The sequence below is a fragment of the Nocardia sp. NPDC023733 genome (genome assembly GCF_040639775.1).
In the GTDB taxonomy this organism is placed as follows: domain Bacteria; phylum Actinomycetota; class Actinomycetes; order Mycobacteriales; family Mycobacteriaceae; genus Nocardia; species Nocardia rosealba.
Window position 1 is genome coordinate 1 of record NZ_JBFAAN010000005.1, and the last position, 230,686, is coordinate 230,686.

Annotated in this window: 204 protein-coding genes, 2 pseudogenes and 1 riboswitch (1 of these 207 cut by a window edge); of the genes and pseudogenes, 128 read left to right on the forward strand and 78 right to left on the reverse strand. The window is 67.0% G+C overall.

The window, feature by feature from the left end; all coding sequences use genetic code 11:
* Positions 1-360: pseudogene (locus tag AB0F86_RS20300) on the reverse strand (PE family protein); the annotation flags it as partial.
* A gap of 802 nt (positions 361-1,162) precedes the next feature.
* Between AB0F86_RS20300 and AB0F86_RS20305 the strand changes: the two are divergent.
* The 16 genes from AB0F86_RS20305 to AB0F86_RS20380 all read left to right on the forward strand — a co-directional run bounded on the left by AB0F86_RS20305 (position 1,163) and on the right by AB0F86_RS20380 (position 12,658).
* Positions 1,163-1,615, forward strand: a complete 453-nt coding sequence (locus tag AB0F86_RS20305; protein ID WP_181699514.1) for a hypothetical protein — start codon at positions 1,163-1,165, stop codon at positions 1,613-1,615.
* A 33-nt stretch (positions 1,616-1,648) separates the two neighbouring features.
* Positions 1,649-1,927, forward strand: a complete 279-nt coding sequence (locus tag AB0F86_RS20310; protein ID WP_356985015.1) for a hypothetical protein — start codon at positions 1,649-1,651, stop codon at positions 1,925-1,927.
* Between the two features lie 16 nt (positions 1,928-1,943).
* Positions 1,944-2,441: a DUF6301 family protein gene (locus AB0F86_RS20315; RefSeq protein WP_356985014.1), complete on the forward strand. Its 498-nt coding sequence runs from the start codon at positions 1,944-1,946 to the stop codon at positions 2,439-2,441.
* Complete coding sequence (locus AB0F86_RS20320) at positions 2,438-2,878, forward strand: hypothetical protein (RefSeq protein WP_356985013.1); 441 nt, start codon at positions 2,438-2,440, stop codon at positions 2,876-2,878. Before AB0F86_RS20315 ends, AB0F86_RS20320 begins: the two co-directional genes overlap by 4 nt.
* Before the next feature lie 41 nt (positions 2,879-2,919).
* A complete protein-coding gene (locus AB0F86_RS20325; RefSeq protein WP_356985012.1) occupies positions 2,920-4,527 on the forward strand; it encodes a hypothetical protein in 1,608 nt (535 codons plus the stop codon).
* Positions 4,528-4,701: 174 nt separating this feature from the next.
* Positions 4,702-6,552, forward strand: coding sequence for a hypothetical protein (locus tag AB0F86_RS20330; RefSeq protein WP_181699510.1), 1,851 nt, complete (start codon positions 4,702-4,704; stop codon positions 6,550-6,552).
* Entirely contained in the window at positions 6,549-7,334 is a 786-nt protein-coding gene (locus tag AB0F86_RS20335; protein WP_356985011.1) for an ESX secretion-associated protein EspG, read from the forward strand. The genes AB0F86_RS20330 and AB0F86_RS20335 overlap by 4 nt, the downstream gene beginning before the upstream one ends.
* A 12-nt stretch (positions 7,335-7,346) precedes the next feature.
* Entirely contained in the window at positions 7,347-7,694 is a 348-nt protein-coding gene (locus AB0F86_RS20340) for a hypothetical protein (RefSeq protein ID WP_181699506.1), read from the forward strand.
* Between the two features lie 25 nt (positions 7,695-7,719).
* Positions 7,720-8,019 (forward strand): YbaB/EbfC family nucleoid-associated protein, encoded by a 300-nt coding sequence (locus tag AB0F86_RS20345; RefSeq protein ID WP_181699504.1) that lies wholly within the window; start codon positions 7,720-7,722, stop codon positions 8,017-8,019.
* A 99-nt stretch (positions 8,020-8,118) separates the two neighbouring features.
* The gene (locus AB0F86_RS20350) at positions 8,119-8,436 is read left to right on the forward strand and encodes a type VII secretion target (protein ID WP_067491029.1); all 318 of its coding nucleotides are present in this window, start codon (positions 8,119-8,121) and stop codon (positions 8,434-8,436) included.
* Positions 8,433-9,785, forward strand: a complete 1,353-nt coding sequence (locus tag AB0F86_RS20355) for a hypothetical protein (protein WP_356985010.1) — start codon at positions 8,433-8,435, stop codon at positions 9,783-9,785. The genes AB0F86_RS20350 and AB0F86_RS20355 overlap by 4 nt, the downstream gene beginning before the upstream one ends.
* 33 nt (positions 9,786-9,818) lie before the next feature.
* Positions 9,819-10,154: a PE family protein gene (locus tag AB0F86_RS20360; protein WP_356985009.1), complete on the forward strand. Its 336-nt coding sequence runs from the start codon at positions 9,819-9,821 to the stop codon at positions 10,152-10,154.
* On the forward strand, positions 10,151-11,140 hold the full coding sequence (locus tag AB0F86_RS20365) for a PPE domain-containing protein (protein WP_356985008.1): 990 nt from the start codon (positions 10,151-10,153) through the stop codon (positions 11,138-11,140). The genes AB0F86_RS20360 and AB0F86_RS20365 overlap by 4 nt, the downstream gene beginning before the upstream one ends.
* Positions 11,137-11,928, forward strand: coding sequence for an ESX secretion-associated protein EspG (locus AB0F86_RS20370; RefSeq protein ID WP_356985007.1), 792 nt, complete (start codon positions 11,137-11,139; stop codon positions 11,926-11,928). Before AB0F86_RS20365 ends, AB0F86_RS20370 begins: the two co-directional genes overlap by 4 nt.
* Positions 11,929-12,017: 89 nt before the next feature.
* Positions 12,018-12,320, forward strand: coding sequence for a WXG100 family type VII secretion target (locus AB0F86_RS20375; RefSeq protein ID WP_181699493.1), 303 nt, complete (start codon positions 12,018-12,020; stop codon positions 12,318-12,320).
* A 44-nt stretch (positions 12,321-12,364) separates the two neighbouring features.
* Positions 12,365-12,658, forward strand: coding sequence for a type VII secretion protein EsxR (locus AB0F86_RS20380; RefSeq protein ID WP_181699491.1), 294 nt, complete (start codon positions 12,365-12,367; stop codon positions 12,656-12,658).
* A gap of 178 nt (positions 12,659-12,836) precedes the next feature.
* On the opposite strand, the gene eccE (AB0F86_RS20385) is transcribed toward AB0F86_RS20380, so the two are convergent.
* On the reverse strand, positions 12,837-14,636 hold the full coding sequence (gene eccE / locus AB0F86_RS20385; protein ID WP_356985006.1) for a type VII secretion protein EccE: 1,800 nt from the start codon (positions 14,634-14,636) through the stop codon (positions 12,837-12,839).
* A gap of 120 nt (positions 14,637-14,756) precedes the next feature.
* On the opposite strand from eccE (AB0F86_RS20385), the gene eccB (AB0F86_RS20390) reads away from it, so the two are divergent.
* Complete coding sequence (eccB, locus tag AB0F86_RS20390) at positions 14,757-16,268, forward strand: type VII secretion protein EccB (protein WP_356985005.1); 1,512 nt, start codon at positions 14,757-14,759, stop codon at positions 16,266-16,268.
* A gap of 48 nt (positions 16,269-16,316) precedes the next feature.
* Here eccB (AB0F86_RS20390) and eccA (AB0F86_RS20395) read toward each other — a convergent pair whose 3' ends face one another.
* Positions 16,317-18,149, reverse strand: a complete 1,833-nt coding sequence (gene eccA / locus AB0F86_RS20395; RefSeq protein WP_356985004.1) for a type VII secretion AAA-ATPase EccA — start codon at positions 18,147-18,149, stop codon at positions 16,317-16,319.
* A gap of 251 nt (positions 18,150-18,400) precedes the next feature.
* On the opposite strand from eccA (AB0F86_RS20395), the gene eccD (AB0F86_RS20400) reads away from it, so the two are divergent.
* The 5 genes from eccD (AB0F86_RS20400) to AB0F86_RS20420 all read left to right on the forward strand — a co-directional run bounded on the left by eccD (AB0F86_RS20400) (position 18,401) and on the right by AB0F86_RS20420 (position 27,112).
* Positions 18,401-19,873, forward strand: coding sequence for a type VII secretion integral membrane protein EccD (gene eccD / locus AB0F86_RS20400; protein ID WP_181699483.1), 1,473 nt, complete (start codon positions 18,401-18,403; stop codon positions 19,871-19,873).
* Complete coding sequence (gene mycP, locus AB0F86_RS20405) at positions 19,870-21,267, forward strand: type VII secretion-associated serine protease mycosin (RefSeq protein ID WP_181699481.1); 1,398 nt, start codon at positions 19,870-19,872, stop codon at positions 21,265-21,267. Before eccD (AB0F86_RS20400) ends, mycP (AB0F86_RS20405) begins: the two co-directional genes overlap by 4 nt.
* A 12-nt stretch (positions 21,268-21,279) precedes the next feature.
* Complete coding sequence (gene eccCa / locus AB0F86_RS20410; protein WP_225281894.1) at positions 21,280-25,344, forward strand: type VII secretion protein EccCa; 4,065 nt, start codon at positions 21,280-21,282, stop codon at positions 25,342-25,344.
* A 132-nt stretch (positions 25,345-25,476) separates the two neighbouring features.
* Positions 25,477-25,827 (forward strand): hypothetical protein, encoded by a 351-nt coding sequence (locus AB0F86_RS20415; RefSeq protein WP_181699477.1) that lies wholly within the window; start codon positions 25,477-25,479, stop codon positions 25,825-25,827.
* A 25-nt stretch (positions 25,828-25,852) separates the two neighbouring features.
* Positions 25,853-27,112: a hypothetical protein gene (locus AB0F86_RS20420; RefSeq protein ID WP_356985003.1), complete on the forward strand. Its 1,260-nt coding sequence runs from the start codon at positions 25,853-25,855 to the stop codon at positions 27,110-27,112.
* A gap of 55 nt (positions 27,113-27,167) precedes the next feature.
* Here the strand turns inward: AB0F86_RS20420 and AB0F86_RS20425 are convergent, their stop codons facing one another.
* The gene (locus AB0F86_RS20425) at positions 27,168-27,557 is read right to left on the reverse strand and encodes a hypothetical protein (protein ID WP_356985002.1); all 390 of its coding nucleotides are present in this window, start codon (positions 27,555-27,557) and stop codon (positions 27,168-27,170) included.
* A 254-nt stretch (positions 27,558-27,811) separates the two neighbouring features.
* Between AB0F86_RS20425 and AB0F86_RS20430 the strand changes: the two genes are divergently transcribed.
* From AB0F86_RS20430 to AB0F86_RS20445, 4 genes are read left to right on the forward strand one after another with little or no spacing between them, the layout of a single operon-like run.
* On the forward strand, positions 27,812-28,168 hold the full coding sequence (locus tag AB0F86_RS20430; protein WP_356985001.1) for a hypothetical protein: 357 nt from the start codon (positions 27,812-27,814) through the stop codon (positions 28,166-28,168).
* An 11-nt stretch (positions 28,169-28,179) separates the two neighbouring features.
* Positions 28,180-28,479, forward strand: a complete 300-nt coding sequence (locus tag AB0F86_RS20435) for a YbaB/EbfC family nucleoid-associated protein (protein ID WP_181699471.1) — start codon at positions 28,180-28,182, stop codon at positions 28,477-28,479.
* Positions 28,480-28,519: 40 nt separating this feature from the next.
* Complete coding sequence (locus AB0F86_RS20440) at positions 28,520-28,831, forward strand: type VII secretion target (RefSeq protein WP_181699468.1); 312 nt, start codon at positions 28,520-28,522, stop codon at positions 28,829-28,831.
* A 2-nt stretch (positions 28,832-28,833) separates the two neighbouring features.
* Positions 28,834-30,315 (forward strand): hypothetical protein, encoded by a 1,482-nt coding sequence (locus AB0F86_RS20445; protein WP_356985000.1) that lies wholly within the window; start codon positions 28,834-28,836, stop codon positions 30,313-30,315.
* 45 nt (positions 30,316-30,360) lie between these two features.
* Here AB0F86_RS20445 and AB0F86_RS20450 read toward each other — a convergent pair whose 3' ends face one another.
* From AB0F86_RS20450 to AB0F86_RS20465, 4 genes are read right to left on the reverse strand one after another with little or no spacing between them, the layout of a single operon-like run.
* Positions 30,361-31,113, reverse strand: a complete 753-nt coding sequence (locus tag AB0F86_RS20450) for a hypothetical protein (RefSeq protein WP_356984999.1) — start codon at positions 31,111-31,113, stop codon at positions 30,361-30,363.
* A gap of 12 nt (positions 31,114-31,125) precedes the next feature.
* Complete coding sequence (locus tag AB0F86_RS20455; protein ID WP_356984998.1) at positions 31,126-31,590, reverse strand: hypothetical protein; 465 nt, start codon at positions 31,588-31,590, stop codon at positions 31,126-31,128.
* Positions 31,587-32,078: a DUF6301 family protein gene (locus tag AB0F86_RS20460; protein WP_356984997.1), complete on the reverse strand. Its 492-nt coding sequence runs from the start codon at positions 32,076-32,078 to the stop codon at positions 31,587-31,589. Before AB0F86_RS20460 ends, AB0F86_RS20455 begins: the two co-directional genes overlap by 4 nt.
* A gap of 46 nt (positions 32,079-32,124) precedes the next feature.
* Positions 32,125-37,464: a hypothetical protein gene (locus AB0F86_RS20465; RefSeq protein WP_356984996.1), complete on the reverse strand. Its 5,340-nt coding sequence runs from the start codon at positions 37,462-37,464 to the stop codon at positions 32,125-32,127.
* A 363-nt stretch (positions 37,465-37,827) separates the two neighbouring features.
* Between AB0F86_RS20465 and AB0F86_RS20470 the strand changes: the two genes are divergently transcribed.
* The 3 genes from AB0F86_RS20470 (at position 37,828) to AB0F86_RS20480 (ending at position 41,031) form a co-directional block, all read left to right on the forward strand.
* On the forward strand, positions 37,828-38,754 hold the full coding sequence (locus AB0F86_RS20470) for a hypothetical protein (protein WP_356984995.1): 927 nt from the start codon (positions 37,828-37,830) through the stop codon (positions 38,752-38,754).
* A gap of 577 nt (positions 38,755-39,331) precedes the next feature.
* The gene (locus AB0F86_RS20475) at positions 39,332-39,460 is read left to right on the forward strand and encodes a hypothetical protein (RefSeq protein WP_255675418.1); all 129 of its coding nucleotides are present in this window, start codon (positions 39,332-39,334) and stop codon (positions 39,458-39,460) included.
* Between the two features lie 1,127 nt (positions 39,461-40,587).
* A complete protein-coding gene (locus tag AB0F86_RS20480; RefSeq protein WP_356984976.1) occupies positions 40,588-41,031 on the forward strand; it encodes a hypothetical protein in 444 nt (147 codons plus the stop codon).
* 709 nt (positions 41,032-41,740) lie between these two features.
* On the opposite strand, the gene AB0F86_RS20485 is transcribed toward AB0F86_RS20480, so the two are convergent.
* The 5 genes from AB0F86_RS20485 to AB0F86_RS20505 form a co-directional block, all read right to left on the reverse strand.
* Positions 41,741-42,451, reverse strand: a complete 711-nt coding sequence (locus AB0F86_RS20485; protein ID WP_356984994.1) for a hypothetical protein — start codon at positions 42,449-42,451, stop codon at positions 41,741-41,743.
* 170 nt (positions 42,452-42,621) lie between these two features.
* A complete protein-coding gene (locus AB0F86_RS20490; RefSeq protein WP_356984993.1) occupies positions 42,622-43,125 on the reverse strand; it encodes a YbaB/EbfC family nucleoid-associated protein in 504 nt (167 codons plus the stop codon).
* 7 nt (positions 43,126-43,132) lie between these two features.
* Entirely contained in the window at positions 43,133-43,450 is a 318-nt protein-coding gene (locus tag AB0F86_RS20495) for a hypothetical protein (RefSeq protein WP_225281909.1), read from the reverse strand.
* 128 nt (positions 43,451-43,578) lie between these two features.
* On the reverse strand, positions 43,579-44,373 hold the full coding sequence (locus AB0F86_RS20500) for an ESX secretion-associated protein EspG (RefSeq protein ID WP_356984992.1): 795 nt from the start codon (positions 44,371-44,373) through the stop codon (positions 43,579-43,581).
* Positions 44,370-46,229: a hypothetical protein gene (locus tag AB0F86_RS20505; protein WP_356984991.1), complete on the reverse strand. Its 1,860-nt coding sequence runs from the start codon at positions 46,227-46,229 to the stop codon at positions 44,370-44,372. The genes AB0F86_RS20500 and AB0F86_RS20505 overlap by 4 nt, the downstream gene beginning before the upstream one ends.
* 635 nt (positions 46,230-46,864) lie before the next feature.
* Here AB0F86_RS20505 and AB0F86_RS20510 point away from each other — a divergent pair.
* The 9 genes from AB0F86_RS20510 (at position 46,865) to eccB (AB0F86_RS20550) (ending at position 53,283) form a co-directional block, all read left to right on the forward strand.
* A complete protein-coding gene (locus tag AB0F86_RS20510) occupies positions 46,865-47,797 on the forward strand; it encodes a hypothetical protein (protein ID WP_356984990.1) in 933 nt (310 codons plus the stop codon).
* A gap of 267 nt (positions 47,798-48,064) precedes the next feature.
* Positions 48,065-48,364 carry a YbaB/EbfC family DNA-binding protein gene (locus tag AB0F86_RS20515; protein WP_181699430.1) on the forward strand — a complete coding sequence of 100 codons (300 nt, stop codon included), beginning with the start codon at positions 48,065-48,067 and terminating at the stop codon, positions 48,362-48,364.
* 105 nt (positions 48,365-48,469) lie between these two features.
* On the forward strand, positions 48,470-48,787 hold the full coding sequence (locus tag AB0F86_RS20520) for a hypothetical protein (protein ID WP_356984989.1): 318 nt from the start codon (positions 48,470-48,472) through the stop codon (positions 48,785-48,787).
* Between the two features lie 73 nt (positions 48,788-48,860).
* The gene (locus tag AB0F86_RS20525; protein WP_356984988.1) at positions 48,861-49,205 is read left to right on the forward strand and encodes a PE family protein; all 345 of its coding nucleotides are present in this window, start codon (positions 48,861-48,863) and stop codon (positions 49,203-49,205) included.
* Between the two features lie 12 nt (positions 49,206-49,217).
* Positions 49,218-50,168, forward strand: a complete 951-nt coding sequence (locus AB0F86_RS20530) for a PPE domain-containing protein (protein ID WP_356984987.1) — start codon at positions 49,218-49,220, stop codon at positions 50,166-50,168.
* On the forward strand, positions 50,165-50,956 hold the full coding sequence (locus AB0F86_RS20535) for an ESX secretion-associated protein EspG (protein WP_356984986.1): 792 nt from the start codon (positions 50,165-50,167) through the stop codon (positions 50,954-50,956). Before AB0F86_RS20530 ends, AB0F86_RS20535 begins: the two co-directional genes overlap by 4 nt.
* A 93-nt stretch (positions 50,957-51,049) precedes the next feature.
* Entirely contained in the window at positions 51,050-51,346 is a 297-nt protein-coding gene (locus AB0F86_RS20540; RefSeq protein ID WP_181699421.1) for a WXG100 family type VII secretion target, read from the forward strand.
* A 27-nt stretch (positions 51,347-51,373) separates the two neighbouring features.
* Positions 51,374-51,685: a hypothetical protein gene (locus AB0F86_RS20545; protein ID WP_181699419.1), complete on the forward strand. Its 312-nt coding sequence runs from the start codon at positions 51,374-51,376 to the stop codon at positions 51,683-51,685.
* Between the two features lie 98 nt (positions 51,686-51,783).
* Positions 51,784-53,283 carry a type VII secretion protein EccB gene (eccB, locus tag AB0F86_RS20550; protein ID WP_356984985.1) on the forward strand — a complete coding sequence of 500 codons (1,500 nt, stop codon included), beginning with the start codon at positions 51,784-51,786 and terminating at the stop codon, positions 53,281-53,283.
* Positions 53,284-53,352: 69 nt separating this feature from the next.
* On the opposite strand, the gene eccE (AB0F86_RS20555) is transcribed toward eccB (AB0F86_RS20550), so the two are convergent.
* Both eccE (AB0F86_RS20555) and eccA (AB0F86_RS20560) read right to left on the reverse strand, forming a co-directional pair.
* Positions 53,353-55,116, reverse strand: a complete 1,764-nt coding sequence (gene eccE, locus AB0F86_RS20555; RefSeq protein ID WP_356984984.1) for a type VII secretion protein EccE — start codon at positions 55,114-55,116, stop codon at positions 53,353-53,355.
* Positions 55,117-55,221: 105 nt separating this feature from the next.
* Positions 55,222-57,051 (reverse strand): type VII secretion AAA-ATPase EccA, encoded by a 1,830-nt coding sequence (gene eccA, locus AB0F86_RS20560; protein WP_356984983.1) that lies wholly within the window; start codon positions 57,049-57,051, stop codon positions 55,222-55,224.
* Between the two features lie 151 nt (positions 57,052-57,202).
* Between eccA (AB0F86_RS20560) and eccD (AB0F86_RS20565) the strand changes: the two genes are divergently transcribed.
* The 3 genes from eccD (AB0F86_RS20565) to eccCa (AB0F86_RS20575) are packed head-to-tail and all read left to right on the forward strand — an operon-like array spanning position 57,203 to position 64,191.
* Positions 57,203-58,678: a type VII secretion integral membrane protein EccD gene (gene eccD / locus AB0F86_RS20565; RefSeq protein WP_356984982.1), complete on the forward strand. Its 1,476-nt coding sequence runs from the start codon at positions 57,203-57,205 to the stop codon at positions 58,676-58,678.
* A 59-nt stretch (positions 58,679-58,737) separates the two neighbouring features.
* On the forward strand, positions 58,738-60,123 hold the full coding sequence (gene mycP, locus AB0F86_RS20570) for a type VII secretion-associated serine protease mycosin (RefSeq protein WP_356984981.1): 1,386 nt from the start codon (positions 58,738-58,740) through the stop codon (positions 60,121-60,123).
* A 15-nt stretch (positions 60,124-60,138) separates the two neighbouring features.
* Entirely contained in the window at positions 60,139-64,191 is a 4,053-nt protein-coding gene (gene eccCa, locus AB0F86_RS20575; RefSeq protein ID WP_356984980.1) for a type VII secretion protein EccCa, read from the forward strand.
* 83 nt (positions 64,192-64,274) lie between these two features.
* On the opposite strand, the gene AB0F86_RS20580 is transcribed toward eccCa (AB0F86_RS20575), so the two are convergent.
* Both AB0F86_RS20580 and AB0F86_RS20585 read right to left on the reverse strand, forming a co-directional pair.
* A complete protein-coding gene (locus AB0F86_RS20580) occupies positions 64,275-65,225 on the reverse strand; it encodes a hypothetical protein (protein ID WP_225281924.1) in 951 nt (316 codons plus the stop codon).
* Entirely contained in the window at positions 65,215-72,168 is a 6,954-nt protein-coding gene (locus AB0F86_RS20585) for a toxin glutamine deamidase domain-containing protein (RefSeq protein WP_356984979.1), read from the reverse strand. The genes AB0F86_RS20580 and AB0F86_RS20585 overlap by 11 nt, the downstream gene beginning before the upstream one ends.
* Before the next feature lie 120 nt (positions 72,169-72,288).
* Here AB0F86_RS20585 and AB0F86_RS20590 point away from each other — a divergent pair, with 120 nt between their 5' ends.
* From AB0F86_RS20590 to AB0F86_RS20605, 4 genes are all read left to right on the forward strand, one after another.
* A complete protein-coding gene (locus tag AB0F86_RS20590; protein ID WP_357171698.1) occupies positions 72,289-72,663 on the forward strand; it encodes a hypothetical protein in 375 nt (124 codons plus the stop codon).
* Between the two features lie 48 nt (positions 72,664-72,711).
* On the forward strand, positions 72,712-73,476 hold the full coding sequence (locus AB0F86_RS20595; protein WP_356984977.1) for a hypothetical protein: 765 nt from the start codon (positions 72,712-72,714) through the stop codon (positions 73,474-73,476).
* 1,671 nt (positions 73,477-75,147) lie between these two features.
* Complete coding sequence (locus tag AB0F86_RS20600) at positions 75,148-75,591, forward strand: hypothetical protein (RefSeq protein WP_356984976.1); 444 nt, start codon at positions 75,148-75,150, stop codon at positions 75,589-75,591.
* A gap of 84 nt (positions 75,592-75,675) precedes the next feature.
* Positions 75,676-76,089: a hypothetical protein gene (locus tag AB0F86_RS20605; RefSeq protein WP_356984975.1), complete on the forward strand. Its 414-nt coding sequence runs from the start codon at positions 75,676-75,678 to the stop codon at positions 76,087-76,089.
* Positions 76,090-76,285: 196 nt separating this feature from the next.
* On the opposite strand, the gene AB0F86_RS20610 is transcribed toward AB0F86_RS20605, so the two are convergent.
* From AB0F86_RS20610 to AB0F86_RS20620, 3 genes are all read right to left on the reverse strand, one after another.
* Positions 76,286-79,264, reverse strand: coding sequence for a hypothetical protein (locus tag AB0F86_RS20610; RefSeq protein WP_356984974.1), 2,979 nt, complete (start codon positions 79,262-79,264; stop codon positions 76,286-76,288).
* Between the two features lie 187 nt (positions 79,265-79,451).
* A complete protein-coding gene (locus AB0F86_RS20615; protein WP_181701399.1) occupies positions 79,452-80,045 on the reverse strand; it encodes a GNAT family N-acetyltransferase in 594 nt (197 codons plus the stop codon).
* Positions 80,042-80,851, reverse strand: coding sequence for a GntR family transcriptional regulator (locus AB0F86_RS20620; RefSeq protein WP_225281939.1), 810 nt, complete (start codon positions 80,849-80,851; stop codon positions 80,042-80,044). Before AB0F86_RS20620 ends, AB0F86_RS20615 begins: the two co-directional genes overlap by 4 nt.
* 281 nt (positions 80,852-81,132) lie before the next feature.
* Here AB0F86_RS20620 and AB0F86_RS20625 point away from each other — a divergent pair, with 281 nt between their 5' ends.
* Positions 81,133-81,525: a DUF4254 domain-containing protein gene (locus AB0F86_RS20625; RefSeq protein ID WP_084457280.1), complete on the forward strand. Its 393-nt coding sequence runs from the start codon at positions 81,133-81,135 to the stop codon at positions 81,523-81,525.
* Positions 81,526-81,529: 4 nt separating this feature from the next.
* Here AB0F86_RS20625 and AB0F86_RS20630 read toward each other — a convergent pair whose 3' ends face one another.
* Complete coding sequence (locus AB0F86_RS20630; protein ID WP_356984973.1) at positions 81,530-83,233, reverse strand: AAA family ATPase; 1,704 nt, start codon at positions 83,231-83,233, stop codon at positions 81,530-81,532.
* Positions 83,234-85,259: 2,026 nt separating this feature from the next.
* On the opposite strand from AB0F86_RS20630, the gene infA reads away from it, so the two are divergent.
* The 12 genes from infA to AB0F86_RS20690 all read left to right on the forward strand — a co-directional run bounded on the left by infA (position 85,260) and on the right by AB0F86_RS20690 (position 94,149).
* The gene (infA, locus tag AB0F86_RS20635; protein WP_003418601.1) at positions 85,260-85,481 is read left to right on the forward strand and encodes a translation initiation factor IF-1; all 222 of its coding nucleotides are present in this window, start codon (positions 85,260-85,262) and stop codon (positions 85,479-85,481) included.
* A gap of 148 nt (positions 85,482-85,629) precedes the next feature.
* Positions 85,630-85,743, forward strand: coding sequence for a 50S ribosomal protein L36 (gene rpmJ, locus AB0F86_RS20640; RefSeq protein WP_011207363.1), 114 nt, complete (start codon positions 85,630-85,632; stop codon positions 85,741-85,743).
* Between the two features lie 179 nt (positions 85,744-85,922).
* Positions 85,923-86,294, forward strand: coding sequence for a 30S ribosomal protein S13 (gene rpsM, locus AB0F86_RS20645; RefSeq protein ID WP_067491000.1), 372 nt, complete (start codon positions 85,923-85,925; stop codon positions 86,292-86,294).
* A gap of 9 nt (positions 86,295-86,303) precedes the next feature.
* Positions 86,304-86,717 (forward strand): 30S ribosomal protein S11, encoded by a 414-nt coding sequence (rpsK, locus tag AB0F86_RS20650; protein ID WP_019045110.1) that lies wholly within the window; start codon positions 86,304-86,306, stop codon positions 86,715-86,717.
* Between the two features lie 22 nt (positions 86,718-86,739).
* Positions 86,740-87,345: a 30S ribosomal protein S4 gene (gene rpsD, locus AB0F86_RS20655; RefSeq protein WP_181700707.1), complete on the forward strand. Its 606-nt coding sequence runs from the start codon at positions 86,740-86,742 to the stop codon at positions 87,343-87,345.
* A 91-nt stretch (positions 87,346-87,436) separates the two neighbouring features.
* On the forward strand, positions 87,437-88,495 hold the full coding sequence (locus AB0F86_RS20660; RefSeq protein ID WP_022567324.1) for a DNA-directed RNA polymerase subunit alpha: 1,059 nt from the start codon (positions 87,437-87,439) through the stop codon (positions 88,493-88,495).
* A gap of 45 nt (positions 88,496-88,540) precedes the next feature.
* Complete coding sequence (rplQ, locus tag AB0F86_RS20665; RefSeq protein WP_181700705.1) at positions 88,541-89,047, forward strand: 50S ribosomal protein L17; 507 nt, start codon at positions 88,541-88,543, stop codon at positions 89,045-89,047.
* Between the two features lie 85 nt (positions 89,048-89,132).
* The gene (gene truA / locus AB0F86_RS20670; RefSeq protein ID WP_356984972.1) at positions 89,133-89,972 is read left to right on the forward strand and encodes a tRNA pseudouridine(38-40) synthase TruA; all 840 of its coding nucleotides are present in this window, start codon (positions 89,133-89,135) and stop codon (positions 89,970-89,972) included.
* Positions 89,973-90,101: 129 nt separating this feature from the next.
* A complete protein-coding gene (locus tag AB0F86_RS20675; protein ID WP_356984971.1) occupies positions 90,102-90,746 on the forward strand; it encodes an AraC family transcriptional regulator in 645 nt (214 codons plus the stop codon).
* Between the two features lie 84 nt (positions 90,747-90,830).
* Positions 90,831-91,814, forward strand: a complete 984-nt coding sequence (locus tag AB0F86_RS20680; protein WP_356984970.1) for an AraC family transcriptional regulator — start codon at positions 90,831-90,833, stop codon at positions 91,812-91,814.
* Position 91,815: 1 nt separating this feature from the next.
* On the forward strand, positions 91,816-92,826 hold the full coding sequence (locus AB0F86_RS20685; RefSeq protein ID WP_356984969.1) for a helix-turn-helix domain-containing protein: 1,011 nt from the start codon (positions 91,816-91,818) through the stop codon (positions 92,824-92,826).
* Positions 92,827-92,898: 72 nt separating this feature from the next.
* Positions 92,899-94,149 carry a cytochrome P450 gene (locus AB0F86_RS20690; protein ID WP_225281946.1) on the forward strand — a complete coding sequence of 417 codons (1,251 nt, stop codon included), beginning with the start codon at positions 92,899-92,901 and terminating at the stop codon, positions 94,147-94,149.
* Positions 94,150-94,156: 7 nt separating this feature from the next.
* Here AB0F86_RS20690 and AB0F86_RS20695 read toward each other — a convergent pair whose 3' ends face one another.
* Positions 94,157-95,836: an acyl-CoA dehydrogenase gene (locus tag AB0F86_RS20695; RefSeq protein ID WP_225281947.1), complete on the reverse strand. Its 1,680-nt coding sequence runs from the start codon at positions 95,834-95,836 to the stop codon at positions 94,157-94,159.
* Between the two features lie 220 nt (positions 95,837-96,056).
* Positions 96,057-96,392, reverse strand: coding sequence for a metal-sensitive transcriptional regulator (locus tag AB0F86_RS20700; RefSeq protein WP_356984968.1), 336 nt, complete (start codon positions 96,390-96,392; stop codon positions 96,057-96,059).
* Positions 96,393-96,522: 130 nt separating this feature from the next.
* Between AB0F86_RS20700 and AB0F86_RS20705 the strand changes: the two genes are divergently transcribed.
* The gene (locus tag AB0F86_RS20705) at positions 96,523-97,335 is read left to right on the forward strand and encodes an S-methyl-5'-thioadenosine phosphorylase (RefSeq protein WP_181700696.1); all 813 of its coding nucleotides are present in this window, start codon (positions 96,523-96,525) and stop codon (positions 97,333-97,335) included.
* 11 nt (positions 97,336-97,346) lie between these two features.
* Here the strand turns inward: AB0F86_RS20705 and AB0F86_RS20710 are convergent, their stop codons facing one another.
* Entirely contained in the window at positions 97,347-98,336 is a 990-nt protein-coding gene (locus AB0F86_RS20710) for a GAF domain-containing protein (protein WP_356984967.1), read from the reverse strand.
* Between the two features lie 107 nt (positions 98,337-98,443).
* Between AB0F86_RS20710 and AB0F86_RS20715 the strand changes: the two genes are divergently transcribed.
* Positions 98,444-98,986 (forward strand): NAD(P)H-dependent oxidoreductase, encoded by a 543-nt coding sequence (locus AB0F86_RS20715; RefSeq protein WP_356984966.1) that lies wholly within the window; start codon positions 98,444-98,446, stop codon positions 98,984-98,986.
* On the opposite strand, the gene eccE (AB0F86_RS20720) is transcribed toward AB0F86_RS20715, so the two are convergent.
* Positions 98,974-100,623, reverse strand: a complete 1,650-nt coding sequence (eccE, locus tag AB0F86_RS20720; RefSeq protein ID WP_181700690.1) for a type VII secretion protein EccE — start codon at positions 100,621-100,623, stop codon at positions 98,974-98,976. The two genes, AB0F86_RS20715 and eccE (AB0F86_RS20720), sit on opposite strands and share 13 nt — an antisense overlap.
* A 113-nt stretch (positions 100,624-100,736) precedes the next feature.
* Between eccE (AB0F86_RS20720) and eccB (AB0F86_RS20725) the strand changes: the two genes are divergently transcribed.
* Positions 100,737-102,215 carry a type VII secretion protein EccB gene (eccB, locus tag AB0F86_RS20725; protein WP_356984965.1) on the forward strand — a complete coding sequence of 493 codons (1,479 nt, stop codon included), beginning with the start codon at positions 100,737-100,739 and terminating at the stop codon, positions 102,213-102,215.
* On the opposite strand, the gene AB0F86_RS20730 is transcribed toward eccB (AB0F86_RS20725), so the two are convergent.
* Both AB0F86_RS20730 and eccD (AB0F86_RS20735) read right to left on the reverse strand, forming a co-directional pair.
* Positions 102,212-102,967: a potassium channel family protein gene (locus AB0F86_RS20730; protein WP_181700685.1), complete on the reverse strand. Its 756-nt coding sequence runs from the start codon at positions 102,965-102,967 to the stop codon at positions 102,212-102,214. The two genes, eccB (AB0F86_RS20725) and AB0F86_RS20730, sit on opposite strands and share 4 nt — an antisense overlap.
* 144 nt (positions 102,968-103,111) lie before the next feature.
* A complete protein-coding gene (gene eccD / locus AB0F86_RS20735) occupies positions 103,112-104,578 on the reverse strand; it encodes a type VII secretion integral membrane protein EccD (protein ID WP_181700682.1) in 1,467 nt (488 codons plus the stop codon).
* A 184-nt stretch (positions 104,579-104,762) separates the two neighbouring features.
* Here eccD (AB0F86_RS20735) and eccCa (AB0F86_RS20740) point away from each other — a divergent pair, with 184 nt between their 5' ends.
* The 4 genes from eccCa (AB0F86_RS20740) to AB0F86_RS20755 all read left to right on the forward strand — a co-directional run bounded on the left by eccCa (AB0F86_RS20740) (position 104,763) and on the right by AB0F86_RS20755 (position 111,231).
* Positions 104,763-108,800, forward strand: coding sequence for a type VII secretion protein EccCa (gene eccCa / locus AB0F86_RS20740; protein ID WP_225281952.1), 4,038 nt, complete (start codon positions 104,763-104,765; stop codon positions 108,798-108,800).
* A complete protein-coding gene (locus AB0F86_RS20745; protein WP_356984964.1) occupies positions 108,797-110,242 on the forward strand; it encodes a type VII secretion-associated protein in 1,446 nt (481 codons plus the stop codon). The genes eccCa (AB0F86_RS20740) and AB0F86_RS20745 overlap by 4 nt, the downstream gene beginning before the upstream one ends.
* A gap of 350 nt (positions 110,243-110,592) precedes the next feature.
* Complete coding sequence (locus tag AB0F86_RS20750) at positions 110,593-110,910, forward strand: WXG100 family type VII secretion target (RefSeq protein ID WP_067490968.1); 318 nt, start codon at positions 110,593-110,595, stop codon at positions 110,908-110,910.
* A gap of 33 nt (positions 110,911-110,943) precedes the next feature.
* A complete protein-coding gene (locus AB0F86_RS20755) occupies positions 110,944-111,231 on the forward strand; it encodes a hypothetical protein (protein WP_133733972.1) in 288 nt (95 codons plus the stop codon).
* 73 nt (positions 111,232-111,304) lie between these two features.
* Here the strand turns inward: AB0F86_RS20755 and AB0F86_RS20760 are convergent, their stop codons facing one another.
* The 14 genes from AB0F86_RS20760 to AB0F86_RS20825 all read right to left on the reverse strand — a co-directional run bounded on the left by AB0F86_RS20760 (position 111,305) and on the right by AB0F86_RS20825 (position 129,467).
* Positions 111,305-112,459, reverse strand: a complete 1,155-nt coding sequence (locus AB0F86_RS20760) for a hypothetical protein (protein WP_356984963.1) — start codon at positions 112,457-112,459, stop codon at positions 111,305-111,307.
* Positions 112,456-113,709: a hypothetical protein gene (locus tag AB0F86_RS20765; protein WP_356984962.1), complete on the reverse strand. Its 1,254-nt coding sequence runs from the start codon at positions 113,707-113,709 to the stop codon at positions 112,456-112,458. The genes AB0F86_RS20760 and AB0F86_RS20765 overlap by 4 nt, the downstream gene beginning before the upstream one ends.
* A 10-nt stretch (positions 113,710-113,719) precedes the next feature.
* Complete coding sequence (locus AB0F86_RS20770) at positions 113,720-114,919, reverse strand: hypothetical protein (protein WP_356984961.1); 1,200 nt, start codon at positions 114,917-114,919, stop codon at positions 113,720-113,722.
* Positions 114,920-114,929: 10 nt separating this feature from the next.
* Positions 114,930-116,135 carry a hypothetical protein gene (locus AB0F86_RS20775; RefSeq protein ID WP_356984960.1) on the reverse strand — a complete coding sequence of 402 codons (1,206 nt, stop codon included), beginning with the start codon at positions 116,133-116,135 and terminating at the stop codon, positions 114,930-114,932.
* Between the two features lie 95 nt (positions 116,136-116,230).
* Positions 116,231-117,832 carry a serine/threonine-protein kinase gene (locus AB0F86_RS20780; protein ID WP_356984959.1) on the reverse strand — a complete coding sequence of 534 codons (1,602 nt, stop codon included), beginning with the start codon at positions 117,830-117,832 and terminating at the stop codon, positions 116,231-116,233.
* 92 nt (positions 117,833-117,924) lie between these two features.
* Positions 117,925-119,121, reverse strand: coding sequence for a hypothetical protein (locus tag AB0F86_RS20785; protein ID WP_356984958.1), 1,197 nt, complete (start codon positions 119,119-119,121; stop codon positions 117,925-117,927).
* A 6-nt stretch (positions 119,122-119,127) separates the two neighbouring features.
* Positions 119,128-120,351: a hypothetical protein gene (locus tag AB0F86_RS20790; protein ID WP_181700667.1), complete on the reverse strand. Its 1,224-nt coding sequence runs from the start codon at positions 120,349-120,351 to the stop codon at positions 119,128-119,130.
* A 10-nt stretch (positions 120,352-120,361) separates the two neighbouring features.
* Positions 120,362-121,501, reverse strand: coding sequence for a hypothetical protein (locus AB0F86_RS20795; RefSeq protein WP_220139712.1), 1,140 nt, complete (start codon positions 121,499-121,501; stop codon positions 120,362-120,364).
* A gap of 220 nt (positions 121,502-121,721) precedes the next feature.
* On the reverse strand, positions 121,722-122,918 hold the full coding sequence (locus AB0F86_RS20800; RefSeq protein WP_356984956.1) for a hypothetical protein: 1,197 nt from the start codon (positions 122,916-122,918) through the stop codon (positions 121,722-121,724).
* Complete coding sequence (locus AB0F86_RS20805; RefSeq protein WP_356984955.1) at positions 122,918-124,006, reverse strand: hypothetical protein; 1,089 nt, start codon at positions 124,004-124,006, stop codon at positions 122,918-122,920. Before AB0F86_RS20805 ends, AB0F86_RS20800 begins: the two co-directional genes overlap by 1 nt.
* A 203-nt stretch (positions 124,007-124,209) precedes the next feature.
* A complete protein-coding gene (locus AB0F86_RS20810; protein ID WP_356984954.1) occupies positions 124,210-125,721 on the reverse strand; it encodes a serine/threonine-protein kinase in 1,512 nt (503 codons plus the stop codon).
* A 76-nt stretch (positions 125,722-125,797) separates the two neighbouring features.
* On the reverse strand, positions 125,798-127,033 hold the full coding sequence (locus AB0F86_RS20815; RefSeq protein ID WP_356984953.1) for a hypothetical protein: 1,236 nt from the start codon (positions 127,031-127,033) through the stop codon (positions 125,798-125,800).
* Entirely contained in the window at positions 127,030-128,220 is a 1,191-nt protein-coding gene (locus AB0F86_RS20820) for a hypothetical protein (RefSeq protein WP_356984952.1), read from the reverse strand. The genes AB0F86_RS20815 and AB0F86_RS20820 overlap by 4 nt, the downstream gene beginning before the upstream one ends.
* A 56-nt stretch (positions 128,221-128,276) precedes the next feature.
* A complete protein-coding gene (locus AB0F86_RS20825) occupies positions 128,277-129,467 on the reverse strand; it encodes a hypothetical protein (protein ID WP_356984951.1) in 1,191 nt (396 codons plus the stop codon).
* 167 nt (positions 129,468-129,634) lie between these two features.
* On the opposite strand from AB0F86_RS20825, the gene AB0F86_RS20830 reads away from it, so the two are divergent.
* Complete coding sequence (locus AB0F86_RS20830) at positions 129,635-130,912, forward strand: FHA domain-containing protein (RefSeq protein ID WP_357171701.1); 1,278 nt, start codon at positions 129,635-129,637, stop codon at positions 130,910-130,912.
* A gap of 1 nt (position 130,913) precedes the next feature.
* Here AB0F86_RS20830 and AB0F86_RS20835 read toward each other — a convergent pair whose 3' ends face one another.
* Positions 130,914-132,359 carry a metallopeptidase gene (locus AB0F86_RS20835; protein WP_181701296.1) on the reverse strand — a complete coding sequence of 482 codons (1,446 nt, stop codon included), beginning with the start codon at positions 132,357-132,359 and terminating at the stop codon, positions 130,914-130,916.
* Between the two features lie 107 nt (positions 132,360-132,466).
* Between AB0F86_RS20835 and AB0F86_RS20840 the strand changes: the two genes are divergently transcribed.
* From AB0F86_RS20840 to AB0F86_RS20865, 6 genes are all read left to right on the forward strand, one after another.
* Positions 132,467-135,004, forward strand: coding sequence for an FHA domain-containing protein (locus AB0F86_RS20840; RefSeq protein WP_181701294.1), 2,538 nt, complete (start codon positions 132,467-132,469; stop codon positions 135,002-135,004).
* A 70-nt stretch (positions 135,005-135,074) separates the two neighbouring features.
* Complete coding sequence (locus AB0F86_RS20845; RefSeq protein ID WP_356984949.1) at positions 135,075-136,376, forward strand: hypothetical protein; 1,302 nt, start codon at positions 135,075-135,077, stop codon at positions 136,374-136,376.
* Between the two features lie 180 nt (positions 136,377-136,556).
* Positions 136,557-137,000: a 50S ribosomal protein L13 gene (gene rplM / locus AB0F86_RS20850; protein ID WP_022567307.1), complete on the forward strand. Its 444-nt coding sequence runs from the start codon at positions 136,557-136,559 to the stop codon at positions 136,998-137,000.
* Entirely contained in the window at positions 136,997-137,518 is a 522-nt protein-coding gene (gene rpsI, locus AB0F86_RS20855; protein ID WP_084457283.1) for a 30S ribosomal protein S9, read from the forward strand. Before rplM ends, rpsI begins: the two co-directional genes overlap by 4 nt.
* 139 nt (positions 137,519-137,657) lie before the next feature.
* Positions 137,658-138,995 (forward strand): phosphoglucosamine mutase, encoded by a 1,338-nt coding sequence (gene glmM, locus AB0F86_RS20860; protein ID WP_181701292.1) that lies wholly within the window; start codon positions 137,658-137,660, stop codon positions 138,993-138,995.
* 130 nt (positions 138,996-139,125) lie between these two features.
* Entirely contained in the window at positions 139,126-139,467 is a 342-nt protein-coding gene (locus AB0F86_RS20865) for a hypothetical protein (protein WP_181701290.1), read from the forward strand.
* On the opposite strand, the gene AB0F86_RS20870 is transcribed toward AB0F86_RS20865, so the two are convergent.
* Positions 139,468-139,887, reverse strand: coding sequence for a hypothetical protein (locus tag AB0F86_RS20870; protein ID WP_225281970.1), 420 nt, complete (start codon positions 139,885-139,887; stop codon positions 139,468-139,470).
* Between the two features lie 8 nt (positions 139,888-139,895).
* Positions 139,896-141,536, reverse strand: a complete 1,641-nt coding sequence (locus tag AB0F86_RS20875) for an ABC-F family ATP-binding cassette domain-containing protein (protein WP_356984948.1) — start codon at positions 141,534-141,536, stop codon at positions 139,896-139,898.
* Positions 141,537-141,680: 144 nt separating this feature from the next.
* On the opposite strand from AB0F86_RS20875, the gene AB0F86_RS20880 reads away from it, so the two are divergent.
* The 5 genes from AB0F86_RS20880 (at position 141,681) to AB0F86_RS20900 (ending at position 144,905) form a co-directional block, all read left to right on the forward strand.
* On the forward strand, positions 141,681-141,872 hold the full coding sequence (locus tag AB0F86_RS20880; RefSeq protein ID WP_181701284.1) for a PspC domain-containing protein: 192 nt from the start codon (positions 141,681-141,683) through the stop codon (positions 141,870-141,872).
* 91 nt (positions 141,873-141,963) lie between these two features.
* Entirely contained in the window at positions 141,964-142,272 is a 309-nt protein-coding gene (locus AB0F86_RS20885; protein ID WP_225281972.1) for a DUF6802 family protein, read from the forward strand.
* Positions 142,273-142,358: 86 nt separating this feature from the next.
* Positions 142,359-142,685, forward strand: a complete 327-nt coding sequence (locus tag AB0F86_RS20890) for a hypothetical protein (protein ID WP_356984947.1) — start codon at positions 142,359-142,361, stop codon at positions 142,683-142,685.
* A gap of 28 nt (positions 142,686-142,713) precedes the next feature.
* On the forward strand, positions 142,714-144,405 hold the full coding sequence (locus AB0F86_RS20895) for a hypothetical protein (protein ID WP_356984946.1): 1,692 nt from the start codon (positions 142,714-142,716) through the stop codon (positions 144,403-144,405).
* 50 nt (positions 144,406-144,455) lie between these two features.
* A complete protein-coding gene (locus AB0F86_RS20900; RefSeq protein WP_356984945.1) occupies positions 144,456-144,905 on the forward strand; it encodes a hypothetical protein in 450 nt (149 codons plus the stop codon).
* 146 nt (positions 144,906-145,051) lie between these two features.
* Here the strand turns inward: AB0F86_RS20900 and AB0F86_RS20905 are convergent.
* From AB0F86_RS20905 to AB0F86_RS20940, 8 genes and pseudogenes are all read right to left on the reverse strand, one after another.
* Positions 145,052-145,261: pseudogene (locus AB0F86_RS20905) on the reverse strand (serine/threonine protein kinase); the annotation flags it as partial.
* 88 nt (positions 145,262-145,349) lie between these two features.
* Complete coding sequence (locus tag AB0F86_RS20910; RefSeq protein ID WP_356984944.1) at positions 145,350-145,775, reverse strand: hypothetical protein; 426 nt, start codon at positions 145,773-145,775, stop codon at positions 145,350-145,352.
* A gap of 104 nt (positions 145,776-145,879) precedes the next feature.
* Entirely contained in the window at positions 145,880-147,502 is a 1,623-nt protein-coding gene (locus AB0F86_RS20915; protein ID WP_356984943.1) for a WXG100 family type VII secretion target, read from the reverse strand.
* Positions 147,499-147,816, reverse strand: coding sequence for a hypothetical protein (locus AB0F86_RS20920; RefSeq protein ID WP_356984942.1), 318 nt, complete (start codon positions 147,814-147,816; stop codon positions 147,499-147,501). The genes AB0F86_RS20915 and AB0F86_RS20920 overlap by 4 nt, the downstream gene beginning before the upstream one ends.
* Before the next feature lie 55 nt (positions 147,817-147,871).
* Entirely contained in the window at positions 147,872-148,657 is a 786-nt protein-coding gene (locus AB0F86_RS20925) for an ESX secretion-associated protein EspG (protein WP_356984941.1), read from the reverse strand.
* The gene (locus tag AB0F86_RS20930) at positions 148,654-149,814 is read right to left on the reverse strand and encodes a hypothetical protein (RefSeq protein WP_356984940.1); all 1,161 of its coding nucleotides are present in this window, start codon (positions 149,812-149,814) and stop codon (positions 148,654-148,656) included. The genes AB0F86_RS20925 and AB0F86_RS20930 overlap by 4 nt, the downstream gene beginning before the upstream one ends.
* Positions 149,811-150,317 carry a hypothetical protein gene (locus AB0F86_RS20935; protein ID WP_356984939.1) on the reverse strand — a complete coding sequence of 169 codons (507 nt, stop codon included), beginning with the start codon at positions 150,315-150,317 and terminating at the stop codon, positions 149,811-149,813. The genes AB0F86_RS20930 and AB0F86_RS20935 overlap by 4 nt, the downstream gene beginning before the upstream one ends.
* Before the next feature lie 31 nt (positions 150,318-150,348).
* Complete coding sequence (locus tag AB0F86_RS20940) at positions 150,349-150,891, reverse strand: DUF3558 domain-containing protein (RefSeq protein WP_356984938.1); 543 nt, start codon at positions 150,889-150,891, stop codon at positions 150,349-150,351.
* Positions 150,892-151,311: 420 nt separating this feature from the next.
* Between AB0F86_RS20940 and AB0F86_RS20945 the strand changes: the two genes are divergently transcribed.
* From AB0F86_RS20945 to AB0F86_RS20960, 4 genes are read left to right on the forward strand one after another with little or no spacing between them, the layout of a single operon-like run.
* A complete protein-coding gene (locus AB0F86_RS20945) occupies positions 151,312-151,632 on the forward strand; it encodes a hypothetical protein (RefSeq protein WP_356984937.1) in 321 nt (106 codons plus the stop codon).
* Positions 151,629-152,900, forward strand: coding sequence for a hypothetical protein (locus AB0F86_RS20950; RefSeq protein WP_356984936.1), 1,272 nt, complete (start codon positions 151,629-151,631; stop codon positions 152,898-152,900). Before AB0F86_RS20945 ends, AB0F86_RS20950 begins: the two co-directional genes overlap by 4 nt.
* Position 152,901: 1 nt before the next feature.
* Positions 152,902-153,552 carry a hypothetical protein gene (locus AB0F86_RS20955; RefSeq protein WP_356984935.1) on the forward strand — a complete coding sequence of 217 codons (651 nt, stop codon included), beginning with the start codon at positions 152,902-152,904 and terminating at the stop codon, positions 153,550-153,552.
* A 3-nt stretch (positions 153,553-153,555) separates the two neighbouring features.
* A complete protein-coding gene (locus AB0F86_RS20960) occupies positions 153,556-154,704 on the forward strand; it encodes an RDD family protein (protein ID WP_356984934.1) in 1,149 nt (382 codons plus the stop codon).
* A gap of 160 nt (positions 154,705-154,864) precedes the next feature.
* On the opposite strand, the gene AB0F86_RS20965 is transcribed toward AB0F86_RS20960, so the two are convergent.
* Positions 154,865-155,719: a dienelactone hydrolase family protein gene (locus AB0F86_RS20965; protein WP_356984933.1), complete on the reverse strand. Its 855-nt coding sequence runs from the start codon at positions 155,717-155,719 to the stop codon at positions 154,865-154,867.
* A gap of 36 nt (positions 155,720-155,755) precedes the next feature.
* On the opposite strand from AB0F86_RS20965, the gene glmS reads away from it, so the two are divergent.
* The gene (gene glmS / locus AB0F86_RS20970; RefSeq protein ID WP_225281985.1) at positions 155,756-157,633 is read left to right on the forward strand and encodes a glutamine--fructose-6-phosphate transaminase (isomerizing); all 1,878 of its coding nucleotides are present in this window, start codon (positions 155,756-155,758) and stop codon (positions 157,631-157,633) included.
* A gap of 3 nt (positions 157,634-157,636) precedes the next feature.
* Here glmS and AB0F86_RS20975 read toward each other — a convergent pair whose 3' ends face one another.
* Entirely contained in the window at positions 157,637-158,056 is a 420-nt protein-coding gene (locus AB0F86_RS20975; protein ID WP_225281986.1) for a cupredoxin family copper-binding protein, read from the reverse strand.
* 72 nt (positions 158,057-158,128) lie between these two features.
* Here AB0F86_RS20975 and AB0F86_RS20980 point away from each other — a divergent pair, with 72 nt between their 5' ends.
* The 8 genes from AB0F86_RS20980 to tsaD all read left to right on the forward strand — a co-directional run bounded on the left by AB0F86_RS20980 (position 158,129) and on the right by tsaD (position 164,855).
* A complete protein-coding gene (locus AB0F86_RS20980) occupies positions 158,129-159,580 on the forward strand; it encodes an NAD(P)H-hydrate dehydratase (protein ID WP_356984932.1) in 1,452 nt (483 codons plus the stop codon).
* On the forward strand, positions 159,577-159,708 hold the full coding sequence (locus tag AB0F86_RS20985) for a hypothetical protein (protein ID WP_356984931.1): 132 nt from the start codon (positions 159,577-159,579) through the stop codon (positions 159,706-159,708). The genes AB0F86_RS20980 and AB0F86_RS20985 overlap by 4 nt, the downstream gene beginning before the upstream one ends.
* 146 nt (positions 159,709-159,854) lie before the next feature.
* Positions 159,855-160,976 (forward strand): alanine racemase, encoded by a 1,122-nt coding sequence (gene alr, locus AB0F86_RS20990; protein ID WP_356984930.1) that lies wholly within the window; start codon positions 159,855-159,857, stop codon positions 160,974-160,976.
* A complete protein-coding gene (locus AB0F86_RS20995; protein ID WP_356984929.1) occupies positions 160,973-162,043 on the forward strand; it encodes an alpha/beta hydrolase in 1,071 nt (356 codons plus the stop codon). Before alr ends, AB0F86_RS20995 begins: the two co-directional genes overlap by 4 nt.
* Entirely contained in the window at positions 162,036-162,491 is a 456-nt protein-coding gene (gene tsaE, locus AB0F86_RS21000; RefSeq protein WP_356984928.1) for a tRNA (adenosine(37)-N6)-threonylcarbamoyltransferase complex ATPase subunit type 1 TsaE, read from the forward strand. The genes AB0F86_RS20995 and tsaE overlap by 8 nt, the downstream gene beginning before the upstream one ends.
* A gap of 66 nt (positions 162,492-162,557) precedes the next feature.
* The gene (tsaB, locus tag AB0F86_RS21005; protein WP_356984927.1) at positions 162,558-163,247 is read left to right on the forward strand and encodes a tRNA (adenosine(37)-N6)-threonylcarbamoyltransferase complex dimerization subunit type 1 TsaB; all 690 of its coding nucleotides are present in this window, start codon (positions 162,558-162,560) and stop codon (positions 163,245-163,247) included.
* Positions 163,244-163,759, forward strand: coding sequence for a ribosomal protein S18-alanine N-acetyltransferase (gene rimI, locus AB0F86_RS21010; protein WP_067490895.1), 516 nt, complete (start codon positions 163,244-163,246; stop codon positions 163,757-163,759). The genes tsaB and rimI overlap by 4 nt, the downstream gene beginning before the upstream one ends.
* Before the next feature lie 52 nt (positions 163,760-163,811).
* Positions 163,812-164,855 (forward strand): tRNA (adenosine(37)-N6)-threonylcarbamoyltransferase complex transferase subunit TsaD, encoded by a 1,044-nt coding sequence (tsaD, locus tag AB0F86_RS21015; protein ID WP_356984926.1) that lies wholly within the window; start codon positions 163,812-163,814, stop codon positions 164,853-164,855.
* 11 nt (positions 164,856-164,866) lie between these two features.
* Here the strand turns inward: tsaD and AB0F86_RS21020 are convergent, their stop codons facing one another.
* Entirely contained in the window at positions 164,867-166,363 is a 1,497-nt protein-coding gene (locus AB0F86_RS21020; RefSeq protein ID WP_356984925.1) for an Hsp70 family protein, read from the reverse strand.
* 366 nt (positions 166,364-166,729) lie between these two features.
* On the opposite strand from AB0F86_RS21020, the gene groES reads away from it, so the two are divergent.
* Together groES and groL are read left to right on the forward strand one after the other, a co-directional pair.
* Positions 166,730-167,029, forward strand: a complete 300-nt coding sequence (gene groES, locus AB0F86_RS21025) for a co-chaperone GroES (protein ID WP_067490891.1) — start codon at positions 166,730-166,732, stop codon at positions 167,027-167,029.
* Positions 167,030-167,108: 79 nt separating this feature from the next.
* Complete coding sequence (groL, locus tag AB0F86_RS21030) at positions 167,109-168,719, forward strand: chaperonin GroEL (RefSeq protein WP_356984924.1); 1,611 nt, start codon at positions 167,109-167,111, stop codon at positions 168,717-168,719.
* A gap of 56 nt (positions 168,720-168,775) precedes the next feature.
* On the opposite strand, the gene AB0F86_RS21035 is transcribed toward groL, so the two are convergent.
* From AB0F86_RS21035 to AB0F86_RS21045, 3 genes are all read right to left on the reverse strand, one after another.
* Positions 168,776-169,027, reverse strand: a complete 252-nt coding sequence (locus AB0F86_RS21035) for a hypothetical protein (RefSeq protein ID WP_067490887.1) — start codon at positions 169,025-169,027, stop codon at positions 168,776-168,778.
* Position 169,028: 1 nt separating this feature from the next.
* Entirely contained in the window at positions 169,029-169,604 is a 576-nt protein-coding gene (locus AB0F86_RS21040; RefSeq protein WP_067490885.1) for a sigma-70 family RNA polymerase sigma factor, read from the reverse strand.
* A gap of 179 nt (positions 169,605-169,783) precedes the next feature.
* Positions 169,784-170,077 carry a WhiB family transcriptional regulator gene (locus AB0F86_RS21045; protein WP_022567299.1) on the reverse strand — a complete coding sequence of 98 codons (294 nt, stop codon included), beginning with the start codon at positions 170,075-170,077 and terminating at the stop codon, positions 169,784-169,786.
* 711 nt (positions 170,078-170,788) lie between these two features.
* On the opposite strand from AB0F86_RS21045, the gene AB0F86_RS21050 reads away from it, so the two are divergent.
* The 3 genes from AB0F86_RS21050 (at position 170,789) to AB0F86_RS21060 (ending at position 173,324) form a co-directional block, all read left to right on the forward strand.
* Positions 170,789-171,529 (forward strand): hypothetical protein, encoded by a 741-nt coding sequence (locus tag AB0F86_RS21050; protein ID WP_356984923.1) that lies wholly within the window; start codon positions 170,789-170,791, stop codon positions 171,527-171,529.
* Between the two features lie 156 nt (positions 171,530-171,685).
* Positions 171,686-172,264, forward strand: a complete 579-nt coding sequence (locus AB0F86_RS21055; protein WP_067490881.1) for a sigma-70 family RNA polymerase sigma factor — start codon at positions 171,686-171,688, stop codon at positions 172,262-172,264.
* Positions 172,265-172,373: 109 nt separating this feature from the next.
* Entirely contained in the window at positions 172,374-173,324 is a 951-nt protein-coding gene (locus AB0F86_RS21060; RefSeq protein ID WP_308017168.1) for an anti-sigma-D factor RsdA, read from the forward strand.
* Positions 173,325-173,454: 130 nt separating this feature from the next.
* On the opposite strand, the gene AB0F86_RS21065 is transcribed toward AB0F86_RS21060, so the two are convergent.
* Entirely contained in the window at positions 173,455-173,868 is a 414-nt protein-coding gene (locus AB0F86_RS21065; RefSeq protein ID WP_022567296.1) for a DUF5319 domain-containing protein, read from the reverse strand.
* A 214-nt stretch (positions 173,869-174,082) separates the two neighbouring features.
* On the opposite strand from AB0F86_RS21065, the gene guaB reads away from it, so the two are divergent.
* Positions 174,083-175,627, forward strand: a complete 1,545-nt coding sequence (gene guaB, locus AB0F86_RS21070) for an IMP dehydrogenase (protein ID WP_356984922.1) — start codon at positions 174,083-174,085, stop codon at positions 175,625-175,627.
* A gap of 267 nt (positions 175,628-175,894) precedes the next feature.
* Positions 175,895-177,049 (forward strand): GuaB3 family IMP dehydrogenase-related protein, encoded by a 1,155-nt coding sequence (locus AB0F86_RS21075; RefSeq protein ID WP_225281998.1) that lies wholly within the window; start codon positions 175,895-175,897, stop codon positions 177,047-177,049.
* Here AB0F86_RS21075 and AB0F86_RS21080 read toward each other — a convergent pair.
* Positions 177,046-177,846 (reverse strand): alpha/beta hydrolase, encoded by an 801-nt coding sequence (locus tag AB0F86_RS21080; protein ID WP_225281999.1) that lies wholly within the window; start codon positions 177,844-177,846, stop codon positions 177,046-177,048. The genes AB0F86_RS21075 and AB0F86_RS21080 overlap by 4 nt on opposite strands.
* Before the next feature lie 132 nt (positions 177,847-177,978).
* Between AB0F86_RS21080 and guaA the strand changes: the two genes are divergently transcribed.
* On the forward strand, positions 177,979-179,550 hold the full coding sequence (gene guaA, locus AB0F86_RS21085; RefSeq protein ID WP_067641286.1) for a glutamine-hydrolyzing GMP synthase: 1,572 nt from the start codon (positions 177,979-177,981) through the stop codon (positions 179,548-179,550).
* 76 nt (positions 179,551-179,626) lie between these two features.
* Here the strand turns inward: guaA and AB0F86_RS21090 are convergent, their stop codons facing one another.
* The 4 genes from AB0F86_RS21090 to AB0F86_RS21105 form a co-directional block, all read right to left on the reverse strand.
* Complete coding sequence (locus tag AB0F86_RS21090) at positions 179,627-179,833, reverse strand: hypothetical protein (protein WP_356984921.1); 207 nt, start codon at positions 179,831-179,833, stop codon at positions 179,627-179,629.
* A complete protein-coding gene (locus tag AB0F86_RS21095; protein WP_356984920.1) occupies positions 179,826-181,601 on the reverse strand; it encodes a PspC domain-containing protein in 1,776 nt (591 codons plus the stop codon). Before AB0F86_RS21095 ends, AB0F86_RS21090 begins: the two co-directional genes overlap by 8 nt.
* A 66-nt stretch (positions 181,602-181,667) precedes the next feature.
* Positions 181,668-185,492, reverse strand: a complete 3,825-nt coding sequence (locus AB0F86_RS21100; protein WP_356984919.1) for an NACHT and WD repeat domain-containing protein — start codon at positions 185,490-185,492, stop codon at positions 181,668-181,670.
* Between the two features lie 89 nt (positions 185,493-185,581).
* Positions 185,582-186,211, reverse strand: coding sequence for an MspA family porin (locus tag AB0F86_RS21105; RefSeq protein ID WP_225282003.1), 630 nt, complete (start codon positions 186,209-186,211; stop codon positions 185,582-185,584).
* Between the two features lie 315 nt (positions 186,212-186,526).
* Here AB0F86_RS21105 and AB0F86_RS21110 point away from each other — a divergent pair, with 315 nt between their 5' ends.
* Together AB0F86_RS21110 and AB0F86_RS21115 are read left to right on the forward strand one after the other, a co-directional pair.
* Positions 186,527-188,200, forward strand: coding sequence for a PspC domain-containing protein (locus AB0F86_RS21110; RefSeq protein WP_356984918.1), 1,674 nt, complete (start codon positions 186,527-186,529; stop codon positions 188,198-188,200).
* 247 nt (positions 188,201-188,447) lie between these two features.
* Entirely contained in the window at positions 188,448-189,083 is a 636-nt protein-coding gene (locus AB0F86_RS21115) for a response regulator transcription factor (RefSeq protein ID WP_067491188.1), read from the forward strand.
* Between the two features lie 22 nt (positions 189,084-189,105).
* On the opposite strand, the gene AB0F86_RS21120 is transcribed toward AB0F86_RS21115, so the two are convergent.
* Positions 189,106-190,239 carry a serine/threonine-protein kinase gene (locus AB0F86_RS21120; protein ID WP_356984917.1) on the reverse strand — a complete coding sequence of 378 codons (1,134 nt, stop codon included), beginning with the start codon at positions 190,237-190,239 and terminating at the stop codon, positions 189,106-189,108.
* Between the two features lie 188 nt (positions 190,240-190,427).
* Between AB0F86_RS21120 and AB0F86_RS21125 the strand changes: the two genes are divergently transcribed.
* The 3 genes from AB0F86_RS21125 to AB0F86_RS21135 all read left to right on the forward strand — a co-directional run bounded on the left by AB0F86_RS21125 (position 190,428) and on the right by AB0F86_RS21135 (position 194,058).
* Positions 190,428-191,183 (forward strand): hypothetical protein, encoded by a 756-nt coding sequence (locus AB0F86_RS21125; protein ID WP_356984916.1) that lies wholly within the window; start codon positions 190,428-190,430, stop codon positions 191,181-191,183.
* 311 nt (positions 191,184-191,494) lie between these two features.
* On the forward strand, positions 191,495-192,997 hold the full coding sequence (locus AB0F86_RS21130) for a DNA polymerase Y family protein (RefSeq protein ID WP_356985019.1): 1,503 nt from the start codon (positions 191,495-191,497) through the stop codon (positions 192,995-192,997).
* Positions 192,998-193,164: 167 nt separating this feature from the next.
* On the forward strand, positions 193,165-194,058 hold the full coding sequence (locus AB0F86_RS21135) for a sucrase ferredoxin (protein ID WP_225282123.1): 894 nt from the start codon (positions 193,165-193,167) through the stop codon (positions 194,056-194,058).
* Positions 194,059-194,216: 158 nt separating this feature from the next.
* On the opposite strand, the gene AB0F86_RS21140 is transcribed toward AB0F86_RS21135, so the two are convergent.
* Positions 194,217-195,161, reverse strand: coding sequence for an SDR family NAD(P)-dependent oxidoreductase (locus AB0F86_RS21140; protein WP_225282007.1), 945 nt, complete (start codon positions 195,159-195,161; stop codon positions 194,217-194,219).
* 130 nt (positions 195,162-195,291) lie between these two features.
* Here AB0F86_RS21140 and AB0F86_RS21145 point away from each other — a divergent pair, with 130 nt between their 5' ends.
* From AB0F86_RS21145 to AB0F86_RS21160, 4 genes are read left to right on the forward strand one after another with little or no spacing between them, the layout of a single operon-like run.
* Entirely contained in the window at positions 195,292-195,747 is a 456-nt protein-coding gene (locus AB0F86_RS21145) for a hypothetical protein (protein WP_084457285.1), read from the forward strand.
* Between the two features lie 50 nt (positions 195,748-195,797).
* Complete coding sequence (locus tag AB0F86_RS21150) at positions 195,798-199,412, forward strand: error-prone DNA polymerase (protein ID WP_356984915.1); 3,615 nt, start codon at positions 195,798-195,800, stop codon at positions 199,410-199,412.
* A gap of 44 nt (positions 199,413-199,456) precedes the next feature.
* Complete coding sequence (locus AB0F86_RS21155) at positions 199,457-200,377, forward strand: DUF4349 domain-containing protein (RefSeq protein WP_356984914.1); 921 nt, start codon at positions 199,457-199,459, stop codon at positions 200,375-200,377.
* Positions 200,337-200,561: a DUF167 domain-containing protein gene (locus tag AB0F86_RS21160; RefSeq protein ID WP_181697607.1), complete on the forward strand. Its 225-nt coding sequence runs from the start codon at positions 200,337-200,339 to the stop codon at positions 200,559-200,561. The genes AB0F86_RS21155 and AB0F86_RS21160 overlap by 41 nt, the downstream gene beginning before the upstream one ends.
* Here AB0F86_RS21160 and AB0F86_RS21165 read toward each other — a convergent pair whose 3' ends face one another.
* Entirely contained in the window at positions 200,562-201,026 is a 465-nt protein-coding gene (locus tag AB0F86_RS21165; protein WP_181697606.1) for a tRNA (cytidine(34)-2'-O)-methyltransferase, read from the reverse strand.
* 61 nt (positions 201,027-201,087) lie between these two features.
* On the opposite strand from AB0F86_RS21165, the gene AB0F86_RS21170 reads away from it, so the two are divergent.
* Positions 201,088-201,414: a DUF3017 domain-containing protein gene (locus AB0F86_RS21170; RefSeq protein ID WP_225282012.1), complete on the forward strand. Its 327-nt coding sequence runs from the start codon at positions 201,088-201,090 to the stop codon at positions 201,412-201,414.
* Here the strand turns inward: AB0F86_RS21170 and AB0F86_RS21175 are convergent.
* Positions 201,407-202,054, reverse strand: a complete 648-nt coding sequence (locus AB0F86_RS21175) for a nitroreductase family protein (RefSeq protein ID WP_181697605.1) — start codon at positions 202,052-202,054, stop codon at positions 201,407-201,409. The genes AB0F86_RS21170 and AB0F86_RS21175 overlap by 8 nt on opposite strands.
* A 69-nt stretch (positions 202,055-202,123) precedes the next feature.
* Between AB0F86_RS21175 and AB0F86_RS21180 the strand changes: the two genes are divergently transcribed.
* The gene (locus tag AB0F86_RS21180) at positions 202,124-202,498 is read left to right on the forward strand and encodes a helix-turn-helix domain-containing protein (RefSeq protein WP_356984913.1); all 375 of its coding nucleotides are present in this window, start codon (positions 202,124-202,126) and stop codon (positions 202,496-202,498) included.
* A gap of 20 nt (positions 202,499-202,518) precedes the next feature.
* Here AB0F86_RS21180 and AB0F86_RS21185 read toward each other — a convergent pair whose 3' ends face one another.
* Entirely contained in the window at positions 202,519-203,478 is a 960-nt protein-coding gene (locus tag AB0F86_RS21185) for an oxygenase MpaB family protein (RefSeq protein ID WP_356984912.1), read from the reverse strand.
* A gap of 151 nt (positions 203,479-203,629) precedes the next feature.
* Here AB0F86_RS21185 and AB0F86_RS21190 point away from each other — a divergent pair, with 151 nt between their 5' ends.
* Positions 203,630-204,265, forward strand: coding sequence for a TetR/AcrR family transcriptional regulator (locus AB0F86_RS21190; protein ID WP_181697602.1), 636 nt, complete (start codon positions 203,630-203,632; stop codon positions 204,263-204,265).
* A 6-nt stretch (positions 204,266-204,271) separates the two neighbouring features.
* On the opposite strand, the gene AB0F86_RS21195 is transcribed toward AB0F86_RS21190, so the two are convergent.
* The 3 genes from AB0F86_RS21195 to AB0F86_RS21205 form a co-directional block, all read right to left on the reverse strand.
* Positions 204,272-205,417 carry a homoserine O-acetyltransferase gene (locus tag AB0F86_RS21195; RefSeq protein ID WP_181697601.1) on the reverse strand — a complete coding sequence of 382 codons (1,146 nt, stop codon included), beginning with the start codon at positions 205,415-205,417 and terminating at the stop codon, positions 204,272-204,274.
* Positions 205,414-206,730 carry a bifunctional o-acetylhomoserine/o-acetylserine sulfhydrylase gene (locus tag AB0F86_RS21200; RefSeq protein ID WP_181697600.1) on the reverse strand — a complete coding sequence of 439 codons (1,317 nt, stop codon included), beginning with the start codon at positions 206,728-206,730 and terminating at the stop codon, positions 205,414-205,416. Before AB0F86_RS21200 ends, AB0F86_RS21195 begins: the two co-directional genes overlap by 4 nt.
* 77 nt (positions 206,731-206,807) lie before the next feature.
* Positions 206,808-206,918, reverse strand: a riboswitch (SAM riboswitch).
* Positions 206,919-206,983: 65 nt separating this feature from the next.
* Entirely contained in the window at positions 206,984-207,685 is a 702-nt protein-coding gene (locus AB0F86_RS21205) for a TetR family transcriptional regulator (protein ID WP_356984911.1), read from the reverse strand.
* Positions 207,686-207,819: 134 nt separating this feature from the next.
* Here AB0F86_RS21205 and AB0F86_RS21210 point away from each other — a divergent pair, with 134 nt between their 5' ends.
* The 7 genes from AB0F86_RS21210 to AB0F86_RS21240 all read left to right on the forward strand — a co-directional run bounded on the left by AB0F86_RS21210 (position 207,820) and on the right by AB0F86_RS21240 (position 215,083).
* Entirely contained in the window at positions 207,820-209,313 is a 1,494-nt protein-coding gene (locus AB0F86_RS21210) for an MFS transporter (RefSeq protein ID WP_356984910.1), read from the forward strand.
* A 286-nt stretch (positions 209,314-209,599) separates the two neighbouring features.
* Complete coding sequence (locus AB0F86_RS21215) at positions 209,600-210,817, forward strand: NADP-dependent isocitrate dehydrogenase (protein ID WP_067490842.1); 1,218 nt, start codon at positions 209,600-209,602, stop codon at positions 210,815-210,817.
* Between the two features lie 268 nt (positions 210,818-211,085).
* Positions 211,086-212,234 carry an MFS transporter gene (locus AB0F86_RS21220; protein ID WP_356985018.1) on the forward strand — a complete coding sequence of 383 codons (1,149 nt, stop codon included), beginning with the start codon at positions 211,086-211,088 and terminating at the stop codon, positions 212,232-212,234.
* 41 nt (positions 212,235-212,275) lie between these two features.
* Positions 212,276-213,121: a hypothetical protein gene (locus AB0F86_RS21225; RefSeq protein ID WP_356984909.1), complete on the forward strand. Its 846-nt coding sequence runs from the start codon at positions 212,276-212,278 to the stop codon at positions 213,119-213,121.
* On the forward strand, positions 213,105-213,344 hold the full coding sequence (locus AB0F86_RS21230; RefSeq protein ID WP_356984908.1) for a hypothetical protein: 240 nt from the start codon (positions 213,105-213,107) through the stop codon (positions 213,342-213,344). The genes AB0F86_RS21225 and AB0F86_RS21230 overlap by 17 nt, the downstream gene beginning before the upstream one ends.
* A gap of 349 nt (positions 213,345-213,693) precedes the next feature.
* A complete protein-coding gene (locus tag AB0F86_RS21235) occupies positions 213,694-214,215 on the forward strand; it encodes a hypothetical protein (RefSeq protein ID WP_225282022.1) in 522 nt (173 codons plus the stop codon).
* 118 nt (positions 214,216-214,333) lie between these two features.
* Complete coding sequence (locus AB0F86_RS21240) at positions 214,334-215,083, forward strand: SDR family oxidoreductase (protein ID WP_356984907.1); 750 nt, start codon at positions 214,334-214,336, stop codon at positions 215,081-215,083.
* A gap of 58 nt (positions 215,084-215,141) precedes the next feature.
* On the opposite strand, the gene AB0F86_RS21245 is transcribed toward AB0F86_RS21240, so the two are convergent.
* The gene (locus tag AB0F86_RS21245) at positions 215,142-216,767 is read right to left on the reverse strand and encodes a hypothetical protein (protein ID WP_225282024.1); all 1,626 of its coding nucleotides are present in this window, start codon (positions 216,765-216,767) and stop codon (positions 215,142-215,144) included.
* 193 nt (positions 216,768-216,960) lie between these two features.
* Between AB0F86_RS21245 and AB0F86_RS21250 the strand changes: the two genes are divergently transcribed.
* Positions 216,961-218,184, forward strand: a complete 1,224-nt coding sequence (locus AB0F86_RS21250; RefSeq protein WP_356984906.1) for an acyl-CoA dehydrogenase family protein — start codon at positions 216,961-216,963, stop codon at positions 218,182-218,184.
* On the opposite strand, the gene AB0F86_RS21255 is transcribed toward AB0F86_RS21250, so the two are convergent.
* Positions 218,185-219,045, reverse strand: coding sequence for an alpha/beta hydrolase (locus AB0F86_RS21255; RefSeq protein ID WP_225282026.1), 861 nt, complete (start codon positions 219,043-219,045; stop codon positions 218,185-218,187).
* A gap of 153 nt (positions 219,046-219,198) precedes the next feature.
* Here AB0F86_RS21255 and AB0F86_RS21260 point away from each other — a divergent pair, with 153 nt between their 5' ends.
* The 4 genes from AB0F86_RS21260 to AB0F86_RS21275 all read left to right on the forward strand — a co-directional run bounded on the left by AB0F86_RS21260 (position 219,199) and on the right by AB0F86_RS21275 (position 221,410).
* On the forward strand, positions 219,199-219,978 hold the full coding sequence (locus AB0F86_RS21260; RefSeq protein WP_356984905.1) for an exodeoxyribonuclease III: 780 nt from the start codon (positions 219,199-219,201) through the stop codon (positions 219,976-219,978).
* Positions 219,975-220,469: a ribonuclease domain-containing protein gene (locus tag AB0F86_RS21265; RefSeq protein ID WP_356984904.1), complete on the forward strand. Its 495-nt coding sequence runs from the start codon at positions 219,975-219,977 to the stop codon at positions 220,467-220,469. Before AB0F86_RS21260 ends, AB0F86_RS21265 begins: the two co-directional genes overlap by 4 nt.
* On the forward strand, positions 220,469-220,942 hold the full coding sequence (locus AB0F86_RS21270; RefSeq protein WP_356984903.1) for a barstar family protein: 474 nt from the start codon (positions 220,469-220,471) through the stop codon (positions 220,940-220,942). Before AB0F86_RS21265 ends, AB0F86_RS21270 begins: the two co-directional genes overlap by 1 nt.
* 93 nt (positions 220,943-221,035) lie before the next feature.
* Complete coding sequence (locus tag AB0F86_RS21275; RefSeq protein ID WP_181697591.1) at positions 221,036-221,410, forward strand: hypothetical protein; 375 nt, start codon at positions 221,036-221,038, stop codon at positions 221,408-221,410.
* 26 nt (positions 221,411-221,436) lie between these two features.
* Here AB0F86_RS21275 and AB0F86_RS21280 read toward each other — a convergent pair whose 3' ends face one another.
* Entirely contained in the window at positions 221,437-222,075 is a 639-nt protein-coding gene (locus AB0F86_RS21280) for a TetR/AcrR family transcriptional regulator (RefSeq protein ID WP_356984902.1), read from the reverse strand.
* Positions 222,076-222,178: 103 nt separating this feature from the next.
* Between AB0F86_RS21280 and AB0F86_RS21285 the strand changes: the two genes are divergently transcribed.
* From AB0F86_RS21285 to yhjD, 3 genes are read left to right on the forward strand one after another with little or no spacing between them, the layout of a single operon-like run.
* Positions 222,179-223,123 carry an oxygenase MpaB family protein gene (locus AB0F86_RS21285; RefSeq protein WP_356984901.1) on the forward strand — a complete coding sequence of 315 codons (945 nt, stop codon included), beginning with the start codon at positions 222,179-222,181 and terminating at the stop codon, positions 223,121-223,123.
* Between the two features lie 22 nt (positions 223,124-223,145).
* Positions 223,146-224,177, forward strand: coding sequence for a tryptophan--tRNA ligase (trpS, locus tag AB0F86_RS21290; protein ID WP_181697589.1), 1,032 nt, complete (start codon positions 223,146-223,148; stop codon positions 224,175-224,177).
* Positions 224,178-224,220: 43 nt separating this feature from the next.
* Positions 224,221-225,240: an inner membrane protein YhjD gene (gene yhjD, locus AB0F86_RS21295; RefSeq protein WP_181697588.1), complete on the forward strand. Its 1,020-nt coding sequence runs from the start codon at positions 224,221-224,223 to the stop codon at positions 225,238-225,240.
* A 1-nt stretch (position 225,241) separates the two neighbouring features.
* On the opposite strand, the gene AB0F86_RS21300 is transcribed toward yhjD, so the two are convergent.
* Positions 225,242-226,525, reverse strand: coding sequence for a D-alanyl-D-alanine carboxypeptidase family protein (locus tag AB0F86_RS21300; RefSeq protein WP_356984900.1), 1,284 nt, complete (start codon positions 226,523-226,525; stop codon positions 225,242-225,244).
* Positions 226,526-226,642: 117 nt separating this feature from the next.
* Here AB0F86_RS21300 and AB0F86_RS21305 point away from each other — a divergent pair, with 117 nt between their 5' ends.
* Positions 226,643-228,145 carry an MFS transporter gene (locus AB0F86_RS21305; protein ID WP_356984899.1) on the forward strand — a complete coding sequence of 501 codons (1,503 nt, stop codon included), beginning with the start codon at positions 226,643-226,645 and terminating at the stop codon, positions 228,143-228,145.
* Positions 228,135-228,731, forward strand: coding sequence for a TetR family transcriptional regulator (locus AB0F86_RS21310; RefSeq protein WP_181697586.1), 597 nt, complete (start codon positions 228,135-228,137; stop codon positions 228,729-228,731). Before AB0F86_RS21305 ends, AB0F86_RS21310 begins: the two co-directional genes overlap by 11 nt.
* Here AB0F86_RS21310 and AB0F86_RS21315 read toward each other — a convergent pair.
* On the reverse strand, positions 228,728-229,411 hold the full coding sequence (locus AB0F86_RS21315) for an ester cyclase (RefSeq protein ID WP_356984898.1): 684 nt from the start codon (positions 229,409-229,411) through the stop codon (positions 228,728-228,730). The genes AB0F86_RS21310 and AB0F86_RS21315 overlap by 4 nt on opposite strands.
* 153 nt (positions 229,412-229,564) lie before the next feature.
* Positions 229,565-230,461, reverse strand: coding sequence for a phenylalanine 4-monooxygenase (locus tag AB0F86_RS21320; RefSeq protein ID WP_356984897.1), 897 nt, complete (start codon positions 230,459-230,461; stop codon positions 229,565-229,567).
* Between the two features lie 159 nt (positions 230,462-230,620).
* Here AB0F86_RS21320 and AB0F86_RS21325 point away from each other — a divergent pair, with 159 nt between their 5' ends.
* Positions 230,621-230,686, forward strand: partial view of a type II toxin-antitoxin system VapB family antitoxin gene (locus tag AB0F86_RS21325; protein WP_067641359.1) — the beginning only. The gene runs 153 nt beyond the window's last position; only the first 66 of its 219 coding nucleotides appear in the window; it begins with the start codon at positions 230,621-230,623; its stop codon lies off the right edge, out of view.

A 230,686-nucleotide genomic window follows, 5' to 3' on the forward strand; every position in this document is an offset into this window, starting at 1 on the left:
GCCGACGCCGCCGGGTGTGCCGACGCCGCCGGGTGTGCCGACGCCGCCGGGTGTGCCGACGCCGCCGGGTGTGCCGACGCCGCCGGGTGTGCCGATCCCGCCGGGTGTGCCGATCCCGCCGGGTGTGCCGACGCCGCCGGGCGTGCCGACGCCGCCGGGCGTGCCGACGCCGCCGGGCGTGCCGACGCCGCCAGGTGTGCCGACCCCGCCGGGCGTGCCGATCCCGCCGGATGTGCCGACGCCGCCGGACTTCCCGACCCCGCCGGGCGTACCGATCCCGCCAGGTATGCCGACGCCGCCAGGTGCGCCGACCCTCCCGGACCTCCCGGTGCCGCCTGGTGTGCCTGTGCATCCGGGCATTCCGAACCCGCCTGACTTTCCGATGCCACCGGGTATACCGCCGGCCCCGGGTAGTCCTTCGCAGCCTGATCTTCCGGTTCCGCCGGATGGCTCGGTGCCGCCTGGTATTCCCATGCCACCGCATGTGCCGGCACCACAGATTCCGGTGCCGCCAGAGGTACCGGGTTTGCCTTTGCCGCCGGGGATTCCGGTGCCTGGCTTCCAGGTGCCGCCGGGTATCCCAGGCTCGCCGGACATGCCACTTCCTGATCCGATGTCCTCGGGCGGTCCGAATGAGTTGCGGCCGGGGCAGATCGGAATCCCTGGTGATGCTGGGGCTCCGGATTTCCTTCGGGGACTGCAGAATCCGTCTGGCGAAATGGATGCGCCTCGCGCTCCCTGGGCGCAGCCGGGGTACGAAGCGAACGGAGCATCCGGGTCGTTCTTGCCACCTCCGGGTATCGATGCGGGTGCCTCAACCCCTGCGCAGTTGCCGCCGTACCCGAATGCGGCATCCCCGACGGGCGCCGCTGATCAGGGTCGATTCCAGTACCCGACTGGGCAGGCCGGATATCCGGCGAATGACCAGGCCGGTCTGTACCCGAACGGGAATGGATCGTCTCCACACAGCTCCTCACCCCAGTACCCGACGGCACCGGGTCCGCAGAACCCCGTGCCACAGCCCCACCACCCCACAAACCAACCCCCGCTCGCCCAATACCCAGGCACCGGGCACCCACCTGTCGCTCCGCCGACGAGCCAACTTCCGTTCCAACCTGCCCACACACAGGAACCCACCTACGGCGCCCCACCGCCCATGCCGATGTCGGCGCCCCCGTCCACTGCCGCAGCGAACGGACACCCCGCCCGCAACTACCCCAGGACCATCTCGACCGACGGCCTGGTCGTACGCCCCTTCGCCGGCTACGGCGTCCGTTCCCTGTTCGACCCGATCACCGGTGCCCTGCAGGCCGGGCAGTCGGCAGGGCACGACAGCGGCGTCTACGGTGAGCTGAACGGCGTGAAGATGGTGTTCTACCGGTCGATGGACGGGTTGGCCGTGCGGGTGGGGGATCGGACGTTCCCGCTCGAGGGTGACGCCCGGGTCGACTGGGGAACGGTCGCCTGGCGGACGAATCGGTTCGCCATCGTCATCGGCGATACTGTCGTCTGTGAGCTGGTGTATCGGGCGCTGCCACCGGAGCTGGACCTCGGTGCCTACATCCGTGATGTGGTGCACGATGACCAGCGGCGGACCACGATTTTCGCCCGATGACGCTCAGGCCGCGACGATGTGAGGAGGCATGCGGTGCGGGAGACCGAACCGACCGAGGCCGAGATTCGGCAGAACTTCGACAAGATGCTCGCTTCGGTGCTCAGCGGTGGCGGCATCCATTCCGAGACCGGACTCGACATGAAGACCGAGGACGCGCTGTGGCAGGTGGCCCGCGCCTACCCGAACGCCTCCGACGACCTGGTCCGGGCCGCGCGGGCGGCGTTCGCGGGGCAACTCGACGGGTCGAACGCGCGCGAAGCGGACCTGGTCCGGCAGCGCAGGCTCGCCGAGCTGGCGAAGAAGCGCCGATGACCGGGGAGGTGCAGGCATGAGCGAGGACCGCCGTCGGGTGCTGACCGACGAACAGCTCACCGAGATCGCCACCGGCCTGCGCGGGCTCGGCGGCGCCCAGCCGATGGATTCGCTGCCCGACCTGGCTGCCCGTTTCGGTTGGCGGGTGCTGAGCCCGCACGCGGACCGTGCCCGTCTCGATATCGGCTTCGGCCCGACCAGCGGCCGCGTCTTCGCCGAGGACGGCCGCATCGTCGACATCACCTTGTGGCTCACCAAGGGTGTCCCACAGGACGACGAGGGTCGCGCCTGGGCGCGTGACACCTTCGCCCGGTGGGTGGCACTGCTGACCGAACTGTTCGGTCCACCGACCACCCGCATCCCGGGCGAGGTGTCCGCGGTGCGCTGGGCGGGCGAGGACCATACCCTGATCCTGCGCGACGTGGACGGTTCCCTGCAGCTGACGCTGATGGACAACAACTGGCTCATGCTCGGCGATCAAGCCGACGCCTTGGCTGCCGAGGAATCCCGGTGACCTGGGACGATTTCGCGAAAGCCCTGGCGGGAGAACTGGCTCGCCTGCCTGCGGGCGCGATCGTGAAGATCGTGGAATCACGCGAGGAACGCCCGTCGAGGTTCGCTCAGTTCCTGCAGACCGATGCCGAACTGACAGCCGAACTCGTCGACGACGACCGGCTGGCCGCCGAACTCCGCGCAGGCAGGCAGGGCACGGCGGTGATCCGTGAACTCGGCTGGCAGCCGCGCGACCGCTACCACGAGAACTGGTGGACCCGCCTGACCTGGCCCGCGCCGTCAACCGACTACCAACGCCTCGCCGACATGGTCGTCGGCGGGCTGCGCGACGGATTCGGCCTGGCGACACCGGATTCGTTCACCTACGACGCCTGGAACGAACGCCGGGGCAACAGCCTGATCGAGCTGCCACAGCTCGGTCTGCCCCTGGCGACCTGACCGATCAACCGATGAACCAGATGAGGGGATTTCCGCCCGACATGACCAGCGGAGGCGACCGGCTCGACGAGCGCACCACCGAACCGGACCACGACGAATCCACCGAATCTGTTCCCGCGGAACCGGATCCCGTTCCGGCCGAACCGGACTCCGAACTCGCCCGAGCCGATACGTCCGCCGAGGATGAGCCCGCCGAGGACGAGCCCGACGTCGGTTTCACCATGGCCGACGACGAACCGGAACCCGAGGACCCTGCCGAGCGGGCCAGGAAGATCATGCACCAGGTCGCCCGCGATCTGGCTTCGCTCGCCCCACCGGACTGGCAGCGCCTGCACGCGGCCTTCGCTCTCACGGTGCTCGAGCATTCCTCGATCGCCCTGTTCTCCGGCGACACCATCGAACCCGTGCAGGTGACGCCGCCGCAGGAGATCATAGACCTGGTGTGGGAGCACCGGCTGCTGTCGGCCGAGCTCGGTGACGGCCCGTGGTGGCGCCTGGTGCTGAGTCTGTCGCGCGCAGGCGAGATCGACGTCGACTACGACTACGGTGACGAACCGTTTCCCGACGAACACCTCCTTGCCCAGGACTCCTACCGCGCCGACCTGGCGGCGTTCCCGCGCCGATCGGTGCCGGTGTGGTTGTCGGCATATGTGGGGCACGACGACAAACAGATCCGCGCACCACGCGCCGCCGCCGAACAGGAACTCGCCGACCGACGAAAAGGGTTGCGCGCCAGCGATTCCGACGTGGGCCTGCCGCCATTGCCGCTGATGGTAGCGCGCTGGGCGGTGCTGTCGGCGGCCTTCGTCGCGGTCGGTTCGGAATTCGGACCGCGCTCGCTGCCCTCGCTGAACTGGTTCGAAGGGGTGCGGCGCAGCGGGAGTTCGCTCTACCTGCTGCCCGGCAATCGCGCCGTGCTCTCCGGTGGCGTATGGAACTCGCCGGAACTCGCCGCCGCCTACGCCGAGGACGGACCGCCGACGGGGCTGTACACGGGTGCGCCGTCGTGGATTTCGGCGCAGGTGCTCAACCACCGTGCCGCAGGCGGGATGTTGTCGTTCTGCTACTGGTGGACCAATGGGCGCTGGTACCACGGTGATTCGCCCACCGCCGACGGGATCGCCGAGGCCGTACCCGGCTTCTGGAGCTCCGAGACCGTCGCCAGGATCGTCACCGACCTGCTCGGCGTCCGTGCCGACGAGCACCAGCGCGCGGGTGTCGAAACCCTGGTCGCGGCGGCCGAAGCCGGCGTGGTCACCCGCGACACGGTCGTCGAAGTCTTCAGCGACGCCGAGCTTTTCGACGTCGACGCCGCCTTCTTCCAGCTCACCATGGCCGGGGTCACCGCTCGCCTACCCGACCCGATGCCGCGCGAAGACGCGATCGACGTGGTGCGCGCGCACCTGACCGAGACATCCGCCGACCCCGTGCCCTATCCACCCGACGAGTTGCACGCCGAACGCATCAGCGTCGGCTGGATGGTTTTCGTCCCGGTGCAACCCGGTGAGATCGCGGTCGGCCGGGCGATCTTCTACGTCGCCGACGACGGTGTGCTGCATCGTTCTTCGTCGGCGGTGGCGCCCGAGGTGTTCGCGGTGGAGTTCGCGGAGAATTTCTACGAGCGACATCGGTCGGTCGTCTCGTCCTGATGCGGATACGCGCCGGTAACCCTATAATCGTTAGCGTGATTTAAGAATGGTGTTGCCGCGTTGTAAGACTCGGCTGCCATGTTTGCGGGGGCACGACCGGCCGGTGTGCCAGCGATGAGGAGGGGCGTCTACGGATGAGGAACCGCACCGTCGAGACAGTGGGAGTGTGACCTCGTGGGCACACCGATGGACGACTGGCGGGGATACCGCAACTCGGGGTCGCTCAAGCTCGAGGACGGCGCGGCGACCGAAGCCGCCGGATACTGCGCGGATGTGCTCGACATCATCGCCTTGGTCGAGGGCAAGGTCGGTGAAATCATCTCGCCTGACACGACGGGGGCCGGTCAAACCGAGAACCTCCTCGGTCACCTCACCTCGGGCCGCGCGCTCACGCAGGAGTTCTACACGCTGGGGCGCGAGTTCCGCGACGACATCTTGAAGGACCACAAGCAAGTTCTCAACGACATGGCCTTGTCGTTCCTGATCGCCGGGAACAACTACAAGAACAAGGACCAGGAGTCGAAAGACGAGTTGAGCAATATTCTGTCCACCCGGAATCCGGCCGACAGCATCGTCCACGCCGAACAGCACCTGGGACAGATCAATCCGCGTGACACCGCCTGGATCGACGACTCACGCGGTCGGGAACCAGGGGAATACAAGAAGACCGATACGGACAAGAGTGGTCAGTACGGCGGCCTTCCGTCGGGTGCCAACACCCCGAAGGAGAGCCTGAAAACGGTGTCGGCCTCGCACACCGCGGAACCGGGATCGACGCTGAACTACACGGACTTCTACAACCTGGGCATCTCGTTGCGGCGATCGAGCTGGTTGCGGGACATGTCGTCGGACTGGCACCGGATGGCCTCGCAGATGAGCCGCGGCTTCAGCGACTACGACACCAGAATCAGGACTCTGGTCGACAACAAGGAACGCTGGACCGGGCGCGGCGCCGGGGACGCGCGCGACGCCGTCCACCGGTACACCGGGCGGGGTCTCGAGTTGACCCGCACCATGTACCGAGTCAGCGAACTGCTGCTCGACGCCTACAACTGGGCCCAGACCACCCAGGCGAACATGCCGGACAAACCGGCCGAGCAACTCAATGCCCACGAGCGGAAGACGTGGGAAGACCACGCGCGCACCGTCTTCAACAACTGGTACCGCCCGGGTTACGCGGCGGCGATCGGTGCCCTGCCCGCACTGCCCGGACCAGCGGGCACCGCGAGGGTCACCGCGGACCCGCCCGGCAACCCCACCAACCCCGGTAATCCCGGAAGCCCCGGGAATCCCGCGGGTGGCGGTGGCGGGTCGCAGAACAACGACGCGGCGACGGCCGCACAGCTGAAAGCCCAGCAGGACGCCGCACACCAGCAACAGCTCGCGGCGCTGCAGCAGTCCGAGGCGCAGCGCAAAGCCCAGGAGCAGGCCGCCAAGGACGCGGAACGCGCTGCCGCGCAGCAGGCCGCACGGCAGCAACAGCAGCAAGCGCAGGAGACCGCCTCCCAGGCCTTGCAGCAGCTTGCCTCCCAGGCCGCCTCGCAGGCCTCGCAGATCGGCGAGCAGATCTCCGCCGCTGCCGAGCAGGCCGCGTCCCAGGCTGCCCAGCAGGCGAGTATGGCCGGGCTGAGTGGAATCCCCACCAGCGCTGCGGCATTGGACGAAGCGGCCAAGAAGATGGGTCTCGCCGGTTCCAAGGGCGGCGGAGGCGCGGGCGGCGGTGCCGGGGGTGGGCTCGGCGCCAAGGTCGAGGGCCAGAACCTCGAGAAGGCGTCGAAACTGTTCCCCCGCGCGACGGCCACCACCGATCTCGCCGCTATGGCAAGCCGGGCCGGTCTGGCCAATGCCGCCGGTGCCGGAGCGGGCATGCCGATGGGTGGACCCATGGGTGGCGGTGGCGCGGGCGCCGGTGCCGGTGGTCAGCAGAAGGACCACAAGCGGGCCGACTACCTGGATTCGGTCGAGCACCTGGAAGAGGCGATCGGCGAGGCGCAGACCGTCGTGAGGCCGGTCGTCGAGCAATGAACCGCACGTGGAACCTGACGGAACTGGAGATGTTCACCCTCTGGGAGTGGGCCACCTCCGATTTCGTGCCGTGGCCGTTCTTCTGCCGGACCAGAACCCTCGACGCCGATGAACTGGACCGGCAGAAGGCCGACGCGCTCGCGGGGTTGCAGCGCAACGAGCCGGAGTTCGTCGGCTTCGTGCTCGAAGCGCTGCTCGATCCCGACATCAAGGTCATCGTCCACGGCCACGACGGCGTGGACGACATGAAGGTCGACGCACTGGTGCGTGTCATGGGTTGCCGGCGGGGTGACCGGGGCTATGTGATCCGCCAGAAACCGGGCGACACCTATTGGGACAGCGGTGGTTACGTCGTCACCGAGTGCGACGCGGTCGGTCTGGCCGACTACGTGGTCCGCGAACTCCCGGAGAACGCACCCGGCCGCGAGGCCGACCTGGTGCTCGAAACCGGTGACAGGGCAGCACAACTCGACTACTCGTACGCCATCTCTTCGGTCCACGATTCCTTCGACGACCCGGCTCCGGTGCGCGCCAGACAGTTCGAGTCCGCGCCGCTGCTGCGCGCAGGCGAGGTCGAGGTGATCCAGGGACGCTCGCGGTTCGGGCCGCGCGGTGTCACCCGGCACAAGCTGAGCTGGCGCGACGTGGTCGACGACGGGCGCTATGTGATCGCCGAAGAGGTGCCGCGGGTCGCGGTGGCGGCGGATGCGAAGCGTTTCACCGAGCTGATCAATCAGCGCATCGCGGAAGTGGTGCGGGCCATCAAAGATGAACGAGTCTGAGGGGGCGAGGCGATGACGTCGGCACAGCAGGACGAATTTCCCACCGAGTTCGTTTCCACGTCGGTGACCGGAGCGATCTCGGTGCGGACCACGGAAAATGGTCTGCCCCTGGGTCTTCGGCTGGAGCCCGACCAGTTGCGCCGCGACCCGGCGCAGCTGGCCGCCGAGGTGCTCCGCCTGTGCAAGCAGTCGGCCAACCGGGCGGGCATGGCACGGCGCGAGCAGTTCCGCGCGGCGGGGATGTCCCCGGAGATGCTCGCGCTCACCGGCCTGCCGACCGAGGAAGAGGTGGCCCGCCAGGAGATCCTCGACGAGCAGGATTACGACACCGAACCGCAGAGCTGGCTGCGATCGGTCTGAGCGGCAAGCGGATTGGGGAGGCGACATGGTCGAAACGATGGACGAGCTCATCGCTCGGGTACAGAAACAGCTCTACCGGCTCACCGATCTCCAGGATGCGACCAAGGCCATCCTGGTGACCGAGACGTCGCCGGATGGAACGGTGACCGTCGAGGTCGACGCGAATGCCGCACTCGTCGGCCTGAGTTTCGCACCGGGCATCGCGAAACTGACGCCCGCCGAACTCGAGCAGACCCTCGTCGACACCGCGCGCACCGCCGCGCATCGTGCCTTCGCGCAACGCGGCGAACTCATCACCGCGTTCAACGAGGAGAGCACGGGTTAGTCATCGACTGTTTACCCTTGCGCGATCGTCGCGCGCCGTCTCGGCTGGTTAAGGTTGACTACGAAACATCAAGTGATGTTTCGAGATTGGACGATTGACATGAGCCACTTCGAAGTTGTCCCTGATGCGTTGCGTGCCTACGGAAGCGCGTCGGCGGCGATGGCGTCGGGTGTCGCCTCGGCCGCGGCGGTGGATCAGGCCGCGACAGTCGCCGCGGTCGTGCCGGTGTTCGGGCTGATCGGCCAGGAGCTGCTCGCCTCGTACGCCTTCGCGCAGGCCAACCACCTGTCCTCGGTCGCCGAACTGGCCGCGGTGCACGCGGGTACCGCGTTGACCGCGCACCAGGGTGCGGCCACCTACGAGGGTGTCGACGGCGCCTCGGGCATGGACATCGGTTCGGTACGCACCCAGTCATGACCTTCCCAGGAGCGACCCCGCCGCCCGGCGCGGATCCGCTGGATCCGACCGTGCTGGAACTGCTGCGCGGCAGTTCGCTTGCCCCCATGCTCGACATGCCGGTGAACGACATCCTCGGCTCGATGGGGCTGCCCGCCCTGCCGCAGGTGCCGGAGTTCGTGCAGCTGCCCGAACTGCCGCCGCTGCCGACGATCGATCTGAGCGCGCTGATGCGCCCGCTCACCGATCTGGCCTCCGCGTTCGGTACCGGTCAGCTCGGCGCCAACTCCACCGGCGACAGCACGGGAACCACGACCGACCCCACGGAAATGCTGTCGAACGTGAGCACCGTGATGCAGACGGTGATGTCGCTCGGCTCGACGGCGATCCAGACCGTGATGTCGGTGTGGCAGGGCATCGCGGCGATGGAGGCCGCGCAGAAGGCGAGCGAGGCGCAGACCGATGCGGGCAAGCTCGCGGCCCAGAGCACCCAGGAGAAGGCGGTTCTCGCCAACGGCGCCGTCAGCGTCGCCACCGGTGCGGGGCTGATGGCGGCGGTGATCGCGAAGTTCTCGGCGACCATGGCGATGGCGCCGCTGCTGATGGGCTCGGGCGCCGGTGCGGCCTTCCTGGTCGCCTCGGCCGCCTCGTCCACCGCCGAGGCGCTGGCGATCACTGTCAAGACCAAGACCGAACTGGTCGGGCACAGCGCGAGCATGACCGCGGCGGGCGAGAAGGTACCGATCACCAACGCGCCCACCGGTGTGAACTCGACCGAGCAGCTGACGCAGCTGATGAGCATGATCACCCCGCTGATGTCGACGGCGACCACGGTCGCGCAGTCGCTCGGTGAGCTGGCCGCGGCGAATACCTCGCTGTCGGCACCGAAGACCACTACCGAGGGCGACAACACTGCCGCTAAGGAAACCGTCGACGGTGCTGAAACCGACGGTGCGGGTGGTGGCGCGAGTGGCGGAATCGGCGGCGGAGCCGGTGGCGCCATCGGCGCGATCGCCGCGGCGAGCACCCCGTTGAGCCCGTTCCCCAACACCCGCTCGGTCGGTGGCGCGCTGAGCACGCTGCCCGGCGCGATGGGTGCGGCGGCCGCCTCGACCACGTCGGCCGCGGCAGTCACCTCGGGTGGGTCGTCGGCGACCGGCACGGGGGCGATGCCGATGGGCGCGCCCATGGGCGCCGGTCTCGCGCGCGACGGCGAATCGTCCACCGACGACGCGGTGCGCGGTCAGCTGGTCACCGGCTCGCACGGCGACGAGGTGATCGGCCAGATCGAGGGTGTCTCGCTGCCGGTTGTCGGCGCGGCCGACACCACGACCTCGGAAGCGCCGCCCGACAAGGAACTGACGCTATGACGCAGATTTTCGTTCGCACACAGGAGGTTCACCATGGCCGACGTGACAGGTGAGATCTACGACGGCGTGCAGTTCGACGTCGCCACGGCAAGCCAGGCATCGTCCGGGCTCGACTCGCTGGCCGACCGGCTCGCGGCCGACCTGCAGGCGGCCGAGCACGCGCTGACCGTCGCGCCCGCGGGCGCCGACGAGGTGTCGGGCCGCTCGGCGCAGACCGCCAACGAGGTGGCCGCGTCGTACCTGACCCGCGCGCAGGCCGGCGTCGAGGAGATGCGCAAGCTCGCCGCGACGCTTCGCCTGCAGGCGAACCGTTTCAGCGGGATGGAAAGCGACAACTCGGCGGACTTCGGAGGTACTCCGCCGCAATGATCGAACCACCACAGCCAGGGTTCACCGGCGTGGTGTGGTCGGCGCGTCCGCCGGAACAGCTGGCGCGTGACCTCACCACGGGGGCGGGGTCTGTCCCCATGGCTGAGGCGATCGGCGCGTGGACACAACTGGCCGCGTCGTTCGGCGCGGCCGTACTGGAATACGAGAAGGTGCTCGCCGACCTGCGCGGCGCCTGGCAGTCCGGGCGCAGTGACGAAGTGGTGCAACGGGTTACGGCGCTGCGCGAGTGGCTGCTCGAGACCTCGACGGCCGCCGCCGCGAACGCCGCGAAATTCCAGGCGCAGGTCGCCGCCTACGAGGTGGCCCGGCTGGCGATGCCCAACACCGCCGACATCGAGGCCATCCAGCAGGTGCAGCGCACCCTCGAGTCGGTGAGCGGGATGCTCGGTGCGCCGATCAAGGCGGTCGCCGCCGATACCGACGCCGAGCACGATGTCGCCAAGGCCGTTGCCTCGCGGGTGATGGAGAACTACGAGAAGGCCACCGAGCCACTGGCGTCGGCGTGGCAGCACCAGGATCCGCCGCCGATCGCACCCGCCACGGCGCTGGCCGCCGAGCGAGCCGCCGTGCCGCCACAGCCGACCGCGACCCAGCCCGGTGCCATGCCGGGATTCGGTGGTATCCCGGGAATGCCTGTCCTGCAACCGGTTTCGCGCACGCTGACCAGCTACAACGCGCCGGTGTACGCGCAGTCGGCCAGCAGCGCAGAGGTCACCGCCCGACCGAACCCCGTGGTTACGCCCGCCGCGGGCACGCAGGCCGCGCCGATCGCGCCGGGCCCGGTCGGTCAGGCCGCGGCCCAGGACACCGCGCGGTTCCCACGGGCGAGCCTGCCCGAGCACACCGAGGAGTTCAGCCTCGACGGCGAGATCCGCGCCGCGCCCGCGGTGCTCGGCGATCACGGCCAGGCGGCCAGGGCCGCGAGCACCGAACAGGGCGGGGCGGAGCCGGGAGGTGGGTCGTGACAACACTGACCAACGACGCCCTGCTCGCCGTCGCCGACCGCCTCGGCGTGCAGACCTTGCCGCTGACGCTGCGCGTCGGCCCGCAACAGGACTCCTACGAACAGTGGCGCCGCGCCCATGAGCAGGCGGTCGCGGACCTGCGCGACAGCGGCCTCATCGACGCCGAGGGCGAGGTCGACCCCGGCCTGGCCGACGCGCTGTTCGTGCTTGCCCAACCGGATCGTGAGCTGGCCGTACGGGTTTACGCCGAAGACGGCGCCAAGCGCGTCTGCGTGGTGCGCCGGGGCGGCGCCCATGCCGTCGCCGTGCGCACCGACGACACCTTCGAGGTGAATTCGGTGTGGTGCGACGGTTCGGCCGAGGAACTGGCGCGCCCGGTCCTGGCCGCGCTCGGTCACCGCGAACCCGCGCAGTTCAGCGGCTTCAGCGCCCCCGCCGACGAACTCACCCGGCGGCTCGACGGCGCGACGACAGCCGCGGAATTCGCCGACGGCCTGTACGCCCTCGATGCCACCGAGCGCGACGCCACCGTGCTCGGCGCGGCGTTCGCCTCCTGCACCGGGCACGCGGAAATCGTCGCCTACAGCCACGAGGACGGCTCGACCACCCGCGCGCCGGGTGCTGTCGCCGTCTACGACACGGGGCGCGGGCGCATCGTCGCCGCCCCGACGATCTCGCCGGATCGACAGATCTGGTCGACGCTCACCACGGGTACCGATCACCGGGTGACCCAAGCGGTCGCGGCGCTGATCGAGGGACTGCCCGGGGGGAGGTGGATGCCGCCGTAGTTCCGCGTCGCAGCGTCGGTCTGCGTCCAGCTCAGCGAGATCGATCGGATCCTCGCGCACACACAAGTTCTGATGAAAGGTTCTGAAATATGTCTCTTACCAACCTCGGTGGCGGCTCGGGCGACTACGGTGTCGACGAAGGCGGCATCAACAATGTCGTGAGCCGGATGGAGGACGCGATCTCCACGCTCAAGACCTCCATCAACCAGATCGACGACTCCGTGCAGGCCGTCGCCGCCGGCTGGTCGGGTGAAGCGCACGGTCAGTTCAAGACCGCCGCCACCGAATGGCACGACGAGGTCACCCGGCTCAACGAGAAGCTGGACCGCCTGTCGCAGGCCGTCACCTCCGGCAAGCAGACGATCGTCGCCTCCGACCAAGAGGGCCTGTAGCCCTCCGCGCTGAGTAGCCGTTCACGACAGACAAGGAACAGATCATGACGATTCAGTACAACTCGCCGAAGATCACCGAAATGGTCTCGGACCTCAACAACTACGGCTCCAACATGCGGGCCCAGATCGAAGAGCTCAACGGCGCCGCCAACGCGTTCCGGGAGAGCCTGCACGGTCAGTCGGCGGTGGAGAACTTCAACGCCGCGCACACCAACGTCACCAACGAGCTCGACGACACCCTCGTCAAGCTGGACAACCTCGGCAAGAAGGTGGAGAACGCGCTGGGTCGTGCCATCGAGGCCGACGGCAAGGTCGGCGACGGCTTCGCCGACTTCTGAGCTGTTCCGCCTCCCCGGGTCTTTTGGCCAGACTCAGGTGCGGGGGGAGTTGCTGATGCGGCAAGACTTTGGGGGATGGGAGCGTTAGCCCGTTCCCGGTGAGTTACCCATGTTCTTGCTTGATCAGTCGAACGGCCCGACGGTTTTGTGTCGGGCCGTTCGTCGTTTTGTGGGGTTGTCAGCGGGCGGCTAGGGATTCGCCGATGTAGTGCATTTCTTCCGGGGTGGTCACCATGTTCACCGTCGCTGTCGCGGCTGGTGTGCGGACCGTGATCCGGTTGGGTGCGGAGGGATCCTGGATGAGGGTGACGTCGGCGTCGATCGCACCGCTCTGCTCGTGCGGTGCGCGCACGTGGACGATGGTGGCGCCACCGGCGTGGGTGGTCGGTTCGATGCCGTCGAACACCAGCACCGTCGTGCTCGGGTAGGGCGCGGCGGGCGTCGGCGGCGGGCCGGGCGGGTGGTAGCTGGCGCCCGCGGAGCGTGGTGCGAGTGAAAGCACCTGCGGTGCGTTGAGATTGGCCATCATCGAATGCCATGCCTCGGGGCGTGCGGTATGCACGATGGCGTGCGCACCGAGCGCGGTGGCGCGCAGGATCACCTGCTGGGCCAGATCGAGATTGCCGATCACCTCGAGATGGCGGGTGCCGTCACCGATGAGCGACACCGCGATGCCCTGGCCGCGTTCGTCGGCGCCGATCAGCTGCCCGCAGCCCGCTGTCGGCACCGCGATGTCGGTGAGGGCGGTCAGCGTCCCGCGGTAGCCCTCGCCGTCGGACCAGCGGCCCAGCGATGCCACCGGGAGGGTGTCGAGCAGGGTGCGCAGGTGCCCACCGGTGATGTCGCGCAGACCCCGGATCGGGATGTCGGTGGGCTCGACCAGGGTGTCGAAGCGCACCACCGCGTTGAGCACCACGGTGCCCGCGTGATCGCTGCGCTGGTCGTGGCGCGGTGCACCCGGGCGAAGCCGCAGCGTGAGCGTGGTCGACAGGCTCGGCACCGCCCAGATATCGGCCAGCCCGCGCGGCGTGATGAGTTCGGCGCCCACCTGGTAGTGGGTCAGGCAGCGGCTCGGCGTGGTGAGCGCGGTCGGGGTCTCCTCGAGCTGATCGATCTCGAAACCGTGGGTGAGTTGCCGTACCGCGCTGTTCATCTCGGACGAGGTGAGCACGGAGGCGGCGATATCGCGGGCCGCCAGCCGGTTCGCCACCCGCCGCGTGGCGATGATCGCGGTGCGCAGCGCGCCCTCGGCACCGCCGCCCCGCTTGTCGACGGCTTCGGCATTGGTCAGTGGGTCCATCCGCAGCACCAGCCACAGGGTCCGGTGCGCGACGGCGGGCAGCGGGCCGAGGATGCGGTCGTAGAGATAGGACGCCACACCGGTACCCGCCGTGCGCGCGCCCGTGGACACCACGTCGATACCCGCGAGGGTGATGTCGAATTGATCGAGGCAGCGCGCGATCTCGGTGAGCGGCAGCAGCTGGTCGGTACTGAGCGAACCGTGCCGCAGCAGCGTCAGCGTGTCCGGCGGCGGGTCGATCCGCAGCATGGTCAGCAGCAGGTCGCCGTCCCAGCGCACGCCGCAGTTGCCGCCGTCGGCCAGGGGGACATCGAACGCGGGCGCCTGGGCGAGTCGTTCGGTGGCGCCCCGGCCACGCCGCCGCCCGAACCCGACCGCCATCCGGCCGGCCAGCGTCGTCCCACGCACGGGAACCAGGCCGATGAGCACGATCAGCGCACCCGCGCCGACCGAACCCCACACCGAGTCCGAAAGCGCCAGCACCACCCAGGCCACCGCCGCGGCGACCAGCACGACACCGACCACCGCCCGCAGCGGGAAGATCCGGAACAACCAGAACTCGGGATCGCGCAGAGTGTCGTACGGCGACAACGGCTTTCGCTGCGCTGGGTGCTGCTCCCCGGCCTGATCCCGTTCCCGCTCGGGAAGGGTTGCGGCGCCGGTTCTCCGGCCGTTCATCGTGTCGTTCCCCATCGTTGTCCCAGCTCGGCGTGCGTTCGAAAGTTGGTTCAGGGCAATGTCGGATTTAAGGTACCGTGTCGGCTGAGATGGTGATGGATAGCTCGATGGAGGGGCCGAGTGCCGGCACAGCTCACAACCCGCGCCCAGGTCAACGGCTACCGCTTCCTGCTGCGTCGTCTCGATCACGCGCTGGTGCGCCGAGACGTCCGGATGCTGCACGATCCGATGCGTTCGCAGGTTCGCTCACTCTGGGTGGGGGCGGCGTTCGGCCTGCTGGTCGTCGCCGGTGCGGCGATCCTGGGATTCCTGCGACCACAGGGCGCGATCGGTGACAACCTGATCGTGTCGGGTAAGGATTCCGGTGCCCTGTACGTGGTCCGCCATACCGCCGAAGGCGACAAGGTGCTGCACCCGGTGCTCAACCTGGCCTCCGCGCGGCTCATCACCCAGAGCAACGCCGAACCACACGCGGTGAAGGACAGCAAGCTCAACGATCTGCCGCGCGGTCCGCTGCTCGGCATCCCCGGTGCGCCGAGCGCGCTGCCGGGCTCCGGTCAGGGCGACAGCTCCACCTGGTCGCTGTGCGAGACCATCCAGCTGTCCCAGGGCGGCAGTGCGGCATCGGCGAGCGGGGCGACAACCGCCGTCGTCGCGGGCAAACCGGAACTGGGCGAGCGCATCCGCACCGCCGACCCCGCCGCCGCCCTGTTCGTGCGCCACGAGAACAAGACCTACCTCGTCTACGACGGTAAACACGCCGCGGTCGACCCGGACGACAAGGTGCTGGCGCGCTCGCTGGGACTGTCCGCGCATCGGCCACGCCCGATCGGTCCCGGCCTGCTCGGCGCGACCGCCGAAGTGCCCCCGCTCGCGCCGCCGGTCATCCCGAACGCGGGTCAGCCGGGCCCCGGCCCGCTGTCCAAGATCCCGGTGGGCGGTGTGGTCGAGGTGGCCAGTTCCGACCGCACGGCGAAGGCCGAGACGTATGTGGTGCTGGCCGACGGTGTGCAGCCGGTGAGCCCGTTCACCGCGCGGGTCATCCGCAATGCCGATTCCCATGGGCTGAGCGAGATTCCGACCCTGCCGCCGGACGTGCTCCACGAGGTCGCCGTGGTGCGCACGCTGCCCGTCGACGACTTTCCGGAGCAGACACCGGAGATCCTGGCCGCCGAGGACGCGCCCGTCGCGTGCGTCTCCTGGACCAAGACACCGGGAACGAGTCCGGCGCAACGCAAGTCGGAGGCGGGCGACGGCCCCAACGAACGCGCGGTTGTCTCGCTGCTGGCAGGCACCCGCCTGCCCATCCCGGAATCGGCCAAGGTCGTGGAACTGTCGACCGGCGACGGCACCGGCGACCGGGTCGACGGGGTCTACGTGCCGCCGGGCACCGGCGAATTCATCCAGGTGACGGGCATGGAACCGGGCAGCCCGCGGCGGGGGAGCCTGTTCTACGTCGGTGACAACGGTGTGCGCTACGGCGTACCCGATGCAGCGGTGGCGACCGCCATCGGCCTGGGCGGCAACCCGCGGCTCGCGCCGTGGTCGGTCATCGGCCAGCTGGTTCCGGGTCCGACGCTCTCGCCCACCGAAGCGCTGGCGTCCTACGACTCGTTACCGTCGGGACGCTGAAACGAGAAAGGGCCGGACGCTTGTCGCGTCCGGCCCTCGTTTCGTCTGTCAGGCAGGCCAATTCACATTCAGCGTGCTCAGCAGGCTGGTGAGCGCGGTGCGCATATCCGGTTCCTCGATGCGCATGAGCACCGACTCGTCCACCGCCGACAGGTCGATCGAATCGTCGTTGGCCAGCCGGAACTCGCGCTCCTCCTCGGCCGCCTCGATGACATTGCGGATGAAGCGGCCGTTACCGGCGAGGTCGACGTCGCGGCGCGGCTGCCCGCTCTGGTCGGTGCTCTCCTGGGCGTAGAGGTGCGCGCAGGCCTCGACGAGCAGCGCGGCGGCGTCGTCGGAAAGTTGCGAGTCGCGCTTCTTCGCGATCACCTGCCCGATCTGGCCGAGCTCTTCGGGGGTGTAGGACGGGAACTGCAGGCGCTTGGAGAACCGTGATGCCAGGCCGTCGTTGGCGGCCAGCAGACGGTCGATCTCACCGTCGTAGCCGGCGATGATCACCACCAGGCGGTCGCGGTCGTTCTCCATCCTGGCCAGCAGGGTGTCGACGGCTTCGCGGCCGAAGGCGTCACCGCCGGACAAGCCGGTCTGGATCAGTGTGTAGGCCTCGTCGATGAACAGCACACCGTCCATAGCCGTGTCGATCAGCTTCTCGGTCTTGATGGCGGTACCGCCGAGGTTCTGGCTCACGAAGTCCACACGCTTGGCCTCTACCACCTTGTCGGTCTTCAACAGGCCGACACCGCAGTAGATCTTGGCGACCACGCGGGCGATGGTCGTCTTACCCGTTCCCGGCGGGCCGGTGAAGGCCAGGTGCTGACCGCGGGCCGCCGAGGCGAGGCCCTTCTCGGCCCGGATCTTGGCCAGCTGCGCCGACGACTGCAACTTGGCCACCTGGGTTTTCACCGAGACGAGGCCGATCTGGTTGTCGAGTTCGGCGCGCGCCTCGGCGAGCACCCGCTTGGCCCGGTCCTCGGTCTCGGCCTGTTCGATCGCCTGCAGCGACGGCGCGGTCGCGGGATCCCACTTGTCGGTGCGGGCATCGATGGACTCGCGGGTGGTGACGGTGATCCGGTAGGTGCGGTCGCGCATCGCGGCGGTATTGGCGCTGAAATCCGGTGCCTGCGAATACACCTTCTCGAACAGCGCCTGCGCCTCGTCCTCGCTGCCGGTCTCACGCAGGCACAGCCCGCGGCAGAACATGGCGGTGGAGCGGGCCATCGGGATCGGCCCCCGCTCGGCGGCCTCCATGCGGCGGATGGCCTCACCGAACAGCCCGAGCTGCGCACACGCGGTGCCGACCATCACGTGCGCGCCCGCCGCCAGATACGGGTCGTCCCACTCGGCCGAACCGGCGAGCACCGTCATCACGTCGGGCCAGCGCTGAGTGTTGTAGTGCAGCACGCCACGGATGTAGGCGCTGATCCGGTTGTCGACATCGGAGTCCGGGTCCGAGAGCAGCGTGGCGCGATGGGCGGCGAGGTCGTCGAGCGTGCGCTCGGCCTCGTCGTACTCCTTCTCCGCGATCAGATGCGCGGCCCAGGCCAGCGCGACCTCGGTGTAACTCGCCAGCGGATAGTCGATGTAGAGGCCGGGCAGGAAGCGGCCCGCCAGCGCGCGCGGCGGCAGCCCGAGCCGGCGCTGCTCGCGGTACAGACTGGTGCCCGCGGTCTTGTACAGGTTGAACAGGACGTCCTTGGTCACCTCGCCCGCGGCGGCACGGCCGAGCCAGGCGTCGCACATCGTCGGATCCCACTCGGTCGCGCGCTGGAACGCGAGTTTCGCGTATTCCAGATCGCGCTCGGATTCCTGTCCCTCGATGGACAGACCCAACGACAGGATTCCGGCGTCGAAGGCACGCTGAGCTTGGCGATTGCCGGTCATTTCTGTCGAGTCCCCGAAGTCTTGGTGTGTGGTTTCTGCGCTGTTCACTTATTACCCAGACTACCGATCGCGGGGGTCTGGTCTGTCCGTTACATTAGGTTCAGCTGCCGAGAGGTTGCAACGCAAACTGTCTTCTACGTGTGAGAGTTCTTGGCTGGTGTCAGAGTTGTTCACTCAGGGGGTGTTCCGCCGCGTGCGGTGTTTCGGGATCGAACGGGTGAACGGCAACTCGTGGTCGGCGGGTGCGAACCGTGATTGACGCACCAGCGGCGAATCAGCGTTCACTCGAGCCGGATCTGTGCCGGGTATCGGTGATCGGTGGCAACACTCAGGTGGACGTCGGTCTGCCCGTGACGGTTCCGATCGCGGGATTCATCGGCGATCTCGTCGAACTGATCGAGTCGCGCAACCCCGACCCCACCGATTCCGAGGACGAACCCGGCGCCTTACGCGCCAAGCACTGGACCCTCGCCCGGATCGGCCGCGACGCCATCCCACCGAGCCGCACGCTCACCGAAGCCGATGTCTACGACGGCGAACTGCTTGTGCTCCGGTCGGTTTCGGCCAAGGAAGCACCAGCGCTGTTCGACGACGTGATCGACGCGGTCTCGCGCCTGACCACCGAGGAGTTCCGGGGCTGGACCGGTGTGTCGGCCCGCTGGCTCGGCCTGGTCGCGTCCACCCTCACCGTGCTCACCGCGCTGGTGATGTTGGTGATCTCGCGCGGCGAGGGCGATCCGCTCGCCCCGGCCTTCGGGCTCACCGGGTTCGGTGTGCTCGCGCTCGCCGTGGCGGGGATCGCCGCGCGCAAGTACGAGGACCGGCTCACCGCCGACTGGCTGTCGCTCGACGCGTTGCTGCTGTTGTTCGGTGGCGCGGCGCTTTTCGTGCCCGGCACCCTCGGCGGACCACATCTGCTGCTCGGCGCGGCCGTGACGATCGTCGCCGCCGTCGTCGGCCACCGAGTGACCGGGAGCGGGCTCACCCTGTTCACGGCGGCGGCGTCACTGGGCATCGTCGCGTGTGTCGCGGGCGGTGTGTACCTGATCTGGCATCCCGGGCTGCCCAAACTGTCGGCCGCACTGTTGTTCGCGGGCATCGCGATCCTGTCGATGGCACCGCGCATGGCCGCGCTGCTCGGCAGGCTTCCGGTGCCGCCGGTGCCGACCGCGGGCGCCGCGATCGACCCGGCCGACCACGAACCGCGCCCGACCATCGAGGGCATCGGTGCCATCGGTGCCACCGCGCTGCCGTCGGCCGCCGGCCTCGGCGAACGGGCGCGCGCGGCCAATCAGTACCAGTCCGGGCTCATCATCGCCTGCGCCGCGACGGCCGCCCTCGGTGCGTTCGGTGCCGCCGACCCGCTCGGTTCGGCCCGCTGGCAGGGCATCGTGCTGGCGATCGCCACCGCGATCATCCTGTGCCTGCGCGGTCGCTCCTTCGCCGATCTGGTCCAGGCGGCCACCCTGATCGCGGGTGGTTGCCTCGCGTTCGTCGCGCTGATCGTGGGAATCGGGCTGAGCGGCGACAATATCGAGCTGTTCGCCATCGGGCTGCTCGCCTTCGCGGCGGGCACCGTCGGCTTCGGTGTGATCGGGCCGACGATCGAGGTGTCGCCGGTGACCAGGCGCGCCATCGAGATCTTCGAGTACATCCTCATCATCGCGCTGATTCCGCTCGTCCTGTGGATCATGGGGGTGTACTCCATGGCCAGGAACATATGACCGGCTCCGGTCGCCGGGCGCTCCGATTCGGGTGTGCCACCTTGGTTCTCGGTGCGAGCCTGAGCTTCGCTTCGCCTGCGCAGGCCGTTTCGCCGCCACAGATCGACGCGGGTGCGCTCGGTGCGGCCGCGGGGCTCAGTGGGCGCCCGGCGCCGCTGGAACCCACCGAACCCTCGGCGCTGTGCAGCGAACCGCTGCTCACCGGGTCGCCCCCGTCGGAGCCACCGATCTCCCAGCAGGTGCTCAACCTGCCTTCGGCCTGGAAGTTCAGCCGTGGCGCGGGACAGAAGGTGGCGGTGATCGACACCGGCGTGCAACGGCATCCGCGACTACCCGACCTCCAGCCGGGCGGTGACTACGTCGCCGGCTCCGACGGCACCGAGGACTGCGACGGACACGGCACCCTCGTCGCGGGCATCATCGCCGCCAAGCCCAGCCCCGACGACGCTTTCGTCGGGGTGGCCCCCGACGCCCAGATCCTGTCCATCCGTCAGCTCAGCCTCGCCTTCGAACCGGTGAACAAACAGGGCGGCCAGGACCCCGGCGAGATCAGCAACGACGGCTACGGCAGTGTGCTCACCCTCGCCGCCGCGGTCGTCCGCGCCGTCGACATGGGTGCCACGGTCATCAATATCTCCGAAGTGGCCTGCAGCCCAGCGGGTTCCGACACCGCCGATGCCTCGCTGGGTGCTGCGGTGAAGTACGCCTACGACCGCAATGTCGTCGTCGTGGCGGCGGCGGGCAACGTCCAGACCGACGGGGCGTGCAAGGAGCAGAACAAGTCCTCGGGGTGGTCGTCGGTGAGCACCGTCGCCAGTCCCGCCTGGTTCGCGCCCTACGTGCTGACGGTCGGCTCGGTGGACGCCGACGGCGGCCCGTCGGAGCTGTCGCTGCGCGGACCGTGGGTGGGCGTCGCCGCGATCGGGCGCAACATCGTCTCCCTCGACAGCAAACCCGGCGGTACCGGGCTGGTCAACGGCGTGCAGACCACCGAGGGCGTGCGGCCCATCGAAGGCACCAGTTTCGCGGCTCCCTACGTGGCAGGCCTTGCCGCCCTTGTTCGTTCGCGTTTCCCCGAACTCACCGCGCAACAGGTGATGGACCGCATCACCCGCACCGCGCACGGACCGGGCAACGGCCGCGACGACGGCATCGGCCACGGCCTGATCGACCCGCTGGCCGCCCTCACCGCGCAGCTGCCCGACCAGCCCGTCGCCGAGGGCGCCGAGGTGCCGCACCTGGTCGCCGCCCCGGTGCTGCCGCCCGGCCCCGACCCCCGCGCGCGGCGCATCGCCGTGATCGGCACGACCGCGGTACTCGGCGGCCTGCTCATCGGGCTCGGCCTGGCCTACCCCTACCGACGAAAACGGGCCGAGCTCGACCTCGAGCCGTAATCGAAAGGAACCATGGCTACCGAAGGATTCGTCCGTCGCCCACGGATCGCGCCGCCGCGCGCGCCGGGTGGCGAGGTGGCACTCACCGCGCCACCCGAAGTGCCGCGCGCGCTGCCCGCGCCGTTGATGATGAAGATCATGCCGGTAGTCATGATCGTCGCGGTGATCGGCATGATCGCGATGATGGCGACCATGGGCCGCAATATGCTCGCCAACCCCATGTCGATGATGTTCCCGATGATGATGATCATGTCGATGGCGGGCATGATGGCCGGCGTTCGCGGTGGTGGCGGCAAGCGCGCCGTCGAACTGAACGAGGAGCGCAAGGACTACTTCCGCTACCTCGACCAGGTGCGCAAGGACGTTCGACGCACCGGCGGCAAACAGCTCGAGGCGCTCGGCTGGAGTCACCCGGAGCCCGCGGACCTGCCCTCGCTGATCGGCGGCCGCCGGATGTGGGAACGCCGACCCGCCGACCCCGACTTCGGGCACGTCCGCGTCGGTGTCGGCAGCCACCGGCTCGCCACCAAACTGGCCCGCCCCGAGACCGGTCCACTCGAAGACCTCGAACCCGTCTCCACCGTTGCCCTTCGCCGCTTCGTCCGCACCCACTCCGTGGTGCACGAGCTACCGACCGCGGTGTCGCTGCGCGCCTTCCCGGCCATCAATATCGCAGGCCCCACCGAGGACTCGCGGATGCTTGTGCGCTCCATGCTGATGGAGCTGGCCACCTTCCACGGTCCCGATCACCTGGCCGTCGCCATCGTCTGCGCAGACCCGGATGGGCCGTGGGCATGGGCGAAGTGGCTGCCGCACCTGCAACACCCGAACCAGCGCGACGGCCTTGGTTCGGCCCGGATGATGTACACCTCGCTCGGTGAGCTCGAGACCGCGCTCGCCTCGGAGCTGATGGAACGCGGCCGCTTCATGCGCAATCCACAACCGACCCAGGGGCGTTTGCACCTGGTCGTCATCATCGACGACGGGTACGTCAGCGGCAACGAACGCCTCATCAGCGAATCCGGCCTCGACTCGGTGACCGTTCTCGACCTCACCGCCCCGGAGAACGGCCTGGCCGCGCGCCGCGGTCTGCAACTGGTGGCCGAGGCGGGCGAGGTGTCGGCGCGCAGTGCCTCCGGTGTGGAGAAGTTCGCCACCGCCGACACCGTGAGCCCGGCCGAAGCCGAGTCCTTCGCCCGCACCCTGGCCAGGTACCGACTGGCCACGGCGGCCCAGATCGTGAGCCTGGGGGAGGGGACCACCGCCGATCCGGGCCTGATGGCGTTGCTCAAGATCCCCGACGCCGCCCAGATCGACCCGTCGAAGGTATGGCGTCCGCGTACAGCTCGCGAACGTCTTCGGGTGCCCATCGGCATCACCCCCGACGGCACCCCCGTCGAGATCGACATCAAGGAATCCGCCGAGAACGGTATGGGCCCGCACGGTCTGTGCATCGGCGCCACCGGTTCCGGCAAGTCGGAATTCCTTCGCACACTGGTGCTTTCGCTGGTCACCACGCATTCGCCGGACGCGCTGAACCTGGTGCTCGTCGACTTCAAGGGTGGCGCCACCTTCCTCGGTCTCGACTCGCTGCCGCACGTGGCGGCGGTCATCACCAACCTCGAGGAAGAACTCTCGCTGGTCGACCGCATGAAGGACGCGCTGGCCGGTGAGATGAACCGCCGCCAGGAGCTGCTGCGTTCGGCGGGCAACTACGCCAACGTCACCGACTACGAAAAGGCCAGGGCCGCAGGCGTTCCACTCGACCCGCTACCCGCGCTGTTCGTGGTCGTCGACGAGTTCTCCGAATTGCTCTCGCAGAAACCGGATTTCGCGGAACTGTTCGTGATGATCGGCCGACTCGGCCGCTCGCTGCACGTGCATCTGCTGCTGGCCTCGCAGCGGCTCGAGGAGAACAAACTGCGCGGCCTGGAGTCGCACCTGTCCTACCGGATCGGTCTTCGCACGTTCTCGGCCAACGAGTCGCGCGCGGTGCTCGGCATCACCGACGCCTACCACCTGCCGAGCGTGCCCGGCGCGGGCTACCTGAAAAGTGATGCGTCCGAACCGCTTCGGTTCAACGCGAGCTATGTGTCCGGCCCGTACGTCGCACCGGCGGGCACTGTCGTCGACGACGACGGCGCCCCGGTCGGCAGGCAGCGCCTGGTGGAATTCACCGCCGCGCCGGTCGAGGTCACCGAGGCGGCAGCCGACGAGGCAGACGAGCCGGCCCAGCGTGCCAGGCCGGAACTGCCGCCGCCACCGCCGAGCGGCGCTGTCGCAGGCGAGGAGGGCATCCCGGACTCGCTGCTCGACGTCGTCGTCAAGCGGCTCACCGGTCACGGCCGCCCCGCCCACGAGGTGTGGTTGCCGCCGCTGGAGGAGTCTCCCACCGCCGACATGCTGCTACCCGACCCCGACTGGCGTTCGCCGGTGAACCGGCACGGTCAGCTGTGGATGCCGATCGGCGTCGTCGACAAGCCCTACGAGCAGCGCCGCGATGTGCTCACCATCAGCCTCGCGGGCGCCCAGGGCAATGTGGCCGTGGTCGGTGGTCCGCAGTCGGGCAAGTCGACGACCCTGCGCACCATCATCATGGCCGCCGCCGCGACCCACACCCCCGAACAGGTGCAGTTCTACTGCCTCGACTTCGGTGGCGGCAGTATGGCCGGTCTGGTCGGCGTCCCGCATGTCGGCTCGGTCGCCGGTCGCCTCGACGGCGACCGGGTGCGCCGCACCGTCGCCGAACTCACCTCGCTCATGCGCCAGCGCGAGGAGCGCTTCGCCGAACTCGGCATCGAATCCATGGCCGAGTTCCGCAGGCGCAAGTTCTCCGCTCTCGAGGCCCGCCAGATCAACGGGACCAAGGCCCCGGCAGGCGACCCGCTCGCCGCCGACCTGTTCGGCGACGTGTTCCTCGTCATCGACGGCTGGAGCGCCATCCGCGAGGAGTTCGAGGTACTCGAACCGCAGATCAACGCCATTGCCACCCAGGGTCTTTCCTTCGGTATCCACCTGATGATCGGTGCCTCGCGCTGGGCCGAGATCCGCCCGGTCGTCAAGGATCAGATCGGCACCCGGCTCGAGCTGCGCCTCGGTGACCCCGGCGACTCGGAGATGAATCGCCGGACCGCCCACCAGGTTCCGGTCGGCAGGCCGGGCCGCGGTCTCACGCCGGAACAGCTGCACATGCTGATCGCGTTGCCCCGCTTGGATTCCGACTCCGATCCGACGACCATCGCCGACGGTGTCACCCGGGCCCGCGAGGAACTCACGACCCTCTATCAGGGCAGGCGGGCCCCGGAAGTGCGCATGCTGCCGCTGAGCGTGCCCCGCGACCAGGTGGTCGCCGCCGCAAAGGCCGAGGGCGTGCACCTGGACCGCAGCAAGATCGTCGTGGGTCTGGGCGAGTCCGAATTGCAGCCGCTGGTGCTGGATTTCGCTGTGGAACCGCACTTCATGGCCTTCGCCGACGTGGAATGCGGCAAGACCACGCTGCTGCGCAATATCGTGATGAGCATCGCCGAACAGTCCACCGCCGACGAGGCGCGGGTGATCCTCATCGACTACCGGCGCACCATGCTCGGCGTGCTCGACGGCGACCAGCTCGCCGGATACTCCACGTCGTCACAGACCTGCGGGCCGATGATCTCGGAAGTGGCGGGCTATCTCAGCAAGCGCATCCCCGGCTCCGACATCACCCAGCAGCAGCTGCGTGATCGCAGCTGGTGGTCGGGCCCGGAGATCTACGTCGTGGTCGACGACTACGACATGGTCGTCACCGGATCGACGAATCCGTTCTCTCCACTACTCGAGTACCTGCCCCAGGCGCGCGACATCGGCCTGCACCTGATCGTGGCCCGCCGCATCGGTGGCGCTTCCCGCGCGCTCTTCGATTCGGTACTCGGCGGAATGAAGAACATGTCGGTGCAAACGCTCATCATGAGCGGCTCACGCGAGGAAGGAAAACTGGTCGGCGACGTACGCCCGAGCAAGATGCCACCTGGTCGAGGCACCCTCGTCTCGCGCAGTCTCGGCATCGAACTCGTGCAGATCGCCGACCTGCCACCGCTCTGATCGAACCCCCACCCGGGCAGCAGATGAAATCTTCTGCCACACACTATGTTACGGCTCATAATCGCGGTATCGTCGCCGTGAAACGCTGTGCGTAACAGCGCTCGGGTGGGGAATCGAAGGGGAGCAGTATCGATGTCAGCACAAGGGGGGTCGGCGTCGCACGCCGATGTGTTCTTCGCGTTGTCTCGCACGGGGGCGATCGAGGTTCGCACCACCGAACAGGGACTGCCGCTGGGAATCACCATCGAAGCCGACGAATTGCGTCGTGCGCCTGGTGAGCTGGCCGCCGAGGTATTGCGGTTGTGCAAGCAGTCGGCCGATCGCGCGGCTTTGGCGCGCCGTGCCGAGCTGTCGGCTGCCGGTGTGAGCTCCGACGTGCTCACGTCGTTGGGTCTGCCCACTCCGGAGTCGGTGGCCGCCGCGGAGGTCGTTGCCGAGCAGGACTACGACACCGAGCCGGACAGCTGGCTGCGGTCGGTGTGATCAGAAATCGCTAGGAGAGATTGTCATGAATACGGTAGCTACCGAGCCTTCGGCCATGGAGCTGTTGCGTGCGAGCGCGATCGGACCGGCGCTCGACCTCCCGGTGAGTTCGGCGCTCGCGAACATGGGAGTGCCCACCCTGCCGCAACTTCCGGCATTGCCCGCACTGCCGGATCTGCCCGCGCTGCCCCTGATCGATATGTCGGCGCTCGTCCAACCGCTCACCGACCTGGCCGCTGGTTTCGGCACCGGGCAGATCGGGACCGGCACGGCTTTCGATCCCACCGAGGCGTTGTCGAACGCGGGCACCATCTTGCAGACGGCGCTGGAAGTCGGGGTGAGCGCCTTACAGACGCTCATGCAGGAATGGGAGGGTGAGGGCGCCGACGCGGCGTCCTCGAAAGCGCAAGCCGTACAGCAGGATTCGACGGAGGTCGCCGCGCAGAGCGCCGAACAGAAGTCGGTCGTCACCCAGGCGGCCGCCTCGGTGGCCAAAGGGCTGGCCCAGCTGACAGCCATCACCGCGAGGTTCATCGCCACCGCGACCGCCGCGGCTCCGCTGGCGGCCACACCGGGTGGTCAGGTGGCGCTGCTCGGTCTCGCAGCCGAGGCCGGCGCCGAGGCGCTGGCGGTCGTCGCGCAGACGCGTGCGGAGATGACCGCCCACACCGCGTCGATGAACGCGGCTGGCACCAAAGTGGATGTGACGAGCGCACCCTCCGGTATGGATTCCTCGAACATGCTCTCGCAGCTGTCCAGCCTCATCACGCCGCTGCTCTCGTTGGCGACGACCGCATCCGAACAGCTCACCTCCGCGTTGACCGGCGAGACGACCACCGACACGAACAACGTGGAAGATGTCGCACTGGAACAGGATGCGAATATCGGTGCATCGGCCGGTGGCCTCGGTGGTGGAGCCGGCGGTGGCGTCGGAGGTATCGGCGCGGTGAGTGCGGTCGCGCCGGCTCTCGGGGCGTGGTCCGGTGGACGTGGGTCCACCGGTGGCGCCACCACCACGGGTGCCGCCACCGAGGCCACTGCCAGCGCGTCGAGCGGTGGTCGTGGCGCGGTCACCGGTGGGCCCGGCATGCTGCCGCTCGGTCAGGGCATGGCCAACGCCGCCCGGGCGGGCGACGCGAGCAGCGGTCTGGACGTGCGAACCAACCTGGTCACCGGCGAGCACGGTGACGAGGTCATCGGCGATATCGCCGATACGGCCCAGCCGGTGGTCGGTGCGGCGGCGCAACGCGCACCGCGATCGGGGCAGGTCGACCTTTCGGTCTGACGATCGCGATGCGATGGTTCGCAGCACCTCGAGCGGGTGCTGCGAACCGGATCGTCTAGAAGTAGGCAGTGATGGCCGCGTCGTAGATCTCGTCGGCCAGATCGACATCCGCTGCCGGCTGATAGTTCCGCGCGCGAACATGTTCGACGAATTCATCCGGAATCGCGAGATCGTAGCGGGTCAGATAGTGAATCGAATCGACCCGCCACAGCCACGTGCCGTCCGAGATCAACGACTGGCCACTCCTGATCGACGTATTCGGTTCGAACAGGTCGACCACGCTACCCATGACGTCGAATACCGGCGTGGCAGCGACCATGTATTCGAGGATCCGGGCGCGATCTTCGAGCTGATGCGTGGTGCGTGATTCACGCAGCGAGGGCAGGTCGTCATGACCGCTCCGATACATTTCCCGGTAGATGCCGACCGGTTCGAGTTCCAGCATGTGCTTCCTTTCAGGAGCAATTCCCCGATTTGCTTCCCGCAGCGGAGGCCGCGGCCCTCCGAATCCTCGCGAAGTTCGTCGACGTGAGCATAGCGCGCGACGTTGTCGAACCCGTTGTGGCAGTGCGGGTCCTGCATTTTCGGATCTACATTTCGAAGATCACAGGCGAGCCGCCGGAAGTTGTATCAAAGGTTGCCCATTCGTCGCATTTGCGGAATGCTGTACGGAGCAAGATCTTTCAGGGGGGAAATCTCGTGGTTCAGTCAGATTCCGGTGTGCCGGAGGCCGATCCGGCGACCTTCACCGCGACATCCGCATCGGGGGCGATCGCGGTTCGCACCACAGAACGCGGCCAGCCGCTGCGGTTGCGGATTCGCCAGGACGAACTCTACCGACAGCCCGACGACCTCGCCGCCGAGATCGTCGCGCTGTGCCGCCGCGCCGCCGACCGGGGTGCGCTGGCCAGGCGGGCACAGCTGGAAGCCGCGGGAATGAGCGCGCAGTCGCTCGCCGCCATCGGCGTTCCCACACGCGAACAGGTCGCGCGCGCGGAATTCGAGTACGAACAGCGATACGGTGCCGACCCGCAGATCTGGTCCCCGTCGAACTGAGGAGAGCGATCATGGTCGGTTCGATGGACGAATTGATGGATCGGGTAATGCGCAAGGCATACCGGCTGCAAGATCTGAGCGATCAGCTCGCGGCGATCCGCGTGCGCGTCGGTGCCGCGGACGGAGCGGTGATCGTCGTGATGGACGGCACCGGCGCGCTGGTCGATCTCGAATTGACCGAGGACATTTCCGAACTGACGGCCACCGAGTTCGAAACGGCGGTTGTCGCGGCGGCGGAGGCAGGCGCGAAACGCGCACTCGAACAACACAACCGGCTCGTGGCCGAATTCACCGAAGCGACCACGTCCTGACGTTGCCGACTTTACTCATCCAAGCTCGAAGGAGAATTCAATGAACCAGGTTTTGCAGACCTCACAGGCCGCGATCACCCAATTCGGCAGCGAGCACGCCGCTCTCGCCGGTCAGGTCGCGAGCGCAGGCGCGGGTGCGGCCGGCATGGTCGCCGCGGCAGTTCCGATCTTCGGCCTCATCGGCCAGGACTTCCTCGCGTCGTTCGCGGTGGCCTCCGGCAACCACTTGAGCACCATCGGTGAGATCGCGGCCGTCCACGCCGCCACTTCGGCCGCGGCCGTCAGCGCAGCCGGTGCGTACCAGACCACCGAAGTCAGCTCCGCGGCCGATTTCAACACGGTTATGCCCTAGCCATGGCGACTGAAGACAGCGCGCCCGCGGAAGGGATGGTCGCAGATCCTGCCGCGGCCACCCAAACCGCCGAGGGCGAGACACAGCAGACCGTCGAGGAGATCATCCGCGAGCTGCTCGAAGCCCACGGGCTGGGATCGCTGCTCGACATGTCGGCGCCGGACGCGCTCAGCTCGTTGCAGCTTCCGCAGCTGCCCGATCTGTCCTCCGTGGCCGAGGCGGCCTCCTCGATTCCCCTGTCGAGCCTGATCGAGCCGGTGCTGGAAATGGCGTCCGCGTTCGGCAGCGGTGATACCGGTGGTAGCTCGGGCGGCGGTTCCACCGGCGGTTCAGGCGGCGGCTCGAGCAGCTCTCCCACCTCGGCACTGTCCGGCATCACCGACACGCTCTCGACGGTGGTCGATCTGGCCAAAGACGCGCTGTCGGCGGCGACCGCGCTCTGGGAGGGCACCGGCGCCGATGCCGCGGCGACCAAGTCCACCGAGGTCGCGCAGAACACCACCGATACCGCCGCCCAGGCGGAGAAGATGAACCAGCTGGTGGCAGCGGGCGCTGCCGATGTCAGCACCGGCGTGGCCGAAATCAACGCCGTCATCGCACGTTTCGTCGCGGGGATCACCGCGCTCGCACCGATGCTGTGGACCCCGTGGGGTCAGGCCGCCGCGATCGCGCTGGCCAACGAGAGCATCGCCGAGGGCGGCGCGATCGTCGCGAAAACCCAAGCGGCGCTCACCACCAAGGCCGGCGAAATGACCGCTGCCGGCCAGAAGATCGCCGTCACCGAGGCGCCCAACATCATCTCCGGACTGACCACCGCACTCAACGTGGCAACACCCCTGATGAGCATGGCCTCGACCGGCGTGGAGGCACTGTCGGGCCTGGCGAGCAGCGCCACCAGCGCGGTCAGCGAGGGTGTCGACGCGGCGACCGAAGCGGCCTCGACCGGCGCCGACGTCATGAGCACCCTGACCGACGCGGCCACCCAGCTCGGTGAAACGGTGTCCTCCGAGCTCGCCGAAGCCAACAGCCTCACCGAGAACCTCGGTGCCACCACAGGTTCCGAAGACAGCAGTGCCGCACTGTCCACCGACCCGAGCTCCGCCTCGGCCGGTGCCGGTGGTGGAGGCGGCGGAATGGGCATGGTCGGCATGGGTGGCATGGGCGGACTCGGCGGCATGCCACCGAGCAGCTCCCCACTCAGCAGCACCCCGCTCGCCGGTCGGCAGAGTATCGACGTGGCAGCGACCGGCCAGGCCGCGGACTCCGCGCGCCAGACAACGGCCGGTGCACCGGGCGGTATGGTTCCCGGCGCGGGCGCGGCCCGTCGCGCGGGTGACGCCGGGACTCACGACCCCGAGCGCACCGGGTTGGTCGCCGGTTCACACGGTGACGAGTTGGTCGGTGCTGTGAGCGGTACGTCGATGCCGGTGATCGGCGCGGACGAGGAGACGTTCGACGAATCGTCGGGAAGTTTGGTGGTCTGACCCGGGGGCCCGGAAACACTTCGCGGTGTCCGGGCACCCGGTCGGTCAATACCTGCTGACGGTGCCGCCGTCGATTCTCTGGCGTAGGCGCGTTCCGTCCAGGTCGATGTAAGGGCAGTCGGTCGCCCCTTCACGGAGAGTTGCGGTGGGGTCGTCGGGGGCGATCCAGAGCAGCTTGCCGGTGTCGAACCAAGGGCGAAGGTCGAAGTCGTGATCACCGAATGCCCAGGTGTGTTCGTCCCAGCCACGCCAGACCCCATCGACGTCATAGGTGTCGTAGTTGTCGGCGCCCCAGGTGTTTTCGAGGGGCACCCCCAGCTCGCGGACGGTGCTGTAGTAGGTGGTGGCCCACCCGGTGTGTGGGCCGATGGTGATCTGAGTGATGACCGCACGGACGGTCGGGTGGTTCAGAATCGCTGGGATGACGTAGGGAACGTCGGGTCCGGGCCTGCGCGAGAAAGGCGCGGGGTCAACAGGTTCGGTGAGGCGGACAGCGCCACCCATGGCGAGCCAGGTGCGCGGCACGATACTCGACCGACGACGATGGGGCTTGTCGTATTCCCAGTACCAGCCGTCGAGGTCGACGTTGTCCATCGGCCACCGGAAAGCGGCGCCGGAGAACGGGCACCGCGAGACGAGTACTTCCGGGAGCAGTTCGACATATCGTTCGAAGTATTCGAAGGCGTCGTAGATGATCGCGTCGCCCTCTTCGGTATCGGGCGCCGACTTGTACAGCTCGACTATCCGGTTCCCCGCGTCGAGCAGATTTCTGCGCTCCGCCCTGAAGGTATCGCTCATTTCCTATGAATCCTATGCATCGTCGCCCGAGTTCGTGGAGGCAAGGCCCAGCAGCGGAAGGTCCAGATCCCTGTTGCCCGCCTTGCCGTTCCACGCCCGGTAGGTGAGCAGTGCCGGTGCCGCGATACCGAAGACATCGCGCAGACCGACAACCGCCATCGACGCCAGTTTCTGGTAGCTGGTCGAGGGCGCGGGCCAGGGAAGTTCGACCCACCAGTTGTCGACGTGATCGGGATGAGGTTCCTGCCAACCGGTTTCGATGAGCAGTCGATATTCGTCGGCGGTGATGCGATCGCTCTCATCTATCCACTCGTCGCCGGCCAGCTGGCCGTAGAGTTCGTCATCGGTCTGGGCGAACTGGACGAATCTGCGTGAATCGTGGGGTGGTCGCGACGCGGTGATGACGAGGAAGGCGCCGGCGGGGAGCCACATCAGTTGCTGTGCGAGTCCGTCGGCGAACTCGGTCCAGTCGGTCAAATCACTCCTTCTGCTTCGAGCCGCACGGTTTCGTCGTGTATCGCTAAGCCCGCGTTCGTGTCCAAATACAGGTGGATGCTGCTGGTCATCTCGATCAGTCGGAGTGTGGTGTCAGGGCCGGCCCAGCGGACTTCGGCGTACTCGCCGGGAATTCTGTTCGTCGGCGCGCCGACCGCACCGGTGATCGCGGTTGCCATCACGACAAAGGCGTCTCGGATATCGGCACGGGTAGCGGTTGTCTCGCTCGTGAACCCGGTGACGGCCAGGTCGATCTCGTCGGCGCGACCCCGATAGCCCTGCACCGAACCACTGGCGCGACCGAAGCCGGTGTCCAGGCGCACCGAGTGCGGTCGGGTGGCCTCGACCCGCCAACCGAAACGCGCGGCGAGGGCGTCGACGTCGGTCATCTGCCAAGACCAGTCGAGGTCGCGCAACCGGGTAGCCAGATCGGCGATCTCGTTCTCCGAAAGTGTTTTCCACTCTTTCATATTCGAGTCCTGTTCTTCCCCGCCAGACGTATTCGGCAAGAATAACTCATCGGCCACGTTCCATTCCTCGTGGATCGCGCGCCCGTTCCCGCTCCCGCGCCACCTGCCTCAACCGCGCCGGACTACGCCCCTCCTGTTCCATCCGGATGGCGAGACTCGGCGGAACACCTTGGCCCATTTCGACCAGCATCCTCGCCTCCGTCAACTCGAGTGACAACCCACGGCTGAGAAGATTGGCAGCGAGCGCCAGCCGGCGTTCCGGCGAGTCGAATTCGACGACGGGTGGCTGACGTGATTTGTCGCCGGCATCGAGTGCTCTGTCTTCGACAGCACGCCCCATATCGTTGGAAATCTGCCGATAGGCACGGACATCCAATGTCTTCGCGAGCTCCGGGCCAATCCGGAAACGGGAATCGCCCACGGTTCTATTATGGTCCTGTCGAACCAGTTCCCTGTCGAGGGTTTCCATGGACCGGCCGAGAAGTTCGGCGCGTTCCAATTCCAGCGTCTTGACGATTTCCTGACGGTGTTCCTGACTCAGGCCGAGTGCTTCGAGGGTGCGGGCCTCGGCCGCACGCTCGGCCTGAACCAGCCCGCCGAGCGTATCCATCGTCTCGCGCACCAGGGCCGGACCGGGTTCGCGCCCTTGCTCCAGGGTGCGTTCGATCTCCTGAACGCGGCTCAGGGCCAATTCGGCCACCCGGCCTCGTTCCAGCGCCGGGAGCTCGCGGGCTTCGACGGCCCGGGCGGTGCCCTGCCTGACGATCTCTCGGCCGAGTGCCTCCACGGGACGCCCGAAGTCGTTGGTTCGGTCCATATCGAGAATCTTGGCCAGTTGTTCGGCGTGCCGGGCGTCGAGCCCCATCGCCTCGATAGTGCGAACCTCGGCGGCACGTTCGATTTGAATCACCTGTGCCAAAGCATTGTATTCCTTGACCAGTCCAGTGATCTCGAGTTCGGCGCCCTGGCTTCGGGCCACGGAAATCTCGCGAGTCAACTCGAGCATGTGCTCGACGAATCTCGCCCGTGCCGGATCCTCGTGCTCACGGAATCGAATCGCGAGAGATTTCGCATCGCGCAGCATCACACGTTCGTTGTATTTTATTTCTGTAGTCAGCGACAGCGCGCGACTCTCGACATCGAGTCGGATCAGTTTCTCGACCAGGTCGCGGTGGGGGCCGAGTTCCACGTCTCTGAACACGGCGATTCTGCTCTGGATTTCGATTTCCTGCATGCGGGCAGCCTGTTCCTGCGCGGCGGCGATCAGTCGGCTGGCAGCCTCCGGAGCCAATCCGAGTTGCAAGTCGCGACTGATTGCTGCTTGCTGGGCCGAAAGCCGGTCAGCCATGTCCGTGGCCTTGCCGATGGTGCTGTTGTCGCGTGCTCCATAGCTGAAGCCGACGGCATCTGGCACAGCACGAAGGAGATCGGGACTGTCGATACCGCGGAGTAGCGCTTCCCTTTTCCGTTCGATCTCTCTGGAGAGGACCTGCTCCAATTCGTCGCGGCTTCGGTACGGGTATTCGGCGTCACGCACCACTCCACCGATTGCGGCGATGCTGGTGTTCGGGCCACCGTCGACGAGGAACCTCGATACCTCGATGGAGCCGTCCATACGTGCGTGCACGTAGTGGTACTCCATGCGCAGGGTTCCATCGTGCAGCGCCCGCGTGAGATCTTCACGGGCCTCGATGACCCGTCTACCTTCGGGGCTGTCGGGGTCCACCCCCCGAGCCCGCATCTCGTCGTGGGTTTCGGTCAGGATGCGCTGAAGGTTCTGGTCGATGTTCAACGTGTGCAGTCCGTACTCGGTCGAACCCTGCTCGGCTTTCCCATGAACTGTGAGCGCGTCACCCAATGGCGAGCCGAGGCCCTTGTTCTCGGTACCGATAAGCGTCGGAGGGGTGCTTTCCGTAGCCGGAACGAACGCTATGGTGTCGATGGTCTTGTAGCCGTCGAAGGCGCCTGCGAAGGGTGAAAGCAGCGTGGCGTTCGGGCGGAGTTCGCTGTCGACCGCGTAGGCGTTTCCGCCCAGCTCGCCCATCGCCTTGGAGGTGGCAACCATCTCGTTTCCGAGGCGGTTGTATATTTTGGCGTTGTCGCGCAGTTCGTCGAGGCGATCGAGTTTCGCGTCTACCTGTGCGTCGCTGAGTTCCCGATCGGCGAGCACGGCTTCGCGCTTGGCGACGATGATCCTGTCGAGTTCCGCGGCTTTGAGATCGTGGACGCGTTCGATCCCGAACTCCGCCATGTGGCCTTTGACGACAGCCCCGGCGCGGTCTCTTTCATGCTGCTGCGCTCGGCGCTCCTGCGAATGCCGCTCCAGTTCCTCACGAACCGCTTCGTCACGCACGACATAGGTTTCCGGAATCTCTTTCTGCGCCTTGTGTACGACGTCCTGCGACGTCAGTGGGTCCGTGACGAACCGGTTCCCGTCGTGCAGCGCGAATTTCGTGTCCCGGAATGTACCGGGGGCGTCCAGGAGATGATGCAGGCGCCCGTCTTCGGTGCGGTAACTGTCGGCTCGATCATCTGGCTTGTGGAGCAGTCCGTCATTACCGACGATCATGCCGGCCGGTATCGATCCCACATGTGGAGCCGGGCCTGGCGGCCCTGAGCTTCGGGAGTCGTGCGTTGTCTCGGGTATCGCGTAAAGACCGTCGATCGCAGGCGGATCGCTCGATTCGTCGGCCATGAAGTCCCAGCCGTCGCGCCCGTTTACCTCGGCGCGTTCCGATGTGCGTTCCCCCGGCGCCGACGTGGCGTCAGCTCGCCCCTCGGAGGCGCTTTCCGGCGAGAAGGTGAGCCAACTGCCATCGTTGTGGACCACGGCGGGGGAGTTCGGGCGCTGCCGGACACCGACGATATCGGTGGGCGCGTGTACCGGAACACCGAGCCGGTCGGCGATCTGCTGGGCCCACCCGATGTCACCGCCGCTGAAGCAGGAAACGAGCCGGACCGGTGTTCCAGGAACGTAATTCGGGTTGACGAGGATCGCGTCGGCGACCTGCTGTGGTGACAGCGGGGCACCGTTGCCGTCGAGTGGGTGCCCGGATTCGTCGCCGTGCAGGATCACATCGTGCGCGCCGTCGTTGCGCAGGTTCTCGGTGACACGTCGCGCCGCGGGGTCGGAACCAATCGTGGTGCTGTGCGTGCCGTGCGAGAAGGAGACCACTGCGAGGGTGGACTGCGGTGCCCCGGCGACCGCGTGAGCGAGCTCGTGGCTGAGCCGGTTGATGTCCGTGGAGTCCACGCCTGCGGTGGCGTCGACGAGTCCCATGTGTTCGCCGATGGCTCGAACTACCGTTTCGACGGGGACATCAGGGTCCCAGTGCGGGCCCGTCACCTCGGCGCTGGGCGCAATGGCCGCTCGTAGGTGTGCGTGTTCGGGATTGTCGACGAACTCGATATCGACCCGCAAGCCGTCACCGTTGAGCAGGATGTGTTTCGGCGTGGAAGTGTCTGCCGCACCTGCCTTCTCGGGGAACAACGCGGCCGGTGGCGCTTTCGACGGGTCACCGAACAGCTGTGAACTCGCCTCGATCATGGTGCGCGCGACCGTCTGCATTCGGTCGGCTGTGACCCCCGGCATTTGCTCGAGGTAGGCACGGATCTTCACTTCGGTTGTCCGGCGGCCATTGCCGTCGATGGTTTGCCGGAAGTCGTACCGCGCAGTGCTGACGGTCGTCGGCTGCTGAACGGGTGGCCCGGCCGGGTAGGCCGCCGTCAGCTCCGCACCGGTGGTGCTGCGCGTGACGGTGCCGTCTTCGTGATGGGTGCGCCAGTGGCCGTCGGCTGAGATGCGTAAACCACCGGTGCCGTCAGGATTCACGGTGGTAGCGCTGCGGATACTGCCGTCGGCATCGATCCACACCGCCCGGGCCGGGGCCAGGACATCGATGCCGAGATGTTGGGCGAGTCGGGTGGCGAACCCGTTCGAGGACGCATTGCCAGCGATGAGCCGGACCGGGGTGGTGTGGTCCCAGCCGTGTGCGCGCAACAGGTCGCCGTATTCGGCAGGGGTGTAGGTGTGGTCGCCGATGAGCGCGTGGCCGTCGTCGGAGAGATGAACGTCGGCTGTGAAGTAACCGGGGGCGGCCGGCACCTGGCGAGCAAGGTCGGCGCGGCCGGGATCGTCGGTGTGATGGGCGATGCCCGCGGCGGTGCGCTCACCGCGCTCGGCGGCGAGTTGTCCACTGTGAGTGAATGCTTCGTCTCGTCGGTCGGCGAGATGGCGCAGTGCTGCGGCTTGCTTCTCGAGGGCCGCCAACTCGTGTTCGGGCGAATCCGTCGGGACGACCAATGGGGGATGGTCCTGCTGAGTTCGGATGGCCGTCATCGATTGCCCGTTCGGCCCGTCCGGGGCGGAAGTCTTCGTGTTCTTGTCTGCCCAGGCGTGAAAAACCGTGAGGTCGAAATCAGGGTGGGCTTTGAGTTCGGCGGCGCGCTGTCGAAGGTGCTCGACGTCGGTTTCGACATGTCGGCGGAGTTTTTCGGTGTGGTGCGCTCGTTCGCTCTCGCCGGCTTCGGAGTCCCGGAAATGCGTGTCGACCAGCCCGGGAATGCTTGCCAGCCGGGCACGTTCCATTCCATCGATGACCGCGGCCACATGCCACGGCGTCATTTCCCGATCGACTTCCTGCAGGGTCTTCGCTGCCCAGGTGACGGCGGGTTGCGTACCCGGCCGGAACTCGATCAGGGGTTCGTTCTTCGACTTCGGTGTTGGGTCGAACTGGTGCTGGTCGATGATGCTTTCGTAGTTGCGTGCCCGCTGGAAGGAACTCTGTGGGTTCCAGTAGACGTGGGGACCGTGCATGATGCCCGCACCGATCACGGCGAGCCGGCGCTCGTAGAGACTCAGCTCCGCTGGTGTGAGGCGAGTTCCGTCGGCGTGCAGGATTTCGAACATGTCGTGGTCGCCGGTTACGGGTACCTTGTCACCGTTGATCTTCTGATGGACGATGCCGTTCTCGACCACGAAATCGTGCGCCAGCTCGGCCATATCCGCCGCATACGCGACGAAGTCCTCGGCGCGGTCATGTAGTCGCTGCTCGAGTGCTTCGATCTGCGTGTCCGACATGCCGGTGGTGTCGGGCATACGCAACGTCCCCGGCTCGAACCGCCCGACCAGCCCCTTGGCGTGCGCCGGTGCGCCGAGCGCGACATCGAGATCGTTGATCGTCTTGTCTTTGATCACCATCGGTTTGGGCGCGGCGCCGGCTTTCAGGTGCGGCACCGAATCAGGATTGGTCGGGCGGACCTGGATGATCAGGTTGAATCTGTCGATGAATCCTTGGATACGGCGTTGGTTTCTGATCGGAATGCCGTAGACCGATTCGATGTCGGCGGATGTCAGCGGATCCGTCGGCAGGGAGTCGTCGGCCATGAGGTCCCAGTCGCCCTGCCGACCGGGGTCCGAGTTCGCCGGATCGACGGGAAGCGCGGTCGGCGGCCGATGATTTCCGTCCGCATCCGCCGGATGGAACGTGCGCCAATTGCCGTCGTTGTGAACGACGGCGGGGGAGTCGGGGCGTTGCCTGACACCGACGATGTCGGTGGGTGCGTGGACAGGCACACCGAGTTCGTTCGCGATGTGTTGTGCCCACCCGGCGTCGTTGCCGCTGTGGCATGAGACGAGTCGGACGGGAGTGCCCGGCACATAGTCGGGATTGGCGCGGATGGCCTCGACCATCCGCTGGGGATCGACCGGGATACCCATATCGTCGACGGGGCGGCCGATGTCGTTGCCGTGGACGACGACGTCGTGGGCGCCCTCGTTGCGGAGGTTCTCGCTGACACGACGCGCGGTGGGGTCGTCGCCGATGGTGGTGCTGTGGGGCCGGTGCTGGACGGGCAGACCGACATCCACGCGGTGCTCGGGAGTACGCGCGTCGTCATCGGCGAGTGGATCGGTAGCGGCCGAATGGTCGGCCACGGTGTGGCTGTGGGTGCGCGCAGCTTCGATACCCGCGTCGTAGTCGGTGACCGATCGTCCCGCGCCCGGATGGTATTCCGAGCCGACCGCCGCGGGGTCGTAGGCCATGAACACCACGTCGGGCCGACCACCGTTGTGCTTGCGGAAGGTCTCGTAATCCCAACCGGGCGGAGCATATTCGTCGTTCCAGGCAAGGCGGGCAACCGGCACGAAGCCCGCCTCGGCGTAGAGCCGCGGCAGGACTGTGTCGAAACAATCGAGCCTGCGGCCGCCCTGATCGATCGCGATGGTGAGCATCGCGATCGACGCGCCAGGATAGCGAGTATCGCGATGGGCGAAGACCGAAACGATCTCGTCGCCTTTCAAGGCGATGCCCGCTTTACCGTCGTCGGTGACGAACAACCGCATGGTGCGGTATTCCTCGGTGCTGTAGACGTGCACCGACGCCGCGAAACGATTGTTCTCGGTGAGCAGGACCATTTGCCGACGGAAGAAGTCGGCGTCGGCCGGTGCCAGCTCGAAGAGGTCCGGCGTGCTGTGTCCGAGTGCGGCGAGACGGTCCGCGTCGGCGGTCGTCAGCGAGCTGACCCCGACCGGGGTGATGTCGCCGAGATCGGTCAGAAGCCGTGGGCCTCCGCTTCCTCGATCATCTCGTCCGTCCAGTACTGCTCGATCGCTGTCCGTTTGTCCGTCGGAAGGTCCGGTGTCCACCCCCGCCGCCGCCAGAACGCTTGGCGTTGAGCCTCGGTCAGTGGTGGAACGCTGCTGTCGGTCATCGGAGATCTCCTGGGCGGGCTGACTTGTCGGGCTGGTGGTTTCGTGCGCGTCTGCGGGTGGTACGTCGGCTGACGGCGCCGGCCGTTCTTGCCGATTGTCGGGACCCCCGGACATCGCCCGGCCGGGGTTCGCCGCAGCCGGTGAAGTCGAACCTGCGACCGGGACAACGTATCCCCGGTCGTTGATCGGGCCGCCGCGCGGATACTCTCCCGGTGGTAAGTCGAATACACCTTCGTTGTCGAAGAAGCGAACTTGGCCGTCACGGCTGACGACGGCTTCGACATGCGGCGTCCTTTTGAACCGGAGATCCTGGTGCATGCTGTTGACGCAGTCGGGTCGGAGTCGACGCTCCTCCGGCGACGGCGGACCGGGTAGCCGATCCTCCGGATGCGTGTGCAGGATGAATTTATACGTGGATGCCAAGCCGGGTGGGATTATCGAACGGGTTCTCTCACCGCGGAAAAGTCGCAGGTCGCCGTCGGCGTTCTGAACGACGGCATGCTCGTTGTCCGCGAACTTCTGCAGTTCGGCGAGGTGGGTGATGTTCACCTCGCCCGGCCGGATCGGAATGCTCTCGTTCGTCGCCAAGGCGTTGACCAGTTGTTTGGCCTTGGGCGACAGTTCGCCGAACGTGATCTCACCGCCCGGCATCCGCGAGTTGGATTTGTAGTGCTTGGCCATCTCCCGGGTTCCGTCGGTCGACGTATCCGGAGGCGGAGCGGTCTCCTGATGGTGGGAAGTCTCGGCCGTCGAATTCGACGAGGGCGGAACGACAGTTGTGCTGGCGGCTTGGACGGGCGCGGTTGTCCCCGGCGTATGGGAGTCGATGGCGGCCCGAGGACCGGACGCTGGAGCGACCGGCGGACCGGGGTGACCGGGTCGCGATGTGGGCGCGCTGTTCTCGGCAGCAGGCGCGTGCCGTTCGGAATCGGTTCTATCCGAAGTCGCCTTCTGGGACGACGTGGGTGTGGTAGCCGGCGTCGATGGCATAGCCGCTGGAGTGGCGCCCGCTGCGGCGACGGGCGCGGTGGGCGACGGCGCCGCAGGAGCACTGGCTACCGGCGATGTTGTGGTTTCTGTTTCGGCAGCCGATGCTGCGAGATCGACCGTGGTCGCAGCGGTGTGCGCGGCCGGTGCGACAGTACCCGGGTCGCCGACCTGAGATTGTGGATCGCGAGTGGCATCTGTCTGCGGCACGGCATTGTCGGTGCTGGTTGTGGCGCTGTCCGGTGCCGTCGGGTCGGCATGGCTCCCACCGAATTCGGTTGTGGATGAATGGGAGTTCTCGTCGACAACACTCGATGGGGCTTCCACTCCGGTCGACGCCGCATCGATAGCTGAATCCGTTGGAGTGTGAGCGGTATCAGCATTGGCGTTCGAGGGACTGACGTCGCTTGTGGGCTGTGCAGCGGGGGCCCCGGTACCGACGCCGGGATCAGTCTGTCCGGGGGGTGAGGTTGTCTGTTGTGTGCTGGCCGAATTCTCCGAGGACGCTGGGTCAACGGTGTCGGCATTTCCAGAGTTTTGGTTGGTGCCTGTGTCGGCCGGGCCGGCCTCGGTGTCAGTTCCGTTGTTCGAGCCGCTGTTGTCGCCGTTGTTCCGGCTGTCGCCTGCTCCGTTGTTCGTTGCCGTATTCGATCCGGCGTGGTCCGTTTGGGAGGGACTGCCCGCGCGGGTGGTGTTGCCGGTGTAGTTCATGGGTCCGGCGTTGTCGGTGTGTCCGCGGTAGCCGTGGATGGCGGAGGGTCCGGCGCCGGAGGCGGCGCCGCCGGTGAAGGAGCGTGGGTCGAAGTCCCATTGGCCGGTGAAGGCGCCGGTGGCGAGGTAGGCGGCGGTCGCGCCGGCGAGGCCTGCGCCTGCGCCGGTGGTGGCGCCGTTGCGGGCCCCTGTCCAGCCGCCGTTGGTGGTGGGGAGTTTGCGGCCGAGGCCGAAGCCGGTGGCGCCGCCGACGCCGCCGGCGATGGCGGAGATGCCGGCGTTGAGGCCGACCGCTTTCCAGTCGTAGCCGTTGATGTGGCCGGTTGTGTTCTGGATGTGTTGGACGGTGAGTTCTTGGCTGGTGCCTTGTCCGAGTTCGACGAGGGATTCTTGGACGGTTTCGTAGACGAGTTTGACCGCTATGCGTTCGAGGACTTCTTCGGTGACGTTGGTGGTGATGGTGTGGGCGATGGCTCTGGCGAGGCGGTTGCCCATCCAGGTGAAGAGTTTTCGGGCTTGGGCGATGACGATGGCGTGGGCTAGTGGTGCGCCGGGTCCGGCGGCGGCGGCCCAGGCGAGTTCTGTGAGGAGCCAGGCGCCGGCGATGTAGAAGTTGAGTTTGGCGGCTTGGAGATGGTCGCCGCCGGAGTCGGCGGCGGCAGCGAGTTTGGTCCAGTGGTCGGCGAGGTGAGCGAGGGATCCGTTTTTGTCGGGGCCTTGGCCGTCGATGAGGGGTTGGATCCATTCGAGGATGGATTCCCCGCCGCGGCCTCGGGGGTAGGCGGCGTTGACGGTGCCGACAACGGCTTCGAGTTCGGGAACGAGGGCCTTGGCGTCGTCGGCGGCGGTTTGGAGGTCTTTGCCCATTTGCCACATGAGGTCTTCGTTGCCGTGTGGCCAGTCGGCTCCGACGAGCCATTCCACGGGTTCGAGCCAGGACGGGAATCCGAGTGCCACAGCGGGTTACCGGTACTCGATGCGGAACACCCGCGCATCCACCGGCACAACCCACGGCAGATATGGGTAGGCGACAGTACTCGTCATCGAAGCCCCCCACGGCTGGTGCAACCAAACATTAGCCGACATCGCGGTGTCGACGAGTTCGACTGTGCCACAAGTGGATACAAACTACAACGCAGCAATTCGCTGTTGTTGCCGAGTGATTCGAGCTGCTTGCACCATCACGCATGATTCAGCGGAGGTGCGCACGGGCTACGGCCGGGTGCCAGGCCACGGCAGGCCTAGCGCGAGCTCAAGCGTCTTCTAGCCGCTTCGGCACATAGCCGGACAGGTATTCACCGAAGAAGCGGGCGAGGTCCGACGGGTATGCCTGAATGCAGGACAGCGAATAATCGAGCACCAGGCCGAAGCGGTTTCGCCCGGAGTCCACGTAGCGGTACTTCGGCTCGAGCGTGTCCAGCATCTCCTGATAGAGGTCGCGCACATCGAGGAAGTCCAACAGCTCCACCAGGTCCCATGTCGATACATCGACCTGTGGGTCCTTGCTCAACAGTATCGATCGCCCGCCGGCGCTACCGCGCACACGTTCGCCTCGACCGAGAGCCTCTGCACGGTGCATGTCGATGAAATGAAAGGGGCCGGATTCCTCGACATACGCCCATTCGTTGAACCGAGGATTCTCGTAGAGCTCCCCACTGGGAAGGCGGGCCACCAGATCGGTAAAACCGAGTCCACGGCGGGGCACTTCGTGTGTTTCGCCGTCACCGCCCCGGAGCAGCACCACATCCTCCACCGTCGAAACCCAGGCAGCAGCCTCCCGCCTGAACGTTTCCCGTTCCGGGAAGTTTCGGATGCACCCGAGGTGGAACGAGCCCCAGAAGAAGCTCGCGTTCTCATCCCACGAGGCACGCATTTGGTGGTAGGGCTGCATGGACTCCGCCCATCCGTCCACCTCGAGCACGAATCGGCCACAGAATCGGCACGCCTCGTCGTCGTCGATCACTATCTGTCCTCTCGGCGTCCGACTCGGTGGGGTAGGGAAGCTGGTCCGGACGGGCGACTTATGAGTGAATATTCGCCCCCGGGCCGACCGGGTCTCGACTGTACGACATCGCACCATCGAACCGGGCGCGGCAACTGGACGCGAGTCCACCGGCCCGGTAAACAATCCGGCTACCAGCCCGAATCTGTGACCCCGGTACGACGTTCGGCCGTCCACCTGGCGTGATCCTCGGCATTGTCGAAGGTCGGCACCGCCTCCTCGGCTCTGACGCGTTCGGGAGAGTTGGGTGGTGCCATCGAGGCCGCCGGCAGCGTAGGCGCCTGACTATCGAGGTCGGGAAGGTTGTCGATGAGTTCGTGCAGCTTCGGCATCGCGGCCCGCTGATCCGCGATCGGTTGCATCAGCTCCTCGGTCTGACGCCCGACATCGGCGAGAGCGCGTTGCGCGGCAGTCGTGACAGCTTTGGCGATTTCGTCATAGGTGAGTTCGTCGATGTCGGAGGAGAACTTCGTCTCGATCACCGCACCATCGGCGTTCATCGTCACAGTGACACGTTTGTCGTTGGTGATCCCGGTCCCGGTCAGCAGAGCGCGTTTCTGCGCCGCTTCCGCGATCGCACTGATCTGCTGGCTGAAAGTGGCCAGCAGAGAGGCGGTTTCGGCTTCATTGTTCATCGAAAGTCTACTTCCCGAAGCCGTCGACGTTTTCCTGCTCGCGTTCGTCGCTACGCTTGCTGCCCGACAAGATCCCGTTGGACAGGTTGCCCATCGAGGTCGACAGCGTGCTCGTGCTCTCCACGATGTTGGTAGCCCCGGCTTCGAATCCGTCTGCCCCGTCCGCGAACTTGCTGCCGAACCGGTCATCGCCCCAAGCGGCCGCTCCCGGCGCGACAGCTGCCTTACCGGCGGCGGCGATCGTATCCAACTGGTCCGCGATCGCGGCGATGTCGTGGATGACTTGTGCCAGCTTGGCGGTGTTCACTTCGATCGGCTCTGTCATCGGTTCCCCCCGAACTGTCCCACAGTGACCGCACCTGTGGCCACCTATTCGACTGTGCCACAACGAGTATGAAGGCACAATAGTCTTGGTTGCGGGCCGTGAATGCACACCCGCGGTTGCGCCAAGAGTCAACTGTATGACTTGCGTTCATCCCTGATCGCACGAATGACCGCGGCGATCCGAGCATTGACCATCGAGATCAACTGAGCTGAATCCGCAGGGATCGCTGTGGAACTCGGTTCCGGAGTCACCGCGTATCGGCCGTCGTCTTCTAGATCCCGCCACTGGAGCCAGCGCTCGGTGATGCCGCGTGGTCCGAATTCCGAGTGGCCTTGCACCACACCTATCGATCCGACGGATGCTGTCGGCATCGCGAGAAACTTGCTGGAACGAACCTTCGTCCGCTCATCGAAATCGTCCTCCACGAACGAGCGGCCGTAGTCGTATTCGACATCGGTCACGGCAGTCTCGATCAACGGAATCTCCGGCATCTTCCCGGCCTCGGCCGGGGGCAACGCGCTGACGATGATGTCCGCCAGCTTCAGCGGATCACATTCGGTCACCGTGAACCCGCCGCTGTGCATATACGTCTCGCCGGGCAATTGGGTGATCAGATAGCCGCGATTCGCGCGGCGCAACGCCAACATCCTGACCCGGCCGTCGGCGCGATGGGGGTCGCGCGAATCCAGACCGTTGACCACGATCCGGATATCTGGCTGGGTCAGTGCTTCGAGGACGTTCTTGAACGAGTTGTCCAGCTTGGTGCTCAAACCCTCACCAACTTCCCGTTTCTCACGCAAGTAGTCGTAATACATGGGGGTCCTACTGATGAATACGAGTGGATGAGGGAGCGTGCCGGCTTCACCGAGCGACTCCCAGATCACCACGAGCTCCAGATCGGTGAGCTGCCACGTCCGGCTCATCGTTCCACCACCGGCCGAACCACGACCGGTGCGTCGCCAAGTGCTTCATCGAGATTCTCAGTCGAATTCAGATACTGCGGGCGCTTGTGCTCTTTGCCCTGGCCTTGTCCCTGCCCAGCGGCGGCGGGGCTCATGCCCGGTGCGCCGGCCGCACCGGTGGCCCCAGCCGCGATCCCGGCACGACTCACCATGGCGTCGGCCGTCGTGATCGCTGCTGCGCGAGGGAACAATCGGGACTGGGTCGCATCTCGAGTCAGTGGAGCCGCCGCGGCCGCTCCGCCCCCAAGACCGGCTCGGGAGCCACCGCCACCACCGCCACCGCCGGCCGACGTGGGAAGTCCCGCAAGTCCGGTGGGTGCCACACCGTTCAGCGCACTGTTCTCCTGAGCCGTTTCGACACCCTCCTGAGCGGCCTGCAAGCTCTCTTCGGCCGCCTGCTGCGCAGCCTCCAGTCCTTGCTCGAGAGCGCTCGAGGCATCCTCGGTCGCATCCTGCGCGGCTTCCTGCGCGCTGTTCGCTGCGTCTTCGAGGGATGAGGTGTCCGCAGAATCCGTGGCGGATGACAGGAGATTCTGGGCGGCCTCCGACGCGCTTTCGAGAGCGGAGGTCAGGTCACCGGTATCGGGCGTTGTCGGCGTCGTCGGTGTTTCCGGTGTCGTTGGAGTAGTGGGGGTTTCAGGCGTGGTGAGTTGAGGAGTGCCGCCGCCTCCTCCATTTGCGCCCGCGCCACCTCCGGTATTCGCGCCGGGTACAGCGGCAGGTGCCGGTACCTCCGGTGCGGCCTCCTGCGGTGGGAGAGCAAGACCTGCTCTGCTCTTCGGCGACTTCAAAGTCAAGAGTTCCGAATTGTACCGAATGATACCGGCGATGTAGTAGGCATCGCAGTCCTCTTGTATGTACTTCAGTCTGCTTTCAGTTTTTCCACTCTTGTCTTGTTCAGCTGGATCCTGCGGCGTAGTCGGCATGCGCACTCGTGTCTCTCTGAGAGACGATGCCAAGTCGTAAAGTCGGCTGCTGACGTACTTCATATTGAGCGTCAGACCTTCGGTATCGGCGGTGTAGTCTTCGATGGCTTTCAACGCCGCATCTGCCCCGGCACCGGTCCAGCCCGACCGCATTTTCGGGCCATCGGAGCGGAACAGGGCGAAGCCGTTGGCCAGTTGGTTTGCCATCCACTCCCAATTCTCCGCCGCGAATGCGATCGTCCCCGCATTTATGCTTTCGCCGAGCTGGTAGAAGGAAACCCAGGGTTCGGAGAAGGCGTTCTCGGGTGGCACCGCGCGGGTGTCCGACGGAGGTTTGTGGTCACTACCGAGATTGCGTCTCTTCCTGTCCAGCAGTGGCCCATACGTCTGAACCTCGGGCTTCACCGTCTTGGCTGGATAACCGAGCTCGGGTGTCTTGCGTGGTACTCCTGGAACAGGCACGTCGTAGGACGGCCGGTACGAGTCCGGAAGGAAAGGTTTCGGTGTGGTGGGTCGGCCTGCGGTGGTGGTGTTCAAGATGTCCTTGAACGCGTCAGTCGACTGGTTTTCGGCCTTTGCGTAAGCGAGACCGGCAGCCTTGAATGTATCGGCCATCGCATTGACGATATCGACGTGCGACTGCACTATTCGATCGAGATTGTCGGCCTGGGTGGAGAATTCCATCGCCAGCTTGGTTCCTGACCAAAAGATAGAGCTCGGGCCTGCGAACGGCTTGAGATTGTTCACATTCGGAATGTGCTGCTTGACGAGCAGTAGATATCCGAGGAGTTGGTTGCAAGAGTTCAACGCAGTGGCTGTCACCGATGAGTTGAACATCAGCGCATCGCTCGGTAATTGCGCTTTGGCTTGTAGCTCTCGCCAGTCGGTCACGCCAGCTCCCCTCGAGTGCTTCTTTTGGCTTCGGAGTTGGTCGTGCGACGGTAGCGATCATGTCTCCCCCCGCCTGTCCTGTCCCCCCGGTAGCCCGTCTTGCGTTGGCGAGCTACCTCTGGGGATTATGCCGCTCTGGCGGGGTGAGTGCCACAGGGCAGGTGGTTTCGGCATCGGCGCCGTGCGCTGGCGTCCGTAGGGGACACGGGGCAGGATCGGGTAGCTACATCTGGATGCCGAGTGGAGTGGGGAGGGTAACCGAGGTGAGCGAACGGGGAGTCCGTGCAGCGTCGGACGCTGAGGGTACTGGGGGCAGGCTGCTCGGTTCCACCGACATCGGATTCCAGCTCGGGGTGACGCCTGCGGACGACGAGAAGGCGGTGAACCGCCCAGCCGCAAACGGCGTCGACTCGGTGCTCGGTTCACAGGGGGCGTCGATTTCGGACGAGCTCGGTTCGGATACTGCGGGAGTCGGTCGTCCGGTGTTGTCGGCTCGGGAGCCACTGGCGGACACATTGATTCGTCGGCTCGGCGAGGTCGGTCCAGCGGGGTGGAGGAGGCTCGAGGCATCTGTCGCATTGGCTGGTGGCACGGGTGTGGCGAGAGTCGACTGGTTCGACCGGGAAGGTCGGGCGGTGCGTTCCGAGGTGCCGGAGGATGTGCTCGATCTGATTCGCGAGCAACGCGTGCGCGAAATCGGTTCGCTCCGTGGGCCGTGGTGGCGGATGGTCGTGCGGGCGTCGGCGGACGGGCGTTCCGAGGTCGAGTACGACTACGGCGACGAACCGTTTCCGGGTGATCAGTTGCTGACTCCCGATGCGTATCTTGCGGATCTGCAGGCGTTTCCGCGCGCCCGAGTCCCGGTGTGGTTGGCGGCCTATGTGCGGCAGGAGGATTCGCAGCGACGCTCGGCGCGGCAGGCGGCTGCGCGGGCGCGTTCGGTAGGGGTGGCTTCGGCGCGAGAGGTGGAGGGGCTGCCTGGGTTGGCGGCGGTGTGGGGACGGTGGGCAGTGCTCTCGGCCGCGTTCGTCGCGGGTGAGTCGGAGCGGGGGCCTCGGGTGTTCCCGTCGATGGGGATCTTCGAGGGGGATGGGCGTAGCGGGTCGACGTTGTATCTGCTGCCGGGGGACCGTGCCGTGTTGTCCGGCGGTGTCTGGGGGGCTCCGGATCTGGAGGTGGCGTACAACAGCACCGGAGTGCTTCCGGACTACTACGCGGGTGCGCCCGAGTGGGTGGCCAACCAGGTACTCAATCCCCGTGCGGCGAATGGGCTCTTGTCGTTCTGCTTCTGGTGGGATCGCGGGAAGTGGTATCGGGGCGAGTCGGCCGAGGTCGGGCAGTTGGCTGTCGCGATGCCGGGGATCCGGACTGCCGAGGAGGTCGTGGACGCCGTGTGTGCCGCTGGTTCCGCCGATGCGCCGTGGTCCGCTGCGGCGGTCTTGGTCGCGGCGGCGGAGGTGGGGGCGGTCACCCGCGATCTCCTGAAGGATGCTTTGGGTTCAGTCGGCGATGTCGACGGCGCGTGGTATCAGCTTTCGCTGGCGGGACTGGTCGACGCGCGCGGGTAGTCGCCGATGAACTCCCGAAGTGAATGACTCGCTGCGCGAGAATCGAAAATCCCGCCGACAAAATGTCGGACATGATCAGCGGTCATCATTTCGGCACTTGTCGAATGCCATGAACTCTTTTCAGGTATTGCGACCCGTCGGCTCGACCGTTTTGCCGCCGATAGTGGCAGAAAGACGAAGATCTATGGTGTTTTCGGCGCCGAGATGGTAGTTGTAACAACAGGTTTGGAGTCTCGTCGGTAGATGACGAGATGGAAGGGGGGAATCGTGGTCGATTCCATGGACGAGTTGGTCGATCGAGTGCAGCGACAGGTCTATCGTATGCGCGATCTGCATGACCAACTCACGCGGATCAGGGAGCGCGAGGCGTCCGAGGACGATGCGATGACGGTCGAGGTCGACGGAAATGGTGCGATGACGGCGCTGGAATTCTCCGCCGCCGTCACCCGCATGACGCCCGACGGCTTCGAATCCGCCCTTGTCGCTACCGCCGCCGCGGCCGCGGCCAGCGCTTTTGCGCGCCGCGCGCAGTTGATCGAGGAGTTCAACGCCGAGGTCGCGCGGTAATGTCTCGTTAACTTTCGAGCTCCTTATGATTCCCTTAAGCCTTGTAGCACAACATTTTTCAGCAATGTATGCTGATGTCGACCATCAAATATTCTGGAGGGGACGATGGCCGTTCTGATTCGTACCGATACCGCGGCGATTTCTTCTTATGGTGCCGCCAACGCTGCTATGGCTACGCAGGTGGCGGCCGCCGGCGCTGCCGATGCCGGCGCATCGATGGCGGCCGCGGTGCCGATCTTCGGTTTGATCGGGCAGGATTTTCTTGCCGCGTTCGCTGTCGCACAGGGCAACAACCTGGCATCGGTAACCGAGATCGCGGCGGTGCATGCGGGTACTGCCCTGGTATCGGCGCAAACTGTCGGCGCGGTTCAGCTCGACGAGCAGATCGGCGCCGCCGCAATGAATTCCGTCAGGTCGCGCTGACTTTTGGTCGAATTCGTAACCGCTGCGAACTATTTCGGAGCGGGATTTTCGTTCGCAATTAGGAGCAGTGGCAATGGGGATTGATACAAACGCTTCTGTCGGGGGTGAATCGAGCGAGATCCGGTTCGATTCGGTCGCGGCAACCAACGCGGCCGCGCAGCTGGATGCGCTGGCTCAGCGGCTCGAAAACGATCTGCGTCTCGAACAGCACGCACTTTCTCCCGCGCCGGCGGGCAGTGACGCGGTGTCTGTGCGGGCCGCGCAGACGCTCACCACCGTCGGTGAATCGTTTCAGCGCAACCTGATCGACGGGGTGCTCGAGCTACGCAAGATCGCCGCGAACCTGCGCGCCCAGTCCGATCGGGTTGTGCAGAACGAGGAAATCAGTGCCGACGAGTTCCGTTCGCGGAACGTCTGACGGGACTCGCTGATGCTCGAACCGGCACCCCCGGGTTTCACCGGCCAGGTCTGGGAGGCGAAGTCGCCTCAGGATCTTTCCCGGGACTTGTCCACCGGGGCAGGCGCACGGACCCCGGCCGAGACAGGATTGGCGTGGGCGCGGCTCGGCGCCGGTCTCGGACTCGCGGTGGTGGAATTCGAGAAGATTCTCGGCGGTATCGACGGTGCGTGGCAGTCCGACGGAGCCAGAGCAACGGTCGAGAAGATTTCCGCGCTGCGGCATTGGTTCCTCGACATGGCGACCGCCGCCGCGTCGAACGCCGCGCAAGCGGAAGCACACGCCGCCGCCCATCAGGTGGCCAGGTTGGCGATGCCTGACGCAGGCGCGATCGCCGCGATCCAGTCCGCACAGCAGGCATTGGAAGCGGTGAGTGCCACCCTCGGCGCGCCGATGCTGGCGAAGGCCGCGCAGATCGACGGAGAAGCCGACCTCGCCAAGGCGACAGCCGCGCGGGTGATGCGGACCTACGAGCTCGTCACCGAGCCGTTGGCGACACCATGGGAACAGCCGCAGCCGCCGGTCATCGCGACAGCCGACGCGTTGCACGCTGAAACAACCACGGCGACAACGACACCCACCTCGACCGGCAGCATCGCCATGCCGCTCGGCCTCGGCGCACTGTCGGTTCCGATGCGGCAGACGGCATATCGTGGCCGGATGGTTGCCGCCGGGGTGACCTCGGTCGCCGCACCGGTGACTACTGCTCAGCCCGTCACCGTGCCGCAGGGTTCGGTGCCGATGGCACCGGGCGCCATAGCGGCGTCGAAGGCGGAAGAAGAGCACACGAGCCGGGCAGGTCTGTTGTCGGCGGGCGAGGGTGATTTCGTCGACGCCGGAGTGCAAGCCGCGCCCGCCGTGCTCGGTGGTTCCGCGGCCAACGTGCAGCAGGCAGCCGCACCGGCGCAGGAGGCGAGCGCGTGACGACTCTGACCACCGACGGGCTGCTGACGCTGACCGATCGGCTCGGCGTGCAGACATTGCCCACCGTGCTCGCGGTATGGCCGCGGTGGGAGACATACGACGAACTGCTGAAAGCACGCGAAGATGCGTCCGTCGAGCTGAAAGCCGATGGTTCGATCGACGCCTACGGCGAGGTCGCGCTCGAGCTGAGCGACGCGCTGACCGCACTCGCCAATCCAGAACGCGAGTTGGTCGTCCGTGTCTACGGCGAGGGCGAAACCGTGCGGATGTGTCTGGTCCGGCGTGGCGAGCACCATGCGTTCGCGATCCGGCGCGGTGACCACTTCGAGATCAGCTCGATCTGGAGCGACGGATCGGGGGCCGCGCTCGCGCGCCCGATCCTGGACGCTCTCGGCCGCTGTGACGCCGCCCAGGTGGCGAGTTTCAGCGCACCGGCGGCCGAGGTCGCCGAACGACTCGACGGTGCGACGGAGTCATCCGACTACGCCGACGCGGTATACGCCCTCGGAGTGCAGGGACGTGACGCCACGGCATACGGGTTGGCATTTGGTTCGTGCCGTTCATACGCCGAAATCGTTGCCTATGCGCACGAGGACGGCGCCACCACAAGTTCTCCGGGAGCCGTTGTCGTCTACGACACCGCGCAGGGCCGCATCGCGGCCGCTCCCGGTTCAGCCCCGGACCAGCAGGCGTGGTCGACCGTCACGCCTGGGACCGATCACCGGGTCGCGCAGGCGATTGCGGGGTTGGTCGAATCTCTGCCGGGGGGGAGGTGGATGCCCAGCTAGATCAGGGTTTCTCCACCAGAAGTAGAAGCCGGTGCTGCCGAATTCGGCGAATCGGTCCGGAAGGTCCGGAACACTTTCAGGAAGGTGCCTTTCATGGCTCAGTTTCAGGATGAAGTGAAGGCTGTCGCGGCAGCCAATGTAATGGAGACCTCTATCGCGTCCGTCCGTCGGACGTTGCAGGAGATCACGTCGTCTATCGAAGCGTCACGGCCCGGCTGGGTGGGTGACGCGCAGACTCAGTTCGACAAGGTGTCCACCCAGTGGAACCAGGAGTCCGCGGATCTGAACCAGAAGCTCGATGCGATCCACGAGGCAGTTCAGAGCGGCACCCAGGGCCTGTCGCAGATGAACCAGGCCAACGCCGCAGAGTTCACAGTTCTCAAAGTCTAATCGCAAACTTTATAAACGGAGGCAATCATGTCCGAACAGCTTTATAACCCGACTTACATCAACCCGCTGATCACTTCGCTTCGTGACGAGGTCACGAAGCTGAACACCGTCGCGGGCGAGATGGAGCACGGCTACACCGAGATGCAGAACGCCTGGATCGATCCGAATTCCGGCGAGACCAGTGAGTCCTTCACCGGTTTCAACACCGTGTACCAGGTCTGGAAGACCGACTTCAGCGACACCGCGGCTCAGCTGACCGACCTGGCGAACAAGGTGGAGACCGCGCTGCAGAACGCGACCACCACCGACCAGAAGGTCGGTGACTGGTTCATCCAGTAGCGGCCATCGGCTAGGCACCCCTTTCGAACAACCGAAAGGGGTGCCTAGCCATATCGGCGACTACTGTGCACCGGTTCGAATAGTTCATTGGAGGAACAGTGCCTGCCCAGCTGACCACCCGCGCGCAGGTCAACGGCTACCGCTTCTTATTGCGCAGGCTGGACCATGCCCTGATCCGGCGTGATGTGCGAATGCTGCACGACCCCATGCGTTCTCAGTTGCGCTCACTGGTGGCCGGTGCGATCCTCGCACTGCTGATCGTCGCCGGGGCGGCGATCATGGCGTTTCTGCGGCCGCAGGGCGCGATCGGCGATGCGAATATCGTCATGGGGAAGGACAGTGGTGCGCTCTATGTTGTTGTCCGGGACAACAACAAGAACATCACCGCGCTTCATCCGGTGCTGAATCTGGCGTCGGCCCGGTTGATCACCGGGAGTAGTGAAACGCCTACTTCGGTGAAGGATCGCAAGCTGGATTCGGCGCCACGCGGGCCTATTCTCGGCTTGCCAGGTGCGCCGGGGGCGCTGCCTGGTTCGAAGCAGAGCGAACGTTCGGATTGGACGCTGTGCGACACGGTGCAGCTGTCCAAGTCGGGTAGCGCGATTTCCTCGCCCGGTGTGGTGACCACGTTGGTTGCCGGTCGGCCGCACGTGAACGCGGTGATCCGCGAGGCGGATCCGGCGGCGACGCTGCTGGTGAGCCGGGGTGACAAGACCTACCTGATCTACGACGGCAAGCGCGCCGAGATCGACACGAAGAACACGGCGATCGCACGGACGCTGCGGCTTTCGGAGTATCAGCCTCGGGCGGTGAGCACCGGGCTGCTCGATGCCGCGCGGGAGGTGCCCGTGTTGACCCCGCCGAACATCGCGCTGGCCGGTCAGCCGGGGCCGGGCAGGTTGAGCGACGTGCCGATCGGTGGCGTGATCAAGGTGTCCACCGCGGAGGGGGAAGCGCTGTATGTCGTGCAGGCCGGTGGCGTGCAGCGGATCTCGCCGTTCACCGCGCAGGTGATCAGGAACGCGAATTCCCAAGGGATGTCGGAAATCAAATCGATGCCGCCGGACATCCTCGATGGCATGGCGACGGTGTCGGGACTGCCGGTGAACGAGTTCCCCGACGAGATTCCGAAGATTCTCACGGCGGAGGACGCTCCGGTGGCCTGCCTGTCGTGGACTAAGGCGAAGGCGATCCCGACCAAAGCCCCGGATGCCACCGAGGCGCCCGCCGACCGGGCCGTTGTCACGCTGCTGGCCGGTACCCGGTTGCCGCTCCCGGACTCGGCGAAGGCGGTGACCGTGGCCACCTCGGACGGCACCGGAGACCGGATCGACGGTGCGTACATCCCGCCGTCGTCCGGCGAGTTCCTCCAGATCACGGGAATCAGCTCGGGCAGCCCGCGACGTGGCAGTTTGTTCTACGTCGCCGACAACGGAATCCGTTACGGCATCCCCGATCTCGATACCGCCGAAGTCCTCGGCCTCGGACGTACCCCGAAGCTGGCTCCGTGGGAGATCGTCGGCCAGCTCGTGCCGGGAGCGACGCTGTCCAAGCAGTCGGCTCTCACGAAATACGACTCCCTGCCCACCGGCAGCTGAGCCCGTCGACACAACAGAGCCCGTCCAGCCGACCCGGCCGGACGGGCTCTGTTGTCTGCAGGGGACCGCTCAGGCCCCGAGGTAGTACTGCTCGGTGGGCGTGGTGACCAAGGTGGCGGTAGCCTTCGAGGCCGGGGTATGCACGGTGATCGTGGTGGCTGACCGAGGATCCTGGATGATGGTGACATCGACTTCCGGCCTCGGTACCGAGGTGAATTCGCGGGCGATATTCACAACGGTCGCCGATCCGGGAGGTGCGGAGGCCGGAACACCGTCGAACACGATGACGATCGCGGGCGCGTGTGGTCCGCCGCCGGCGGGCGTCACCCGGGCACCCGCATTGCGCGGTGCCAACGTAAGAGCGTTCGGCGCACCGACATTGGCGACCATCGTGTGCCACGCGGCCGGACGATCCGTGTGGACGATCGCACCGGCTCCGAGCGCGATCGCGCGCAGAATCACTTGCTGGGCCAGATAGAGGTTGCCGACGATCTCGATCCGGCGGCTGCCGACACCGACCAGCGGAATGGCGACGCCCCGGCCCGAGCTGTCGGCACCGATCAGCTGCCCGCATCCGGTGGTGGGGATGCTGAGGTCGGCGAGCGCGTCGAGCCCACCCCGATAGCCCACCGCCCCGGTGTCGCGGCTGCCGATCGGCAGGCTGTCGGCCAGGGCCCAGAGCTGACGGCGGGGCAGCGGTCGCAGGCCCGCCAGCGGTACTTCCTCGAATTCGGTATAGGTGTCGTAGCGAACTCGCGCGTCCACTTCGATCATCCTGCGCCGCTGCCCGAGTCGGGCTCGGGTGTCGTCGCCGGAGAGCAGCCGTACCATCACCGTTGTCGCCAGACTCGGCACCGCCCACACCCGCGCGAAGCCGTCGGCGGTGATGAGTTCGTCGCCGATCTGGTAGCTCGTCAGAAATACGTCGGCTTGCTCCAGGGTGTCGGGGCGTTCGTCGAACTGGTCGATAGCGATGCCGCGACTGAGTTCCCTGATCGCGACGCTCATGTCGGCCGAGGTCAGAATCGCGGCCTTGATGCCGTTGGTCGCGAGCCGGTTGGTCACCCGCAGGGTCGCGATGATGGCCGCGCGCAGCGTGCCTTCGTGTCCGCTGCCCCGGTTGGCGATGGCCTCGGCGTTGGCCAACGGATCGAGGCGGAGCACGATCCACATGGTGCGCTGGGCGATGGCGGGCAACGGGCCGAGGATCTGGTCGTACATGCGGCCCAGCGGTGCCACCTGGGCGGCGTACCCGGTGAGCACGGCGTCGGTGCTCGTGGTCCGGGTCCCGGTGCTCACCACATCGATGGAGTCGAGCGCGATATCGAATTGCCGTAGGCAATGGGCGATTTCGGTGAGCGGCAGCACCTGATCGGTGCTGAGCGAACCACGGTCGAGCAGGGTCAGCGTGTCCGGCGGCGAGTCCACGCGCAGCATGGTGACCAGGCATCGGCCGTCCCAGCGCACACCGGCGCTGCCGCCGTCGGGTAGTGGAACGTCGAAGGTCGAATCCTGTTCGATGATGGTGCGGGTGCGCCGGCGCCACCGGTAGTGGACCCAGGCGCCGATCCGCAGACCGATCGGCACCCCGCGCACCGGAGCGAATCCGCAGGCGGCCACCACGAGGCAGACGATCATCGTCGCCCACCACGGCGCGTCGAGCGCGATCGAGATCAGCGACGCCGCGACCTCGATGAGGGCCATCGGGATGACCAAACCCAGTGGTAGGTGCCGAAACAACCAGAACTCCTGCGAGCTCAACCCGGCGGTGCCGGGCTCCTCGGGTTCCGGCTCCTGGGATGTCCGGTCTTCTGACAGCTGCTGAATACTCACCGATCTCCCCCGACCCGAGCGCATCACCGACAGCTGTGCGCTCGTCTGCCTATCTCAGTTGGTGTCCGCGCAGGTCGATCCCGAGCCGCGCGGGTGCGCCGCGCGCTAGTTCGCCGAAAACCCCAGCGAGGCCAGCAGCCCGTCCAGAGCCACCGCCATGTCGGGTTCCTCGATGCGCATCAAAACCGAGTCGTCGACGTCGGCCAGGTCGAGGGAATCGTCGTTGGCGAGCCGGAACTCGCGTTCTTCCTCGGCCGCCTCGACGACATTGCGGATGAAACGGCCGTTGCCCGCGAGGTCGACACCGCGGCGAGGCTGGCCGCTCTGATCGGTGCTGTGTGTTTCGTACAGATCCCGGCAGGCGAGGACCAGTCGGTTGAGCGCGCCTTCGGAGAGCGTGGAGTCACGTGACGCCGCGATCACCTCACCGATCTGACCGAGCTCTTCCGGCGTGTAGGACGGAAACTGCAACCGCTTCGAAAAGCGCGATGCCAGACCGTCGTTCGCGGCGAGGAAACGGTCGATCTCGCCGTCGTAGCCGGCGATGATCACCACGAGCCGGTCGCGGTCGTTCTCCATACGGGCCAGCAGGGTGTCCACGGCCTCACGTCCGAAGGCGTCACCGCCGGACAGGCCGGTCTGGATGAGCGTGTAGGCCTCGTCGATGAACAGCACGCCGTCCATCGCGCTGTCGATCACCTTCTCGGTCTTGAGCGCGGTGCCGCCGAGATTCTGGCTGACGAAGTCGACGCGCTTGGCCTCGACGACCTTGTCGGTCTTGAGAATGCCTACGCCGCAATAGATCTTGGCGACGACCCGCGCGATGGTGGTCTTGCCGGTTCCCGGTGGACCGGTGAACGCGAGATGCTGTCCGCGAGGCGCACTCGACAAACCCTTCTCCGCGCGGATCCGGGCCAGCTGGGCGGTGGACTGCAGCTTGGCGACCTGCGTTTTGACCGAGGCCAGCCCGATCTGTTTGGTCAGTTCGGCGCGCGCCTCGGCGAGCACGGACTTGGCCCGATCCTGGATTTGCGCGTCCTCGAGATCGGACATCGACGGCGCCGAGGCCGGATCCCACTTGTCGGTCCTCGCTTCGAGGGCCTCGCGGGTGGTCACCGTGAGCCGGTAGGTCTTGTCCCGCATGGCAGCGGTGTTGGCCTCGAAGTCCGGTGCCTGCGAATAGACCTGCTCGAAAAGTTTCTGCGCTTCCTCGGCCTTGCCGGATTCCCGCAGGCACAGGCCGCGACAGAACATGGCGGTGGTGCGGGCCGCGGGAATGGGGCCCGCCTCGGCTTGCTCGAGCCGCCGGATGGCCTCACCGAACAAACCGAGTTGCGCACAGGCCGAACCGACCATGACGTGCGCGCCCGCGGCCAGATACGGGTCGTCCCATTCGGCGGATCCTGGCAGCACCGACATCACGTCGGACCAGCGTTGCGTCTGGTAGTGCAGGACGCCGCGGATGTAGGCGCAGATCCGGTCGTCGGCGAGTTTGTCGGGATCGGCCGGTTTCGCGACCCGATGCGCGGCCAGTTCGTCGAGGACCCGCTCGGCGTCGCCGTACTGCTTGTCCGCGATCAGATGTGCCGCGTAGGCGAGCCAGATCTCGGTGAAGCTCGACAGCGGGTAGTCGATGTAGAGACCGGGTGTGAACCGGCCCGCGAGCTGACGCGGCGCCAAACCGACCCTGCGCTGCTCGCGATTGAGTGAAATGGTGCTCGTCCGGTGCAGATTGACGAGTACTTCCTGGGTGAGTTCGCCTGCGGCGGCGCGGCCCAGCCAGGCGTCGCACATTCCGTCGTCCCATTCGGTGGCTCGCGTGAATGCCAATCTCGCGTACTCGAGGTCGCGGCTGGATTCCTGTCCGTCGATGCTCAGGCCGAGCGATAGGACCCCCGCGTCGAATGCCCGTTGTGCCTGGCGAATATCAGCCATCCGCGCTTCCCCCGAAATCTTTGTTCCCCGTGTAGCTTTCGCCACTGTAGCGTCCGAACGTCGTGGCCGTGCACCGACTCGAACGGTCGGATACATTATGAACGATTGCCCGATTCGGGCAAACCTGACATGCAGGGGGAGTAGTTAGCAAGTGTCAGCACAATCGAGCGGTGGCCTGGGAACCACCGAACCCGAATTGTGCCGTGTGTCCGTCATCGGGGGAAACACCCAGCTCGACGTCGGCCTACCGGCAAATGTTCCGATCATCGCATTCATCGACGACCTGGTGGCCCTGATCGAGTCACGGGATCCGCAGCAGCCCGATCAGGAGGACGGCGCGGCGCCGTTGGAGGCGCGTCACCACACGCTCGCCCGGCTCGGCCGCGACGCGCTCGCGCCCAACCAAACACTGTCCGAGGCAGAGGTTTTCGACGGCGAGCTGCTGGTGTTGCGGTCGGTAGCCTCGACCGAATCGCCGGCGTTGTTCGACGATGTCATCGATGCCGTTTCCCGGCTGACCGCCGAGGTGTTCCATGGCTGGTCGGCGGACGCGGCGCGGATGGTCGGCTTGGTTCTCGCCGCGATCGCGATCGTCGCCGGTCTCGGGCTTTCCGCGCTGACCCGTGGCCAGGGGGCCGACCTGATCGCGCCGATCATGCTGGCCGGTGGGGCGATCGGCTCGCTGGTCGCCGCGGTGATCGCTGTGCGCAAGCTCGGTGCCGAGTTCGTCGGCGCCATGCTGGTGCTGTACACGCTGCTGCTGGTTTTCGGGACGGGCGCGCTGATCGTGCCGGGAGCCCTTGGCGCGCCGCACGTTCTGCTCGGCTGCACAGCCACTTTCGTCGCCGCGATCGGCTGCTATCGCCTCGCGCGGGTGGGGACGACGATGATCGCCGCGGCCGGGACCGTGAGTGCGCTCGGTGCCGTTACGGCCGCGGTCCGGTTGTTCTGGGAGCCGAGTCTCGACTCGATCGCCGCCGGACTCGTGGTCGGTGCGACCGTGCTCTTCTCCGCGGCGGCGAGGCTGGCGGCGGGCTTCGCCAAGCTGCCCATCCCACCCGTCCCCACGGCCGGCGCGGCGATCGACCCGGCCGACCACGAGCCGCGCCCGACGATCGAGGGCATCGGCGCGATCGGTGCGACCGTGCTGCCCTCGGCGACCGGCCTCGGCCTCAGAGCCCGATACGCCAACAACTTTCAGACCGGAATCGTCGCCGCCGCCGCGTTCGTCGCGGCAGCGGCCGCAGTCGTCGCGGCCGACCCGTTCGGTGACGCGGGGCGCCCCGGAATCGCCCTGGCGGTTGTCACCGCGACGATCCTCTGCCTGCGTGGCCGCTCGTTCGCGGACCTGGCCCAGGCATGCGTCATGATCACCGCCGGTTGCCTGAGCTTCATCGCGCTGATCGTCACGCTGGCGCTCGGCGACTCGGACATGCTGCTGACCTCGGTCGGGTTGCTGTTGTTGTTCGCGATCGGCTCGGTGGTATTCGGTGTCCTCGGGCCGCACACCGAGGCGACCCCGCCGACACAGCGCGCCATCGAGATCTTCGAGTACATCCTGATCATCTCGATGGTGCCGCTGGTGGTGTGGATCATGGATGTGTATTCGATCGCCCGAAATCTATGACGCGCCGAGTACCCGCACGCCGCACAAGAGTGCGAATGATTTGTGCGGCAGCACTTCTCGTGGCATCGACACCGATCGTGGCGCAGCTCGGCGGACAGCAGGCCGCCGCCGCACCGCTGTTGCCGACGATTCTGCCGCCCGGAATCGACTCCGCCGCGCTCGGTGTCGCCCAGGACATCAGCGGACGGGCCGCACCGCTCGAACCGACGGAGCAGCGAACGGTCTGCGCTCAGCCCCGCCTGATCGGCTCACCGCCGAAGGAAGCACCTGTCGCGCAACGTGTGCTCGACCTCGAGTCGGCCTGGCAGTTCAGTCGAGGTGCCGGTCAGAAGGTCGCTGTCATCGATACGGGAGTCAATCGGCATCCGCGTCTGCCAGCCCTGCAGAGCGGTGGGGACTATGTCGCCGATTCCGACGGAACAGTGGACTGCGACGGTCACGGCACCCTGGTCGCGGGCATCATCGCCGCGCGGCCGAGCCCGGACGACGCCTTCGTCGGGGTGGCGCCCGAGGCCGAGATCCTGGCCATCAGGCAGCTCAGTCTCGCGTACCAGGCCAAGAACAAGCGGGGCGACCCGCCACCGGGCACCATCGACGACTCCGGCTACGGAAACGTGCTCACGCTGGCGGGGGCGGTCGTGCGCGCTGTCGATTTCGGTGCGACGGTCATCAATATCTCCGAGGTCGCCTGTGCGGAGGCCGGTAGCGACACCGCCGACGGCGCGCTCGGTGCCGCCGTTCGTTACGCCTACGAGCGCAATGTGGTGGTGGTCGCGGCCGCCGGAAATGTGCAGAGCGACGGTGGGTGTGCGGCGCAGAACGACGGCACCGGCTGGGGGAGCGTGAAGACGATCGCGAGCCCGGCCTGGTTCTCGCCGTATGTGCTCGCGGTCGCGTCGGTGGATCCGAGCGGGGCACCGTCGGAGCTGTCGCTCAACGGCCCGTGGATCGGTGTCGCCGCGATCGGCAGGCAGATCGTTTCCCTCGACAGCAAGCCGGGCGGTACCGGATTGGTCGATGCCGTCGAGACATCGGAGGGACCGGCCACGATCGAGGGGACAAGTTTCGCCGCACCTTATGTCGCCGGCCTGGCGGCGCTGGTGCGGGCGAGGTTTCCGCATCTGACTGCGCAGCAGGTCATCGACCGGATCGTCCGGACGGCGCACCAGCCGGGTGCGGGCCGCGACGACCGGATCGGTGCGGGCCTCATCGATCCGACCGCCGCACTGACCGACCAGTTGCCCGATCTCCCGATCAGCGCGAACGCGCAGAGCCCGCAGGCGTATGTGCCGCCGCCGCCACCCGCGGCCGAGAGCCCATGGCCTCGGCGCATCGCTGTCTTCGGGTCGTTGGCCTGCCTGAGCGGTCTGGTGATCGGCTTCGCGGCCGCGGCGCCGTACCGGCGTAGGCAGGCGAATGAGCAACTGCCCGAATTTGATTCGTAACCCGGAGGGGGAACCATGGTTACCGAAGGTTTTGTCAGACGCCCACGGATAGCACCACCGAGGGCACCGGGGGGCGAAGTGACGCTGAGCCCGCCGCCGGAGATCCAGCGACCGATTCCCACCCCGATGCTGCTGAAGCTGATGCCGGTGGTGATGGTCGTCGCGGTGGTCGGCATGCTCGCGATGTTCGTGATGATGGGCCGCAACCTGCTGGCCAATCCCATGATGATGATGTTTCCGATGATGATGCTGATGTCCATGGTCGGCATGTTCGCGGGCATGGGACGCGGCGGCGGCCCGAAGGCGGCCGGTGAGCTCAACGAGGAGCGTAAGGACTATTTCCGTTACCTCGACCAGATCCGCAAAGACGTGCGCCGGACGGGTAACAAGCAGCTGGAAACCCTGATCTGGAGCCATCCGGCCCCCGCCGACCTGCGGTCGCTGCTCGGCACCCGGCGGATGTGGGAGCGCAGGCCCAACGACCCCGATTTCGGGCACGTTCGGGTCGGCCTGGGCAGTCATCGTCTCGCCACCAAGCTGGCCCGCCCGGAGACCGGTCCACTCGAGGATCTGGAGCCGGTATCGACCGTGGCGTTGCGACGCTTCGTGCGCACCCATTCGGTGGTGCATCTGCTGCCGACCGCGATATCGCTTCGCGCGTTTCCGGCGATCAATGTCGGCGGGTCGATCGAGGACGCCCGTGGCCTGATGCGGGTGGTGCTGATGGAGCTCACCGCTTTCCATGGGCCGGACCACCTGTCTGTCGCCATCGTGTGCGCCGAGGCCGACGGGCCCGCGTGGTCCTGGGCGAAGTGGTTGCCGCATCTGCAGCATCCCACCGTGAAGGACGGAATGGGATCGGCGCGGATGATGTATCAATCCCTCGCCGAACTCGAGACCGCGATGGGCGACGAGCTCCTCGACCGTGGCCGGTTCATGCGCAACTCCCAGGTGCCCGACGGTCGTTCGCATCTCGTGGTCGTCATCGACGACGGGTATGTCAGCGGCTCCGAGCGTCTGATCAGCGAATCGGGCCTGGACGCGGTCACCGTCTTCGACCTGACCGCACCCGAGAACGGTCTGGCCGCTCGACGTGGGTTGCAGCTGGTGGCCGTCGCGGACGAGCTCTTCGCGCGCAGCGCCGCCGGGACGGAGAAATTCGCCACCGCGGATCTGGTCACCGTGGAGGAGGCCGCGACGTTCGCCAGGCACCTGGCCCGGTATCGGCTGGCCACCGCGGCCCAGATTGTCAGCCTCGGCGACAACACGTCGGGGTCGACCGATCCCGGTCTGATGGCCTTGCTGCGGATCCCGGACGCGGCCCAGATCGACCCGGCCCAGGTGTGGCGGCCGCGCACCGGCCGTGAGCGGCTGCGGGTACCGATCGGGATCACACCCGACGGCAGCCCGGTCGAGCTCGACATCAAGGAATCCGCCGAGAACGGTATGGGCCCGCACGGCTTGTGCATCGGTGCCACCGGCTCGGGCAAGTCGGAATTCCTTCGGACGCTGGTGCTTTCGATGGTCACGACACACTCGCCCGACCAGCTGAACCTCGTGCTCGTCGACTTCAAGGGTGGCGCGACCTTCCTCGGCCTCGACCCGCTTCCGCACGTCGCCGCGGTGATCACCAACCTCGAGGACGAACTCGAACTCGTCGACCGCATGAAGGACGCGCTCGCCGGTGAGATGAACCGTCGTCAGGAGCTACTGCGTTCGGCGGGCAACTTCGCCAATGTGAACGACTACGAGAAGGCGCGTGCGGCAGGCCAGCCACTCGACCCACTGCCCGCGCTGTTCGTCGTGGTCGACGAGTTCTCCGAACTGCTCTCGCAGAAGCCGGATTTCGCGGACCTGTTCGTCATGATCGGTCGGCTCGGCCGGTCGCTGCACGTGCACCTACTGCTCGCCTCGCAGCGGTTGGAGGAGAACAAGCTGCGCGGCCTCGATTCACACCTGTCGTACCGGATCGGTCTGCGCACCTTCTCCGCCAACGAATCCCGCGCGGTACTCGGGATCACCGACGCCTATCACCTCCCCGGCGTCCCCGGTTCGGCCTATCTGAAGAGCGACTCGGCGGATCCGTTGCGATTCAACGCGACCTATGTGTCCGGCGCGTATATCGCGCCGCGAACCGTCACGCGTCGATCCAACGGTGAGGTCGTTCTCGACCTGCCCGCCCGCGTTTTCACCGGTGCGCCGGTCGAGTTGCCGGAACTTCCCGAACGGGCACCGGAGCCTGCGGACCTGGACGACCCACTCGGGCTGCCGCCTTCACCGGACGAGGGCGTGCCGGACACATTGCTGCAGGTCGTCGTGAAAAGGCTTGTCGGACACGGCCGCCCGGCGCACGAGGTGTGGCTGCCGCCACTGGAGGAATCACCGTCGGTCGACATGCTGCTGCCCGAACCCGATTGGCGTTCGCCGGTCAACCGCAACGGTCAGCTGGTGATGCCGATCGGCATCATCGACAAGCCGTACGAACAGCGCCGTGACGTGCTCACGCTCAATCTCGCAGGCGCCCAAGGCAATATCGCGGTGGTCGGTGGCCCGCAGTCGGGCAAGTCGACCACCCTGCGCACCATCATCATGGCCGCGGCCGCCACACATTCACCGGTACAGGTGCAGTTCTATTGCCTGGACTTCGGTGGCGGCAGCCTGGCCGGTCTGGTCGGACTTCCCCACGTGGGCTCGGTGGCGAGCAGGCAAGACGTCGACCTGGTCCGGCGCACCATCGCCGAACTGAGCACGCTGGCCCGCCAGCGCGAGGAACGGTTCAGCGCGCTGCGGATCGAATCGATGGCGGACTTCCGGCGGCGGAAGTTCTCCGCGCTCGCCGCGAACGGTGGGGTGCTGCCCGCCGACCACCCGCTCGCCGACGACCTGTTCGGCGACGTGTTCCTCGTCATCGACGGCTGGAGCGTGATCCGCGAGGAGTTCGAGTCGCTGGAGACCCAGATCAACGGCCTCGCCGAGCGCGGGCTCTCCTACGGCATCCACGTGATCATCGCCGCTTCTCGCTGGGCGCAGATCCGCCCCGTTGTCAAAGACCAGATCGGCACCCGCATCGAGCTGCGGCTCGGCGACCCGTCCGATTCCGAAATGGGCCGCCGCGCAGCCGTTCTGGTTCCGGTCGGCCGTCCCGGTCGAGGACTAACCGCAGACCAGCTGCACCTGCTGATCGCACTACCTCGCCTGGACTCGGACTCCGACCCGCAGACCGTGTCCGACGGAGCGGCCCGCGCGAAAGCCGACCTCGTCGCGTTGTACGGCGACGTCCGGGCGCCCGCGGTGCGCATGCTGTCACACCAGATCGAGCGCACGGAACTGGTCGACCGAGCCCGCGCCGAGGGCATACAGCTCGGCCCGACCAGGGTGATCGTCGGCATCGGCGAATCCGAACTGCAGCCACTTGTCCTCGACTTCGGCACCGAGCCGCACTTCATGGCCTTCGCCGATGTCGAATCGGGCAAGACGACCCTGCTGCGCAACATCGTGATGGGAATCATCGAGAACTCCACGCCGGAGGCCGCCAAGGTAGTTCTCATCGACTACCGGCGAACGATGCTCGGCGTGGTGGACGAGGCCCACTTGGCCGGTTACTCGTCGACATCGCAGACCGCGGGAACGCTGGTCAAGGAAATCGCGCACTACATGAGCACCCGGCTGCCCGGTGACGACATCACCCCGCAGCAACTGCGCGAACGCAACTGGTGGACCGGGCCCGAGTTGTATGTCGTGGTAGACGATTACGACATGGTGGCCGGTGCCAGCCCAGCCTCAGACCCGCTGGCTCCCTTGCTGGAGTACTTGCCCCAGGCGCGTGACATCGGACTGCACCTGGTCATCGCCCGCCGTGCCGGTGGTGTCTCGCGAGCATTGTTCGCCGGCGTGCTCGGTGCAATGAAGAACATGTCGGTCGACGCGTTGGTGATGAGTGGTCCACGAGACGAGGGGCGGATCTTCGGCGATGTGCGCCCGTCCAAGCTGCCGCCCGGACGCGGCATTCTTGTCTCGCGTACGCGTGGGGAAGAGATGATTCAGATCGCACATCTGCCGCCGTTGTAAGCAGAGGCACAGGTGACGTGCCGTCAACCAGTTCGCCACCGAGCGGCCTGGCACGCCCGGATAGCGATGCGGCCGAGCGAAATTCATGGCTCGGTGATCACCGTGAGGGCACGCTGTGCGGTCTCGTCATCGACCTCAGCGACTCGGAATCCGTGGTCGATGGCGTGCTGGATCAGCCCGGGTTCCGGGGGGAACCTGTGTTTGCGCAGGTAATGCGGAACGGCGCCGGACCAAATCCAGGTGCCGTCGGTATGGAAATTCAAGGGGACATCGTGGTCGCCGGGGACGAATTCATCGGCGTCGAAACTGCGGGCGGACAGAATGATCGGGGCTGACTCGAGGTAGGTCAGCAGGGGTGTGAGGATCTCGTGGGGCACGGGTGGTCGGTCGGCGACAGGCCTGCCGTCGGCGCCACGTCCGTCGTAGACGTGTGCCAGACGCGGAACGCCGACTCCTGATGTCCGGAGCCGTGCGACGACTTCCCTGGCGTGCGACAGTCTGTCGTCGTCGACGGCGATTGGGGGAAACTCGTTGTCGATGATGTGTCGCTTGAGTTCGCGGGCCGGTGGAAAGCCGTGCTTGCGAAAGTAGTGGGGGACGGCGCCGGCCCAGATCCAGGCTCCGTCGGTGCGGTAGTTCAGCGGTACGTCGAATGCGCCCGGCGCGAATTCGTCCTCGCCGAACCCCGGTTCCGACCAGATGATGGGGGCGGATTCCAGGTAGTTCAGAAGGGGTTGGTGCAGCTTCTTCAGCAGCGGGCGTCGGTGCAATGGGCGACCACCCTCTTCGTGCCCGTCGAAGACCGGGGCGACACGGGGAGATTCGGTGAAGGCTCTGCGCCGCTCGGCGCGTATGTCGGCCTTCTGGTGCCACGTGGATTCCAGCTCCGTCCGCTGGACGAAGAACTCCACTTCGAGATCTTCCGGCCACAGCGAGCGGTCCGAGCTCAGACCGTTTCGTTCGACGAAGTCCGCAAAATGATCCGACATCGCCTTGTCGCGCTCGGCGATGAATTCCAGGTCGTCAGAGTCCATGGTTCAACTCGATCCTGCCCCACCATTCGGAGCCTCGTAAGATTCGCTTTCCAAGCGTTCCGTCGTCGCCTGCCAGATCGGCGATCTCCCTCGGCTTGGGGTAGTGGTCGATATCGCCGGTACGGGTGGAGAGTCGCTTCGTCATCTCATCCAAGACCACCTGTTCCGCAGGTGAGCACCGAGGGTAGACGGAGCGAATTCTTTTCAATATGTTCTGGATCGAACTCTTCAACTTGCTGGGTGACGGATCGAAGAGAAAGTCTCGCCGGGCCCACACGTAGCCGCCCTCGCTCAGCCCCGCCTTTATTTCGACAACATCCAGTTCGGAGCGTCGGTAGTATGCGTTCATGGCAAGCGTGTAGTGGCCGGCGAACCCCTTGCCTCGAGCGGAATCGTTCAGCTTGATGAGCTGGTGGAAGAGGACTAGTTCTCCATCGTCGTTGAGATAGATGAAGTATTCGATTCTGCCGATATTCCCGGATTCGGGGTCGTGGACCGTGGCTTTCACATCGAATCGAGCCTCCATAGTGGGGAGGTTGGCGACATCATGATATTCGGCTTCATCGATCCGCACGTCGAAGGGCCCGTAACGGCCGTTCATCGCGGAGAGGATGCTCATGAGCTCGTCGTCGCTCGATCCCTCGACGAAATCACGCAGCGGCGGCATCGCGGAGAGGTCGGGTGCGACGTAGTCCACAGCCGCCGATTCGGCGACGGTCGGCGCCGCTGACAGGGTGAACGGCACATCGGCCGGCGGCTGCTGCGTCGCATTCGTCGGCTCGGCGACCGACTGCGAGGTGCTCGACTCGCGGCTCGGGTGCTCAGGTGTGGCGGCGGGCGAGGGCTGGTGGGGGTCTGTGGTGGCAGTCTCGGTCGAGGCATCCTGTGCAGACCCGGGTCGACTGCGGAAGCGGTCGCGCCAACCGCGCTCACGGGCACTGTTCGGGTCGAGTGACGAGCGGTCCGTCGCAGGGGTTCTGGGCGCGAAGCCGTCAGTGGTGGTGCGTGTGGTTGTGCCGTCGGGGTGATGGGTTATCCATTGGCCATCGGGTGGGATGCGCGGGCGGCGGTTGCCGGTCGAGTCGATCTCGAAGCCGCTGGTGTAGACGCGGCCATGTTCGTCGGTCCATGCGCGGGCTGTCGGTGCCAGGACGTCTGTGCCCAGATGGGCAGCCAGGCAGGCGGCTTCGGTGTCTGATCCGTACTGTGCGTGGGCTTCGGCGACGAGGGGACTCAGTACACGACTGTCCCGTGGGTCGGCCAACTGCTCTCGCTGTGGTTCCGCATGCGTATCCACGCTGCCGCGTGTGCCGATTCCTCGCATGTCGGTCGGTGATGACCGGTGCGCTGGTCGATCAGCATCGAGTACTCCGTCACCGGTGCCTTCGGTGACTCCAGGGACTCGACCCGGATCAGGTATTCCAGCTCGGCCGGATCGTGTCGCCGCAGCGTCAGACGCAACCGGACGCGGTGCGGGTAGATCTGCACCCCGGTCGGCGGCATACCCGATCTCATCGATTCTCGGTAACTCTCGGCCACCGCTCGCTCCGACCAACTCGGATACTGGAGGATCTGCCGAGTCCGGTTGTCCAGCACCAGCATCGGTAGGCTCATGTACTCCTCGTCCGCGAGTTCCTGGTCCGTCGGTTCCGGTGAGGCGATCCAGCCGAACTCCGCCGGGACGAGCTGCCATTTCCGGCCGTGGCCAAGTGCTGTCGACAGGTAGGTCTCGGCTTCGGCCTCGGTTCGGATCGGTTTCGGCACGGTAGATGCTCCCGTCGGGTCGCAGGACGATGACTCGTAGTTGGCCGGCATCGGAGAGAAACTTCGCCGACGGATGGTCGTCGGTGGCACCCGACTGCGGATCCCACCACACCGGGCCGTCGGCTTCGAGCGGGAACACGACGGTACTGGCATGTCCACCTTTGAGAACTCGGCTGCCGTCGGACCGGAACGCCCGCCGGCCGGCCCCGTCGATCCGTTGCCAGCGGGTGGCGACGAATGCGGCGGAGCCGGGCCCGAGTTCGGTGATCAGGTCGTGCAATTGCTGATAGTGCTCGGTGACATCGAGCGCGGGGTCGAAGTGCAGCAGCTCCGCGCCGACCCATTGCGCGACCCGCTGTGGACTCTCCCCGCTGGTGTAGCCCTGGGTGCCGTCCGAGCGGAGCTGGATCTCACGAGGGAAGGCGACTGTCGGTCGTCCGAAGAACGACGACAGGCCTGCCATCACACATTCGACGCAGTTGGTGAAGCGACCCGGAACCGACATGCCACCGTCGTTGATCGGCACCGGATCGGACCGCGGATCGAATCCGGCTCTACCGCCCGCTGTTCGCTCCACCGCTTCCTGATATGCCGCCGTTTCCAACGGCGCTATGCGTCCCGGTCCGAACTCCCGGGTTCCGGCTATATCGGGCAGGGGTGAGGCGCCAGGGGCGAGGTCGTGCCGATCGGCTGTATCTTCGGCCGGCGCGTATTGATCGCCACGATCTAGATCTCCAGTACGCCCGTCTCCGGCCAGTCGCCCGTCCGGGCTCGCTGCTCCAGAATCCAATCCGCTGCTCGAGTGTCGAGAAGCGACGTCGGGCTGTATTCCGAGTCCAGCTTGTCGATCGTCAGCAGGTATCCCGGGGCCGGTGCGCTGTCCTCGGACAGGGACTGAAGCCGGATCAGGTAGCGGACCTGCATTATTTCGTTGGACGTCAGTTGCAGGTGTACCCGCGTGAGCGGTGGATACAGCTGGTGCCCCGGTAGTGGTGCCCCGGTTTTCATCGCCTCGATGTATCGGTCGATCAAGGGATTCTTCGCCGAGCTCGGAAGGCTGGTGATCACTCCGGTTCGGGAGTTCAGAATGAATCGGGGAGTTCCGGCCGGCATGTCCAGTGGGTCCGCCGGGGTCGGCAGTACCAACGTCGCTATCCAGCCGTACTCGAACGGGTAGACCGACACGGGGTCGGTGAGCCGCAGAGCTCGGATAATGTACTGCTGGGCTTCCTCCGGCGTTCGGATCGGTGTATTCAAGTGCGGCTGTCCCATCGGGTAGTAGCGGAATGGCGGTCAGGATTCGCGCGTTCTCGACGTATTTGCTCGGGGGCCGATCCCAGGTGGCTTGTTCCTGCGGGCACCACCACACCGGATGGGGCGCGTCGAGGGGATATACAACGAGGAGGGCGTGGCCGATGAGGACGGGGGTTCCGTCCGCGCGGTACTCCAGATTGCCGTCCTGGTCCGTGTCCTGCCAACCGACGAACACTGGTGCGGCGGAACCGGGCCCGAGTTCGGCTACTTGTCGCTGCAGCATCTCGAACGAAGACGGGTCGATTTCTCGGTTGCCCCATGACATGAGGCCCGCGCGTAACCAATCAGCCATGGTGGCCGCGGTCCCGGCAGCCCTGTCGCCGCGCACGGGCGGCGCGACTTGCGGATCACCGAGAAAAGTCAGCAACGCCGACGCCACAACTGCCCAGCAGTTGCCGCCGCGACCGGGCGCGGTGTCGCCGCCAGGGTTGATCAGGTCGGCAACCGCGCTGGTTCGTGGATCGAACCCACGAACATATCCGCCTTCGGGTGCGCGAGCCGCCTGTTCCAGCGCGGCCTGCAGGGACCGACTTTCCAGTGGCGCCAGCGTTTCTCGCCCCCTGGTGGTCATGAACGCGTAGTGGGCGTCCGGGACCGCCAGCCGGAGGCCGCCCAACCGGGCTTCCCTCGTCAGTGCCTCGACATCACCCTCGTCGACGGTGAGCCCATTCGACATGGAGCTTGTCGGAGGCAGGCCGAGGTGATCGCGTAGGGCGACTGCGAGCAGCCGCGCGGCGTCGCCGATATCGGTCGTCTCGGCAGGTAGACCGAGGCGCAGGTGCGCGGTGGGCGAATCGACCGGGTCCAGAGTGAACTGATAGGGCTCGCCAGTGAGTGGTGAATACCATTTTCCGGGCCCGAAAACGATGCTCTGGGCCGCGTCCACGATCGACTGGGCCAGTTCGCCGGACTCGGACGGATCCAGCTCGAGTCGCAGCCGGATGCGCAGTTCGAAAGCTGCGTCGTCGTTGGTCGGCCCGCGGATGATGTCGTAGTGCGGACCGGTGATCACCGCAGGGGCCGTGGGTGTCACGGCCACAGTGGTGTGAGTGATCGATGGCGACCCGCCCGAGTTCGGGCCTCTGACCGGAGTATCGAGTCCATCGTCGCGTGTGCCGCCGCGAAGCTCGGCGTCGACGACATGCACCTGGCCGTGTTCGTCGACGAAGACACGTTGGAAAAGAAGCTGTTCACCGCGTGCTAGTCGTTGCCGATGGTCCTTGGCCGACAGGGCGCTCAGGTGTGGATCGGCTCCCTCGAAGGTGACCAGTATGCGGCCGGGCGCCCCCGGCAGTACACCGATCCCTTGGACAGCCTGGGTGACGCCTGCCGCGGCGAGGACATCGGCGATGGCCAGTTCAGTGGCCGCGTCCGACAATCGTTGGGCTTCGGCGCGCGCCGAGAGGTAGGACGAGAGATGCTCTGCCGCTGCTCTTTTCAGCGAGTTGAGGGCGCGGATTTCCTGATAGAGGGCAATCTGGTCGGCCTGCGGTGCACCGTCGCGGCCGACTGCTTCCCGCGCTGCGGCGATCGCCGTCTCGATGTGCTGATCGATCCGGTCGCGGGTGACGCGTGGCCCGGTTGCCGTAGCGCCGTTGTCGAGTGCGCTGTGAATTCCGGTGAGTGCGTCAGCGGCCGACTTCGCGCGCCGTATCGCCCGGGCGGCCTGGGCGGTCTGGTCGGTGATCGTCGCGGCGACCTGCGGTGAGGTCGTGTGCGGACGGGGGGTGCCGTAGAACCAGGTGGCGTCCGGTGCGCGAGAAATCTCGTGGGCTTGTTGCTCCTGTGCGACCGTTGCGGTGAATTCGTGTACGACGTCGGAAAGTTCGGCGGTCAGATGCGCACCTGCCTGCACAGGCCGGACATCGGGGCCTTCGGCCATTTCCGACACGGCCGACTGGCGGGCGGCCGCGAGTCGGGCGATCGCCTGCTGTCGAGCCTCTTCGATCCGCTCTGCGAACGCGGGATCGACCACGAATTGCCTGACGGAAGATGTTGCGGTAAGCGCGATCTCGTCGATCCGGCGGCGCGCGCTTCCTTCGATGACGTCGAGGCGCTCATTGGCGGTGCGATACCGTCCGTCCTCGCGCGGCACCTGCCAATCGACCAGGTGCGGTCGTCCCGCGTCGTCGAGTACTACCCGCTTGAAAGTGATCTCGGTGTCGGCGTCTGTGAGTCCACGCCAGCCTTGGTCGTCTACGAGGGGCTCGGTTGCGGAGTTCGTGCTCAGGACGAGCGCGCGAGGGACGTCTCCGTCGATGATGCCGATCCGGTCGGCAAGCACCCGTGCGCCGGCTGCCCGTAATGCCTCGCCTGCGGCGACGTCGTGCAGTTGACGACGAAGCTCGCGTTCAGCGGCGCGTGCATCCAGGTAGCGGGTGAGCTGTTGCTCGACATCGGCCCGGACGCCTGCCAGGCGCTCGTGCTCCCGGTCGCGCGCCAAGCACTCCCAGACCGAGCGCACCATGTCGTCCGGGCCGGTCGGCACGGTGTTCGGTTCCGGTTCCGGGCGCGTCAGCTCGGCATCGATGTGGTCGATGACACTGCGACCGAGTGCGCGCGGGCTCGGGCCCGGTGTCACCGGACCGGCTACCGCAGCGGCGATCTCGGAAATTCGGGCGGCGGCCCTGCGCTGCTCGGCTTCGGCCGCCTCGGCCCGCGCCAGGAGGCCGGATAGCGACGCTGTCGGTCTCGCCCCGGGCTCGGACGGGATCGCTGGTGTCGGATCCGGTGCGGTAGCCCGCCGTGAGAGGGGGAGTGGTGAACTCGGGGCCTCGAGCGGTTGAGGCGCGTATTTGATGTCGATGCGCCACGGCGCGGCAGGCGGACGATGGTTGTTCCAGTCGAAGCCTTGACCGATGGCGTGCCGATCAGCCTCGCGCCACAGCGCGTCCGGGTTCTCGGCGAGATACCGGCTGCCGGCCGAGCTGTTGCGGAGCAGCAGGATGTCCTCGTCCACCGGTACGCCGTACGCGAGCCGAATCCAGGCTTCCGCGATATCCGCGACGGCGTCCATTCGCTGCCGCACCGGATCTCCGGTACGACGATCGATCGCCAGATGCAGATCGCGCATCAGATAGTTCTTGATCTGCGTGATCTCGCTGTGCGAGAAGGTCGACCCGGCGAGGCGATCGGCAACCGTACCGGCGATACTCGTTTCGCGATGGACGATGGCGTCGACGATGTCCGGCGCTTGCTCGCGGAAGTCCTCGTGTAGTTGTTCGGCGACCCAGTCGGTGAGTTTCGCGAGGGTTTCGTCGTTGGCTCGGCCGAAGTCAGGATTCAGCCGTGCGATGGTCGCCTGTACTTTGTCGATGACCTTGTCCGCGTGCCGGATTCGATAATCCTCGTCGCGTGCCGCGAGGTTGGCGACGATGCGATCGATATCGTGATCGCCGGCACGGAATCGACGATATTCCGTATCCGCCCATTCCTGGACACGAGCCCATGCCTGTTGTTCCGCACGCTCGCGCTCTTGCAGCGGGATGGACGGCGGATCGAGGACCGTGGCGTGCTCGGCTGCGTCCCACTGATGGATACGCGGCTGGACATCGATGGGCGGCCGGTAGTCGGGGTTGGTTCTGCGTGCGAACCAACTCAGCTGACGGTGCCATTTGAAGGTGACCATCAGTCGCGCGGGATTGAGCGGATCGCGACGCAGCCGCATTCCCGCGAACACGCCGACCGTCTCCAGCACCAGGCGGGCGGCGTTGTAGAGCAGGCCGTCGATGGGTGACGAGTAGACATCCATCGGTACTTCGAAGTGATCCGGCGCGCCCGGCAGGGCAGGCGTGAGCTCGGTGAATACGTGTCCCGGTGGGAGCGTTTCGAAATTGCCGAGCACCGACGTCTGGAGCGGATCCATCGCCCAGCCGGTGATTCCCTTCGGCGGCTCCTTGGTCGGGTCGCGTTCCTTGCCGTCGCCGAACCACTCCGGTTCGCGGCTGTGGCCCGTCGTCCACGGCTTGGTCTCGTCGACGAACCGATGATTGCCGGTGGCGTCGAGCCAGCCGACGATCGTCGCGGGCATGTGCTGGGCGAGGCGGGTTCGTTGTGGCTCGGCGATGAGCCGCTGCGGGGACGGCACGTCGGCGAGTCGCCACCCGCCGTTGTCGTCGGCGAGTACGCGCTTGAACTCGATACTCGTGGCGGGCGTACGAAATGCGATCGCCGCCGCCGGGGACCGGAGGAGGGCCGATTCGAGGGCTGTGTCCAACTCGTGCAGCGGGGTGTCCGATGCCTCGCGGGCGGCGAACACGATCAGGCGTGGGGTCTCACCGGGGACGAGGCCGACGCGCTCGGTGAGCATCCGACCGCCCTGCTCGAGCACCTCGGATCGGCCCGCACCGCGCAGCAGTGACATCTGGTCGAGAACGCGGCCGATCGCGTTCTCGGCCAGTTCGACTCGGTGCGTGGCCTCGGCGAGCAGCTCGGTGAGGTGCTGACGTCCCAGCGGCCCGATGTTGTCCTCGGCCAGTCGGGCTGTGATGTCGTCGCGCATGACCCGGTACGGTTCGACGGCAACAGTGGCCTCGACCCGCGCCAGGGCCAGGGCATCCAGTTCCGTGAGCACCGCGGGGGAGATCGCTGTGTCGTTGGTTTCGCCGGTCGACTCGAAGATCCGTCGGCTGTAAGCCGACCAGTCCCAGTCCAGTTTGACCACTCGCCACGCGGCCGCCTGAAGTTTGGCGATCTCCTTGCGCCGGTCGATCAAGGTCTCCTCCGAGACCTCCTCGGCGACGGTGTAGTCGTCGAGGTCCACTCGCGCACCGACGTACTCGCGACCGACGATGCTGTCGGACAGCCGGCGAATGGTCGTCTCGATATTGCTCGCGCTCAGGGCTTGCGCGGGGTCATCGATCCCGAAGCGTTCGGCCCGCTCGTCCCGCTTGATCCGTTGCAGGTGACGCTCGTGATTGAGCGCGTCGCGTTGGCTGACCAGATTCTCGACCGCGTCGGCGTGACTCGCATCCGGGTCGGCACTCGACAGTGGCCCGGCCTCGATCCAGGCCGCCACGTCGGCGGCGGTCTCAGTGCGGAGGACTCGGATATGAGCTGCCGAATCGGCGAGCAGGACGCGGAGAAATTCGACCCGGGTGTCGGGACGTGCCAGCGCGGCGGACAACTCTGGGCTGCTCGTCAGAGCTTTGGTAAGCAATTGCTGCATCCGTGATCGGTCCGGGATGTCGCCGTTGGCGAGAAGCAGGATCCGGGTCGGCTCGGAACGCAGCAGCGCGACGCGCTCGGTCACCAACTCCGCACCGATCGCGGTGAGATAGTCGGCGCCTGCGAGTGCGGCGGCCGCCGCGGTCTTGACCGCGGCCTGTTGGATGCGCGGATCGTCGTAGGCGAGCGCCGACTCGGTGCGCATCGTATCCATCAGCTGGCCACGTTCTCGCGCAAGCGATTCGACACGACGCAGTGTCTGTTCGGAGAGATCGAATCGGATCGAGTGGAGGCCGGGTTCGATGCCTGTGTCCGCGCGCGCAGGATCTGGCAGGCTGCCGCTCTCCGGTCGGGCGGGTTGGGATGGAGTCGTGCCCGGTTCAGGGGTACGACGATCTCCGGCTACGTTGTCGTCGAGCTGGTTTCGCTCGGCCCGATGTGTTCGATGATCGTCGGGGTTCGGTTGTTCCGCTCGGCCGGCGCCGTCGTCATCGATTCGGCCGTGGGCAGGTACGTGTATGTCGGCTGGTTCGACCCTTGCACCGGGTGGAGCTGTGGGTTCGGGCGTCGTAGCCGGTTCTGATCGTGGTGTGGTGGTGGGCGGCGTCGGCGGGACGCGATTCTCGGTGTCGTCGATGATCGCGGGATCGGATGAGCTGGTGGGGGATTCGATTTCCGTCGCCTGTGCCTGCAGAGGGACGTCGATCGGGGTGGTGTTCGCTCCCGCGAGCGGTTCTGGCACCCGTCCACCACGCGACGCTGAGTCGACGGTGGACGCTGGTATCGGGTTCGGCGTGGTATCGGGAGTGGCGCCCGGGCGGGATGGTCTGCGTCGAATACGTGCCTCGGGGGCCGATCCGCCGCTGGGTGTGGGCGTTGCGGGAGACTTCGTCTGCGTCGACCCTGCGACCGTTGCTGCGGGCGGTGCGCCGACCTGAGGTGCGGAACTCTGTTTGATCGCTGTTGTCGCAGTGGGCGTGCTCGGTTCTGCGGACGAGGGTGTATCGGCCTGAACCGGTGTGGAATCGACGCCCGTGGCGGGCATCGCACCGCTGGTGGTCGTCGGTGCCGAGTCTCCGACGTCGCTGGTGACAGCGGATTCGGCCGTCACGCCCGGCGAGGTGGGAGCGCCGTTGTCCGGTTCCGTCGTCGTGCCGCTTGGCGAGCCGGAACCGGTCGTCTCGTTTGCTGGATGGGTGGGCGAGTCGCCTGCGACGGGGTTTGTGGTGGTCTCGGCCGATGCTGTGCCGATTTGTGGGGTAGCCGTGGGGGATTGGATGGACTCGGCGGTGGGTCCGGCAGCGATGGATGGTTCGGTCGCGGCGTCTGTGCCGAGTCCGGCTGGGACGGTGGCTGCTTGTTCGGCGGGTTGGCTGGTATGTGATGTGGAGGACGAGTTCTGAACGGATTCGGCGGGATCGGCTGTCGATGAGGCGCTGGCATCGGTGGTGTCGGTGTCGTTCGTGGTGTCGGCGGTGCCCGATCCTGCGCCGTTGCCGTTGCCGTTGCCTGTGTTTGTTTCGGTGTTGTTCGTAGGGCTGGGGTTTCCCGTGCGGGTGGTGTTGCCGGTGTAGTTCATGGGTCCGGCGTTGTCGGTGTGTCCGCGGTAGCCGTGGATGGCGGAGGGGCCGGCGCCGGAGGCGGCGCCGCCGGTGAAGGAGCGTGGGTCGAAGTCCCATTGGCCGGTGAAGGCGCCGGTGGCGAGGTAGGCGGCGGTCGCGCCGGCGAGGCCTGCGCCTGCGCCGGTGGTGGCGCCGTTGCGGGCCCCTGTCCAGCCGCCGTTGGTGGTGGGGAGTTTGCGGCCGAGGCCGAAGCCGGTGGCGCCGCCGACGCCGCCGGCGATGGCGGAGATGCCGGCGTTGAGGCCGACCGCTTTCCAGTCGTAGCCGTTGATGTGGCCGGTTGTGTTCTGGATGTGTTGGACGGTGAGTTCTTGGCTGGTGCCTTGTCCGAGTTCGACGAGGGATTCTTGGACGGTTTCGTAGACGAGTTTGACCGCTATGCGTTCGAGGACTTCTTCGGTGACGTTGGTGGTGATGGTGTGGGCGATGGCTCTGGCGAGGCGGTTGCCCATCCAGGTGAAGAGTTTTCGGGCTTGGGCGATGACGATGGCGTGGGCTAGTGGTGCGCCGGGTCCGGCGGCGGCGGCCCAGGCGAGTTCTGTGAGGAGCCAGGCGCCGGCGATGTAGAAGTTGAGTTTGGCGGCTTGGAGTTGGTCGCCGCCGGAGTCGGCGGCGGCAGCGAGTTTGGTCCAGTGGTCGGCGAGGTGAGCGAGGGATCCGTTTTTGTCGGGGCCTTGGCCGTCGATGAGGGGTTGGATCCATTCGAGGATGGATTCCCCGCCGCGGCCTCGGGGGTAGGCGGCGTTGACGGTGCCGACAACGGCTTCGAGTTCGGGAACGAGGGCCTTGGCGTCGTCGGCGGCGGTTTGGAGGTCTTTGCCCATTTGCCACATGAGGTCTTCGTTGCCGTGTGGCCAGTCGGCTCCGACGAGCCATTCCACGGGTTCGAGCCAGGACGGGAATCCGAGTGCCACAGCGGGTTACCGGTACTCGATGCGGGCAACACACCGATCGACCGGTCTGTCCCACCCGGGATACAGGTCGGCAACAGCCTTTGACATCCGAGCCCCCCACGGCTGATGTAGCGAATGTTCACGTTGCCGACGCCAACACGTCGTCACCGCCCCCACAATTGCCTTTCGGCTGGCTGCGCCGCAGCTTCAAAAATCCTCTGCCACAACTGATTCAGCCTCAGTAGAGGGTTTTACAACGCCATGTCTTTCGGCCGAAACATACGATAATGAGAGGTGAACACTACGGAACGAGATCCTGTGCGGCCCAGTGTTCGGGGCTCGGGTCGAGTTCACCGGCCCATTCCCATGCACCGAATTCAGGTAGCGCACACCAGTACTGGGTGACATCCACCGAATCGATTCTTTCGCTGACGACTCCACGCCCATGTGGCTCCACGACGACGGCCCGAGCCAAGCCGTCGAGCCTGACCTCGAAAGTCGCGAGCAGCGTGTACTCCGGTGTTTCCCGTGGTGACGGACCGGCATAGATCAGCCGTTGCTGGGCTTGATGCAGAAAGCGATCCTCGACCCACCGGAAAGTGTGGATCGCACGGAAGCGCTTGGCATCGTCGAAGAAGTGAACGGCGAAGGCGTTGTCGTTGCGGCAGACGGCGATGAGAACCCGCGGATCGTCTTGCGGTCCGAGGATCACACAGTATTGCAGGCCCTCGGCATCACGTCGGCGCGCCTGACCGGCGGAGATCACGGCTCGCGGTGTCGCTCGGACCGGGTCCCAGGCGAGGCTGTAGTGCACTTGTGGTCGGTCGGCGGCGCGCGGCCAGGTGAGCGGATTCAGATCGCGTAGCGGTTCCCAGTCGCCGAACTGGGGGGCGGTCAGCCAAAGCCGTTCCATCCTGGTGATTTCCGCTACCGATTCTTCCCGCGTCGACCGGCCGGCTTCCACGGTGACCCGCGTTGCGGTGCCGCCCGGTTCGAAGCTGTATTGCTCGGCGCGCACACCGCCGAGCCCGTCGCCGTCGTATCGATACAGGGTCAGCTGCGCCAAGAACAGCTTGGTCGGACTCTTACGCTCGAACTCGAACGACAGTCGTGGTCGCCCCTGCTCGTCGACCTTCGTGACTCGCAGTTCTTCGGCTGCCCGATACATATCGATGATGGTGTCGGGGGAGTGGGCTTCGCCGAACACCACGCTGTAAGGCGCACCGGCACGATCGCGTTCGCGGGCCTCGGCTTCGCTGAGGTGGCCGCGCGGGCCTGGCTGCTCGGACTCCCGATCCCAGCTGCGGTAGTAGCCGACCAAGGCACGCGCGAGGATGCGTCGTCCGAGTTGTGCCGTGATCGCCGCGAGCGGTTCGACGTCATCGGATTGCCGCGCGGCGCCGGCGCCCTTCAATCGAGTGGCGAGCTCGCCGAGTGCTTTGCCCACATAGGGGGCGAGGTTGTCCGGCACAAGGATCGGATCGGGATCGGTGTCCGCCCCGCGCAACAACATGGCGATATCGGCTGCTTCGGCGGTGAGCTCGACCGGACCGGCAGTCGCATTGCCGGACTGCCGGCGAAGGTGTCGAGCGGGGTCGCGAACGGGGGGTGTCGGGGTGCGCGCGGGCCGGTCTTGCGCGAGCAGATAAAGGTTGATGGTCGCGTCGCGCCATACCGGGTCGCTGGGAACTCGCCAGCCGTCGCGGCCGTCGGCAACGATGTCGAGCCAGTGGATCGCCGCGTCCCGCAATCGCCCGAGCTTGGTCCGGGAATTCGACGTCGTCGCGGCGATGGCCGACCGCCTTGTACTCGATAAATCTCGCAGGCGGGCAGCCATTTCCGTGTACTCGCCACTCGATTCGGCCAGGTCACCGCTAGGACCGAAGGCCGCGCCGGGGCCGATCCGGGTGGCGAGTTCGTCGAGCAGATCGGCGGCGATCACGACCTCCGCGTGGGAAAGCTCCACAGCGCGCCACTGCTGGTGGACTACCTCGGCCGGCTGATTCTCCGGTTCGGCAATCGAATCCTCGGGTGTGCCCATGATCGCCGAATGCAGCTGCCGCGCCACCTGGGCAAAGTGATCGTCTCGAGCGGTCTTGTCGTCGAGTAGGCGGCTCAGATCGAGCGCTGCCGCGCGGATCCGCTCGTACTCGCCGAAAGTCTCGCCCTTCGAGGAATCCACGGTGGGGATCAGGAGCTCGGCGGGCATGAGATGGTCGACCGGGTCGATGACGTCGGGTGCGGTGCCATCCGACTGCAAGCGGTCGCTCGCGGTTATCCACATCCGTGTCGGACCCGGGTAGAAGAACGGACGGCCGTAACGGGTTTGCGCCAACAGCTCTGCCGCGAGGTCGTCGGCGAGGATGCCGAGATCGGAACGTACGCCGAGCAGCCCGTACGAGATACCCGGTAGCAACCGCGAGGCCAATTCGCGCAGCAGTAATCCGGTGACGATGGCGGTCTCGGCACCGATGGTGACCAATGGTGGCTCGGGCGACGAGACGGCTTCCGCTGCCAGCAGTTCGCGCAGCGCGTTGGCCTCGTCGAAAATCGGGCGCCCGTCGACCGACCGAAGGAAAAGGCCGGGGTCGTCCGGTCCTACGACGGCCGGTGCAGGCCCACCGTGGGTTGCCCGTGCCAAAGCCGCCATCGCGGCTTGACCCGCGCCGGATCCGAGTACGTCCGACAACGGCGGCGGATTTGCAGGTTGCCCGGCATGGGCGATTCCCACTACATCGAGGACACGGATGACGGCATTACGCAGGTCGGGTCGATACACGGACATGGCATGGGTGAGCCATTCGGCACGCTCGACCGGATCGAACTCGCGCGCAAGCGGGCGGCGGACCGGAGTCGACTCGGTCAGGGTGGCGGCGAGCTTTCGGGTCCGCTCGCCCAGGGCGAGACCGTTGGTGCCGACCCCGAACGCCGCACCCGGCCGCAGGCGGGCGGCGAGCTCGCGCAACAGGTCGGCGACCAGCACCACCTGCAGGCCGGTCATTGTCACCTCGCCTGCTGCGCCATCGGCGAAACGAGACAGGAGATCGCTGTCGAGTCCGAGCGGGGAGCCCCCGTGCGCCGTGCTCAACAGATGGAGCTCCGGGTCGGGTACGCCGTCGACGCGAGGTTTGGCGAACATCACCTTGCCACGGAATTTCTGGGCAAGAGCGGTTACCGCCCCGTCGAGCAGATCCTGATTCGAATCAGGTGCGGACGCGGTATCGACGAGTGCGGTCGCCGCCCGCAGAATTCCTGGCGTGGCCAACTCGTCGTCGTGCATGACCAATGCCTCATCCCCCGCTCGAACCTCGGGTCACGCCTGCACATCGACCCCCGATTGTCGTGAATGCTACCCCCGCGGCCGTGCTGGTGAATATCTCAGCCGTACCGATCTCCGCAGGTAGACCCTGTGTGAATATTTGCCGAATACGTTGTCGTCCAAGAGATATCGCACCATCGAAGACCATCTAATCGAGGGTCGTGGTGGTCGACAGTCGCCGCTGCGCATCGGCGACGACGGGCCGGGTTCCCGATCGGATCGCCCAGGCGCTGGTTCGGCGTTGGAACAGGGCACATGACGGTCCACTTGTCGTCTGCGCGATGCGTGCGAGGCGGAAACCTGCACGCCGGTAGTAGTCGTGCAGGCCCAGGTTGGTTGTCCATGCGTCCAGGCGGACCCAGTCCCGGCGGTCCAGTTCGGCGAGTTCGGCCGCGTGCGCGAGCATGTGGTGGCCGACGCGGCGTCCGGCGAAGTTCAGGTCCACGATCATGAAATGCACGATCATCGACTCGGCCAGCTCCCAGGGCGACCACAGGCCGGGATCGGAACGCTGATTCACCGTGATCGTGCCCGCGGGTCGGTCTTCGACCTCGGCGATCCAGGTCTGGCCGGCGTCCAAGGCGCGCCCGACGGCGTCGGCGAAGATCTCGATCGGGCGGCCACGGCCCGCGACGGTCCATTGGTCCGAACCGCGCGCGGTGAGCCAGGCAGTGCGTTGCACGCGCAGGCGGCAGATCAGCGACAGGTCGCCCAGGGTGGCCCGGCGCATCCGTACCGTCATGGCAACGGCACGGCAGGCCCGGGTGCGATGCCGAGGGTTCGGGCGATGACGTCGGTGCCCGCCGCGTCGCCGAATTGGTAGGCCAGCCGGTTGCGTCCGGCCAGGGAACGGTGGCGGGTGGCGCGGGTGACCCGCTCGTGATTGGCGCCGATGCGAAGATGGTCGAGCAGGATGGTGCCGGTGGCGACGCCGAGCACGGCGGCCTCCTCCGCCGTGGCCGCGCGGGCGAGCACGGTGTCGCGATGCGCGGTCTCGCCGTGGCCACGGTCGGCGAGCCGGCGCGTAGTCCCCTCGGGGATGTCGTGCGGGGAGTCGATACCCGCCGACTCGGCCAGATCGCGCGGGTAGAAGCTCACCTCCCACGACCACGGCTCGTTGTCCAGATACTGCACCACGGTGCGGGCGAGCACCCACGAGTCGACCGGCACGCCGAGCCAGAGCGCCACCTGTTCGTCGGCCGGCTCCATCCTGGTGCTGAATTCCTTGGCGGGTTCCCGGTTCGCCGCGCGCGCGATCTCCTCGAAGATGTCGTGCGCCGAGCGCGGACGATCACGCCGGATGTGGTCGGTGACCACGGATTCGAGCACTTCCTGGTTTCGAACGATGGTTCCGCGGGAAGTCGCTGTATAGACCAGGTTTTCGGCGACGAGAACCTGGATGGCGTTGCGCGCGGTGGTGATCGAGACCTGCATCTGCTCGGCCAGCTCGGAATGACTGGGCAGCCGGTCGCCCGGTTTCCAGGTACCCGCGCGGATCTCCTCGCGGAGGAGGTTCGCGATCCGCAGATAGGTCGGACCGTCCGCCATCATGCTCCTCGGTAGGTCGTGCAGGTAACGAAGTGTACTCGTCTGGGTTACCTACGGCCGAGTAATGCTTGACAGTGAGCTTGCGAGGTTTATTGTAATGAACGTCCTGATCCGGTGCTGTGCGGCGACGACGGCGAGGCAACGTGGCTGGTGCGGAGAGTTCTACGGTTGTAATGGCTTTCCCCGACACATTGCGATGTGTCGATTCCGCAGGTTCTCAGGCTGATACCGGTTTACTGCCCTTTTCCGACCTACTGGTCCGGGCATGTCGCGGGCACCGGGTGGTCGGTGGGCCGCTGCTGTGGTTCGCACGCGACCTCGCGGTGCTGCACGAGAAGCGGGTCGTCGGCCGCGGCGGCCGCGTCGAGACCGACGCCGTGGTGTTGCGTGAGATCGATTGCCGACGAAGCGAATTGGTCCTCGCCATCGACGACTGGGTGTTGCGCGGCGTGCCGCAACATCGACTGGGCGCCACGCTGCACACCGAAACCATCGGCGCGGTCATCGACCGGTTGGCGGAGTCCTCGGTGCGGGCTCACCACGCGCTGATGACGCTGGACGCCAACGACGAGCTGCTGCACAGCGCCTGGCACCACCTGGCCGAATTGGCCGACGCCTACGACGATCTGGTGCGCGATGTGCTCGCCGGGCGGCGTCGGCTGCCCGAATGGTGACCGCTCAGCGGTAGCGGTTGTGTTCGGCGCCGAACTCGTCGGCGACCGTCGCGGCCAGCTCCACATACGCGCGCTTGGTGGACTTGTGCAGGCGGTGCAGGTCGATCTCGGCGCCCTCGGACAGGTGCTCGTCGAACGGGATGATGTGCACGGCACGGCAGCGCGACAGGAAGTACTCCCGCAACTGCTGTACACCGACATTCGGTGAACCCTCACGTGGCAGGTTGATCACGACCACCGCATTGCGCACGAGGTGGTCGTGCCCGTGCAGCGACAGCCAGTCGAGCGTCGCGGCGGCGCTGCGGGCACCGTCGATGGCCGCCGACGAGATCAGCACCAGCGAATGCGCCAGGTCGAGCACGCCGTTCATCGCCGAGTGCATCAGGCCGGTGCCGCAGTCGGTGAGGATGATGTTGTAGAACCGCTGCAGAATGCGGGCGACGGCCCGGTACTCCTCGTCGTTGAACGACTCCGAGGCGGCCGGATCGCGTTCGCTGGCAAGCACTTCCAGCCTGCTCGAACTCTGCGAGGTGTGCCTGCGCACATCCGAGTACCGTTCGATCGCCGGATCGAGCAGCAGGTCGCGCACGGTCGAGCGGGTCTGGATGGCCACGCGCTGGGACAGGGTGCCGAAGTCCGGGTTGGCGTCGACCGCGATCACCCGGTCACCACGGATCGACGCGAAGATCGACCCGAGACCGGTGGTGGTCGTCGTCTTGCCGACACCACCCTTGAGCGAGAGCACCGCGATCCGGTAATCACCACGCACCGGCTGCCGGATACGGGCGACCAGTTCCTGCAGGCGCCGCTCCTCGGCCGACATTCCCGGGTTGATCGCACCACCGGAAACATGGTGCACGGCCTTACGCCATCCGCTGCCCGGTGCCTTCTTGACTCGCTTGACCGGCACATTGTCCAGTGACGGAGGTTGGTAGCCGGGGTTACCCCAGCCCGGCTGACCGTAGGCGGGCTGCTGGTACTGCGGCGCGACGTGCTGCGGGGCAACGTTGTTCGGGGCTTGGTACGGCTGCGCCGGTCCGCCGTGCGGGGCGCCGTCCGGCGCGTGGAAGGGCTGAACCGGGGCACCGTTGGGCGCTTGGGACCAGGTGCCGTCCGGGGCCTGGAACTGCTGGGGCGCGGCCGCCTGGTACGGCTGGACCGGTGCGCCATCGGGTGCGTGGAGCGGCCCCGGGTACGGCTGCGCCTGGGAGCCGTCGGGCGCCTGGTACGGCTGAACCGGCGCGGCAGTGCCCTGTGAATACTGCTGGGTCTGAGCAGCATTCGGGCCCGCCTGCGCGGCGTTTCCGTGGGGATAGGTGCCGTCCGGCTGCACTCGCATGCCGTCAGGGCGGTACTGGGGGAGCCCATCGCTCTGGTTGGGATGGGCAACGCCCGTGTCGGGTGTCTGCGGGTAGCCGCCGTGCATGGGGTGCTGTGCTGGATAGGCGGTCGCACCACCGCTCTGCGCGGTCGGGGCGGGGATCGCCTGCTGCGCGACGTCGGGCTGTGCGGGCGCGGCGTCGGGCGTCAGTTGATGCCGTGGAGGTGTTCCCTCGGGGCGGGAAGGCGGCCCGGGCTGTGCGAATTCGCCTGAGCGGTAAGCAGTTTCAGACGGGCCGCCCTGCGCGACGCCGGCGCTGGGCAACCCACCCTGCAGCCGAGGGTCGTCGGCCCGGAACATCTCGGTCTGCGCATCAGGTGCGTGCACGGAAGCGCCGTGCGACAGATCTCCGGGAATCGAATCGTATTGCGACGCAGAGAAAGCCGGCCCCTGCGGAACCTCGCCGGACGCATAGGGCGAAACAGGCGCAACTGAAGCCGCGACGTCACCAGCGCTGTACGGCGACCCCTGCGCGACCTCACCTTGTTCGGCCTGGGCTTGGTCGACGCCGCCCTCGTTCCGTGTCGACGAAGGGTTGGCCGAATAGCCGGCGTCGGCCGACTCGGCTGCGACGGAAGCCGCCGATGCGCCAGTGGTCGATCCGGATGCCGGTGCACTCCATGTGTTGTGAGAGGACGCGTCCGGCCCGGAAACGCTGGGCTGCGGCGCTTCCGGTTGTGCGTTCTGGATCGCCGGATCCGGCTGGCCGCTGGTGGGCGGCGCAGGTTCGCCTATCGGGCGCGAAGGCGTCGAGAGCGCCTCGAGCGGAGTGGCCGATGACAACGGGTCGACACCCGACGAAACCGCTTCGCCGACCGACGCCTGCGGCTGCGCGGGGGAAGACGACGAGACCGGCACGGCGGGCGGTGCGAGCGAGTCCGCGGGTGAAGGCGACGACGTCGGAACAGCGGGCGGTGCCGGCGGGTCCGCGGGTGAAGGCGACGACATCGGAACGGCTGGCGGCGCCGAGGAGTCCGCGGGTGAAGACGACGACATCGGAACGGCTGGCGGCGCCAACGGGTCCGAGGGGGACGGCGGGGCGGGCGCGAGCAAGCGCGGCGGCGCCTGGGTCGGGCGCGCCGGGGGATCGGGCAGCGGGGGAGGCGGCGGGAGGTCGGGCAGCGGGGGAGGCGGCGGGAGGTCGGGCAGGCTGCGCTGGTTCGAGGGCCCGAGCGGGGTGAAGCCCTCGGACGGGGGAGCGGGGGTCCGCGTCGGGAGGGCCGCCGCGGCCTGCTCGGCAGGTGCCGGGGGCAGTGAAGGGCCCGAATGAGCTGGCGGAACGGCCGTATTCGGGACCGAGTGCGACGGCGAACTGGTGTGCGCCGGCGCGGCCGGGAACCGGGCCGGTGTAGAGGGCTGCCCGGTGTTCCACGGGGAGAACGCATCCGGCCCGGTCTGCGGCGGCATGAGCCGGTCAGGTGCGCCCTGTTCCTGGGGTCGAGCGGCGCCGGCCGAGGACCGCGAACCGGCGGCATGCTGGGCGGAGTCGCCCGCCGCGCCGGAGTCGAGCCTCGGTGGAGCGAGTGGGTCGGGGCCTTGCTCCCACGCGCCTGCCTGGGCTTGCTGGGCGGAGTCGCCCGAGGCCGACCGCGGTGGCGGAGCGAGTGGGTTCGGGGCGCCCTGAGCCTGCGGCCAAGGCGCGCCGGTCGAGGCCGGTGGCCAGGAGGAGTCGGCGCCCTGAGTCGGTGCGGGCGCGCTCGATGTCGACGGATTCGGACCGGGCATCAGCGGGCTCGCGGTCGACGGCGCATGCGGATCGTGGAAAGCAGGGCCTTGGCCCGCGGTGCCGGTGACCTGGCTCGGCGGTGCGGGCTGCTCGGACTCGCGCTCCTTGCGGCGGCGGCCGCCCTTCTTCTCTTTGCGCGCGCTGTCGTCACCGCGCAGGAAACGGCGACGCTTGGGTGCCTCGTCGATCGGTTCGTCCTGTGGCAGGTTCTCGACCGGTGCCTCGTACCCGACCTGGGTGACTTCGCTCTCCGACAGCCATGGCGGCAACATGGGGAGGCTGTCGTTGTTGCGGCTCACCGGTGCGCTCCGCTCACCAGGGTCCCCCGATCTGATCGACCCACTACTTGCGACGCCGGTGAGTTTACGCGACAACCCGATCGGCGTGGCGGGCGCCTCATGCCTGCCCGCGTGCCCACCGTCGACGCCTCCATTGTGCGACGTGCGCCACGTTCAGGGTGTACCGTCGGGGTCTTTTTGCCTCAGCGCACACGGCCCGGTAAGCTTGAGCGGCGGTGCACCTAGGCGCCGACTGTTCGCGTGCAAACCCGGGAAGTTCGTCGGGCCTGTGGGTGAGCAGCTACGAGGTAACCACTCAAGGTTGAGCATAACCGGGATCGCGGAGGATATGGCGAAGAAAGACGGGGCCATCGAGGTCGAGGGTCGAGTTGTCGAGCCGCTGCCCAATGCGATGTTCCGGATCGAGCTCGAGAACGGTCACAAGGTTCTCGCGCACATCAGCGGAAAGATGCGGCAGCACTACATTCGCATCCTTCCGGAAGACCGCGTGGTCGTCGAGCTCTCGCCGTACGACCTGTCCCGCGGCCGGATCGTCTACCGCTACAAGTGATGCCTGCCTGACGCCGCGAGCCTGAGACACGCGGCGTCACACGGTGTTCCGGTCCAGGCCGGAACGCGACAAGAGACTTCCCCAGTCGTCGGCTGGGGAAAAACTGTGTTCACAGACCCTTGTGAACCCACGAAAAGATTGGACGGACGTGAAGGTTCAGCCGAGCGTCAAGAAGATCTGCGAGAAGTGCAAGGTGATCCGCCGTCACGGTCGGGTCATGGTGATCTGCGACAACCTGCGCCACAAGCAGCGTCAGGGCTGATCCAGCCTCACCGCCGGGCACCGATCGTCTGATCGGACTGACCGAAAAGAAGAACTCCCAGCTCCAGCGCGTACGCACGTGTGCGCGCCAACCACCGGTACGGAGGCCGGTGCCCCCATTTGCGAAGACGGGGGGACGGACAGGGAGCAGACCTCCGCAACCATTAAGGAACCTGCCACATGGCACGTCTGATGGGCGTTGATCTCCCGCGCGAAAAGCGCATGGAGATCGCGCTGACCTACATTTTCGGAATCGGGCGCACCCGCGCCACCGAGATCCTGGCTCAGACCGGCGTCAGCCCGGACCTGCGCTCGAAGGATCTCAGCGACGACGACCTGAGCAAGCTGCGCGACTACATCGAAGCGTCGGAGTTCAAGGTCGAAGGTGACCTGCGCCGCGAGGTCCAGGCCGATATTCGCCGCAAGATCGAGATCGGCTGCTACCAGGGCATCCGCCACCGTCGTGGCCTGCCTGTGCGTGGTCAGCGCACCAAGACCAACGCGCGTACGCGCAAGGGTCCGAAGAAGACCGTCGCCGGCAAGAAGAAGTAGGGATAGCGTATGCCTCCGAAGAGCCGGGCCGCTGGCCCGAAGAAGACTCAGAAGTCGCGTCGCCGGGATAAGAAGAACATCCCGCACGGCCACGCGCACATCAAGAGCACGTTCAACAACACCATCGTCTCGATCACCGACCCCGAGGGCAATGTCATCTCGTGGGCGTCGTCGGGCCACGTCGGTTTCAAGGGTTCGCGTAAGAGCACCCCGTTCGCCGCGCAGCTCGCTGCCGAGAACGCTGCCCGCAAGGCGCAGGAGAACGGCGTCAAGAAGGTCGACGTGTTCGTGAAGGGCCCGGGTTCGGGCCGCGAGACCGCGATCCGTTCGCTTCAGGCCGCTGGCCTCGAGGTCGGCTCGATCTCCGATGTCACTCCTCAGCCGCACAACGGCTGCCGGCCGCCCAAGCGCCGTCGCGTCTAGCGGGAAAGGAAACAGCTAAAAAATGGCTCGTTATACAGGCCCCATCACCCGCAAGTCGCGTCGTCTGCGCGTCGACCTCGTCGGAGGCGACCAGGCGTTCGAGCGTCGTCCTTACCCGCCCGGCCAGCACGGCCGCGCGCGGATCAAGGAATCCGAGTACCTGATGCAGCTGCAGGAGAAGCAGAAGGCTCGCTTCTCCTACGGCGTCATGGAAAAGCAGTTCCGTCGCTACTACGAAGAGGCCAACCGCCTCAAGGGCAAGACCGGCGACAACCTGCTGCGTCTGCTCGAGTCGCGTCTGGACAACGTCGTGTACCGCGCCGGTCTGGCTCGTACCCGTCGTCAGGCCCGTCAGCTCGTCAGCCACGGCCACTTCCTGGTCAACGGCGTCAAGGTCGACGTGCCCAGCTACCAGGTCTCCCAGTACGACATCATCGATGTCAAGGAGAAGTCGCTGCCGACCCTGCCGTTCCAGGTGGCGCGTGAGACCGTCGGCGACCGTCAGGTCCCGGGCTGGCTGCAGGTCGTCCCCGGCCGCCTGCGCATCCTGGTGCACCAGCTCCCCGAGCGTGCCCAGATCGATGTGCCGCTGCAGGAACAGCTCATCGTCGAGTACTACTCGAAGTAAGCGCTTTTGGTGGGGGCCGTTCCTACGACGGCCCCCGCAATCACTGATTAGGCGTCAAATAGCGGACGCCCTGAACAGGAAGTAGATCCTCATGCTGATTTCCCAGCGTCCGACACTGACCGAAGAGGTTGTGGCGGAGAACCGCTCGAAGTTCACCATCGAACCCCTCGAGCCGGGCTTCGGTTACACCCTCGGCAACTCGCTGCGTCGTACCCTGCTGTCCTCCATCCCGGGGGCCGCGGTCACGAGCATCCGCATCGACGGTGTCCTGCACGAGTTCACCACCGTCCCCGGTGTGAAGGAAGACGTCACCGACATCATCCTGAACCTCAAGGGTCTGGTCGTGTCCTCCGAAGAGGACGAGCCGGTCACCATGTACGTGCGTAAGCAGGGCCCGGGCACCGTCACCGCCGGTGACATCGTCCCGCCGGCCGGCGTCGTCGTGCACAACCCGGACATGCACATCGCCACCCTGAACGACAAGGGCAAGCTCGAGATCGAGCTCGTCGTCGAGCGGGGCCGCGGTTACGTGCCCGCCGTGCAGAACAAGGCGACCGGCGCGGAAATCGGCCGGATCCCCGTGGATTCGATCTACTCCCCGGTGCTCAAGGTGACCTACAAGGTCGAGGCCACCCGTGTCGAGCAGCGCACCGACTTCGACCGTCTCATCCTCGACGTGGAGACCAAGAACTCCATCACGGCCCGGGACGCGCTGGCTTCGGCCGGTAAGACCCTGGTCGAGCTCTTCGGCCTGGCCCGTGAGCTCAACGTCGAAGCCGAGGGCATCGAGATCGGCCCCAGCCCGGCCGAGGCGGACCACATCGCCTCGTTCGGTCTGCCGATCGAGGACCTGGACCTCACCGTCCGGTCCTACAACTGCCTCAAGCGCGAGGGTGTGCACACGGTGGGCGAGCTCGTCGCCCGTACCGAGTCGGACCTGCTCGATATCCGCAACTTCGGCCAGAAGTCCATCGACGAGGTGAAGGTCAAGCTGCACGCGCTCGGCCTCTCGCTGAAGGACTCGCCCGCTTCGTTCGACCCGTCCTCCGTGGTGGGTTACGACGCGAGCACCGGCACCTGGAGCGATTCCGGCACCTTCAGTGACACCGACGGCGGCGAGCAGGACTACGCCGAGACCGAACAGCTCTAGGCCATCGGGGGGCACCCCGGCTGCGCCTTTCACAAGGAGAATCCAATGCCCAAGCCCAAGAAGGGTGCCCGCTTCGGCGGGTCGGCGTCGCACCAGAAGGCGATCTTCGCCAACCTGGCCACGGCGCTTTTCGAGCACGGTCGGATCACGACCACCGAGTCGAAGGCCAAGGCGGTCCGCCCCTACGCCGAGAAGCTCATCACCCGCGCGAAGGCCGGCACCCTTGCCGACCGTCGCGAGGTCATGAAGGTCATCCGCAACAAGGACATCGTGCACGCGCTGTTCGCGGAGATCGGCCCCTCGTTCGAGGGTCGCGAGGGTGGCTACACCCGCATCACCAAGGCGCTGCCGCGCAAGGGTGACAACGCGCCGATGGCCATCATCGAGCTGGTCCGCGAGAAGACCGTCACCAACGAGGCCGACCGCGCCCGTCGCGTCGCCGCTTCGCAGAAGACCGAGGCGCCCGCCGCCGAGGCTGCCGAAGCCAAGGCCGACGAGGTCGTCGAGGCTCCGGCCGCCGACGAGGCCGCTGAGGACAAGAAGGACGCCTGATTCTCAGGAGTTCGACCGAGCCCGTCACCCCTTCGTGGGTGGCGGGCTCGTTCTTTTGCCAGTGTTGGTGAGGCAGGGAGGTTCGATGGACGAGATCGGGCAGGATCGGTCGCGCGTGCGGCTCGGAATCAGTTACGACGGCACCGATTTCATCGGCTGGGCGCGTCAGCCCGGGTTGCGCACCGTGCAGGGCGTGCTGGAGGAATCGCTGTCGAAGGTGTTTCGTGAGCCGATCGTGCTCACCGTCGCCGGGCGGACCGACGCGGGTGTGCACGCCGAGGGGCAGGTGGCGCATTTCGACACCTCCGGCGAATTCGATGCCGGCAAGCTGATGTACCGGATGGCCCGTTTCCTGCCCAAGGACGTCCGCATCACCGATATCCGGACAGCACCACCGGAATTCGACGCGCGGTTCTCCGCTATGCGTCGCCACTACGCCTACCGCCTCACCACCGCCCCCTACGGTGCCGAGCCGTTGCGCGCGCGCAGCGTGGTCGCGTGCAAGCCGGGTGTGGATCTGGAAGCCATGCGCGCCGCCTCCGGAAAGTTATTGGGACTGCACGACTTCGCCGCCTTCTGCCGTCGCCGCGAGGGCGCGACCACCGTGCGCGAACTGCAGCGTTTCGACTGGGAGCGTGAGGGCGACCTGCTCACCGCGTACGTGAGCGCTGATGCGTTCTGCTGGTCGATGGTTCGCAGCTTGGTCGGCGCGGTGCTCGCTGTCGGTGAGGGACGACGGACACCGGAGTGGGTCGGGTCGCTGCTGTCGGAAACGGAACGCTCCAGCTCCGTGACCGTCGCTCCCGCGCACGGCCTGAGCCTGATCGCCGTCGACTATCCCGCCGACGCCGACCTGGCCGCACGCAACGCCCAGACCCGCGAGACCCGGACCGTCCCCGCCGCCGAGGGCTGCTGCGGCGACTGACTGCCAAAGAGGTTTGCACAGCGAGGTTTTCGCAGGTCATTCGCTACGTGATCCACAGATCCGGTGACTGAGCCGGGCTATTCTCGGGTGGAGCCGTAGAGGCGGATATGCGTGTGCCGGAGGCAACCCATGGTGAACGGACCGACGACAATCGAATTCTCGACGCCGGAATCGCGCGGCGAGGAAGTCGACCGGTGGGCCGCGCTGATGGAGCAAACGTACTTCCCGCTCGCCTTCGGCCCCATCCGCGACGCACCCGTTTACGGCAAGGTGACCAGCGGTGCGCTGCCCGGCGCGGCCGACTTCTCCCTCACCGTGCTGGCCGGCCATAACCATCAGTACCTCCGGACGAAGACGCATGTGGCTCGGGCTGCCGAGGAGTACGTGCTGGTCAGCATCCAGGTGGCCGGTGAAGCCCGCCTCACCCAAAGCGGCCGTTCCGTGTTGCTCGAACCCGGGCAGATGACGATCCTCGACGGCTCGCTGCCCTCGCTGTGGGACGAAGCCGTGGCCTTCGAGCAGGTGCTGGTCCAGATTCCGGTAGGGACGCTGCGGGAGCGGCCGGGACTGAGCGCAGTGCCCATCCCCGCCGCCGTCGCGATCGAACCGGACAGCCCGGCAGGCGTTGTCGCCACCCACCCCGCCCGCTCCTGCGCCGCGATCGCCTTCGAATCCGGTTTCGCCTCCGAACGCCACTTCTATCGGGTATTCGCCCGGGAAACCGGTATGACACCGGGCGAATACCGCCTCGCCTGTGGCCCGGCTCGCCATTGAACAGAGACGGCGCCGGATTTCCGGTGTCCAGGGCCTTGCCGACAGGGAATTCATCGTCGTTACCAGACACTCGGAGGCTGACGGATGTCCATCGAACCGATCACGTTCGAGTACTCCTCGGCGACGCCGCGCGGTGGTGCGCGCGAGGAATGGGAAGCGTTGCTGTCACAGAACTATGCGCCCGTCGCCTGCGATGCCCATCCCGAACTGCCCTTCTACGGGCGGGTGACGGCAAGCTCGCTGTCCGGCCACCACGACTTCACCTTGGCGACCATGGCGGGCAGCTACCAGACGTTCCGGCATTCCCGGACCCACGTCGCCCGTTCCGAGGCATATCTGCTGGTGAGCATCCATATCAAAGGCGACCTGGTGATGAACCAAGGTGGCCGTTCCGCGCAGATCACCGCGGGCGACATGGTCTTCTTCGACACCTCAGCGCCCTACCACTGGACCAACGGCTCGGATCACTGGACCGGCGGGTCGGGGTTCGAGCAGGTCGTCGTGCAGGTGCCGATGGACCTGCTGCGCGCCCAACCCGGCCTCCGGCAACTGGCGATGCCCACCGCGGTCACCGTGCCCGGCGCCGGCGCGGCAGGCGTGGTGGCGCGCTTCTTCCGCGACCTGGCCGCCATCCAGCGCAAGGACCCGGCACACGCCGCCGTACTCGGGGACAACGCACTCGGCTTGATCGCGTCCGCTGTACTGCTCACAGCGGGTGAGCGCCCGGTCGACACCCCCGCCGACACATTGCGCCGCGAACACGTCATGACCTTCCTGCGCGACAACTACACCGACCCCGACCTCACCGCCGACGACATCGCCGCCGCCTGCCACATCTCCCGCCGCACCCTCTTCCGCCTCTTCGCCGGACCAGGCGAAAGCCTGAACACCACGCTGCGCACACTCCGCCTACGTCACGCCACCCGCCTGCTCACGAACAACCACCACCTCCCCACCGCCGCAGTAGCATTCGCCTCGGGCTTCTCCTCCGAACGCCACTTCTACCGCGTCTTCCACCACGAAACCGGAACAACACCAGGTGAATACCGCCACTTCTGCAACTCCTGACATGAGGGCCTACGAGCCGGTCGCCTTCCAGTTCGCGGCACCGAAACCACGCAGCCCCGAATTCGAGGAGTGGCGGGCGCGATGGGCCCGCACGTCGTTTCCGCTGAATCTCGAGCCGCTACGTGATGCACCCGCCTTCGGTCGGCTGAGCACCAGCCCGCTACCGGGTGCCAACGACTTCTGGCTGTCGAGCTTCGTGGGGAGCAATCAGCAGTTCCGGCGGACGAGGACGCACGCTGCCCTTGACACCGACGAGTATTCGGTGGCCGTCGTCCAGCTTTCCGGTCGAACTTCTCTGACCCAGGGTGATCGTTCGGTGACCCTGCGGCCAGGCCAGATGACCTTCATCGACAGCGTCGCTCCGTCGCTGTGGATCGACAGTTCACCACGCGCCACGCTGTTCGAGCAGGTACTGGTGCGCGTGCGGACCGACTTGCTGCGCAGCCGATCGGGTCTGCGGACCGTCCCGACGGTCACTCCCTTCGGCAGTGACACTGCCGTCGGCGTAGTCGCGAACTACTTCGGAAACCTCGCCCGGGTGCGTGAACGTGCTCCTGGACAGGTCGAAATTCTGGGGCGCAGTGCGCTCGAACTGCTGAGTTCCGCGGTGCTGCTCGCTGCGGGGTCCACCGGGGCAGCGGAGTCCGGCGACGCCTTGCGCCGCGAACAGGTCATGGCCTACCTGCGAAAGAACTTCGCGGAACCCACATTGAGTGTGGACGAGGTCGCGGGGGCTTGTCATATGTCGCGGCGGACGTTGTTCCGGGTATTCGACGGCGACGGGGAGAGTTTCGGCACAGCGTTGCGACAGCTGCGGGTACGACAGGCACAGAAGTTGTTGGTGAGCAACAGCGCCCGGCCGATCGCCGGGGTGGCATTCGAGGTGGGGTTCGCTTCGGAACGGCAGTTCTATCGCGCGTTTCAGGAGGTTGTCGGGATGTCGCCGGGGCATTTCCGGCGATCGCATCGGCAACTCGGGAACTGGCGGGCGCGGGGGCATACGCGCTGGTAGGCTCTGGCCGGTTACGAGTCGAGCGGTCCGTCTGGACTACCATTGCGCCGCAGTCGATTTCAGGGAGTTATTGTGAATCCGCAGGACACGAATCAGGGTGCCATCCGCAACTCGCCGTTGTCCGCGGCGGTGCCCGAGCACCGGATTCCGCTCTACGACGAGGCGTTCGCGGCCGATCCGCACGGTGCCTACCGCCGGATGCGTGACCAGTACGAATCGCTGGTGCCCGTCGAGCTGTGGCCGGGCGTGCCCGCCACGCTGGTCATCAAATTCAGTACCGCGGTGCGGATTCTCAACGACCCCGCGAACTTCTCCGCCGATCCGCGGGCGTGGCAGGCGACCGTGCCACGCGATATCCCGATCATGCCGATGATCGAGTACCGGCCGAACGCGCTGCGTACCACCGGCAAAGGGCACACCCGCTACCGCGACGCCGTGAATGACGCGCTCGCCGGGATGGACCTCAATGTCATGCGCACCAGCGTTGAGCGATCGGCCATCCCGATCATCAACTCGTTCTGCACGGACGGGCACGCGGATGTGCTGCACCAGTACATCTTCCCGATGGTGTTCTCGGTGCTGTGCGAATTCCTCGGCTGCCCGCCCGAGATCGGCGCGGAGGTGGCCAGGGCCAATGCCGCGATGTTCGACGGCGTGGACACCGACAAGGTGAACACCATCATGACCAACGCCCTGCTCGACCTCACCGCACTGAAGCGGTCGCAGCCGGGCGACGACATCACCACCCGCCTCGTCCAGCATCCGGCGCGGCTGACCGACGACGAGATGGTGCATCAGCTGGTGCTGCTGTTCGCCGCAGGCGTCGAGCCGCCGATGAACCTCATCGCCAACACTCTGCTGCTGATGCTGACCGATCCCCGCTTCACCGGCGAAGGCAACTCGATGCCGTTGTCGACCAAGATGGCGATCGACGAGCGCCTCGCCACCGACCCGCCGATGGCGAACTACTGCATCACCTACCCGCGCCAGTCCGTGCCGATCGACGGTGTACTGCTGCCCGCTCAGCAGCCGGTCATCATCAGCATGGCCGCCTGCAATACCGATCCGACGATCAACACCGGCGATTTCCTCGGCAACGGCTGGAATCTGGCGTTCAGTGCGGGCGAACACGCCTGCCCCGCGCATGCGCGCCCGTATGGCGTACTCCTGGCGCAGGACGTCATCGACCAGCTCTTCGATGTCCTGCCGGAGCTGAAGCTCGGAGTGGCCCAGGACGACCTCGTGTGGCGTCCCGGGCCCTTCCACCGAGCGTTGTCAGCGTTGCCGGTCGTGTTCCCACGAACGGCGCCGCTGTCGCTGTAACCGCATATCAGCCGTTGATGCGGCTCTCCCACGCGCCGGGTAGATCATCGAACAGCACCGGCGCGCCGAGGATCTCGTCGTCGAAGCCGAAGGAATCGAGCAGGGCCGGAACGTTGTCGGCGAGAGTGTCGATGGCTTCCCGGAGCTGCTGCTTGACGCCTTCGACAGCGGCAACGTCCAGGTAACCGCGGGTGAGGTACCACGCGGCATTCTGATCAAGGTAGTGCAGCGCGAAAACGTCACGCACGGCGGCGATTTCGGGCAGGTGCTCGTACCGGTGGAGCAGCTGCAACGCTTCCTCCGCGCTGTAGGCCTCGGCGAGTTCGAGCGCTTCCGGAATGACGGCGAGCCGATCCGCGAGTTCTCCCGATTCCAGATGCCGCTGAGCTTCCTGCACGATCGTGAGGGTGCGCGCGGTGAACAGGCCGAGGCGGTCGGTGGTGACGGCGGGATCGTGCAGACCGGTCTGCGGCGGTACCTTGCCCGCGAGGTGCCTGGCCAGGACGCGACCGGCGACCGAGCCGAGCACATGGCAGTCGCCTTCGCCGGTGATGGCCGCGTGGCAGACGCCGATGTAGTCGGCGACCCGGTTGGCGCTGAACATGCCCTGCGCACCCATCTTGATGCGACAGTGGGTCACCGTGTCCAGGGCGTGCAGCTGGATGAAGTGCTTGGCCAGCATCACCGAGACGACGGTGTCGCGATCGGTGAGGTCGCTGTTGGCGAGTGAGGTCTTGACCGCGTTGCCGAAGATGGTGCGCGCGACCGTGCCGGCCAGATCGGTGAGCAGGGTGTTGCGCACGTGCGGGATGTCGGCCATCACCGTCGTGGCGGTCGGCGTCAACGGCACCCCGCGCTTGGCGGCGTAGCGCAGCGCGATGTAGAGCGAGGCTCGCGCGGTGGCGTTCAGGCAGGACGCGAGGGCCAGGCGCCCGACCGTCAGCTGGCTGATCGCGGAGGCGAACGAGCGGCGCTGGCTGTCCTCGTCGTTCCAGGTCAGGACACCGTTGTCGTCGATGGTCGCCAGGTTTCCACCCAGCCAGGCGCTGCGGTCGACGCGGAGATTGTCGAAGCTGATGACCGAGTTGTCCATGATGACCAGCGGCTGCCGGTCGAGCTGGGTGATCGTGACACCGGGTGCGGCCGTGCCGTCGGCCACCCGCAGACGCGCGGTGAACAGGTGCACGCCCTGATCGACACCCGCTGAGTCGATGAAGCGGGCACCGACGACGCACACGCGCGAGACCGGGATACCGACGCTCGGCATGAACTTGCGGGCCCTCGGGTTCGGGGTGTTGATGACGAACCCGCCGTCTTCCCAGGTCGCGGTGGTCTGCATGAAGCCGATGTTGGAGCCGCAACCGTACTCGGTGAGCAGCATGACGCCGATCGCGGTGGCGTCGTCGAGGTCGTGCAGGTACGGCGCCGCCGAGTCGGAGTCGGTGAGCGTGGACAGCGAGCCCGAGGCCAGGTTGAAGTGGCCCGAGATCAACGGGATGAGGTCGGTCGCCAGCACCGCGGACCAGTCGAACAAGGCGAACAGCTGGGGGAGGTTGGTCGCGACATCGCTTGCCTTGCCGAGTTCCTTGACCAAGTCGCGCAGCTGGGCGTAAGCGTTCTCGCGCCGCTGCGCTTGACCCTGGTGCACGGTGATGGCGTAGTCCGGGTCGATCAGCAGTTGCTGCAACCGTTCCTGAAAATCTCGCTCACCGTGGCGGAGAAGTTCCGAAAGAGGGGTGTCTGCCGTGTTGCTTTGCGCCGTCATCATCGATCCTGCTCTCGCGTGGGCGCCACGACGAACAGGTTCACGGCGCCCCTGAATACCGAAAATGCATTGTTGCACAGCGGATTACGCCAATTCTGTGAATCGTCACTTCACAGCGGTCGGTGCAGGCAGACGCGGTCTTTCAGGATCGGACGAGTCGCGCGATGGCGTCGGTGGCTTCCTTGATCTTCGCCTCGGCCTCGGGTCCGCCCGCGACGGCGGCGTCGACGACGCAGTGGCTGATGTGGTCTTCGAGCAGCCCCATCGCGACCGCCTGCAGGGCCTTGGTCATGGCCGAGACCTGGGTGAGGATGTCGATGCAGTACTTCTCCTCCTCGACCATGCGCTGCAGGCCGCGGGCCTGGCCCTCGATGCGGCGCAGGCGCTTGAGGTAGTCGTCCTTGGCGGTGATGTAGCCGTGGCCCTGGTGGCCGGCGTGCTCGTCGGCGGGCGCGGTGTCGGGGGTGGGTGTGGTCACCGTGGTCTCCTCTTGCGTCGTGCCCGCCGGGGTGCGAGCTGATACCCCCCTAGGGTACAGTTTTGCGCCGGACTTGTCAGATATGGTCCCGGTGCTCCTCGCTACCAGGCCGGACGGGAGAATCAGCGGTATGAGTTCGCATCCCCGGCCCGCCCTCGCCGTCATCGGCGGCAGCGGTTTCTATGACTTCTTCGACAACGACGCGGTGCACGTCGACGTCGACACACCGTACGGCACGCCGAGCGCCCCGGTCGCGATCGGCGAGGTGGAAGGCCGCCACGTCGCCTTCCTCCCGCGCCACGGCAAGCAGCACGAATACGCCCCGCACACCCTGCCCTACCAGGCCAACATGTGGGCGCTGCGCTCGCTCGGCGTGCGCCGGGTGTTCGCACCGTGCGCGGTCGGCAGCCTGCGCGCCGACTGGGGGCCGGGGACCGTCGCGGTACCGGATCAGCTCGTCGACCGCACCTCGGGCCGTCCGCAGACCTACTTCGACGGCGGCGGTATCCACGTCTCCTTCGCCGACCCCTACTGCGACGACCTGCGCGGCGCGGCGGTGAAGGCGGCCGGTGCAGGCCAGTTGCGCGTCGAACCCTCGGGCACGATGGTCGTGGTGCAGGGTCCGCGCTTCTCGACAAGGGCCGAGAGCCGCTGGTTCGCCGGGCAGGGCTGGGACCTGGTGAATATGACCGGCCACCCCGAGGCCGTCCTGGCTCGGGAACTCGAAATGTGCTACGCCGCAGTCGCTCTGGTCACCGATCTGGACGCGGGCCTGGAGGAGGGGCAGGGCGTGCATGCGGTCGACGTGTTCGCGGAGTTCAAGAAGAACCTCGGCCCGTTCAAGGAGCTCATGCGCAGCGCCGTGGCGGCCGTCGACGGCACCGACACCTGCGAGCGCTGCCAGGTGCACGCCGGGGTGTCACTGCCCTTCGAACTGCCCTGAGAAGAACCGGCTCAGCCTTCGAACTGCCCGGGGGCGAGTCGCACCTGAGCCAGGACGAACAACGGCGTGCCGTCACCCGGCGCGCCGGGCAGGGGTGACACCTCGACGTCGGCCACCAGCCACTCACCCGACTCGGTGGCCAGCCGCAAGCCCGGCAGTGTCGCGTTCCTCGCCCCCGCCAGGATCTGCTCGCGCACCTCGAGGATCCTGACCCGGTCCTCGGGGTGGGGGATGTCGCGGTCGTCGACCAGGTGCCAGCGCACTCCGGGCAGCGGCTCGGTCACCCACCGCACCGGACGCGCCTGCACGGTGTCGATGACGGCCAGATACAGCCCGGGCTGGGTGTCGCGCAGCAATTCGAGGGTGGTCGCCTCGAGTGACTTCGGTTGTGGCGCAATACTGTCGGTGACATCGATCGATACACCACGCCACTGGAACCGGTCTTCGGTCTCGTTGCGGGCGGCGATCAGCATCGACCGAGGCCCGATCCCGGAACGTATCGTGGCGATTCCCGACCAGCGACTGCCCGGCTCCGAACGATTCAGCGCGGCAACGAGATCGAGCGCGGCGTCGAAGCGCTCCACCAGCTGGTACGGCTCGGCGCCACGGTATTCCCTGGGATCGGCACCGAAATGGGCGCCGAGGCCGCCGGGTCTGCTGCTCACCCGCCGGGTGCGCGCATCGATCCGGAACGGCGAGACACCCAGTTCCTCGGTGGGCGCCTGTCTGCCCACCCACACTTTCACCGCATGCGGCGCCGAGCCCGGCCACACCACGGGGACCGCGCGAAACCGGTGCTCCGACCACGGTTTCCGCGATTTCGGCAGCACCTTGGCGACCGGTTCGCCCGTGTCGTAGGCGGCCACAACCAAGGGCCGCAACTGCGCCGAGATCGCCCGCTCGTAGGACGTCCACTCGCGCGGCGTCGTGCCCGAAGTGAGCATCGACCAGGTATGCGCTTCCCCCAGGGTTTCCACCAACTGCCAGCGGTCGAGAATCATGAGCGTCCCCCTTCGTCACACGTCGCCGGAACATGAACGAACGGTGACCATCGTGCCTGATCCGCCCGCCCGCATCGGCGCCGGGGCAGCATCGATAGGCTCAGGGTATGGATGAACCACTGCGGTTGGAGGTCATCGTCGCCAGCACCCGGCCGGGCCGGTTCGCGCCCGTGGTTGCCGACTGGTTCCTCGGGGCGCTGGCCGACCGGCCCGAATTCGAGGTGGGGGTGCTGGATCTGATCGATCACCCGATGCCGACCGAGCTCACCGAAACCCCGCAGGTCGCGGCATTCCGGGAGCGGCTCGGCGCCGCCGACGCCTTCGTGGTCGTCACCTCCGAGTACAACCACGGCTATCCGGCCTCGCTCAAGGCCGCGCTCGACAGCGCCAAACACGAATGGCGGGCCAAGCCGATCGGGTTCGTGTCCTACGGCGGGCTGTCGGGTGGATTGCGTGCGGTCGAGCAGTTGCGGCAGGTCGTCGCAGAACTGCACATGGTCTCGGTGCGCGAATCGGTGAGCTTCGCCCAGGCCAAACGTCACTTCGACCCGACCGACGGCGCGGCGGTCGATGCCCGCGAGCGCATGCTTCGCCAATTGGCCTGGTGGGGAACGGTTCTGCGGGAAGCGCGGCCGACCTATCCCGGCTGAGACGCCATCGCCCGCTGACCGCGCGGCTGACCGATGTAGGTCGACTCGCGCGGAATGGAGACCAGCGTGAGGTTCACCCTTGTCGTGCCCGTACGCAGCACCACCCGGTTACCGACCGCACCCGGCTGGTAGATCTCGAGGTCGGGGCGGGAAGCGGGCCAGCCGTTGGGGTCGGCGGTGAGGTAGATCGTAGTGACACCGGCGTGCGGGGCGGGCGCGAGCACACCGTCGACGATGGTCGCGGTGAATCCTGCGTCGGACTGGTGTGTTTCGACCGCGATTGTCAACCGCTCGGGGTTGCCGACGGTGGTCACCAACTGCTCCCACGCCTGGGCCCGATCGGTGCGGATCAGCACCCGCTCACCCACGGCGAGCGCACGGAACACCAGCTGCTGGGCCAGGTACAGCTCACCGGCGACGTAGACGGTGGAGATACCGGCGCCGATGATGCGCGTCGCCACACCGTTGCCCTCCTCGTCGGAACCGAGGAGCTGCCCGCAACCGGCCGAGGGCAGGTGCAGCGCGCCGATGACATCGATCGGGTACTCGGTGGTCGGCACCGTGTCGTCGACGCCGGGCACCGCGATCGGCAGGTGCGCGAGCAGCGCGTCGCGGTGGCGCCCGTTCATCGAGATCATGCCCTTGGTCTTTGCCTTCTCGGGCAGCTCACGCGCGGTCAGGCGCCAGGCCGCGCCCACGCTCACCGATTCGGCATCGCTACCCGGGCGCAGCCGCACGGCGACGGTCGTGCCGCGCGACGGGGCCACCCACAGCTGGGCGAGCAGGTCCGAACCGAGCTGCGCGGGGTCGACCGCGCTGCCGATATTGACCGCGTTGCCGATCTCGGCGTACTTCCAGCGCTGGGTGAGGGTGCGCGGATCGAGCCCGACGGTGATCTGCTGCACGGCTTTCCGGATTTCGGGAGCGGTGAGGATGCGGGCGTTGCAGTCGGCGTCTTCCAGCGTGCGCATGATGCGCTGGGTGGCGATGGTGACCGCACGGGACGCGCCTTCGGTACCGCCGCCGCGTCGTGCCGCGGCCTCGGGACACTGCACCGCGTCGAAGCTGATCGCCAGCCACACCGTGCGATGCGCAGTGGCGGGCAGCGGGCCGAGCAGCGACTCGTAGATGGCGCCCGCGGGTGTGCCGGAGCGGCTGCGGTGGCCGTGACTGATGATGTCGATGCCGCTGAGCAGGATGTCGTGCTGGGTGAGGCAGGCGGCGAGTTCGGGCAGCGGCAGCAGGTGGGAGGCGTGCACGGCGGTGCGCGCGATCCGGGTGAGTCCGCCCTTGGGCGGCAGGACCTCGACCACGGTGACCACCCGGCTGCCGTCCCAGTACAGTCCGAGCGAACGGCCGTCGGCGCCACGGAAATCCACGGTGTCGCCGAGGGTGTAATCCCGCTTGCTCGCATAACCGCGGATGGTGGAGAGCCAGTCGAGGATCGTGCGCTTGCCGATCGGGATCAGCGGAACGAGCATCACCGCAACCGCCACCCCGAGCGACGGCAACGCGCCGAGGCCGACCACCAGCGCGACAAGCCCCGCGATCAGACCGAGGACCTGCGCGATGAGCAGATGCGGCAGCGAAATCCGACCGAACAGCGGACGCGGACCCGCACCGGTGAAGTCGGCCATTCGTTCCTCCCCCAAGTACCCGATTACCGATCGACCGATGGCCGAATGCGAACAAGTGCTGCCGGGAACTGTACTGTGTTGCCCGGACAAGAGCACTGTTCGGGGGAGGAACCATGCCTTCAAAACCCACTACGCGCTGGCAGGTCAGCGGTTACCGCTTCCTGGTGCGGCGGATGGAGCACGCCCTTGTACGGCGCGACGTGCGCATGCTGCACGATCCGATGCGCGCCCAAACCCGTGCCTACGTGGTCGGATTGGTTCTCGGCATCGTCGTCCTTGCCGGTTGCGGCGTGCTCGCCCTGCTCAAACCGCAGGACAAGATCGGCGACAACAAGATCCTGATCGGTAAGGAATCCGGCGGCGTCTACGTGGTGATCGACAATGTCGTCCACCCCGCGCTCAATCTGGCCTCCGCCCGCCTGGCCGCGGGTGAGGCGGCCAAAGCGGTGATCGTCAAGGAGTCCGAACTCGGCAAGAAGCCGCGCGGTCAGCTCGTCGGTATCCCCGGCGCCCCCTCGTCGATCCAGTACGACAAGGACGGCAAGGGCAGGCCCTGGTCGGTGTGCGACCGGCTCAAGGCCGACGGCAGCACCGACCTCACCACCTCCGTCCTCGCCGGCACACCCGAACTCGGCGACAAGGCGTCCAAGGTCGACACCGGTAAGGCGATGCTCGTCAAGGGCAAGGACGCCACCTACCTGATCTACGACGGCAAGCGGGCCCGCGTGAAGATGGACGACCCGCCGGTCACCCAGGCACTCGGCATCAGCGGCGAAACGCCGCGCCCGATCAGCGAGGGACTGCTCAACGCGATTCCCGAGATGCTGCCGATCATCACCCCGGTCATCGACAACCCCGGTGGCACCCCGCCCTACAAAGTCGGCGGCCACCGCATCGGTGACGTCGTCCAGGTCTTCAACGAGCCCAACCAGAACTATGTCGTGCTCCACGATGGACTGCAGGCGGTCTCGGCGTTGACCGCCCAGATCATCCGCAACTTCTACCCGACGGACATGCCGGGCACCACGATTCAGGCGACGGACAAGACCTTCGCCCCGCACGTGCAGACCCTGCGGGTTCAGGACTACCCCGCCGAGCGGCCGACCCTGATCACCGCCAAGGACCAGCCGGTCAGCTGCATCTCATGGAAGCCGATCGCCGGTGCCACCGACAACGACGACAGCACCGCTCGCGCTGAACTTTCCCTGATCACGGGAATCGACATGCCGATCCCGAACAAGGCCAAGCTCGTCGACCTGGCTCAGGCCGACGGTGTCGGCCCGAACGCCGACTCCGTCTACATCCCGCCGGGCATCGGCGCCTACGTGCAGTCCACCGGCATCGAGCCCGACAGCCGCCGCAAGGACAGCCTGTTCTACATCGCCGACACCGGTGTCCGCTTCGGCATCAAGAACGCCGAAGCGGTGAAGGCCCTCGGCCTCGAGAACGTCACCGCCGAACCGGCGCCCTGGGCGATCATCGGGCTGCTCGCCGGCGGCCCGAGCCTCGGCCGCGAGGACGCGATGGTCGCGCACGACGGTGTGTCGCCCGATCCCTCACCCGCGAAACAGCCTGTCGCGTCGGTGAATTAGCCGCCAGGGGTTTGTCGGTCGGTGGTCAGCTCGGCCACCTCGGCGCGCAGCGAACGCACCTCCTCGACCAGTTCGGCGAGGGTGCGTTCGGTGCGGTCGGCGGCCTCGTCGACGGTTTTGAGCTGCTCGACCACCCAGCTGGTCATGGTGCCGATGGCGAAGGAGATCAGGCCGATGCCGAGCGTCATCAGGACCAGCGACACCAGGCGGCCCTCGGGCGTCACCGGGTAGACGTCGCCGTAGCCGACAGTGGTCACCGAGACCGCCGACCACCACAGCGCGTCGGCGAAGGACTTGATCTTGCTGTCCGGTGCGCCGTACTCGGCGTCGAAGAACGCCAGGCTGCACAGTAGCAGGATGAGCAGCGAGCTCGTCGCGACGAAGGTCATCAGCCGGGTGCGCGGTTTGGTCGCGCGATTGAGGCTGTCGAGCAGCAGTAGTGCCACGCGCAGCAGTCGTAGCGGCCGGAATGGTGGGACCAGGACGACGAGCAGGTCGAGCGGGTGTTTGCGGACGAATCGGCCACGGTCGGTCGACAGGTACAGCCGCACCGCGAAGTCGATCGCGAATGCCGCCCATATCGCGATATCGGCCCAGATGAGCGTGATATCGAGGGTGGGGGAGGCCTGGGTGTCGAGCACCCGCCAGGCGTAGATGAGCAGGAACGCGATCGCGAGCATCATCAACGGCAGGTTGGTGCGCTGCTCCCAGCGTTGCCGCCGGGTGAGCGGGCGCTCGGTCGTCGTTGTCATCGCTACCTGCTTCGCTGGACTACACGTCTGAGCAGGACAGTAGCGCGCCCGGCGCACCGGCGAGGACAGTGCCGGACCGACGAAAAAGGGGCCGCCTGCCCACCGGTCGAATCCCGTTGGGAGGCAGCCCCGTCCGTGCGAAAGCTACAGACCGCGCACCAGCGAGTAGAGATCGGCGACCCAGAACACCAGCGGAAGCACCGCGGCGACGAAGCCGTACTCGATGAGTTCGGCGGCCCGGCGCATCGGCGGGGTGGCGGACTGGTTGGGCACGATCAGGCCGATGACCAGCGCGGCGACCAGGATCACCAGCGCGGCCCCGAACACGACGAGCGGCTGTTCCATCCCGACCGCGACACCGATCAGCATCAGCAGCACGATCGCCGCACCACCCGCGATCAGCACAACGGCCTGCTCGGCGCCCGCGTACGTGCGGCTGCGGAACATCAGCACCACCGCGCACACCAGCGCAAGCGCGATGCCGGGCCAGTACGGGTCGTCGGCGGACGGGTTGGTCGCGAGCAGCGCGCCGACGACGGTGACCAGCGTGGTCGCGCTGACGAGGCCGGCGAGGTAGTTGCGGGCGCGCTCCGAACGGGCGCGCAGGTTGTCGAGGGTGGGCAGCGCGCGGTGGTCGTCCGGGTCGTCCTCGGTGGGGTCGATCGGGGTGCCGGGGGAGGGGACCGGCGGCAGCGGCAGCTTGGCCAGCAGCATCGAAACACGCGGCGAGAGTGAAAGACCCGCGAGCGCCAGCGCCGCGACGACGGCGCCGATGGCCTTCACCGGCTGATCGGTGAGCAGACCGACCAGCGCGGCGGGAACGACGAACACCGAAATCGCGGCGGCACCGATGAACAGCGCGAGCCCCACCCCGGTCACCCGCCAGGCGAGCACCGCCGTCGCACCGAACAGCGCGGCGCCGAGCAACAGATTCGCCCAGCCGTAGTGGTCGGGCACCAGCATCATGCCGCCGGTGAACGCGGTCGGCAGCGCACATCCGCCGAGGACCAGCGCGGCGGAGGTGTCGCCGTACATACGGCTGAGCACCGTCCCGGCGATCACGCACAGCACCGCGACGAACAGGGCCAGCGACCCGCTCACCCAGAACGGCACACCATCGGGGGCGGCGAGCAGGCCGAAGCAGCCGACCAGCATCGTGAGCGCGGCGAGCACCGAACCGGTGATGCGCGCGGTCTTGGGGGTCCAGCTGCGGTAGTGCTCGGCGTCGGCGATCGCGACGTTGTACATGATGTCGTCGAACAGCGGCGTCGGCGCGGTGTGCGAGGCGCTCTCGAGCATCAGCAGCTCACCGTCGCGCACGCCGTGTTCACCAAGGCTCAGCGAGTTCGAGAAGGGCGGATGGCCGATGCGGGCCAGGACCCATTCGGCGGGTTCGTAGCGTTCGCCGTCGTTGTCGAAGTCGTTGGAGCGGCTGTGCGCGGCGACCATGTCGACCACACTCGGAATGACGAGCGCGACCGGAACGTCCACCGGAATCGCCATGTCGACCTGTGTGTGCTTGGCCAGAATCGTCACCCGGGCAAGGTCGGGTGCGCGAACGATTCCGCGCGCGGAATCCTCTTCCACATGATCGAGTCGCGCGTGCGTCAAAACTCCCCCAACTCCGTCTCTACCTCGCGTTTCCGCTCGACCGGTCAGCGGCCGACAGTTTGCGGAACCCACCGTTCGGACAGCAGAATGCCTGACGAACCATACGACATGTCGGCCGCGACCTCTACACTGAGCCCGTCGCGAGGACAGACAGCGAGTAGTCAAGCAGGGGGAGTCTTCGACCATGAGCACAGTCCGGTTCCAGCGCCGTGCCCGGCGCGAGATGCCGCGCACGCCCGGTGGCGAAGTCACCCTCCAGCCGCCGCCCGAGATCCCGCGCATCACGCCCGGCAATCTGCTGATGAAGCTGATGCCCGTGGTCATGGTGGTCGGCATGGTCGGCATGATGGCGCTGATGTTCACCCAGGGCAGCGGCATGCTGTCCAACCCGATGTCGATGATGTTCCCGCTGATGATGATCATGTCGATGGTCACCATGTTCGGGCAGGGAAACGGCAAGGGCGCCAAGGCCGCCGAGGCCAACGAGGATCGTAAAGACTACTTGCGCTATCTCGATCAGGTCCGCAAGGACGTCGACGAGACCGCCAAGCAGCAGCGCGCCGCCGTCGAGTGGAGTCACCCCGAGCCCGGCCTGATCTGGATGCTCGCCGGCACCAGCCGCATGTGGGAGCGACGCTCCGGCGACAAGGACTTCTGCCACGCCCGCATCGGCCTGGGTGGTCAGCGTCTCGCGACCCGTCTCGTGGCCCCCGAGACCGGTCCGGTCGAAGAGCTCGAGCCGATCGCGGCGGTCTCTCTCCGTCGTTTCGTCCGCGCCCATTCCACCGTCCCCGACCTGCCGACGGCCATCGCGGTGAAGGGCTTCGGCACCATCGCCCTCGACGGCGACCGCGCCCAGGCCCGTGACATGACGCGCGCGATGTTGTTGCAGCTGTGCATGTTCCAGGCTCCCGACCAGGTGCTGGTCGCGGTGGTGTGTGGCCCCGACACCGCCCGTGAGTGGGAATGGACCAAGTGGCTGCCGCACACCCAGCACCCCGAGGTGACCGACGGTGTCGGCACCCAGCGCATGTTCTACGGCTCCATCCGCGAGGCGATGTCGGGCCTGCACCCGCTGCTCGGCAACCGGGTGCGTTACTCGCGTAACCAGCCGAACAACCCGAACATGGTGCACGTGGTGATCGTGGTCGACGGCGGTCTGCTCGAAGCCGAGGACGACCAGCTGCGCGAGTCCGGTTTCGAGGGCGTCACCATCATCGACCTGTGCAATTACGCACCGCGCCTTGCCGTTTCGCGCGGCATCAAGATGGTCGTCGAGAACGGCGAATGCCTCGGCCGCGGTGCCACCGGCAACCAGGAACGCTTCGCCACCATCGACCGCGTCAGCGCCGAGCAGGCCCAGCAGGCCGCCCGCCGCCTAGCCCCCTACCGCGCCGCCACCCAGCGCAGCAGCGATGTGGAGACCGACGAGTCCGAGGCCATCACCAGCTGGGCGCAGCTGATGAACCTCGGCGACATCGGCAACTTCAACCCCGCCAGCGCTTGGCGTCCCCGCTACGGCCGCGAACGACTGCGTGTGCCCTTCGGTCTCGGCGCCGACGGTGCCCCCGTGGAACTCGACATCAAGGAAGCCGCCGAGAACGGTATGGGCCCGCACGGCCTCTGCATCGGCGCCACCGGTTCCGGTAAGTCCGAGTTCCTGCGCACCCTCGTGCTCAGCCTGCTCGCCACCCACTCACCCGACCAGCTCAACCTCGTCTTGGTCGACTTCAAGGGTGGTGCCACCTTCCTCGGCCTCGACGGTGTCCCGCACGTCGCCGCGGTCATCACCAACCTCGAGGACGAGGCCGACCTCGTCGACCGTATGAAGGACGCCCTGGCCGGCGAGATGAACCGCCGCCAGGAAGTCCTGCGTCAGGCGGGCAACTTCGCCAACGTCTCCGAATACGAGAAGGCCCGCGCCGCGGGCGCCGACCTCGACCCACTGCCCGCCCTGTTCGTCGTGCTCGACGAGTTCTCCGAACTCCTCACCCAGCACCCCGATTTCGCCGAACTGTTCGTGATGATCGGCCGCCTCGGCCGCTCGCTGCACGTGCACCTGCTGCTCGCCTCCCAGCGCCTGGAAGAGGGCAAGCTCAAGGGCCTCGAGTCCCACCTGTCCTACCGCATCGGCCTGAAAACCTTCTCCGCCAACGAGTCCCGTCAGGTCCTCGGCGTCCCCGACGCCTACAACCTCCCCAACTCACCCGGTGGCGGTTACCTCAAAGCCGACTCCGGCGAGATCCAGCGCTTCCAGGCCTCCTACGTCTCCGGCCCCTACGTCGGCGGCGGCTCCCAGCGCGAGGTCACCAGCGCGGGCATCGTCGGCGGCGAGATCGACGTCAACGCCCGCCCCTTCAGCGCCACCCACGTCGACTTCCGCACCTCCGACCGCATCCCGCTGCCGGTCGAGGCCGAGTACGAGCCGGAGCCGACGGGCGACGAGAACGACCAGGTATCGAACCTGAACATGCTCGTCTCCCGCATCCAGGGTCATGGGCGGCCCGCCCACGAGATCTGGTTGCCGCCGCTGGACGAGGCGCCGACGTTGGATCAGTTGATTCCGCGGTCGATTCTCACGGGGGAGTACTCCGCCGTCGCCACCCTGCGCGCACCCATGGGCCTGGTCGACCGCCCCTACGACCAGCGTCGCGACCCGTTCGTCGTCGACCTGTCGGGTTCGCGCGGCAACGTGGCCGTGGTCGGTGGTCCGCAGTCGGGTAAGTCGACCGCGCTGCGTTCGATGATCATGGCGATGGCGTTGACTCACACCGCGGAGCAGGTGCAGTTCTACTGCCTCGATTTCGGTGGTGGCACGCTGACCGGTCTTACCGGGCTGCCGCACGTGGGCTCGGTCGCCAGCCGTCTCGACGAGAACCTGGTGCGGCGCACGGTTTCGGAGATGACCACCATCGTCCGCACGCGTGAGGCCCGTTTCCGTCAGCTCGGTATCGAGTCGATGGTCGAGTTCCGCCGATTGCGTTCTGTCGACCCGTCGTCTAGCCCTGCCGCCGCGGGCGCGCACGAAGACCCGTTCGGCGATGTCTTCCTGGTGATCGACGGTTTCGGTTCGATCCGCCAGGACTTCGACGCCCTCGAACAGACCATCATGAACATCGCCGTGCAGGGCCTTTCCTACGGTGTGCACGTGGTGATCGCGCTGAACCGCTGGGCCGAGGCCCGCCCCGCGCTCAAGGACCAGATCGGTACCCGCATCGAACTTCGCCTCGGCGACCCGATGGACTCCGACCTCGGGCGCAAGTTCGCTTCCCTTGTGCCGCAGGGCCGTCCGGGCCGAGGAATGACCGCCGAATGCCTGCACATGCTGACCGCGCTGCCGCGCATCGACGGTTCCTCCGATCCTGGGAACCTGGGTCAGGCGGTCGCGGGCGCGGTCGAGACGATCGGCCGGATGACTCCTGGTCGGCGTGCGCCGCAGGTGCGGATGCTGCCCGAGCAGCTGCCGCGCGAACAACTGCTGTACCTGGCGGGCGATTGGCCGTCGCGGGTCGATCGCAGCACCAAGTGCACGCGGATCCCGATCGGCATCAACGAGGCCGAGCTCGCGCCGGTGTTCATCGATTTCGCGGAGAGCCCGCACTTCATCATCATCGGCGACTCCGAGTCGGGGAAGACGACGCTGCTGCGTTCGATCATCGACGGCATCGCCGCGTCCAACACCCCGAACGAGGCCCGATTCATCGTCGGTGACTACCGCCGCTCGATGCTCGGCCTGATCCCCGAGGGATACCAGGCCGGATACGGTTCCACCGCACCACAATTCACCCAGAACATGGCCGATCTGGCCGCGTATGTCGCCAAACGGACCCCCGGCCCCGAGGTCACACCCCAGCAGTTGCGCGAGCGTTCCTGGTGGAGCGGCCCCGAGCTGTATGTGATCGTCGACGACTACGACCTGGTCGCCACGTCACAGGGCAACCCGGTATCGGCGCTCGTCGAGCACCTGCCGCACGCCCGCGACCTCGGCTTCCACCTCATCATCGCCCGTCGTTCCGGTGGTGCGGGCCGCGCCATGTACGAGGCAACGCTGGCACGGATGAAGGACCTCGGTTCGACCGCGCTCATCATGAGCTGCAGCCGTGACGAAGGCGTCCTGGTCGGTACCACTCGGCCGAGCCCGAAGCCGCCGGGCCGGGGCATGTTCGTCACCCGTAACGGCGAGGGGCTGATCCAGACAGCCTGGATGCCGCAGCCGGAATGACCGTCGTCGAGCTGGTTGTCAGCGAAGCCAAGGTGTGGGCGCGTGGTGCCACCACCCACTGGGATGTCGTCCCGTCGATAGTGTTGGGCAGCAACAATTCCGAACTGGTCGTCGGCGAACCGCTGACCCCACCCACCCAGGTGGTGTCGGCGGTGCAGTACCTCGCCTGCGACCGGATCGCTTTGCCGCCGCGTATGCCCTCCGCGGTGCAGGGGTTGTCGGCAGTGCTCGCCGCGATAGTCGACGCCTTGCGGATCCCGGCGGCATGCGATCGTTTCGTCGTCGTTCACCCGACCGCGTGGGGTCAACGCACCCTCGATCTGTTCGCCTCCGCAGCACGGCAGTTCGCGCACGAAGTCGTCTTCGAGTCCTGCGCGGTCCATGCTTCCGCTGTCGATCCGGCAGCCCGTCGTAGTCGCCGCACCGCCGTCGTCGAGTTCGGGCTGTTGTCGACGACGGCATCCACGGTGGGTTACGACGTGAACGGCACCCACGTCGAGGCCGTCGAAGCCGAACCGAACCTCGCCGCTGCGGAATTGGATTCTGAGGAAGGTCGCCGACAGCTTGTCGAGCTGCTGACTCGATTGCTTGCCGACCGGCCGGTCGATGTGGTTCAGGTCTTCGGCGCCACGGGTCCGGCGGTTCGCGACGCGGTGGCGGACGCCGTCGAAAGTGTATGCGGTACAAAGGTTCCGCTGAGCCACTTGACGGGCGCCGATCTCGCCCGCCCCATTCCCACCGGCCCCACCTACACCCCTCGTATCCCACCCGACCCCGCCGCCGAGTGGATGCAACCCCTGCGGGCCAGGGCCGCTGCCACCAACCCAGTCGACCGTCGTCCCTTGTACTTCGGTGCTGCCGCACTGGCCGCCGTCATCGCGGCCGCATCGATCGGCGGTTTCTTCCTTCTCGGCAGCTCAACCGATCAACCAGCCGCCGCCGCTGTCGACCCCACCACGACAACCGTCGTCAGTTCATCGGCCCCGGCCCGTCCCACAACGACGACGAAGGCGCCCGTGCCCGCCACCGAACAGCTCGGCCGCGTCGAACTGCAAGTCCCGGTCGGTTGGCACCGCGCTCCAGGCACCGACCCCACTCGCGCCGACCTGAGCCCCGACTCTGGCCTCCGTCAACGCATCACGGTCATCCAGAAGCCCCTCACCGCGGGTGCGGGGTATAGCGAGGTCGCCGCCGACCTCGAGGCGGTGATCAAGAAGAAGCCCGCCGGGACGGTCTCGGAAGTAAGGCGCGACGTGGTCTTCGCCGGCCGGCCGGGCCTGTCGTACGAAGAACGTCCCGTCGACGGATCCACGGTCCGTTGGCAAGTTCTCGTGGAGCACGGTGTCCAGGTCAGCATCGGCTGCCAGTACACGGCAGGCGGTTGGGAAGGTGTGACGGCGCCTTGCGAGCAGGTGGTCAGTGCCCTCCACATTCGGCCGTGAGTTGGCAGCCGACCGGCACGAACAGCCACGAGGAAGCCGCTACACCTTGGGATACGGGATAAAGGCCGAGGCTGGCGCAAGCGAGTGGGGTTCGGTATCGTGCAAGGCGCAAGCTCATGCCATGGCGGATGAGCAGGGGAGGGGGGTTACCATCATCGCAGTGGGGGCCATCGTTCGCGCACCGGAGAAGGTGCACCGCGGCATGCGTGTTGCCACGAGCCCGTGGCCGTCCTGCTCGTCGCCGCGGATCGAAGATTCTTTGCATCTGATGGAACCGATCCGGCATGGGCGGCGTCTAACCAAGTAGCAGGGTGCAGAGTGCGCCTTGGAGGGAACGTAAGGAGACGTAGGTGAGCACAACAAACGTTGACGTCCTTGGAATCGATAAACAGTCACAGAATTTCGAGCAGGTACACGGCGTCCTGCAGGCTGCGATCAACAATATCGATGACGAGGTTCGCGCGCTGGTTCCCTCCCTCTGGGAAGGTGATGCCGCGAACGCTTTTGTGCGGCTGATGGATCGCTACCAGGAGAAGGCAGCCCGTCAGCAGGCGCTCCTGATGGAGGCCTCGGGTCTGTTGAACTCCTCGTCGAAGAAGTTCGCCGCGAACGACGAAGACGGCTCCTCGAAGCTGTCCGCTGCCGGTAGTTCTCTGGACCTGCCCTGACGACTGGCAATTCAAAACCTTAGGAGTATGGATATGAGCGTCAAGAAGGTTCTGCCGGGAGCAGACACGGCGTCCGAGAACATCCTGGTCAAGGCCAGGGCCATCGAAGCCGACCTCAAGGATTTCAAGGCGGACTTCGACGGCTTTTTCAAGAGCCAAGAGGGTGACATGTCCGGGGCGGCAATGGCTCGCCAGAACGAGTGGGACACCATTTCCACGGAGCTCACCAGCATCTTGCAGCAGGCCACCCAGATGGCTCAGGAATGCCACACCGATCTGCGTGCGCTCGACAAGGCGCTGGCCGCGCAGATCGCCGGCTGAGTCGAGCACTCGGTCAGATATCGATGGTGCGATGCCCTTCCGCAATTCTGCGGAAGGGCATCGGCTTTTGTGCTTACTCGGCCAGTAGGCGATATTGCGCTGCAGCGCGCTGATGGGCATCCTGCAGGTTCGTGCCCGGAACGCGGACAACGTACCGTCCCACGGTGAAGCGGCAGTTCGGCGAGATGTTCATGTCCGGATCACCGGTGAAGCAGACGGCGGACGGAAGACCGGGTGGGGGATCGGCCTTCGGGGTTTGATTGGGAGAGATCGCTGTGTCGTCGAAGGCGGACGAGAGTCGTTCTGCCGCTTCTGGATCGCGAGTGCGGTAGACGAAGGCGTCGGCGACTACGACCAGGTCGACTCCGGCATCGGTGTACGCCAGTGCTGTCCGCGCGGGTGTTCGGGACAGCGAGAGCGCAACGTGCGCGGGGTAGATCGTGTGACGGGTCAGGGGCTTGTCGGCGGGGAGGGTTCGGCTGAGGAGACCGTCGATGTCGATCGCTTGTGTCGCTACTTCGCCGACCGGTGTACGTTTGTAGTCTCTGAGGCCTTCTATCTGTGTATCGAAGAATCTCTCGACTATAGCCAGATTATCGGATTCGACGAACGGGCGACTCACATGATCAGTCACCCGGATGTAGAGGACCATATCCTCGTGCGGCAGCCATGTCCGCAACTTCGACGTTTCACCGACCGTCAGTTTGGTATACGAGCCTGGATAGTTTTGGACCGTCCGTGTTTCCCCTGCGGACAATCGCGACATCTTTTCCGCAACGCCGCGTGCCTGTTCGGGCGTTTCGAACCGTAGGGTGTATGTGTCGATAATTCGACCCATGTTCATTTGGGGTCGGCGGGTCGCGAAGTTGTGCCAGCCGGCGACGAAACCAGGAAACTCGGTATGGAAGTCGGCCCGCTCCAGGCCGAATTCATCTATATAAGGCGGTTCCTGAGGGGTGATGATCTGGAATCGTGGGTAGTCCGGTCCGTATGCGAATCGGTGGTCGTATTCGAATGGAATCGGAGAATGCTCGCCAATTCTCACCGATTCACGGATAGCGCCCGCCGCAGGGGATCGTACTGCTTCCACATCGCGAGGCGAGGTCGGATAGTTTCCCGAGTCGAGCATGCCAGTGTCGACTGTTGTCGAATGTGCCGCGTCCTCGCCGCAACCTGAAATCATGCAGATGGCGGCGATTGCTGCCGATACGAATGCATGTCGCTTCATTCGAGTCCACACTTCTGTAGAATGATGTATTGCGCTGCAGCGCGCTCCTGTAGATCGCCATCGAAGTTTGCGAACCCGATCGACTTCGCCGTCACAACCGCGACGTACCGGCCGTATACGACTGCACACATGGAGTTGTGGTCACGGCCGTCGGTGGAATCGAATCGTACGCATTGCGCGTCCGCGATTCCGAGCGGAGGGTCCAATGCCGTGTCGTCCTTGCCTTTCGACGCGAGGTAGGTCTGGAGGAGGAATGCCGCAGCCGTATTCCGAGTTCGGTAGACGGTACTCGCCCGGCGACCGATGAGGTCCACTCCCGCCCGTTCGAACACGGCAGCTGCTTCCGCGGGATTCCGTTCGAAGTGCCGGATCCCCGCAGGCCGGTAGGTGCCATACGTGTCGGAGTACTCAGTGCCGTAGCCCTCGTAGGGCACACTGTCGCGGGCATCGTGATCCATCGCGCGTCGCAGGATGTTCTCGCCGTCGACGGGAACATCGAGAACCTCGTCCAGTGGAACCGGCTTGTGCGCATCGAGGGATCGCTTCTGCGCATTTATGGCACCATCCGAGAGTCGCGAAAGTTCCTCGAGTGATGGTGTGGGAATGCGTGCACTGACCAGGATGGCATAGGGTCCGTGTGCAAACCATGTGTCCCGCCGGGTGCCATCAGTTTCCGTGACAAAAGCATCTGCGGTTTCCCGGACCTGAATGTTCGTCCCGGTACCCAGGTCCGCACTGATCAAATGGAGCTCTCGTGCCGCACGATGGCTCTCCGTCGCGGAATCGAAATGGAATACGGCCAGCGTCATTTCTCGTGGAGTTCGAACGCTGCCGTTTCGCTGGTTCGCGGCAACCCCTGCTATGAACTTGTAATTGTCGGCGAGGACGGCTCGATGAGATTCGTGTAACCCCTGGAGCGTCGGCACGCCGTACTCGTCGGCGAAGACCGCCGGCTTTCCCGGTATACGCAGCTCTGGATCTATGTCCACGGGGTTGACGAGATAATTGATCAGGCGGCGGCCTTCTACCAGCCGGACTTGCCTCGGCTCGTCCAGACCTTCTTTGAGCTCGAATGCAGCGGGCTCAGTCTGGAATGGACCGGTCCGCAATGCGCTGACATCGACGGCAGAAGTTCCGGGCTGTGGTGTCCCCGAGACGACCGACCCGCATCCGGCACACAGCATGATGGCACCGAGAAGCGCAATCATCCGTCTCTCGCGCCGATAGCTGTAGTTGCTCTGGAAACGCATGTGGCATCAGCTACCTTTCACGGCCGACTGCCAATAGCCTGTACTGGGCAGCGGTCCGCTGGTATAGGTCTTGAATATTGTAGGAGGTGGTGCGCGCGAGATAGCGGTCAAAAGTCACGTAGCATACGGGCGGATGGCTGGTTGCGCTCGCCTTTGGATCTCTTCGGTCGAAGCATTTGGCGCCCGGAAGACTACGTGGCCCTTCGACAGCTTTGAGGACGTCGGTCTGTGGTTCGGTCAGGGCAATCAAGAGGCGCTGGGCGGCATCCGAATCCTTTGCACGGTACACGCGAGCTACCGATCCTTCGTTGGAAACCAAGTCGACGCCGGCGTCGATGAAAGCAGGCTTGGTCGTTCCGGGTCGCTTGTCCCTGATAAGCGAAGCCTGCGCCGGCTCGACCGCACCCTCGGGAAGCGGGCCGACCCAATTGTCGCGGCTGCTTGGCAAGGTTCGGCTCAGCATTTCATCGGTGTCTATCAGCAGCTCGGCCATTTTTTCTTCAGGGGTAGGCGTATAGCTGTCGAGCATTTCGTCTATTTTGATATAGGCCTTCTTTATGAACTCGATCGCTGCAATCGCATCCGGTGGCTCCGTCATCGGATCCTCCAGTCGCACGCCGTACACCATCGCGTCCTGCGACAGCCATGAATCCACGGCATACCCCGCCCAATTGCTGCGCGCACCGGGGAATCCGGGGATTTCTACGCTGCTTCCCGGGTTCTTCTCTTGCTGCTTTTCGGAGATCTGTCGGGCTGCGGTCGCAGCCTCGTCCGCGGTTCCGAAGCGGTACACGTAGATCCACGCCTGGCGTCCGAGGAAGGGCTGGATGCGACGTTCGCCGCTGGTTTTCCAACCCACGATGAGTCCCTTTGTGACTTCGGGGAAGGCTTCTTCGTCGATCTTGGTCATCGAGCCGCGGATTTTCGACGTCGTTCTGACCTGTGGCGTGTTCAACCGTTGGAAGCCGTAGCTCGGGTCGACATCATAGGGGAGCGGCACGGCCGCGCCGAGGCGGATCGCTTCGAGCGCCTCCCCGGTGTCGTCTGCTCTCGCGACGCCAGGGTCGCGGGGTGTCGACTGGTAGTTTCCGGTGTCGAGCTGGTTCAAATCAACTGTGGGTACAGGTTGAACGACGGTGTCGCTCCCGCATGCCGTGACGACAGTGCCGACCGCGACAACGGCTGCGAAGAGGCGGACGTTGAGACGCATACTTCTTCCTCTATTCGCTATTCGTGAGGACGGCGTATTGCGCCGATGCGCGCTCGTGAAGTGCTGGATCAACTGTCAGACCAAGTTTGGACCTCGACACGACGACACCGACATAGCGACCGCGAACTACTGCACAGAGCAGGTCGTACTTGCGAATCGGGTCTGCCTCGTACAGTTGAATGCAGCGAGCGTCGGCCAAGCCTGGAGGCCCAGAGATTTCTTTATCGTTCTTGTCGAGGCCGACCAGCGCGTTCTGGAGGCGAAACGCGCTCGATAGGTCTTTTGTACGGTAAACGATCCCAGCCCGTCTACCGATCAAATCGACCCCTGCGTCGGCGAAAGCCTGTTGGAGAAGTACGGGATGTCGTTCATAATGCAGGTGGCCAGACGGCTGGTAAACGGAAAAGTCCAGGTTGGAAGAGAACGGGTCGGAGTAGTCCTGGGCTGCAGGAATGGCGCGGCGCATAATGCCGTCTTGGTCGACAGGTCGATCGAGAATATCTTCGAATGGTGTGGGTTTCAGGTCGGCCAATTTTGCGAGCTGCAAATCCAGTGTCTTCTTGAGATCAGCCTTCAACTGGGACTCATTCGGTTTGGGGCCGCCATAGTTCGCGATCAGTAGCAACGGCCCCATCGGGACCGTGGCGATCCCTGCCGACCAGTCTTTCGAGGAAGCACGAGCGGATGGATGCCCGTCGATCGTGAAGACATTGGTCTGCTCTTTCCGGGCGATATCGTTCATCTGCTCAGACGCCTTTTGCGCAGCCTCGTCGGTTGGAAACCTCAGTACGAACAGAAGGATCTTCTCGAGGCTTCGAGGTGTGTCGTTTGTTCTGGCAACGTACGCGCCGGCGAGCAGCTGGTTTTCGATCATTGCCGGACGATATGACTCCGGCATCACCGCCAACGTGAACGGATCATCGGCTGTGGCAAAAGTGTAGACGCCGACGAGCTTACTTATCTCCGGGTTCACATCTGTTGGAGAGACGATGTAATTCAGCATCCGCTTGGATTCGAGCCTGCGTACGTCTGCGGGCGTCGAGAAGTCATCGAAGCGATAGGCTGTAGCTTCCGGTGAGAAGGTGCCCAGCTCGAGCTTCGTGATGTCGACAACCGACATACCGGGCAGCGCAGTTCCGGCTATCTCCGACCCACAGCTGGTAGTGGCGACGACACCGGCTGCCGCCAGCGCTAGCAGTCGTGCTTTCAACCTCATAGGACCCCCCTACGCTCTGAGACCACCTAATAGAATGACACGGCGGCGATGTTCAGAATTCTCACAATCGCTGCCTCGGAATTATGCACGGCAGGCTAACCGATCGCTTTGTCGATTTCCGGGATCAGCTTGTCGATCAGAATCTTTTGCGACTGGGCGCTCCAGACCTGGAAGGCTTGGACGGTGGCCGGATCATCGATGATGACAGTTTTTCCCTTGCCGCTCGTAAGTGAATACGGCAGACCGCGGAACCCGCCGTTACCAGCTTGACTGTCGGTGCGGAAAATGAGCACGACGTCGGTGGTGTTCTTCACGTTGTAGTCGCCCACGGAGAGGGCCCTCGGCGACTTTTCGTCGCCGACGGCTTTGAACTCCGAGTTGTAATCGAAGTCCAAGTCCCGCAGGAACTTCCACTGGTCACTCGGGTTGAGAACGACCGAGAGACTGGAGTTGCCGAAGTTGTAGGCCGTGATGGTTTTTCCGCTGAACTCGGGGTTCTGGGCCCTGGCTTCGCTCATCGGATCGCCGGCGGTCTGTGTGCCGTCCGGTCGGGTCAGCACGAACACGCCGGTTCCGACCAGTGCCGCGACGATTAGCGCAATCAAGCCGGGCAGCAAGAACTTTCGCGCTCGATTCGGAGAGCGCAATGATTGCGGGTTGCGTGCGGTGACGATGTCGCTTTCCGGGACACTGCCGTGGTAGCCGGTGTTCGTAGCGATAGGGCGGCTGGGATCGGTGGCCCACCGTTGCTGGCCGACCGGTTCGGTGGCGATGGTCCTGGGCCCGGTGGTGTGAGCAGTAGGCATGCTCGGCGTCGTGAGGAAGCCTTGCGAGGCAGGGGCCTGCATAGGGGCGCCGAAGAGGGCGGCGTGGGCGTCCTGGACGAATTCGCGGCAGGTGTTGTAGCGCTGGGCGGGGTCCTTGGCCATCACCTTGGCGATGACGTGGTCGATCGCGGGCGGGAGGTCGGGGCGGACGGCGGTCGGCCGGGGCGGTGGTTCGTGCAGGTGGCCCATCATGACCATGGCCGACACTGTTGCCGGGTAAGGGTTTTGGCCGGTGAGGAGTTTGTAGAGGGAGCAGCCGAGGCTGTAGATGTCGGCGCGGTGGTCGAGTTTGGAACCCATCAGCTGCTCGGGGGGAGCGTAGGCGATGGTGGCCATGATGTTGCCGGTGGACGTGAGTTCCTGGCCGTCGTCCGACGACTTCGCGACGCCGAAATCGGTGAGCAGCACACGCTCCTCGTCACCGTCCTCGGCGGCGGCGATGAGGAAGTTGGCCGGTTTGATGTCGCGGTGCAGCAGACCGCGGCGGTGGGCGTAGTCCAGGCCCTTGCCGACTTCGCCGATGATGCGCAGCGCGCGGTGGGCGGGCATTCGCGTGGGGCCCTTCGCGACCTCGGCCGAGGCGTCGGTTCCGTCGATGTACTGCATGGCGATCCAGAGCTGACCGTCCTCGTCACCGCGGTTGTACACCGCGACGATATTGGGATGGTCCAGGCCGGCCGCCAAGTTCGCCTCACGTTCGAAGCGGGCGCGGAACTCGGAGTCGGTAGACAAGTCGCCGCTGAGCACCTTGAGGGCGTCGCGGCGTGGCAGGCTGGGGTTCTGGGCGAGGTAGACGGTGCCCATGCCACCGGCACCGAGCACCTTGATCACTCGGTAGCCACCTACAATTGCGCCGGGCCGCAAGGCCATTCGCATCTCCTCATCCTTCGCGCGCCCCGCAGTGCACGTGCCAACCAGGGCAATCTAACAGGTGTCGCGTTACCGCACCGTCCACGCATTCATCAGCTGAAACCGTGCAGGAGCTTGTACTGGGCGGCCAGCTGTTGCTGGGCATCCTGCAGATTCATGCTCTCGGATTTGATGACATACCGACCGATGGTCGTGATGCACATCGGCGGTGCGTCGGAGGCGTATTTCACCTCGGGTTTGGCGTTGTAGCACTCCGCGCCTGGCATATCGGCCGGCCCGTCCACCTTCATGTGGTCCTCGGTCGTCGAATCGGTTGCTTCGGCGACCATGTACCTGATGGCGGCATCGGCGTCACGCGCACGGAACACCGATCCGCCGGCGAAGCCGGCGTAATCGATACCCGCATCGGTGATGGCGGCTATCAGCTTGTCGCGGCGCGAGCCAGCCAGATGCAGGACTGCCTGTACCGGGAATGCCGCGCCCTCGCTTTCTTTCGTTTTCGCCGGAAGAGTGTGGGCGAGGAGGCCGTCGACATCGAGCGGTAGTTTCCCGAAATCGGCTACCGGCGTGGGTGTGTACGACTCGAGCAGTTCGAGTTGCTTGTCGAAGAAGCGTTTCACGATGTCGGCATCGGCCGCCGCGTCGAATGGAACGCTGATGGGGTCGGACAGACTCGCGTGGATGAGCAGGTCACCCCGGAGTAGCCAAGCGCGCAGGTACTGGGTCGTGTACGCACCCTTGTTGATATCGACACGGGTCTGGACTTCTGGATGATCGGGAATCACGGGTCCCGGCGCGCCCTTGGTTCGCTTGGCGATTTCATCGGCGGCGAAGCGGGCCTGATCGGTGGTTTCATAACGCACGACCATGGTGTCGATCTCGCGACCGGCGCTGAACTCTTCGCGTCGTTGCCCGGCGGTCTCCCATCCCGCGACCACACCGGGAATGGCGGCCAAAGTGTCTTTGCCGTTCTCGAAATCGGTACCGGGATACCAAGGCGGAGCGTCGACCGTAACGGCGTGGCCGGGGCGCGCGGCATAGACGAATCGCTGATCGTAGTCGTAGGGCGTCGGCGAGGCGTCGGCGATCCGGATGGATTCACGCAGTGCGCCGGACTGTGCGGTGCGGGTGGTCTCGACATCCAGGGGTGCGGTCGGGTAATTGCCGGAATCCAGCTTCGCCACATCCACCTGGGGTGCGGCCGGTGCGGTCGGTTCCGGATCGTCACCACAGCCGCTGAGGACGAGAGCGAGGGCGACAAAAGTACTGTAGGCGCGGATCTTTCGCATAGTCGTCTACTCGCTCTTCTCGAAGATCAGATACTGCGCGGCGGTCCGCTCCTGCAACACCGGATCGGCCTGCAGTGCGGTGCGAGACGCAGTCGCCATCGCCATCACCACCGCGACGTAACGGCCGTGTACCAGCACACAGAAGCCGTTGTAGCCACGGTTGGGGTCGGTATCCGAGAGCCGCACGCACTGGGCGTCGGCAATGCCGGGCGGCGGATCCAGCACGGCGTCCTCTTTGCCACGTCGGGCCAGCGCGGTCTGTAGCAGGAACGCGGACTCGACGTCGCGCGTGCGGTAAACGGTGCTGTAGCGGCGGCCGACCAAATCGACACCCGCCGCTTCGAATGCCTTGCGGGTCTCGAGAGTATGGCGTTCGTAGTGCAAGATGCCCGAGGGCTGGAAGGTGCCGAAATCTTCCTGATGGAAACTCATGCCGAACGGGTCACCGGCCGGCGATTTGCCCATGGTCCGGCGCATGATGCCGTCTTGATCCAACGGTAGGTCGAGCAGGTCGTCGGCAGGAACCGGCTTGTAGGAGTCCAGCGCTTTGATCTGGGCGTCCAGCACCTTCTGGATCTTCTGCGGCAAGGCGGTGCGGTCCGGTTGGGGCTGCTGGATCGAGGTGACAACCACGAACGGTCCGTGCGCCTGGAACGCATTGACGCTTGCCGTCCCGATGGTGCCGTTGGCCTGGGGGTAGCCCGGAATTTCGATCGGCTGGCGGGGTGGCTCCCCTCGCGTACTCACTTCGAACATCCCGGTGGAGACGTTCTTGGCATTCTCGGCTGTACCGAAATGCAGCACGCCCACATACATCGACTCGGTGGCGCGAGCACTGCCGTTGGTCCGAACTGTCGACACCCCGGACACCAGGTCGTTCTGGTCGACGATCGCGTTGAAAGTGCTCGGCAGTCCGCCGGTCTTCGACATCTCGGACGAATCGGCGAAGATCCGGGTGTGGTCCAGTTCGGTGAGGCTCGGCATGAAATCGATCGGGTGGACGAGAAGATTCAGCAGCTGCCGACCCTCGATCAACCTGATGCGTTGTGCCGTATGCGAGCTGAAATTGAGTTCGAAGGGAGTGGGCTCGACGACCTGGGCGCCGGTCTTCAACGCGGCTATGTCGACGGGGGTGACGCCTGGCTTGGCCTGACCGGAAATCGTTGAAGCACAACCTGATCCAAGAGTCAGTACGGTTAGCAGCCCGATAAGCCGCAGGGAATTCTTCATCGCGGATTCCTTATCGAGCGGCCAGCAGAATGTACTGCGCGGTCGTCTGCTGGTGCAGGTCCTGCAGGTTCTTGTTGCGAACCTGCACGGCGTAGCGGTCCACCTGCAGGTAGCAGATGTGGTCGACGGGTTTCACCTGGCCCTCGGAGTCTTTGTAGGTATTGGCGAAACACTTGACGGGCACGGGGAGCTTTTCGGGCGTTTCGACCTCTTGCTTGTCGTCCGCCGGGGCAATCGCCTCCTGGTACATGCCATTCGCGCCTGCCGCTGTGGTCGAACGGAAGATGACGGCCTCGCCGAAGGTGATGAGGTCGATCTGATGCTCGGCAAAATCGGCCAGCACATCCGGTGACGGTTCGGCGAACAAGCTCAATGCGCCGCGGCCGGTGGAATACCCGTCGGGCTGCGCGCGTACGGGTGCGCCGGGATCCGAGGGCAGGGTGCGGCCGAGCAGTCCGGTGGGGTCGAGCGGGACGTGCTCTAGTTTGTCCGAGGGCGTCGGCACGAACTTGTCGAGCAGGGGGATCTGCACCTCGAGTGTCTTCTCCACCTGGCTCGTGAGCCACGGCAGGTCCGGTGCCCGCGTCTCGTCGTCGATCTTCATGAAGATGACGTAGCGGTCGTGCACGGTCCACGAACCGATCGAGGACACCGACGGGCGCCAATGCGCGAAAGTCTTGGGGTACTTGGTGATCGGCACCTTCACGTTCTCGGCGTTGAAGGTGAAGTCGTCGTGCTCGAGCGTCGGTCCCACGGACTCCGCGGTTTTCGCGTCGGGGAACATCAGCACCGAGAGATGCAGCTTGCGCGACTTGTTCTCGGCGTCGAGTGCGGTGGCCCACGAGTTCAGCCAGCCGGCGACGAGGTCTTCGGCGACCTCGTCGAAAGTGTCGTTGACGATGAGCCCGCCGAGACCCTTGCGGTTCAGCACGATTTGAGTGCTCGGAACGAACGAATCGAATCGCGCGTCACGGACGTACGCGGGATCGACCTCGAACGGGACTGCCACGTAGTCCGCTAGACGCTGAGCCTCCCACGCGCGTGCCTGGGTCAGACTCTTGGCGTTGCCGACCACCCGAGGTTCGGTCTGGTAGTTGCCGAAGTCGAGACCCGAGGTGTCAGGCGCCTCGCGTGTCGCTGAGCCGGACACCTGCCCGCCGCACCCGGCGACGGTGGCCGTGATGACGCCGGCGACTGCCGCCTGAACTGCGAAACGGGTTATCGATGCGCCACGGCAGAACCTCACGCCTCCCCCTCCAACTAACTCTTCGATCCGATCGTGAGCTCGTCGGCCCACCTCGTCCCCGGTGATCTGGTTCGCGGGCATAGTAGCGCACCGACGGTTATGACTTCCTTGTCAGACGCTGGGCTCACTGGTATCCGGCAAGAAGCTTGTACTGAGCGGCGAGGCGCTGATGAGCGTCCTGTGGATTTGCTCCGACCGACCCGATAACGTATCGGCCCACTGTGGTCAGACAAGTCGGCGGCAGAGCAATGGCCATCGCTTTACCAGGTTTGGCTTTGTAACACCGCGCGCCGGGCATTTCGGCAGGTGCGTCCATCGGTTCGTACCTGAGGTCGATGTCGGCGGCCTCTGCCGCCAGGTACCGGACCGCTGCGGCCGCGTCACGTGTGCGATACACCGAGCCGCCTGCGGCAGCGGCGTAGTCGACGCCGGCGTCATCGAAGGCAGGCATCATTCTGTCGGGTCGATTTGCCAGGTGCAGCAGGGCCTGCCTGGGATATACGCGGCCGACTGCGAGTCCATCCTCGGCGGGCAGGGTACGGGTGAGCAAACCGTCCACGTCCAAGGGGGCCTTGTCGATCTCGGCCACGGGGGTGGGGGAGTAGGACTCGAGCATGGCCAATTGCTTGTCGAAGAAGCGTTTGACGATGTCGGCGTTGGCTGCCGCGTCGTAGGGCACACTGACCGGGTCGCTCAGCGCAGCGTGGATGAGCAGATCGCCGCGAACCAGCCACGCGCGCATGTATTGAGTACTGAACGAGTCCTTCGTGATCGCGACCCGTACCTGCGCATCCGGGTAGCCGGGCACTTCTCCTGGGACACCGTTTGTGCGCTTGGCCAACTCCTCGTAGGCGAACCGCGCGTGGTCGTCGTCGGTGTACCGGACCACCATCGTGTCGATTTCACGGCCGGTATAGATGTGGGCACGGCGGGAGGCGGCGGTCTGCCAGCCCGCTACCACACCGGGGATGGCGTCGAGTGTTTCCTCGGCGCCCTTGAAGTCGGTCCCCGGGTACCACGGTGGTTTGCCTGTGGTGATTTCGCGGCTCACCCGCAGCCGGTTGTAGACGAATCGGTGGTCGTAGTCGTATGGCATCGGCGACGCGGCACCGATCATGATGGATTCTCGAACGGCCCCTGAAAGTGGCTGTCTCGTCGCCTCGACATCGACCGGCGTCGTCGGATAGTTCCCGGAGTTCAGCTTGCTGATATCCACTTCGGGTGCGGTCGGAGCAGGGGGCTCCGATGAGCCTCCACAGGCGCTCGAGAGGATAATCAGGGCCGAAAAGGCGCTGTACGCGCGGAGCTTTCGCATATTCATCACTCGCTCTTCGCCAGAATCGCGTACTGCGCGGCTGTGCGTTCCTGCAATGTCGGATCTGACGGCTGCGTGCTGTTCAACTGGGATGCCTGAGACATCACCACGGCGACATACCGTTCGTACACCAGGACGCAGAAACCGTTGTAGTTGCGATTCTTGTCGGGTTCGGCCAATCGCACGCATTGAGCATCGGCGATGCCAGGCGGCGGCTCGAGAACGGTGTCGTGCTTGCCGCGCCGAGCGAGCGCGGTTTGCAGCAAGAAGGCGGATTCGACATCCCTGGTTCGGTAGACCGTGCTGTAGCGGCGTCCGATGAGATCGACCCCCGCGTCTTCCAGCGCTTTGCGGGTTTCGTGAGGGTTGCGCTCGTAATGCAGGATCCCGGACGGGAGGAATATGCCGAAATCCTCGTTGTGGAAGCCCATCTGAAAAGGGTCTCCCACCGGGGACTTGCTCATCGTGCGCCGAACCATGCCATCCTGGTCGAGTGGCAGATCGAGCAGGTCGTCCGCAGCGACGGCCTGGAACTTGTCCAGCGCCTCGATCTGCTTGTCGAGCACGTTCTTGATCATGTCGGCCGTTGAGATGCGGTCTGCTACCGGCTGCATCGCGGTGACGATCACGAATCGGCCGTGCGGCTGGAAAGCGTTGACGCTGCTGTCCGATGCGGAGCCGTGCGCGCCCGGGTAGCTCGGAATCGCCACCGGCTGCCGGGAGTCCTCCTGCGTGAGTCCAACGGCGTACATCGCGGCTGCGGCCGCGACGGCGTTCTGCTCTGTGCCGAATTCCAGGATCCCGACGAACAGGGATTCGAAGTCACGGCTGCTGCCGTTCGTTCGTGTTGTGCAGACGCCGGCGACCAGATCATTGGTGGTGACAGCATCTTTGAACTTCTCTGGAAGTCCACCGGTCTTGGTCATCTCTTCGGCGTCGGCGAAGATCTTGGTGTAGCTCAACTCGGTCAGGGTCGGCACGAAGTCGGTCGGGTGGACCAGGACGTTGAGGAACCGCCGCCCTTCGATCAGCCTGACCCGCTGTGCGGCGTGCGAGCTGAAGTTCAGTTCGAAGTCGGTCGGTTCGGTGACCATAGCGCCCGTTTGCAGGGCCGCGAGGTCGACCGGTGTCGTCCTCGGCGTGGCTTGGCCGGATACTGTTGCCGCGCAACCGGATCCGAGCACCAGGACCGCCGTCAACGCAGCGAATCGCCCGAGCCGCATGTTCCCCCTCCAACCGATCACCGCGTATCGCGGCGTACAACCGATCGACAGGCTACCGCGTCTGCGGCCGACGGCTACTTCACCCGGTTTTTCAGGATGGGGACGAGGCGGGAGAGGAGGGTTTGGTCGGAGGTGGTGGTCCAGGTGCGGATGGCGGTGACGGTGAGGGGGTCGTCGATGGGGATGACGGTGGCTCGCGAGCCGGTGAGTTGGTAGGGGAGGCCGAGGAGGCCGCCGCCGCCTGCTTTTTCGTCGCTGCGGACCGCGAGGATGTAGCTGTCGTCGGGGGTGTCGAAGCGGGCGGTGGTGCTGGTGACTGGGCGGGGGGAGGGTTCTTCGCCGGTTTTCGTGTAGTTGAAGTTGTAGACGAAGCCGAGGTCTTCGAAGAATTTCGTGGGGAGGGTGCCGCCGAGGTAGGTGGCGAGTTTGCCGTCGGCGGCCACGTCGACCATGAGGACGGTTTTGCCTGCGAAGGCGGGGTTGTCCTTGCGGGCTTGTTCCAGCGGGGTCAGGGCGGCGGTGGTGCTGGGCGCGGGGCCGGGCGGGGTGGATTCGCCGCTCGAGGCCCAGATACCGATGCCTGCGGCGACCGCGACGACGGCCACTACCGACGCGCCCGCGAGCAGCAGTTTGTTCTTGGATTTCGCGGGGGCGGGAGCGACGGCGCCGGTCGGCGTGGGTGACCACTGTTGCGGCACCTGCACGGGGTAGGTGGGGGCGGTGTGGTGGCCGGTGGGGTGCGAACCGGGGACCAGGGCGGCGGTCGCGGCGTCGGTGAATTCGCGGCAGGTGCCGAACCGCTCGTTCGGGTTCTTGGCCATGGCGCGGGCGATGACGTGGTCGATCGCGGGCGGCAGGCCGGGGCGCACCACGGTCGGCCGCGGCGGCGGTTCGTGCAGGTGACCCATCATCACCATGGCCGGTTGCGTTGCGGGGAACGGGTTTCGGCCGGTGAGGAGCTTGAAGAACGAGCAGGCGAGACTGTAGATGTCGGCGCGGTGATCGAGGTGCGCACCCGACAGCTGCTCCGGCGGCGCGTAGGCGATGGTGGCGAGAAAGTTGCCGGTCTGGGTGAGTTCGGAGGCGTCGTCGGTCGACTTCGCGACGCCGAAGTCGGTGAGCAGGACGCGCTCTTCGTCGCCGTAGCTGCTCGACAGCAGGAAGTTCGCGGGTTTGACATCGCGGTGCAGCAGGCCGCGCCGGTGCGCGAAATCCAGGCCCTTGCCGACCTCGGTGGTGATGCGCAGGGCGCGCAGCGGGGTCATGGCCTGCGGGTCGCGGGCGAGTTCGGCGGCGGCGTCGGTGCCCTCGACGAATTGCATGGCGATCCACAGCTGGCCGTGTTCCTCGCCGCGGTTGAAGACCGAGACGATATTCGGATGATCCAGTCCGGCAGCCAGATTCGCCTCCCGCTCGAAGCGGGCACGGAACTCGGGGTCGTTGCTGAGTTCGGCGCTGAGAATCTTCAGCGCGTCGGTGCGGGGCAGGCTGGGGTGGGCCGCGAGATAGACCGAGCCCATCCCGCCCGCGCCGAGCTTCCGGATGATCCGGTACCCGCCGACGATGGTGCCGGGGCTCATCGCCATATCTCACGATCTCCTGACTCGGTGCATCCTGTCCCGCTCGGGCCGGAGCATAGCGAAACGGGCGTGGGCGGGGCGGTCATCGGGTATTGGCGAACAGCGCGTACTGCGCCGCCGCGCGCTGGTGCGCGTCGAGCAACTGGTTGCCGCCGACGACACCCACGTACTGCTTGTACGCCACCACACAGCTGAAACGCTTGGCCCCGTCGAGGGTTCGGTTCTCGGTGCAGGCCGCGTGCGGCAGATTGGGTGGTGGCGCCGCGTCGGCTTTGGCGTGGTTGGGGAGAAGTTTGTCGGTGACCGCACGCAGGGCCGAGGCCTGGTCGGCGGTGCGGATGGCCATCGAACCGTGCGAGAAGGCGACCTGTTCGGCGTTCATCGCGGCGAATTGCTCGGCGAGGCGGTCGCGTTCGGGGGAGAGCGGGACGCCGGGGGCGCCGGCGAAGTGGAGGGCGCCCGCCCTGGTGGTGACCGTGTGGGTGCCGTCGCCTTCGGGGAAGGTGAACTGGTCGGGGTTGAGGGTGCGGACCAGCAGGTGGTCGGGGTCGAACGGGAGGGTGTAGACCTCTTCGTCGGTGAGGACGGGGACGTCGGCCAGCGCGCCGATCTGCTTGTCGTAGGCGGTGGCGGCCCGGGTGGTGAGGGCGTCGAGGTCGGGTTTGTCGACCGAGAGCAGGAACGCGAGCACGTACGGGCCGTGGGGGAGCAGGGTACGCAGGAACGGTGAGTCGGGGCGCCAGTGGGAGCGGGCGGCGGGGTAGCCGGGGATGCTGACGGGCTGGTTGCGGCCCGCGTGGGAGGCGAGGTCGGCGTCGTGGAATTCCTGGGCCGCGGCGGTGGCACGGGCGGCGTCGGGGAATTGCAGCACCATGGTGGCGGCGGTGAATTTGTTCGTCGGTTCCTTGAACGGCCACCCGGTCGAGCTCACGGTGGAGTCGGTCGAGGCGCCGGTGGACAGGAATCCGTAGAGCATTTTGTGCTTTTCGGCGATCGGTTCGACGACGTCGTAATCGCCGAGCTCCCACGGGGTTGTGCCGTCGGAGAAGGCGCGGGCGCCGGTGCCGTACTTCATCTGCGGATCGATGGCCGCGGCGTCGATGACGTGACTCGCGATACGCATACCGGCCACGTTGTACATCTCGTAGAAGTCGGGGACGGGATCGTCGTCGTGGGCGTTCACCGGTTCGGTGGGGAAGCTGCCGACATCCAAGGTCCGGATATCGATCTCGCCGGGCAGCGCGGTACCGGTGACCTCGGAACCACAGCCCGCGAGGACGACGGCGAACACGGCGATCGCGAAACGGCGGATCCTCATGACGCGTTCACCAGCAGGGCGTACTGGGCGGCGGCGCGTTGCTGCACGTCGAGGAGCTGGTTGGACCACACGTACGCGGCGTAGCGGTCGTAGGAGACCGCGCAATAGAAGCGGATCGCGAAGCGCTGATTTCGCCCGATGTATTCCTTGCATTTGGCGCTCGGCAGATTCTTCGGTGGGTCGGCCGCGGTGAATTTGCGGGTGAGACCGCCCAATTCGTCGCGCACGGCCTGGGCGCCCGCGATATCACGCGCCCGGTAGACATCGGCGCCGTCACTGGCGTACAGGTCGACGCCGTTGTCGGTGATCATCGCGGTCGTACTCACCGGGTCGGAGGTGAAATGGCGGGCGGTGCGGCCCGCGTAGACGCCGGGCGGGTTGAGCCAGGAATCCTCGCGTGGGCGGGGCGCGGTGCGGCCGAGCATGCCTTCGCGGTCACGCTGCAGAGTCATCAGATCGGCTGTGGGAGTGAAGTTCGCGACCGATGCCACGATGGTGTCGAGACTCTTGCGGGTCAGTTCGAGCAGGGCCTGCTTGTCGACCTTGCCGAGCCAGATCTTCAGATAGTCGTAGAACCAGGTGTAGATCACCAGCTGCCCGGTGGCGAACCACGATCCGATCGACTGCTGGTCGGGCTGCCAATGTGCCTTCGCCGCAGGGTAACCCGGTATCTCGATCGGCTGATTGTTGGGCGCGTAGCCGAAGTCGAGTTGCTCGAGCGCGGTCGCGGCGGCAGTGGCCTTCTGCGCGTCGGGGAAGATCATGACGGCGTTGACCATGTCGATGCCGTGGTTGTCGGGCGCGGTCTGGGCCGAACTCACGAATCCGCCGATGAAGTCGGGGGCGACCTCGCCGAACCGGTCGACGGCCATGATCTTGCCGAGCGCGGCCCCGGGATCGATGAACACCGAGGCGATCGACGGGTTGGTGTGAATGAACCGGGGATCGATATCGGCGGGGGCGGGGACGTGATCGCCGAGGCGTTCGGCCTCGATGAACCGGGCCTGATCCATGCTCGCGACGGCGCCGACCACCCGTGGCTGCGTCGGGTAGTTGCCCACATCGAGGGTGGCCAGGTCGACCGGCGGATCACTGGCCGAGGCCGGTTCCTCCCCGGAACCGCACGCCAGCAGGCCGGTGAGCAGGACGGTCGCCAGTGCGGCGCAGGACGGTTTCCTCGACGGCACGGCGATCATTCCTCCCCGAAACGATGGTCGGCGGAATAGTAACCCGTTCTGCCGACCTACAAACTGTTGGCCAGCAGCGCGTATTGGGCGGCCACTTTCTGCCGGATCTCGGATTCCTGCTCGGCACCGACAATGGCCAGGTACCGCTTGTACGGAACGTAGCAGCGGTATTCGGAATCGACGTCGGAGTCGCCCTTCGAATTGAGCTCGAAGCATTTGGCGCCGGGCACATCGGTGGGCGCGGGCACGGAATCGTAGTGCTCGGCCGAGTCGATGAAGCCCTGCATCAGCGCTTCGGCCCCCGCCTGATCGCGGACGCGGGCGATGGCGCCGCCTTCGACCAGGGCGTACCGGTCGGCGCCCGCGGCTTCGAGGAGGCGTTCGCGGGCGGTCTCGTCGTCGACCCGGCTCACGATGTGCTCGGGGCTGTACACGGCGAAGGTGCTCTGGTCGGGCTCGGTCTCGGTGGTGTCCTCGACGACGGCGCGGGCCAGCATGCCGTCGGGGTCGACGGGCAGATCGGCGAGCTTGTCGTAGGGGGTCGGGGTGAACTTCGCGAGCTGAGCCAGGCTCGCTTCCAGTGACATATCGATCCAGGACACGAGGTCGTCGGCGTCGGCCCGCGGCCGCTGCACGAACAGCGAGATCACGAATTCCTTGTGCGCGTGGAAGGCCCCGACGGTGGGGATGCCGGGACGCCAATGCACATATGCCTCGGGATATTTGGTCGAGGCGAGCTTGCGGTTGTCCGGGGAGACGGCGAGATCGACGTCCTCGAGTTCGCGGGCGGCCAGCGTGGCCGAGGCGCTGTCGGGAAAACGCAGCACCGCGGTGGTGATGGCGGTGGCGTCGGCACCGGGTCGTTTGCTGCCGTCGGGATCGGCACGGTCGGCACCGAGCGTCACATAGCCGGTGACGAACTTGCGGTTCTCGAGCACCGGACGCGACACATTGGCGATGAAGTCGAGTGCGCGTTCCACCGACGGGATCACGGTCGACCCGCGCCCGTACGACATCGAAGGATCGATCCGGACCGTCGGCGGCACGGCGCCCGACATCCGCATTCCCTCCACGAGCGGACCTGCGCTACCGGCCTTTTCATCGTGGGAACGCTTCTCGACGGCGAAGGTCCCCACCTCGAGTTTGCGCACATCGATCTCACCTGCGACGGGGGTGCCACTCACCGCGCAGCCCGTGAGGGCGATCGTGACTGCCGACAATGCGAACGCGACGCGGATCCTGATCATGGCTGCCCCTCGGTGTTCCTCCCGCTGTAGGTGTGAAGTTACCGGAACAAGCCCGCCCAGGGGGCCCTAAGTGTGGTGCTTTGCCATAGTCTGGATGTCATGTCGACGACCCTGCTGCGTGGTTCCGGTGGAGGCCGATACCTGTGAGGGATCGGCAGGTCGAAATCGTGCCGGGCACTCATGCCGTGGCGCACGTGGCGGGAGCGGTGATCGCGGTGGCGCACCGGCAGCCCGGACGCCTCACCCCGGAATCCACCGCCGCCGTCGCACTGGAATCGCTGGCCGAGCTCGTCCGCACCGCGGTGGAGGCGGAACCGGGCGGGCCGGGCGCCTCGGTCGCGCGGGAGGCCACCCGGTGGCTGATGAAGCATGCCGAGCAGATCTCGCCGGGTGTGCCGATCGACTTCGGGGTGCTCTCGGCCGCCGACAACGGCGGTGTCGCGATCTTCCTGCACGGCGCGGTGACCGCCGTGCTCGCAGGCGATCGGGGCCCCGAGTACTACCGGGGTAGTGACGCGGCGTTCACCGTCGACCGGGTGGCCTCCGAACCCGCCAAAGGCGTGGCGCTGTTCGTCGACGATGCCAAGGGCCGCATCCCCGACCTGCCCGCCGAACGCGGCGTCGGCTGGCTGGTCGAAGGCATCGCGCAGGCGGCCGGGGCCGTGGTGTGGGCCAACGATGTGCGAAGCCGGGTGCGCACTGCCGACCCCGGCGCCCGACGTCTGCCGCCGCCCACTGCCCGCATCGATCGGGAACCGCGCCCACCGCAACAGGATTCGCGCCCGGCCGAGGCGCCTGCGACGGGGATGCAGCCGGCGACCTCCATGTTGGACGCGGTGACCGGAACCAACCACGACCTCGTCGACCCGCACAACGCGGAAACCCGCACCGCCGGGACCAATCCCGCCCCCGAGCCCGACCCCGATCTGCAGCGCAGGCTCGAGGCGACGGCCCGTTCGACGGTACTGACCGTCAAGGTGATGGGATTCAAGTGCGCGCGTGCGCATCCCAGTGACCCGCGCTCGGCGTTCTGCACGGTGTGCGGCATGCCGGTCGACCAGACCCAGGCACTGGCCGAAGTGGTCCGCCCGCCGCTCGGCATGCTCGTCCTCGACGACGGCATGACCTACCTGCTGGCAGCCGACGCGGTGATCGGGCGCGACCCGGAGAATTCCGAAGCGGCGCAACGTGGCCTGATCCCGTTGCGCATCGACGACACGTCCGGCGGCATGTCACGCGCGCATGCCGAAGTGCACCTGGTGAATTGGGACGTGCAACTGCTGGATCGCGGTTCCACCAACGGAACTCGCAGCCGGCCGCCCGGCTACCGCGACTGGATCCGGCTCACCCCGAACCAGCCGCTGGTGCTCGTCCCCGGCACCGAGATCATGATCGGTAACCGGGTCCTGCGCTACGAACCCGCCGCCCCGCCGCCCTTCGGCTGAGTCAGCTGTAGCGCGACTCGCAGGTCGTCGCGCCGTTGAGGACGCCCGCGCGGAAGGCGTCGACGCGGGAGAAGCCGCTGGGGACGGTGTTGCCTTCGGCGTCGCTGGCGGCGAGGCCGTCGGTGAGCAGGCCGGAGACCGCCTCGTCGAGGTCGCCCGCCGAGAGCTGGATGTCGCCCTGGCTGACCGGACGGCCGGGCTCGGCGAGTTTGCCGGTGACCACTCCCGACAGGCAGGCCGCGCGCAGGCCCGTCTTCGCGCCGGTGAGCGCTTGGCCGTTGCTGCGCTGCACGGCGAGGGTGTAGCGGGAGATGAACAGGACGTAGCCGTTGTAGTCGCCGCTCACCTTCACCGGGAGCGGGCCGTCGTCGCTGTCGTCGGCGGAACCGCGTTCGGCCAGGCCGGGCACGTCGGTGGCGATCACGTTCTTGGTGGGGCAGTAGGTGACCGGGTCGGTGACGGCACCGTCGTCGCACTCCACCTGCGATCCCGAGTAGTCGTAGGAGGGTGATTGCTGGACCGGCAGAATCGCCTGCAGGGCCTTGCTCAGCTCCACCAGATTGCTCTGGGTGATCGGGTATTCGCCGCGTCCCTGGTCGCCGGAGAAACTCTGCGGCAGATTGCCACGGCGCGATTCGATCTCGTCCTCGTCGATGCCTTTGCAGCCGCGTGCACCGTCGGTGAAACCGATCTGAACCGCGGTGACCCGCTCGAATGCCGAACCGTGCACGCTCTCCGGATCGTCGGGATCGGAATCGCGAATCGAAACCGTCGCGGCCAGCACGGAATTGAGGCCGTCGGAGGTGTTGATCGTGAAGTGCTTCGACTTGCCCTCGGCGACATGGCGCATGAACGCGCCGGCGAAACAATCGGCCTGCTGTTCCTTCACCAGTACCGGGGTCTTCTTGGTGACCATCTTGGCCATGGTCTGGATGGCGTGCCCGTATTCGTGGGCCAGCACCATCACCACCGACATCGGGCCGAAGGTCTCGCTCATCGTGGGCAGCAGCATCGCGCGGTCCCAGCCGATGGAGTTGTCGCTGCGGCAGTAGGCGGCGTTCACCAGGTGGTAGGTGGTTTCCTTGCAGAACTCGACCGCCGAGTTTCGTGGGGCACGCGCGTCCCAGGAGATGAGGGTGGTGACCGGGTCGAACGTCTCACCACGGAACTCGGTGCCGAACACCGACTCCCAGTAGGTCTGGATGTCCTCGATGGCGTTGAGGGCAAGGGCGTCGACCTCGCCGCCGTCACCGTTGGACGCGGTGAGCGAGGAATCCGCGACGCCCGGTCGTGGGCCGTTCGGGCCGCCGGTGGTCGGCAAACCGGCCACCCGGAAGGGGTCGTCGTAGATCGAGACCGCGCGGCCGTCGACCGCCCGTGTGCAGCCCACACTCAGCAGTGCGCATAGCACGGCGGTGATGGCAACGAGCACTTGGCCTTTCGGCATCGGTCCCCCTGGTCGGCCGGATACACGTGCAGGTCGGTCGCCGGATCGGGTGTGAAGCCGTCTCGGGGGCACCGCCGATGTCCGGGCGATGGCATAGTATCCGCTCCATGTCTTCACCGGGGGCGCAGACCATCACCGTGCGCCATGATGGAACCGAACGAGTCTTCGAAGCGAGCCAGCAGATCACCATGGGCCGTGCGCCCGAGGTCACCCTGTTCGTGGACAGTCCGCTGGTCTCGCGCGTGCACGCCACTCTGCGCTTCAGCAACGGCGCCTGGGTACTCGCCGACAACGGCAGCACCAACGGCGTTTTCGTCGACGCACGCAGGCTGAGTCAGCCGGTCTCGATCGACCGGCCGACCCAGGTACGCCTGGGCGACGCGATCAGCGGGCCACTGCTGCACCTCGTGCCCGCGGCGCCGGGGGCGGGATCGCGGCACGCGGCGACCATGGTGGCGCCGCCTTCGCAGCAACAACCGCAGCATCGTCCGCCGCAGCGTCCCGCCTTCCAGCCACCGTCACATCCGACGCCTCAACAGCAGCAACCACCCGCCCGGCCGCAGTACGTGCCGACCTCGCAGCTGCCGTCGCAGCCGGTCGCGCCGCAGGACAACATCAATATGACCCGCCGCGCCGACTCCTCGATGTTGCCGCCGGTGCGCAAGGCGGCCTCGACCGAACCGGTGGCGCGCGGTGACCGCATCCCGCCCGGCGGCCTGAGCATCGGCCGCACCTCCGACAACCAGATCGTGGTGAACGACCCGCTGGCCTCGCGCAAGCACGCACGGCTGGTTTCCTCACCGGAGGGGCTGGTCGTCGAGGACCTCGGGTCGGCCAACGGCACCTTCGTCAACGGTCATCGTCAGCAGCGCACGGTGCTGCGCGAGCGTGACATCGTCACCATCGGCAACATCGACTTCGTCGTCGCGCAGGGTGCGCTGGTGCACCGGCAGAAGCCGGTCGCCGAGCTGGGTCTCACGGTGCACGGGGTCGGGTTCACCGTCGAGGGCAACAAGCAGCTGCTCGTCGATGTGAACATGCAGGCAGGGCGTGGCACGCTCACTGCGCTGATCGGCCCCTCGGGCGCGGGCAAGTCGACGCTGTCGAAGCTGATCGCGGGCAATACCCAGCCCTCGGGCGGTGTGGTCACCTTCGAGGGCCGCAACCTGCACGCCGAATACGAGGCGCTGCGTTCGCGTATCGGCATGGTCCCGCAGGACGATGTGCTGCACCGTCAGCTCACCGTCCGCCAGGCCCTCGGTTTCGCCGCCGAGCTGCGGCTGCCGCCCGATACCACCAAGGCCGACCGTCAGCAGGTGATCGACGGTGTGTTGCAAGAGCTTTCGCTCACCCAGCACGCCGATACCCGGGTCGACCGGCTCTCCGGTGGTCAGCGCAAGCGCGCGTCGGTGGCGATGGAGCTGCTCACCGGTCCGTCGCTGCTGATCCTCGACGAGCCGACCTCGGGCCTCGATCCGGCGCTGGACCGGCAGGTCATGCAGATGCTGCGCGAACTGGCCGACGCCGGTCGCGTGGTCATCGTGGTCACCCACTCCGTGGCCTGCCTGGACATGTGTGACCAGGTGGTGTTGCTCGCGCCCGGTGGCAAGACCGCCTTCGCAGGACACCCCGGTGGCGTCGGTGCGGCGATGGGCACCAGCGACTGGGCCGAGATCTTCGCCAATGTCGCGGCCAACCCGGACCAGGCCTTCGCGGCGTATCGGTCCAGGCAGGCCTATGTGCCGCCGCCACCGCCGCCGCAGCCGTTGCAGCGCGGCAACACCGGTGCGCCGCCGCAGTCGAGTGGCATGCGGCAGTTCAGCACGTTGGCGCGCAGGCAGTTGCGGTTGATCTTCGCCGACCGCGGTTACCTGGTGTTCCTGGTGGTGCTGCCGTTCATTCTCGGCGCGTTGTCGCTGGTGGTGCCCGGTGAGAACGGCTTCGCCGCGGGGCCGCTGGTCGCCCAGCCCGACGGGTCGTTCGCGAAGTCCGGTGGTAGCGAGACCCAGCAGCTGCTGGTGGTGCTCATCCTCGGCGCGTGCTTCATGGGTGCGACGCTGAGCGTGCGTGACCTGGTCGGTGAGCGGACGATCTTCCACCGCGAACGGGCGGTCGGGCTGCTGCCGTCGGCGTACCTGCTGGCCAAGATCGCGGTGTTCAGCGTGGTCGCGTTCCTGCAGTCGGCGGTGCTGATCGGCATCACCCTGCTCGGCAAGAACCCGCCCGGTGCCGGGTCGCTGATTCCGAACGGCAGCATCGAGCTCTACATCGACATCGCCATGACGGCGGTCTGCTGTGTGGTGTTCGGTCTGCTGATGTCGAGTCTGGCCAAGTCCAACGAGCAGGTCATGCCGATGCTGGTGGTGATGATCATGGTGCAGCTCGTGATGGCCGGTGGTCTGATCCCGGTGACCGACCGTGTCGGCCTCGAGCAGGTGTCGTACCTGTTCCCGGCTCGCTGGGGGTACGCGTCGGGTGCGTCGACCGTCGACCTGAAGAATCTGTTCTGGGGTGCGCAGGACGATTCGCTGTGGACGCACTCGGTCGGCATCTGGATCCTCGACATCGTCATGGTGCTCGTGATCACCTCCGCCCTGGCGTTCCTCACCTGGACCCGCCTGCGGTTGAAGAGGTCGCAGGCATGATCGGGCAGGTAGAAGCCGTTTCGGTGGACACACTGCGCGTGTCGAGCGTCGACCGGGCACACTTGAGCCTGTGACCGTTCGAGTTGGCGCCCTGCATCTGGGGTGGGATGTGGTGTCTGTCGCCGCGGGTGGTGGTGAGACCCCCATCCGCCCGGTTCAGGTGGAGGGCACCTACACCCCGCCCGCCTACCTGCTCGCCGACGCCGCGGGCAGGTTGCACACCGCCGGTGTCGACCGGCAGCGACCCGATCTGGGGATGGCGATCGCCGATGTGCGCGACATCCTCGGGCACCCACAGATCGTGATCGCCGGCGCCACCTGGCCCGCCGAACTGGTGTTCCGGGCCAGGCTCTACAACCCGCTGGCCGCCGTCGGCAAGTATCTGCGCGGTAAGCCGCAGCTGGTGGCGTTGCCGTATCCGGACAGCTGGCCGGAGGAGAAGGTCGAGGTCTACGCCGGGCTGGTCGAACAGCTCGACGTGGTCGTCGAACCGCTACCGGAGAGCGTCGCGCTGTCGGGATACCTGCGCGCGCTCGGGCTGGTCTCGCCGCCGAGCGAGCGGCACCACACCGGCATCGGCGCCACCGGCATCTACTCCGACGGCCGCACGCTGCTGGTCGTCGCGGTGCACGGTGACGACGAGCAGCCGACCGAATCGGTGGAGGTCTCGGTGAACCCGGAGGCGCTGCGCGACGCGCGCACCGCCGACAACGTGGTGATCGAGGCGATGGCCGCGGCCCGTTCCATCGGCGCCGACACCTCGACGGTGCTGCTCGCGGGCAACGTGTGCTTCAACGACGCGCTGCGCCTGGCCTTCCAGAACCACCTCGGACAGCGGCTGCAGGTGGCCGATCACCCGATGCACGCGCTGGTGCTCGGCGCCGCGCATCTGCTGGTCACCGAGCCGTTCGACGAGGACGACTACCCCGAGCCGCAGCATCCGGGGCAGGCCTATGCCGCCCAGGTCGGCTGGGGTGCGCCGCCGGCCGCGCCGCCCGCCGCCCAGCCGCCGGGGCCCGCCGGTTTCGTGGCCGGACCGCCCGCCCAGTCCGGTGGGCGGCACGCGCTCGACGACGAAGCCGACCAGCGCGGAAAGCTCCTCGGCAAGGTCAAGAAGGGTTTCTTCGGCGCACCCGCCGTGCTCGGCGCGCTGGCGCTCGCCGCCACCGGCTGGCAGACCGACACCACCCTCGCGGCCGACGCCTCGGACTGCGCGTTCACCCCGTATGTCAACACCACGCCGCCCGAGGGCATCGCGACCGCGGACGGCAACCTGGCCGACGGGTGCGCCACCCCCGGCATCGACAACCTGCGCTACCTGATCCCTGGTCCGGCGCGCACCACCGACCCGGGCCCGCCGGTGGTCATCTAGTCCGATTGTGGGGGCGTCATACCCGGCTGGTATCGTTGGCCGCTGGCGTGTGGAACGTCGACCCGTTCGCGGTTCGGTGTCTCCGCGATGTCCCGGGTCTCCACCGGCCGCCGGGACAAATCTCGATTACGGGATCCATAACAGTTGGCCGGCAACACCGACGACAGACAGGGAACGACTGTGCCTACGTACAGCCCCAAGGCAGGTGACGTCACCCGCAAGTGGTACGTCATCGACGCCACTGACGTAGTCCTCGGCCGTCTCGCCGTGCAGGCCGCTGGCCTGCTGCGCGGCAAGGGCAAGCCGACCTACGCACCCCACGTCGATGGTGGCGACTTCGTCATCATCATCAACGCGGACAAGGTTGCCATCTCCGGCAACAAGAAGCAGGACAAGCTGATCCACCACCACAGCGGACACCCGGGCGGCCTCAAGTCGCGCACTGTCGGCGAGGTGTTGGCGACCCGTCCCGATCGTCTCGTGGAGAAGGCCGTCAAGGGCATGATCCCGAAGAACAAGCTGGGTAACGCGATCGCGGGCAAGCTGAAGGTCTACGCAGGCCCGAACCACCCCCACGCCGCGCAGCAGCCGGTTCCGTTCGAGATCAAGCAGGTGGCCCAGTGACCGCTCCTGAAGAGTTCACCCCCGAAGAGTTCGACGCGGTCGACGAGACCGTGGTCGAGGTCGTCGAAGACGGCGAAGGCTACGACGAGGGCGAGGCCGTCTACGAGGCGTCCTACGAGCCGATCGTCATCGATCGTCCCGTGCAGACCGTCGGCCGCCGTAAGGAAGCCGTCGTCCGCGTGCGACTGGTTCCGGGCTCCGGCAACTTCACCCTCAACGGCCGCACCATCGAGGATTACTTCCCGAACAAGGTGCACCAGCAGCTGGTGAAGTCCCCGCTGGTGACTGTCGAGCGGACCGAGTCCTTCGACATCGTCGCCCTGCTGCACGGCGGCGGCCCCTCGGGTCAGGCAGGCGCCCTGCGTCTGGCTATCGCCCGCGCGCTGATCGAGGTCACTCCCGAGGATCGTCCGGCGCTCAAGCGTGCCGGCTTCCTGACTCGTGACCCGCGTGCCACCGAGCGCAAGAAGTACGGCCTCAAGAAGGCCCGTAAGGCGCCTCAGTACTCGAAGCGCTGATTTCGGCACTGCCGACCACCGTCTTCGCCTACCTTGGCTGAGGCGGTACGGTCTGCGGAGCACGTGTGCGAGAGCAGGCTTCCAGCACGGCTGGTCGCCTGCTCTCGTGCTGTATATGGACCACCTACAAGGGGCAGGTATGGGACAGCTTTTCGGTACGGACGGCGTTCGTGGGCTCGCCAACGAGTCTTTGAGCCCGGAGCTGGCGATGCGGGTCGCCGGTGCGGCGGCGCAGGTGCTCAGCCGGGGCAAGAAGCGTCCGGTCGCGGTCCTCGGCCGTGACCCGCGGGCCAGCGGCGAGATGCTCGAGGCCGCGGTGACCGCGGGCCTGACCGCCACCGGTGTCGACGTGCTGTCCGTCGGTGTGCTGCCAACCCCGGCCGTCGCCTACCTCACCGGCCTGTACGACGCGTGCTTCGGCGTGATGATCTCCGCCTCGCACAACCCCATGCCCGACAACGGCATCAAAATCTTCGCGGCGGGCGGGCACAAGCTCGACGACGCCGTGGAACAGCGGATCGAGGCCCTGATCGCCGACGGCACCACCGTGCGCCCGACCGGCGCGGGCATCGGTCGCGTGCGCGGCGACTACACCGTCGAGGGCACCCACGAACGCTATGTCGAGCACCTGCTCGAATCGACCGGGGAGAACCTGTCCGGGCTCACCGTCGTGGTCGACTGCGCACACGGCGCGGCCGCCGAGGTGGCGCCGCAGGTGTACCGGGAGGCGGGCGCGACGGTGATCGCGATCAACGCCGAACCCAACGGTCTCAACATCAACGACGGCTGCGGTTCCACCCACCTGGACGCGGTCCGGGCCGCGGTGCTCGCCCACGGCGCCGACCTGGGTGTCGCGCTCGACGGCGACGCCGACCGGTGCCTCGCGGTCGACGCCGCCGGCGAGGTGGTCGACGGCGACAAGATCATGGCGGTACTCGCGCTGGCCATGCGTGAGTCGGGCGAACTGGTCGAAGACACCCTGGTCGCCACGGTGATGAGCAACCTCGGTTTGCATATCGCTATGCGCGCGGCCGGTATTCGCGTACTCACCGCCGCTGTCGGCGACCGCTACGTGCTCGAGGAGCTGCGTCGTGGTGGGTTCAGTCTCGGTGGCGAACAGTCGGGTCACGTGGTTTTCCCGCGCTACGGCACCACCGGCGACGGTGTTCTCACCGGGCTGCGGTTGATGGCGCGGATGGCCCAGACCGGTCGCGGGCTCGGGGAGCTGGCGTCGGTGATGAGCACCGTGCCGCAGGTGCTGGTGAACGTGAAGGTGTCGGACAAGGCCGCGGTCGCCGCCGCCCCCGAGGTGCGCGACGCGGTGGCCGAGGCGGAGCGCATGCTCGGCGAGTCGGGCCGGGTGCTGTTGCGCCCCAGCGGCACCGAGCAGCTGGTTCGGGTGATGGTCGAGGCCACCGATCCGGCGCAGGCGCGTCAGCTGGCCGACGACCTGGCCAAGCAGGTCGCCGCCGTCTGATCGGCTGGCGTGCCGTCGCCGCTGCATCTACTATCGGCCTACGCCGTAAGGACCTGTGTGCCCGTGGCGCGTGTGCTTGCTCGGCGCACCGGAGAGTTTGGCGCGCAGCACGATTCGAAGGGGGCCGATCATGGCGCCGCTGCCTGCCCGCAACTACCAGGATCAGTACTACGAGTACGGCGAGCCCCACCGCTGCGGTGGGGCGTGCGGACGGCCGGGGTGTCGTGAAGTGCCGCAGGGGTATTCGCCGACGGTGCCGATCCGCGACGAAGGATACGGTCAGCGCATCGAGGCCGAGACGTCGCGCAGCGGTGCGGTGGCGGTGCCACGGCCCTCGCCGCGCTCACGGTCGCTGATCGTGGTTGTCGCGATCCTGCTCGCCACGCTCGTCGCCGGGTTGGTCGGGATCAAGTTCGGGTCCGATATCGACCTGTTCGGTGCGGCGGAAACGGCTGTGGTCCAACCGATCTGATCAGAACTGCCCGGCGATGAAACCGGTGAACAGCACGAGGAAACCACCGACCTCACCCACGATCAGCCCGTACATCGACAGCTTCAGCGCGCCGGAGATCTCCCCGGCGAACTGGTCGGTGGTGTCGCGACGCAGGCCGTGCATCACGTAACTGGCGATCGCCCCGGCGAAGAACGCGAGAACCACCAGGTCGGCGGCCAGATTCACCAGCGTCGGCCAGGCGCTGAGCTCGGTGAACACGGCAAGCACCAGGCCCGCGAAGGAATACATCAGGGCCGCGCGGTGCGCGATGTCGACGTAGACGTGGGCGGCACCGTCGACCCGGATGCCGCGATATTTCCAGATCCCGAGCAGTAGGGCGCTCAGAAAGATGAGACCGGTGACGAGCAGCGTGACGCGGGTGTCGATGCCTAATGCCATGGGGTGTCCTATTTCTCGGTGAGCAGCCCGGCGGCCATGTGCCAACGGCGGGTCGCTCGCACAGAATCCAGCATGCGGCGGTCGTGCGTCACCAGAATCAGGGTGCCCGTGAAGGATTCGACCGCCTGCTCGAGCTGTTCGATGGCGGGCAGGTCGAGGTGGTTGGTCGGTTCGTCCAGGACCAGCAGGTTCACCCCGCGCGCCTGGAGCAAGGCAAGGGCCGCGCGGGTGCGTTCGCCCGGTGAGAGCGTGTCGCACGCCCGGATCACGTGCGGACCGCGCAGCCCGAACTTGGCCAGCAGCGTGCGGACATCGGCGTCGGGCCATTCGGGCATGGCCGCGCCGAAGGTGTCGACCAGCCGGTCGGTGCCGCGGAACAGCCCACGCGCCTGGTCCACCTCACCGACGGCGACACCGGAACCCAAAGCGGCAGAACCGGAATCGGGAGCGATCTTGCCGAGCAGCAGCCCGAGCAGGGTGGACTTGCCCGAACCGTTGGCGCCGGTGAGCACGATCCGGTCCGCCCAATCGATCTGGGTGGTGATCGGTCCGAGCGTGAACTCGCCACGGGTCACCGTCGCGTTGTTCGCGGTGGCAACCACCGCACCACTGCGCGGGGCGGTGGCGATCTCCATCCGCAGCTCCCACTCCTTGCGCGGTTCCTCGACCACCTCGAGCCGTTCGATGCGGCGCTGCGTCTGCCGAGCCTTCGCCGCCTGCTTCTCGGTGGATTCGGCGCGCGTTTTACGGCCCATCTTGTCCGAGTCGTTCTTGCCTTTGCGCCGGGCATTGCGCACACCGTGCTCGAGCCAGTTGCGCTGCATCTGGGCGCGTGCCTCCAAACCCGCTTTGGTGTCGGCGAATTCGTCGAACTGCTCGCGAGCGTGTTTGCGGGCGATCTCGCGCTCGGTCAGATACGCCTCGTACCCACCGTCGTACATGCCGTACTGCTGCTGCGCCAGGTCCAGTTCCAGCACACGATTCACGGTGCGAGCCAAGAACTCCCGATCGTGGCTGATCACCATCAGCGGCACCCGCACACCGGTGACGAAACGTTCCAGCCGTTCCAGGCCGTCGAGGTCGAGATCGTTGGTCGGTTCGTCGAGCAACAGGATGTCGAAGCGCGACAACAACACCGACGCCAGCCCGGCGCGCGCCGCCTGGCCACCCGACAGGCCCGTCATCGGGGTGTCAAGGCCACCGGCCAGGCCATCGATGAGGCCGAGTTCGGCCGCGACCTCCTCGGCCCGCTGCTCCAGGTCCGCGCCGCCGAGGGCGAGCCAGTGTTCCAGCGCGGGGGAGTAGTCGTCGTCTCCGCCTTCGCCGAGGCGTTCGGCGGCCGCGTCCATCACCCGCTGCGCGTGCGCCACTCCCGTTCGGCGGGAGAGGAATTCGAGCACGGTCTCGCCCTCGATGCGCTCCGGTTCCTGCGCCAGGTAGCCGACGGTGGCGTCCGGCGGGCTCAGCGCGATCGTCCCGTCACCCGCGTCGTGCTCGGCGAGCATACGCAGCAGCGTCGACTTGCCCGCGCCGTTCACGCCGACCAGCCCGATCACATCGCCCGGGGCGAGGGTGAAATCGAGGTCGGCGAACAGGGTCCGTTCGGCGTGTCCCGCGGACAGGCCGCTGGCGTGCAATGTCGTGCTCACCGCTCGAGTCTGCCCGATCTCAGGGTGTGACCCTGAGATGGGGTGGTGCGAAATCAGGGTGCGGATGGGTCCGTCGACCGATGCCGGGAGCGGCACGCGAGGGCACAGTTGAATCATCACCGCTCGACAGGAAGGCACACCATCATGACTGCCCCCGCCCGCCGCTTCACCCGCTCGACCAGCGACAAAATGATCGCAGGCGTCTGCGGCGGCATCGCCGACTACTTCGGGTGGAGCCCGAACGTCGTTCGCCTCGCCTTCGTCGCCTCCTGCCTGCTGCCCGGACCCCAGTTCCTGCTCTACCTGATCCTGTGGCTGATCATGCCCAAGAAATAACACCCGACGTGGCCGTGAGCCGCTCGCGGATGACAGGATGGTGGAGTTCCGCCGCGCCGTCATCCGCGAGTTTCCCGTTTGAGGAGGAGCCATGGTCACCTCGGGCGACATCCCCGGCTTCGGCCTACCCGACATCGACGCGCACACACCCCTCGACAGCCTCGGCCCCGTCGAACTCAACTCCCCCTCCCAAGACCTCGACGCCGACGGCGTAGCCGACTCCCTCACCCACACCGACCCCAACTCCACCACCATCTGGTCCGACTACGACGAGGACGGCCTCGCCGACCACGTGACGGTGATCGAGGAGGACGGGGACTATGCGGCGTGGGAGTACCACCGGCATCCGGATGGGACGTCGGAGTGGAGGAAGACGGATCAGGGGAATCTGGGAAAGTGAGGTTTTCGTGGGAACCGGTGGAGGGGTTCGCGCGTCGAAGTAGGTAGGCGTCATCCGGGCGCCGTGTGTTCGCGGAGGTGGGGGAGATGAGTACGCAGGTTTCCGGCGGTGTCGTCGTCGACAAGACGGCGATGGACAAATCGGTCAGCAGCCTGAGGGCCACCGTGACCGAAGTGCGCACGGCGGCAAAGAATGTGGCGAACAACGACTGGGGCGACGGCACCGAGGCAGGTCGGGCCTACGCGGCCTACGGCGTCCGGGTCTCACAAGGTCTCGACCGCGCTGTCACCTGGCTCAGGGTGTGGACGACTTCGGTCGAAGCCACCGCCGACGCGATCGGTAAGGCCACGGTGGAATACGCCGAGGTGGACAAGAACACTGCGCGCGCCCTCGATCAGGCAGCAGCGAAGTGAGCACTGACGTGCGGCGGGAGGTTCTGCGATGACCAAGACCGTTGATCAGATTCTCGACGACGGCGCGAAGGGGCTCCTCTATTTCGAGCAGCTGTTGCCGCTGTATCAGGAGGCGTTCGGCACAGACCTCGGTTGGCCGCTGCTGAAGATTCAGGCGACCTATGACCAGGAGCGGGAGATGAATCTCGCCAAGATGCAGGCATCCGCGGATGCTCTGAAAGCGATGATCACTGTCGCCGACACACAGCGAGGTGTGCAGCAGACCACGGCGAACAGTTTGGGGGCGAGCTGGCAGGGGGCGGCCGCAGAGGCCGGCATAGGGCGGTTGCGCGAGATCGTCGGGTTCGCGGAACAAGATCGCAATCCGGTCCAGACCCTTGCGAACGCGATGTCGGATGCAGTGCCTACCCTTCGGCAGATCGTGGAGCAGAAAGCGACGACTGTTCTGCAGATCGCGGCCGGATACCGTGAACGGGGCGGGCAGACGGTGATCACGGTCAAAGAAATGCCCGCAGACGATATCCGGCGGATCATCGACGCCAGCAAGACCGGCGATATCACGGATATGCTGCTGAATACGTTGACCGACCTCGACGGCATCGAAAATCGCACCAAAGATGTCGAGCGACATTCCGACGAGTGGAAACAGGCGGTCAAGGAGACCTGCAAAGAGTGGCTGGACGAGGTCTTCAAGCAGGCCTACAGCGACAAGCTCGATGTTTTCAGAGCCCAGTGCAACGTTGCTCAAACCGGCATCGAAGGCAAATACAACTACCTCCAGGCGCTTGCCGACGCGATCCAGGAGCGTGCGTATCCGTCGGTCGCGGGGGTTGCTGCTGCACCGGTCGAGGAGCCCTCCAAGGGCGACCAGTCCGGAGCCAAAGGAAACCAGAACTCGGACGGTAGTTCCGCCGGTGCCGCCAAAGGCAGCCAGAACTCGGACGACCAAACCAGTGCCGCGGGCACGCAAAAGGGCGACACCTCGTCACCGGTCAAGACCACGACGCAGGACACCGACGACTCCGACGACGACAGTTCCGAAACCAGCACCGCGCTGACTACTCTTGCCACCACACTCAGCGAACTCGGCACGACGGTGTCGAGCGCACTGACCGGAGATCTCGGGAGTTCGTTGACTTCTGCAGTCGAATCGGTCGGCACCGCCATCAGTGATGGCATCGAGCAGATGACGGAGCAGGCGAGCAGTCTGTTCTCGGGAGAGCACGAGGCGTCGTTCCAGTTGGGCGATACGAAGGTGACGATCCAGGCGGGTGCGGAAGGCCTGTCGTTGACGACGACAGGCGTCGACGGCCAGACGAACGAATATCGGCTGACCTTGGACGAGAACGGAATTCCCGTGGTCACCACGGAGTCCGGTTCGGACGGCTCGACCGGCGAGGGCGAGGCGGGTGTACTCGGCACGGGGACACCGGAATCCGGGACAGGACAGGGCACGGCGGGCCTCGAAGATGCGGGGACGGGGGCGGGAGGTGGCGCGGATGCCACGACGTCCGAAACTCCCGACCTGACGAATGCGCCGGTGACCAGCGAAGTCGGTGCGGGCGATCCCTCCTCGGGTTCGGTGGCCGGCGGCGTTCCGGTCGGTCCACGGTCCCAGCAACAAGAGACCGACGGTGAACACATCCCGAGCGTCGAGGACCACCAGGCAAGCAACCCGGGTGACAGTGGCGCGGTTCTGGCCGAGGCGGGCCCGCTGTGAGCAGGAACAGAGCTGGCGGATCGCGCCGGACGTCGGGAGAATGATCGATCGTGGACTACGCGGCGGAGTTCGAGCAGATCGCGGCCGAGACCCATCGCCGCTCGGTCATGCTGCGAGAAGAACTCGATGAGATCGACCGGCAGACGGAAATTCGCGCACAGCAGGTAGCTGCCAATGCGGCCCGACGCTTCGATGAAGTGGTCGAATTGCTTGCACAGGAGGCGGCCGAAGCCGAAATCGCTGAGCCACAGCCTGATTCACATGAGGTGCAGGAGGAGCGCATCCAGCCCTTTGCCCGCGCTGTGGCCCCACCGCCGCCTCCGGTCTTCCCCGCAGACCCCGACCCGACCCTGACACCTGAGCAGCAGCGCCAGGCCGAGATCCGCGCCGCCGTGGCGCGAGCGCGGGCAGCGAGGGAAGCGCGCTCGGTCGTCGCCCCCTCCGATGGTGACTACGACCAGGAATCCGAGTACTACCGACGTTCGACCTGGCTGGACTGATCCTGCATATCGTGATGATTCGCCTCGGCATGGCCGGTGCGAGGGTACGGGACGGGCCGACTGTGGACCGCTGACGAGGGGAACGACTTGATAGGCGTGGCCCGCGCGGGTTCGACAGTGCCCGGTGCGCCCGCGTCGCAGCTGGCGACATACTGCATGGCGATCCAGAGGTTGTCTCCCTCCAGTCCACGATCCTGCACCGAGACGATGTTCGGGTGCTCGAGTTGCGCGACCAGATCGGCTTCACGCTCGAACCGTTGCCGAATTGCATTGTCTCCCAGCAGGTCCTAATTGAGGATCTCGAGCGCCACCAGCCGCGGCAGCCTCGGATGCCTGGCGAGATACACGGTGCCCATCCCGCCTCGCCCGAGAACTCGCTCGATCCCGTACCCCGCGAACTTCCCGAAGTCCCTTAGGTATCCACTTCTATCCTTCTCTGTACGTTCATCCGAGCCAACTACGACCGCGGAAATACTCGCTTTCCTGGTCGTAGCCGTCGTAGTCGACGGGTTCGACGACCTCGGCTGCTCGCCGTGCGGCGGCGGAACGGGCGATTGCTTCGCGAGCTTCGCGCAATTCGGCTTCGCGGCGAGCGGTCTCGTCGTCCAGGGGCGGAGATTCGGGAGTGTACGCAGCCGGCTCGGCGGTGACGACGTGTTGCACGGGCTGGGACACCGCGCGAGTGCCGTCGTCAACCGGTGTCGACTGATGCGAACTGTTGGCCGGCATCGCCACCCATCGATGTTGTTCTGCTTCCTGGCGGGCGGTCTCGTCGTTGACGGGCAATTCAGGCTGGGGGACAGCTTCCTTCGCTGCGGAGGTTTGCTCTGCGGCTCGTTGCTCCTCGGCTCGGGCGGCGGCGAGCAGCATGTCCCCTGTGGCTTGCAAGCGGGCACGCTCGTCGTCGAATTCTGCTCGGAGCATGCGGACACGGCGGAGGTGTTCGGCGACAAGGTCTTCGATGGGGGAGTTACTCACAGGGGACCTGCCTCTGCCAGCTGTGCACCGGACTCTCCGGGGCCTGGCTGGCCGGTACCGGGAGTGGTGGGGTGGTGTTCGTTGTCGGGTTCGTCGGTGGCGGTCCATGCGGGGGCGCCGCTGTAGCTGCCAGGGTTGTTCTCGGCTTCCTGGCCGCGGGCATTCAGTGAGCCGGTGGGATTCGGTGTTGCGCCGGATAGTGTTCCGGCATCTTCGGGTGCGGCGGGGGCCTGGCTGCTGGACGAGGAAGGCTCGCCGGTGCCGACTGCGCCGGACGAGGTGTTGTCGGTGACGACCGGGACACCGTTCTCGTTGAGAGTAAGGCCGTATTCGTGTGCCGTGCCGGTGGAGTCGGTCGTAGTGAGCTTGAGCTGTCCGTCTTCGCCGGTCGTCAAGCTGAGTGTCGTTCCGGCGATACTGAATTCGGTAGTGCTGTTCCCACTGAACAACGAGCTCAGCTGTTCGATTCCGGTGGTGATCGAAGTGCCGAGCGAACTGAGGCCCGTGCCGATCGATTGGGCGATCGATTCGGCCGAATCCGTCGATCCCGAGGTCAGGCTCGACAACTCGCTGGCCACGGAGCTCAATGTGGACAGCCCACTCGAGACCGTGGACAGCAAGTTGCTCAGATCTGTGGACGAGTCGTCGTCTTTGTCGTCGTCGTCGGGATCGTCGGTTGTTGTCGTATTCTTCAATCCGGCGGTGTCGGTCTTCGTATCGTCGTCGGTATTCGTGTTGGGTTTCCCTCCGGTCGATGCGTTATCGTCCCCGTTGGGCTTGCCAGTATTGGGTACTGCGTTCTCGGGAGTTGCCGGTGCGGGGGAATCCGTTGGCATCGGATACGCGAGCGCCTCGACGTTGCCGAGTGCGGCGGTGGCTTGCTTGAAAGCCTCGCTGATGACGGTGGAGGTTTCTTTGCAGACCTCCTCGAAATGGAGGACAGTTGCTTCGACCTGCGGGACGAATACGTTGCGCAGGAAGTCCATCTGATATTGGACATCATCTGCAGTGTCGACACAGTTCTTGATTGTCTGTAGCAGGAACTCTTCGCTGCGGCCTTCCATCGTGAAGTCCGCAGTGCCTGCGGGCCGGTAATAACCTTTGACGTCCGTAGCTTTCTCCGTCACAATAGTACGAAGCGCGGTTGCGAGCTCGCTCAGCTCACGAGAGGCGATCTGAGCATTGTTGTAGTCCGCTTCGGCGCGTCGAACCTGCTCGTTGATCATATTGAAGGCGGCATCACCCGCGTCGCCTTGCCAGATGTTCTGTACGGCGTTGCGTTGGGTCTGTTGTTTCTGCAGCTCAGTGGAGAGTTTGGGAAGGGTGGACGCGAGCAGGGTCGCCATGCGCTCGATGGCTTCGATATCCATATCGCGTTCTTTGTCATAGAGTGCATAGAAATGATCGAGTTCCCGTGCCGCGATATCAGCTCTGCCCAAGTTATACTTTTCGAGGCACTTCCGATACAGCGGGAGGTAGTTTTCGAAATACTCGAGGCCGTCGTCGCCGTCATCGAGAATCTTGTCGGCATTCCCGGCGGACTTCGAGACGTTGTGTTCCCAGTCGGAGTTGATCTTTCCTTCGGTGACAACGCCCGCTTCGTTCGCTGACCAGGTCATCCGAGATTCACCCCTTGTGCTTTGAACTTGGTGACGTTGGCATCGTCGACGGCTGAGTAGGTGTTCGCACTAGTTGTATAAGTGCTGCCGGACTTGGCGATCGCGGTCTCCCAGTGCGTCAACCACGCGCCGATGTTCCCGATCTCGGCGCCGAACTTGGTGCCTTCGTCCCCGTAGCCGCGTCCAGCTTGCTTAGCGGTGAAAGACCACCCGCTGACTTCCTTGTTGAGTGTCTTGATCGTGCCTGCCGAAGTGGTGAGATGCCCCCCGAGCGTGCGCAGCAGATCTGGATCGACCCTGACATGACTCCCCATCGGGACCCTCCCTTGTTGTTCGTCGCCGTCCGGTGTCGGCTACCTCGTTGTCTTGTTACAGCCCGGCCCACGGAGCCGGAACAGCTGGTTCGGCCTGCTCTTGTATACGGGTGAGGGCGCGGTCGATCCAGTTCGTGAACAGCGTGGTCAAGCCGTCGGCGCCGATCGGGCGCAGCTCGAGGTGCTCGCGGTTGCGTTGTATCAGGTAGCGGCCGTCATCTTTGACGTCCAACCAGCGGGCGCTGAACCACGGTTCCTGGCCGTCGGTGAACGGTTCGGCTCGTAGTCGGGCCCAGGCGGAACCGTGGCGGGGGCGGTTGATGAACTGGTCGAAACGTTGGCTGGGTGTGGTGGTCCAGGTGTCCGAACGGCGAGTGCGTGCGGTCAGGTCTTCGAGGTGGAAGATGTCGGCGGCGCTGCGACCCGCCGGGCACTCGGGGACGATCCAGGACAGGCGGCCGGGCAGTTGTTCCGGCCTGAGCAGTCGGCAGCGGATGCGTTCGGCCACTCCGTCGGTCGTCGCCGTTTGGGTGAGCAGGACCGCGTGGTGTGCGGTGCGGGCGCCGATGACGCGGTACTCCTTGGTGGTGCCCTTGGCGATCGCATCGGAATCGCCAAGGATCTCGACCCGCAGTCGGGCGTGGGTGAGGGTGTGGAAGGCGAGTTCGATGAGTTCGTGCTCATCGATGTCGTAGCGCGCACGTACGGCCGCGTTGTGCTGGTCTACATCCTCGAGCCAGGCGAAACGACTGGTGTAGCTGAGCGGAAAGGGGAATCTGTCGCGGCCGGGGCTGAACCACAGCGCGGCGAAATCATCGGGGTCCCAGGTCCATTCGGTCATTCGTCGGCACCGATCACACCGCCCGGCAAGGTCTTGGGGAGTTCACCGAGCAGTTCCTCGGTGTTCTTGGCGTTCCTGAGCCATTCCGGGATGTCGTGGGTGGACTCGTCGTCTTGTCCACCACGGGCACCGGGCGCCCCCATGCCGCCCATCATGCCCGGCATTCCTCGGCCCGCTCCGGCGCCGGTGCCCGCGGCGACGGCCGCCGCGCCGCCCGCCGAGGGGGTACCTGGTGTCGCTCTGCCGGGGCCAGGGACCGACGGCGATCCGCCGCCCGGCGTTCCCGCGCCGCCGGGGGATCCTGTGCCGGGCGATCCGGAACCAGGAGTACTAGTTCCCGCAGGCGAGGTAGAGGTCGGTGTGGTCGCCGGGGAGTCGGGCGTGGTCGAAGCGGGCGTCGTCGAGTCATCGGTGCCGGGGTCGCCGCTGGTGGAGTCGTCGGTCGAACTGCCGGGGGATTCGTCGTCGGTGGCGCCGGGATCCGTGGTGGCGGGCTGATCGGTGGCCGGGGTTGTGGTCGCGGGCACCGAGGTGGCCGGTGCGTCCGAGTTCGGGCCACTGCTGGATCCATCGCCGCCGGGATTGCTTGCTGGATCGAAGGAGTACAGCGGGCTCGCCGGGTTCACCGCCGCAGGAAAGACCGGGATCTTGCCGTCCGACTCGGTGAACCTGTCGACGTAGTTGAGCCGCATCGCCTCCCGCGCTTCGGCTGTGGCCGCATCCCGGCTCTCTTTCGACCGGGGGCCGTCGGTGACCCAATCCGCGAATCGTCCGAGCCACTCGTCGTCGTCACGGCGGTTCTTGGGCTCGTGGACTTGCTGTTTGGTCATCACGACCCCGTTCGCCGCCCGTGTCACCTCGGTGGCGAGGGCATTCAGGGCGGGCGACAGCTCGAGGGCGCGGGTGGTGTAGTTCGAGATCGCGGTGCGTGAGGCCTCCGCCGCGGCACCTTCCCACGCCGCCTGACTGGAATGCTTGATGCGTGCGGCGAAATACTCGACCGCGTTGTTCCAGCCGTGCGCCAGCATCGTGTATTCCTGGGCCGACTGCTGCGCGGTGGTGGGGTCGAGGGGGCTGAACGCTTGAAAGATATCCGAGTGCTCGAAGTTGCCGGGGTTCTCTCTCGTGGCGATCTTGGGTTCTTCGGTACCCGTCATGACTGACCCACCTGGATGACCGTGGTGCCCGGCTCGATCTTGCCGGTGAACGGTGCGTTGATCGGGCTGGCGGGCATGTCGGCGAGTTTGCTGTCGTAGGCGGCTGCGAATTCGGCGTCGCTCTCGCGGAACTTCTGGGCGATCGTGCGATGCAGGATCTGGATGTCGTCGGCGATCTTGTAGTGCTGATCCAGGATGTCGTAGACGTTGTTGTCGGAATCCCTGGCTGGGTCGACGATCTTGGCTTTGCCACGGAACCGGCCGACCAGGGTCTGGGCGGATGTCAGGCGTTCGTGGTTCTCACCGAGACCCCAGTTCTCACGTAGAGATATCTGCCGTGCAGCGTCTTGAAGTCGTCGGATCTCACCCTTGAAGGCCTCGCAGTCACGTTCGATGTAGGCGAACTCCTCGGCGTTGACAACGATGTTGTCGCTGAACCCCACGGTCAGCGCACCGTTCTTCGCCTGTTCGATCAGTGACCCCAGCGGTGATGTCCCAGTCATCGCCTCTCCCTCCCTGTTCGTTCTGGTCCCGCTACATGCCGTCCGTGATCGTCGGTGCCAGCATCTCGGCCAATGACGTCGCGATATCGCAGGCATTCCTGCCCTTCGACTTCCGCGCCGATGGCTGATTGGAGATGCCGATTTCCATGCCGCCGCCACGCATCTCGACGTTGAGGGTGCAGTGTTCCATCGGCTGCTCCGCCGGCAACCAGTACGCGACGGTCGATCGTCCGCCGATTGTTCCTTGTTCGCCGATGGTCCATTTGGAGCTGGGACTTTCCAGGATCTGCTGTCCGGTGATCGTCGTCACCGTGATGTTGGCCGTGAATCCATCGCTCTGTAGCCACGAGCAGCCCAGCCACTTCCTCGTGGTCCCCGGCGAATTCCAGGTCTTGTCCTCGCGCCCCTTCTTCAACTGCTCCGCATCGATCACCGACTGCGGCAGGTTGCACCCATCGAACCCGGTCGGCAACGGCACATCGGTCGACGTCGGCGCGGCGGCCACATCGTCGCCCGGTTCATCGGTTCCACAGGCCCCGACCAGCAGGGCGATGACAACCAGCCCGGCAGACATGACAGACCGTCGGCTCATGAGTGCTTTCCCTCCTGTCGGCGCGACCGCGGACTCCCCGCCACGATCGGCCCGACTCTACCGGTCAGAATAGTCGGGGCGCATCTGTGGCGGAGCGGGTACAGATACTGATCATGCGAGGTCGACACCCAGTGCCCACAGCTCGCGGCACCGATCCGGAGCCAAGGTGCCCTGACGATGTTCGCCCCGCCGGGTGGCCAGCCAGTCAGCAGGTGAAATCCGCTCGCGGGGACATAGTTTGGGGACGGGCCAGGACATCGCCGTGTTCGTCTCGGTAGTCGGCAAGCGCGGACAGGGCTGTGTTCCACACGGTCTGGAAGGGGTCCCAGCGCGTTGATACTATGCAAACTTCGAGCAGCATCTGTCGTCCAGCTGCGAGTCGATGCGGGGTGGGGAGTTTCTATGGCTGGTGTGCTGAGTGTCGACATCGACGTCCTGACCAAGGCAGTCCAGGCGCTGAACACTGCCGAGCAGGTCCTGAACGACGCAATGGCAGCCATGTCCGACGACAGCCACAAAGACATTGGCAACAAGGAGCTGAATGCTGCTGCCGACAGCTTTCAGACCAGATGGAAGTACGGCATAGAACGCATCGGCGAATCGGCTGTGGTCACAGCGCAGGGTATATCCAAGTGTCTCGAAGCCTATAAAGCCACGGACACAGCCTTCTCAAAGGCGTTAGCGGACGCGAACTCCACCATCGAGGGACAGGAGAAGGTGTGACGACGAATCCGTATCCGAACCTTGGTTTCAACCCAGTACCCGGCGCAGTCGGCGACGTCGCCGGATTGCAGACGAAGATCAACTCTTCGTGCGAGGCGATCAAAGAGACCAATACACTGCTGACACGGCTCCGCAACAGCAATGATGATGCCTGGAAGGGTGACGCAGGCAACGCGTTCCGGGCAAACTTCGATGCCACCCTTGCTCAAGATCTCGGGTATGCGCAGGCATCGCTCGAGAAGGCTGTCGCGCTGATTCAGGAATGGCACACCAACCTCATAAGCTTTCAAGAGACCGCGAAAGGGTTGGAAACCGAAGCCGCGGAGGCCAGAGGGCAGCACGCGCAGGCCGTCACCACGTTGAATCAAGCCAAGTCCAACCCAGACCTCGCGCTGGCGAATCAGAGCTTCGCCGATGCGGAGAGTCTTCAAGCTGCCCAAACTCGCCTGGACGCCGCGACGGCGAAGGTGAACTCCGCGACCAGCTCCGTCAACGAGTGGCAATCGAAGATCGACTCTGTCATCACTCGCGCACGGGAACTCGAGACGATCCACGATGCTCTTGCACGCCGCATCGCCAGCGAGTTGGACGCTGTCGGAAAGCAATTCGCCCCGAGCCCTCCCGACAAGAGCATTTGGGACCGTATCGCGGATGCGGTCGAGTCTCTGGGTGAGTGGATCGACGAGCATCGAGAGGGAATCCACCAAGCGTTATCGATTGTCGCGGCGGTCGGCAGTGTCGTCGCGGTGTGCACGCCTCCTCCCGTCAACATCATCGGATTCGCTGTGGCGGCCGCAGCGACCGGCGGTCTACTCGCACTCGACCTGTCTGACCCGAATATCCGCCAAGGTTTGGCAAATGGGGAGCTCGACGCCTGGAAGAAAGTCGGAATCGACGCGCTGGGCATTGCGCCGGTCGGCGGAGCCGGGATTTCCGCCGCGAAGGTGGGAATGAATCTATTCAAAGGTGGCGACGCGATCGCTGCGGGCGCTCACGCCGCTCAGACCGTTGGTGTCGGAGAAAGATTCGGAGCGGCCGCCTACAATGCGGTCACGAGTGAGCCACTGCTGTCTTCGAAGATCGTCGGTGCGCTCGGCGGCACGAAGGTCGCCGAGGCGTTGGCGCTCGATGGTGCCGCAACGAAAGTCTTGCAACTGACAGGTGCCGCAGGGCCGCATGCGTCTGTATCCGGTCTAGAGGCGGTTGACATCTTCGCCCGTTCCGGCAAAGCCGTGTCCGCCATGCTCGATCCCATGGTGGGAGATTGAGATGGTGACAGCTGAAGTACCAGCAGATATTTCGGTGACGGTCGACATACCGCAGGGATATGCCGAACTTCCACTCGACACGATCGAAGAATCCGTCGCACTGACGGAATCTCTCTTTGCATCCCTGGATCCCGGGATGTTGAGCTCGGCAGCCCCAAAAGTTCTCCAAGCGCTGAAGGTGCTGATGGGGCGCCTCGCACAGTACAACGTCGTCTATTGCGGCCTCGGTACGCATCTCTCGACCGACGGTCGGCAGATCTCCTCGACATTGACCATCACATTGGCAGACTATGGCGCCGAGCAGAGTCCGCGACTGACTCTCGGTAGCGTTCTGTCCGGTAGGCAGCGCGGCGGAGAAAGGTTCGCCAACGCCGAGTTCCTCGAAGTGTCCGGGCGATTGATCCTCATGTTGGACCGCATCCGGCCTGTTCCGACTCCCGATCTCGCCAACTATGAAGGCGAGGAGCAAGAGATCTATCAAATCGAAGCGATAGTGTCGTCTCCGGACGGCTCTGCGATCGCCGCCGTAGAACTGTCGACGTCATTCGTGCAAGACGGCGCGGAATACCTGCTTCCGGTGGTCGCGGTGGCCGCATCGATCGAGTTCGACAGTACCTTTCGAACAACGACTGCTTTTTCGTTGAAGCTCTAAGGCGTGAAGCGTTTTACCATGTCCCACAGCACTTCTGCGCCGATGTCGGCAATACAACTGTCCGCAACGAAAGAGGCGATGCGGAAAGGTAGGGCCATTCGTTGGGCACTGCTGCTGTTCGGTGTCTCGTGCCTGGTTGTCACGATCGTGCTGATCGATGGTGGCCGGGGAATCGAGCCCGCCGGTCTGTCGGCGCTTGTCGGCTTGTGCCGCAATGTTGCGGCTGTAGGTATGACGGTCGGCCTGATCTTCGGCGGAGCTCTGCTGTGGATACACCGGAGAAGGCGTCGTGCGTTGAAACGGTATCCGTGGGTGTCGTGGCCGGTGAACTACCTGACTACCGGGCGTTACGAGTGGGTAGAACTCCTCGACCGCGACAAGCAGCCGGTTTCCTCTCTGCTGTTGAGCACATGGCCGAAGGACATCGGCAAACTTGTTGATCATCGGACAACCGAGGTCTGGTTTGCCGGTGACCCCAAGCGGTATGGAGTGATATCCCGACCGGGTGGAGCAGACCTCCGGTACGCGTACGTTTCGAAATCTCATCCGGCGCCACGATGGTCGTTCCGCGGTCACGACAGCGTGGCAGATCGGCGAGAAGCTCTGCCGACGAACACCCCACACGAGCTGAAGCGCGTGGGAGGACGGGTGTTCGTCAAGCCCTCCCGAGGACTGCCGCAGCAGACCGCGCCTCTCGTCCCTTCCGGGGAAGGCGGAAGTCTTTCGGCCCGGCGCGTGTTGGCTTTTGCTCTCGATTGGGTCCTACATGCCGGGGTCGGGTTCGGAGCGGCAATCGTCGTCGGCACCGAGTTCGCGCTCGGTCCCGCCGTCCAGCTCGATTGGGCGTCGCTGAGCTTCAGTCCGGGGGTTGCCGCTGCGGGCTGGGTGGTGGCATCGGTGTTCGACCGCGTCATTGTTCAGGCGATCTTTCACACGACGGTCGGCAAGGCAGTGTTCGGTCTTTGCGTTGTCCGGCCGGACGACGGCACACATCCGGGTTTCGGGCGGCTGCTTGCGGTGTGGTTGGTCGACCTCTATTTGGCATTCGCGGTACCGGCCGCGCTGATCGGGATAGATGCGCCGGGACCGGACCGGGTCCAGGATTACTTCCTGCCCGCGGTGCGCCGAGCGGATCTGGCTGGACGTTGCTAGCTCGCAAGGATGACGCGACCGCCACTGTCCGGTTCGGCGAGTTCAGCAGAACACACTTCACATATATCGAGCCCGGGGATGTGCTCGAAATGGCGCGCGTTCGCGGTAGCCACCCGCCACCCGATACTTGTCCAACGTCGAAGCACCGTCGCGCGGCTTGTCAGCCCTTGATGAGCTTGGCGATCGTGCCGACGGACAGTTTCGGGGTTTCCACCTCGACCTCGGCGTGGGGGTCGATGACCGTGGTGTGGGGGATGGCGGCTTCGGGGTCGGCGAAGGGTTTGTATTTCTTCTCGCCCAGGAGGGTGGTGAGGAGGTAGCCGGTGAGCAGGGCTCGGGTGGCCTTGTCGGTTTTGTATTCGTAGCGACCTGCGCCGAGGGCGGCGAAGAGGCGGCGGCCTTCGATGATGCCGTTGGGGGTGGCGCCGTCGAGGCGGCGCAGGAGGCAGGGGCCCGACCAGGCGGTGGCCAGGGGACGGGCGTTGGAGTTGAGGGAGTCGACGTCGTCGCCGGTGAGGATGAGGGCGGGGAGGTCGAGGTCGGGGGCGATGTGCTCCGCGGTGGGGGAGGTGGGCGCGGGGAAGAGGGCGGCGACGGTGGCGACGGGGCGCTGGGCGGCGGCGATCACGGCGGCGCCCGCGCCCATGCCGTGACCGGCCAGGGCGAGGCGGTCGGGGTGGACGCTGATGGTTCCGTCGCCGAGGCGGACCTTGCTCACGATGTCGAGGGTGGTGAGCAGGTCGGTGGCGAGGTCGAGGTGTGACGGGATCGGTCCGCGTTCGGTGTCGGGGGCGGCGACCACGAAACCCCACGACGCGATGTGCTCGAGCAGGCCCTTGTAGTTCTCGGCGCTGGTCAGCCAGCTGTGCGCGAACGCGACGGCAGGCAGGTTCAGCCCGGACTCCGGGGTATAGACGACGCCGGGTTGGCCGGCGATGCCGAGATTGCCACGCAGCACCCGGTGAGGACCGCGCATGGACAGGGTGCTCAGGAGCGATTTCACGGAGTCCGACACGGCGTGAAGACTAGCCGATCAGTAGGGTGGTGGACCATGTGCGGAATCGTTGGCTACGTCGGATACCGGGATGCGCTCGGCGTTGTCGTCGACGCGCTGCGTCGCATGGAGTACCGGGGCTACGACTCCGCCGGGGTGGCGATTCTCGACGGCAACGGGGGTCTCGCGGTCGAACGCAAGGCGGGGCGGCTGGCGAATCTGGAAGCCGAACTCGACGAGGCGGGCGCGGAGAAATTTGCCGGGACCAGCGGAATGGGGCACACCCGCTGGGCCACGCACGGCGCGCCGACCGACCGCAACGCCCACCCGCACCGCGATCCATCCGGCAAGCTCGCCGTGGTCCACAACGGCATCATCGAGAACTTCGTACCGCTGCGTCGCGAGCTGGAGGACGCCGGGATCGAGCTGCTCAGCGACACCGACACCGAGGTCGCGGTGCATCTGGTGGCGCGCGCGTACGCCGAGGGGCCGACCGCCGGTGACTTCACCGCGAGCGTGCTCGCCGTGCTTCGCCGCCTCGACGGCGCGTTCACGCTGGTGTTCACCCATGCCGATCATCCGGGCACGATCGTCGCGGCCCGGCAGTCGACGCCGCTGGTCGTCGGGGTCGGGCAGGGCGAGATGTTCATCGCCTCCGATGTCACCGCGTTCATCGAGCACACCCGCGAAGCGGTGGAACTCGGGCAGAACCAGGCCGTCGTTATCACCGCCGACAGCTACACCGTCACCGACTTCGACGGCAATTCCGACGTGACGAGCAGGCCGTTCACCATCGACTGGGACCTGGCCGCCGCCGAGAAGGGCGGCCACGACTACTTCATGCTCAAGGAGATCGAGGAGCAGCCGACCGCTGTCGCCGACACCCTGATCGGGCATTTCGTCGTCGACGAGAACGGCGGGCGGATCGTGCTCGACGAACAGCGCCTCGCCGACCAGGAACTGCGCGAATTCGACAAGGTGTTCGTGGTGGCGTGCGGCAGTTCCTACCACGCGGGTCTGCTGGCCAAATACGCCATCGAGCACTGGACGCGGGTGCCGGTGGAAGTGGAGCTGGCCAGCGAATTCCGTTACCGCGACCCGGTGCTGGACCGGTCGACGCTCGTGGTCGCGATCTCGCAGTCGGGGGAGACCGCCGACACGCTGGAGGCGGTGCGCCACGCCAAGGAGCAGAAGGCGCGCGTGCTCGCGATATGCAACACCAACGGCGCGCAGATCCCGCGCGAGTCCGACGCGGTGATCTACACCCGCACCGGGCCCGAGATCGGCGTGGCCTCGACCAAGGCGTTCCTGGCGCAGGTGGCCGCCAACTATCTGGTCGGCCTGGCGCTGGCGCAGGCGCGCGGCACCAAGTATCCCGACGAGGTGGCCCGCGAGTTCGCCGAGCTCGAGTCGATGCCGAAGCTGATCGCGCGGGTGCTCGACACCGCGCCGCAGGTGCGTGCCATCGCCCGCGAGCTGGCGCATGTGCCGACGGTGCTGTTCCTCGGCCGCCACGTGGGTTACCCGGTGGCGCTCGAGGGTGCGCTCAAGCTCAAGGAACTGGCCTACATGCATGCCGAGGGTTTCGCGGCGGGTGAGCTCAAGCACGGGCCGATCGCGCTGATCGAAGACGGTCTGCCGGTGATCGTGGTGATGCCGTCGCCGAAGGGCCGCGCGGTGCTGCATTCCAAGCTGCTCAGCAACATTCGCGAGATCCAGGCCCGCGGGGCGCGCACGATCGTGATCGCGGAGGAAGGCGACGACACGGTCCGCCCGTTCGCCGACGACCTCATCGAGATCCCGGTCGCCCCGACCCTGTTCCAGCCGTTGCTGTCGACGGTTCCGCTGCAGATCTTCGCCGCCGAGGTGGCCCAAGCGCGCGGCTACGACGTCGACAAGCCGCGCAACCTGGCGAAGTCCGTCACCGTCGAATAGGGCCTATTCGACGGTGATCTGGCCGCGCATGTCGGGGTGCAGGGAGCACAGGTAGCGGTAGGTGCCGGGCTGGGTGAAGGTGTAGGACCATTCGCCCTTGTCGATGATGGGGCTGTTGATGCCCATCGCCTTGTCGCCGATGCCCTGCACGTTGTGGGGTGCCTTGTCGGAGAACTTCCAGGTGACGGTTTGACCGACCTTGATCGTCGCCTGGGCCGGGCTGTACTTCATGTCGCTGACCTCGACCGTGAGGGCGGCGTCCACCTGGACGCTCGGCGTGGTCGTGGTGCTGACCGGGCGGGGTTTGCGGGTTGTGGTGGTGGCGGCGTTGTCCGCGTCGCCGGAACAACCGGCGGCGAGCAGGGCGGCGACCACGGTGAATCCGGCGGCAACCCGTGCGGCGCGGTGACGAACCATCGACATGGTTGTGCAGCGTAGTCTGCGAACGATCGCGGGACGGTCGTGGCCCGCGCGGGCGCAGGCGGGAGGCGAACGATGGTTGCTCGGCGTGACTATTTCACCGTCGATCAGGTGCGGGCGGCCGAGGCGGAACTGTTCACCCGGGGACCCGACGGTGTGCCGATGCGGCGCGCGGCGTTCGGGTTGGCGCGGGTGGTCGCCGATGAATTGCGTTCGCGCACAGGGGGAGTGGTCGGGCGTTCGGTGGGCGTGCTGGTCGGGTCGGGTGACAACGGGGGCGACGGGTTGTGGGCCGGTGCGATGCTGCGGCGGCGAGGGGTGGCGGTGCAGGCGGTGCTGCTGAATCCCGAGCGCGCGCATGCGCAGGGGCTCAGTGCCTTTCGGCGCGCCGGTGGGCGGGTGGTCGATCGGCTGGGCGAAGTCGACATGGTGGTCGATGCGATCGTCGGAATTTCCGGCAAGGGGCCTTTGCGGCCCGCTGCAGCGGAAATGGTTGCCGCCGTTGACGTTCCGATCATCGCTGCCGATCTGCCGAGCGGTGTCGACCCGAACACCGGGGCTGTCGACGGACCCGCCGTGCGGGCTGATGTGACAGTGACGTTCGGGGCGTACAAACCGGTACACGCGCTGGAACCCGCACGCTGCGGACGAATCATCCTGGTGCCCATCGGCTTACGGCCGGCCAATGCCACGCTGGCGCAACTCGATCCGGCCGAAGTCGGCGCCGGATGGCCAGTGCCGGGACCGTTCGACGACAAGTACACCCAGGGCGTGACCGGCGTCTGCGCGGGCAGCGCGGAGTATCCGGGCGCCGGGGTGCTGTGCACGGGTGCCGCTGTGGCGGCCACCTCGGGAATGGTGCGGTACGCCGGGAGCGACACCGAGGTGGTGCGCCAACTCCCGGAAGTCGTTGCCGCGCCGAGTATTCAGGAGACGGGCCGGGTACAGGCGTGGGTTTTCGGGCCCGGTGCCGGAACGGACAAGCGGGACGATCTCGCCCGGGTGCTCGCCACGGATCTGCCGGTGATCGTCGACGCCGACGGCCTCACCATCCTCTCCCGCGAACCCGACCTGGTGCGCGGCAGGCAGGCCCCGACCGTCCTCACCCCGCACGCCGGGGAATTCGCCCGCCTCGCAGGCACCAGCCCCGATCCTGACCGGGTGGCAGCGGTCCGCGCCCTCGCCGAGCAATGGGGCGTGACGGTACTGCTGAAGGGCCGCGCCACCATCATCGCCACCCCCGGCGAGACCACCCTGGTCAGCGACGCGGGCGCATCGTGGGCCGCCACCGCCGGCTCCGGCGACGTACTCGCGGGCATCATCGGCGCCCTGCTCGCCGCGGGCAAACCCCCGACCTGGGCCGCGGCCGCCGCAGCCCGGGTCCACGCCCTCGCCGCCAACCTGGCCGCCCACGACTCACAAACCGCAGGCGCACCCATCTCGGCGACCCCTTTGCTCAACCATGTCCGGCCGGCGGTGCGACTACTCCGGGAACTCGCCCCGACCCGCGACACTCAGGCAACTTGAGTGTCGCCCTCGGCGAGGCGATCGAAGACCCGCCGGTGGTAGCGACCGTCGGCTTCGTGCAAGCCGCGCTGACGTCACTGTGGGGCGGAACCGCCCTGCGTCGCGGGAAGGCAGAACTGCTGGCCTAGAGTCGACGGCAGGCGGAAGCGCGGACATGGGTAACTCACCGGGTACGGGCTGCCCCGGCCACGCTTCACAAGCTTGCCGCGTCCCATGATGCTCCGAGCCCGAGTCTGGCCAAAAGTCCCGGAGAGGCGGAAAGGCAGGCGGAACAGTGCAAGTGGAGACGGTTATCGACCTCGACGCCATTGCTCACAACGTGCGTGTGCTGCGTGGATTCGCCGGCGACGCCGGGGTGATGGTCGTGGTCAAGGCCGACGGATACAACCACGGTGCCGTCGAGGTCGCGCGTGCCGCGCTGGGGGCGGGCGCGCGGGAACTCGGCGTCACCACGGTCGCCGAGGCGCTGGAATTGCGGGCCGCGGGGATCGACGCGCCGATCCTGTGCTGGCTCAACACCATCGACGCCGACTACGGCGCCGCGATCGTGGCCGATGTCGAGATCGGGGTGTCCTCGCTCGAGCAGTTGCGGGTGGTCGAGCAGGCCGCGCGCCGGGTCGGCCGCGCCGGGACGGTCTCGCTCAAGGTCGATACCGGACTGAACCGCAACGGTGTCGCGGTGACCGAATATCCCCAGGTCCTCGCGGCCTTGCGCAGCCTGGTCGACAACGGTGTGCTGCGGTTTCGCGCCATCTTCTCCCACCTCGCGCACGCCGACGAACCGGGCAACCCCGGCATCGACCGGCAGCGGGAACGGTTCCTCGAGGCCATCGCGCTGGCCAAGGAGCACGGCCTCGAGCCCGAGCTGGTTCACCTGTCGAACTCGGCCGCCACCCTCACCCGCCCCGACCTGCACTTCGACCTGGTCCGGCCGGGTATCGCGGTCTACGGGCTCTCACCGATCCCGGAGCTGGGCGACTTCGGATTGCGGCCCGCGATGACCCTGCAGGCCGAGGTCACCCTGGTCAAACGGGTGGCTGCCGGGGAGGGGGTGTCCTACGGGCACCGGTGGATCGCGCCGCGCGACACCACCGTCGCCCTGGTACCCGCCGGATACGCCGACGGCGTGTTCCGTTCGCTCAGTGGGCGTTTCGAAGTGTGGCTCGGCGGCGCGCTGCACCGTAATGTCGGAAGGGTGTGCATGGACCAGTTCATGGTCGACCTGGGCGACAACGTCGGCAATGTGCGCGCGGGCGACCGGGCAGTGCTGTTCGGTGGCGGCGCGGGACACCCGCACGCCCTGGACTGGGCGCGGCTGCTCGACACCATCGACTACGAGATCGTGTGCTCGCCGCGCGGTCGCGCGGTCCGTCGCTACGTGGGGACCGGTCGATGAGGCGCCGTCAGGTGGTGCGCGGTGGGTTCGCCACCGCCGGCGTGCTCGGTGCCCTCGCGCTCGCCCACACGCTGCGCCGCATCGGCGCGCGGGTGCGCTGGCCCGCCGAACGTGACGAGTATCGCGATGAGAACTTCGCCCTGATCGATGAGGACGAGCCGGGTGAGGTCCGCGCCGACGACGGTGTTTCGCTGGCCACCCGCACCTACGGCGACGACACCGCCGAGGTGACGCTCGTCTTCGTCCACGGCTTCTGCAACAGCATGGACTCGTTCCATTTCCAGCGCCGCGACCTGGCCCAGCAATGGGGTCCGCGGATCCGGATGGTGTTCTTCGACCAGCGCGGCCACGGCCGCTCCGGCACGCCGAGCACCGACAGCTGCACCATCGCCCAGCTCGGCCGCGACGTGGCGACCGTGATCCGCACCTGCGCGCCGAAGGGGCAGGTGGTGCTCGTCGGTCATTCGCTCGGCGGGATGGCGGTGCTCGCGGCGGCCGCGCAGTTCCCCGAACTGTTCGCCACCAGGGTGGTCGGGGTCGCCCTGCTCAACACCGCCGCTGCCGAGGTCACCTCGACCGGCGTGCTGCAGCTGCTGCGGCATCCAGCGCTCGGCGTTTTCGGGCTGGCCGTGCGGTCGGCGCCCGCGCTGGTGCAGTTCGGGCGCTCGGCGAGCAAGCACGTGGTGACGCCGATCCTGCACGTCAGCTCGTTCCACGGGCCGGTGAGTCCCACGCTGTCGCGATTCACCACCATGATGATCGACCGCACACCCGTCGCCACGGTCGAGAAGTTCCTGAAAACGATCGAGCTACACGATGAATCGGCCGCGCTGCCGATACTGAACAAGCTGCCCGTGCTCGTCCTCGGCGGCGCGCACGACATGGTGATCCCGTTCGAGAACTCGCGGCTGCTCGCCGAGGCACTGCCCAACTGCGAGCTGGTGAGGATCGGTGAGGGAGCACACATGCCGCACCTGCAGTTCCCGCAGGTGGCCCTCGACGCGCTCGACCGGCTGCTCGCCCGCGCGGGCGCCGAGAGCTTCGGCGGGGAGGCCGTCGGTGGCTGACCCACGCACCCGCGTCCTGCCGTCCGTCGACGACACCGAGGCACTCGGCCGCGAACTCGCGCAGACACTGCGCCCCGGCGACCTGGTGGTGCTCGACGGCCCGCTCGGCGCAGGCAAGACCGCATTGACCAGAGGCATCGCCGCAGGTCTCGGTGTGCAGGGACGGGTGAGCTCGCCGACATTCATCATCGCCCGCGCCCACCGCGCCGGGCAGCGGCCCGACGGCTCGCCCGGGGTGCCGATGGTTCACGTCGACGCCTACCGGCTCGCCGGCGACCTCGACGAGCTCGATTCCCTCGACCTCGACACCGACCTGAACCACGCGGTGGTCGTCGTGGAGTGGGGCAAGGGAGTGGTCGAACACCTCGCCGACCGGCATCTGCGCGTGCAATTGGAGCGGGAACCGGAATCCGATGTGCGCACGGCGATCTGGGAATGGATCGGCTGACGCGCGCGGACCCGATCCACCAGTGCGCGCCGGTCGCGGATACCACCCGGTATTGTTGAGACAATCATGCTCGTACTAGCAGTCGACACCGCGACACCTGCCGTTACAGCGGGATTGGTGCATCTGTCACCGGCCGACGACGCGGACTCCCGACCCGCCGTGGCCACCCTCGCCACCCGGGTGAAGGTCGACGCACGCGCCCACGCCGAGGTCCTCACCCCGCAGATCCTCGAATGCCTCGCCGAAGCCGGGGTGGCCCGCGCCGACCTCGACGCCGTCGTCGTCGGGATCGGGCCCGGCCCGTTCACCGGCCTGCGCGTGGGCATGGCCACCGCGGCCGCCTTCGGTGACGCGCTCGGCCTGCCCGTGCACGGTGTGTGCAGCCTCGACGCCATCGCCGCCGACAGCGCGGGCGAACAACGCGAAGCCGGCGAACTGCTGGTGGTCACCGACGCGCGCAGGCGTGAGGTGTACTGGGCGCGCTACCTCGACGGTGCGCGGGTGGCGGGGCCCGAGGTGTGCAAACCCGCCGACGTACCGATGGGCGACGCCGTCGCCATCGCCGGGTCGGCCGCCCACGTCGACGACTTCGATCTGCCGGTCCTGCCGAACGAGACGCCGTCGCCCGCGGGCCTGGTCGCCGTCGCCGCACCCGACCTGCTGGCCGGTGTGGTGCCCGAGGCGCTCGTGCCCCTGTACCTGCGTCGGCCCGACGCCGTGGAGAACAGCTTCCGCACCCTGGCGGGCGCCTCGTGACCTACCGCATCGCCCCGATGACCGTGCACGACATCGACCGCTGTGTCGAACTCGAACACCTGCTGTTCCCGGAGGACGATCCCTGGCAGGCGGTGTCGTTCCGGTCCGAACTGGCCGGGGCGCACAACCGCTACATCACCGCCCGCGACGAGAACGACACGATGGTCGGCTACGCGGGCATCGCGCTGCTCGGCGACAACGCCCATCCCGAGGCCGAGGTGCACACCATCGGGGTCGATCCGGAGTGTCATCGCGGTGGGATCGGGACCCTGCTGCTCGAGGCCCTGCTGGCGACGGCCGCCGAGCGCGGTGGCCCGGTGTTCCTCGAGGTCCGCACCGACAACGCGCCCGCGATCGCGCTCTACGCCAAGCACGGTTTCCACATCATCGGGTTGCGCAAGAACTACTACCACCCGAGTGGGGCGGACGCGTACACGATGCGGCGTCCGGAACTCACCGCCGCGGCCGACGAGTGGGCCGCGCGCGGTCGCCAGGACGAGGTGCTGTCGTGAACGGCGCCGCATTCGCCTACCGGATCGGATCGACTGTGAGCGGGGTCGCGGCGTGATCGTCATGGGGATCGAGAGTTCGTGCGACGAAACGGGAGTCGGCATCGTGCGCCGTCACCCCGACGGGTCGGTCGAGCTGCTCGCCGACGAGGTGGCCTCGAGTGTCGACCAGCACGCCCGCTTCGGCGGAGTGGTGCCCGAGATCGCCTCGCGCGCACACCTCGAGGCGATCGTGCCGGCCATGCGCCGCGCGCTGGCAGCCGCCGGGATCAGCAAGCCGGACGCGCTCGCCGTCACCATCGGGCCCGGTCTCGCCGGTGCGCTGCTGGTCGGTGTCGCCGCCGCCAAGGCGTACGCGGCGGCCTGGGACGTGCCGTTCTACGCGCTCAACCACCTCGGCGGGCACGTCGCGGTCGACACCCTCGAACACGGCCCGCTGCCGCCCGCGGTGGCGCTGCTCGTGTCGGGTGGGCACACGCATCTGCTGCAGGTGAGCGATCTCGGCTCGCCCATCACCGAAATGGGCAGCACCGTCGACGATGCCGCGGGCGAGGCCTTCGACAAGGTCGCCCGGCTGCTCGGCCTCGGCTATCCCGGCGGCCCCGCGCTGGACGCCATGGCACAGGACGGTGACCCGCGCGCCATCGCCTTCCCGCGCGGCATGACCGGCCCGCGCGATGCCCGCTACGACTTCTCCTTCTCCGGCCTCAAAACCGCCGTCGCCCGTTACGTGGAAGCCGCACAGCGCCAGGGCATCACGCCCGAACAGCTGCCGATTCCCGATATCGCCGCGTCGTTCCAGGAGGCCGTCGCCGATGTGCTGACGATGAAGGCGGTGCGCGCGGCGACCGATGTCGGCGTCGACACGATCGTGCTCGGGGGCGGTGCCACGGCGAATTCGCGGATCCGCTCGCTGGCCGAGGAACGCTGCGCCGCAGCCGGATTGACCCTTCGGGTGCCCAAGCCGCGTCTGTGCACGGACAACGGGGTGATGATCGCGGCCCTCGGCGCGCATGTGATCGCCGCGGGCGCCCAACCCGCCGAGCTGACGGTGGCGACCGATCCGGGGCTCCCGGTGTCGGTGAGCGCGCTGCGCTAGATCTGCTGGTTCTAGTCGACCGGGACGAGCGGGGTTACGCCTGTTGTCGGCGGAACCACGAGGCTGCCGCTGGCCGGTGCCTGGGTGGGTGAGGTGTTCGGCGTCGACGGACGCTGCTGGCCGCGACCGGATCCGCTGTTGATGCCGCCCGGCGATTCCGGGTAGGGGATCTGCGGGAGGTTCGGGTCGGGGCGCAGGGTCGGTGCCGTCGTCGTGGGCGACGGGGACGGCGCGGGGGTGGTCGACGGTGTGGACGTCGGCGGAGTCGTGGTGGTCGGCTCCTGGGCGGGAGCGGGCGACTCGACGACCGGCGGGGCCACGGTGACCCCGGTGCGGTCGGTGCTCTCTCGATAGGTGGGTGTCGGTGCCGGCGGCACCACGGGTAACGGCGGCTGGCGCACGGTGCTGCTGGTGCCGGCGGGCGTCACGTCGGGGGCATCCGGCGAGATGGTCCGTACGCCGTAACCGATCACCAGCCCGACCACGACCACCGCACCGGCCAGCGTGCCGATCACCTTGGCGAAGGTGCCGCTCGGCGCGTCACCGAGGGTGGCCACCTGTAGAGCCGAGGGTGTCGCCGCGTCGGCGAGCAGGGCCGCGCCCTTGGCGATCACGGCCTCGGGATCCGGCACCGTGACCACCGGGACGTCCAGGCGCGCGTCGAGGGTGTCGACGACGCTGGGGATGTTCGCGCAGCCGCCGATCACCGCGACCGCCTCCGGGTACTTCGGCGCCCTGGTGAACACCGAGCCCGAGAACACCGCGATATTGCGCAGCAGCCCGCCGATGAGCTCTTCGAAATCGGACCGCGTGAGTTTCAGTGGCTGCCCGGCCACATGGTCGATGGTGACGGCGGGCGCGACGGTGAGGTGTTCTTTGGCCGCGCGGCCGCGATTGGTGAGGGTCTGGCGGTTGGGCCTGGTCCCGCGCCGGGCGTAGTGCAGGTCGACGAGGTGGTGGTAGATCAGCTCGTCGATGGCGTTGCCGCTGAGGGTGGGAGTACGTTCGGTGTGCAGGACCGTACCGTCGGACTGGTCGGCCACGGTGACGGTGAGGCCGGTGGCGCCGAGGTCGATCACGGCCACGGTCGAATACCGGTCGAGAAGACCGGTATTGCGCAGATAGGCGAGCGCGGCGGTGCCTTCGGGGACCAGGCGCAGATCGCGGTGGTGCGAACACGCGGCCCGGATGGCCTGGGCCTGCTCGCGATTGCGGTAGGCGACGGCCACACTGGTCGGTGGGCGCGAGCGCGTGGCGACGGCACGGCGGTGCGCGCCGGTGGAGTAGCGTCCGAGCGGTTCGCCATCCAGCTCCATGTGCTGCTGGGACACGGGTAACTGGTTGGTCATCAGTTCGATCGATGACGACACGAGGTCGCCGAGGTCGGAGTGGGCGGCGTCGGCGGAGACGACGCGGTAGTCGAAGTTCTGTTCGCCGGATGGAGCGGTGGCGACCAGAGCCGAGCACACCACCTCGTTCCCGGCGGAAATGCCGAGGGATGTTCGCATGTTCACCTCCCTTCGAGCGGATGGTTCCAATGGAGGCCGACCATCTCGAATGGAACGATATGCATACTCTGTCACAGCCTGTTATGCGAACGTTACAGATTCAGTCGGTCGATGTGAAGATCACCATTACGCGCGGGCGTGTCGATAATGCGACATTGGCAGAACCCGACCTTGAGCGCTGGCACTCTCGCGTATAGAGTGCTAGTCGGCACTGTGTAGCTGTGCTTGTGCCATCGACGACTACTGGGCTCGGAGTCCCGGCACCCGCGACGACGGGGCCTGCGCGCAGGGTCGCATGCTGAACCGAACCCGGTCCGGGGCAACAGTTCCGGACAACCGAATTCCCCTGAAAGTGGAGGGCTCAACGTGGCGAGCGTGAACATCAAGCCGCTCGAGGACAAGATCCTCGTCCAGGCCAACGAGGCCGAGACGACGACGGCCTCCGGCCTGGTCATCCCGGACACGGCCAAGGAGAAGCCGCAGGAGGGCACCGTCATCGCCGTCGGCGAGGGCCGGATCACCGAAAAGGGTGACCGCATCCCCGTCGATGTCAAGGAAGGCGACGTCGTCATCTACAGCAAGTACGGCGGCACCGAGATCAAGTACCAGGGCGAGGAATACCTCATCCTCTCGGCGCGCGACATCCTGGCCGTCGTCACCAAGTAAGGCCGACGCCGCACCAGCGTTCCGCCCCGGCGTCTTCGTGACCCCGGGGCGGAATGCGTTAAAACACAGGAGCTTTTAAATGCCCAAGCAGATCCGGTTCGACGAGCAGGCTCGTCGGGCACTGGAACGCGGTGTGGACAAGCTGGCCGACGCCGTCAAGGTCACCCTCGGCCCGCGTGGCCGCCACGTGGTCCTTGCCAAGGCCTTCGGTGGCCCCACCGTGACCAACGACGGTGTCACCATCGCGCGTGACATCGACCTCGAGGATCCCTTCGAGAACCTCGGCGCCCAGCTCGTCAAGAGCGTCGCGACCAAGACCAACGACGTCGCGGGCGACGGTACGACCACCGCCACCGTGCTGGCCCAGGCGTTCGTGCGCGCCGGCCTGAAGAACGTCGCCGCGGGCGCCAACCCCATCACGCTCGGCCAGGGCATCGCGCTCGCCGCCGAGAAGGTGTCCGAGGTGCTGCTCGCCGCGGCCACCCCGGTCGAGGGTGCCCAGGCCATCGCCCAGGTCGCCACCGTCTCCTCGCGTGACGAGGAGATCGGCGAGATGGTCGGCAAGGCGCTCACCACCGTCGGCAAGGACGGCGTGGTCACGGTCGAGGAGTCCTCGACCACGCAGACCGAACTCGTCGTCACCGAGGGTGTGCAGTTCGACAAGGGTTACCTCTCGCCCTACTTCCAGACCGACCCCGAGACCCAGCAGGCCGTGCTGGAGGACACCTACGTCCTGCTGCACCGCGACAAGATCAGCTCGCTGCCCGATCTGCTGCCGGTGCTCGAGAAGATCGCCGAGTCCGGCAATGGTGTGCTGATCGTGGCCGAGGACGTCGACGGCGAAGCGCTGTCGACCCTGGTGGTCAACTCGATCCGCAAGACCATCAAGGCCGTCGCGGTGAAGGCGCCGTTCTTCGGTGACCGCCGCAAGGCGTTCCTCGACGACCTCGCCGTCGTCACCGGTGGCACCGTGATCAACCCCGATCTCGGCGTCACCCTGCGCGAGGCCACCCTCGAGCAGCTCGGCCAGGCGCGTCGCGTCGTCGTCACCAAGGACGAGACCGTCCTCATCGACGGTGCGGGCACCGAGGCCGACATCGCGGCCCGCAGCGCGCAGCTGCGCCGCGAGATCGAGGCCACCGACTCCGACTGGGACCGCGAGAAGCTCGAAGAGCGCCTCGCCAAGCTGGCCGGTGGCGTCGCGGTGATCAAGGTCGGCGCGGCCACCGAGACCGCGCTCAAGGAGCGCAAGTACCGCGTCGACGACGCGGTCGCCGCCGCCAAGGCCGCGGTCGAGGAGGGCATCGTCCCCGGTGGTGGTTCGGCGCTGGTGCAGGCCGCCGCCGCCCTCGTGGAGCTGCGTGACTCGCTGACCGGTGACAAGGCCGTCGGCGTCGAGGTGGTCCGCAAGGGCCTCGAGGCGCCGCTGTTCTGGATCGCCACCAACGCGGGCCTCGACGGCGCCGTGGTGGTCAGCAAGGTGGCCGAGGGCAAGGAAGGCTTCAACGCCGCCACCCTCACCTACGGCGACCTGCTCACCGACGGTGTCGTCGATCCGGTCAAGGTCACCCGTTCGGCCGTGGTGAACGCCGCGTCCGTCGCCCGGATGATCCTGACCACCGAGAGCGCCATCGTGGAGAAGCCGGTCGAGGAGGCCGACGACCACGGGCACCACGGTCACGCGCACTGAGCTGACATGACGAAGGCCCCCTGACCAGTTGGGTCCGGGGGCCTTTCGTTGTGCGTCTAGCTGGCTACGGGTGGTTCTTCGGCCTCGATCGCGGCCAGTAGCCGAGCGCGCAGAGACGGGGGTGGTGGGGTGGCGGTGAGTTCCGAGAGTTCGGTGAGCGCCGCGCGGGTGGCGCGGATCTCGTGCAGAAACTCGGTACACAGGGTGGGGTCTTCGGTATCGATGATGGTCTGGATCGCGTGATGGTCTTCGTCGTCGATCAATCCGAGCGCGACGGTGTGCGCGAGATCGATCTGGGCGTCGTTCATCTCACGTCACCCCCAAACTTTTCTTCAGTCGTGTCAATCCGTCCCGAATCCGGGACTTAACGGTCGGTAATCCGATGCCGAGGTGCTGAGCTACCTCCGCATACGTCCGCCCGCCGTAGTAGGCGAGCGAGATCGCCTCGCGCTGGGTCTCGGTCAATGTCGAGAGCCCGCGCCGGACGGCCTGCTGTTCGAGTCTGCGTTCCACCTCCTCCGTGACCTCGTCGAATTCGTGACCGAGTACCCGTATCCCGTACGCGACCTCGCGCTGGGTGTGGGCTTGCTCGGCACGAACCCGGTCGACCGCGCGGCGGTGGGCCAGCGTCATCAGCCAGGTCACCGCCGACCCCTTGGCGGGGTCGAAACTCGTTGCGGTGCGCCAGATCTGAAGGTAGACCTCCTGCGTCGTCTCCTCGGCGTACCCGGGGTCGTGGAGCACCCGCAGGATCAGGCCGAAGACGCGGGCGCAGGTCCGGTCGTACAGTTCGGCAAAGGCTTGCTGGTCGGCAAGGCCGCATCGTTCCAACAGTGCAGCTAGCTCGACTCCTTCGGCCGCGCGTGCGGTAACCGCAGAATCCACGCTCGGTGGGAAGGCTTCGCTTCGGAACCCATTCTGTGTCATCGGTCACGAATGTAGCCCGAGGCTATGACACCCCTGCGAGCGGGGTGCCTCGAATCGGGTGCCAGCTGTTTGCTAGGAATTCGGCGCCCCACGCAGGATGGATGGGAACGGATTTGCGGAGGGTTCCGCGAAGGGCTCTAGACCGCCATGCGCCGCCGGTTGCGGCGGGCGTGCATCTCGCGCTCGGTCTCGGACATGCCACCCCAGATGCCGTAGGGCTCGCTGACCTTGAGGGCGTGGGTGCGGCACTGCATGAGTACCGGGCAGGCCCGGCAGATCTCCTTGGCGCGCATCTCGCGCGCGGTGCGGGCGCGGCCACGTTCGCCGTCGGGGTGGAAGAAGACGGCCGAGTCCTGGCCGCGGCACGAGCCACGCATCTGCCAATCCCAGACGTCGGCGTTCGGACCGGGGAGGTGGGTGGGCATGGGCATGGTGAACTCCTTGTGGTGCGAGCTCGTCAGCGTTGTCGAGCGAGTGGTGCGGCAGGTCAACGCGGCCCCTCGGTTGAGTGGCCGGCTCGACGGTGCCTGACGGTGCCGAGTGGATGGTCGCTGCAATTTCGCGCGGCGCCGTCCCCGGCGATGAGCTACGTTAGGGCTCGGCGGGAAATTCCGTCAATAGTTCCGCGCATTGGTTCAGCAAATCGTCAACGCTGAAATTTAACCTGCGAACTGTTTACATTTCACTCCCCGCCCGTCCATACTGTTCGGTTGGCTATGGATGGGTCGTGTGACTCTGTGGAAGCCTCCGGCTATTTCCCCTGGTAACGGCCTTTTCGGCGCATTTCGAGGGCTCGATGCCCCGCTCAGCGTGGTGCGCCGGGTCACAGTGGCTCTCGCGACCGTAACCTCGGACATGGCGCAAAGAGGACCCTCAGGTTAATTGCGAGAAACGCATGTGAATTCGAGACTTTGCGGCGAGGGCATCCGGGAGCGGAGATTTACCTGATGGCAACATCGGCCCCGGAAAGAAAAGCTGAACGGTTGCTACCCGGCCGTGGTCGTGACATATCACGAGAAACGACGAGGACCATCGGGAGCTAGAGTCACCGAGTGCATACTGCGGCCTCATCGGCGGATATCGGTTCCGAAATCCTCGCTTCGACAGCATTCGGTCCTACCCCTGGCCGGGCCGCTGCACAGTTGCCGGAGCCTGCCGACCCGCGCTCGCGCTGGCACCGGGCGGTCGCCCTCGGTGGACAGGGCCACTACGCCGCCGCCCGCGCCGACCTGCGGGTACTCGCCGGCACCCGCCTCGATCCGGGTTTGGCCTCGCTGGTCGAGAGCACCACGGGCTCACTGCTGCGTCAGCTCGGCTGGCACGGCGCCGCCTCGGCCAACGACGGGCGCGCGGCCCGCCTCGCCTGCGCCGCGACCGGAGCCGCCCGCGCCGAGGCCCTGGCCGACGCCTACACCGGTCTGGCCGCCGACGCGCTCGGCACCGGCCGCCTCGCCCTGGCCACCCGGCTGCTCGGCCGGGTGGAACCGCTGCTCGACGAGGCGCCTGCCCGGGCCCGGGTGCGCTGGCACTGGGTCCGCGCCGAAACCGCGCTGGCCCGGGGCGAATTCGCGCTGGACGACGCCACTCGCGCCGCCGCGCTGGCCGAGGACCTTCCCTCGGTGCGTCACCGGGTGAAATCGGCACTGCTCGTCGCGGCCGCCACCGCCGCCGCGGGAGAGCTCGCGGCGGCCGCGCGACTGGCCGAGAAAATCGACTCTCAGTGCCGCGACAACGCCCTGCTGCCCCTGCGCTGGGCGTGCGCGATGCTGCGCGCCGGAGTGGCCGCGGAGCCGACCGTCGCGGCGGCCGCTGCGAACGAAGCCGCAGATCACGCCACCCGAATCCGTTCCCTCGGGGGAGACTTCCGGTCGTCCCCTCGATGAGGCCGTCCGGCGATCTTCCTGAGAGCACCCTCAGAACAACCCGGGGCCGCTGGCGGGTGATCATCGGGTCGCTATTGTTAGTTCCGTTCCGCCACATCGGTGGAAGCTCGGTCACATGTGACCGCGCCACTCGTAACGCCAGGAAAATCTCTGACGATGACGCATATGGGCGAAGAGTTGGACCTCGCCGTCGCTGCGGCTGCGCAGGGCGACAGGACCGCTTTAGCTCAGGTACTGGAACTGGTCCGTCCCTTGGTGGTTCGCTACTGCAGGGCGCGGATCGGTGCCGCGGAGCGCGGACAGCTCTCCGCGGACGATGTTGCGCAAGAGGTCTGTTTGGCTGTGATGACCGCCCTGCCCCGCTATCAGGATCAGGGTCGGCCCTTCATGGCCTTCGTGTACGGGATCGCCTCGCACAAGGTCGCCGACGCCCACCGCAATGCCGCCCGTAACAAGGCGGAGGCGATGGCCGAAGTACCAGATGTCATATCCACCGACCACGGACCGGAACAGCGAGCTCTCGACTCGGAGACCAGCAGGCAGATGAACACTCTGCTCGCCACACTCCCCGAGAAACATCGGGAAATCCTGATCTTGCGACTGGTGATGGGTCTGTCAGCAGAGGAAACCGCAGTCGCCGTGGGCAGCACGGCGGGGGCGATACGGGTGGCCCAGCACAGGGCACTCGCAAAACTGAAGTCACAAGTGGCGAGGGCAGGTGAAATGTATGGCTAGGGATGGCGAGCGCGGTCGAGGCGACCGGAAGGTTTGGCGTGGGTCGCACGACAGCGGTCCCTACGCCGCCGAGGATGCCGGCGATTCCGGTCCGGTCGACATTGCGGCGGTGCGCAGCGACGATGCGCTGATCGACGCGATCGCGAGCGACGGCCCGGTGCATACCGACAGCACCGAGGAGTTCCAGCTGGCTTCACTGCTCGCGGATTGGCGGGCCGATCTGTTGGCCGAGCCGATGCCGGCGGGCCCCGATCTCGACACCGTCTTCGCGGCGGTCGATCAGGAGATCGGTGCCAGGCAGGTTCGAACCGGAGCTTCCTCGCGCGGACGTCTGCGTCTGGTCCGGCCCCTGCTGGGGTCCGCCGCGGCACTGGCCGTGGTGTTCGGCGGTATCACGGCATTCTCCTACAGTGCGGCACCCGGTGATCCGCTGTGGCGGGTCAAGGAAGTCGTGTTCAGCGAACAGGCACAGACCACCGTCGTGGCTCGCGCCGACGACGACCTGGTCGCGGCGCAGAACATGATCGCCGCGGGCAATCCGGAACAGGCTCGCGCCAAGCTGGAGCAGGCCTCGGCGACCGCCGATCAGGTCAGCGACCCGAAGAAGCGCGAGGACCTGCTGGCTCGCTGGAACCTGCTGCGCGATCAGTTGGTGAAGCAGGCGCCCGAACTCGGGTCGCTGCTGCCGCCCGCGCCGCTGCCGGGTACCACCGCGCCGTCTTCGTCGTCCGTACCTTCTCCGTCGCCGGCCAAGCCGGGGACCACCGACCCCTCGGCGCCGATCGACCCGGGTAACTCGGGTACGACCGATCCGACCGTGCCGCCGGAGATCATGCTGACGCCTGCTCCGGAGACCGTGGACCCCAAACCGACCGACCAGTCGCCACCCCCGGTGACTACGGTGCCGCCGACTCCGCCGCCGGTCACCGTCGAACCGACCCAACCCCCGACGACCATCGCAGAACCGCCGCCGACCGCTCCGACGGCGGTTCCGCCTACGCAGCCTGTGCCGACGGCCGTTCCGACGATCTCGATCCCGTCGCTTCCCGGCACTCCCTGACCAACAACGAAAGAGGCCCCGAACCACTGTGGTTCGGGGCCTCTTTCGTTGTTGTCTGTATCGGGGGTCGTCCGGCGCGTGCGCGACTCACGCGGGACCACACGTGCTCGGTCCGCCGATCAGTGAGCGCTCAGTTGTCGAACCCGTCGAATCCGTCGCCGTGGAAGGCCTCGTTCATCGAGGCGTCCGCATAGCCACGGCAGTAGTCCCAGGTGACGTACGCCTCGGGCGTCGGGTCGTAGGCGGGCTCGTGCGGCCGTACAGTGCCGTCGACGAGTAGCTGCAGCAGATTCGCCCGCAGCATGTCCCAGTCGTGGTAGTGATCTTGCCGACAGTCCTCACAGCTGACGACGAGCCCGCGGATGCCACGATGGGCGAGCAGGGCTTCGTAGACCGCGAGGTCGGCGAGATCTTCCTCGACCGCGAGGCGCTCATGTGGATCCAGCGGCTCACCGGGCTCGATGGCATCGAGCGCGGCAGACGGGTCGGAGGGGTCTCCGGCGAAGGGATCCGGCGGCAGGCCAGGTGGTAGATGGTCACGCACAACCCCACGGTACGCAGTGGTGGCCGGTCTGCGCCAGCGATGCACCTGGCAAGTTTTGCGCGAGGGCTCACTGCACAGCGTGTCACGGCCGACCGATACCATGGAATGCAGGCGTCGGCGAGCTTGTTCTCACCGACCATCAAGCTTTCCGCTCAGCACCGACGCGCGTCATCTCCTGCGTCGGTACTCCGACGACCAGGAGGGGTCGATCCGAATGAGTAATCCCGTGTCGGGCGAACGAATCGCGGTGCGCCCTCCTACGGGTGGCGACGATCCGACCAAGATCGCCATGCTCGGCCTCACGTTCGACGACGTGCTGTTGCTGCCTGCCGCCTCGGATCTCATCCCCAGTTCCGTCGAGACCTCCAGCAGGCTCACGCGTGACATCACGCTGCGCACCCCGCTGGTGAGTTCGGCCATGGACACCGTCACCGAGGCGCGCATGGCGATCGCCATGGCGCGTGCGGGCGGCATGGGTGTGCTGCACCGCAACCTGTCGGCCGCCGACCAGGCCGCCCAGGTGGAGACCGTGAAGCGGTCCGAGGCGGGCATGGTGACCGACCCGGTCACCTGTCGTCCCAACGACACCCTCGCCGACGTGGACGCCATGTGCGCCCGTTTCCGTATCTCGGGCCTGCCCGTGGTGGACGAGACCGGTTCGCTCGTCGGCATCATCACCAACCGCGACATGCGCTTCGAGGTCGATCAGGACCGCCGCGTCGACGAGGTGATGACCAAGGCACCGCTGATCACCGCCCAGGAGGGCGTCACCGCCGAGGCCGCGCTCGGTCTGCTGCGCCGCCACAAGATCGAGAAGCTGCCCATCGTCGACGGCAACGGCCGCCTGCGCGGGCTCATCACGGTCAAGGACTTCGTCAAGACCGATCAGTACCCCAACGCCACCAAGGACCGCGACGGCCGTCTTCTCGTCGGTGCGGCGATCGGTGTGGGTGAGGACTCCTGGTCGCGCGCGATGACCCTGGCCGACGCGGGCGTCGACGTGCTGATCGTCGACACCGCGCACGGGCATCAGTCGCAGGTGCTGCAGATGGTCGCCAAGGTGAAGGCCGAAGTGGGCGACCGCATCCAGATCGTCGGCGGCAACGTCGCCACCCGGGCGGGTGCCGCGGCGCTCGTCGAGGCTGGCGTCGACGCTGTCAAGGTGGGTGTCGGTCCCGGCTCCATCTGCACCACCCGCGTGGTGGCCGGTGTCGGTGCGCCGCAGATCACCGCGATCCTCGAGGCCGTGGCCGCGTGCAAGCCCGCCGGTGTCCCCGTGATCGCCGACGGTGGCGTGCAGTACTCCGGCGATGTGGCCAAGGCCATCGCCGCCGGTGCGTCCACCGTGATGCTCGGCTCGCTGCTCGCGGGCACCGCCGAGTCGCCCGGTGATCTGATCCTGGTGAACGGTAAGCAGTTCAAGAGCTACCGCGGCATGGGTTCGCTCGGCGCGATGCAGGGCCGCGGCCAGGCCAAGTCGTACTCCAAGGACCGCTACTTCCAGGACGACGTGCTCGCCGAGGACAAGCTGGTCCCCGAGGGCATCGAAGGCCGTGTCCCGTTCCGCGGCCCGGTGAACCAGGTGATCCACCAGCTTGTCGGCGGCCTGCGCGCCGCGATGGGCTACACGGGTTCGCAGAACATCGAGCACCTGCAGGGCGCCCAGTTCGTGCAGATCACCGCCGCGGGCCTCAAGGAGAGCCACCCGCACGACATCACCATGACCGTCGAGGCCCCGAACTACACCGGCCGCGGCTGAGTACAATAGATGCGTTTGTGCGCCGGGGGGTACGCTCCCGGCGCACAGCGGCGGTGCGGCTGGCTTCGCATCCGTCGCCTACTGCATTCCCGGCCACGCACACCCCGACCTCGAGGAGGGGTCGCCGCGCAGCGGCGGTTCGCGGCCGGGCCGCCGGTCAGGTGCCGCGGCGTAGGCGACGAAGGAGCAAGCCGCGGTGCCTGACCGGCGGCCCATCAGGGGCCGCGAACTCGAGCGCGCCAGCGCTCCAAAAACACAGGAGCAACTGTGCGTGACATGGTCGAGATCGGTATGGGGCGCGTCGCTCGTCGGACGTACGAGCTGGACGACGTCGATATCGTTCCCTCGCGGCGGACGCGGTCGTCGAAGCAGGTCTCGCTGGCCTGGCAGCTCGACGCCTACCGCTTCGAGATCCCCGTGCTCGCGCACCCCACCGACGCGCTTGTCTCGCCGGAGTTCGCGATCGAGCTCGGGCGCCGTGGTGGCCTCGGTGTGATCAACGGTGAGGGTCTGTGGGCTCGGCACGCCGACGTGCAGGCCAAGATCGATCAGCTGATCGATCTGGTCGACAAGGGGGGTTACGAACGCGCGATCTCCTTACTCCAGGAACTGCACGCCGCCCCGATGCAGCCCGACCTGCTCGCCGCCGCCGTGGCCCAGGTGCGCGCCGCCGGTGTGACCACCGCGGTGCGGGTTAGCCCGCAGAACGCCCGCGCGCTCACCCCGGCGCTGGTGCAGGCCGGTGTCGAGCTGCTGGTCGTGCAGGGCACCATCATCTCCGCCGAGCACGTCGGTGACGGCGAACCGCTCAACCTCAAGACCTTCATCGCCGAACTCGATGTGCCGGTCGTTGCCGGTGGCGTGAGCGATCACCGCACCGCCCTGCACCTGATGCGCACGGGTGCGGCGGGCGTCATCGTCGGATACGGCTCCTTCCCGGGGGCGACCACCACCGGCGAGGTGCTCGGCATCGGTGTGCCGATGGCCACGGCCATCGCCGACGCGGCCGCCGCGCGCCGCGACTACCTCGACGAGACCGGCGGCCGCTACGTGCACGTGATCGCCGACGGTGACGTGGCGACCTCCGGCCAGCTGGCCAAGGCCATCGCCTGCGGCGCCGACGCCGTGATGCTCGGTGTGCCGCTGTCGGTGTCGGCCGAGGCGCCGGGTCACGGCTGGTACTGGCCCTCGGCCACCGCGCACCCCTCGGTGCCGCGCGGTTCGTTCCTTCCGGTCGACGAGTCGTGGCTCGACGGCCCCGACGGCGCGACCGAACGCCCCAGCCTCGAGCGCGTCCTCTACGGCCCGTCCGACGACCCGTTCGGTTCGCTGAACCTGGTCGGTGGGCTGCGGCGCTCGATGGCCAAGGCCGGTTACTCCGACCTGAAGGAATTCCAGAAGGTCGGGCTCAGCGTCCGCTAACGGACGTGGGCCAGTGACACTCGTTCGCGCAGGAACCGGCCGATGGCGGCATTGACCGGTTCCGCGTGGGTCATCGTGACACCGAGGCGGGCGCCGTCGATCTCCACGTAGGTGGAGGCGGTGAGGCCGTCGGCGAGCATGCGGGCCCTTTTCCCGGCGATGCCGCTGTGGGTGGCGTGGATGACCAGCGCGGGGCAGGTGATCTCGGGCAGCCGTTCGAGCACCGAGTCGCGCCCGAGCAGGCAGCCGACGGCGGCGTCGAGCCCGTCGTGCGCGTCGCCGACCCAGCGGCGGGTCCAGATCTCGCGGTAGTGGTCGTCGTCGCCGATGAGCCAGTCGGCGAGCTGGGTCGCGGCTTCCTCGCGGGAACCCCGCTCGTGCCATTCGTCGAGGAAACGCTGTGTGGCGGTGGACTGTTCACGGGTGGGCCCGTGGGCTTCGGTGCTGATGAGGACGAGCGCGGCCACCCGTTCGGGGGCGACGAGCGCGGTGCGTAGCGCGGTGAACCCGCCCTGGGCGGTGCCGCCGACGATCGCGCGTTCGACGCCGAGCGCGTCGAGCACGGTGAGCGCGTCGCGGGCGGCGGTCCAGTAGGTGAACGGTAGCCGCTGGTCCCTGGTGCGGCCGTGGCCGCGCGCGTCCCACGCGACGACCCGGAATTCGGGGGCGAGTGCCGCCTGTTGCGCGTCGAACATCGTGCGGTCCATGAAGAATTCGTGGGCGAGCAACACCACCGGGCCCGTGCCACCGCTGTCCTCGTAGTAGATGTCGGCATCGATCGCGCGGGCGAATGGCACGAGCACGAGGATAGCCAGCCCCGCCCCGCCCCGCGCAAGGATTGACGGTGCGTCGTGGTCTGTCACAGCGTGGCGTGGCGTCGCATCGATGCCCCGTGCTCGGCCGTCTGTCACCCTCACTAAACTGGGCAGGTGGCAGAAACTCAGAGACCGGTCCTCGTCGTCGACTTCGGCGCACAGTACGCCCAGCTGATCGCCCGCCGGGTGCGTGAGGCCAGGGTGTTCTCCGAGGTCATTCCGCACACCATGACGGTCGAGGAGATCGCCGAGAAGCAGCCGCTCGCGGTGATCCTGTCCGGCGGCCCGTCCAGCGTGTACGCCGAGGGCGCCCCGCAGCTCGACGCTCGGCTGTTCGACCTCGACGTGCCCGTGTTCGGCATCTGCTACGGCTTCCAGGCCATGGCGCAGGCCCTCGGCGGCACCGTCTCGCACACCGGAACCCGCGAATACGGCCGCACCGAACTCAATATCGACGGTGGTGTGCTGCACGGCGGTCTGCCGACCATCCAGCCGGTGTGGATGAGCCACGGCGACGCCGTGACCGACGCCCCCGAGGGGTTCGAGGTCACCGGCACCACCGCGGGTGCGCCGGTCGCCGCGTTCGAGGATCGCGCGCGTCGGCTGGCGGGCGTGCAGTACCACCCCGAGGTGCTGCATTCCCCGCACGGCCAGCAGGTGCTGAGCCGCTTCCTGCACGAGCTGGCCGGCATTCCCGCAGCGTGGACCCCGGCCAATATCGCCGAGGCCCTGATCGAGGACGTGCGTGCCCAGATCGGTGACGGCCACGCCATCTGCGGGCTGTCCGGCGGTGTCGACTCCGCTGTCGCCGCCGCGCTGGTGCAGCGTGCCATCGGCGACCGCCTCACCTGTGTGTTCGTCGACCACGGTCTGTTGCGTGCGGGCGAGCGCGAGCAGGTTCAGCACGATTTCGTCGCCGCGACCGGGGCCAAGCTGGTCACCGTCGACGCGGTCGACAAGTTCCTCGGTGAGCTGAAGGGCGTCTCCGACCCGGAGGAGAAGCGCAAGATCATCGGCCGCGAGTTCATCCGGTCCTTCGAGGACGCGGTGGCGGGCATCGTCGCCGAACAGGGTGGCGACGGGACGGCGCCGAAGGTCGAGTTCCTGGTGCAGGGCACGCTGTACCCGGATGTGGTCGAGTCCGGGGGCGGCACCGGCACCGCCAACATCAAGAGCCACCACAATGTCGGCGGCCTGCCCGACGATCTCGAGTTCGAGCTGGTCGAGCCGCTGCGGTTGCTGTTCAAGGACGAGGTCCGTGCGGTGGGTCGCGAACTCGGTCTGCCCGAGGAAATCGTTGCGCGCCAGCCTTTCCCGGGTCCCGGTCTGGCCATCCGCATCGTCGGCGAGGTGACCGCCGACCGGCTCGACCTGCTGCGTCAGGCCGACGCCATCGCCCGTGAGGAGCTCACCGCAGCCGGACTGGACAAGCAGATCTGGCAGTGCCCGGTGGTGCTGCTCGCGGACGTCCGCTCGGTCGGTGTGCAGGGTGACGGTCGCACCTACGGTCACCCGATCGTGTTGCGTCCGGTGTCGAGTGAGGACGCGATGACCGCGGACTGGACTCGCCTGCCCTACGACGTGCTCGAACGCATCTCCACCCGCATCACCAACGAGGTGGCCGAGGTGAACCGCGTAGTGCTCGACGTGACGAGCAAGCCGCCGGGCACCATCGAGTGGGAGTGAGTCAGGGGTTGCCCCTGCAATAGAAATGGCCCGTCTGATGACGGGCCATTTCTCGTTTCCGATGTCGTTGTTCTCGTCAGTGTCGTTTGCGGCGGGGGGAGAGGACGAGCAGCAGGCCGACGATGGTGGCCACGATCACCACGCCCCAGCCCATCGGCACGATGCCGCCGCCGTCGGGGGTCGGTGCGCCGAGCAGGGCCCACACGCTCACCGCCAGGGCGAGCAGTCCGGTGACGAGCAGGGAAAAGGCCGGGCGGCGTTCGGTTTTCGTCGAGTCAGCCACGGGTCACCTCCACGTCGCCCAGGTGCATCGTGATGTGCAGGTCCAGGACCGGTGCGCCGGGGGTGTTCGGTCCGCTCAGTCCCTCGTCGCACGGGTTGTCGGCGACGCGGATGTCGCAGGTGGTGTTCACCGTCATCCCTTCTGGCAGCTTGATTTTCGTATCGCCGATGTTCACCGCGACTTCGACGCTTCGTGATTCGGTGAGGGTGAGGCCGCGCAGATCCAATGTGCCCGAACCGATGTCGAGGGCGTAGCGGGGCTGCAGTTCCTGCACGGAGGTCGGTGCCCAGACGCGGTCGCCCACATTGCCGCTGTTCTCGAAGTCGATCGGCCCGATCAGCGAGGCCAGCAGGACGAAGCCTGCCAGCGGTGCGGTGAGGACGAGCAGTCCGTAGCCGCGCCGCAGGAACGCGCCGGCGACGAGGCCGAGGCCGACGACGGCCAGGGCGAAGGCGGCGATACGGGCGGGGGTCATCCATTCGACGCCCGACGCGGCGGCCGCACCCGCTGCCGCGGCGGCGAGGATGGCCAGGCCGATGGTGATCGGCGTCAGCCGGGAGCGCGGGCGTTTCGGTGGTTGTGGGGCGACGGGGGCGAAGGTGGGGACGGCTTCGGGGAGCTCCCAGGCCAGCGGGGCCACGGCCAGTGGGTCCCAGCCCGGGGGTACCTGGGCGCGCAGGTGGGGGCTGCCCGGGGTCTTGGGCAGGATCGCGGTGTCGCCGATCGTCGACAGGCCGGTCGGTTCGGGTCGGGCGATCGGGTCTGGCTTCGCGAGATCGATGATGGATCGGTCGTCGCCGGACTCGTGGCCTGCGGTCGGCGTTGGGTCTGCCGTCGGCGCCGGTCGGAGTTCGGCGTCTGCTGCCGATGTCTCTCGGCCTTCCGCGTCCGCTCCCGAGATCTGCTGGACGCCGGCATCTGTTGTCGGCTTCGCTCCGAATTCGTCAGGTTTCGGCGCGTCCTCGAGTTCTGCGTCGATGGGCGCGGAAGGGCAAGCATCGGTGTGCTCGGAAGTCGCAGTGCTGCCGAAAGATTCGGCATCTGCGCGGGCAGGCACGGTTTCGCCGACGGTAGTCGACGACTGTGCGGGTGCGGCGTCGCTGTCTTTGTGCAGTGCTATCGTCTCGGCTTCGTCGACCCGGAGCAACGGCATGGACTCCGCTGTCGCCGCGCGGTTTTCCGTGCGGGGGAGCACGGTCGTCGCCGGATCGGGGACGTAGGCGTCGGGGAGTTTGGTGTACGGCGTGTACATCCCCTCGCCGGTGTACGGGTACATCGCATTCGGGTAACCCGCGCCGGGGTAACCGGTGGTGCCGAGCGGGGCGCGATGGCTGTCGAAACCGGCGGGCAGCTCGGGATGACGCAGATAGAGCATCCACCACCCGGCCAGCATCAGGCCCATGCTGACCACGCCGCCACCGCCGAGCCCCAACCCCATCGGGCCCATGGTCGACACCGCGATGGCCAGCGCCACGATCAACACGATCGTCTTGGTCTGCGAATGCGACCCACGCCCGCTGAGCGACTCGGCCGCCGACGCTTCGTTGCCCGCGGAGCCGAGCACCAGCCACGCCAGCAGATACAGGATGATCCCCGCCCCGCCGAAAATGGTCGACACCACGAACGCCACCCGCAACAGCACCGGATCCACGCCGTAGCGCAACCCGAACCCGGCGGCCACACCGGCGATCGGCCCCTGCCGGGGCAGCCGGACGGGCCGCGTGTGCCACATCTGCTGAACCTGATCGCCGAAGCTCGTTCTGCTCATGGGTTCCATGGTGTGCTGCGCGACCCCTCGGACGCATCGGGGGGAACCCTGAAAATTGCCCGGGGTTCAGGAACAGGGTGCGCGGTAGGGGCCGTTGGCGACATGCGTGCGCCAGACCGCCTCGGTGAGCATGCCTGTGCTCGCGCAGATGCGGGCGGCGACAGCTTCGGGGTCGAGGTCCCAGACGCCGAGCTGTCCGTCGTCGGTCACGAGCACGAGTTGTTCACCACGTGGGTGCATCGTCACCTGTCGGGTGCGACCGTCGGCGGGGCCTATCGGACCGAGGTGGTGGCGGGGCGCGCGCGGATCGGTGATATTCCACAGGCCGGTGGTGCCGTCCTCGCTCGACACCAACAGTTCGGTGCTGTCGGCGTCGGCGGAAATCCAGTTGATCGGCGCCACCTCGGTGCGTACTGCGTCGACGAGCGGGGTGAACGATTCGGGGTCGTCGGTATCCCACAGGCCGAAGTGGTCACCTCGGACAACGGCGACGGTCCGGTTGTCGGGCAGGAACTGCGAGGGGTGCAGCGAAGTATTCAGATCCAGTTCGGTCTCGGAGACCAGCCTGGGGTGTGCTGGATCATCCAGATTCCAGATCTGGCGGAAGTAGTGCGTTTCCCAGTGGCCGCGGTCGTCGAGGAGCATGAGTTCGAGCCGGGTTCCGTCGGTGCTGAAGCTGCTGCCGACGATTTTTCCCACTTGGGCCGTGATCGGTGCGCTGAGTGGCGACGGTGCGGAGCGGTCGGTGACGTCCCACATCCGCACCGCGGCGGGGGAGATTCGCAGCATGCGGTTGCCTTTGACGGTCGAGAAATCGTCGTTGCCGGTCGGCCAGGCGGGCAGCATCCGCGGATGAAATGGGTCGTCGAGCGCGAAGACGACGCGCCGCTTTCCCGATTGGTCGTGCAGCGTCAGGGTGCGTCCGTCTGGGCTGAGGGCCGGATTGGTCAGTCCGGGCAGTCCGGGAAGGGTCGCGGTTCTGACTGGGCGCCGGATGTCGGTGGAATCCCAGACGACGACCTCGCCGGTTCTGGTCAACATGGCCATTCGGTCGCCGGTGCGGTCGAAAACCGGTCCCGAGGGCATCCTGGGAATGACGTCGATCGTCGAGCGGGGCAGGGTCCAGATTCGCAGCAAACCGTCGTCACCCGCTCCGACCAGGGCCGTCTTGCCGGGCATGAAGAGCATCGTTCGCGGGCCGCCACTGCAGAGGGCGAGCCGCGCCTGGGGGCAGGCAGCCGGGCTCACCGACAGTGCAGGCCCGGCCTGCGTGAGTTGGGCCGGGTCGGCCACGTTCCACAGCAGCGCGGCCTCATCGGAGCCGGTGGCCAGTAGGTTTCCATCAGGGTGGAACGCGATCGAAGCCAGTACGTCGTTGTCGATTCGGGTCGACGATCCGTACGAACGTGGGTTGTGCGGATCGGTGATGTCCCAGAGCTCCAGCTGGCTCGATGGTGCACTGTTCGCACCCTTCGTACCGTGTGTGCCGACGGCAAGGCGGGTGCCGTCCGGGCTGAGCGCGAAGGCCTTCAGGAAGTCGCGGGGCGAGGTGGATATCGGGCGTCCGAGGGGACGCGCGGTGGCGGGATCCCACAGCTGCACGGTGTCGGGGATGCCTTCGTCGTAGGTGGCGGCGCCGATCGCCATCGCCGTGCCGCCGGGTCCGAATTCGACGTTGTGCAGGTCGCCGGGCAGTGGGCTGCTCGCTATACGAGTGGGGCGTGCGCGATCACGGATATCCCAGACGGTCAATGTCAATGCGTTGATCTCGGCGAGTCTGGTTCCGGTCGGGTCGACCTCGATAACCTCTGCATGCAGCGTGCCGAGCGTGTGGATCAACCGGGGAGATTCGGGACGGGCCAGATCCCACAACTGGGTACCGGAGTGACCGAGCGTGACCGCGTCCGTACTGCCGGGAATGAAGGCGAGTTCGGAGATCTTCGTGCTCAACGAAGTGGTCAGGCGCCGTGGCTGGGCCGGATCGTGCAGGTCCCAGAACACTGCATCGCTCACCTGGTCGATCGAGACCAGCAACGCGTCGGCCGGACGCAGGGCGAGCGTCGAGATGCCACGTGTATGGGCGGGCACGGTAACCGACAGCGGCGAGTCCTGACTGTTCAGTAGTTGGGTGCGGGTCGCATCATCGGGCCGGAGCCGATACGCGGCAAGCAGGAACTGAGCGGACACGGAAGGATCGGTCGTTCTGGTCCGCTGGGCGGCGGCGATCAGCTCCGCATAGTCGCGGTCCAGCGCCCTCTGGTCGGCGAGCCGGTTGCGGTCGAACGCGATGACACCTGTGGCGAGCAGCGCGAACACCACCATGATCGCCACGATCCGCCGTCGACTGCCGTTGCGGGCCGCCCGCCGTGAGGCCTGTAGAAAGGCTCGCACCTGCGGGTTGTCGCGCGTGCGCCCGACGTGTTCGCGCGCCCGGTCGAGCCTGGTACCCCGATACAGCAGCGCCGGATCCTGTCCGGCGACTGTCCATTCGATCGCGTCGCGCTCGAGCCGTTGGCGAACCGCGTGCCCCACCCTGTCGGCATCGATCCAGCCCCGCAGCCGTGGCCAGGCCGTGAGCACGATCTCGTGGGTGAGCTGCACGGAGCTGGCGTCGACGGTGACGATTCGGCTGGCGGCGAGCACGTCGAGCGCTTGCGCCGCCTCGGAATTCCCACTGCGACCGAGCAATTCGACGCGGTCGACGGTGCGCCGGGTGTCGCGGGTGTCCTGTCCGACGGTCACCAGCGCGCCGAGCAGTTCCTGTGCGGCACTCTGCTGTGGGGGAGTGAGCTCGCTCCACGCGAGTTCGGCGGTCTCGGCGACCGACCCCGCGACCCCGCCGGCCTTGCGGTACCCGGCCACGGTGAGCTTGCGCCCCTCCCGCTGCTGCCAGGTCGCGGCCATCACATGCGACAGCAGCGGCAGCGTGCCGGGGTCGTAACCGTCGAGATGCTCACCGAGCCCGCGTAATTCGGCGAGAACCAGTTCGGCGAGCCCTGGTTCGAGGGTGAGCCCGGCGGCAGCGGCAGGGCCGGTGATCGCGCGGGACACCTCGTCCATCGACATGGCGCCGAGCAGATAGCTGTTGTGCTGCAAGCTGTTCCGTAGCACGGGATAGTGCAGACACGGTTCGTAGAAGTCGGCGCGCAGGGCCAGGACCACTGTGCGCGGATCGGTGTCGCGGGTGGCGAGTTCGGTGAGCGAGGTCAGGAACGCCGAACGTTCGGCCTCGTCCTCACAGAGGGTGAACAACTCCTCGAACTGGTCGACGATCAGCACGGCCGGGTCCTCGCCGAGCGCGGCATCGAGGGCGGTGGCCGGTGTCTCGCCCGGCGTGATCGTGACGGCGGACAGCTCGATGGCCGGTCGCAGGCCCGCGGCGAGCAGCGAGGACTTGCCCGCCCCCGACGCCCCGATCAGCACGACGATGCCCGTGGTGTCGCGGACCAGCGCGGCGAAATCGGCGGTGGCCTGCTCGCGTCCGAAGAACAAGGTGTGCTCCTCGGGTCGGTAGGCGCGCAGGCCGGGATACGGGCAGGTGTGGTCGTCGCCCGCCGTCGCCGTCCAGGTGACCGATTCCTGCCACAGCCGTCGCCATTCGTGCGGGTCGGCGAGGTCGCGTGGCAGGTCGCGCTGGGCCTTCTCGGTCATCTCGACGAGCGTGAGGACCACGGGCAGCAGGGATTCGAAGCGGGCGGGAACATTGCGACCGGCTTTCCAGTCGCTGATCCGCTGCGCCGACGGAGTGCTTGATCGGGCATTGCGCATGCGCCGCTCGGTGGCCGCGGCGACCCGGCGCAGGGTCGGGTTGCCAGCTGCGTCGTAGAGCTCGCCGAAGCGCTGGGCGAAAACTGCACGTGGCGACGAGATCTCACTGTCGATGACAGTCAACGAACCCCCCCGTTCGATGAAAAGATGACCACCGCAATGATATTCGCCCCACCCGGGAACCCGGCGTGGGCGCCGGGTTCCCGGTTCGGCTACAGGAACATGGTGTCGCCGAAGACCGAGTTCGTGGCCTCGACCTGACCGGTTCCGGCGGTGACCGTCGCCCAGGAGTAGATATTGAGCGGGCCGCCGCAGTTGCCGACCATCAGGTGGAAGTCGCGGTTCACCAGGTAGGTGGTGCCCGAGCTCAACGGCATCGATCCCATGTCGATCTTCTTGATCTCGCCGGGGGCCAGCGACAGGCTCAGATCCAGACCCGCCGAGATCGACGGACCGATATCGACCGAGGCGTCGGGACCCGACGAGCCGAATCCGACGCTAGCCCCCGCGTCCACCGAGATCCCGCCGTCGAGACCTACCGACAATTCCAGGTCGACGGCACAGGCCACGAGGTAACCGGAGCTGAGATCGCCGGTCGCGCCTGGTGGTGCGGTGACGTAGGCGGTGTTGTTCAGAAACACCTCGCGGTTGGTCGGCATGGCGTTGAGCGGGGGGACCAGCCGGTAGGACTGGTCGGTATGGCCGATGGTGAGCTGGAAGCCCTCGGGGCCGTGGTAGGTCGATTCGTGCGGTGCCATCGGCGTGGCCGAGGCGATCGGTGTCATCCCGAGAGTGCTCAGTCCGATGGTGGCGGCACCCAGCACGGTGGTGATGATGTTCACGTGTTCCTCCCCTGAAGCGGCGGCCGTGGTTCCGGCCTGCCATCAACGTAGGAAGATCATCTGCGCCCGGGCTTTCGAAATACCGGTGCGAACGCTGAAAGCCCTGCTGGGGGCGGCACTTTCGGTTTTCCGGTCCGGCATCCGCCGTCGGTGTTCCCCTGCTGCACCCGGTTTGCGGATAGACGCAGGTCATCGCTGATTTTTGTCCGGACCGGACAGGGTGCGCCGCAGGTCGGCACGGAATCGAGGACATCGGGGCACAGATCAGGGTCTTTCCTGATGTCGGCTACCGCTCTCGCGTGCCAGTATCGAAGTATGGATCCGTCTGTTCCCACCCGCACCGCCGCCCAGGGGCTACCCGGGCCCGGCTTCGCCCCCGGGATCAACGGCTCCGCGCGCATGCCGGGGCCCGTGGCGCCTCGGCCAAGTGGCAGGCGGTATCGCGAAGCTGTCCGGCAGTACCACCGCGCGGCCCAGCAGTCCGGTGGTGGCCCGGAGTACAGCGGGGCTCAGCAGTACGGAGTCGCCGAGCAGTACCGTCCTGGCGCGCAGTACCTGCCCGGGCCGCCGCCGTACCGTCCGGCTGTCGGCTACGCGCCGGTCCCGCCGCAGGGTTACGGCGTGCCGCGGGGGTATCTCCCCGGTGTGCTCCCGGTTCCCGCGTCCGAACCCGGCGACCCGGCATCGCCCACGACTCCCCGGCTGGTCCGGCGGACCGGTGGCCGGGTGATCGGTGGCGTCGCGGGCGGCCTGGCCGATCACCTCGGCGTCGACGTGTTCAAGGTGCGGCTGGCGTTCGTGCTGCTGTCCGCGCTGGTCGGTGCGGGCTTGGTGGCCTACGGCCTGCTGTGGATCTTCACCCCCGCCGGTGGCGACGCGACCGCACCGACCGGCGACGAGCGCAGGCAGGCGATCGGGCTCGCGCTGCTCGGGATGGTGCTCGCGGTCACCGTCGGCTGGTTGTTCCAGGGCACGGCGGCGAAGGTGATCGTGCCGGTCGTCGTCGTGGCGGTCGGTGCCGCGCTGGTGTGGCGCGAATACGATGTGGCCGCGCCGGGCCCCCGGGCGCTGTTCGGGTTGCCCGCGCGACCGTCGGTGGTCACCTGGTCGCGCATCGTGGCCGGGGCGACGCTGATCGTGTTCGGGCTCGGTGTCGTCGTGCTGGCCCGTATCGACCTGAGCTCGCTCGGTTCGGCCTTGATCGCGGTGGCGGTCACCCTGGTCGGCGCGGGCCTGCTCACGGTGCCGCTGTGGCTGCGCATGGTCCGCGCGCTCAACGCCGAACGCGGTGCCCGCATCCGCAACGAGGAACGCGAGGAGATCGCGTCTCACCTGCACGACTCGGTGCTGCAAACCCTCGCGCTGATCCAGCGGCAAGCCGAAGATCCCCAGGAAGTGTTGCGCCTGGCCCGCAGCCAGGAACGCGAACTGCGCAAATGGCTCTTCGACGATGCCGCGCCCGCGCATTCGAGCCTGTCCGCCGCCCTGCGCACCATCGCAGGCGAGGTGGAGGACCAGCACGGTGTGAAGGTCACCCCCGTCACCGTCGGTGATGTCGCGATGGACCCCGGCGACACCGGCGCCGGGCTGCCCAAGGAGCACTTCACGGCCCTGCTCGGCGCCACCCGTGAGGCGCTGGTCAACGCGGCCAAGCACGCCGATGTGCCCGAGATCGACCTGTTCGCCGAAACCGAACCGCACCAGGTGAGCATCTTCGTACGCGACCGCGGCGCCGGTTTCGATGTGTCGTCGGTGCCCGCCGACCGGCGCGGGATCGCCAAGTCGATCTGCGCGCGCGTCGAGCGGCGTGGCGGTACCGCCGAGATCGACTCGACCGTCGGGCGCGGTACCGAGGTGCGGATCGTCATGCCGCGCACCGACTCCGGTTCCTCCGAGCCGAGCGACGAGGAACAGCCGACCGACGCCGATTCGCCGACCGTCGCTCTGCGCCTGGACCAGGCGCACCGTGATCATCCGGTCGACCGCTGACGGCTGGGTTGCGCGGCTCGGACATGGTGGTGGCGGTGGAGGGCTTGCGCCGCTCGGATGTCGTGATGTGGCCGTGGAGGGTCCGGTTGCGGCCGCGCGGATGTCGTGGTGTGACCGCTGATGGTCCGGTTGCGTCGCGCGGACATCATGATGGGGGCGCTGATGGCCCGATCGCGTCGCCTGGACATCGTGGTGTGGTACCGATGAGCATCAGGTTCGCGGTTCGAATGAGGAGTCTCGAGTGAGTGTGCGGGTGTTTCTGGTCGACGATCACGCGGTCTTCCGGTCGGGGGTGCGAGCGGAGCTGAGCCGGGAAGCCGACATGGAGGTGGTCGGCGAGGCCGGGGCCGTGGCGGAGGCCGTCGCCGGGATCGATGCCGCGAAACCGGACGTGGTGCTGCTCGATGTGCACATGCCCGACGGTGGCGGTGTCGCGGTGCTGAGCGGAATCGCCTCGGGCCCGGTGTGTTTGGCGCTGAGCGTGTCGGACGCGGCCGAGGACGTGATCGCGGTGATCCGGGCGGGCGCGCGCGGGTATGTCACCAAGACCATCTCCGGCGCCGAGCTGGCCGACGGCATCCGCCGCGTCGCGGGCGGTGACGCGGTGTTCAGTCCACGGCTGGCCGGTTTCGTCCTCGACTCGTTCACCGGCCGCTCCCCGGTCCCCGAACCGCCGCTCGACCCCGAACTGGACTCACTGACCCCGCGCGAGCTGGAAGTCCTGCGCCTGCTCGCCCGCGGATACACCTACCGCGAGATCGCCGAAAGCCTGTTCATCTCGGTGAAAACCGTGGAAACCCACGCCTCGAACGTGCTGCGCAAAACTCAGCAGTCCAACCGCAACGCACTGACCAGATGGGCCCATCGCCGCCGCATCGAATGAGCGGCCCCGGACGCGGCAGCGCCTACATCACCGCGATGATGAGCGCGATCAGGATGACCAGGCCGATCAGCACGCCTGCGCCGATCGCCAAGGGCGCACCGTTGGGCAGGTCGTCGAAGAAGCTGCCGGTGCGTTGTGGGCGCGCGGTCTGCGCGGCTGCCAGGGGTGCGCGGTGCGGGCGGGGCAGCGGCTGTGCATTGGGGCTGCGTACGCCGCTGGCGCCGCTGCGCGACGCCCAGGCCGGGATGGTGCCGTCCTCGGTGCGCAGCGGAACACCGAGAATGTAGGCGCCGGTGCCGGGACCGAAAGCGGCCGTGAGGATCTCGTCGCGGGCCTCGGCCATGGTCGGGCGGCGCTGCGGCGCGGGCTCGAGCATGTGCAGCAGCGGCTGGGTGAGGATGCCGCTGCGGGTGGGCGGGATGATGCGGCCCATCGCGGCGCGGGTGACCACGTCGTTCTCGTCGTCGTCGAAACCGAACGGCGGCTGACCCTCGAGCGCGGTGTAGAGGGTGGCGCCGAGGGAGAACACGTCGCTGGCCTCCGTGGGCTGGGCGCCACGCGCCACCTCGGGCGGCAGGTAGGCGGGGGTGCCGGTGATCACGCCGTCGGGTTCGTCACCGTGCGGGTCGCCCGCGCCACGGGAGATGCCGAAGTCGCTGAGTTTCGCCTTGCCCAGGTCGGGGCCGCGGTCGGCGACGAGGATGTTGCCCGGTTTGATATCGCGGTGCACGATGCCCGCGGCGTGGGCGGCGGCGAGTGCGTCGGCCACCTGCGCACCGATCTGGGCGACCTCCACTGCGGGCAGTGCGTCCACCAGCGCGAGCGCCTTGGCCACACTGCGCGAGGGTAAGTACTCCATGACGAGCCACGGCTCGCCCGCTTCGATCACCACGTCGTAGACGGCGATGGCGTGCTCGTGCGACAGCTTGGCCGCCACCCGGCCCTCGTGCACGATGCTGTTGCGCACCCGCTCGGCCTCGGCCTCGCTCAGGCCGGCGGTGGTGAGCACCTGCTTGATCGCGACTTCCCGGTTGAGCAGCCGATCGGTGGCCAGCCAGACCGCGCCCATGCCACCCCCGCCCAGCTTCGACTGCAGGCGGTAGCGGCCCGCGACCAGGTAGTCGGGGCCGATATGGGGACGAGCACGTTCGGTCACGGGTGCGAGGGTAGCCGAATCTGCCGCTGACTGGCCGGGATCTTCCCTGTGGACAGGGACAGGGGTGCCTGTCACGCTGGTCGCGATCGAACGTATATTCGAATACGATCGATAGCTGGAACGGTGCTGTCGTTTCGGTGACGAGCGGTTCGCCGCTCGCGGGTCCATCGTGGAAGTAGGTGGTGTTGATGGGTTCGAACGGTTTGCCGCCCGAGCCGGGTACGCGCGAGCACATGCTCGACGAGTTGCGCAGGCGGATGGCCTCGGTGCCGGGTCGCGGTGCGTCCGTGGCCGCGCACATACCCCGTGAACAGCCACTTCGCCGCGATCTGCTGCCCGTTCCCGCGCCGTTGGCCGACCTGCTTCCCGACGGCGGATTGCCGAAAGGGTCGGTGGTCGCCTACTCCGGTGCGCACTCGCTGCTCACCGGTCTGCTCGCCTCGGTCACCGCGGGCGGTGGTCACGCGGCGGTGGTCGGGCTGCCGCGGCTCGGTTTGCTGGCCGCCGCAGAGATGGGTGCGCAGCTGTCGCGGCTCGCCGTCGTTCCCGACCCGGGTCCCGACCCCGCCGAGGTGGCCGCGGTTCTGCTCGACGGCCTGGACCTGGTGGTCCTCGGCCTGCACGGCCTCGCCGTCCCGCCGGCTCGTTGCCGCGTGCTCGCCGCCCGCGCCCGCAACCGTGGCACCACTCTCGTCGTCGCGGGCGGTGAATGGACCAACCCGGCGCTGCGCCTGGACACCCGCGTCGCCGGTTACGACGGCCTGGGCCCCGGCCGCGGCCGCCTGCGCTCGGTCTGCCTGGACGTGCGCGTCAGCGCCAAGGCGGGCCCACCCCGCCAGGGCCGCATGGACCTGTGCGCCCGCGCGGGCCGCACCGAATGGCTGGCCCGCGAGAACGTCGCCCGCCCAACCGAAGTGACCGCCTTACGCGAGGCCGTGTCGTGACCCCGCGTCCGTTGTCCACCTTCGCGCGATGGGCATGAGCACCGCCATCGCGCACCCCGCGCCCCTCGACCGATCGACCGCCGTCCGCGGCGTTCGCATCGATCACAGGAAGGTGCGGGCAAAGACTGTTACCGCAGGGTGCGGTGCCTTGCTCACGCGTGGGCTCGTGATGGTGGGGCGGTCGAGTGTGCCGGGGTGGGGGAGCGCGGTGTGGTGTGGGGTCGTGTGGTCGGGGTGTTGTTGTGAGGCGCGCTGATCGAGTGGTCGCGGTGTGGTGCCCGGATTGGCCTGCGGTGGCGGCCGCAGCCGGGATGGGGGTGGCGGCGCAGCGGCCGATCGCGGTGTTGCGCGGGAACCGGGTTGTCGCCTGTTCGGCGATCGCGCGGGCAGAGGGGGTGCGGCGGGGGATGCGCAGGCGGGACGCACAAGGGTGCTGTCCGGAACTCGTTGTAGCCCAAGAGGATCCGGATCGGGATGCGCGGCTGTTCGAGCCGGTGGTCGCGGCTGTCGATGCCACTGTGCCGGGGGTCGAGGTGTTGCGGCCGGGGCTGATCGTGCTCGGGGCGCGTGGTGCCACACGGTATTTCGGGTCCGAGGAGGCGGCGGCGGAACGGTTGATCGACGCGGTCGCGGTGGCAGGCGCCGAAGCCCAGATCGGGATCGCCGATGCCATGTCGACGGCGGTCATCGCCGCCAGGCGCGGCGCGATCGTCGAGCCGGGGGAGGGTGCGCGCTACCTCGCGTCGCTGCCCGTGTCCGAGCTCGCGGCCGAACCGAGCCTGTCCGCACCGGACCGCGCCGACCTCGCGGACCTGTTGCACCGCTTGGGTTTACGCCGCATCGGCGACTTCGCCCGGCTCGCGCCCGCCGAGGTGACGTCCCGGTTCGGTGCCGACGCCGCGCACGCCCATCGCATGGCGCGCGCCCTCCCGGAACGCCCGCCTTCGGCGCGTAGGCCTGCTCCGGAACTGACCGTCGAGCTGGCCTGCGACCCACCCATCGACCGGGTCGACGCGGCCGCTTTCGCGGGCAGGCAGCTGGCCACCCGCTTGCACGCGGCCCTGTCGGCGGCGGGGGTGTCGTGCACCCGGCTCGCCGTCACCGCCCGCACCGAGACCGGTGAGGAACTCACCAGGATCTGGCGTTGTGCGCGCCCGCTCACCCCGCCCGACACCGCCGACCGGGTCCGCTGGCAACTCGACGGCTGGCTCACCCATCGCGCCCGCCCGACCGGCCCCATCGTCGCGCTCACCCTGGAACCGGTCGAGGTGGTCGCCTCGGGTGCGTTGCAGCTCGGTCTGTGGGGTGGCGAGGGCGAGCAGACCGAACGCGCCAGGCGCGCGCTGGTGCGAGTGCAGGGTCTGCTCGGCGGTGAAGCGGTGCGCATCGGGGTGCTCAGTGGCGGCCGTGGCCCCGCCGAACGCATCACCATGATCGCCCTCGGTGACGAACTCACCCCGAGCGCCGACCCCGCCCACCCGTGGCCCGGCCGCCTCCCCGAACCGGCCCCCACCCTGCTCCTGCTGCACCGCCCCACCGTCCACCTGACCGCCGCCGACGGCACCGAGGTCGGCGTCACCGACCGAGGCCTGTTCACCGCCGACCCCGCGATCCTGCGCTGGGGCCGCAAACAGTGGTCCCTGCTCGGCTGGGCAGGTCCGTGGCCGGTCGTGGAACGCTGGTGGTCCGCCGCCGAACACGCGACAACGGCCGTGCGCGTCCAGGTCCAGCTCGACGCCCGTCCCACCGAGATCCGCGCGGTTCTGCTCGTCCACGACGAGCAGAACTGGCACGCCGAGGGGGTCTACGAGTAGCACCGCGCTGCTGCCGGTCGATCTCCTCGGCCGTGGGCTGCTTCGCTGTCACCGCTGCTCAGCGAGGGTGTGCGCCGTGCACTGCCGGGCGCCTCTACAGTGAACTCCGGCCAGGGAGCGCCCCGGCGAGCGAGGAAGGAGGCGCGGTGACGAATCCGTTCGAGGGCATGGTGTGTTCGGCGGCCGCAGCCGACCTTCCGCTGCTCGGTACGGCGGTGCACGCCACGGGGTGGCTGTGTATCGAGCATCCCGGGGCGTGGGGGCGCGATGTGCTGGGTGACGAGGTGCTCGGGCCGGAGATCACCGCCGAGCTGGCCGCGCGCACGTCGGCGGCGAAGGTGCGCCCGACCTTGATCCGCCGTCCCGGACGCTACGAGTTCACCGGCACGCGCACGGTGCTGCTGGCCAGTGCGCGGCCCGAGGGTTCGTGGTGTGTGCGGTTCGAGATCACCGACCTGCGTGAGCTTTTCGATATCGATCTGCACCTGGTGGACGGGCCTGCCCCGGAAATCGGTGTGCCGGTGGATGATCCGATCGTCCTGGTCTGCGCCCACGGCAAACGCGACCAGTGCTGCGCCCGCCTCGGTCGCCCGATCGCCGCCGCCTTGGCCGCCGAACACCCCGGCCGCGTCTGGGAGGCGTCCCACACCGGCGGTCATCGGTTCGCCCCCGCCGTCGTCCTGCTCCCGTCGGGCCTCACCTACGGCCGCGTCGACACCCCCGCCGCCCGCGACCTGCTCGCCGCCGCCGACACCGGCGAGGTCTCCCTCACCGGCCTGCGCGGCCGCAGCTGCTACCCCCCGATCGCCCAGCTCGCCGAAGTCGCTGTCCGCGAACAGGTCCCGGCCCCCGCCGACGCCCTCACCGTCGCCCTCGACCCCACCCCCACGCACGACCCGACCCTCGCGGGCGCCGCCGTCGTCACCCACCGCGACGGCCGCCGCTGGCGCGTAACCACCCGCACCACCCCCGCACCACCCCGACCGGCCAGCTGCAACGCCAACCCCAAACCCGCCAGCTACCTCGAACCGGTCTCCATCGAACAACTCCCCACCCTCTGACCCACGCGCACCACCCGGCAAGGCCTGCGCTCCCGTCCCTGCGACGCCCGTTCTCAACGGCGGCCGTCCGAGCTCGCGGATCCGCTCGTGCGTAAGGACCCCGCATGGAGGCCGGCCGAAGTCGAAACAGCCGGCCTTCCGTGGTGATCTTGAAACGGCTACCAGTGGGTGCCGGGGACCCAGCGGGCGGCACGGCGGACGGCGGCGCCTGCGGCGGTGCGGACGGGGGACTTCTTCGACTCCGGCTGGGGTGCCAGGGGTGCGGGGTCGGGATCGGGGGTGCTGGCCTCACCCTTGGCCGCGGGGGAGTCGGGGATGGCGCGGTAGTAGCGGTGCATGATGCGGTCGCGGAGTTTGGGTGTGAGCAGGGCGCCGTATTCGGCGAGGGTGCCGAGGGGGACGTCGATGCGTTTCGGGCGCTCGGTGAGGGCGCGGACGATGGTGGCCGCGGCCCATTCCGGTGATTCGGAGGGGCCCTGGTCGCCGCTGGGGGCGATCATCGGGGTGCGCACGAGCGGCATGTGGATGGTGGTGAAAGTGACACCGTCGGCGAGGGTTTCGACGGCCGCCACCTCGGTGAACTTGTCCAGCGCCGCCTTGCTGGCGAGGTAGGCGGAGAAGCGCGGCGTCGCCACCTGCACGCCCGCGCTGGAGATGTTGACGATGTGGCCGAAGCCGCGTTCGCGCATCTGCGGCAGCAACGCCATGGTCATCCGCAGCGCGCCGAAGTAGTTGACCGCCATGGTGCGCTCGTAGTCGTGCAAGCGGTCGGTGGAACGGTGGATGGCGCGGCGGATGGACCGGCCGGCGTTGTTGACCAGCATGTCGACGTGATCGTGCTGGTCGAGGATGGTCTTCACGGTCGATTCGACGGATTCGGCGTCGGTCACATCGCACTGGTAGCCGTGCGCCTGCCCGCCTGCCGCGCGGATCTCGTCGACCACCTGGGCCAACTCGTCGCCGCGCCGCGCCAGCAGCAGGACGACGGCGCCTTTGTCGGCCACGGCGAGGGCGGCGGCACGTCCGATGCCGGAGGACGCGCCGGTGATCACCACGTGCCTTCCGGTGAGATCGCGCCGGTTCTTCGGGGAAACCTGGGACATCACTGCTCCTTTGCAGCTCGCTCCCTCTAACTTACTTCAAAGTAAGTTATGCGACCAGGCCTGTGAGAAACTCGAAAATATGTTCGAACGCCTCTGGTGGATATTCGAACATATGTGCGATACTTGGGCCATGGCGGACGATCGGATGGCGGACATCTATGCCGCGGTGCGGCTCGGCGGATTCGACCCGGCGGCGGCGCGCGCGGCGCTGACCCGGCTCTGGGACGAACTAGGGGAGGGCGGCGACCCGTTGCATCGCTGCGTGGTGGCACATCACCTTGCCGATGTGCAGGAACTACCCGAGGGTGCGTTGCTGTGGGATCAGCGGGCCCTGGCCGCGGTGTTCGGGCCGGGCATCCCGCTGGACGAGGGGCTGCGCGGATTCCTGCCCTCGCTGTACCTGAATCTGGCCGACAGTCACCGCCGGGTAGGTGATTTCGACATGGCGCGCATGCAGCTGACCATCGCCCGTGGCCACCTGGACGTGCTCGCCAACGACGCCTACGGCGCGGTGATCCGGGCGGGTCTCGCCCATGTGGAGGCGGCGCTGGAGTCGCAGTCGATGGAGCGGTTGCCGGCGAATTGAGGTGTCCGGCACGGCAATCGAGGTGAGGGGGTAGGGAGAGGAGCGGGTGCGTGGGTTGGAGCAACGGGCCACCGACCTGGTCGGAGCTGGAGCGGGTGCTCTCGGGCAAGCCGAGTGCCCGCCCCGCCGAGGAGATGCACCCGGGCGACGGCGGCGACAGCCCGGCCTGGTCGCGCAAACGCGGCGAATACCGTGCACCCGAACTGGAACTCCCGGCGGGCCCGGCGGTGCCCTACGCCGAACTGCACGCCCACTCGGCCTACAGCTTCCTCGACGGCGCGAGCCCGCCCGAGGAACTGGTCGAGGAGGCGGTGCGGCTCGGCCTCGAGGCGCTCGCGCTCACCGACCACAACGGTTTCTACGGGACCGTCCGGTTCGCCGAGGCGGCCAGGGAATGGGGAATGCCAACGGTTTTCGGTGCCGAACTGTCACTGGGAACCGATGCGGAGGCGGCGCCGGGCCGAGGGGATGCGGTCCGGCGCCGTACTGTTCCGCGCGGCGGGCTGCGCGAGATCGGCGATCCGCGCGATCTCGGCAGGGGCCGCGCGTCGAGGGGTCGCCGCCCGGCGACCGATCCGGCCGACGCGGGGCTGCTGCGCCACGCAGACCTGTCGCAGGCGAGGAGCGGTCACGGTGCCGCCCCGGATTCGATGCCCCGCACGGGTTTTCCCGATCCGAGGGGCCCACACTTGCTGATCCTGGCCAGGGGGCAAGAGGGCTACCGCCGCCTCTCGCGGGAAATGGCGGCGGCACACATGGCGGCGGGGGAGAAGGGCGTCCTGCGCTACGACCTCGACACGCTCACCGCTGCGGCGAGCGGGCACTGGCACATCCTCACCGGCTGCCGCAAGGGGCACCTGCGCACCGCCCTCGAACACGACCTGCTCACGGGTGACACAGACCTGCCCGAAGCGGAAGCGGCCCTGCGTGATCTGGTCGAACGATTCGGCACCGACCGGGTGAGCGTGGAACTCACCCACCACGGCATCGCCACCGACGACGAGCGCAACGGCTATCTTGTCGCCCTCGCCGACCGGCTCGGTCTCCCGGTGATAGCCACCACCGGAGCGCATTTCGCCGCGCCCGCCCAGCGTCGGCGCGCCATGGCCCTGGCCGCGATCCGCGCCCGCAGCAGCCTCGACGAGATGGCCGGCTGGCTGGCGCCCACCGGCGGCGCCCATCTGCGCTCCGGCGCGGAGATGGCGCGGCTGTTCACGGCGTACCCGCACGCGGTGACCAACGCGGCGGCGCTGGCCCGCGAATGCGCCTTCGATCTCGGCTTGATCGCACCGAAACTGCCACCGTTCGAGGTGCCACCGGGCCACGACGAGAACTCCTGGCTGCGTGAGATCACCTATCGCGGCGCCGCCGAACGATACGGATCTCCCGAACGCAACCCCAAGGCGTACAAGCAGATCGAGCACGAACTCGCGGTGATCCGGCAGCTCGAGTTCCCCGGCTACTTCCTTGTCGTGCACGACATCGTCGAGTTCTGCAAGCACAACGACATCCTGTGCCAGGGCCGTGGGTCCGCGGCCAATTCCGCGGTCTGCTTCGCCATCGGCATCACCAATGTCGATCCGGTCGCCCACAATCTGCTGTTCGAGCGATTCCTCTCACCCGAACGCGACGGCCCGCCCGACATCGACGTCGACATCGAATCCGACCGGCGCGAAGAGGCCATCCAGCACGTCTACGCCAAGTACGGCCGTGATTACGCCGCCCAGGTGGCGAACGTGATCACTTATCGCGGCAAGTCGGCCGTGCGCGATGCCGCCCGGGCGCTCGGCTTTTCGCCCGGCCAGCAGGACGCGTGGAGCAAGCAGGTGAGCCGCTGGTCCGGGGTGAGCCAGGAGACCGGCACCGATATCCCCGACGCCGTGCTCGAGCTCGCGGGCGAACTCGACGGCCTGCCACGGCATCTGGGCATCCACTCCGGCGGCATGGTGATCTGCGATCGCCCCATCGCCGATGTGTGCCCGGTGGAATGGGCGCGCATGGCAGGCCGCAGCGTGCTGCAGTGGGACAAGGACGACTGTGCCGCGGTCGGTCTGGTGAAGTTCGACCTGCTCGGTCTCGGCATGCTCTCGGCCCTGCACTACATGATCGACCTGGTGTGGGAACACAAGGGCGAGAAGGTGGAACTGCATGCTCTCGATCTCACCGAACCGGCCGTCTACGAGATGCTGCAGCGCGCCGATTCGATCGGGGTGTTCCAGGTGGAATCGCGCGCGCAGATGGCCACCCTGCCACGGTTGAAGCCGCGAGTGTTCTACGACCTGGTGGTCGAGGTGGCCCTCATCCGGCCGGGGCCCATCCAGGGCGGGTCGGTGCACCCCTACATCCGCAGGCGCAACGGCAAGGAGCCCCCGGTCTGCGACCATCCGGCGCTGGAGAACTCGCTGTCGCGCACCCTCGGCATCCCGCTGTTCCAGGAACAGCTGATGCAGATGGCCATCGACGTCGCCGGTTTCAGCGCCGCCGAAGCCGATCAGCTGCGCCGCGCCATGGGTTCCAAACGCTCACCGGAGAAGATGGAACGGCTCAAGAACCGCCTCTACCAGGGCATGCGCGAGCTGCACGGCATCACCGGCGACCTGGCCGACCGCATCTACGAAAAGCTCTACGCCTTCGCCAATTTCGGTTTCCCCGAAAGTCATTCGCAGAGCTTCGCCGCGCTGGTGTTCTATTCGTCGTGGTTCAAGCTGCACCATCCGGCCGCGTTCTGCGCCGGGCTGCTGCGCGCCCAGCCGATGGGGTTCTACTCACCGCAGTCGCTGGTCGCCGATGCCCGCCGCCACGGTGTGCTCGTGCACGGTCCCGACATCAATGCCAGCCGCGCCGAACCCACTCTGGAGAACGCGGGCACCGAGGTGCGCCTGGGCCTCGCCGCCGTCCGCCACATCGGCGACGACCTCGCCGAACGCCTCGTCACCGAACGCACCGAACACGGCCCTTACACCTCGATGCTCGACCTCACCGGGCGCGTGGAATTGACTGTCACCCAAGCGGAATCGCTGGCCACCGCAGGTGCTCTCGACATGCTGGTCGATGCGGCTGTGTCCGACAGCAGCGTGGCGATGGTGACCGATGCCGGTGTGTCGACTGCGGGTAGGGCCGTGGTGGACGGCGGTACGCGGGGCAGCAGTGTGCGGCGGGCGGCGTTGTGGGCGGCGGGGGCGGCGGCGGGGGAACGGTCCGATCTGCTGCCGGGCACCGGGGCGGTGACGCAGGCGCCGTCGCTGCCCGGCATGAGCGCACTCGAGCTGGCCGCCGCCGACGTGTGGGCGACCGGTATCTCGCCCGGTACCTATCCCACCGAATTCCTTCGCGCCCATCTGAATTCGCTCGGGGTGGTGCCCGCCGCCGATCTGCTGCTCGTCGAGGACGGTTCGCGCATCCTCGTCGCGGGCGCGGTCACCCACCGGCAGCGTCCGGCCACCGCCGCCGGCGTCACCTTCCTGAACCTCGAGGACGAGACCGGCATGATCAATGTCGTCTGCTCGGTCGGGCTGTGGACCCGCTACCGGCGCCTGGCCCAGAGCGCGACCGCCCTGCTCATCCGTGGTCGCATCCAGAACGCCGAGGGGGTGGCGAGCCTGGTCGCCGACCATCTGGAACACCTCGACCTGCGCATCGTCGCCCGGTCCCGCGACTTCCGCTGAGCACTCGGCCCCGTTCGGCGCCCACAACGCATTACGCTGCGACCATGCGCAAGCTTGCCGTGGTGATGATCGCGTTGCTCGGACTGGTGTTCCTGGTCGGGTGCGGAGGCGACGAAGCCGACGATCGAAGTTCGAGCCCGGGTGCCCTCGACGCGTCCGCCCCGGCCCCCGCGGTCGCACCCGGCTTCCGGGAGGGCGCACCGTCGAAAGAGAGTCCCGCACCGTCGGATTCGTCGACCCGTAAAGAGGTGATCACCGGCTCGGTCGACATCACCGCCGACGATCCGATCGCCGCCGCGGGCACCGTCGTCGACCGGGTGACGGCGCTGAACGGGCGCGTCGACAGCCGCACCGAACAGCCAGGCACCGACAAGCGAGTCGCGCGCGCCGTGCTGAGCGTGCGGGTGCCCGCCGACAAGACCGACGCCTTCATCACCGACCTCGGCGACGCGGGCACGGTCACCGAGATCAGCACCAACCGCGACGACGTCACCATGCAGTGGCAGGACCTCGACGCCCGCATCAATGCCCTGCGCGCCTCCGTCGACCGGCTCAAAGCGCTGATCGCGGGTGCGAACAACACCGCCGACCTGATCGCCGCCGAGGAGGCGCTGTCGAGCAGGCAGGGCGAACTCGACAGCCTCACCGCCCAGAAACGCAGCCTCGACGACCAGGTGGCCCTGTCGACCCTCACGATCACCCTCACCGCCGAGAAGAAGCAGGCGCCGGGCGAGCCGGACTCGTTCTGGGACGGCATCGTCTCCGGCTGGAACTCGCTGGTCGACTGGCTGGGCGACGCGGTCGTCTTCGCGGGCAAGGCGGTGCCGTGGTTGGGCCTGTTCGCCCTGCTCGGCGCGATCCTCTACGCGGCCGTGCGCGTCGTCCGCCGGAAACCGCGATCCCACACCGCGAAGGAGACCGCCGGTGCCCATAGTGCGGGCGACGATCAAACCGAACAGCCGTAAAGGCCCGCTGGTCGAAACCGCCGCCGACGGCACCCTCACCCTCTACGTCCGCGCCCCCGCGACCGAGGGCAAGGCCAACAAGGCCGCCATCGAACTGCTCGCCGACCATTTCGGTGTCCCCAAGTCCACCGTCCATCTCACCGCGGGCGCCACCTCCCGCTTCAAACGCTTCGAGATCGACTGATCAGACCGCGTCGGGGAACCCGTGCTGTCGCCACGCCTCGTACACGGCGACGGCGGCGGTGTTCGACAGGTTCATCGAGCGCCGCCCGGGCAGCATCGGGACACGCACCTGGTCGGTGATGTGCGGATCGGCGAGCACCTCCGGCGGCAGGCCCGTCGGCTCCGTGCCGAACAGCAGGATGTCGCCGGGCTGGTAGGCGATGTCGGTGTAGCGGGTGGTGGCCTGGGTGGTGAACGCGAAGACCCGTTGCGGTCCGATCGCGGCCCAGGCCGTTTCGAGATCAGGGTGCACGGTGACCGAGGCCAGATCGTGGTAGTCCAGCCCCGCACGGCGCAGTTTCGATTCCGACAGGTCGAAACCGAGGGGCTCGATCAGATGCAGGGTGCACCCGGTGCCCGCGACCAACCGGATGGCGTTGCCGGTGTTCGGCGGGATCACCGGCTGATGGAACATCACATTGAACACCCGCAGCAGGGTAGCGGGCCCCTGTGTGCGGACAGCGCGCCGCACTGCGACAATCGGCAACGTGAACGAGGCGCAGACCACCGGCAAGCATCGCGTCGTGCGGCTGAGCGCGTGGCAGCAGTACCTGCGCAGCCACCTGCCGATGACCGTGGTGAGCGTGCTGATCGTGATCGCGGTCGCCTTCGTCGCCTGGGACCGCTGGCGACGCGGCGCCCTCATCTTCGGCAGCGCGGCGCTGGTGGCCGCCGCGTTCCGGCTGTGTCTGCCGACCGTGCAGGTCGGCCTGCTCGCGGTTCGCAGCAAGCCCTTCGACGTCGCCTGGCTCACCGCCCTGGGCAGCGCCATCGTCTTCCTCGCGGCCACCATCAACACCCTCGGCGTCAGCTGAGCACCGGGTAGCGCTCCGCGAACACCGTCTGCGGGCGGGGCCTGCGCCCGGGATGCGGCGGGGTCCCGGCGCCGTATCCGACCGTTACCAGCACGGCGATCGCCAGGTCCGACTCCGGGTCGATGCCGACGGCCCGTTTCACCGCCTCCTCGTCCCACCCGTTCATCGGTGCCGATGAAAGGCCGAGTCCGGTCGCGGCGAGCATGACGTAGGTAGCCGCGATCATCGCGTTCTTCACCGCGTTCTCGCGCAGCAACCCCCGCTCGCTCAGCGAGTGGTACTCTGCGCGCCCGTCGAACATCGCCCGGAATTCCTCGTTCCACGCTCCATTGGCGGCGGCCCGCTCCGCGATATCGGTCCGGGCACCGCGCCAAGCGTTCGGGTCGGCGACGAAAACCAGCACCGCGGGCGCCTCCAACGGTTGCGGCTGCCCGAATGCCGCCTCCGACAGGGCTCGTCGGCCCTGTTCGCTGCGTACCAGGACGATGGAGCGGTCCTGCATGTTCCATGCGCTCGGCGCCTCCACGACCAGGTCGAGCAGCTCGTCGAGGATGCCGGCTGGGATCGGATCGGGCCGGTAGTGGCGAACGGTGCGGCGGGTGCGGATGGCGTCGGTGACCGAAAGTGTCTGCGTGATCATGTTTCTAACTATCGGAGAGTTACATCCGTTAGGGAAGTAGGCACCTGAAAGTGCGTTAAGCTCGATCGGGTGGCCACCATTCACGAACTCAGCGGACTACCGGACGACGTGTACTCGGCGAAATGCCCGACGCGCGAAGTGCTCGACACCATCGCGGGGAAATGGACCGTGCTGATCGTCGACGCGCTCGCCGAAGGCACCCTGCGCTACACCGATCTGCGCCGCCGCATCGACGGCATCTCCCAGAAGATGCTCACCCAGACCCTGCGGCAGCTGGAGGCGGACGGGTTCGTCGATCGCACCGTGTATCCGACGGTGCCGCCGCGCGTCGAGTACGCCCTCACCGATCTCGGTCGCAGCCTGCGCGAGCCGATCACGGCCCTGCGCGAATGGATCGAGACGAACATCAATCGCATCGAGGACGCCAGGCGCCGCACGGCGTAGTCAACGAATCACCCTGTTGCTCAGGCGGTTTCGCTGACGAGCGACTCCGCCCACAGGCTCGCCTCGCCCTTGCTGCCGTAGAGCTCTCCGGCTCGCTGCGGCGTGATCGTCGCCAGTGTTCGCGGCGGCGCGGACGCGGCGTGCGCGGCCAGGATCTTCCCCGACATCGGCGCGATATACGGCGCGGCCTTGATCATGGCCCAGTTGTCGCGCCGCGCGGCGGTCCAGGCGATCGCCTTCGCCGGAATCCGCACCAGCGGGTCGATTACCGGCGGAACGGCGAACCGGCCGAGTGTCCGCATCCACCGCGGCAGGCTCGGGATGCTCGCCAGCGAGAGCAGCCGGCTGCCGATCGCGAAGTGCCAGCCCTTGCTCGGCGGCGTCCACAGCAGGTAGTGCATGCCCTCGACGGCCCGCTCGGTGACACACAGTCGCGGCCGCACCCGGTCGAAATAGGCGCGGACCTCGTCCCGGTTGCGTGGCACGTCGGCAGGCTTGCAGGTCTGCAGCTCGGCGGCGACCGCGCACTCGGCCCAGTAGCGGTCCTCCTCGTCGGGGCTCAGCGGTCCCGGCCCGTACATCTCGTAGGCCTTGAGTACCGAATGCCAGCCGGTGATGTGGATCCACAGCTGGGAGTCGGGGCTGTTGGCGCTGTAGCGCTTGCCGCTCACCGGTTCGATGCCCGTCATCGGTGCGTGCACCCGCATCAGGTGCTCGGCGGCCTGGACGGCGGTCCGCCCGTCACCGACCGCGACCAGCAGGAAGTACGCAAGGGTGTGGTCGAGGCGAGTGGCCGGATTGTCGTAGATGCCGTGGGAGTCGGCCACGGCGGCGGTCAGGAACGGGTCGAAGTGTTCGAGGGTGACCGCGCGCTGGAAACCGATGAGGGCGGTCGGTGCCGCCCAGACTTTCCAGCTGGGGGAGTCCGGCCCGAAGAATCCGTAGTCGTCGCGGCGCAGGGTGGTCGGATCGAAGGCCATGGCACGTGCTCCTTTGCACAGCTGAGGCGAACCTCGCAATGAATACAACGCCACCGTAGCAATCGCTCGTATCGAATACAACGGTTGCGTAGGATTTCTGTGCGCGGCACGCGAGGTATCGTCGTCCGGACGGAAAGGCAGGTGAGGACCGATGACCGCCACGCGCGATCAACGACCGCGCCGCCGCTATGCCCCGCGTCTGCCGCCGGAACAACGCCGCGCGCAACTGCTCGACGCCGCGTTCACCGTGCTCGGCCGGATGGAACTGCACGAACTGAGCATGGAAGCCGTCGCCCAAGCGGCCGGTGTCGGAAAACCGGTGCTGTACACGGTGTTCAAGACCCGTGCCGAACTCGTCGAGGCCCTGCTCGAGCGGGAACGTGAACGTGGGCTCGAGCAGATCGCCGACACCCTGCCGCGGGATCTGCTCGGTGTCGATCCGGTGGCGGCCGCCTCGGCGACGGTCGAGGCGTTCGTCGATGTGGCACTGGCGAATCCGACCCGCTGGCGCCTGATCCTCGCCACCCCGGCCAGTGCGCCCGCCGAATACCGTGCCGCGCTGCGCGATTCCCGCGCCGACATCCTCGATCGGGCGCAAGCACTTGTCCGCGTGGGGATCTCGCTGTCGCCGCGCTGGTCGGACATGGACGCCGAACTGCTGGCGAACTCCACACTCACCGTCGCCGAGATGCTCGGCAGGCTGGCGGTGAGCTCGCCGCAGGAGTACCCGCGCGAACGCCTGCAGGCCTACGTGCGGTCGATCGTCGCGTTGCTCACCGCGTCCTGAGCGCGCTCAGCGGTTTTCGCGGGCCAATCGCATCGTTTCGGTGAGCAGTTTGGACACCGCCGCCGCCTCGGTGAGGAAGCCGTCGTGGCCGTCGCGGGAGTGCACGATCTCCAAACCCGCACAGCCGGGCAGACCTTCGGCCAGCTCGGCCTGAGTATGCAAGGGGTACAGGCGATCCGAGTCGACGCCGCCGACCACGCACGGAACCGGGGTGGACGCGAGCGCGGCGGCCACACCACCGCGGCCGCGGCCCACGTCGTGCCGGTTCATGGCCTCGCTGAGCAGCACATAGGTGGCCGGGTCGAAACGCTGGCCGAGCTTGTCGGCCTGGTGCTCGAGGTAGCTCTGCACCGCGTACCGGCCGCCAGCCCACGGGTCCTCGTCGCCCTGGGCACGATTGGCGAAGCGATGCTCGAGCTCGCCCTCGGTGCGGTAGGTGAGGTGGGCGATGCGCCGGGCCAGGCCCATGCCCGTCATCGGCGCGCGCCCGGTGCCGTGATAGTTGCCGTCCTGCCAGTCCGGATCGGCGGTGATGATGGCCATCTGGGTGGTCTGGGTGCCGATCTGATCGGCGGTGGCGCGTGCGCCGACGGCCAGCACCAGCGCCGCCGACACCCGCTCCGGATGTCCGATGATCCACTCGAGCACTCGCATGCCACCCATCGACCCGCCGACGACGGCACCGAGCCGCTCGATGCCGAGCAGGTCGAGCAACTGTGCCTCGGCGGTCACCTGATCGCGGATGGTCACCCAGGGAAACCGTGCGCCCCAAGGCTTTCCGTCGGGCGCGAGAGACGACGGGCCCGTGCTGCCCTTACAGCCACCGAGCACATTGGTGGCGATCACACACCACTCGTCGGTGTCGATCGGCGCGCCGGGCCCGACCATGCCCTCCCACCAGCCGGGCGCCCCGTCGGGCCCACCGACGACATGCGAGTCGCCGGTGAGCGCGTGTTCGACGAGCACCACATTGTCGAGCGTGGGGGACAGCTCACCCCACCGTTGCACCGCCAGCCGCACATCGGGGACGACCGCGCCGTTCTCCAGCGTCACGTCCCCGATGGCGACCACACCGAGTCGCCCGTCCGGTGGTGGCAGCAGGGCCACCCCGGTGCCGGGACGGGTGATCGGCGATTCGGTGCTCACAGTCACGTCGTCGCCGCCGCGAAACCGGCCCGCAGATCGGCCAGGATGTCGTCGATTCCCTCGATACCCACCGCGAGCCGGACCAGGCCGGGAGTGACTCCGGCGGCCAGTTGCTCCTCCGGTGTCAACTGCGAGTGCGTGGTCGACGCCGGGTGGATCACGAGAGAACGCACATCACCGATGTTAGCCACATGGCTGTGCAGGCTGAGCGCGTCCACGAACTTCTTGCCCGCGTCGACACCGCCTGCCAGCTCGAACGACACGATCGCGCCCGCACCCTTGGGCGCCAACTGCTTGGCCCGCTCGTGCCAGGGCGAGGACTCGAGTCCCGCGTAGTGCACCGCGTCGACACCGGGCTGCGCGGCGACGAACTTCGCCACCTCGACCGCGTTGCTCACGTGCCGTTCCACCCGCAGGCTCAGCGTCTCGATGCCCTGGGCGATGAGGAAGGCGTTGAACGGCGACACCGCCGCACCGAGGTCGCGCAGCAACTGCACGCGGGCCTTGAGCGCGAACGCCGGTGCGCCGAGATCGGCGAACACCGCACCGTGGTAGCTCGGATCGGGCTCGGTGAAGCCGGGGAACCGGGCGTTGCCCTCGGCGTCCTGCACGGTCCAGTCGAAGGTGCCGCCGTCGACGATCACGCCCGCCACCGCGGCGCCGTGACCACCGAGGTACTTCGTGGCCGAGTGCACCACGATGTCGGCGCCGTGGGCGAGCGGCTGGATCAGGTACGGCGTGGCGACGGTGTTGTCGACGATCAGCGGCAGCCCGTTCTCGTGGGCGACACCGGCGATACCGGGGATGTCGAACACCGCGCTGCTCGGGTTGGCGATGGTCTCGCCGTAGAACGCCTTGGTGTTGGGGCGGATCGCGGCCTGCCACTGCGCGAGGTCGTCGGGGTCCTCGACGAACGACACCTCGATGCCGAGCTTGGGCAGCGAGTAGTGGAAGAGGTTGTAGGTGCCGCCGTAGAGGTGCGGGCTGGACACGATGTGGTCACCGGCGCCCGCCAGATTCAGGATGGCGTAGGTCTCGGCCGCCTGGCCCGAGGCCACCAGCAGCGCCGCGACGCCGCCTTCGAGGGCGGCGACCCGCTGCTCCACCGCGTCCTGGGTGGGGTTCATGATCCGGGTGTAGATGTTGCCCGGTTCGGCGAGCCCGAACAGCGCGGCGGCGTGCTCGGTGTCGCGGAAGGTGTAGGAGGTGGTCTGGTAGATCGGCAGTGCCCGCGCGTTGGTGGTCGCGTCGGGGGCCTGGCCCGCGTGGATCTGCTTGGTCTCGAACGACCAGTTCTCGGGCAGGGCGGCGTCGGTCATGGTCAATGCTCCAGGGGTTGTGCGTCAGGGTTCAGCTGGGGCGGATCGACTGACAACAACACATGGGGTCCTCCTGAAATGCGCGCTTGCTCCCGACCTTCGGGAGCCCGGTCATCACCCGGAGCACCCCACCGCAGCTGGAGGGTTGCCGACCAGCGAGCCGGGGCTTCGCGCTGGTACTCATGACCTTGGACGACATGTTAACCGGACATCGCGCCGGTGGGGAAACTTCCCCCGCGTTTCCTGCCTCACATCACCGCGCCGCCGGTGCGGCGAAGCCTGGCGTGTCGTCGGCCGGTGCGCCGCAGACCTGCCGCAACCCGTGATACGCGCGCAGGATCGCGTCGCGGGTGACCCGCACCGCCGCCTCCGGCGAGGTGGGCAGTACGTGATCGGTGTCGGCGACCGCGAGGTGACACAGCGTCTGCCACGTGCCCGCGACCAGTTTCACCAGAAAGTCGTCGGGTGTGGTCCCCATCCGGCGGGCCAGCTCCTCGCACACCGCCACGTTCTTCTTCTCCGCGTATTCCAGGGCCCGCGCGTTGACCGCCTGGCTGGCCCGCATGATCCGCTGCGTCTGCAGGAACTGGTGCAGGAACCGCAGACCGTCGGCATCGGCCTCGGACTCGACAACCTGGAGGTAGGCGCCGCACAGCGCTCGCAGTTCGTTGCCGGTATCGGGCTGACCGCGCAGCGCGACGGCGACGGCGTGGCCGAAGTCGTCGATCGGGGCGAGCACGATGTCCTCCTTGAGCGCGAAGTACCGGTTGACGGTGCGGGGGGATACGTCGGCCCCGGCGGCGATCTGCTCGACGGTGGTCGCGTCGAAGCCCTGTGTATCGCACAGGTCGAGTCCGATCGCGACGATCGCGGCCCTGGTCTGCGCCTTCTTGCGCTCGCGCAGGCTCGGCGGAGCCGGCCGGTCGGAGGCGGTCGGAGTGGTCGAGTCGAGCATTTCGCCAGCTTAGCGTCTCAGCGCGACCACCTGTCGCAACCTGCCAAGTGGCGCGTTCGGACAAATTTATCTTGACGCCAATTGTCGTACGGTGCCAGGATTGGCCGACGCATGCCGAGCGATGAGGAGCCCAGGTGACCGGCACCGAACTGAAACCCGAAGATGCTGCAGCACCGGCGAATTCGATGCGATGGTGGGCGCTCGTCGTGCTCTCCGCCGCGCAGCTGATGGTGGTGCTCGATGCCACCGTCATCACCATCGCGCTGCCGTACGCCCAGCGCGACCTCGCCATCACCGACGGCGACAAACAATGGGCCATCACCGCCTACACGCTGATCTTCGGCGGGCTGCTGCTGCTCGGCGGGCGGATGGCCGACTACCTGGGCCGCCGCCGCATCTTCCTGGTCGGCCTCGTCGGTTTCGCCGTCGCCTCGGCGCTGGCGGGCCTGGCGCAGAACACCGTGCAGTTGTTCCTCGGCCGCGGACTCCAGGGTGCGTTCGCCGCCCTGCTCGCGCCCGCGGCGCTGTCGCTGCTGTCGGTGATCTTCACCGATGTGCGCGAGCGGGCCCGCGCGTTCGCGGTATTCGCCGGGATCACCGCCGGTGGGGTGGCGTTCGGGCTGATCGTCGGCGGCGCGCTCACCGAGTTCGCGTCCTGGCGGTGGACGTTGCTGATCAACACCCCGATCGCCCTCGTCGCGGTGGCCGGCGCGCTCGCCGTGATCGCCCGCGACATCCCCGCACCGCGCACCGGCGGCTACGACCTGCCCGGCGCCGTCACCGTGACTCTCGGCCTGGTCGCGATCGTCTACGGATTCAGCCGGGCCGCCGAGCACGGCTGGCTGTCGCCGAGCACGTTCGGACTGCTCGGTGCCGGTTCCGCGTTGCTCCTGGCCTTCGTCGTCATCGAGGCACGATCGACGAATCCGCTGCTGCCCCTTCGCATTCCCGGGGAGATCAACCGCGGCGGCGCTTTGCTCACCGCGCTGCTGATCCCCATCGCGATGTTCGCCATGTTCCTGTTCCTCAGCTTCTACTACCAGAACACCCTCGGATATTCGCCGCTCGAGGCGGGCATCGCGTTCCTGCCGTTCCCGATCGGCATCGGCATCGCGGCGGGCATCACCAGTTCGCTGCTGCCCAAGTTCGGCCCGCGCCCGGTGATGGTGGTCGGCGCCCTGCTCGGAGTGGTCGGGCTGGTCTGGCTGGCGCAGCTGAGTTACGGCGACGGTTACGCGCTGAGCGTGCTGCCCGCCCAGGTGGTGATGGCCTTCGGTATGGGCCCGCTGTTCGTCGGTATGCAGGCCGTCGCGCTGCACCAGGTGCGCGCCGAGGATTCCGGTGTCGCCAGCGCCCTGCTCAATGCCGCCCAGCAGGTCGGCGGCGCGGTGGGCACCGCACTGCTCACCACGCTGTCGGTGCAGGCCGCCGAGCACTACGTCGCCGAGCACCCCACCGTCGACCATCTCGTCGAACGCGCCTCGATCTACAGCTACGACGTCGCCTTCTACGTCGGAGCGGGCTTCTTCCTCGCCGCCGCCGTCGTGATCGCCCTGATGATCAGGGACAAGCCGGAGAATCTGATCGAAGGCGACGAGCGCGCGACGGCCGCGCCGATTGTCGTCTGACCAGGGACGGGCAGGTCCGCGAGGCCCTCGCCGGGGTTACCGCCCGGTAACCGATCGAAGGCAGATGGGGTGCGGGTGCGCGGAGTAGTTTCGAGGTGTGCCGCACAGCGGGACCTCCCGTCGCGGTGAGGTCCCGGGCAGCAGTACGCTCGTCATGTTTGCACCTACACGTCCCGCAGACAACGCGGGGCATATACGTTGTCTGTTGGAACTGCTGGGGTCCGCTCACAAGCGTGTTCGCCCGGCCGTGCAATGAGGGCACCCACCGAGGAGGACACGAAGATCCATGTCCAAGATCAAGGTTGAAGGCACCGTCGTAGAACTCGACGGCGACGAGATGACCCGGATCATCTGGCAGTTCATCAAGGACAAGCTGATCCATCCCTATCTCGACGTGAATCTCGAGTACTACGACCTCGGTATCGAGTACCGCGACAAGACAGACGACCAGGTCACCATCGACGCGGCGAACGCCATCAAGCAGCACGGCGTCGGCGTGAAGTGCGCCACCATCACCCCCGACGAAGCGCGGGTGAAGGAATTCGGTCTCAAGAAGATGTGGCGCTCGCCCAACGGCACCATCCGAAACATTCTGGGTGGCACCATCTTCCGCGCGCCGATCATCATCTCCAACGTGCCGCGCCTGGTGCCCGGCTGGACCAAGCCGATCATCATCGGCCGTCACGCGTTCGGCGACCAGTACCGCGCCACCGACTTCAAGGTCTACGAGGCGGGCACCGTCACGCTGACCTTCACCCCGGAGGACGGCAGCGAGCCGATCGTGCACGAGGTCGTGAAGATGCCCGAGGACGGCGGCGTCGTCATGGGTATGTACAACTTCAAGAAGTCCATCGAGGACTTCGCGCGGGCCTCGTTCAACTACGGCCTGCAGCAGAACTACCCGGTGTACCTCTCCACGAAGAACACCATCCTCAAGGCCTACGACGGCATGTTCAAGGACACCTTCCAGGAAGTCTTCGACGCCGAGTTCAAGGCCGAGTTCGACGCCGCGGGCCTCACCTACGAGCACCGCCTCATCGACGACATGGTCGCCTCCTCCATGAAGTGGGAGGGCGGTTACGTGTGGGCCTGTAAGAACTACGACGGCGACGTGCAGTCCGACACCGTGGCCCAGGGCTTCGGTTCGCTCGGCCTGATGACCTCGGTGCTGCTCACCCCGGACGGCAAGACCTGCGAGGCCGAGGCCGCGCACGGCACGGTCACCCGGCACTACCGCCAGCACCAGCAGGGCAAGCCGACCTCGACCAACCCGATCGCGTCGATCTTCGCCTGGACCCGTGGTCTCGAGCACCGCGGCAAGCTGGACAACACCCCCGAGGTGATCGGCTTCGCGCAGGCGCTCGAGGACGTCGTCATCAAGACCGTCGAAGGGGGGCAGATGACCAAGGACCTGGCACTGCTCGTCGGCGGCGATCAGGGCTACCTGAGCACCGAGGAATTCCTCGGCGCGCTGGACGCCAACCTGGCTCGCGCACTGAAGTGAACTCGTGCGGGTTCGCGTCGCGAACCCGCAGCTGTGAAACGCTCGCATCGAACGCCTGATGCGAGCGTTTCTGTTTCAGCGGGCTTGATGAACGCTTTCGCGGGCCCGATCCGGTGCTGTCGTCGACCGAAGCCGTCGCAGGTGGGATAACTCACGGCGGTCTCGGGATGCGGTGGGATGCTCGGGCCCGTTGCATAGAAGCGTGACTTCTTCCCTCGCGACCTCCGAACGCCTCGACGCGCCACGCACCAGCTGGCATGTCCCGGCGATGCTGGCGTTGGCGCTGGGAGGGTTCGGCATCGGCACCACCGAGTTCGTGACCATGGGTCTCCTGCCCGATATCGCCGCGGCCTTCGGCATCTCCGAGCCCTCGGCCGGGCACGCGGTGTCGGCGTATGCGCTCGGCGTCGTGGTGGGCGCGCCGTTGATCGCGGCGCTGTGCGCACGGGTGCCGCGCAAGAAACTGCTCATTGTGCTGATGGCCGCGTTCACCCTCGGCAACGCGGCGACGGTGCTCGCGCCGACCTTCGGGACGCTGGTGGTGGCCCGGTTCGTGTCCGGTCTGCCGCACGGCGCGTACTTCGGTGTGGCCTCCCTCGCCGCCGCGACGCTCGCGCCTGTCGGGCAGCGGGCCAAAGCGGTGGCGGCGGTGATGCTCGGGCTCAGCGTGGCGAATGTGGTCGGTGTCCCCGGTGCGACCTGGCTCGGACAACACTTCGGCTGGCGCGACGCCTACGTCGTCGTCGCTTTCATCGGCATTGCGACCGTGGCCGCGCTGTGGCGCTACCTGCCCGCCCTGAGCGACATGAAGATCACCAACCCGATGACCGAACTCGGCGCCCTGCGCCGCCCGCAGGTGCTGCTCACCCTGGCCGTCGGCGCGATCGGCTTCGGCGGCATGTTCGCCGTGTACACCTACATCGCCACCACCATGACCGATGTCGCCGGCATGCCGATCGGTGCCGTGCCGATCGTGCTCGCGCTGTTCGGCCTCGGCATGATCGCCGGCAATGTCGTCGGCGGCATTCTCGCCGACCGCGGCGTCGACCGCTCGATCTTCGCGGCGATGATCGCGATGGTGGTGATCCTGGCCGGCTTCGTCCTCGCCGCCCACAACCCGATCACCGCTGCCATCGGCGCCTTCCTCGTCGGCGCCTCCGGCGCGGCCCTGGCTCCCGGCCTGCAAACCCGCCTCATGGACGTCGCCGCCGACGCCCAAACCCTCGCCGCCGCCCTCAACCACGCCGCTCTCAACATCGCCAACGCCGCAGGCGCCTGGCTCGGCGGCCTCGTCATCGCCGCAGGCCTCGGCTATACCGCCCCCGCCCTGGTCGGCGCCGTCCTCGCCGTCGCAGGCGTCGCCCTCTTCACGGTCACCGTCCTCCTGGCACGCCGCTCCACCCCCAACACGCCGTAACCGATTCCGCGCGGAATACCTTGCGGCATACGGTGCTCCGCATGCCGAGCTACCTCCACGAGGGTTTGCTTGATCTGTTCCGCACCGACGCTCTGCTGGCACCGACGCTGCTGGCAGAGGAGTTCGGAATCCCGCTACCCGGCTTGTCCCGAATGCGGGCAGAGTCGTGCGACTTCACCGATATCGGGCCGAAGGAGTTCCGTGGGGACCTCGCACTCAGTACGCACAACGATCGCGATCTGCCGATGCTCGGGGTCTGTGTCGAGGTCCAATTGGCGGCCGACGATGTTCGGCGCTGGAAGTGGCCGGTCTACCTGACCACATTGCGGTCCAGATTGTGCTGCCCCGTGGTGCTGCTGGTGGTGACGCCGAACGCGAAGGTGGCGAAGTGGGCAGAGCAGCCGATCGAGCTCGACAATGTCGGATCCGTCGTCCAGCCGCTGGTGCTAGGTCCCGACCGCTTCCCGGTAGTGACCGACCCCGACGAAGCCCGACGCCGTCCCGAGCGCGCGACATTGTCGGCTATCGCCCACGGTGCGGGGCCGCATATGGAGGAGGTCCTCGCCGCCTTCCTCGCCGGCCTGATGAAAACCGACGACGAACATGCGAAAATGTATCTTGATCTGGTCGACGACGCGTTGACCCTCGCGGCAAGCCGACGCCTGGAGGACCTCATGAAAAGCACTCCCGAGTACCGCGGCCGCATCGCCACCAAGTACGTGGCAAGCGAACGTGCGCACGCTGTGCTCACCGTGCTGACTGCCCGAGGACTCGAGCTTTCAGCGGCGCAACGCGCCCAGCTCGCCGCGTGCACGGATTTGGAACAGCTCGACGCTTGGTTGACCGAGGCTGCCACCGCAACGCGCACCGATGAACTTTTCAGCTGAGGTGTGCCCGTTCGAAGAAGTCGATGAGTACCGGGCTGAGGGACGTGCGCAAGGGCGGATTATCCAAGCTGCGCAGAACGTGCTGACGGTGCTTACCGCGCGGCGGCTGGATTTGTCGGCGCAGCAGCGCGAGCAGCTTGCCGCATGCACCGATCTCGATCAGCTGGAAGCCTGGCTGTTGCAGGCCGTCACAGCAACCAGCGCAGACGAACTCTTCGGCTGAATCCCGGATCTGCCCGGGCGGAGTCGAGCCCGCCCGGGCAGGTGCGAATTCAGGCGGGGCAGACGGCGGCGGAGCCGCACTGGAGCTGGCGTAAGAGGTCGGCGAAGTCATCGAGGATGGCGCTGCCGAGGTTGCTCCGCCCGGGGTGGGCCGCGGAACGAGCAGTCTATTTTGTGGGCTCGTAATCGGAGGTCGGTGACGGCAACTCCGGCGCGAAAGCGCAGGCGGGGTAGGTCGTTGGGTGCCGGGCAGGCGAGCGGACGGTTCGAGCTGTATATGATCCACTCGCTGTGCTCGGGGGGAAGATCTCATGGAGACCCCGCGCGTCTTTCAACAGGAGGGGTTGTCCGTGCGAAACCGAATTGCGCTGTGCGCCACCGTCGTGGCTACGGGAATGCTGCTGGCCGGATGCCAGGAAGAGCTGCCGAGTGGCAAGCCCGCCCCGTCGACGTCCGCCACGACTACCGCGCAGGCGCCCGCGACGCCCAATGCCGACGGCGTGCTGAATCCGGGTGACATCGGCAAGCTCGAATCGGGCGTCGAGCTGTCGATTCTGAAGGTGGAGGCCGACGAGGTGGAGCGTCAGGGCACCGTTTCGGTGTTCACCTTCCAGCTGAACAACACGGGAAAGACCACTCTCGACCACTGGTCGCACCCGAGCCTGGTGTACGGCGACGACGGCACCGCCGCCGAATCCGTCATGTCGCTGGACAAGAAGTACCAGTACGGGCTGGAGGGCAAGCTGCCCCCGGGCTCCAAGCAGACCATCAAGATCGCCTACGCCGTCCCGGTCGACAAGCTGAAGCCGGCCGTCGTCACCTCCGAGGACCTGATCTGGCGCGGCGACTTCAGCAAGTACAACAAGGGCTGAGACCCTCCGCCGACCGGATCGATGTGGCCATCCGGTCGGCGTCGCGCCCCCACACTGGCTAGCGTGGGTGGATGGAATCGCACTACGAAGCACCGCGACATTCGACCGGGGCGCCGTCATGAGCCGCGGCACCGTCCTCATCACCGGCGCCAGCTCGGGCCTCGGCGCGGAGATGGCAAGGCAGTTCGCGGCGCTCGGGTACGACCTCGGCCTGTGCGCCCGCCGCACCGAGCGCCTCGAGGAGCTGCGCGCGGAGGTCCTCGAGAAACACCCTGACCGGGTGGTTTCGGTGAAACAGCTCGACGTCACCGACGACTCCGCCGTGTTCACCGTCTTCGACGAATTCGCCGAGGAGTTCGGCGTGATCGATCGGGTGATCGTGAATGCGGGTCTCGGCAAAGGCGCACCGTTGGGCACCGGCAAGCACGCGGCCAACCGCGAGACAGCGGTGGTGAATTTCCTTGCCGCACTGGCCCAGACCGAGGCCGCGATGAAGATCTTCCGCGCGCAAGGACGCGGCCACCTGGTCATGATCTCCTCGATCTCAGGCCTGCGTGGCATGCCCAAGACTCTCACCACCTATGCCGCCACCAAGGCCGGCGTCGCCGCCTTGGCCGAGGGCCTGCGCGCCGAAGCCGTTCCGGGCGTGGATGTATCGGTGGTCTACCCGGGTTACATCCGCTCGGAGATGAACGACCGCATCAAACACGAGCCGAAGTTCATGGTGGACACCGAAACCGGCGTGCGCGCCATGGTCGCCGCCATCGAGAAGCGTCGCGCCAATGCGTATGTCCCCAGCTGGCCGTGGCTGCCCCTCGGTTACGCCCTGCGCATCCTGCCGTCGTCGGTCGTGCGCAGACTCATGTGAGAACCACGAAAGCCGTGTGGGCGAAAAGTGTTCACCCACACGGCCTTCGGCGTTGAAATCAGTGCTGACGCGGCAGCAGGTGCACGCCGTGCTTGTCGGTGGACAAGGCCAGCGAGGAGATGTACTGGATCTCTCCCTCGGGTCCGGGGACGGCCGAGGCGATCATGTCGGGGCGCTCGAACTCCAAGCCGGTGACGTGGCAGGGGAGTAGTTCGCCCGAGGGGTTGCCGTGTTCGTCGAACATGGGAGTCTTGATGCCGTCGTCGGAGCGGCGCAGGTAGTACTTGCCCTTGGTCGCCAGCGCGGTGACCGGGGTGGCGATGAACGACACCAGCACCGCGACCAGCGGGGAGTACGGCTTCAGCAGCTCACCGAACAGGCCGAAGAAGGTCATGATCGACAGCACCGCCGACAACCCGAAACCGACCAGACCCACGGGGTTGAAGTCGTAGAGCATGCCGCGCCGGAACTCCGGCACCTTCGGCGAGATCTTCAGCAGGTACTTGTTGACCGCGATATCGGTGGCGACGGTGACGATCCAGGCGATGCCGCAGTTGGCGTAGAAGCCGAGGATGCCGTTGAGGAAGTCGAACATGTCGGCTTCCATCAGGATCAGCGCGACGACCAGGTTCACCACGAGGAACACCAGGCGACCGGGGTAGGTCTTGGTGACGCGGGTGTAGGAGTTGGTCCAGGCCAGCGAGCCGGAGTAGGCGTTGGTGACATTGATCTTCACCTGGCTGATGACCACGAGCACCACCGCGAGCGTCATCGCGAGCCAGCCGGGAACCATGTCGCGGTAGATCTCCAGGAACTGGTGCACCGGCTGGTTCGCGATCGACTGGGCCGCGGGCAGGTTCGCGATCAGGTACACCGCGAGGAACAGGCCGACCACCTGCTTGGCCGCACCGAACAGCACCCAGCCGGGCCCGGCCAGCAGCATCCAGCCCCACCACTTGGCCCGGTTCTCCGGGGTGCGCGGCGGCATGAAGCGCAGGTAGTCGATCTGCTCGGCGATCTGGGCGATCAGCGACAGGCAGACACCGGCGGCCAGTAGCGCACCGGACACGCTCACACCCTGGCCGTCCTTACCGCCGTAGGCGAAGAACGAACCGACCGATTCGGGGTGGCGAACCAGCAGGAAGCCGAACGGCGCGACCATCAGCAACAGCCACAGCGGCGTGGTCCACACCTGCAATTTGGCCAGGGTGTTCATGCCGTAGATGACCAGCGGGAAGATGATGACCGTCGAGGCGAGATACCCCAGCCACAACGGAATTCCGAGCCCTAATTCCAGGCCCTGGGCCATGATCGAACCTTCGAGCGCGAAGAAGATGAAGGTGAACGAGGCGAACACGATATTGGTGATCACCGAACCGTAGTAACCGAATCCGCTACCGCGCGTGATCAGGTCGAGATCGATGTTGTAGCGCGCCGCGTAATAAGCGAGCGGAAAGCCGGTGAGCATCACGACGACGGCGAAGATACCGATGCCGATCAGGGCGTTTCCGGTGCCGTGCGCGATGCCGATATTGGCGCCGATCGCGAAATCGGCCAGATACGCGATGCCGCCGAGTGCGGAGATACCGACAACCGCCGGGCTCCATTTTCGGTAGCTCCGGGGGGCGAAGCGCAGCGTGTAGTCCTCGAGTGTTTCTTTGGCGGCGGTATCTGCTCCGGCCATTTACCTCTCTCCTTCATCCGCTGCCGCTCGAATTCGGCGACTCACCGACGGTCGTGCACGGATGTAGACGGGTATTTTCCGATTCGTTACGCCGCTGTTACGTACCGCGAGGGTGACCGGGGTCACCGAAACCGTCCACACCGAAACAAGCACGGATGTATGTTTCGCAGAGGACGAACGTCAGGAGCGAACAGTGTTCGAGTGGTCCGAAACCGATCTGATGATCCGCGATGCCGTGCGGACCTTCATCGACAAGGAGGTCCGCCCGCACCTCGATGCCCTGGACAGCGGCGAGATGCTGCCGTACCCGATTCTGCGAAAGCTGTTCAGCCAGTTCGGCATCGTCACCATGGCCGAGGACATGGTCACCAAGATGCTCGCCAAAGAGGAAAGCGGGGAGGCCGGCGGGAGCAAGCGCGGCCCGTTCGGCGATCAGCAGTCGATGATGGCGGTGCTCATCAGCGAATTGTCCGGCGTGTGTATGGGTTTGGTGTCCGCGCTCGGGGTGAGCATCGGTCTGGGCGCGACCACCATCATGTCGCGTGGCACGCTCGCGCAGAAGCAGCGCTGGCTCGCCGACATCGTCACCCTGCGCAAGGTGGCCTCCTGGGCGATCACCGAACCCGACTCCGGCTCGGACGCGTTCGGCGGCATGAAGACTCGCGTCGAACGCGACGGCGAGGACTACATCCTCAACGGCCAGAAGACCTTCATCACCAACGGCCCGTGCGCCGACGTGATCATCGTCTACGCCAAGCTCGACGAGGGCGACGGCGCGGACAAGCGTGATCGCAAGGTGCTCACCTTCGTGCTCGACAAGGGCATGGAGGGTCTCACCCAGGGCAAACCGTTCAAGAAGATGGGCCTGCACTCCTCACCCACCGGCGAGCTGTTCTTCGACAACGTCCGACTCGGCAAGGACCGCCTGCTCGGCGAGACCGAAGATCATCGCGGTGGCGACGGAAGGGAAAGCGCCAGAGCCAGTTTCACCGCCGAACGGATCGGCGTCGGTTTCATGGCGCTCGGTGTGATCGAGGAATGCCACCGGCTCTGTGTGGATTACGCGCGCAACCGCACCCTGTGGGGTCAGGAGATCGGGCGCTTCCAGCTGATCCAGCTCAAGCTGGCCAAGATGGAAGTCGCACGGATCAATGTGCGGAACATGGTGTTCAGCGTGCTCGAACGCAGCAAGGCCGGTAAGCCGCCGAGCCTGGCCGAGGCCTCGGCGATGAAGCTGTACTGCTCCGAGGCCGCCACCGAGGTGGCGATGGAGGCCGTGCAGCTGTTCGGCGGCAACGGGTACATGAGCGAGTACCGCGTCGAACAACTCGCCCGCGACGCCAAGTCGCTGATGATCTACGCGGGCAGCAACGAGATCCAGGTGACCCACATCGCCAAGGGCCTGCTCGCGCGCTGATCACACGGCACGCAGGTGCCCCCGGCTGGCGTAGATGTGCTCGGCGATGAGCGTCGCGATCCGGTCGGGGGCCTCGAGCATCGGCACGTGCCCCACCCCGTGCACCAGGATGCGATCCGCCGATGCGGGCAGTTCGCGCAGGTAGTGGGTGGCGTAGACGCTGTTGGGGATGATCCGGTCGTACTCGGCGAGCAGCATGCGGATGGGTGTTTCCAGTTCGGCGAGGTCGTCCATGCCGGGCGCGCGCAGGCTGCCGAGGATCAGCGGCACGATCACGTCGCAGTGCAGTGCGGCGATGAGTGTGGTGACCAGTTCGTGGCGTGGCACGGCGCCGGTGCGTTTGGTCAGCAGCAGCGCCGTGGCGTGCTGCACCAGCCGGTTGTCGATCGCGACGTCACCGAGACGCCTGCCGACCGCGATGAACGGCAGCAGCGAAGCGAACTTGACGCCGATCCTGATCTGGGTGATCGAGGGCGAGGCCCAACCGCCGGCCGCCGCGATGGTGGTGAGGGTGCGGGCCCGGCCGCGTCGCGCGAGCTCGAGACCCACCCAGCCGCCGAGCGAATTTCCCGCGATATGGCAGGTGCGCCAGCCCAATTCGTCGAGCTGGTCCTCGATCTGGTCGGCCAGGGCGTAAACGTCGAGCGTCCAGCCCTCGACTTTCGGTCCACCCCAGTGCCCGGCGAACGCGGGCGCGTACACCTCGCAGTGGGCGGCCATGCGGTGGGCGACCTGCTCCCAGCAGTGTGGCGACAACATGAATCCGTGCAACAGCAGCACCGGGTCGCCGGACCCGAGATGCAGGGCCGCGACCGGCTCCGGGCGGGCGGGGGACTTGGCGGTGCGTGACGTCATCGTCATCACCCCTTCCTGGACGACAGTGTCCTGTTACCCGAGGTTAGCGCGGGGGAACCGCCGAGCGCGGGCTGTTGCCGTGCCGGCGATCACAACGTTCGCGCCGCCGGGTTGTTCCCCTACACGTTCGGGAATACCCGCCGATGTACCGTCCTACGCGTGGCAATCATTCTCTCGACCGTGAACGTCAACGGTGTCCGCGCGGCGGCGACCAAAGGCATGCTCGCCTGGCTCGACGCCACCGAAGCCGACATCGTCTGCCTGCAGGAGACCAGGGCCACCGACGCGCAAACCGCTGCCGCGCTGGCTCCCGCACTCGCGGCCGGGTGGGTGCTCACCCATGCCGAACCGGAGTCGAAGGGCCGCGCCGGTGTCGGCATCCTGTCGCGGCGTGCGCCCGACGCGGTGCGGATCGGTTTCGGCAGCACCGAGTTCGCCGCGTCGGGCCGCTACCTCGAGGCCGACTTCGGCGAGCTCACCGTGGCGAGTGTGTACGTCCATTCGGGCGAGGAGAACACACCCAAGCAGGACGAGAAGTACCGCTTCATGGCCGAACTCGGCGCCTACCTGAAGACCAGGACCGGTGAGTTCGTGGTGAGCGGCGACTGGAACATCGCCCCCGCCGAGGTGGACCTGAAGAACTGGAAGGGCAACCAGAAGTCGGCGGGCTTCCTGCCCGAGGAACGCGCCTGGATCGCCGAACTGCTCGCCGCGGGCTACGTCGACGTGGTCCGCGCCCTGCACCCCGATGTCGCGGGCCCGTACAGCTGGTGGTCCTACCGCGGCCGCGCCTTCGACAACGACTCCGGGTGGCGCATCGATTACCAGCTCGCCCGAGGTGAACTCACCGGCCGCGCCAAGCAGGCCGTCGTCGAACGCGCCGCCGCCTACGACCAGCGCTGGTCCGACCACGCGCCGGTTACTGTGCAATACCGATGAACATCTCACGGAAAACTCTCGGTCTGCTCGGCGGACTCGTTCTTGTCCTCGCGGCGCTCGGTCTGACGCTGTTCGGTGGTCGTGGTTCGGATTCGACTACGGCGGCGACCACCACGCGCGCGGTCGCGTCGTCCACCGCGCCGAAACCCGCGGCACCTGCGGCCAAGCCGTCGGCGAATCCGTCGGCGGCGCCGGTCACGAAGGTGGCGGGGGTGCCGGATCGGGCCTACGCCACGCTCGTCGAGATCGACGCGGGGCGCTGGCCGGATTCGGCGAACGCGCCCGGCACCAAGGGTGGTGAGCAGTTCATGAACCGGGGAACCAAACTGCCGCCCAAGGATTCGGCGGGGAATCCGGTGAAGTATCAGGAGTGGGATGTGAATCCCAAGCAACGCAACCGGGGTCGCGACGCGGAACGCATCGTCACCGGCAGCGACGGCAGCGCCTGGTACACCGGTGACCACTACGAAACGTTCACGAGGATGCGCTGATGCCACTGACGCTGTCGCAGTTCCTTGCCCGCCCGCCCGCCGAGGCGCCCGCCGCGGCCGACGCACCGGTGCTCGGCGCCATGGCGGTGGATGCCAACCAGTTCAGCGCCATCCGCTACGACGCCCCCGCCGACTACCGCGTGCGCGAACTACGCGGCACCAAGATGCGCGATGTCGCCGCCCTGTTCGACGAGTTCGCGGCCGCCTTCCAATTCCCGTACTACTTCGGCGCCAACAAGGACGCCTTCGACGAATGCCTACGCGACCTCGACGATTTCGTCGGCGACGCGCCCGGATACGTCGCGGTGGTCCGCACCGCCGACGACCTGCTCGCCGACGAGCCAACCGAACGCGCCTGGTTCGAGGCGGCCATGCGCGACTGCGCCGCCTACTGGTCCCGCCGCGACGTGGTGTTCCGGGTTGTCCTGCAAGGCGACCCGGTTACCTTCGGTGCGGTAGCGCTCGTCGAGTGATGCCGAGGGAATTGGCGTCTCCCGCCTGCTGATCGGCCCGCCTAGCGTTTGCGCCGGTGCGGCCGATTAGAGGCCGCCGGTGAGGAGAACACGATGAAGCGAGTACTGGCGGGTGTCGGCGTTTTCGCCGCGATCATGGCGGCGGGCCCCGGAATCGCGGCGGCCGGGGCGGCGGTGGCGCCAGTGGCGGGCCCCGCGGTCGGTTCCACCGAGGATTTCCCCGGTGCTGCCCTGCTTCAGGCGCTCGGACTCGGGTCCTCGCAGCCGTGCGACGGCATCATGCTCGACACGTGCGTGCCGACCGGGCCCGCGAGCGCGCAGCAGGCCATCGCGCAACCGGTCGCCGACAGCGGGTCGGGGCTGCTGAATCAGGACATCAACTCGGTGTTGGGCTATGCGATCGGCTGGTTGGCCAACGGATCGTCGGAGCCGTGCTACAGCTTCGGCCCGAACTGCGCTTGGGAATGAAGCGCGGCGTGGGAATCCGGCGGGTTCTAGCGATAGCGCCCGGCCAGGTCGTCGCCGAGTAGGACGAAAACATCGGTGATCTGGTCGATCAGTTCCACGCGGGTCAGGTCGAGATCGCCCGCGAGCCACGTCGTCAGGGTTTGGGTCAGGCCGCCGACCAGGTAGATCGCGCGGAAATCGACCAGGTTCTGTGGCACCTCGCCGCCGTAGAAACCGGTGCCCTCGGCGGCGACGAGCCGGGCGAACGCGCGAACCGTTCGCGCGGTGCGCGCCCGGAGCTCGGGCGTGGCCATGCCTGCGATGAGTGCGGCGCGGGCCTTGCGTGGGTCGTCGAGCAGGACCGCCACGCCCGCCTCGATCGCCGCATGCGCCTGGGCGCGGCTGTCGGGCGGCGCACCGGCCAGGGCCGCCATGATGGCGGCGGCCAGTTCTTCGGCGATGCGATCGAGCAGTGCTTCGAGCACGCTCTCGCGTCGTTCGAAATTCTCGTAGTAGTAGCGCTCGTTGAGGCCTGCGCGGGCGCACAGCCCGGCGACGGTGAGCTTGGCCTGCCCGTCTTCGGCCAGGATGTCGAGCGCCGCGTCCAGCAGCGCGGTGCGGCGCTGCGCCTGGCGTTGTTCGGCGGAGACGCCCCCGTATGTCCGTTGTGCAGCCACGGGCTCCATTGTGCTGCCACCGTCCGTTCGCGGGTGTTTTGGTAGAGACTCTTGCCAGATTATCAATTCTGGGGGATTCTATTGCCAGATGCACTCGACGAGGAGGCGCGACATGGCCGCACGGCAGGGCGAACCCGGATATTTCGCCGACGATTCGATGATTCGCAGGGTGATGAGCAAGCGCGCGGTCGGCGTCACCTACGGCCTGCGCGCCCTGGTCATCGGTGCGGTGCATCCGCTGCTGTTCGTCGGGACCAGCGAACACACCGCCCACCGGGCGACGCCCTACACCCGCCTGGCGGTCACCGGCGCCCTGTTCGAATCGGTCTTCCTCGGCAGCAAGTCCGAGGCCGACCGTGCTCTCGCCTTCACCCGGCGCAAGCACGAGCGGGTGGTCGGCGCGCTGCCCGAGGACGCGGGCCCACACCACCGGGCGGGCACCACCTACGCGGCCCTCGACCCGCACCTGATGTTCATGACCATGGCCTTCACCTTCGATTCCGCCGAGGTGATGTACGACCGGCTGGTCCGCGAACTCACCCCGACCGAACGCGAGGACCTCTACCGGGACTACGTGCGCTGGGGCGAACTGTTCGGCATGCCGCGCGAGGCCGCCCCCGCCGACTACCCGGCCTTCCGCCGCTACTTCGACGACTACCTCGACTCGACCGAACCGTTCCTCACCGACGAAGCCGAGCTGGTCGGCTCCTACCTGGCCGGCCATCGCAAGGCCTACCGCTTGCGCCCACCCGTCGAACAGGTCGGCAGCGCACTGTATCTGCTGGTCCAGGGCAGTTTGCCGCCGCGTATCCGGCGGATGTACGGCATCGAGTGGGACCTCGCCGACGAACTCGCCCACCGCGCCCTGTGCCGCAGCATCCGCACCGCGCACGTCGCGCCGCCGCTGGCGCCCCGCGTGCTCGCCGGTGCGCTCGCCGGGCGGAGCACCCCGTCCTATCAGCTGCTCGCCCGCCGCGAACAAAACATGATCCGCAAGGGGAAGCCGAGCATGCCGGGTGTCGATCCGCGCAACTGGGTGCAGCGAAATTCCGCTTGAGGGCCGTGGAAAGATTGGGGGCATGTCCAGTCCTGCCCCGGCCGCGACGGCCGAACGTAAGCAGCGGGTGCTGTCGGGCATCCAGCCCACCAGCGACTCCTTCCACCTCGGCAACTACCTGGGTGCGCTGCAGTACTGGGTGACGATGCAGGACGACTACGACGCGCTGTACTTCATCCCCGACCTGCACGCCATCACCGTCAGCCAGGATCCGAAGGCGCTGCGCGCGCGGACCAAAGCCGCTGTCGCCCAGCTGCTCGCCCTCGGTATCGACCCCGAGAAGTCGACCCTGTTCGTGCAGAGCCAGGTGCCCGAGCACGCCGAGCTGTCGTGGGTGCTCAGCTGCATCACCGGTTTCGGTGAGGCGGGCCGGATGACGCAGTTCAAGGACAAGTCCGCCAAGCAGGGTGCCGAGAACGCGACCGTCGGCCTGTTCACCTACCCCGTACTGATGGCCGCCGATATCCTGCTCTACCGCCCGCATCAGGTGCCCGTCGGCGAGGATCAGCGCCAGCACCTCGAGCTCACCCGAAACCTGGCCCAGCGCTTCAACACTCGCTTCAAGAAGACCTTCGTCGTGCCCGAGCCGCACATCGTGAAGGGCACCGCCAAGATCTACGACCTGCAGGATCCGACCGCCAAGATGAGCAAGTCCGCGGCCAGCGACGCCGGGCTCGTCAATCTGCTCGACGATCCGAAGGTCACCGCGAAGAAGGTGCGCTCGGCCGTCACCGACACCGGCCGCGAGATCGTCTACGACCCCGACACCAAGCCGGGCGTGAGCAATCTGCTGGTGATCCTCAGCTCGCTCACCGAAACCCCGATCGTCAGCTTGGAACAGAATTTCGCGGGTAAAGGCTACGGTGAGCTCAAGGCCGAAGTGGCCGACGCGCTGGTCGAATTCGTGACGCCCGTGCAGAAGAAGGTGAAGGACTATCTGTCGGATCAGGCAGAGCTGGACCGGATCCTGGCTTCCGGGGCCGAGCGGGCGCGTGAGATCGCAGGCAACACACTTGCCCAGGTGTACGACCGGGTCGGCTTCCTCGCTCGCTGACCCGGTGCGCACCTGAGGTTTCGGCTGAAGAGGGGCGCGTGTCATGCAGTTGATCGACAACATCTCGGCCACTGTCGAGAAGCAGGTCAAGAGCAGGCCTTGGCTGGATCATCTGGTCCGGGCCGGTGGGCGGTTCCAGCGTCAGCGCGGTGACTACTTCGCCGCGGGCATCACGTATTTCACTGTGCTTTCGCTGTTTCCGCTGTTGATGGTGGCGTTCTCGATCGCGGGTTTCATCCTGGCCGGGCAACCCGACCTGCTGAACGAATTGCAGGGCAAGGTGATCGAGAAGGTTCCCGGTGCCTTCGGTGAGCAGATCAACGACCTCATCAAGCAGGCGGTCGATTCGCGCGGCACCGTCGGTCTGCTCGGTCTGCTGACCGGTCTCTACACCGGTCTCGGCTGGATCGCGAATCTGCGTGCGGCGCTCACCGAGCAGTGGGAGACCCAGACCCCTGACAAACCGTGGTGGCGGGAGAAGCTGTCCGATCTGGGCGCGCTGTTCGGCTTGTTCCTGGCCCTGGTCGTGTCGCTCGGTCTGTCGACGGTCGCCAACAGTGGACTCGCCGCCAAGCTGCTGAAAAGCATCGGTCTCGACGGTGTCCCCGGCGCGTCGGTGGTGTTGTCGTTGGTGTCCATCGCGCTGGGGATGCTCGCCTCCTGGGCGGTGTTCGCCTGGGTGATCGCCCGGCTACCGCGCGAACCGGTGTCGCTGCGCAGTGCGGCGAAGGCGGCGGCCATCGCCGCGGTGGCATTCGAGATCTTCAAGTTCGTCGGTGCCATCTATCTGCGGATGGTGTTGTCGAGCCCGGCGGGCGCCACCTTCGGTTCGATCATCGGTCTGATGGTCTTCAGCTACATCACCTTCCGCATCCTGCTGTTCGCCACCGCGTGGGCCGCGACCTCGTCGGACAACGACCACACCGAGATCGCCCCGCCCGCCCCGGTCGTCATCCAGCCGCGTGTGGTCGACAAGAACCTGTCCACCGGTGCGGGTGCGGCCGCGTTCGGCGCGGGCGCGCTCGCCGCCCTGGCCCTCGTCGTGTTCGGGCGCCGCCGGTAGCTCAGCGACTGCGCCAGGCGCGGCGGGCCAGGAGCAGCAGGGTGAGGATCAGGACCGGGCCCGCGACGAGCGCGGCGATGCGCGCCCCTTCGTGGGCGGACCGCGAGACCTCCGGTCGGCTACCGTCGGCGCGCGGCGGGGGTGAGGCGAGCGGAACGCTCGGCTGGATCATGTCGTCGCCCACTTCGGGCAGCTTGCCGATGCGCGCGTCGGAGTCGAGGGCGAAGCCGTAGTCGAGCAGGCGTGCGGCCTGCTCCCAGGGGCGGATGGGCCGCACGTCGGCCTGCAGGAGGGTGACCACGAGGCGGTGGCCGTCGCGTTCGGCGGCGGCCACGAAGGTCTGGCGGGCGTCGTCGGTGAAGCCGGTCTTGCCGCCGATGGCACCGGGGTAGTTGTAGAGCAGCTGGTTGTCGTTGCCGATGGGGAAGCCCGGGTGGTCCTCGTCGCCGGGGATCTTCGGGTCGGCGGGGTAGCCGGGGAAGTCGACCTGTTCGGTGTGGATGAACTCGGCGAACAGCGGGATCGACATCGCCTCCCGGAACAGCACCGACAGGTCGTAGGCGGAGGTGCTCATCCCCGGGCCGTCGAGACCCGACGGGGTGGCGGCGCGAGTGTCCATGGCGCGCAAGGACTTCGCGAGGTCGTTCATCTTCGCCACGGCCGCCTTGTCGCCACCGAGCTGGGTGGCGATGGCGTGCGCGGCGTCGTTGCCTGAGCACATGATTAGGGCCTGCATGAGCTGACGGTTGGTGTAGCGGCCGCCGGGCCCGATGCCGACACGGGTGCCGTCGACATCGGCGTCGGCCTGGGTGCCGACCACCACCTTGTCCAGGTCGAGGGTGCGCAGGGCGACGACGGCCAGTGCCACCTTGATGGTGCTGGCGGGTCGATAGCGGCCGTGCGGGTCCTTGGCCGCCAGCACCCGTCCGGTGTCGAGGTCCGACACCATCCACGCGGTCGCCGAGATGTCGGCGGGCAGCGCTGGGGCGCCGTCGGGCAGCACGACACCGCACGCGCCGAGCCGCTCCCCGCCGATCGGTGTGCCGGGCACCGGCAGCTCGGCCGGTGCCGATTCGCCCGGCGCCGGGACCTCCGAGGAGTCGATCGGGGCCGGTGGCCTGGTCTTCTGCGGGCAGCTGTCGGTGTTGGGCGTGGTGAACGGGGTGGTGGTGGTCGAGCCGGTGGGGCTGGGCTGGGCCTGTGCGGGGCCGAGCGTGAGAGCGGCCGCGGTGGCGGCGGCGCCGAGGAAGCAGGCGGCGCGCACGCCGTGTTCGCGGATCTTCATCAGCGCAGAGCCTAGCGAGCCGGCACGCCGACTTCCCGTCGAGTCCGTCCACCTATTGACACCCACCACTAAATGGTAGTTACTAACAAATGACAGTAGCTCTCATTTGGAGGAGATATGCGAACCGACGACACCCGTCGCTGGCTGGCGCTCGGAGCGCTCGCCGTGGCGATGGTCACGATCGGGCTCGACGTCACCGTGCTGACGGTGGCCATTCCCACCCTCGCCGTCGACCTCGACGCGAATACCGCTGCGCTGCAATGGTTCAGCAGCGCCTACACGCTCGCCCTCGCCGCGTTGATGCTGCCCGCGGGTGCGCTGGGCGACCGCTACGGGCGCAAGAAGGTCCTGCTGTGCGCGCTCGTGCTGTTCGGCCTCGCCTCGCTGGGCTGTGCCTTCGCGACCACCGCCGGGCAGCTCATCGCCGCGCGCGTGGTGCTCGGTATCGCCGCGGCCGCGATGATGCCGCTGTCGATGGCGGTGATCCCGGTGCTGTTCACCGACCAGGGGCAACGCCAGCGCGCGCTCACGGTGTGGGTCACCTCGACTGCCCTCGGGTTGCCGCTCGGACCCGTCGTCGGTGGCTGGCTGCTGCGCAACTTCTGGTGGGGTTCGGTCTTCCTCATCAATGTGCCGCTGGTGATCCTCGGCACGCTCGCCGTCCTCTTTCTCGTACCGGAATCGCGCGGCGACAAGGCCTTTCGCATCGACCTGCCCGGTGCCGTGCTGGCGGCGGCCGGAATGCTCGGGCTCACCTACGGTTTCATCCGGATCGGCGAATACGGATGGGGTGATGCGGCGGCCTGGGCGATGATCGTCGCCGGTCTCGGTGCGCTCGCCGTGTTCGGGTGGTGGCAGCGAAGGGCCGCGTATCCGCTGATCGATACGGCGCTGTTCGCCTCGCCCGGATTCCGCTGGGGCACAGCTATTTCGCTGATGGTCAGCTTCGCCATGTTCGGCATGTTCTTCACCGTGCCGCAATACTTCCAGGCCGTCCTCGGTGTCGACGCGCTCGGCAGCGGACTGCGGTTGCTGCCGATGATCGGCGGGCTGGTGATCGGCAGCAGGCTGGTGGATCTGCTGCTGCCGCGCTGGGGTATCCGGGCGGTGCTCATCGCCGGATTCCTTGTGCTCGCGGCCGGCATCGGCCTCGGCGCGCTCACCCGCGTCGACAGCGGTTACGGACTCACCGCCACGTGGACGACGATTCTCGGCGCGGGCATGGGAATGGTGATGCCCGCGGCCATGGGATTGGCGATGAGCGAGCTCGACACCGCGCGGTCCGGTTCGGGTTCGGCGCTGCTGCAAGCACTTCGGCAGGCCGGCGGCACCATCGGTGTCGCCGTGCTCGGCACCGTACTCGCCACCGTCTACCGCGCCGATCTCGGCGAACTGAACCGGCCGCCGATCTCCGACGGAGTCAATGCGGGAGTCACCGCGACCGCACACGACCCCGTCGCGCTGCACGAGGTGCGGCACGCTTTCGTGCTCGGCATGGACACCATGCTCGGCGTGTGCGCGGTGGGATGTCTGCTCGCGGCTGTCCTGGTCGCGCTGGCCTTCGGGCGGCGCCACGCCGTGACAGCCGACGATGCGGCAGAATCGCTGCATGTCGGTTGAGACGTCGTTGCGCGCGCGGAAGAAGGAGCGGACCCGTCGAACCATCCGGCTCGAGGCGTTCCGCCTGTTCCGGGAGCAGGGCTACACCGAGACGACCGTCGAACAGATCGCCGCGGCCGCCGAGGTCTCCCCGAGCACCTTCTTCCGCTACTTCCCGACCAAGGAACAGCTCGTCATGGCCGACGACCAGGATGCGCTGATGATCGAGGCGCTGGCGGCGCAACCGCGGGGTCAGAACCCGCTCACCGCGGTCCGCCGGGCCACCGAGGCGGTGTACGCCTCGATGTCGGCCGAGGATGCCGCCTTCGAACAGGAACGGCAGAAGCTGCTCTACCACCTGCCGGAACTGCGCTCGGCGATCGGCCTGGAATTCCAGCGAAGCATCGACCTGGCCGCCCAGTTGCTCGCCGATTACACCGGCCGCCCCGTCGACGACTTCGAGGTGCGGGTGGCGGCCGGGGCGATGGTCGGTGCGATGCTCGGCATCGTCACCACCGGGCCGGTCGACGCGACCAAGGTCGGCCACGCCCTCGACCTGCTCGAGGCGGGCCTGCCGTTCGACGACGACAGGCCGACGACCTCCTAGTCGGCCTTGCCGTGCTGCACCGGGCAGCCGTGCGCCAGCGGGCCGAGCAGCTGGTTGTTGTCGTAGAAGTGCTCGAGCTCGACGATGCGCAGGTCCTCGGTGACGCGGGCGATGGTCACGCCGTACATCTCGATCTGCTCACCGGTGGGCTGGTGGCCCTTGTACTCGCCGTCGTACTTGCCCCAGTGCCGCCAGCGGAAGCTCACCGTCGGCGGGCCCGACAGCACCTCGAGCACCTCCCAGAAGAAGCCGCCGGGGAAGGCCGTGTGGAAGACCTTGTGCGAGGACTCGAAGGTCTCGTTCGCCGACTCGTAGTACGGGTTGTCGCCGATCAGGATGTTGTAGCTGCCGATCCGCGCGAATTCCTCCGCGTCCTGCCACACACCGCCGTTGACCCGGCCGCGGTACTGCTCGGCGACCACCGACAGCCAGGTGGCGGGGTCGGCCTTGTGCGAGACCTCCATCTCGAAGACCTTCACCAGGTCCTCGACGATGGCCTCGAGCGAACCGGGCGCGTGCTGGGCGACGCGCTCGCGGGGGATCACCTCGTGGCTCAGTTCGTAGTCGGGAACGTTGCCGCGCCACTGGTCGGGAGTCGCCGCGGCGATCACCGCCTCGCGGCCCTGCAGCCACAGCGGGGCCTCCGGCTCGGGATTCTGATCGTCGCGCGTATCAGTCACGTCCACAGTCATATTCGGTCTACCCGACCCTTTCGCAAAGCTTGAAGAACGGGTCGAACCTACCGCCGCGACTTTGCCCGCGCGCACCGTGGTCCCATTATGTGAGACGCACGGAATTGCCAAGTATATTCTGCGCCAACGGTTTACAGCCGACTATGCGGCGGGGTGGGCACGCCCGCCGAGTCGAGCCGGGGTGTCGTCGTCCATGGTCGCGAAGAATTCGCCGAGCACGTCCACGAGCTGATCCACCGAATCCGCACAGAACAGCACCGGCTGATAATGGGTGATGTCGTAGCTGATGGTGCCCATCTGCGCCACGTCGAGCGGACGCAGCGTCGCCTGACGGAATTCGTCGATCTCGCCATAGGACGACAGCAAACCCGCTCCGTAACAACGGATCTGTCCGTCTTCGCGAACCACGCCGAATTCCAGCGAGAACCAGAACACGTCGGCGAGGAACTTCAGCGCGACATCGGTCTCCAGCCGCCCGACCGCCGCGCCGACGGTCTCGTACAGACTCGCGAAGCGCGGACTCGCCAGCTGATTGGCGTGCCCGATGATCTCGTGGATCGCATCGGGTTCCGGCGTGTACAGCGGGGCCGAATGGTGGCGGATGTACTGGGTGGAGTGGAAGGTGCGGTCCGCGAACGAACCGAAGAACTCACGCAGCGGAACCAGCCCGGCGGCGGGCACGTACCGGAAACCGGTGAGTGGATGCAGCAGCCGCGAGACCTCGTCGAGCTGGGGGATGTGATCGCGCGGCAGGGCGAGCCGGGCGGACGCCTCGCGCACCTCACGGCAGGCGTACACCTCGTGCTTGCGGGCCAACTCGGCCGAGGCGATCCGCCAGACCTGCTGCTCGTCGTCGGTGTAGTCGACGTGCGGGACGTGTTTGCCCGGCTGGTAGTCGAGGGCGAGCGCGGCGATGGCATTGCGCCTGGCGCGGTAGTGCTCGTCGTCGACGCCGGGGTGGTCGTCACTCAGGTGCACAGTGACGTCGCCGTCGCGCTCGCGCGTCACCGGCGAATACAGCTGGGCCTCGGTGAACATGCCTCAAGGCAAGCACCGCTGGCGCGTCGCGACAACACACCGGTGCGCAACTACGCAAACTGCACAGTTCGCCCGCCCGAATTCGGTAACGACGCGGTGAAACGGCGGACGCGCCGACCGCGCATCACGCAAGATTGCGTTTGTACCCGAGGAGGATGCTTGCGAAGCCTGCGGATAGATCTCGATCAAGAACTGCTGGATGCCGCTGCCGAGATCATGGGAACG

Bases quoted from the DNA above. Each gene is read 5' to 3' on its own strand.
- AB0F86_RS20305 (WP_181699514.1), top strand. From the start codon at position 1,163: ATGTCGGCGCCCCCGTCCACTGCCGCAGCGAACGGACACCCCGCCCGC.
- AB0F86_RS20315 (WP_356985014.1), top strand. From the start codon at position 1,944: ATGAGCGAGGACCGCCGTCGGGTGCTGACCGACGAACAGCTCACCGAG.
- AB0F86_RS20325 (WP_356985012.1), top strand. From the start codon at position 2,920: ATGACCAGCGGAGGCGACCGGCTCGACGAGCGCACCACCGAACCGGAC.
- AB0F86_RS20335 (WP_356985011.1), top strand. From the start codon at position 6,549: ATGAACCGCACGTGGAACCTGACGGAACTGGAGATGTTCACCCTCTGG.
- AB0F86_RS20340 (WP_181699506.1), top strand. From the start codon at position 7,347: ATGACGTCGGCACAGCAGGACGAATTTCCCACCGAGTTCGTTTCCACG.
- AB0F86_RS20345 (WP_181699504.1), top strand. From the start codon at position 7,720: ATGGTCGAAACGATGGACGAGCTCATCGCTCGGGTACAGAAACAGCTC.
- AB0F86_RS20350 (WP_067491029.1), top strand. From the start codon at position 8,119: ATGAGCCACTTCGAAGTTGTCCCTGATGCGTTGCGTGCCTACGGAAGC.
- AB0F86_RS20355 (WP_356985010.1), top strand. From the start codon at position 8,433: ATGACCTTCCCAGGAGCGACCCCGCCGCCCGGCGCGGATCCGCTGGAT.
- AB0F86_RS20360 (WP_356985009.1), top strand. From the start codon at position 9,819: ATGGCCGACGTGACAGGTGAGATCTACGACGGCGTGCAGTTCGACGTC.
- AB0F86_RS20365 (WP_356985008.1), top strand. From the start codon at position 10,151: ATGATCGAACCACCACAGCCAGGGTTCACCGGCGTGGTGTGGTCGGCG.
- AB0F86_RS20375 (WP_181699493.1), top strand. From the start codon at position 12,018: ATGTCTCTTACCAACCTCGGTGGCGGCTCGGGCGACTACGGTGTCGAC.
- AB0F86_RS20380 (WP_181699491.1), top strand. From the start codon at position 12,365: ATGACGATTCAGTACAACTCGCCGAAGATCACCGAAATGGTCTCGGAC.
- eccE (WP_356985006.1), bottom strand. From the start codon at position 14,636: ATGAACGGCCGGAGAACCGGCGCCGCAACCCTTCCCGAGCGGGAACGG.
- eccA (WP_356985004.1), bottom strand. From the start codon at position 18,149: ATGACCGGCAATCGCCAAGCTCAGCGTGCCTTCGACGCCGGAATCCTG.
- mycP (WP_181699481.1), top strand. From the start codon at position 19,870: ATGACCGGCTCCGGTCGCCGGGCGCTCCGATTCGGGTGTGCCACCTTG.
- eccCa (WP_225281894.1), top strand. From the start codon at position 21,280: ATGGCTACCGAAGGATTCGTCCGTCGCCCACGGATCGCGCCGCCGCGC.
- AB0F86_RS20415 (WP_181699477.1), top strand. From the start codon at position 25,477: ATGTCAGCACAAGGGGGGTCGGCGTCGCACGCCGATGTGTTCTTCGCG.
- AB0F86_RS20420 (WP_356985003.1), top strand. From the start codon at position 25,853: ATGAATACGGTAGCTACCGAGCCTTCGGCCATGGAGCTGTTGCGTGCG.
- AB0F86_RS20425 (WP_356985002.1), bottom strand. From the start codon at position 27,557: ATGCTGGAACTCGAACCGGTCGGCATCTACCGGGAAATGTATCGGAGC.
- AB0F86_RS20435 (WP_181699471.1), top strand. From the start codon at position 28,180: ATGGTCGGTTCGATGGACGAATTGATGGATCGGGTAATGCGCAAGGCA.
- AB0F86_RS20440 (WP_181699468.1), top strand. From the start codon at position 28,520: ATGAACCAGGTTTTGCAGACCTCACAGGCCGCGATCACCCAATTCGGC.
- AB0F86_RS20445 (WP_356985000.1), top strand. From the start codon at position 28,834: ATGGCGACTGAAGACAGCGCGCCCGCGGAAGGGATGGTCGCAGATCCT.
- AB0F86_RS20450 (WP_356984999.1), bottom strand. From the start codon at position 31,113: ATGAGCGATACCTTCAGGGCGGAGCGCAGAAATCTGCTCGACGCGGGG.
- AB0F86_RS20460 (WP_356984997.1), bottom strand. From the start codon at position 32,078: ATGAAAGAGTGGAAAACACTTTCGGAGAACGAGATCGCCGATCTGGCT.
- AB0F86_RS20465 (WP_356984996.1), bottom strand. From the start codon at position 37,464: ATGGCCGACGACTCCCTGCCGACGGATCCGCTGACATCCGCCGACATC.
- AB0F86_RS20475 (WP_255675418.1), top strand. From the start codon at position 39,332: ATGTTCACCTCGCCCGGCCGGATCGGAATGCTCTCGTTCGTCGCCAAG.
- AB0F86_RS20490 (WP_356984993.1), bottom strand. From the start codon at position 43,125: ATGAACAATGAAGCCGAAACCGCCTCTCTGCTGGCCACTTTCAGCCAG.
- AB0F86_RS20495 (WP_225281909.1), bottom strand. From the start codon at position 43,450: ATGACAGAGCCGATCGAAGTGAACACCGCCAAGCTGGCACAAGTCATC.
- AB0F86_RS20500 (WP_356984992.1), bottom strand. From the start codon at position 44,373: ATGAGCCGGACGTGGCAGCTCACCGATCTGGAGCTCGTGGTGATCTGG.
- AB0F86_RS20520 (WP_356984989.1), top strand. From the start codon at position 48,470: ATGGCCGTTCTGATTCGTACCGATACCGCGGCGATTTCTTCTTATGGT.
- AB0F86_RS20525 (WP_356984988.1), top strand. From the start codon at position 48,861: ATGGGGATTGATACAAACGCTTCTGTCGGGGGTGAATCGAGCGAGATC.
- AB0F86_RS20530 (WP_356984987.1), top strand. From the start codon at position 49,218: ATGCTCGAACCGGCACCCCCGGGTTTCACCGGCCAGGTCTGGGAGGCG.
- AB0F86_RS20540 (WP_181699421.1), top strand. From the start codon at position 51,050: ATGGCTCAGTTTCAGGATGAAGTGAAGGCTGTCGCGGCAGCCAATGTA.
- AB0F86_RS20545 (WP_181699419.1), top strand. From the start codon at position 51,374: ATGTCCGAACAGCTTTATAACCCGACTTACATCAACCCGCTGATCACT.
- eccA (WP_356984983.1), bottom strand. From the start codon at position 57,051: ATGGCTGATATTCGCCAGGCACAACGGGCATTCGACGCGGGGGTCCTA.
- eccCa (WP_356984980.1), top strand. From the start codon at position 60,139: ATGGTTACCGAAGGTTTTGTCAGACGCCCACGGATAGCACCACCGAGG.
- AB0F86_RS20580 (WP_225281924.1), bottom strand. From the start codon at position 65,225: ATGGACTCTGACGACCTGGAATTCATCGCCGAGCGCGACAAGGCGATG.
- AB0F86_RS20585 (WP_356984979.1), bottom strand. From the start codon at position 72,168: ATGGATCCGCTCCAGACGTCGGTGCTCGGCAATTTCGAAACGCTCCCA.
- AB0F86_RS20590 (WP_357171698.1), top strand. From the start codon at position 72,289: ATGATTGCCGGTGGCGTCGAGCCAGCCGACGATCGTCGCGGGCATGTG.
- AB0F86_RS20610 (WP_356984974.1), bottom strand. From the start codon at position 79,264: ATGCACGACGACGAGTTGGCCACGCCAGGAATTCTGCGGGCGGCGACC.
- AB0F86_RS20615 (WP_181701399.1), bottom strand. From the start codon at position 80,045: ATGACGGTACGGATGCGCCGGGCCACCCTGGGCGACCTGTCGCTGATC.
- AB0F86_RS20620 (WP_225281939.1), bottom strand. From the start codon at position 80,851: ATGGCGGACGGTCCGACCTATCTGCGGATCGCGAACCTCCTCCGCGAG.
- infA (WP_003418601.1), top strand. From the start codon at position 85,260: ATGGCGAAGAAAGACGGGGCCATCGAGGTCGAGGGTCGAGTTGTCGAG.
- rpsM (WP_067491000.1), top strand. From the start codon at position 85,923: ATGGCACGTCTGATGGGCGTTGATCTCCCGCGCGAAAAGCGCATGGAG.
- rpsK (WP_019045110.1), top strand. From the start codon at position 86,304: ATGCCTCCGAAGAGCCGGGCCGCTGGCCCGAAGAAGACTCAGAAGTCG.
- rpsD (WP_181700707.1), top strand. From the start codon at position 86,740: ATGGCTCGTTATACAGGCCCCATCACCCGCAAGTCGCGTCGTCTGCGC.
- AB0F86_RS20660 (WP_022567324.1), top strand. From the start codon at position 87,437: ATGCTGATTTCCCAGCGTCCGACACTGACCGAAGAGGTTGTGGCGGAG.
- rplQ (WP_181700705.1), top strand. From the start codon at position 88,541: ATGCCCAAGCCCAAGAAGGGTGCCCGCTTCGGCGGGTCGGCGTCGCAC.
- truA (WP_356984972.1), top strand. From the start codon at position 89,133: ATGGACGAGATCGGGCAGGATCGGTCGCGCGTGCGGCTCGGAATCAGT.
- AB0F86_RS20675 (WP_356984971.1), top strand. From the start codon at position 90,102: ATGGTGAACGGACCGACGACAATCGAATTCTCGACGCCGGAATCGCGC.
- AB0F86_RS20680 (WP_356984970.1), top strand. From the start codon at position 90,831: ATGTCCATCGAACCGATCACGTTCGAGTACTCCTCGGCGACGCCGCGC.
- AB0F86_RS20685 (WP_356984969.1), top strand. From the start codon at position 91,816: ATGAGGGCCTACGAGCCGGTCGCCTTCCAGTTCGCGGCACCGAAACCA.
- AB0F86_RS20705 (WP_181700696.1), top strand. From the start codon at position 96,523: ATGAGTTCGCATCCCCGGCCCGCCCTCGCCGTCATCGGCGGCAGCGGT.
- AB0F86_RS20710 (WP_356984967.1), bottom strand. From the start codon at position 98,336: ATGATTCTCGACCGCTGGCAGTTGGTGGAAACCCTGGGGGAAGCGCAT.
- AB0F86_RS20715 (WP_356984966.1), top strand. From the start codon at position 98,444: ATGGATGAACCACTGCGGTTGGAGGTCATCGTCGCCAGCACCCGGCCG.
- eccE (WP_181700690.1), bottom strand. From the start codon at position 100,623: ATGGCCGACTTCACCGGTGCGGGTCCGCGTCCGCTGTTCGGTCGGATT.
- eccB (WP_356984965.1), top strand. From the start codon at position 100,737: ATGCCTTCAAAACCCACTACGCGCTGGCAGGTCAGCGGTTACCGCTTC.
- AB0F86_RS20730 (WP_181700685.1), bottom strand. From the start codon at position 102,967: ATGACAACGACGACCGAGCGCCCGCTCACCCGGCGGCAACGCTGGGAG.
- eccCa (WP_225281952.1), top strand. From the start codon at position 104,763: ATGAGCACAGTCCGGTTCCAGCGCCGTGCCCGGCGCGAGATGCCGCGC.
- AB0F86_RS20745 (WP_356984964.1), top strand. From the start codon at position 108,797: ATGACCGTCGTCGAGCTGGTTGTCAGCGAAGCCAAGGTGTGGGCGCGT.
- AB0F86_RS20755 (WP_133733972.1), top strand. From the start codon at position 110,944: ATGAGCGTCAAGAAGGTTCTGCCGGGAGCAGACACGGCGTCCGAGAAC.
- AB0F86_RS20760 (WP_356984963.1), bottom strand. From the start codon at position 112,459: ATGAAGCGACATGCATTCGTATCGGCAGCAATCGCCGCCATCTGCATG.
- AB0F86_RS20765 (WP_356984962.1), bottom strand. From the start codon at position 113,709: ATGCGTTTCCAGAGCAACTACAGCTATCGGCGCGAGAGACGGATGATT.
- AB0F86_RS20770 (WP_356984961.1), bottom strand. From the start codon at position 114,919: ATGCGTCTCAACGTCCGCCTCTTCGCAGCCGTTGTCGCGGTCGGCACT.
- AB0F86_RS20775 (WP_356984960.1), bottom strand. From the start codon at position 116,135: ATGAGGTTGAAAGCACGACTGCTAGCGCTGGCGGCAGCCGGTGTCGTC.
- AB0F86_RS20780 (WP_356984959.1), bottom strand. From the start codon at position 117,832: ATGGCCTTGCGGCCCGGCGCAATTGTAGGTGGCTACCGAGTGATCAAG.
- AB0F86_RS20785 (WP_356984958.1), bottom strand. From the start codon at position 119,121: ATGCGAAAGATCCGCGCCTACAGTACTTTTGTCGCCCTCGCTCTCGTC.
- AB0F86_RS20790 (WP_181700667.1), bottom strand. From the start codon at position 120,351: ATGAAGAATTCCCTGCGGCTTATCGGGCTGCTAACCGTACTGACTCTT.
- AB0F86_RS20800 (WP_356984956.1), bottom strand. From the start codon at position 122,918: ATGAATATGCGAAAGCTCCGCGCGTACAGCGCCTTTTCGGCCCTGATT.
- AB0F86_RS20805 (WP_356984955.1), bottom strand. From the start codon at position 124,006: ATGGTCACCGAACCGACCGACTTCGAACTGAACTTCAGCTCGCACGCC.
- AB0F86_RS20810 (WP_356984954.1), bottom strand. From the start codon at position 125,721: ATGGCGATGAGCCCCGGCACCATCGTCGGCGGGTACCGGATCATCCGG.
- AB0F86_RS20815 (WP_356984953.1), bottom strand. From the start codon at position 127,033: ATGAGGATCCGCCGTTTCGCGATCGCCGTGTTCGCCGTCGTCCTCGCG.
- AB0F86_RS20825 (WP_356984951.1), bottom strand. From the start codon at position 129,467: ATGATCAGGATCCGCGTCGCGTTCGCATTGTCGGCAGTCACGATCGCC.
- AB0F86_RS20835 (WP_181701296.1), bottom strand. From the start codon at position 132,359: ATGCCGAAAGGCCAAGTGCTCGTTGCCATCACCGCCGTGCTATGCGCA.
- AB0F86_RS20840 (WP_181701294.1), top strand. From the start codon at position 132,467: ATGTCTTCACCGGGGGCGCAGACCATCACCGTGCGCCATGATGGAACC.
- glmM (WP_181701292.1), top strand. From the start codon at position 137,658: ATGGGACAGCTTTTCGGTACGGACGGCGTTCGTGGGCTCGCCAACGAG.
- AB0F86_RS20865 (WP_181701290.1), top strand. From the start codon at position 139,126: ATGGCGCCGCTGCCTGCCCGCAACTACCAGGATCAGTACTACGAGTAC.
- AB0F86_RS20870 (WP_225281970.1), bottom strand. From the start codon at position 139,887: ATGGCATTAGGCATCGACACCCGCGTCACGCTGCTCGTCACCGGTCTC.
- AB0F86_RS20880 (WP_181701284.1), top strand. From the start codon at position 141,681: ATGACTGCCCCCGCCCGCCGCTTCACCCGCTCGACCAGCGACAAAATG.
- AB0F86_RS20885 (WP_225281972.1), top strand. From the start codon at position 141,964: ATGGTCACCTCGGGCGACATCCCCGGCTTCGGCCTACCCGACATCGAC.
- AB0F86_RS20890 (WP_356984947.1), top strand. From the start codon at position 142,359: ATGAGTACGCAGGTTTCCGGCGGTGTCGTCGTCGACAAGACGGCGATG.
- AB0F86_RS20895 (WP_356984946.1), top strand. From the start codon at position 142,714: ATGACCAAGACCGTTGATCAGATTCTCGACGACGGCGCGAAGGGGCTC.
- AB0F86_RS20910 (WP_356984944.1), bottom strand. From the start codon at position 145,775: ATGCTGCTCGCCGCCGCCCGAGCCGAGGAGCAACGAGCCGCAGAGCAA.
- AB0F86_RS20915 (WP_356984943.1), bottom strand. From the start codon at position 147,502: ATGACCTGGTCAGCGAACGAAGCGGGCGTTGTCACCGAAGGAAAGATC.
- AB0F86_RS20920 (WP_356984942.1), bottom strand. From the start codon at position 147,816: ATGGGGAGTCATGTCAGGGTCGATCCAGATCTGCTGCGCACGCTCGGG.
- AB0F86_RS20925 (WP_356984941.1), bottom strand. From the start codon at position 148,657: ATGACCGAATGGACCTGGGACCCCGATGATTTCGCCGCGCTGTGGTTC.
- AB0F86_RS20930 (WP_356984940.1), bottom strand. From the start codon at position 149,814: ATGACGGGTACCGAAGAACCCAAGATCGCCACGAGAGAGAACCCCGGC.
- AB0F86_RS20935 (WP_356984939.1), bottom strand. From the start codon at position 150,317: ATGACTGGGACATCACCGCTGGGGTCACTGATCGAACAGGCGAAGAAC.
- AB0F86_RS20940 (WP_356984938.1), bottom strand. From the start codon at position 150,891: ATGTCTGCCGGGCTGGTTGTCATCGCCCTGCTGGTCGGGGCCTGTGGA.
- AB0F86_RS20945 (WP_356984937.1), top strand. From the start codon at position 151,312: ATGGCTGGTGTGCTGAGTGTCGACATCGACGTCCTGACCAAGGCAGTC.
- AB0F86_RS20955 (WP_356984935.1), top strand. From the start codon at position 152,902: ATGGTGACAGCTGAAGTACCAGCAGATATTTCGGTGACGGTCGACATA.
- glmS (WP_225281985.1), top strand. From the start codon at position 155,756: ATGTGCGGAATCGTTGGCTACGTCGGATACCGGGATGCGCTCGGCGTT.
- AB0F86_RS20975 (WP_225281986.1), bottom strand. From the start codon at position 158,056: ATGTCGATGGTTCGTCACCGCGCCGCACGGGTTGCCGCCGGATTCACC.
- AB0F86_RS20980 (WP_356984932.1), top strand. From the start codon at position 158,129: ATGGTTGCTCGGCGTGACTATTTCACCGTCGATCAGGTGCGGGCGGCC.
- AB0F86_RS20995 (WP_356984929.1), top strand. From the start codon at position 160,973: ATGAGGCGCCGTCAGGTGGTGCGCGGTGGGTTCGCCACCGCCGGCGTG.
- tsaB (WP_356984927.1), top strand. From the start codon at position 162,558: ATGCTCGTACTAGCAGTCGACACCGCGACACCTGCCGTTACAGCGGGA.
- AB0F86_RS21020 (WP_356984925.1), bottom strand. From the start codon at position 166,363: ATGCGAACATCCCTCGGCATTTCCGCCGGGAACGAGGTGGTGTGCTCG.
- groL (WP_356984924.1), top strand. From the start codon at position 167,109: ATGCCCAAGCAGATCCGGTTCGACGAGCAGGCTCGTCGGGCACTGGAA.
- AB0F86_RS21035 (WP_067490887.1), bottom strand. From the start codon at position 169,027: ATGAACGACGCCCAGATCGATCTCGCGCACACCGTCGCGCTCGGATTG.
- AB0F86_RS21045 (WP_022567299.1), bottom strand. From the start codon at position 170,077: ATGCCCATGCCCACCCACCTCCCCGGTCCGAACGCCGACGTCTGGGAT.
- AB0F86_RS21055 (WP_067490881.1), top strand. From the start codon at position 171,686: ATGACGCATATGGGCGAAGAGTTGGACCTCGCCGTCGCTGCGGCTGCG.
- guaB (WP_356984922.1), top strand. From the start codon at position 174,083: ATGAGTAATCCCGTGTCGGGCGAACGAATCGCGGTGCGCCCTCCTACG.
- AB0F86_RS21095 (WP_356984920.1), bottom strand. From the start codon at position 181,601: ATGAGCAGAACGAGCTTCGGCGATCAGGTTCAGCAGATGTGGCACACG.
- AB0F86_RS21110 (WP_356984918.1), top strand. From the start codon at position 186,527: ATGGATCCGTCTGTTCCCACCCGCACCGCCGCCCAGGGGCTACCCGGG.
- AB0F86_RS21125 (WP_356984916.1), top strand. From the start codon at position 190,428: ATGGGTTCGAACGGTTTGCCGCCCGAGCCGGGTACGCGCGAGCACATG.
- AB0F86_RS21130 (WP_356985019.1), top strand. From the start codon at position 191,495: ATGGGGGTGGCGGCGCAGCGGCCGATCGCGGTGTTGCGCGGGAACCGG.
- AB0F86_RS21135 (WP_225282123.1), top strand. From the start codon at position 193,165: ATGGTGTGTTCGGCGGCCGCAGCCGACCTTCCGCTGCTCGGTACGGCG.
- AB0F86_RS21140 (WP_225282007.1), bottom strand. From the start codon at position 195,161: ATGTCCCAGGTTTCCCCGAAGAACCGGCGCGATCTCACCGGAAGGCAC.
- AB0F86_RS21145 (WP_084457285.1), top strand. From the start codon at position 195,292: ATGGCGGACGATCGGATGGCGGACATCTATGCCGCGGTGCGGCTCGGC.
- AB0F86_RS21155 (WP_356984914.1), top strand. From the start codon at position 199,457: ATGCGCAAGCTTGCCGTGGTGATGATCGCGTTGCTCGGACTGGTGTTC.
- AB0F86_RS21175 (WP_181697605.1), bottom strand. From the start codon at position 202,054: ATGATCACGCAGACACTTTCGGTCACCGACGCCATCCGCACCCGCCGC.
- AB0F86_RS21185 (WP_356984912.1), bottom strand. From the start codon at position 203,478: ATGGCCTTCGATCCGACCACCCTGCGCCGCGACGACTACGGATTCTTC.
- AB0F86_RS21190 (WP_181697602.1), top strand. From the start codon at position 203,630: ATGACCGCCACGCGCGATCAACGACCGCGCCGCCGCTATGCCCCGCGT.
- AB0F86_RS21200 (WP_181697600.1), bottom strand. From the start codon at position 206,730: ATGACCGACGCCGCCCTGCCCGAGAACTGGTCGTTCGAGACCAAGCAG.
- AB0F86_RS21205 (WP_356984911.1), bottom strand. From the start codon at position 207,685: ATGCTCGACTCGACCACTCCGACCGCCTCCGACCGGCCGGCTCCGCCG.
- AB0F86_RS21215 (WP_067490842.1), top strand. From the start codon at position 209,600: ATGTCCAAGATCAAGGTTGAAGGCACCGTCGTAGAACTCGACGGCGAC.
- AB0F86_RS21220 (WP_356985018.1), top strand. From the start codon at position 211,086: ATGCTGGCGTTGGCGCTGGGAGGGTTCGGCATCGGCACCACCGAGTTC.
- AB0F86_RS21225 (WP_356984909.1), top strand. From the start codon at position 212,276: ATGCCGAGCTACCTCCACGAGGGTTTGCTTGATCTGTTCCGCACCGAC.
- AB0F86_RS21230 (WP_356984908.1), top strand. From the start codon at position 213,105: ATGAACTTTTCAGCTGAGGTGTGCCCGTTCGAAGAAGTCGATGAGTAC.
- AB0F86_RS21240 (WP_356984907.1), top strand. From the start codon at position 214,334: ATGAGCCGCGGCACCGTCCTCATCACCGGCGCCAGCTCGGGCCTCGGC.
- AB0F86_RS21245 (WP_225282024.1), bottom strand. From the start codon at position 216,767: ATGGCCGGAGCAGATACCGCCGCCAAAGAAACACTCGAGGACTACACG.
- AB0F86_RS21255 (WP_225282026.1), bottom strand. From the start codon at position 219,045: ATGACGATGACGTCACGCACCGCCAAGTCCCCCGCCCGCCCGGAGCCG.
- AB0F86_RS21265 (WP_356984904.1), top strand. From the start codon at position 219,975: ATGAACATCTCACGGAAAACTCTCGGTCTGCTCGGCGGACTCGTTCTT.
- AB0F86_RS21270 (WP_356984903.1), top strand. From the start codon at position 220,469: ATGCCACTGACGCTGTCGCAGTTCCTTGCCCGCCCGCCCGCCGAGGCG.
- AB0F86_RS21275 (WP_181697591.1), top strand. From the start codon at position 221,036: ATGAAGCGAGTACTGGCGGGTGTCGGCGTTTTCGCCGCGATCATGGCG.
- AB0F86_RS21280 (WP_356984902.1), bottom strand. From the start codon at position 222,075: ATGGAGCCCGTGGCTGCACAACGGACATACGGGGGCGTCTCCGCCGAA.
- AB0F86_RS21285 (WP_356984901.1), top strand. From the start codon at position 222,179: ATGGCCGCACGGCAGGGCGAACCCGGATATTTCGCCGACGATTCGATG.
- trpS (WP_181697589.1), top strand. From the start codon at position 223,146: ATGTCCAGTCCTGCCCCGGCCGCGACGGCCGAACGTAAGCAGCGGGTG.
- yhjD (WP_181697588.1), top strand. From the start codon at position 224,221: ATGCAGTTGATCGACAACATCTCGGCCACTGTCGAGAAGCAGGTCAAG.
- AB0F86_RS21300 (WP_356984900.1), bottom strand. From the start codon at position 226,525: ATGAAGATCCGCGAACACGGCGTGCGCGCCGCCTGCTTCCTCGGCGCC.
- AB0F86_RS21305 (WP_356984899.1), top strand. From the start codon at position 226,643: ATGCGAACCGACGACACCCGTCGCTGGCTGGCGCTCGGAGCGCTCGCC.
- AB0F86_RS21310 (WP_181697586.1), top strand. From the start codon at position 228,135: ATGTCGGTTGAGACGTCGTTGCGCGCGCGGAAGAAGGAGCGGACCCGT.
- AB0F86_RS21320 (WP_356984897.1), bottom strand. From the start codon at position 230,461: ATGTTCACCGAGGCCCAGCTGTATTCGCCGGTGACGCGCGAGCGCGAC.